The 228,454-nt window shown below is 57.0% G+C and carries 210 protein-coding genes, 1 tRNA gene and 2 pseudogenes (2 of these 213 cut by a window edge); 129 read left to right on the forward strand and 84 right to left on the reverse strand.

Features of this window, described 5'->3' with window-relative positions; genetic code table 11:
• Positions 1-620: the 5' portion of a LysR family transcriptional regulator gene (locus tag DFR26_RS07355; RefSeq protein ID WP_116208319.1), read on the reverse strand. The gene continues 298 nt to the left of window position 1, outside the view; only the first 620 of its 918 coding nucleotides appear in the window; its start codon is at positions 618-620; the stop codon falls past the left edge of the window.
• A gap of 80 nt (positions 621-700) precedes the next feature.
• Between DFR26_RS07355 and DFR26_RS07360 the strand changes: the two genes are divergently transcribed.
• The 6 genes from DFR26_RS07360 (at position 701) to DFR26_RS07385 (ending at position 7,530) form a co-directional block, all read left to right on the forward strand.
• Positions 701-2,203, forward strand: a complete 1,503-nt coding sequence (locus DFR26_RS07360; protein ID WP_116208320.1) for a CoA-acylating methylmalonate-semialdehyde dehydrogenase — start codon at positions 701-703, stop codon at positions 2,201-2,203.
• 10 nt (positions 2,204-2,213) lie between these two features.
• Positions 2,214-3,374 carry an acyl-CoA dehydrogenase family protein gene (locus tag DFR26_RS07365; RefSeq protein WP_116208321.1) on the forward strand — a complete coding sequence of 387 codons (1,161 nt, stop codon included), beginning with the start codon at positions 2,214-2,216 and terminating at the stop codon, positions 3,372-3,374.
• Between the two features lie 27 nt (positions 3,375-3,401).
• The gene (mmsB, locus tag DFR26_RS07370; protein WP_116208322.1) at positions 3,402-4,328 is read left to right on the forward strand and encodes a 3-hydroxyisobutyrate dehydrogenase; all 927 of its coding nucleotides are present in this window, start codon (positions 3,402-3,404) and stop codon (positions 4,326-4,328) included.
• A 116-nt stretch (positions 4,329-4,444) separates the two neighbouring features.
• Positions 4,445-5,545, forward strand: coding sequence for a porin (locus tag DFR26_RS07375; RefSeq protein ID WP_116208323.1), 1,101 nt, complete (start codon positions 4,445-4,447; stop codon positions 5,543-5,545).
• Positions 5,546-5,577: 32 nt separating this feature from the next.
• Positions 5,578-7,155, forward strand: coding sequence for a BCCT family transporter (locus tag DFR26_RS07380; RefSeq protein WP_220375736.1), 1,578 nt, complete (start codon positions 5,578-5,580; stop codon positions 7,153-7,155).
• Positions 7,156-7,209: 54 nt separating this feature from the next.
• On the forward strand, positions 7,210-7,530 hold the full coding sequence (locus DFR26_RS07385) for a DMT family transporter (RefSeq protein WP_116208325.1): 321 nt from the start codon (positions 7,210-7,212) through the stop codon (positions 7,528-7,530).
• 1 nt (position 7,531) lies between these two features.
• Here the strand turns inward: DFR26_RS07385 and DFR26_RS07390 are convergent, their stop codons facing one another.
• Positions 7,532-7,711: a hypothetical protein gene (locus DFR26_RS07390; protein ID WP_116208326.1), complete on the reverse strand. Its 180-nt coding sequence runs from the start codon at positions 7,709-7,711 to the stop codon at positions 7,532-7,534.
• Between the two features lie 356 nt (positions 7,712-8,067).
• Here DFR26_RS07390 and DFR26_RS07395 point away from each other — a divergent pair, with 356 nt between their 5' ends.
• The 3 genes from DFR26_RS07395 to DFR26_RS07405 all read left to right on the forward strand — a co-directional run bounded on the left by DFR26_RS07395 (position 8,068) and on the right by DFR26_RS07405 (position 10,425).
• On the forward strand, positions 8,068-9,150 hold the full coding sequence (locus tag DFR26_RS07395; RefSeq protein ID WP_147300280.1) for a hypothetical protein: 1,083 nt from the start codon (positions 8,068-8,070) through the stop codon (positions 9,148-9,150).
• A 130-nt stretch (positions 9,151-9,280) separates the two neighbouring features.
• Positions 9,281-9,664 carry a VOC family protein gene (locus tag DFR26_RS07400; RefSeq protein ID WP_116208328.1) on the forward strand — a complete coding sequence of 128 codons (384 nt, stop codon included), beginning with the start codon at positions 9,281-9,283 and terminating at the stop codon, positions 9,662-9,664.
• Between the two features lie 5 nt (positions 9,665-9,669).
• Positions 9,670-10,425 (forward strand): class II aldolase/adducin family protein, encoded by a 756-nt coding sequence (locus DFR26_RS07405; RefSeq protein ID WP_116208329.1) that lies wholly within the window; start codon positions 9,670-9,672, stop codon positions 10,423-10,425.
• On the opposite strand, the gene DFR26_RS07410 is transcribed toward DFR26_RS07405, so the two are convergent.
• Entirely contained in the window at positions 10,422-11,435 is a 1,014-nt protein-coding gene (locus DFR26_RS07410; protein WP_181899014.1) for a helix-turn-helix transcriptional regulator, read from the reverse strand. The two genes, DFR26_RS07405 and DFR26_RS07410, sit on opposite strands and share 4 nt — an antisense overlap.
• 106 nt (positions 11,436-11,541) lie before the next feature.
• Here DFR26_RS07410 and DFR26_RS07415 point away from each other — a divergent pair, with 106 nt between their 5' ends.
• Positions 11,542-12,444: a metal-dependent hydrolase gene (locus DFR26_RS07415; protein ID WP_181899015.1), complete on the forward strand. Its 903-nt coding sequence runs from the start codon at positions 11,542-11,544 to the stop codon at positions 12,442-12,444.
• Here the strand turns inward: DFR26_RS07415 and DFR26_RS07420 are convergent, their stop codons facing one another.
• The 3 genes from DFR26_RS07420 to DFR26_RS07430 are packed head-to-tail and all read right to left on the reverse strand — an operon-like array spanning position 12,445 to position 14,438.
• On the reverse strand, positions 12,445-13,236 hold the full coding sequence (locus tag DFR26_RS07420) for a sterol desaturase family protein (protein WP_116208331.1): 792 nt from the start codon (positions 13,234-13,236) through the stop codon (positions 12,445-12,447). It lies immediately after the preceding gene.
• Positions 13,236-14,003, reverse strand: coding sequence for a sulfite exporter TauE/SafE family protein (locus DFR26_RS07425; protein ID WP_116208332.1), 768 nt, complete (start codon positions 14,001-14,003; stop codon positions 13,236-13,238). Before DFR26_RS07425 ends, DFR26_RS07420 begins: the two co-directional genes overlap by 1 nt.
• Positions 14,004-14,009: 6 nt before the next feature.
• The gene (locus DFR26_RS07430; RefSeq protein WP_116208333.1) at positions 14,010-14,438 is read right to left on the reverse strand and encodes an HIT family protein; all 429 of its coding nucleotides are present in this window, start codon (positions 14,436-14,438) and stop codon (positions 14,010-14,012) included.
• 142 nt (positions 14,439-14,580) lie between these two features.
• Between DFR26_RS07430 and DFR26_RS07435 the strand changes: the two genes are divergently transcribed.
• The 4 genes from DFR26_RS07435 to tusA all read left to right on the forward strand — a co-directional run bounded on the left by DFR26_RS07435 (position 14,581) and on the right by tusA (position 18,024).
• On the forward strand, positions 14,581-15,606 hold the full coding sequence (locus DFR26_RS07435; protein ID WP_116208334.1) for an AraC family transcriptional regulator: 1,026 nt from the start codon (positions 14,581-14,583) through the stop codon (positions 15,604-15,606).
• Positions 15,603-16,460 (forward strand): formyltetrahydrofolate deformylase, encoded by an 858-nt coding sequence (purU, locus tag DFR26_RS07440; protein ID WP_116208335.1) that lies wholly within the window; start codon positions 15,603-15,605, stop codon positions 16,458-16,460. Before DFR26_RS07435 ends, purU begins: the two co-directional genes overlap by 4 nt.
• A 9-nt stretch (positions 16,461-16,469) precedes the next feature.
• On the forward strand, positions 16,470-17,729 hold the full coding sequence (locus DFR26_RS07445) for an MFS transporter (protein WP_116208336.1): 1,260 nt from the start codon (positions 16,470-16,472) through the stop codon (positions 17,727-17,729).
• A 73-nt stretch (positions 17,730-17,802) separates the two neighbouring features.
• Positions 17,803-18,024, forward strand: a complete 222-nt coding sequence (tusA, locus tag DFR26_RS11280) for a sulfurtransferase TusA (RefSeq protein WP_425453362.1) — start codon at positions 17,803-17,805, stop codon at positions 18,022-18,024.
• On the opposite strand, the gene DFR26_RS07455 is transcribed toward tusA, so the two are convergent.
• Positions 18,025-19,452, reverse strand: a complete 1,428-nt coding sequence (locus DFR26_RS07455; RefSeq protein WP_116208338.1) for an MATE family efflux transporter — start codon at positions 19,450-19,452, stop codon at positions 18,025-18,027.
• On the reverse strand, positions 19,449-20,306 hold the full coding sequence (locus DFR26_RS07460) for an NUDIX hydrolase (protein WP_116208339.1): 858 nt from the start codon (positions 20,304-20,306) through the stop codon (positions 19,449-19,451). Before DFR26_RS07460 ends, DFR26_RS07455 begins: the two co-directional genes overlap by 4 nt.
• A 107-nt stretch (positions 20,307-20,413) precedes the next feature.
• Between DFR26_RS07460 and DFR26_RS07465 the strand changes: the two genes are divergently transcribed.
• Both DFR26_RS07465 and DFR26_RS07470 read left to right on the forward strand, forming a co-directional pair.
• Entirely contained in the window at positions 20,414-21,625 is a 1,212-nt protein-coding gene (locus tag DFR26_RS07465) for a 4-phosphoerythronate dehydrogenase (RefSeq protein ID WP_116208340.1), read from the forward strand.
• 91 nt (positions 21,626-21,716) lie between these two features.
• Positions 21,717-23,144: pseudogene (locus tag DFR26_RS07470) on the forward strand (high affinity choline transporter 1).
• 33 nt (positions 23,145-23,177) lie between these two features.
• Here DFR26_RS07470 and rnt read toward each other — a convergent pair.
• Both rnt and pyrC read right to left on the reverse strand, forming a co-directional pair.
• Positions 23,178-23,804, reverse strand: a complete 627-nt coding sequence (gene rnt / locus DFR26_RS07475) for a ribonuclease T (RefSeq protein ID WP_116208341.1) — start codon at positions 23,802-23,804, stop codon at positions 23,178-23,180.
• On the reverse strand, positions 23,801-24,841 hold the full coding sequence (pyrC, locus tag DFR26_RS07480; protein WP_116208342.1) for a dihydroorotase: 1,041 nt from the start codon (positions 24,839-24,841) through the stop codon (positions 23,801-23,803). The genes rnt and pyrC overlap by 4 nt, the downstream gene beginning before the upstream one ends.
• Positions 24,842-24,915: 74 nt before the next feature.
• Between pyrC and DFR26_RS07485 the strand changes: the two genes are divergently transcribed.
• The 4 genes from DFR26_RS07485 (at position 24,916) to DFR26_RS07500 (ending at position 30,471) form a co-directional block, all read left to right on the forward strand.
• Positions 24,916-26,154, forward strand: coding sequence for a GGDEF domain-containing protein (locus DFR26_RS07485; RefSeq protein WP_116208343.1), 1,239 nt, complete (start codon positions 24,916-24,918; stop codon positions 26,152-26,154).
• A gap of 49 nt (positions 26,155-26,203) precedes the next feature.
• Complete coding sequence (locus DFR26_RS07490) at positions 26,204-27,430, forward strand: argininosuccinate synthase (protein WP_116208344.1); 1,227 nt, start codon at positions 26,204-26,206, stop codon at positions 27,428-27,430.
• Positions 27,431-27,523: 93 nt separating this feature from the next.
• Complete coding sequence (locus tag DFR26_RS07495) at positions 27,524-28,768, forward strand: alpha/beta fold hydrolase (protein WP_116208345.1); 1,245 nt, start codon at positions 27,524-27,526, stop codon at positions 28,766-28,768.
• A 29-nt stretch (positions 28,769-28,797) separates the two neighbouring features.
• Complete coding sequence (locus DFR26_RS07500) at positions 28,798-30,471, forward strand: AMP-binding protein (RefSeq protein WP_116208346.1); 1,674 nt, start codon at positions 28,798-28,800, stop codon at positions 30,469-30,471.
• A gap of 11 nt (positions 30,472-30,482) precedes the next feature.
• Here DFR26_RS07500 and DFR26_RS07505 read toward each other — a convergent pair whose 3' ends face one another.
• Genes DFR26_RS07505 through rsxB form a run of 3 tightly spaced genes read right to left on the reverse strand, consistent with a single transcriptional unit; the run spans position 30,483 to position 34,583 of the window.
• On the reverse strand, positions 30,483-33,149 hold the full coding sequence (locus DFR26_RS07505) for a DUF748 domain-containing protein (RefSeq protein ID WP_116208347.1): 2,667 nt from the start codon (positions 33,147-33,149) through the stop codon (positions 30,483-30,485).
• On the reverse strand, positions 33,142-33,777 hold the full coding sequence (gene nth / locus DFR26_RS07510; RefSeq protein ID WP_116208348.1) for an endonuclease III: 636 nt from the start codon (positions 33,775-33,777) through the stop codon (positions 33,142-33,144). Before nth ends, DFR26_RS07505 begins: the two co-directional genes overlap by 8 nt.
• Complete coding sequence (gene rsxB / locus DFR26_RS07515; protein WP_116208349.1) at positions 33,774-34,583, reverse strand: electron transport complex subunit RsxB; 810 nt, start codon at positions 34,581-34,583, stop codon at positions 33,774-33,776. The genes nth and rsxB overlap by 4 nt, the downstream gene beginning before the upstream one ends.
• Positions 34,584-34,671: 88 nt before the next feature.
• Between rsxB and DFR26_RS07520 the strand changes: the two genes are divergently transcribed.
• Both DFR26_RS07520 and DFR26_RS07525 read left to right on the forward strand, forming a co-directional pair.
• The gene (locus DFR26_RS07520) at positions 34,672-36,117 is read left to right on the forward strand and encodes an amidase (RefSeq protein WP_220375737.1); all 1,446 of its coding nucleotides are present in this window, start codon (positions 34,672-34,674) and stop codon (positions 36,115-36,117) included.
• On the forward strand, positions 36,117-37,019 hold the full coding sequence (locus DFR26_RS07525) for an alpha/beta fold hydrolase (RefSeq protein WP_116208350.1): 903 nt from the start codon (positions 36,117-36,119) through the stop codon (positions 37,017-37,019). The genes DFR26_RS07520 and DFR26_RS07525 overlap by 1 nt, the downstream gene beginning before the upstream one ends.
• Before the next feature lie 73 nt (positions 37,020-37,092).
• Here DFR26_RS07525 and DFR26_RS07530 read toward each other — a convergent pair whose 3' ends face one another.
• Positions 37,093-37,962 carry a metal-dependent hydrolase gene (locus DFR26_RS07530; protein WP_116208351.1) on the reverse strand — a complete coding sequence of 290 codons (870 nt, stop codon included), beginning with the start codon at positions 37,960-37,962 and terminating at the stop codon, positions 37,093-37,095.
• Between the two features lie 97 nt (positions 37,963-38,059).
• On the opposite strand from DFR26_RS07530, the gene DFR26_RS07535 reads away from it, so the two are divergent.
• Together DFR26_RS07535 and DFR26_RS07540 are read left to right on the forward strand one after the other, a co-directional pair.
• A complete protein-coding gene (locus DFR26_RS07535) occupies positions 38,060-38,611 on the forward strand; it encodes a hypothetical protein (protein WP_116208352.1) in 552 nt (183 codons plus the stop codon).
• Between the two features lie 19 nt (positions 38,612-38,630).
• The gene (locus tag DFR26_RS07540) at positions 38,631-39,806 is read left to right on the forward strand and encodes a hydroxymethylglutaryl-CoA reductase (RefSeq protein ID WP_116208353.1); all 1,176 of its coding nucleotides are present in this window, start codon (positions 38,631-38,633) and stop codon (positions 39,804-39,806) included.
• A gap of 49 nt (positions 39,807-39,855) precedes the next feature.
• Here DFR26_RS07540 and metG read toward each other — a convergent pair whose 3' ends face one another.
• Positions 39,856-41,949, reverse strand: coding sequence for a methionine--tRNA ligase (gene metG / locus DFR26_RS07545; RefSeq protein WP_116208354.1), 2,094 nt, complete (start codon positions 41,947-41,949; stop codon positions 39,856-39,858).
• A 75-nt stretch (positions 41,950-42,024) separates the two neighbouring features.
• Between metG and DFR26_RS07550 the strand changes: the two genes are divergently transcribed.
• The 4 genes from DFR26_RS07550 to DFR26_RS07565 all read left to right on the forward strand — a co-directional run bounded on the left by DFR26_RS07550 (position 42,025) and on the right by DFR26_RS07565 (position 47,055).
• Positions 42,025-43,422, forward strand: coding sequence for a flavin monoamine oxidase family protein (locus tag DFR26_RS07550; RefSeq protein ID WP_116208355.1), 1,398 nt, complete (start codon positions 42,025-42,027; stop codon positions 43,420-43,422).
• 38 nt (positions 43,423-43,460) lie between these two features.
• Positions 43,461-44,558 carry an iron-sulfur cluster carrier protein ApbC gene (gene apbC, locus DFR26_RS07555; protein ID WP_116208356.1) on the forward strand — a complete coding sequence of 366 codons (1,098 nt, stop codon included), beginning with the start codon at positions 43,461-43,463 and terminating at the stop codon, positions 44,556-44,558.
• A gap of 11 nt (positions 44,559-44,569) precedes the next feature.
• Positions 44,570-45,136 (forward strand): dCTP deaminase, encoded by a 567-nt coding sequence (dcd, locus tag DFR26_RS07560; RefSeq protein WP_116208357.1) that lies wholly within the window; start codon positions 44,570-44,572, stop codon positions 45,134-45,136.
• Between the two features lie 77 nt (positions 45,137-45,213).
• Positions 45,214-47,055, forward strand: a complete 1,842-nt coding sequence (locus DFR26_RS07565; protein WP_116208358.1) for an acyl-CoA dehydrogenase — start codon at positions 45,214-45,216, stop codon at positions 47,053-47,055.
• Here the strand turns inward: DFR26_RS07565 and DFR26_RS07570 are convergent.
• From DFR26_RS07570 to purM, 3 genes are read right to left on the reverse strand one after another with little or no spacing between them, the layout of a single operon-like run.
• Positions 47,052-47,933, reverse strand: coding sequence for a DUF3108 domain-containing protein (locus DFR26_RS07570; RefSeq protein WP_116208359.1), 882 nt, complete (start codon positions 47,931-47,933; stop codon positions 47,052-47,054). The genes DFR26_RS07565 and DFR26_RS07570 overlap by 4 nt on opposite strands.
• 3 nt (positions 47,934-47,936) lie before the next feature.
• Positions 47,937-48,593 carry a phosphoribosylglycinamide formyltransferase gene (purN, locus tag DFR26_RS07575; RefSeq protein WP_116208360.1) on the reverse strand — a complete coding sequence of 219 codons (657 nt, stop codon included), beginning with the start codon at positions 48,591-48,593 and terminating at the stop codon, positions 47,937-47,939.
• Between the two features lie 3 nt (positions 48,594-48,596).
• The gene (gene purM, locus DFR26_RS07580; RefSeq protein WP_116208361.1) at positions 48,597-49,637 is read right to left on the reverse strand and encodes a phosphoribosylformylglycinamidine cyclo-ligase; all 1,041 of its coding nucleotides are present in this window, start codon (positions 49,635-49,637) and stop codon (positions 48,597-48,599) included.
• Positions 49,638-49,778: 141 nt separating this feature from the next.
• Between purM and DFR26_RS07585 the strand changes: the two genes are divergently transcribed.
• The gene (locus DFR26_RS07585) at positions 49,779-50,867 is read left to right on the forward strand and encodes an AI-2E family transporter (RefSeq protein WP_181899016.1); all 1,089 of its coding nucleotides are present in this window, start codon (positions 49,779-49,781) and stop codon (positions 50,865-50,867) included.
• A complete protein-coding gene (gene hda, locus DFR26_RS07590) occupies positions 50,860-51,576 on the forward strand; it encodes a DnaA regulatory inactivator Hda (RefSeq protein ID WP_181899017.1) in 717 nt (238 codons plus the stop codon). Before DFR26_RS07585 ends, hda begins: the two co-directional genes overlap by 8 nt.
• On the opposite strand, the gene DFR26_RS07595 is transcribed toward hda, so the two are convergent.
• Both DFR26_RS07595 and wrbA read right to left on the reverse strand, forming a co-directional pair.
• Positions 51,573-51,995 carry a DUF2069 domain-containing protein gene (locus DFR26_RS07595; RefSeq protein WP_116208363.1) on the reverse strand — a complete coding sequence of 141 codons (423 nt, stop codon included), beginning with the start codon at positions 51,993-51,995 and terminating at the stop codon, positions 51,573-51,575. The two genes, hda and DFR26_RS07595, sit on opposite strands and share 4 nt — an antisense overlap.
• 71 nt (positions 51,996-52,066) lie before the next feature.
• Entirely contained in the window at positions 52,067-52,666 is a 600-nt protein-coding gene (wrbA, locus tag DFR26_RS07600) for an NAD(P)H:quinone oxidoreductase (protein ID WP_116208364.1), read from the reverse strand.
• Positions 52,667-52,738: 72 nt separating this feature from the next.
• On the opposite strand from wrbA, the gene DFR26_RS07605 reads away from it, so the two are divergent.
• The 6 genes from DFR26_RS07605 (at position 52,739) to DFR26_RS07630 (ending at position 60,190) form a co-directional block, all read left to right on the forward strand.
• Positions 52,739-53,962 carry a YihY family inner membrane protein gene (locus DFR26_RS07605; protein WP_116208365.1) on the forward strand — a complete coding sequence of 408 codons (1,224 nt, stop codon included), beginning with the start codon at positions 52,739-52,741 and terminating at the stop codon, positions 53,960-53,962.
• Positions 53,963-54,008: 46 nt separating this feature from the next.
• Positions 54,009-55,523: a fumarate hydratase gene (locus DFR26_RS07610; protein ID WP_116208366.1), complete on the forward strand. Its 1,515-nt coding sequence runs from the start codon at positions 54,009-54,011 to the stop codon at positions 55,521-55,523.
• 114 nt (positions 55,524-55,637) lie between these two features.
• Positions 55,638-57,452, forward strand: coding sequence for a choice-of-anchor I family protein (locus DFR26_RS07615; RefSeq protein ID WP_116208367.1), 1,815 nt, complete (start codon positions 55,638-55,640; stop codon positions 57,450-57,452).
• 113 nt (positions 57,453-57,565) lie between these two features.
• The gene (gene alkB / locus DFR26_RS11090; RefSeq protein WP_181899018.1) at positions 57,566-59,362 is read left to right on the forward strand and encodes a DNA oxidative demethylase AlkB; all 1,797 of its coding nucleotides are present in this window, start codon (positions 57,566-57,568) and stop codon (positions 59,360-59,362) included.
• A complete protein-coding gene (locus DFR26_RS07625) occupies positions 59,343-59,987 on the forward strand; it encodes a DNA-3-methyladenine glycosylase family protein (protein WP_116208368.1) in 645 nt (214 codons plus the stop codon). Before alkB ends, DFR26_RS07625 begins: the two co-directional genes overlap by 20 nt.
• Positions 59,984-60,190: a DUF2970 domain-containing protein gene (locus tag DFR26_RS07630; RefSeq protein WP_116208369.1), complete on the forward strand. Its 207-nt coding sequence runs from the start codon at positions 59,984-59,986 to the stop codon at positions 60,188-60,190. Before DFR26_RS07625 ends, DFR26_RS07630 begins: the two co-directional genes overlap by 4 nt.
• A gap of 15 nt (positions 60,191-60,205) precedes the next feature.
• Here the strand turns inward: DFR26_RS07630 and DFR26_RS07635 are convergent, their stop codons facing one another.
• Positions 60,206-61,039, reverse strand: coding sequence for a metal-dependent hydrolase (locus tag DFR26_RS07635; RefSeq protein WP_181899019.1), 834 nt, complete (start codon positions 61,037-61,039; stop codon positions 60,206-60,208).
• A gap of 118 nt (positions 61,040-61,157) precedes the next feature.
• Between DFR26_RS07635 and DFR26_RS07640 the strand changes: the two genes are divergently transcribed.
• The 9 genes from DFR26_RS07640 (at position 61,158) to DFR26_RS07680 (ending at position 76,921) form a co-directional block, all read left to right on the forward strand.
• A complete protein-coding gene (locus DFR26_RS07640) occupies positions 61,158-62,189 on the forward strand; it encodes an AraC family transcriptional regulator (protein ID WP_116208371.1) in 1,032 nt (343 codons plus the stop codon).
• A gap of 9 nt (positions 62,190-62,198) precedes the next feature.
• Positions 62,199-62,765, forward strand: a complete 567-nt coding sequence (locus DFR26_RS07645; protein ID WP_116208372.1) for an alpha/beta hydrolase — start codon at positions 62,199-62,201, stop codon at positions 62,763-62,765.
• Positions 62,766-62,811: 46 nt separating this feature from the next.
• Entirely contained in the window at positions 62,812-63,060 is a 249-nt protein-coding gene (locus DFR26_RS07650; protein ID WP_116208373.1) for a hypothetical protein, read from the forward strand.
• A gap of 35 nt (positions 63,061-63,095) precedes the next feature.
• On the forward strand, positions 63,096-66,551 hold the full coding sequence (gene recC, locus DFR26_RS07655; protein WP_116208374.1) for an exodeoxyribonuclease V subunit gamma: 3,456 nt from the start codon (positions 63,096-63,098) through the stop codon (positions 66,549-66,551).
• Entirely contained in the window at positions 66,548-70,291 is a 3,744-nt protein-coding gene (gene recB / locus DFR26_RS07660; protein WP_181899020.1) for an exodeoxyribonuclease V subunit beta, read from the forward strand. The genes recC and recB overlap by 4 nt, the downstream gene beginning before the upstream one ends.
• On the forward strand, positions 70,288-72,075 hold the full coding sequence (gene recD, locus DFR26_RS07665) for an exodeoxyribonuclease V subunit alpha (RefSeq protein WP_116208376.1): 1,788 nt from the start codon (positions 70,288-70,290) through the stop codon (positions 72,073-72,075). Before recB ends, recD begins: the two co-directional genes overlap by 4 nt.
• Positions 72,076-72,164: 89 nt before the next feature.
• The gene (locus DFR26_RS07670; RefSeq protein WP_116208377.1) at positions 72,165-73,772 is read left to right on the forward strand and encodes a zinc metalloprotease; all 1,608 of its coding nucleotides are present in this window, start codon (positions 72,165-72,167) and stop codon (positions 73,770-73,772) included.
• Between the two features lie 71 nt (positions 73,773-73,843).
• Positions 73,844-75,526 carry a zinc metalloprotease gene (locus DFR26_RS07675; protein ID WP_116208378.1) on the forward strand — a complete coding sequence of 561 codons (1,683 nt, stop codon included), beginning with the start codon at positions 73,844-73,846 and terminating at the stop codon, positions 75,524-75,526.
• Between the two features lie 21 nt (positions 75,527-75,547).
• Positions 75,548-76,921 carry a WS/DGAT/MGAT family O-acyltransferase gene (locus tag DFR26_RS07680; protein WP_116208379.1) on the forward strand — a complete coding sequence of 458 codons (1,374 nt, stop codon included), beginning with the start codon at positions 75,548-75,550 and terminating at the stop codon, positions 76,919-76,921.
• On the opposite strand, the gene DFR26_RS07685 is transcribed toward DFR26_RS07680, so the two are convergent.
• The gene (locus DFR26_RS07685; RefSeq protein WP_116208380.1) at positions 76,824-78,635 is read right to left on the reverse strand and encodes a DEAD/DEAH box helicase; all 1,812 of its coding nucleotides are present in this window, start codon (positions 78,633-78,635) and stop codon (positions 76,824-76,826) included. The two genes, DFR26_RS07680 and DFR26_RS07685, sit on opposite strands and share 98 nt — an antisense overlap.
• A 439-nt stretch (positions 78,636-79,074) precedes the next feature.
• Between DFR26_RS07685 and DFR26_RS07690 the strand changes: the two genes are divergently transcribed.
• Genes DFR26_RS07690 through DFR26_RS07700 form a run of 3 tightly spaced genes read left to right on the forward strand, consistent with a single transcriptional unit; the run spans position 79,075 to position 80,958 of the window.
• Positions 79,075-79,848: an SDR family NAD(P)-dependent oxidoreductase gene (locus DFR26_RS07690; RefSeq protein ID WP_116208381.1), complete on the forward strand. Its 774-nt coding sequence runs from the start codon at positions 79,075-79,077 to the stop codon at positions 79,846-79,848.
• A gap of 29 nt (positions 79,849-79,877) precedes the next feature.
• Positions 79,878-80,303, forward strand: a complete 426-nt coding sequence (locus tag DFR26_RS07695; RefSeq protein WP_116208382.1) for a DoxX family protein — start codon at positions 79,878-79,880, stop codon at positions 80,301-80,303.
• 19 nt (positions 80,304-80,322) lie between these two features.
• Positions 80,323-80,958: a TetR/AcrR family transcriptional regulator gene (locus tag DFR26_RS07700; protein WP_220375738.1), complete on the forward strand. Its 636-nt coding sequence runs from the start codon at positions 80,323-80,325 to the stop codon at positions 80,956-80,958.
• On the opposite strand, the gene DFR26_RS11350 is transcribed toward DFR26_RS07700, so the two are convergent.
• Positions 80,885-81,196, reverse strand: coding sequence for a GIY-YIG nuclease family protein (locus DFR26_RS11350; RefSeq protein WP_116208383.1), 312 nt, complete (start codon positions 81,194-81,196; stop codon positions 80,885-80,887). The two genes, DFR26_RS07700 and DFR26_RS11350, sit on opposite strands and share 74 nt — an antisense overlap.
• A complete protein-coding gene (locus tag DFR26_RS07710) occupies positions 81,196-81,732 on the reverse strand; it encodes a lysozyme inhibitor LprI family protein (protein ID WP_116208384.1) in 537 nt (178 codons plus the stop codon). Before DFR26_RS07710 ends, DFR26_RS11350 begins: the two co-directional genes overlap by 1 nt.
• A 78-nt stretch (positions 81,733-81,810) precedes the next feature.
• Between DFR26_RS07710 and DFR26_RS07715 the strand changes: the two genes are divergently transcribed.
• From DFR26_RS07715 to DFR26_RS07725, 3 genes are read left to right on the forward strand one after another with little or no spacing between them, the layout of a single operon-like run.
• Positions 81,811-82,596, forward strand: coding sequence for an SDR family oxidoreductase (locus DFR26_RS07715; protein WP_116208385.1), 786 nt, complete (start codon positions 81,811-81,813; stop codon positions 82,594-82,596).
• Between the two features lie 2 nt (positions 82,597-82,598).
• Positions 82,599-83,390 (forward strand): dienelactone hydrolase family protein, encoded by a 792-nt coding sequence (locus DFR26_RS07720; RefSeq protein WP_116208386.1) that lies wholly within the window; start codon positions 82,599-82,601, stop codon positions 83,388-83,390.
• 3 nt (positions 83,391-83,393) lie between these two features.
• Complete coding sequence (locus tag DFR26_RS07725; RefSeq protein WP_116208387.1) at positions 83,394-83,759, forward strand: CDGSH iron-sulfur domain-containing protein; 366 nt, start codon at positions 83,394-83,396, stop codon at positions 83,757-83,759.
• On the opposite strand, the gene DFR26_RS07730 is transcribed toward DFR26_RS07725, so the two are convergent.
• Both DFR26_RS07730 and DFR26_RS11095 read right to left on the reverse strand, forming a co-directional pair.
• A complete protein-coding gene (locus tag DFR26_RS07730) occupies positions 83,756-84,415 on the reverse strand; it encodes a thiopurine S-methyltransferase (protein ID WP_116208388.1) in 660 nt (219 codons plus the stop codon). The two genes, DFR26_RS07725 and DFR26_RS07730, sit on opposite strands and share 4 nt — an antisense overlap.
• Positions 84,416-84,437: 22 nt before the next feature.
• Positions 84,438-84,584: a hypothetical protein gene (locus tag DFR26_RS11095; RefSeq protein ID WP_181899021.1), complete on the reverse strand. Its 147-nt coding sequence runs from the start codon at positions 84,582-84,584 to the stop codon at positions 84,438-84,440.
• Positions 84,585-84,696: 112 nt separating this feature from the next.
• On the opposite strand from DFR26_RS11095, the gene DFR26_RS07735 reads away from it, so the two are divergent.
• Positions 84,697-85,197 carry a protein tyrosine phosphatase family protein gene (locus tag DFR26_RS07735; protein WP_116208389.1) on the forward strand — a complete coding sequence of 167 codons (501 nt, stop codon included), beginning with the start codon at positions 84,697-84,699 and terminating at the stop codon, positions 85,195-85,197.
• On the opposite strand, the gene DFR26_RS07740 is transcribed toward DFR26_RS07735, so the two are convergent.
• Positions 85,194-86,240, reverse strand: coding sequence for an AraC family transcriptional regulator (locus DFR26_RS07740; protein WP_116208390.1), 1,047 nt, complete (start codon positions 86,238-86,240; stop codon positions 85,194-85,196). The two genes, DFR26_RS07735 and DFR26_RS07740, sit on opposite strands and share 4 nt — an antisense overlap.
• A gap of 153 nt (positions 86,241-86,393) precedes the next feature.
• Here DFR26_RS07740 and DFR26_RS07745 point away from each other — a divergent pair, with 153 nt between their 5' ends.
• From DFR26_RS07745 to DFR26_RS07780, 8 genes are all read left to right on the forward strand, one after another.
• Positions 86,394-87,218 (forward strand): SDR family NAD(P)-dependent oxidoreductase, encoded by an 825-nt coding sequence (locus DFR26_RS07745; RefSeq protein ID WP_116208391.1) that lies wholly within the window; start codon positions 86,394-86,396, stop codon positions 87,216-87,218.
• Between the two features lie 11 nt (positions 87,219-87,229).
• Positions 87,230-88,156, forward strand: a complete 927-nt coding sequence (locus DFR26_RS07750; RefSeq protein WP_116208392.1) for a ferritin family protein — start codon at positions 87,230-87,232, stop codon at positions 88,154-88,156.
• Positions 88,153-89,607 (forward strand): flavin-containing monooxygenase, encoded by a 1,455-nt coding sequence (locus DFR26_RS07755; RefSeq protein ID WP_116208579.1) that lies wholly within the window; start codon positions 88,153-88,155, stop codon positions 89,605-89,607. Before DFR26_RS07750 ends, DFR26_RS07755 begins: the two co-directional genes overlap by 4 nt.
• Positions 89,608-89,643: 36 nt before the next feature.
• The gene (locus DFR26_RS07760) at positions 89,644-90,129 is read left to right on the forward strand and encodes a DUF4282 domain-containing protein (RefSeq protein WP_116208393.1); all 486 of its coding nucleotides are present in this window, start codon (positions 89,644-89,646) and stop codon (positions 90,127-90,129) included.
• Between the two features lie 62 nt (positions 90,130-90,191).
• Entirely contained in the window at positions 90,192-91,232 is a 1,041-nt protein-coding gene (locus DFR26_RS07765) for a putative solute-binding protein (RefSeq protein WP_181899022.1), read from the forward strand.
• A complete protein-coding gene (locus DFR26_RS07770; protein ID WP_116208394.1) occupies positions 91,225-92,229 on the forward strand; it encodes an alpha/beta fold hydrolase in 1,005 nt (334 codons plus the stop codon). Before DFR26_RS07765 ends, DFR26_RS07770 begins: the two co-directional genes overlap by 8 nt.
• Positions 92,230-92,292: 63 nt before the next feature.
• Complete coding sequence (locus DFR26_RS07775) at positions 92,293-93,369, forward strand: putative solute-binding protein (RefSeq protein WP_116208395.1); 1,077 nt, start codon at positions 92,293-92,295, stop codon at positions 93,367-93,369.
• A complete protein-coding gene (locus DFR26_RS07780; protein WP_147300281.1) occupies positions 93,341-94,468 on the forward strand; it encodes a putative solute-binding protein in 1,128 nt (375 codons plus the stop codon). Before DFR26_RS07775 ends, DFR26_RS07780 begins: the two co-directional genes overlap by 29 nt.
• On the opposite strand, the gene DFR26_RS07785 is transcribed toward DFR26_RS07780, so the two are convergent.
• Both DFR26_RS07785 and DFR26_RS07790 read right to left on the reverse strand, forming a co-directional pair.
• The gene (locus DFR26_RS07785; RefSeq protein ID WP_116208397.1) at positions 94,469-94,705 is read right to left on the reverse strand and encodes a hypothetical protein; all 237 of its coding nucleotides are present in this window, start codon (positions 94,703-94,705) and stop codon (positions 94,469-94,471) included.
• A gap of 77 nt (positions 94,706-94,782) precedes the next feature.
• Positions 94,783-95,304 (reverse strand): RNA polymerase sigma factor, encoded by a 522-nt coding sequence (locus DFR26_RS07790; RefSeq protein ID WP_181899023.1) that lies wholly within the window; start codon positions 95,302-95,304, stop codon positions 94,783-94,785.
• A gap of 236 nt (positions 95,305-95,540) precedes the next feature.
• On the opposite strand from DFR26_RS07790, the gene DFR26_RS07795 reads away from it, so the two are divergent.
• The 3 genes from DFR26_RS07795 to DFR26_RS07805 all read left to right on the forward strand — a co-directional run bounded on the left by DFR26_RS07795 (position 95,541) and on the right by DFR26_RS07805 (position 97,161).
• Positions 95,541-95,616: transfer RNA gene (locus tag DFR26_RS07795), tRNA-Asn, on the forward strand.
• Positions 95,617-95,954: 338 nt separating this feature from the next.
• Positions 95,955-96,470 (forward strand): hypothetical protein, encoded by a 516-nt coding sequence (locus tag DFR26_RS07800; RefSeq protein WP_116208399.1) that lies wholly within the window; start codon positions 95,955-95,957, stop codon positions 96,468-96,470.
• Positions 96,460-97,161: a nucleotidyl transferase AbiEii/AbiGii toxin family protein gene (locus DFR26_RS07805; RefSeq protein WP_116208400.1), complete on the forward strand. Its 702-nt coding sequence runs from the start codon at positions 96,460-96,462 to the stop codon at positions 97,159-97,161. The genes DFR26_RS07800 and DFR26_RS07805 overlap by 11 nt, the downstream gene beginning before the upstream one ends.
• Before the next feature lie 203 nt (positions 97,162-97,364).
• Here the strand turns inward: DFR26_RS07805 and DFR26_RS07810 are convergent, their stop codons facing one another.
• From DFR26_RS07810 to DFR26_RS07840, 7 genes are all read right to left on the reverse strand, one after another.
• On the reverse strand, positions 97,365-97,796 hold the full coding sequence (locus DFR26_RS07810; RefSeq protein WP_116208401.1) for a hypothetical protein: 432 nt from the start codon (positions 97,794-97,796) through the stop codon (positions 97,365-97,367).
• A gap of 4 nt (positions 97,797-97,800) precedes the next feature.
• Positions 97,801-98,925 (reverse strand): zinc-binding dehydrogenase, encoded by a 1,125-nt coding sequence (locus DFR26_RS07815; protein ID WP_116208402.1) that lies wholly within the window; start codon positions 98,923-98,925, stop codon positions 97,801-97,803.
• 38 nt (positions 98,926-98,963) lie between these two features.
• Positions 98,964-99,755, reverse strand: a complete 792-nt coding sequence (locus tag DFR26_RS07820) for an SDR family NAD(P)-dependent oxidoreductase (protein WP_116208403.1) — start codon at positions 99,753-99,755, stop codon at positions 98,964-98,966.
• Positions 99,756-99,834: 79 nt separating this feature from the next.
• On the reverse strand, positions 99,835-100,206 hold the full coding sequence (locus DFR26_RS07825; RefSeq protein WP_116208404.1) for a phosphopantetheine adenylyltransferase: 372 nt from the start codon (positions 100,204-100,206) through the stop codon (positions 99,835-99,837).
• A 54-nt stretch (positions 100,207-100,260) separates the two neighbouring features.
• The gene (locus tag DFR26_RS07830) at positions 100,261-101,196 is read right to left on the reverse strand and encodes an MBL fold metallo-hydrolase (protein ID WP_116208405.1); all 936 of its coding nucleotides are present in this window, start codon (positions 101,194-101,196) and stop codon (positions 100,261-100,263) included.
• Positions 101,197-101,266: 70 nt separating this feature from the next.
• Positions 101,267-103,741 (reverse strand): ABC transporter permease, encoded by a 2,475-nt coding sequence (locus tag DFR26_RS07835; protein WP_116208406.1) that lies wholly within the window; start codon positions 103,739-103,741, stop codon positions 101,267-101,269.
• Positions 103,738-104,427 carry an ATP-binding cassette domain-containing protein gene (locus tag DFR26_RS07840; protein WP_116208407.1) on the reverse strand — a complete coding sequence of 230 codons (690 nt, stop codon included), beginning with the start codon at positions 104,425-104,427 and terminating at the stop codon, positions 103,738-103,740. Before DFR26_RS07840 ends, DFR26_RS07835 begins: the two co-directional genes overlap by 4 nt.
• Here DFR26_RS07840 and DFR26_RS07845 point away from each other — a divergent pair.
• Complete coding sequence (locus DFR26_RS07845) at positions 104,426-105,046, forward strand: arylesterase (protein ID WP_116208408.1); 621 nt, start codon at positions 104,426-104,428, stop codon at positions 105,044-105,046. The genes DFR26_RS07840 and DFR26_RS07845 overlap by 2 nt on opposite strands.
• Here the strand turns inward: DFR26_RS07845 and DFR26_RS07850 are convergent.
• Positions 105,043-107,058 (reverse strand): Tad domain-containing protein, encoded by a 2,016-nt coding sequence (locus DFR26_RS07850; RefSeq protein ID WP_116208409.1) that lies wholly within the window; start codon positions 107,056-107,058, stop codon positions 105,043-105,045. The two genes, DFR26_RS07845 and DFR26_RS07850, sit on opposite strands and share 4 nt — an antisense overlap.
• Positions 107,059-107,151: 93 nt before the next feature.
• Entirely contained in the window at positions 107,152-108,495 is a 1,344-nt protein-coding gene (gdhA, locus tag DFR26_RS07855; protein ID WP_116208410.1) for an NADP-specific glutamate dehydrogenase, read from the reverse strand.
• Positions 108,496-108,658: 163 nt separating this feature from the next.
• On the opposite strand from gdhA, the gene katG reads away from it, so the two are divergent.
• The gene (katG, locus tag DFR26_RS07860; protein WP_116208411.1) at positions 108,659-110,821 is read left to right on the forward strand and encodes a catalase/peroxidase HPI; all 2,163 of its coding nucleotides are present in this window, start codon (positions 108,659-108,661) and stop codon (positions 110,819-110,821) included.
• 99 nt (positions 110,822-110,920) lie between these two features.
• Here the strand turns inward: katG and DFR26_RS07865 are convergent, their stop codons facing one another.
• Positions 110,921-112,009: a fatty acid desaturase family protein gene (locus DFR26_RS07865; protein ID WP_116208412.1), complete on the reverse strand. Its 1,089-nt coding sequence runs from the start codon at positions 112,007-112,009 to the stop codon at positions 110,921-110,923.
• 74 nt (positions 112,010-112,083) lie between these two features.
• Positions 112,084-113,127, reverse strand: a complete 1,044-nt coding sequence (locus tag DFR26_RS07870; protein ID WP_116208413.1) for a flavin reductase family protein — start codon at positions 113,125-113,127, stop codon at positions 112,084-112,086.
• 161 nt (positions 113,128-113,288) lie between these two features.
• On the opposite strand from DFR26_RS07870, the gene fabR reads away from it, so the two are divergent.
• The 4 genes from fabR to DFR26_RS07890 all read left to right on the forward strand — a co-directional run bounded on the left by fabR (position 113,289) and on the right by DFR26_RS07890 (position 116,621).
• Positions 113,289-113,918 (forward strand): HTH-type transcriptional repressor FabR, encoded by a 630-nt coding sequence (gene fabR, locus DFR26_RS07875; protein WP_116208414.1) that lies wholly within the window; start codon positions 113,289-113,291, stop codon positions 113,916-113,918.
• Positions 113,919-114,048: 130 nt separating this feature from the next.
• A complete protein-coding gene (locus tag DFR26_RS07880) occupies positions 114,049-114,810 on the forward strand; it encodes a helix-turn-helix transcriptional regulator (RefSeq protein ID WP_116208415.1) in 762 nt (253 codons plus the stop codon).
• A gap of 8 nt (positions 114,811-114,818) precedes the next feature.
• The gene (locus tag DFR26_RS07885; RefSeq protein ID WP_181899024.1) at positions 114,819-116,138 is read left to right on the forward strand and encodes a sensor histidine kinase; all 1,320 of its coding nucleotides are present in this window, start codon (positions 114,819-114,821) and stop codon (positions 116,136-116,138) included.
• Between the two features lie 18 nt (positions 116,139-116,156).
• Positions 116,157-116,621 carry a response regulator gene (locus tag DFR26_RS07890; protein WP_116208417.1) on the forward strand — a complete coding sequence of 155 codons (465 nt, stop codon included), beginning with the start codon at positions 116,157-116,159 and terminating at the stop codon, positions 116,619-116,621.
• Here DFR26_RS07890 and DFR26_RS07895 read toward each other — a convergent pair.
• The 12 genes from DFR26_RS07895 to arsS form a co-directional block, all read right to left on the reverse strand.
• Positions 116,618-117,289 (reverse strand): DUF2490 domain-containing protein, encoded by a 672-nt coding sequence (locus DFR26_RS07895; RefSeq protein ID WP_116208418.1) that lies wholly within the window; start codon positions 117,287-117,289, stop codon positions 116,618-116,620. The genes DFR26_RS07890 and DFR26_RS07895 overlap by 4 nt on opposite strands.
• Before the next feature lie 146 nt (positions 117,290-117,435).
• A complete protein-coding gene (locus DFR26_RS07900; RefSeq protein ID WP_116208419.1) occupies positions 117,436-118,620 on the reverse strand; it encodes a pyridoxal phosphate-dependent aminotransferase in 1,185 nt (394 codons plus the stop codon).
• A 124-nt stretch (positions 118,621-118,744) separates the two neighbouring features.
• Positions 118,745-119,557, reverse strand: a complete 813-nt coding sequence (locus DFR26_RS07905; RefSeq protein WP_116208420.1) for a phosphate ABC transporter ATP-binding protein — start codon at positions 119,555-119,557, stop codon at positions 118,745-118,747.
• Positions 119,554-120,405, reverse strand: coding sequence for a phosphate ABC transporter permease PstA (pstA, locus tag DFR26_RS07910; RefSeq protein WP_116208421.1), 852 nt, complete (start codon positions 120,403-120,405; stop codon positions 119,554-119,556). The genes DFR26_RS07905 and pstA overlap by 4 nt, the downstream gene beginning before the upstream one ends.
• Positions 120,395-121,273 carry a phosphate ABC transporter permease subunit PstC gene (gene pstC / locus DFR26_RS07915; RefSeq protein WP_116208422.1) on the reverse strand — a complete coding sequence of 293 codons (879 nt, stop codon included), beginning with the start codon at positions 121,271-121,273 and terminating at the stop codon, positions 120,395-120,397. The genes pstA and pstC overlap by 11 nt, the downstream gene beginning before the upstream one ends.
• Entirely contained in the window at positions 121,236-122,036 is an 801-nt protein-coding gene (locus DFR26_RS07920) for a phosphate ABC transporter substrate-binding protein (protein ID WP_116208423.1), read from the reverse strand. The genes pstC and DFR26_RS07920 overlap by 38 nt, the downstream gene beginning before the upstream one ends.
• A 51-nt stretch (positions 122,037-122,087) precedes the next feature.
• On the reverse strand, positions 122,088-123,155 hold the full coding sequence (locus DFR26_RS07925) for a methyltransferase domain-containing protein (RefSeq protein ID WP_116208424.1): 1,068 nt from the start codon (positions 123,153-123,155) through the stop codon (positions 122,088-122,090).
• 19 nt (positions 123,156-123,174) lie between these two features.
• Positions 123,175-123,915: a DUF3047 domain-containing protein gene (locus DFR26_RS07930; protein ID WP_220375739.1), complete on the reverse strand. Its 741-nt coding sequence runs from the start codon at positions 123,913-123,915 to the stop codon at positions 123,175-123,177.
• 15 nt (positions 123,916-123,930) lie between these two features.
• Complete coding sequence (locus DFR26_RS07935; RefSeq protein WP_116208425.1) at positions 123,931-124,551, reverse strand: TIGR04282 family arsenosugar biosynthesis glycosyltransferase; 621 nt, start codon at positions 124,549-124,551, stop codon at positions 123,931-123,933.
• Positions 124,548-125,273 carry a TIGR04283 family arsenosugar biosynthesis glycosyltransferase gene (locus DFR26_RS07940; protein WP_116208426.1) on the reverse strand — a complete coding sequence of 242 codons (726 nt, stop codon included), beginning with the start codon at positions 125,271-125,273 and terminating at the stop codon, positions 124,548-124,550. Before DFR26_RS07940 ends, DFR26_RS07935 begins: the two co-directional genes overlap by 4 nt.
• On the reverse strand, positions 125,273-127,414 hold the full coding sequence (locus DFR26_RS07945; RefSeq protein WP_116208427.1) for an FAD-dependent oxidoreductase: 2,142 nt from the start codon (positions 127,412-127,414) through the stop codon (positions 125,273-125,275). Before DFR26_RS07945 ends, DFR26_RS07940 begins: the two co-directional genes overlap by 1 nt.
• A gap of 44 nt (positions 127,415-127,458) precedes the next feature.
• A complete protein-coding gene (gene arsS, locus DFR26_RS07950) occupies positions 127,459-128,418 on the reverse strand; it encodes an arsenosugar biosynthesis radical SAM (seleno)protein ArsS (protein ID WP_116208428.1) in 960 nt (319 codons plus the stop codon).
• Between the two features lie 190 nt (positions 128,419-128,608).
• On the opposite strand from arsS, the gene mtnP reads away from it, so the two are divergent.
• Positions 128,609-129,481 (forward strand): S-methyl-5'-thioadenosine phosphorylase, encoded by an 873-nt coding sequence (gene mtnP / locus DFR26_RS07955; RefSeq protein WP_116208429.1) that lies wholly within the window; start codon positions 128,609-128,611, stop codon positions 129,479-129,481.
• A 4-nt stretch (positions 129,482-129,485) separates the two neighbouring features.
• Here the strand turns inward: mtnP and msrA are convergent, their stop codons facing one another.
• Both msrA and msrB read right to left on the reverse strand, forming a co-directional pair.
• The gene (msrA, locus tag DFR26_RS07960) at positions 129,486-130,106 is read right to left on the reverse strand and encodes a peptide-methionine (S)-S-oxide reductase MsrA (RefSeq protein WP_116208430.1); all 621 of its coding nucleotides are present in this window, start codon (positions 130,104-130,106) and stop codon (positions 129,486-129,488) included.
• Positions 130,107-130,111: 5 nt separating this feature from the next.
• Positions 130,112-130,648, reverse strand: a complete 537-nt coding sequence (msrB, locus tag DFR26_RS07965) for a peptide-methionine (R)-S-oxide reductase MsrB (RefSeq protein WP_116208431.1) — start codon at positions 130,646-130,648, stop codon at positions 130,112-130,114.
• 95 nt (positions 130,649-130,743) lie between these two features.
• On the opposite strand from msrB, the gene uvrB reads away from it, so the two are divergent.
• Complete coding sequence (gene uvrB / locus DFR26_RS07970; RefSeq protein WP_116208432.1) at positions 130,744-132,813, forward strand: excinuclease ABC subunit UvrB; 2,070 nt, start codon at positions 130,744-130,746, stop codon at positions 132,811-132,813.
• Between the two features lie 301 nt (positions 132,814-133,114).
• On the opposite strand, the gene DFR26_RS07975 is transcribed toward uvrB, so the two are convergent.
• From DFR26_RS07975 to DFR26_RS08000, 6 genes are all read right to left on the reverse strand, one after another.
• Positions 133,115-134,218, reverse strand: coding sequence for an SMP-30/gluconolactonase/LRE family protein (locus tag DFR26_RS07975; protein WP_116208433.1), 1,104 nt, complete (start codon positions 134,216-134,218; stop codon positions 133,115-133,117).
• Between the two features lie 81 nt (positions 134,219-134,299).
• Positions 134,300-135,043 carry an SDR family oxidoreductase gene (locus DFR26_RS07980; RefSeq protein ID WP_116208582.1) on the reverse strand — a complete coding sequence of 248 codons (744 nt, stop codon included), beginning with the start codon at positions 135,041-135,043 and terminating at the stop codon, positions 134,300-134,302.
• Between the two features lie 16 nt (positions 135,044-135,059).
• Positions 135,060-135,752 (reverse strand): histidine phosphatase family protein, encoded by a 693-nt coding sequence (locus DFR26_RS07985; protein ID WP_116208434.1) that lies wholly within the window; start codon positions 135,750-135,752, stop codon positions 135,060-135,062.
• Position 135,753: 1 nt separating this feature from the next.
• On the reverse strand, positions 135,754-136,821 hold the full coding sequence (locus DFR26_RS07990; protein ID WP_116208435.1) for a phosphotransferase family protein: 1,068 nt from the start codon (positions 136,819-136,821) through the stop codon (positions 135,754-135,756).
• A gap of 44 nt (positions 136,822-136,865) precedes the next feature.
• Positions 136,866-137,708, reverse strand: coding sequence for an SDR family oxidoreductase (locus tag DFR26_RS07995; RefSeq protein ID WP_116208583.1), 843 nt, complete (start codon positions 137,706-137,708; stop codon positions 136,866-136,868).
• Between the two features lie 70 nt (positions 137,709-137,778).
• On the reverse strand, positions 137,779-139,011 hold the full coding sequence (locus DFR26_RS08000; RefSeq protein WP_116208436.1) for an acyl-CoA dehydrogenase family protein: 1,233 nt from the start codon (positions 139,009-139,011) through the stop codon (positions 137,779-137,781).
• Between the two features lie 87 nt (positions 139,012-139,098).
• Between DFR26_RS08000 and DFR26_RS08005 the strand changes: the two genes are divergently transcribed.
• A complete protein-coding gene (locus tag DFR26_RS08005; protein WP_245953043.1) occupies positions 139,099-139,980 on the forward strand; it encodes a LysR family transcriptional regulator in 882 nt (293 codons plus the stop codon).
• Here the strand turns inward: DFR26_RS08005 and chrA are convergent.
• Positions 139,970-141,190 (reverse strand): chromate efflux transporter, encoded by a 1,221-nt coding sequence (gene chrA, locus DFR26_RS08010; RefSeq protein ID WP_116208438.1) that lies wholly within the window; start codon positions 141,188-141,190, stop codon positions 139,970-139,972. The genes DFR26_RS08005 and chrA overlap by 11 nt on opposite strands.
• 74 nt (positions 141,191-141,264) lie before the next feature.
• Between chrA and DFR26_RS08015 the strand changes: the two genes are divergently transcribed.
• Both DFR26_RS08015 and DFR26_RS08020 read left to right on the forward strand, forming a co-directional pair.
• Positions 141,265-142,377, forward strand: coding sequence for a pyridoxal-phosphate-dependent aminotransferase family protein (locus tag DFR26_RS08015; protein ID WP_220375740.1), 1,113 nt, complete (start codon positions 141,265-141,267; stop codon positions 142,375-142,377).
• Positions 142,378-142,385: 8 nt separating this feature from the next.
• Positions 142,386-143,813, forward strand: a complete 1,428-nt coding sequence (locus tag DFR26_RS08020; RefSeq protein ID WP_116208439.1) for a glutathione-disulfide reductase — start codon at positions 142,386-142,388, stop codon at positions 143,811-143,813.
• A gap of 66 nt (positions 143,814-143,879) precedes the next feature.
• On the opposite strand, the gene DFR26_RS08025 is transcribed toward DFR26_RS08020, so the two are convergent.
• The 4 genes from DFR26_RS08025 to DFR26_RS08040 are packed head-to-tail and all read right to left on the reverse strand — an operon-like array spanning position 143,880 to position 147,609.
• Positions 143,880-145,187 carry an NADH:flavin oxidoreductase/NADH oxidase family protein gene (locus DFR26_RS08025; protein ID WP_116208440.1) on the reverse strand — a complete coding sequence of 436 codons (1,308 nt, stop codon included), beginning with the start codon at positions 145,185-145,187 and terminating at the stop codon, positions 143,880-143,882.
• Between the two features lie 30 nt (positions 145,188-145,217).
• Complete coding sequence (locus DFR26_RS08030) at positions 145,218-145,877, reverse strand: DUF6989 domain-containing protein (RefSeq protein ID WP_116208441.1); 660 nt, start codon at positions 145,875-145,877, stop codon at positions 145,218-145,220.
• A 2-nt stretch (positions 145,878-145,879) separates the two neighbouring features.
• Positions 145,880-146,896, reverse strand: coding sequence for an NAD-dependent epimerase/dehydratase family protein (locus tag DFR26_RS08035; protein WP_116208442.1), 1,017 nt, complete (start codon positions 146,894-146,896; stop codon positions 145,880-145,882).
• On the reverse strand, positions 146,893-147,609 hold the full coding sequence (locus tag DFR26_RS08040) for a TetR/AcrR family transcriptional regulator (RefSeq protein WP_220375741.1): 717 nt from the start codon (positions 147,607-147,609) through the stop codon (positions 146,893-146,895). Before DFR26_RS08040 ends, DFR26_RS08035 begins: the two co-directional genes overlap by 4 nt.
• 20 nt (positions 147,610-147,629) lie before the next feature.
• Here DFR26_RS08040 and DFR26_RS08045 point away from each other — a divergent pair, with 20 nt between their 5' ends.
• The gene (locus tag DFR26_RS08045; RefSeq protein ID WP_245953044.1) at positions 147,630-148,781 is read left to right on the forward strand and encodes an MBL fold metallo-hydrolase; all 1,152 of its coding nucleotides are present in this window, start codon (positions 147,630-147,632) and stop codon (positions 148,779-148,781) included.
• Positions 148,778-149,593 carry an SDR family oxidoreductase gene (locus tag DFR26_RS08050; RefSeq protein WP_116208444.1) on the forward strand — a complete coding sequence of 272 codons (816 nt, stop codon included), beginning with the start codon at positions 148,778-148,780 and terminating at the stop codon, positions 149,591-149,593. The genes DFR26_RS08045 and DFR26_RS08050 overlap by 4 nt, the downstream gene beginning before the upstream one ends.
• 16 nt (positions 149,594-149,609) lie before the next feature.
• Here DFR26_RS08050 and DFR26_RS08055 read toward each other — a convergent pair whose 3' ends face one another.
• The 3 genes from DFR26_RS08055 to DFR26_RS08065 all read right to left on the reverse strand — a co-directional run bounded on the left by DFR26_RS08055 (position 149,610) and on the right by DFR26_RS08065 (position 154,030).
• Positions 149,610-150,788 (reverse strand): GGDEF domain-containing protein, encoded by a 1,179-nt coding sequence (locus DFR26_RS08055; RefSeq protein ID WP_116208445.1) that lies wholly within the window; start codon positions 150,786-150,788, stop codon positions 149,610-149,612.
• 98 nt (positions 150,789-150,886) lie between these two features.
• The gene (locus tag DFR26_RS08060) at positions 150,887-152,719 is read right to left on the reverse strand and encodes a long-chain-acyl-CoA synthetase (RefSeq protein WP_116208446.1); all 1,833 of its coding nucleotides are present in this window, start codon (positions 152,717-152,719) and stop codon (positions 150,887-150,889) included.
• A 153-nt stretch (positions 152,720-152,872) separates the two neighbouring features.
• Entirely contained in the window at positions 152,873-154,030 is a 1,158-nt protein-coding gene (locus tag DFR26_RS08065; RefSeq protein WP_116208447.1) for an acyl-CoA dehydrogenase family protein, read from the reverse strand.
• Between the two features lie 170 nt (positions 154,031-154,200).
• Here DFR26_RS08065 and DFR26_RS08070 point away from each other — a divergent pair, with 170 nt between their 5' ends.
• Complete coding sequence (locus DFR26_RS08070; protein ID WP_220375742.1) at positions 154,201-154,707, forward strand: hypothetical protein; 507 nt, start codon at positions 154,201-154,203, stop codon at positions 154,705-154,707.
• A gap of 42 nt (positions 154,708-154,749) precedes the next feature.
• Here the strand turns inward: DFR26_RS08070 and DFR26_RS08075 are convergent, their stop codons facing one another.
• Together DFR26_RS08075 and DFR26_RS08080 are read right to left on the reverse strand one after the other, a co-directional pair.
• Entirely contained in the window at positions 154,750-156,105 is a 1,356-nt protein-coding gene (locus DFR26_RS08075; RefSeq protein ID WP_116208448.1) for an ABC1 kinase family protein, read from the reverse strand.
• Positions 156,106-156,141: 36 nt separating this feature from the next.
• Positions 156,142-157,011, reverse strand: coding sequence for an MBL fold metallo-hydrolase (locus DFR26_RS08080; protein ID WP_116208449.1), 870 nt, complete (start codon positions 157,009-157,011; stop codon positions 156,142-156,144).
• Positions 157,012-157,115: 104 nt separating this feature from the next.
• Between DFR26_RS08080 and yaaA the strand changes: the two genes are divergently transcribed.
• The 10 genes from yaaA to nqrM all read left to right on the forward strand — a co-directional run bounded on the left by yaaA (position 157,116) and on the right by nqrM (position 166,892).
• Positions 157,116-157,910, forward strand: a complete 795-nt coding sequence (gene yaaA / locus DFR26_RS08085; RefSeq protein ID WP_116208450.1) for a peroxide stress protein YaaA — start codon at positions 157,116-157,118, stop codon at positions 157,908-157,910.
• A 117-nt stretch (positions 157,911-158,027) separates the two neighbouring features.
• The gene (locus DFR26_RS08090) at positions 158,028-159,482 is read left to right on the forward strand and encodes a glyceraldehyde-3-phosphate dehydrogenase (protein WP_116208451.1); all 1,455 of its coding nucleotides are present in this window, start codon (positions 158,028-158,030) and stop codon (positions 159,480-159,482) included.
• Between the two features lie 131 nt (positions 159,483-159,613).
• Positions 159,614-160,948: a Na(+)-translocating NADH-quinone reductase subunit A gene (locus DFR26_RS08095; RefSeq protein WP_116208452.1), complete on the forward strand. Its 1,335-nt coding sequence runs from the start codon at positions 159,614-159,616 to the stop codon at positions 160,946-160,948.
• A gap of 3 nt (positions 160,949-160,951) precedes the next feature.
• Complete coding sequence (locus DFR26_RS08100) at positions 160,952-162,217, forward strand: NADH:ubiquinone reductase (Na(+)-transporting) subunit B (RefSeq protein WP_116208453.1); 1,266 nt, start codon at positions 160,952-160,954, stop codon at positions 162,215-162,217.
• The gene (locus DFR26_RS08105; protein ID WP_116208454.1) at positions 162,210-162,995 is read left to right on the forward strand and encodes a Na(+)-translocating NADH-quinone reductase subunit C; all 786 of its coding nucleotides are present in this window, start codon (positions 162,210-162,212) and stop codon (positions 162,993-162,995) included. The genes DFR26_RS08100 and DFR26_RS08105 overlap by 8 nt, the downstream gene beginning before the upstream one ends.
• A gap of 2 nt (positions 162,996-162,997) precedes the next feature.
• Entirely contained in the window at positions 162,998-163,669 is a 672-nt protein-coding gene (locus DFR26_RS08110; RefSeq protein ID WP_116208455.1) for an NADH:ubiquinone reductase (Na(+)-transporting) subunit D, read from the forward strand.
• 18 nt (positions 163,670-163,687) lie between these two features.
• On the forward strand, positions 163,688-164,305 hold the full coding sequence (nqrE, locus tag DFR26_RS08115; RefSeq protein WP_116208587.1) for an NADH:ubiquinone reductase (Na(+)-transporting) subunit E: 618 nt from the start codon (positions 163,688-163,690) through the stop codon (positions 164,303-164,305).
• A 12-nt stretch (positions 164,306-164,317) separates the two neighbouring features.
• Complete coding sequence (gene nqrF, locus DFR26_RS08120; RefSeq protein WP_116208456.1) at positions 164,318-165,556, forward strand: NADH:ubiquinone reductase (Na(+)-transporting) subunit F; 1,239 nt, start codon at positions 164,318-164,320, stop codon at positions 165,554-165,556.
• 5 nt (positions 165,557-165,561) lie between these two features.
• Positions 165,562-166,656 (forward strand): FAD:protein FMN transferase, encoded by a 1,095-nt coding sequence (locus tag DFR26_RS08125; RefSeq protein ID WP_147300283.1) that lies wholly within the window; start codon positions 165,562-165,564, stop codon positions 166,654-166,656.
• Between the two features lie 2 nt (positions 166,657-166,658).
• Positions 166,659-166,892, forward strand: a complete 234-nt coding sequence (gene nqrM, locus DFR26_RS08130; RefSeq protein WP_181899025.1) for a (Na+)-NQR maturation NqrM — start codon at positions 166,659-166,661, stop codon at positions 166,890-166,892.
• Positions 166,893-166,907: 15 nt separating this feature from the next.
• Here the strand turns inward: nqrM and DFR26_RS08135 are convergent, their stop codons facing one another.
• Positions 166,908-167,216, reverse strand: coding sequence for an Mpo1-like protein (locus tag DFR26_RS08135; protein ID WP_116208458.1), 309 nt, complete (start codon positions 167,214-167,216; stop codon positions 166,908-166,910).
• Positions 167,217-167,467: 251 nt separating this feature from the next.
• Between DFR26_RS08135 and DFR26_RS08140 the strand changes: the two genes are divergently transcribed.
• The 7 genes from DFR26_RS08140 (at position 167,468) to DFR26_RS08170 (ending at position 175,657) form a co-directional block, all read left to right on the forward strand.
• A complete protein-coding gene (locus tag DFR26_RS08140; protein ID WP_116208459.1) occupies positions 167,468-168,679 on the forward strand; it encodes an acetyl-CoA C-acetyltransferase in 1,212 nt (403 codons plus the stop codon).
• A 60-nt stretch (positions 168,680-168,739) separates the two neighbouring features.
• Complete coding sequence (locus DFR26_RS08145; protein WP_116208460.1) at positions 168,740-170,914, forward strand: 3-hydroxyacyl-CoA dehydrogenase NAD-binding domain-containing protein; 2,175 nt, start codon at positions 168,740-168,742, stop codon at positions 170,912-170,914.
• 154 nt (positions 170,915-171,068) lie between these two features.
• Entirely contained in the window at positions 171,069-171,884 is an 816-nt protein-coding gene (locus DFR26_RS08150) for a MerR family transcriptional regulator (RefSeq protein ID WP_116208461.1), read from the forward strand.
• A 117-nt stretch (positions 171,885-172,001) separates the two neighbouring features.
• Positions 172,002-173,126, forward strand: coding sequence for an OmpA family protein (locus DFR26_RS08155; protein ID WP_116208462.1), 1,125 nt, complete (start codon positions 172,002-172,004; stop codon positions 173,124-173,126).
• A 79-nt stretch (positions 173,127-173,205) separates the two neighbouring features.
• Complete coding sequence (locus DFR26_RS08160; RefSeq protein WP_116208463.1) at positions 173,206-173,877, forward strand: TetR/AcrR family transcriptional regulator; 672 nt, start codon at positions 173,206-173,208, stop codon at positions 173,875-173,877.
• A complete protein-coding gene (gene ung / locus DFR26_RS08165; RefSeq protein ID WP_116208464.1) occupies positions 173,871-174,548 on the forward strand; it encodes a uracil-DNA glycosylase in 678 nt (225 codons plus the stop codon). Before DFR26_RS08160 ends, ung begins: the two co-directional genes overlap by 7 nt.
• An 8-nt stretch (positions 174,549-174,556) precedes the next feature.
• A complete protein-coding gene (locus DFR26_RS08170; RefSeq protein ID WP_116208465.1) occupies positions 174,557-175,657 on the forward strand; it encodes an enoyl-CoA hydratase/isomerase family protein in 1,101 nt (366 codons plus the stop codon).
• Positions 175,658-175,675: 18 nt separating this feature from the next.
• Here the strand turns inward: DFR26_RS08170 and ygfZ are convergent, their stop codons facing one another.
• Positions 175,676-176,614: a CAF17-like 4Fe-4S cluster assembly/insertion protein YgfZ gene (gene ygfZ / locus DFR26_RS08175; protein ID WP_181899026.1), complete on the reverse strand. Its 939-nt coding sequence runs from the start codon at positions 176,612-176,614 to the stop codon at positions 175,676-175,678.
• Here ygfZ and DFR26_RS08180 point away from each other — a divergent pair.
• Both DFR26_RS08180 and DFR26_RS11300 read left to right on the forward strand, forming a co-directional pair.
• Complete coding sequence (locus DFR26_RS08180) at positions 176,613-176,996, forward strand: FAD assembly factor SdhE (RefSeq protein WP_220375743.1); 384 nt, start codon at positions 176,613-176,615, stop codon at positions 176,994-176,996. The two genes, ygfZ and DFR26_RS08180, sit on opposite strands and share 2 nt — an antisense overlap.
• Before the next feature lie 4 nt (positions 176,997-177,000).
• Positions 177,001-177,375: pseudogene (locus DFR26_RS11300) on the forward strand (hypothetical protein); the annotation flags it as partial.
• A gap of 43 nt (positions 177,376-177,418) precedes the next feature.
• Here DFR26_RS11300 and nadB read toward each other — a convergent pair.
• Complete coding sequence (nadB, locus tag DFR26_RS08185) at positions 177,419-179,002, reverse strand: L-aspartate oxidase (protein WP_116208467.1); 1,584 nt, start codon at positions 179,000-179,002, stop codon at positions 177,419-177,421.
• A gap of 193 nt (positions 179,003-179,195) precedes the next feature.
• Here nadB and DFR26_RS08190 point away from each other — a divergent pair, with 193 nt between their 5' ends.
• The 8 genes from DFR26_RS08190 (at position 179,196) to DFR26_RS08225 (ending at position 187,004) form a co-directional block, all read left to right on the forward strand.
• Positions 179,196-180,584, forward strand: coding sequence for a DegQ family serine endoprotease (locus DFR26_RS08190; RefSeq protein ID WP_116208590.1), 1,389 nt, complete (start codon positions 179,196-179,198; stop codon positions 180,582-180,584).
• A gap of 138 nt (positions 180,585-180,722) precedes the next feature.
• Complete coding sequence (lepA, locus tag DFR26_RS08195; RefSeq protein WP_116208591.1) at positions 180,723-182,525, forward strand: translation elongation factor 4; 1,803 nt, start codon at positions 180,723-180,725, stop codon at positions 182,523-182,525.
• A gap of 15 nt (positions 182,526-182,540) precedes the next feature.
• Positions 182,541-183,368, forward strand: coding sequence for a signal peptidase I (gene lepB / locus DFR26_RS08200; protein WP_220375744.1), 828 nt, complete (start codon positions 182,541-182,543; stop codon positions 183,366-183,368).
• Positions 183,365-184,108, forward strand: a complete 744-nt coding sequence (rnc, locus tag DFR26_RS08205; RefSeq protein WP_116208468.1) for a ribonuclease III — start codon at positions 183,365-183,367, stop codon at positions 184,106-184,108. Before lepB ends, rnc begins: the two co-directional genes overlap by 4 nt.
• A gap of 1 nt (position 184,109) precedes the next feature.
• A complete protein-coding gene (gene era, locus DFR26_RS08210; RefSeq protein ID WP_116208469.1) occupies positions 184,110-185,063 on the forward strand; it encodes a GTPase Era in 954 nt (317 codons plus the stop codon).
• Between the two features lie 2 nt (positions 185,064-185,065).
• A complete protein-coding gene (gene recO, locus DFR26_RS08215; RefSeq protein ID WP_116208470.1) occupies positions 185,066-185,800 on the forward strand; it encodes a DNA repair protein RecO in 735 nt (244 codons plus the stop codon).
• Positions 185,797-186,555: a pyridoxine 5'-phosphate synthase gene (pdxJ, locus tag DFR26_RS08220; RefSeq protein ID WP_116208471.1), complete on the forward strand. Its 759-nt coding sequence runs from the start codon at positions 185,797-185,799 to the stop codon at positions 186,553-186,555. The genes recO and pdxJ overlap by 4 nt, the downstream gene beginning before the upstream one ends.
• The gene (locus DFR26_RS08225; protein WP_116208472.1) at positions 186,552-187,004 is read left to right on the forward strand and encodes a DUF6882 domain-containing protein; all 453 of its coding nucleotides are present in this window, start codon (positions 186,552-186,554) and stop codon (positions 187,002-187,004) included. The genes pdxJ and DFR26_RS08225 overlap by 4 nt, the downstream gene beginning before the upstream one ends.
• A 6-nt stretch (positions 187,005-187,010) precedes the next feature.
• Here the strand turns inward: DFR26_RS08225 and DFR26_RS08230 are convergent, their stop codons facing one another.
• The 8 genes from DFR26_RS08230 to map all read right to left on the reverse strand — a co-directional run bounded on the left by DFR26_RS08230 (position 187,011) and on the right by map (position 196,329).
• Positions 187,011-187,736 (reverse strand): SIMPL domain-containing protein, encoded by a 726-nt coding sequence (locus DFR26_RS08230; RefSeq protein WP_116208473.1) that lies wholly within the window; start codon positions 187,734-187,736, stop codon positions 187,011-187,013.
• 70 nt (positions 187,737-187,806) lie between these two features.
• Complete coding sequence (locus DFR26_RS08235; RefSeq protein WP_116208474.1) at positions 187,807-188,142, reverse strand: ArsC/Spx/MgsR family protein; 336 nt, start codon at positions 188,140-188,142, stop codon at positions 187,807-187,809.
• Positions 188,143-188,145: 3 nt separating this feature from the next.
• A complete protein-coding gene (gene cysN, locus DFR26_RS08240; protein WP_116208475.1) occupies positions 188,146-189,795 on the reverse strand; it encodes a sulfate adenylyltransferase subunit CysN in 1,650 nt (549 codons plus the stop codon).
• 14 nt (positions 189,796-189,809) lie between these two features.
• Entirely contained in the window at positions 189,810-190,718 is a 909-nt protein-coding gene (cysD, locus tag DFR26_RS08245; RefSeq protein WP_220375756.1) for a sulfate adenylyltransferase subunit CysD, read from the reverse strand.
• A 91-nt stretch (positions 190,719-190,809) separates the two neighbouring features.
• The gene (gene dapD / locus DFR26_RS08250; RefSeq protein WP_116208477.1) at positions 190,810-191,634 is read right to left on the reverse strand and encodes a 2,3,4,5-tetrahydropyridine-2,6-dicarboxylate N-succinyltransferase; all 825 of its coding nucleotides are present in this window, start codon (positions 191,632-191,634) and stop codon (positions 190,810-190,812) included.
• A gap of 27 nt (positions 191,635-191,661) precedes the next feature.
• Complete coding sequence (gene dapC / locus DFR26_RS08255; RefSeq protein WP_116208593.1) at positions 191,662-192,855, reverse strand: succinyldiaminopimelate transaminase; 1,194 nt, start codon at positions 192,853-192,855, stop codon at positions 191,662-191,664.
• A gap of 25 nt (positions 192,856-192,880) precedes the next feature.
• A complete protein-coding gene (glnD, locus tag DFR26_RS08260) occupies positions 192,881-195,502 on the reverse strand; it encodes a [protein-PII] uridylyltransferase (protein WP_116208478.1) in 2,622 nt (873 codons plus the stop codon).
• Positions 195,499-196,329 carry a type I methionyl aminopeptidase gene (map, locus tag DFR26_RS08265; protein WP_281269896.1) on the reverse strand — a complete coding sequence of 277 codons (831 nt, stop codon included), beginning with the start codon at positions 196,327-196,329 and terminating at the stop codon, positions 195,499-195,501. Before map ends, glnD begins: the two co-directional genes overlap by 4 nt.
• Before the next feature lie 211 nt (positions 196,330-196,540).
• On the opposite strand from map, the gene rpsB reads away from it, so the two are divergent.
• The 18 genes from rpsB (at position 196,541) to tilS (ending at position 216,550) form a co-directional block, all read left to right on the forward strand.
• Positions 196,541-197,284 carry a 30S ribosomal protein S2 gene (gene rpsB / locus DFR26_RS08270; RefSeq protein WP_116208480.1) on the forward strand — a complete coding sequence of 248 codons (744 nt, stop codon included), beginning with the start codon at positions 196,541-196,543 and terminating at the stop codon, positions 197,282-197,284.
• Positions 197,285-197,312: 28 nt separating this feature from the next.
• Positions 197,313-198,194: a translation elongation factor Ts gene (gene tsf, locus DFR26_RS08275; protein WP_116208481.1), complete on the forward strand. Its 882-nt coding sequence runs from the start codon at positions 197,313-197,315 to the stop codon at positions 198,192-198,194.
• A gap of 107 nt (positions 198,195-198,301) precedes the next feature.
• On the forward strand, positions 198,302-199,024 hold the full coding sequence (pyrH, locus tag DFR26_RS08280) for a UMP kinase (protein ID WP_116208482.1): 723 nt from the start codon (positions 198,302-198,304) through the stop codon (positions 199,022-199,024).
• A gap of 12 nt (positions 199,025-199,036) precedes the next feature.
• Complete coding sequence (gene frr / locus DFR26_RS08285; protein WP_116208483.1) at positions 199,037-199,591, forward strand: ribosome recycling factor; 555 nt, start codon at positions 199,037-199,039, stop codon at positions 199,589-199,591.
• A 3-nt stretch (positions 199,592-199,594) separates the two neighbouring features.
• Entirely contained in the window at positions 199,595-200,374 is a 780-nt protein-coding gene (uppS, locus tag DFR26_RS08290) for a polyprenyl diphosphate synthase (protein ID WP_116208484.1), read from the forward strand.
• On the forward strand, positions 200,367-201,176 hold the full coding sequence (locus DFR26_RS08295) for a phosphatidate cytidylyltransferase (RefSeq protein WP_116208485.1): 810 nt from the start codon (positions 200,367-200,369) through the stop codon (positions 201,174-201,176). The genes uppS and DFR26_RS08295 overlap by 8 nt, the downstream gene beginning before the upstream one ends.
• Positions 201,177-201,179: 3 nt before the next feature.
• Positions 201,180-202,394 carry a 1-deoxy-D-xylulose-5-phosphate reductoisomerase gene (gene ispC, locus DFR26_RS08300; RefSeq protein WP_116208486.1) on the forward strand — a complete coding sequence of 405 codons (1,215 nt, stop codon included), beginning with the start codon at positions 201,180-201,182 and terminating at the stop codon, positions 202,392-202,394.
• Between the two features lie 13 nt (positions 202,395-202,407).
• Positions 202,408-203,769, forward strand: a complete 1,362-nt coding sequence (gene rseP / locus DFR26_RS08305) for an RIP metalloprotease RseP (RefSeq protein ID WP_116208487.1) — start codon at positions 202,408-202,410, stop codon at positions 203,767-203,769.
• A gap of 13 nt (positions 203,770-203,782) precedes the next feature.
• Positions 203,783-206,152, forward strand: coding sequence for an outer membrane protein assembly factor BamA (bamA, locus tag DFR26_RS08310; RefSeq protein WP_245953046.1), 2,370 nt, complete (start codon positions 203,783-203,785; stop codon positions 206,150-206,152).
• A gap of 5 nt (positions 206,153-206,157) precedes the next feature.
• Entirely contained in the window at positions 206,158-206,670 is a 513-nt protein-coding gene (locus DFR26_RS08315; protein WP_116208488.1) for an OmpH/Skp family outer membrane protein, read from the forward strand.
• 2 nt (positions 206,671-206,672) lie between these two features.
• The gene (lpxD, locus tag DFR26_RS08320; RefSeq protein ID WP_116208489.1) at positions 206,673-207,695 is read left to right on the forward strand and encodes a UDP-3-O-(3-hydroxymyristoyl)glucosamine N-acyltransferase; all 1,023 of its coding nucleotides are present in this window, start codon (positions 206,673-206,675) and stop codon (positions 207,693-207,695) included.
• Positions 207,696-207,746: 51 nt separating this feature from the next.
• Entirely contained in the window at positions 207,747-208,184 is a 438-nt protein-coding gene (gene fabZ, locus DFR26_RS08325) for a 3-hydroxyacyl-ACP dehydratase FabZ (RefSeq protein WP_116208490.1), read from the forward strand.
• Positions 208,181-208,957 carry an acyl-ACP--UDP-N-acetylglucosamine O-acyltransferase gene (gene lpxA, locus DFR26_RS08330; RefSeq protein WP_116208491.1) on the forward strand — a complete coding sequence of 259 codons (777 nt, stop codon included), beginning with the start codon at positions 208,181-208,183 and terminating at the stop codon, positions 208,955-208,957. The genes fabZ and lpxA overlap by 4 nt, the downstream gene beginning before the upstream one ends.
• Before the next feature lie 75 nt (positions 208,958-209,032).
• Positions 209,033-210,205, forward strand: a complete 1,173-nt coding sequence (lpxB, locus tag DFR26_RS08335) for a lipid-A-disaccharide synthase (RefSeq protein ID WP_116208492.1) — start codon at positions 209,033-209,035, stop codon at positions 210,203-210,205.
• The gene (gene rnhB, locus DFR26_RS08340; protein ID WP_116208493.1) at positions 210,202-210,777 is read left to right on the forward strand and encodes a ribonuclease HII; all 576 of its coding nucleotides are present in this window, start codon (positions 210,202-210,204) and stop codon (positions 210,775-210,777) included. Before lpxB ends, rnhB begins: the two co-directional genes overlap by 4 nt.
• On the forward strand, positions 210,774-214,226 hold the full coding sequence (gene dnaE, locus DFR26_RS08345; RefSeq protein ID WP_116208494.1) for a DNA polymerase III subunit alpha: 3,453 nt from the start codon (positions 210,774-210,776) through the stop codon (positions 214,224-214,226). The genes rnhB and dnaE overlap by 4 nt, the downstream gene beginning before the upstream one ends.
• Before the next feature lie 63 nt (positions 214,227-214,289).
• Complete coding sequence (locus tag DFR26_RS08350) at positions 214,290-215,258, forward strand: acetyl-CoA carboxylase carboxyltransferase subunit alpha (protein WP_116208495.1); 969 nt, start codon at positions 214,290-214,292, stop codon at positions 215,256-215,258.
• Positions 215,255-216,550 carry a tRNA lysidine(34) synthetase TilS gene (gene tilS, locus DFR26_RS08355; protein ID WP_116208496.1) on the forward strand — a complete coding sequence of 432 codons (1,296 nt, stop codon included), beginning with the start codon at positions 215,255-215,257 and terminating at the stop codon, positions 216,548-216,550. Before DFR26_RS08350 ends, tilS begins: the two co-directional genes overlap by 4 nt.
• 43 nt (positions 216,551-216,593) lie before the next feature.
• Here the strand turns inward: tilS and DFR26_RS08360 are convergent, their stop codons facing one another.
• The 3 genes from DFR26_RS08360 to fabA form a co-directional block, all read right to left on the reverse strand.
• The gene (locus DFR26_RS08360) at positions 216,594-218,120 is read right to left on the reverse strand and encodes a flavin-containing monooxygenase (protein ID WP_116208497.1); all 1,527 of its coding nucleotides are present in this window, start codon (positions 218,118-218,120) and stop codon (positions 216,594-216,596) included.
• Between the two features lie 102 nt (positions 218,121-218,222).
• Positions 218,223-219,437 carry a beta-ketoacyl-ACP synthase I gene (gene fabB / locus DFR26_RS08365; RefSeq protein ID WP_116208498.1) on the reverse strand — a complete coding sequence of 405 codons (1,215 nt, stop codon included), beginning with the start codon at positions 219,435-219,437 and terminating at the stop codon, positions 218,223-218,225.
• A gap of 13 nt (positions 219,438-219,450) precedes the next feature.
• Positions 219,451-219,975, reverse strand: coding sequence for a bifunctional 3-hydroxydecanoyl-ACP dehydratase/trans-2-decenoyl-ACP isomerase (gene fabA / locus DFR26_RS08370; RefSeq protein ID WP_116208595.1), 525 nt, complete (start codon positions 219,973-219,975; stop codon positions 219,451-219,453).
• A 221-nt stretch (positions 219,976-220,196) separates the two neighbouring features.
• On the opposite strand from fabA, the gene DFR26_RS08375 reads away from it, so the two are divergent.
• The 7 genes from DFR26_RS08375 to yoaA all read left to right on the forward strand — a co-directional run.
• On the forward strand, positions 220,197-222,161 hold the full coding sequence (locus DFR26_RS08375; protein ID WP_116208499.1) for a heme lyase CcmF/NrfE family subunit: 1,965 nt from the start codon (positions 220,197-220,199) through the stop codon (positions 222,159-222,161).
• Complete coding sequence (locus DFR26_RS08380; protein ID WP_116208500.1) at positions 222,158-222,721, forward strand: DsbE family thiol:disulfide interchange protein; 564 nt, start codon at positions 222,158-222,160, stop codon at positions 222,719-222,721. The genes DFR26_RS08375 and DFR26_RS08380 overlap by 4 nt, the downstream gene beginning before the upstream one ends.
• Positions 222,718-223,173: a cytochrome c-type biogenesis protein gene (locus DFR26_RS08385; RefSeq protein WP_116208501.1), complete on the forward strand. Its 456-nt coding sequence runs from the start codon at positions 222,718-222,720 to the stop codon at positions 223,171-223,173. Before DFR26_RS08380 ends, DFR26_RS08385 begins: the two co-directional genes overlap by 4 nt.
• A 20-nt stretch (positions 223,174-223,193) precedes the next feature.
• Positions 223,194-224,456 carry a c-type cytochrome biogenesis protein CcmI gene (gene ccmI, locus DFR26_RS08390; RefSeq protein ID WP_220375745.1) on the forward strand — a complete coding sequence of 421 codons (1,263 nt, stop codon included), beginning with the start codon at positions 223,194-223,196 and terminating at the stop codon, positions 224,454-224,456.
• A gap of 88 nt (positions 224,457-224,544) precedes the next feature.
• Complete coding sequence (gene adk / locus DFR26_RS08395) at positions 224,545-225,195, forward strand: adenylate kinase (protein ID WP_116208503.1); 651 nt, start codon at positions 224,545-224,547, stop codon at positions 225,193-225,195.
• A 106-nt stretch (positions 225,196-225,301) separates the two neighbouring features.
• A complete protein-coding gene (gene hemH, locus DFR26_RS08400; RefSeq protein WP_116208504.1) occupies positions 225,302-226,426 on the forward strand; it encodes a ferrochelatase in 1,125 nt (374 codons plus the stop codon).
• An 88-nt stretch (positions 226,427-226,514) separates the two neighbouring features.
• On the forward strand, positions 226,515-228,454 hold the 5' portion of the coding sequence (gene yoaA, locus DFR26_RS08405) for a DNA repair helicase YoaA (protein ID WP_116208505.1). The gene runs 4 nt beyond the window's last position; the window shows 1,940 of its 1,944 coding nt (coding positions 1-1,940); its start codon is at positions 226,515-226,517; its stop codon lies off the right edge, out of view.

The following is a 228,454-nucleotide window of genomic DNA, read 5'->3' on the forward strand; positions in this document are numbered from 1 at the left end:
AGCAGCTGTGGACTAAACGCCAAGGCTTCCACGTAATGAATAAAGTCGTGTGCTTTGAGGTCATCGATGCTGGTGATGCGCGGGTGGTGAGCGAGGTAGTCGGTCGTGGCGTAGAGCTTGAGGCGATAGTCGCAGAGTTTGCTGGTCACATAAGGCCCACGCGCGGGGCGCTCCAGCGTGATGGCAATATCGGCTTCACGCCGCGACAGGCTAACAAAGTGCGGCACCGGCAAGACATCGATGGAAATATTTGGGTAATGATCTTGGAAATTGGCCATTTGCGGGGCCACAAAATAGGTGCCAAAGGCCTCGGTGCAGCCGATGCGCACATGCCCAGAGAGTGCACTGCCGGTACCGGAGACTTCGGCGTGCGCGGCCTCCATGGCGGCTTCCATGGTCTCGGCATGACGCAATAAGTGCTGGCCGTCGACGGTCAGTGTGAAGCCGGTGCTGCGCGATTTATCAAACAATAGCGCGCCTAAGCTTTCTTCAAGGCTGCGGATACGTCGCGCCACCGTGGTGTAATCCACGCCTAAGCGCCGTGAGGCAGCGCTGGCGGTGCCGGCGCGGGCGACTTCGAGAAAAAAGCGCAGGTCATCCCAGTTCAGGTTTTTTTGCATATCAATTAGGACTTATTTCCGGTTCATATTGCATTTTAGCCTGTATATAGTGTTTGTGAACTTACACAAGGCCTATCGCTATGTCGCACGCTATCCCCACCGTGAAACTGCTCATCAATGGTGAGTTTATTGAGTCGACAACCACGCAATGGCGCGATGTTGTTAACCCCGCCACACAAGAAGTTTTGGCGCGTGTGCCGCTAGCGACTGAAGACGAGCTCAATGCCGCTGTGGCCGCTGCGAAAGCCGCGTTTAAAACCTGGCGCAAAACGCCGATTGGCGCGCGCGCTCGCATCTTTTTGAAGTACCAACAGCTCATTCGCGAAAATACCGCTGAGGTCGCCGCGCTACTGACCGCTGAGCAAGGCAAAACCCTGCCCGATGCCGAGGGCGATATTTTTCGTGGCTTAGAGGTGGTTGAGCACGCCGCAAACATCGGCTCGCTGCAAATGGGCGAAATTGCTAACAACGTCGCCAATGGCGTGGATACCTACACCTTGCAGCAACCGCTTGGCGTTTGTGCTGGTATTACGCCGTTTAATTTTCCCGCGATGATTCCGCTGTGGATGTTCCCGATGGCCATTGCCTGTGGCAATACCTTCGTGCTGAAACCTTCTGAGCAAGACCCGATGAGCACTATGCGCTTGGTCGAGCTGGCGGTTGAGGCCGGCATCCCCGCCGGTGTACTGAATGTGGTGCATGGCGCGGTCGACACCGTCAATGGCCTGTGTGACCACCCTGACATCAAGGCGATTTCCTTCGTCGGCTCCACGAAAGTCGGCACGCACGTTTACCATCGCGCCACGGCCAGCGGTAAGCGCGCGCAATGCATGATGGGCGCGAAAAACCACGTGGTGGTGTTGCCCGATGCGCCCAAAGAGCAAACGCTCAATGCCTTAGCCGGTGCCGGTTTTGGCGCCGCCGGTCAGCGCTGCATGGCCTCGTCGGTGGTGGTGCTGGTTGGTGAGGCGCGCGAATGGGTCGATGAGCTCGCTGAGCGTGCAAAAACCCTGAGCGTTAATGCCGGGCATATTGCCGGGACCGAGATTGGCCCGGTGATTTCCTGCGCCGCGAAAGCGCGCATTGAGTCGCTCATTGAGGCTGGCATTGCCGAAGGTGCACGACTCGTGCTCGATGGCCGTAACCCTGTGGTCAAAGGCTATGAGAACGGCAACTTTGTTGCGCCCACGCTGTTTGCTGGCGTGAAGCCGGGCATGCGCATTTATGACGAAGAAATTTTTGGCCCCGTGCTTTGCGTGGTCGAAGTCGACACGCTCGATGACGCCATCGCACTAATTAATGCCAACCCTAATGGCAATGGCACTGGCCTATTTACGCGCTCTGGCGGTGCCGCGCGGCATTTCCAAGAAGAGATCGATGTCGGTCAGGTCGGCATTAACGTGCCGATTCCGGTGCCCGTGCCACTGTTTTCTTTTACCGGATCGCGTGGCTCGAAACTCGGCGATCTTGGCCCCTATGGCAAGCAAGTCGTGCTGTTCTACACGCAAACCAAAACCATCACCGCGCGTTGGTTCGACGAAGATGCGGTGAGCACCGTCAACACCACCATCAGCCTGCGTTGAGGGGGCTGGCGTGAACTTTGAACTGAGCGATGATCAGCTTGCCTTTGTGCAGGTGGCGCGTGATTTTGCCCGCCACGAGCTCGCACCGCATGCCGCGCAATGGGATGCCGAGTCCATGTTTCCGGTTGAGGCCATTCGTCAAGGTGGTGCGCTCGGTTTTTGCGGCTTGTACTCGCCGGAAGCGCAGGGCGGCTTAGGCCTCTCACGCCTCGATGCGGCCTTGGTGTTTGAAGAGCTCGCGGCGGCTGACCCGTCCACGGCGGCATTTTTCACCATCCATAATATGGCGACCTGGATGCTCTGCAGCTGGGGTCAGCCAGCGCTCACCGCCGAATGGGGCGAGCGCTTGACCTCGGGCGCGCAGCTGGCCTCGTATTGCTTAACCGAGCCCGATGCCGGCTCCGATGCTGCGCAATTAAAAACTTCAGCGCGCCGCGACGGCGACGACTACGTGCTCAATGGCAGCAAGATGTTCATCTCCGGCGCGGGTAGCACCGACATGTTGGTGGTCATGGCGCGCACCGGCGCACCTGGCGCTAAGGGCATTTCGGCGTTTGCCGTTCCGGCCACGCTCGCCGGCATTCGCTACGGCAAGAAAGAGGAAAAAATGGGCTGGAATAGCCAGCCCACGCGTGCCATTTTTTTCGATAACGTGCGCGTGCCGGCGGCCAACCGCCTAGGTGAAGAGGGCGAGGGATTCCGCATTGCCATGAAAGGGCTCGATGGCGGCCGCATCAATATCGCCACCTGCTCAGTGGGTGCTGCCCAAGGTGCGTTGACCGCCGCGCAGGCCTATTTGGGCGAGCGCAAGCAATTCGGGAAAGCACTCGCCGAGTTCCAAGCGCTGCAATTTCGCCTCGCCGACATGGCCACCGAGCTTGTCGCGGCTCGCCAGATGATTCGTCTCGCGGCCAGCAAGCTCGACGCCGGCCATCGTGACGCCAGCACGTATTGCGCGATGGCTAAACGCTTCGCCACCGACGCCGGCTTCACGATCTGCAATGACGCCCTGCAGCTGCACGGCGGCTACGGCTATTTGCGCGATTATCCGCTCGAGCGATTAGTGCGCGACTCCCGTGTGCATCAGATTTTGGAAGGCACCAATGAGATCATGCGGGTGATTATTGCCCGCCGTATGCTCGAGGCCGATGCGCCCGAGGCGATTCGTTGATGCAAACGCGTTAAAAACGCGGCCCTGATGCCGTCTCAGCCTGACCTAAAAAAGAGAATAATTATGACTACTACCATCGCATTTATCGGCCTCGGCAATATGGGTGGTCCCATGGCCATCAACCTGCAAAAAGCCGGCTTTAAAGTCTGCGCCACCGATTTATCGAGCGATGCACGTGCGCGCGTGGCGGAGGCTGGCGTTTGCGTGGTCGATAGCGCCGCGCAGGCCATTGAAGGCGCTGAAGTGGTGATTTCCATGCTGCCGGCGAGTCATCATGTTGAGGGTTTATACCTTGGCAAGGACGGCTTATTGGCGCAATTAGATACCTCGGTGCGCGTGATTGATTGCAGCACCATTGCCCCCGAAAGTGCCCGCAAGGTCGCCAAAGCCGCTGCTGAGAAGGGCATTAGTCTGATTGATGCGCCGGTCTCCGGCGGCACAGCCGGTGCGACCAACGCCACGCTGACGTTTATTGTTGGCGGTGATCTAGATGCCTTTGAAGCCGCCAAGCCCTTACTCGCCGCCATGGGCAAAAACATCTTCCACGCCGGCGGCCATGGCGCCGGACAAGTCGCGAAAGTCTGCAATAACATGCTTTTGGCCATCCACATGATTGGCAGCGCTGAGGCGCTGAACTTAGGCGTGAGTTTAGGCCTCGATGCCAGCGTGTTGTCGGACATCATGAAGCAAAGCTCAGGCGACAATTGGTCCTTGCAGAAGTACAACCCCATGCCTGGCGTGATGGACGGTGTGCCGGCCAGCCGTGATTACAGCGGCGGTTTTGGCACCGACCTGATGCTCAAAGATCTAGGCTTGGCCAGCGATGCCGCGCTTGGCGCACAAGCGCCCATTCCGCTCGGTGGTTTAGCGCGCCAGCTCTACGCTGTGCATAGCGCCGGTGGCAGCGGTGGCCTGGATTTCTCCAGCATTGTGCGGATGTTACAAAAGGCTTAAGACGCTGCGATCGGTGTTAATAAGTGATAGGGTCTGTGTTCGTTGCAGCTTTCGGGTTGTTTTTCAGGAGTGCATGTTTGCGCTGAGTCTTTAAAGGGCGCAAAAAAGGGTTTGGTTTGTTTATAAAAAAAATAGGCGGTGTGCTGATCTGCGCGAGTGCGTTGGTTGGCGGTGCGGCGCAGGCAGCGACCAATGCGTTATCGGTCGGTGTCTGGGCTAATTTCGAATACAAGCCGGGCGACCCCAAAGATCGCGAAGATGGTGGCACGCTAGGCAATGAGGCCATCATTTTATATGCCGATGGCGCCGCCGACGAAGGCGAGGGCATTTGGTCTTATTCGGCAGAGTTTCGCGCCGGCCCGGGCAGTTTTACCGACAAAGCCAATAACTCCACGGGCGACCAAACGGCGCTGCATAAAGCCTGGGTAGGCTTTAAATTTCCACACTATGGCACGCTGCGGGTCGGTAAAAGCCAAGTGCCATTTGGTTGGAAAACCGGCAACTTCTGGCCTGGCGACTTGCTGCAAGCCGGTTACGGCGACCAGATGGATGTTGGCCTGAAGCTCAGTGGCGAACGCCAGCGCTGGCAATACGACCTTGCCTATTATCATGCCGATGACTGGGGCTCGAAAAGCACCGATACCGTCGATGACAATGGCCATTGGGGCAGCTCCACGACGTATCGCAAAGTGAAAACCGTGGTCGGCAATGTCGGCTACGACATCGCGCCGGGCCAGACCGTGGCTTTTTCCACGCAATACGGCGGCTTACAAGATCTGACCGGCCTCTCGGCCAATGAAGATGTCGACGGTAGCCATCGTGCCTGGGTGGCCTATTACGTGGGCACATTTGATACCACCACGCTAAAAGCTTCCTATATCGATATGGCGCGCGAGCTGCCCAACAACGTGCTCGTGCAAGCGGCTGGCAATGGCACTGTATTGGCGCGTGATATTCGCAATACGCGATTGTCGGCCGAGATTAGTCACGGTATTGGCGACTGGTTGTTCTACCTCGATGCCACGCGCGCACTGCCCAACACCCGTGGTAGTAGTGCCAGCGGCGTCAATGCCTTTGCGCCGGGCATCCGCTACGACTACGGCCCAGGTTGGATCTACCTCGAATACCTCAATCAAACCGGCGGGATTGACCGTAACGGGCAAGTGTCCGAGGGCGATTTTGATGCGATTTATGTGTCGATGGACTTTTACTTATGAGCCCATCTCCGAAGCATAATCAGGAGTCTGACATGACCGATAAAACCCCCGACAGCGTCTACAGCACGGATTATGAAGTCGGCCAAGACAATGTCCGTTGGCTAGGTTTAGACATGCACAACCCGGTGTTTTTCACGAGCGCCTTTTTGGTGGTGTTTTTTGTGGTGGGCACCATTATGTTCCCGCAAGCCGCCAACGAGATGCTGACGGCGGCGCGCGACTGGAGCATAAACTACTTCGACGGCTTGTTTATGGCCGCCGGTAATTTCTTCGTGCTGTTTTGTTTGCTCGTCATTGTGTTGCCCATGGGCCGTATTCGGCTCGGTGGCGATGAGGCTAAGCCGGAGTTCTCACGGCTATCGTGGTTCGCCATGTTGTTTGCTGCGGGCATGGGCATTGGTCTGATGTTTTGGAGTGTTGCGGAGCCGGTGGCGTATTACACCGACTGGTTTGGCACACCGCTTAACGTCACCGCAAATACCCCGGAGGCGGCCAATGCGGCCATGGGCGCGGTCATGTATCACTGGGGTTTTCACCCCTGGGCAATATACGGCGTGGTGGCCTTGGCGTTGGCGTTTTTCACCTTCAATCACGGCTTGCCGCTGACCATTCGTTCGGCGTTTTATCCGTTATTAGGCGAGCGCTGCTGGGGCTGGCCGGGACATATCATCGATACCTTAGCGGTGTTGGCGACGATTTTTGGTCTGGCCACGTCACTGGGGTTTGGTGCTAAGCAAGCCGCCAGCGGCCTGCATTTTTTGTTTGATATTGACCCCGGTTTAAACACGCAAATTGCCATCATCATTGGCGTGACGGCGGTTGCCACGATGTCTGTTGTGCGTGGCATCAATGGCGGGCTGAAGCTGCTCAGCAACATCAATATGCTGCTGGCACTGGCATTGCTGGTGTTTATGATTGTGCTCGGTGCCGGCTTCGGTATTTTTGGTCAAGTCGCCGATACTGCTATCAATTACGCCACACATATTTTGCCGTTAAGCAGTTGGACAGATCGCGACGACGATACGTGGATGCATGGCTGGACGGTATTTTATTGGGCTTGGTGGATTTCCTGGTCGCCGTTTGTTGGCATGTTCATTGCGCGCATATCGCGCGGTCGCACCGTGCGTGAGTTTCTCATTGCGGTGTTGCTGGTACCCACGGCGGTGACTATTTTGTGGATGGCCGCGTTTGGCGGCACGGCGCTTGAGCAAGTGCAAGCCGGTGTGGGGCGCTTGTCTGGCGGCATCACTGAGGTCTCATTGTCGTTGTTTCAGGTCTTAGAAAACCTGCCATTGGCCTCCGTGACCTCGTTTCTCGGGATTGTCTTGGTGCTGGTGTTTTTTATTACTTCATCAGACTCGGGCTCGTTGGTGATCGATAGCATCACCGCCGGTGGCAAGGTCGATTCGCCCGTAACGCAGCGGGTGTTTTGGGCGGTAATGGAAGGCACGATTGCCGGCGCATTACTTTTTGGTGGCGGCAAAGAGGCGCTCAATGCCTTGAAAGCTGGTGCGGTATCGACCGGCCTGCCATTTACGCTTTTGCTGCTGGTGATGTGCGTGAGCCTGTTTATTGCCTTGCAACGCGAGGCGAATGCGCGACGCCGCTAGTGTTAGCGCAGGCGCTGGTCTAGAGTGCTGGCTTGATGATTTGAGTAGGCACTTATGAGCTGGCTATATTTGCTGTTGGCGGGGGTGTTTGAAATTGGTTGGCCGGTGGGTCTGAAAATGGCCCAACAGCCTCACCAGCGCTGGCTTGGCATTGCCATTGCGGTTGGTTTTATGTGCATCAGCGGGCTGCTGCTGTGGCTTGCGCAGCGGCAAATTCCTATCGGCACAGCCTATGCCATTTGGACAAGCATCGGGGCGGTCGGTACGTTTGCCATTGGCGTGATGTATTACGGCGACCCGAGCTCGTTGGCGCGCTATGCCGGCGTGGCATTGATTATTGCGGGTGTGGTGACACTGAAGTTATCGCAGCCTTAACTCACTCGTCGTTGGGCCAGGCGACATGCTCTTTGTAAAAGAAGTCTGCGGCCGCTTTCAACACACTAATTTCTGAGCGTAAGAGCGCAATGTGTTGCTTGAGGAGTTCTATTTCACGGTGTAATGCTTCTGTGCCTTCAACGGTGATTTCTGACTCTTCAGCGTTTTGCTGTGTGTGCATAAGCAGGACTACTTTCGTTTTGTCTGATGTCTTAAATACAGGGAGTAACACGCCGACCTATCAGCTACCACGGGCGCTAGTCTATCGCGGCGGGCAAACGCCACTTTAGTGTAATTTTGTAAGAGCGCAGGCCGAGAATTTCAGCGTAACAGTGATTGTTTGATGCGTTGTGTAACGCTCTGTGTATTATTTATTGGTTTTCGTAAATCGGATGCAAAAATCCTCCTAATCAACGATTTGTGGCTAATCCGATGTGTAATTATTTGTAGTCTTTACATGCTCGTCATTACATCTTGCAAACTGATACATCAGATTGCTCCTCGTAAAGTTGCGTTAACTTAATCGAGGAGATTGTCATGGCTGCTTTAACCCCTTTTATACGTCTCAGCTCAGCATTGAGCTTGGCTATGGTATTGGCTGCTTGTGGTGCAGATTCAAAAGATTTCAATGCGGGTAATGACTCGAGCCCAGAGGTCACGCCACCAGCGGCAAAGGTCATGTGTGCCGATGTGCTAATAAACGATGCGGAAGGCGCCAAAGCGATCTTACAAGCTGAGCCGTATAATACGCTGATCCCAGAACTGGTGTTGGCCATTACCGATCCGGCGCAGCAAACCACGATTGATTTATTTGCGCCAATTAAGCAATTTCAAACGCTAGGGACCAGTCAGCAGTGCGAGCTGTCATTGTTCGTTGCCTACTTAACAGCGGCTGACGACATGGGCGTGCTGTCGCCATTGGTGATGTCTATTAACACCATCGTGGTGGGCTTAAATAAAGGCATGGCGCCCAATGAGATTGCGCTCGGCTTGACGTCGTTACTGGCGTTAGGCGAAGACGGCGGTGCGACTCAGGGGCTTATTAGCTCGGTGAATCAACTCACAGGCAATTTACTCGGCGACAGTTTACTGAGCCCAGTCAATGACTTGCTTGGTTTTCTACTGAATCCGCAAGATGGTGTCTTGGCGCCATTAACCAGTGTGGTGGATCAGCTCACCGATAAAGAAAGCGGTGCTTTAGGGGCGCTATCGAGCCTCGTTGATGAGCTCGTCAATACAGATAATCAAGCCTTGAACCCATTGATTAGCATCCTAAATGCGGTCTTAGGTGGCAGTGAAAGCGGCCAGACGTCAGAGGAAATTGCTGAGGGTTTGTTGGCATTAGCCAATGGTCAGCTATTTACCAAAGCTATCTTAGCCATGGTGCCATTCTTTGGTGAGCAATTGAGTGAGGTTGCACCTGTTGCGGCGCCTCAGTTCAAGCCAGATAGCACATCAACCATGAGCTCATCCGCACCGAGCACGTCGGGCACAACGCAAGCGCCCAGTGTGCCGGTTTTGGGTGAGGTGCTGGAGCAAGTGCCCGTGCTCGGGCCGCTGCTCAATCAGCTACTCGGTGGTCTGCTTGGCGGTTTACTGGGCGGCTTGGTGCCCAATTAAGGATGATGGAGTGACACCGAGTGTTCATTCAGGCCGCAGGGATTGCGGCCTTTTTATTGGGCTATTGCAAGTGATGCGCTAAGGGGCTATTACAGGTATTCACAATTTCTGCAAATGTAAGGAGTGTCACGTGTTTAGCCACATCATGATCGGTGCAAATGATATGCAAGCCTCTAAGGCTTTCTACGATGCGATTTTAGGTGCGATGGGTCACGCCCCAGGCACCATGGACCCTAAAGGCCGCTGCTTCTACATGACCGACACCGGCATTTTTGCGCTCACCACGCCCATCAACGGTCAGCCCGCGAGTGGCGGTAATGGCAGCACGGTAGGCTTTGCTGCCAAGGATCCGGCCACTGCCGATGCCTGGCACGCTGCTGGCCTAGCCAATGGCGGCAGCCCCATTGAAGACCCACCCGGCGTGCGCGAGAGCCCATTGGGCAAACTGTACTTGGCGTATTTGCGCGACCCTAGCGGCAATAAAGTCTGCGCATTGCACCGCGTTAGCGAGTAAGACCGATGGATGTGCCAAGCCTAAAAACCAAAGTCAGTCCTGAAGAATGGCAGCTGCGCTGTGATTTAGCCGCGTGCTATCGCTTGGTGGCGCATTATGGCTGGAGTGACCTCGTGTTTACGCACATTAGCGCGCGTATTCCGGGGCCTGAGCATCATTTTCTCATCAACCCGTATGGCTTGATGTTTGATGAAATCACCGCCTCATCATTGGTGAAGGTCGATGCCGAGTGCAACAAAGTCATCGACTCGCCATTTCCGGTCAACCCGGCTGGTTTTGTCATTCATTCGGCGGTGCATGAAGCGCGCGAAGATGCCGGCTGTGTGCTGCATACGCACACGCGTGCCGGTGTTGCGGTGAGTGCACAGGCCGCTGGGGTGTTGCCGATTTCGCAGCAATCGACATTTGTGTTGGCAGGCTTGGCGTATCACGCCTACGAGGGTGTGGCATTTCGCGATGATGAAAAGCCGCGCTTGCAGGCCGATCTGGGTAGCGCGAACTTTCTCATGCTGCGCAATCACGGTCTGTTGACCGTTGGGCCGAGCATTGGCGATGCCTTTTTGAGCATGTATGTGTTTGAAAGTACCTGTCAGATTCAGCTCTCGGCGCAAGCCGGTGGGCCACTGACCGAGGTTGATCCGCAGATTGTTGCGGGGGTGGCTGAGTCCATGCGCGTGCAAACGAGTGGCTTAGGTGGCGCGTTTGTGTGGCCGGCATTGCTGCGCAAGCTCGACCGGCTCGGTGCTGATTACGCGCGCTAAGCACCACGCCGATATTGACTCGGCGTGGTGCCCGTCCAGCGCTTAAAGGCGCGGGTGAAATTCGCCACATCGGAATAGCCCAGCTGCTCAGCGATGCGTTCAATGCTTTGTGATTCGTGCCGCAACAGCAGTACCGCGCGCTGGCGGCGTAAATCTTCCAAAATATCGCTAAAACTGGTGCCATCTTGCGCGAGTTGGCGTTTTAGCGTGCGCTCCGACATGCACAAAATGCTAGCCACCGCCTCAACGCTGCGAAAGCCCTCGGCGTCATCGTGAATGAGCTCGCGCACCTGCCGAACAAAGCGGTTGGTGTGACCAATCGCCACCAGCTCGCGCTCGCATTGCTCAATGGCCAGCTGGCTGGAGCTGGCATCGGCCATTAGCAAGGGCGCATCCAGATACGCCTTTGCAAAGCGGATGACATTTTCAGGCTGCCCATACTGAATCTGCGCCGGCAAAATATGGCTGAATTCGGCAAAGCGCGGGTTTTCCGGGATGTCGATATCGGCGATGCCGTAGAGCGTCTCGCCGGTCAGCACTTGCGCCATTTGGCCCAGACCGACCATCAGCGCCGCCACGGCGGTATCGCGCAGGGGCTGCAGGTTTAAGTCGCAGCTCAAATACAGCCGCGCTTCATCGTTGTGAGTCTCAAGACGCAGCGCAAAGCCCATTAAACGCAGGCTAATGAAGCGTTCAGCGAGCTCAATGGCCTGCGCCACGGTATCGGCGGTCATGGCAGCAAAACCGATGAAGCCGTGGCTGGAGAGCTTCATCTGCATGCCAATATAAAACGGTAGGCCGGGCTCCTCGGTGAGCTCAAGTGCGCGCGTGTAAATGCCATTGACGACATCGAGCGGGAGCCGCAGGGTTGGCGCCGTGAGTTGCTCGCGATCTAGGCCGGCGGGCGCTAATAGCTCGCTTTCATTGACATGCCAGCGCTTCACCACATCGAGCAAGAGCAAAACATAGGCGGCGGGCAGGCCAGGGTGGGACTCAGTAAACGATGACATTGTGTAATGGCACATAATGACAAGAAGATGGCACAAACTAACCTGCTACTTCGATGCAGACAAGGGCACATTAATCACTTCAACAACGACTGATTGAGGTTTCACCATGACTGCTGCCCAAACCGCTATTTCCCCCACGCTCTCGGCCAATCGCCAACCGGCTGGCGCGCGCGTTGGCATTCCACCCCGTCGTGTGATGATGAATTTAGACACATCCGATGCTGGCTACTGGTATGCCGATAGCCCATTTTTGACCTATTTTTGGTCGGCATTTTCGGTGTTGTTGCCCGAGGGTGAGCAATTTTTTGTGAATGCCGTGCGTCATTATCGTGACCAGATTACCGATGCCGATCTAAAAGCGGCCATCTCGGGCTTTATTGGTCAGGAAGCGCTGCACACGCAGGGCCACCAAGTGCTCAACGACTTCATCAATGCCAAGCAACTTCCCGCTGCTGAGCTGGAGAGCCAGCTCAAGATTTTGCTCGATGCCGTCGCGAAAATTCATCCGCGCTTGAACTTGGCCATCACCATTTCGCTCGAGCATTTCACCGCGCTCTTGGGTGAGCAATTACTCGCTGAGGCCGACCACCACGGTGCGGTTGCCGAGGATATTCGTCCGCTGTGGATGTGGCATGCGCTGGAAGAGACTGAGCACAAGGCCGTAGCCTGGGATGTTTACCAGCAAACTGGTGGTGGTTATGCGCTACGTGCTGGCACCATGGCATTGACCACGGTAATTTTGGGTGGCGTGATGGCCTATTCGACCGGTCGCTTGATGCATGCCGATGGCAAGCTGCTGAATATGCGCGACAACCTCAAGGGTCTGCGGGCGTTGTTTGGCCGCCGTGGCCGCATGACGCGCTTGGCGCCGAAGTTCCTCGACTTCTTCCGCCCGAGCTTCCACCCCAACGACCACGACACCACCGCATTAGTGGCCGAATGGCGCGAGAAGCTATTTGGTGCCGATGGCTCGCTCAATGGCTTGCTCAAAGGCGCGAAGATTCATTAATTAGCGTCGATCAGAAACAAAGGGCTGGAGTAGCAGCTTCGCTAATGCCGAATCTGCCTCCGCCCTGAACGCTTCAATGCCAATCGGCATGGACTGTGGATCATCCATGGGGCGCGCCACATACGTGCCAAAGACGCGATCCCACCACGGGAAGTTAAAGCCGTAATTGGCGTTGGTTTCCGAGGGCCGAATGGAGTGATGCACGCGATGCATATCGGGCGTGACCACCACGCCGCGCAATAGGCGCTCAAGCCTGTGCGGGATGGATATATTGGCATGGTTAAAAATCGCCGTGGCATTCAGCACAATCTCAAACACCAGCACCACGCCGGGATGAATACCGAGCGCCCAAACCAACGCGATCTTGTAAAGCATGGAGCCGGCAATTTCGAGCGGATGAAAGCGCAGGGCCGTGCTCACATCGAGATCTATATCGCTGTGATGCATGCGGTGTAAGCGCCACAGCAGCGGCACACGATGCGATGCCCAATGCTGCGCATAAATGGCCAAGTCGAGCAGCAAAAATCCCAAGGGTGCAGCCAGCCATAAGGGCATATTGAGCAGACCAAAGAGCCCACCCTGTTGCGCGTAGACATCGGCGGCGACACCAACGGCCAAGATCGGCAGCAGCAGCCGAACGGCAAGGATGTCGACAACCAGCACGCCGAGATTATTGAGCCAGCGAAAGCCTTTGCGCACCGCGAGTGGGCGAAATGACAGGCGCCATTCGATCAGCCCCATGACACTAAAAACGCTGGCAAATATCAGCGCCCGAATAACCGCCTCAGACATTACATACCTCCGATGGGCAGGCTCTGCCACGCCTGCCAGAGCAGCTGTAGCGCAAGCGCACAGAGCAGCCAATTAAGCCCGCGATGAAAGCTGGCATCGGCGCGCCCAGACAGCCAACGCTCGCCCAGCCAGGTGCCAATAAAGCCACTCGCGATCATGGCGGCCAGCAGTGTCATCCACGGTAAAAAACTAAAGCCGAGAAAGCCAAATGCCGCAATTTTCACGCCATGTTGCAGGCTCATGCTGGCGGAAAAAGTCGCCATATGCGGCTGACGTGGCAGCGTTTGCGTTTTCAGCAAGGCTGCCACCAATGGCCCGGTTGCGCCAATAAACATACTAAGAAAACTAAACACGAGGCCGCCGAGCCACAGGCCGAGACGCTCGGTGCGCGCGGAAAATGTTGGCCATTTGCCCCAAGCGGCATAGAGGATAAATACGCTGAGGCCGGTGTAGAGCCAGTGACTGGGGAGCTCGCGCACGAGGCTGCCGCCAACCAGACCGCCGAACAGGGCACCCACGGTGAATGGCAGTACGGTAGACCAGCGGATATAACGCCAGAGCAGGGCGGTGCGGCCGACATTGGAGCCCAGCTGCACCACGCCATGGAGCGGGATGAGTGCGCTGGCGGGCACGAGCATGGCCATCACGCCGAGTAATAGCAGGCCGCCGCCAATGCCCAGGCCGGCGGTGAGCAGCGAGGTTAGCAGCGAGATGGCCATGAGGCCGAGTGCGACGGCGAGACTGATGCTCTCAGGAAGCCATGCCATGACGCGTTAGGGTGCAGGCGTAAAAGCTGGTGCTGTCGCGAGCAGTGCCTGTAATGCCTGCAGACGCTCAGTCAGCGCCTCGGCGGTATAGCGTTGCGCCGGATGCTTGCCCCAGATCGGGCCGGGCCAGGCGGCATCCGTTTGATGTCTGACGACAATATGCCAATGCAGTTGCGCCACCACATTGCCCAAATTCGCGACGTTCATTTTCTCGGCGGCAAAGGCCTGTTGCAGCGCCGCACTCAGCCATGAAGACTCGCGCAGGAGCTGGCTTTGATCATCCGGACTGAGCTCGTGGACCTCGCGCAGATCGGCGTGGCGGGGGACTAAAATCAGCCAAGGGTACTGCGCATCATTCATCAGCAAGCAGCGGCAAAGCGGAAAATCCCCGAGCGCGATGGTGTCGTTGGCTAGGCGTGCGTCGAGCGTAAACATGGCTAATTCCAAGCGATATAAAACGCCAGTGTAGGCTGCCCGCGCGTTCTGGGCTACTGGCGCGCGCCTTGCCTGTGCTAGTCTTAGGCCGTGATTTTTCCTGGCCAATGACTGTGGCGCGTATGATTTTTTGTGAGTCATTATGTCTGTGTCGCAGACCCACACCGTAAGCCTTACCTACGTCGAGCGTTTGCTGGCTGGTGCCGCGCGTCAGGGCATGAGCTTGCCCGAATTATTTGCCCACAGCGGTCTTGATTCGGCGCGTGCCAACGAGCGCAATGCCCGCATTAGCAGCACTGAGTTGATTCGCTTGATGCAAGAAGTGATGCGCCGCACCGGCGATGAGTTTATTGGCTTGGCGGCCGATTCGCGCTCCAAGCCCGGCACCTTCTCGATGATGGCGCATGCGGTCATCAATTGCGCAAATCTTGAGCAGGCTATCCGCCGCTCCAGTGCCTTTTATGAGCTGTTTGAAACCCCCACCGTGGTCGATTTGAGCGTTAACCAACACGAGGGTCAGCTGAATTTGTCATTGCGCCGTGATGAGCTGGTTGGCGATACCATTTTTGAGCTGATGAGCTTTGTCTCCGTGCGCTTTTGGAGCTGGTTGGTGGGTCAGCGTTTAAGCCCGCTGGTGATCGAGTTTGCTTTTGCGCCACCGCCCAGCGCCAACGAATTTGCCAGCCTATTTCGTTGCCCGGTGATTTATGGTGCTGATCATAATGTCATTCGCTTTCCGGCGAGTTGGCTGAGCTTGCCGCTGGCGCAAACGCCGCTGTCATTATCGCGCTTCTTGAAGGATTCGTTGGCGCAAATTATTGCCGGCCGTTCGCGGCCCATGGGCTTGGCCGAGCAGGTGCGCAACCGCTTGAGTTCCGACTATGGCAATGCCTTTCCGGACTTGCCAGAACTCTGCGCTTCCTTGTCGATGACGCCGCAAACCTTGCGTCGCCATTTAAAAGAAGAGGGCACCAGCTACCAGCGCATTAAAGATCAACTACGCGAAGAGGCGGCACGGTTTTATTTAGCCAAACCGGCATTAAGTATCGATGAGATCGCGCTGATGATGGGCTTCTCCGAAGCCAGCGCCTTTCATCGCGCCTTTAAAAAATGGACAGGCCAAACCCCGGCGAGCTGTCGCCGGCATTTATTAGGACTCTCTGAATGACCGATACCACCGCTCGCCTGTTAATTAATTGCCCCGATGCGCCAGGCATTGTCAGTGCCGTGTCGAGCTTTTTATTCGCGCATGGCGCCAATATCACTGACCTCGATCAGCACGCCACGGCGCCCACGGGCGGTACGTATTTTATGCGCCTTGAACTGCAAACGGCAGCCATACGCATTGACCGTGAGGCCTTAGAGGCAGCCTTTGAGGCCGAGGTAGCGAGTCGTTTTCAGATGAGCTGGCAGCTCACTTATGCCGTCGATCGCAAGCGCGTGGCGATCTTGGTGTCGAAACACGATCACGCCATGATGGAGCTGCTCTGGCGTTGGTCGCGTGGCACGCTGCCCTGTGAGATTGTTGCGGTGATTAGCAATCATGCGGATTTGCGCGAGGCGGTCGAGGGCTTTGGCGTGGCCTTTCATCATGTGCCAATAAGCGCCGAGACCAAGGCATTGGCCGAGGCCACGTTGGAAGAAAAACTCAGTGGCGTGGATTTGATTGTGTTGGCGCGCTACATGCAAATTCTCAGCGCCGACTTCACGGCGCGTTGGCCGCACCGGATTATCAATATTCATCACTCATTTTTGCCGGCATTTGTCGGTGCTAATCCCTACCAGCAGGCCTATGACAAGGGCGTGAAATTGATCGGCGCCACGGCGCATTATGTAACGGCTGACCTCGATCAGGGTCCAATCATTGAGCAAGATGTTGAGCGCGTGTCGCATCGCGATGAGGTCGACTCCTTGCGCGACATGGGGCAAGACGTGGAGCGGCAAGTGTTGGCGCGCGCGGTGCGCTGGCACTTGGAAGATCGCGTGCTGGTGCATGGCACAAAAACTATCGTGTTTGCTTAAGGGGCGCGCATGTCACCGTTATCAACCCGGCTAGGCTTGTTGTTGGCGCTGTATTTGGCGCAAGGCGTGCCATTTGGTGTGTATACGCAGGCCTTGCCGGCAATTTTGCGCAGCTATGACGCGCCGTTATCGCTGATTAGCCTGAGCGGCTTATTGGCGATTCCTTGGGCGCTGAAAGTGTTTTGGTCACCGATTGTCGATCGCTATTATTGGCCGAGTGTTGGTCATCGCCGCAGTTGGATTTTGCCGATGAATATCGGCCTCGCCGCGGTCATGGCGGGCCTATGTTTTTTTGATCCCGATAGCCTGCGTGATCCATCCGGTGTGTATTGGCTCTTTGGCTTCTTATTCTTGGTGAACCTGTTTGCCGCCACGCAAGATATTGCCACCGATGGTTTGGCGGTGCGGATTTTATCGAGTGAAGAGCGCGGCCTCGGCAATGGCATTCAGGTATCGGCGTATCGCGTTGGCATTATTATTGGCGGCGGTTTGTTGCTTTTAGTACTCGATACGCTGGGTTGGGCACAGGCGTTTATGGGCCTAACGCTGATGTCGCTGCTGCTGTTGTTGCCCGTGATGTTTTATCGCGAGCCACCGATCTCTGCCGAGGCTTTGGCGGGCTCGCGTGAGTCCTACAGCGCGGCGTGGGTAAGCTTTTTCAAGCGCCCGGAGTTGGCCGGCTGGATTTGGGTCTTGGTGAGCTACAAAATCGCTGACTCGCTATCGTCGGCCATGGTCAAGCCGATGATGGTTGATATGGGCATGAGCTTGGCGGAGATTGGCCTACAAGTCAGCATGATCAGCGCCGTGACGACCATTGCCGGTGCCATGCTCGGTGGCTATTGGCTGCAAAAAATTGGTCGCCGCCACGGACTGTTTTGGTTTGGCGCTTTTCAATGCGTGGCCATTGCCGCCTACGCAATTCCGGCGTTGGGCTATGGCCTGGCGGGATTGGCCGCAACCAGCACGGCGGTAGCGATCAATGCCATTGAGCATTTTGCCGGTGGCATGGCCATGGCCGCGCTGCTGTCGGCGGTCATGGATCGTGCGCGTCAGGCTCATGCCGGTGTCGATTTCACGCTGCAAGTGAGCTTGCTGGCGATCTTTGGCGGCTCGTTTTATTTGCCTGCGGGGCTTCTGGCTGAAGCGGTGGGCTATGCCGACCATTTCGTGATTTCAGCAGTGATAGGTGTGCTCATGCTGTATCCGGCTTGGCGTTTTACCCGCGAGCCGCATGAGCTAAATAACTCGCCACAACCCGCAACCTAAAGGTAGCGCCATGCCTGAGAGTGGACACATAAAATCATCAAGCCGTCCTGATGGGCAAGAGGCGAGCGGTGCAATAGCGACGCTCGATGCGCGTGGTTTGCGTTGCCCTGAGCCGGTCATGCTGCTGCATAAACGCGTGCGTGAACTGGCCAGTGGTGATGAGCTTGAGGTATTAGCCAGCGACCCATCCACTACGCGCGATATCCCGAAGTTTTGCCAGTTTTTGGGGCATGAGCTGCTGCTCGCTGAGGCGCCTGAGTCCGGGCTTTATCGCTATGTCTTGCGCAAGGGCTGACTAGCCGCGCTGCCAGCGCGCCTGCACCGTACGCAAGGTGCGACCGAGTTGCCAGAGCAGCAAGATGCTCGCCACGGTAAGCCCCAATACAATGCCCATCCAATAGCCATGTGGCCCCCACGATTGGCCACCGAAAAACTCGGTACTACCGGCCAAATAGCCGACCGGAATCGCCACGCCCCAGTAGGCAATTAGCGTTAGGCGCATCGGGCTTTTGGTGTCTTGTAAGCCGCGTAAGCAGCCCGCCGCGGCCACTTGCAGAGCATCAACAATTTGATAAAAAACAGCGAATAACAGCAGCTGTGCCGCCAAGGCGCGCACGTTGAGGTCGTCGGTGTATATCTCGGTAATGGCATGGCGGCCAAACAATAAAATCAGCGCCATAAACGCCGCCACACAGGTGGTCGTCATCAGGCCTATGCGGCGCACATGCAAGATCGCGGCATAGTTGCGTGAGCCATAAAACTGCCCCACGCGGATGGTCAGTGCGATCGCCATGCTCAGCGGCACCATAAACAAAAAGGAGGTCAGCGACAGCGCGACTTGATGGCCAGCCACGACGAGCGCGCCCTGTGGACTAATCAATACCGCCACCAAGGCAAAGGTGCTGACTTCAAAAAATATCGCCAAGCCAATCGGCAAGCCAAGCGCGGCAATCGCGTATATCTCAGACCATTTTGGCGGCTCCCACGCTTGCATCAAACGCGCATGTTGAAAGCGCCGACTGAGTAGCAAATACACGAGCATGATGCCTGACATCAGCCACAGCACCACCGAGGTGGCCCAGCCGCAGCCAGGGCCGCCTAGTGCTGGAACTTGTACTGGCAACCAGGCTAGCCAGCTCACTGATTCGCTGCCGTGTATAAATAAAGTGTTGAAGAAGACGTTCAGCGATAGGCCGCTAACGCTGATGATCATCACGGGCACGGGCTGATCTTGCGCCTCGCAGTAGCATCGCAGGGCGAAAAATACACCGACCGCTGGCATGCCCCACGACACGCCTAATAAATATTGATGAGTCATGTCGCGCAACTCAGGCGGCACATCGAGCCAGTGAAACAGCGGGTAGGCATGGCGCATGACAAAAAAGCCGAGAACGCCCACCCCAAGTGCTAACCACAGTGCCTGATGGGTGATGCCGGCAATGCGGTGGCGTTGTTGGCCACCATATGCCTCGGCGACCAATGGCGTAGTGGCCAGCAATATGCCGGTGATCAGCAAAAAGATCGGCAACCAAATGCCCGAACCCACCGCGACCGCCGCGAGGTCGAGTGGCGACACTTGGCTTGCCATCAGGGTGTCAATAAAGCCATAGGCGGCTTGCGCGAGTTGGCTAAATATAATGGGCGCGGTGAGCAGGCTGAGCGCTTTTAATTCCGCGCGTGTTGATAGCGGCGCGGGCTGCGCCTGTGCGTTGCCGGTGCTCATGCGAGGTGACCGAGTTCGCGGAGCTGAAGGTGTAATTGAGCGCTGCCATCATGGCCAAAGTAACGTTGCCGCAGCAGGCCATAAATCACCACCAGCGCGGCATCCCAGGTGAAGCGTCCACCGAGGATCAGCATGAGGGCATCTTCCACGGGCATTAAGCCGGCATGCGCGACTTCGCCATCTTGGTTGAGTGCGCAAAAATGGGCCGGCAAAAAGGCGTCGAACACGTGAATGCACTCATCTTGCACGCCCTCGCCAATGCGGCGCGCCACATGCAGCTCGGCACGCGGTGAGGGCACCTGGCGAAACTGCAGGCCGGCCTCTTCCCAAGCTTCGCGCGCGAGACCAACGGCCAGGCTTTCGCCGGCGGCAAGTCCGCCGCCAACGAGGTTGTCGAGCTTGCCGGGATCGACAAACTTATGATGACTGCGCTCGGCCACCCAAATTTGCATGCCATCGGGACTAGCCAGCCAGCCATTCAGGTGCACTGATTGTGTGGCCATGCCGAGGCTGCGAAAGGCAGCGCGCTCGGTGGTTAGAAAGTTTTTGCCTTGATGCATCAGCGTCATCGGTTCATCGCGCCAATTTTGCAATAAGCCGCGCTCATGCAGGGCATGCGCCCAGCCTTGCACAATGATGCTGCGACCAACGCTGTCGCCGGCCGCGCGCAAGTGCAAGGACTCGCCCTTGCGCACGGCATGCGCGCCGGCGAGCTCGACCAAGGCATCGGCAACCGCGGGGCGTACCCAGCCCAGCGCCACGTCATCGATGTGCAGGCGCAACTCATCGGTCGGGCTAAAGCGCGGCATCTGCTGGAGAAATTCGATGACTTCGGCGAGGAGCGGGTGCGACATGAACACGATCTCGTAAAATTTCCCCTAGTGTAGCGAATGCATCGGTGCCATGCCGACTGACAATGGCATACTCGGTCAAGTTTTCTGATTAGCGAGTCTTTGTCGCCATGTCGCACCGCATGACTGTATTAGCCGATGACATGATGCCCGGCGTTGAAGCGTGTTTGGCGCAATGGCGCGATGCGCAGGGCCAGGCGCCGCAGTTTCGGCTGCTGCGCAGCGATGGCCGCGACCTAAACGCCGAGTATGTGCAGCAGGCGCAGTTGTTGCTGGTGCGCTCAATAACGCGTGTTGATGCGGCGCTATTGGCGCAAGCCCCGGCCTTGCGCTTTGTGGGCAGCGCGACCATTGGCCAAGATCACCTCGATCTCGATGCCTTAGCGGCGCGCGCGGTGGCGTGGTCGACTGCGCCCGGGTGCAATGCGCAAGCGGTGGCGGAATGGGTGTTAGCCACCGTTTTGCGACAAGCGGCGCGCACGCCGGCCATGACCCTCACGCAATTGCGCGCCAAGCGGGTGGGCGTGATAGGTCTGGGCCACGTTGGGCAGCGTGTGGCGGCCTTGCTGTCGGCGCTCGGTCTGCAGATCTATGGCTGTGATCCGCTGCTCAGCGCCGCCGAGCGCGCCACCCGCAGCGTGGCGGGCTGGCAAGCTATCGATGCCTTATTGGCGAGCGCCGATATTGTCTGTGTGCATACGCCATTGACGCGTAGTGGCCCAGCGCCAACGTGGCAAATGCTCAATGCACAGCGCTTAGCACAGCTGCAGCCGGGCGCTTGGCTCATCAACGCCGGCCGTGGTGATGTGCTTGATGCGCCGGCGTTTATTGAGGCGCAGCGTGCCGATGCTCAACGTGTGGCATTGCTCGATGTGCTGCCCAATGAGCCGCTGCCAGCGCCGGAGCTGGTAGCGCATTGCCAGCAAGTCAGTCCGCACATTGCCGGACATAGCCTGGAGGGCAAATGGCGCGGCACTTGGCAGATCTGCGCCAACGCTGCGGCACATTTTGGCTATCAGCAGGTCGGTGAGCTGGCCGATATCATTCCGGTGCAAGCGCCACCAGCGCTGACCTGGCCGACTGCCGCTGATCCACAGGCGGTGGCGCCATATGCCGAACTGATGGCCGCGGTGGTGGATTGCGCGGGCGATGATGCGCGCCTGCGTAGCGCGCTTACTGAGCAGCCAGGTCAAGCAGCAGCTTTCGATGCCCTGCGCAAGCACTACGCCACGCGCAGAGAAATCGCCGCGCATCGCCTGAGTGGTGTGCCCAATGACTCGTCAGCGCAGCAACTACTTACCGCGCTCGGCTTCAGCTGTTAGCATGCGAAAAAATTTGTCACAGCCATCAGCTCATGGCTTTCACAAAGGCTAGAGAGCCAGCCCAAGACTGGCCGTTTAAGAGTTCTGACGTATGTTAAATACCTTTGTTATTGCCTATTTAGTGGTGTCGATTGCCATTGGCTTGTTGGCTACTTTACGCGTGAAAAACTCACACGACTTCGTCTCTGCTGGTCGCAGTTTGCCGCTGAGTGTGGTCACCGCCACCATGTTTGCCACGTGGTTTGGCTCCGAGTCGATTCTCGGTGCGCCGTCGTATTTTCTCGAAGAAGGTTTAGGCGGCATTGTTGCCGACCCGTTTGGCGCGGCCTTTTGCTTGATTTTCGCGGGCATGTTTTTTGCGCGCGCGCTGTATCGGCGTAACCTGCTGACCATTGGCGACTTTTTCCGTGAGCGCTATGGCCGTGAGGCGGAGGTGATCACCTCGGTGGCCATCATGCTCTCGTATTTGGGTTGGGTGTCGGCACAAATGATCGCGCTCGGCGTGATATTCAGTAGCTTAAGCGGCGGGAGCATCAGTCACGATGAGGGCATTTTAATCGGCTCAGCCATCGTGATTTTCTACACCATGTTTGGCGGTATGTGGTCAGTGGCGATCACCAGTTTTGTGCAAATGATCATCATCATTGTCGCGCTCGTATTGATCACGTATGTAGTGGCTGGTGATGCCGGCGGCGTTATGGTTGTCGTCGATCACGCCAATGCTGCTGGCAAGTTCGACAATTTCTGGCCCGAGATGAGCACGGCTTCGTGGCTGGCGTGGATAGGCGCGTTCGTGACCTTGGCACTGGGTTCGATTCCGCAGCAAGATGTCTTTCAGCGTATGAATACCGCAAAAAATGAGCACATTGCTCAATACGGCGCGATTTTTGGCGGCGTCGGCTATTTGCTATTTTGCATGGTGCCGCTGTTTTTGACCTATGCCGCGGTGGTCATCGACCCCGACATGGTGGCGCGCGTGATGGCGGAAGATGCGCAGCAGGTGTTGCCGACGTTTATTCAGAATGACTTGCCGCTGATTATGCAGGTATTGTTTTTCGGCGCGCTGCTCTCGGCGATTATGTCGACGGCATCGGGCACTTTGCTCGCGCCATCGACAGTGTTTACCGAAAACTTACTCAAGCCTTTACTGCCTGAGCAAAACGACAAGCAGTTTTTATTCATGTAGCGCGCGGTGGTGTTGGTGTTTGGTGCGTTTATTAGTTGGTATGCCATGCAGTCCGATGCCAGCATTTTCGAGATGGTGGAAGATGCTTACAAGGTCACGCTGGTGGCGGTGTTTGTGCCGCTCACGGCGGGGATTTATTGGTCGCGGGCTAACCGCGCCGGTGCGCTGACGGCCATGGCGGCGGGCATTGCCGTGTGGTTAGGTTGCGAGGCTTTTGCCGTCGACAGCATCTGGCCGCCGCAGTTGGCGGGCCTAGTGGCGAGCATGGTGGGTATGTGGTTTGGCTCGCTGTTTTTGGCGCGGCTGCTGCCATCGCCCGAGGGTGCGCGTTAAGGCGCGCTTTTGCGGCAGTCCGTTCTTACTACTTTAGGCCTCGGGCATTTCCGGTAAGGCAAATGCCGACTGCCAACGATTGACGATCCCGCAAAACAGCTCAGCGGTGACTTGCGCATCGTAGAGTGCCGAATGCGCCTCGCTCTGATCAAAATCAATGCCCGCTGCCGCACAGGCGCGCGCGAGCACGGTTTGGCCATAAGCCAAGCCTGCCAATGACACCGTGTCGAATACCGAAAATGGGTGAAAGGGGTTTTGATTTTTCAGGCTTTGCCGATCCACTGCGGCATTAATGTGCGCCAAGTCAAAGCCAGCATTGTGACCGACCAAAATGCAGCGTTTGCAGCCCGCGTCTTTTTGCGCGGCTTTCACGGCCGCAAAAATATCGCGCAGGCCATCGGCTTCAGTCACTGCCAAGCGCAGCGGATGATGCGGGTTAATGCCATTGAATTTGAGAGCGGCAGAGTCGAGCGCGAGGCCAGGTTCGGGCGTGAGATGCGCATGATGGCGCGCGACCGGCTGCCAGTTGCCGTGCTCATCGGGCAGTACAATAACGGCAGCGACCTCTAGCAGAGCATGCGTGCCGGCATCGAAACCGGCGGTTTCGACATCAACCACCACTGGTAAAAAACCACGAAATCTATCCTTGGCGGCGATCATGCCTCGACCTGCCAAGCCAGCAACTCACCGGCGCGCACGGGGATGACCTGATGCTCACCGAAGGGATAGCTAGCCGGCACCGTCCAGTCTTTACGCACCAAGGTGATGGTGTCGCGGTGGCGCGGTAGACCGTAAAAATCCGCGCCAAAATGGCTGGCGAAACCCTCAAGCTTATCGAGCGCATTCGCCGCCTCGAAGACTTCGGCGTAGAGCTCAATGGCGGCATGCGCGGTATAGGCGCCGGCACAGCCACATGCGGCTTCTTTCGCGCCTTGCGCGTGCGGGGCACTATCGGTGCCTAAAAAGAACTTCGCGCTGCCACTGGTGGCGGCCTCAATCAGTGCTGCCTGATGGCGACTGTGCTTAAGAATCGGCAAGCAGTAGTAGTGCGGACGAATGCCGCCAGCGAGCATGTGATTGCGATTAAACAGCAAATGATGCGCGGTGATGGTCGCGGCAATATGCGCTGGCGCCTCGCGAACAAATTCAACGGCATCGGCGGTGGTGATGTGCTCGAGCACCACGCGTAGGGTCGGGTGGCGAGCCACCAGCGGCTTCAAAATCGTGTCAATAAAGACCTTCTCACGCGCGAAAATATCGATCTCGCTGTGCGTGACTTCGCCGTGAATGAGCAGCGGCATACCGCAGGCGGCCATCTCGGCCAGCACCGCATCGACGTTGCTTACATCGGTGACGCCCGATTGTGAGTTCGTGGTGGCGCCGGCGGGGTAGAGCTTCACGGCATGCACATAGCCACAGGCTTTGGCGCGGCGAATATCATCGACCGTGGTGCCCTCGGTGAGGTAGAGCACCATCAGTGGCTCAAAAGCGCTGCCCGCTGGGCGGGCGGCCAAGATACGCTCGCGATAAGCGCCGGCTTGTTCGGGCGTAACCGCCGGTGGCAGCAAATTCGGCATGACAATGGCACGACCAAAATAGCGCGCCATCGCCGGCACGGTGTCAGCCAATGCCGCGCCATCGCGTAAATGCACATGCCAATCGTCGGGGCGGGCAATGGTCAGGGTGGTTTCTGGCATGAGAAGACTCGTCAACGGCGGCAAAGACGCATAGGCTAACGGATGCCGAGCCATCGGCAAAGACGGAGTGAGTGATGATCGCAGAAAAATCCCCCGCCTGGGAAGCCGAATACGACACCGTGCGCGATCTGCTTGGGCAGTCCTTTATGCGTTTGCGCTTTCCGAAAATGCTCGAACGCGACTATCGCCGCACCATGGATGCGCGCGCGTTGGAGACCATGCGTGATAACTATTGGATGTTATTTCTACTCGCGTTGGGCGCGGTGTTAATCGTCTATTTTCAATACACCGTGGGTGGTGTGTGGATTGGCGCCATTGAGGATTTGCGGCTCTCGGTATTGATGACACTTTGCCTCGTGTCGGTGCTAGCACTCTTCACTGTAATGGTTAAAATTCCCAGTTTCGACCGCCACTACTTCACCTATACCACCCTGTTTTGCGTAATCATGTTGTTGTTTCTCGCCGTATTTCCGGCGTATCTGCGTGATGAAGTGTTGCGTCAGCGCAGTACCTATTTGGTGATTTACCTGCTGATGATTGTCTATGGCGTCGCCAATTTGCGCCTACATCAAGCCGCGTTCATTGGTTTTGCCGGCATGGGCAGTGTGGTGCTGGCGGTGATGGCGCTGGATGTGCGCTATGACTGGGGCATGTTCATGCAGTTTTTCTTTCTTACCAACTTAGTTGGCGTGGGCAATAGCTATGTGGTGGAAGTTCGGGAACGTCGCTTATTTTTGCAGTCGCGCCTGCTCGATTTAGAAAAACGCCAGCTCAACAAACTCTCTGAGCGTTTAGTCCAGCTCGCGCGTGAAGATGGCCTCACCGGCTTGGCCAACCGCCGACATTTCAACGACCGCTTTCTCATGGAATGGGAGCGCGCGCGCCGCGATGGCAAGCCCTTGGCCTTGGTGTTTGCCGATGTCGATCATTTCAAAGCTTTCAATGACAAACACGGGCACTTAGAGGGTGATCGCGCCTTGGTCGCGGTCGCCGATGTACTCAAGTCGGTGGCCACTCGCCCCGGTGATTTAGCCGCGCGCTATGGCGGCGAAGAGTTTGTTTTGCTGCTGCCCAATACCACCTGCGAGGGCGCGGTTGAGCTGGCGCGCGAGCTCATTCAAGGCATCGACGATAAAGCCATCGCGCATCGCGGCTCGAAAGTCGCCAAGCACGTGACCATCAGTGCCGGTGTGGCCTCGATGGTGCCAGATGTGCACATTGCACCGGCCAAACTGATTGATCTTGCCGATGAGGCGCTTTATGCCGCCAAGCACGAAGGCCGGCATCGGGTGGTGGTCAGCACGACCTGCTAACGCGTACACTATGCGCCATTCCTGATCGCCATCTTGTGAGTGTGAATTCATGTCTGACATCAAAAAAGTCGTCCTTGCCTATTCGGGCGGCCTCGATACATCCGTGATTGTGCGTTGGTTGCAAGACACCTATGGCTGCGAAATCGTCACCTTTACCGCCGATTTAGGCCAAGGCGAAGAAGTCGAGCCAGCACGCGCTAAAGCGCAAGCCATGGGCATTAAAGACATTTATATCGAAGATTTGCGCGAAGAGTTTGTCCGCGATTTCGTCTTCCCGATGTTCCGCGCCAACACCGTCTATGAAGGCGAATACCTGCTCGGCACCTCGATTGCACGGCCCTTGATTGCCAAGCGTTTGGTGGAAATTGCCAACCGTGAAAGTGCCGATGCCATCTCGCACGGTGCCACCGGCAAGGGCAACGACCAGGTGCGTTTTGAGCTTGGCGCCTATGCCTTGAAGCCCGGCATTAAAGTCATTGCTCCGTGGCGCGAATGGGATTTGACCTCGCGCGAAACGCTGATGGCCTATGCCAAAACCCGCGACATCCCGATTGATTTCGCCGCCGCTGGCAAAAAATCGCCGTACTCCATGGATGCCAACTTGCTGCACATCTCCTATGAAGGCGGCGTGCTCGAAGACCCCTGGACCGAGTGCGAAGAGTCGATGTGGCGCTGGTCGGTATCGCCCGAGAATGCGCCCGATACGGCAACGTATATCGACCTGACCTATGAAGGCGGCGATGTGGTGGCTATTAATGGCGAGCGCATGAGCCCGGCCACCGTGCTGACGTATTTGAATAAAATCGGTGGCGCCAATGGCATTGGCCGTTTGGACTTAGTGGAGAACCGCTACGTCGGCATGAAGTCGCGCGGTTGCTACGAGACACCGGGTGGCACGATTTTGCTGAAAGGCCATCGCGCCATTGAGTCGATTACGCTCGATCGCGAAGTCGCGCACATGAAAGATGAGCTGATGCCGCGCTACGCCACGCTAATTTACAACGGCTACTGGTGGAGTCCGGAGCGTCAACTATTGCAAGGCCTGATCGACAATTCGCAAGCCTGCGTCAATGGTGATGTGCGTCTGAAACTCTACAAGGGCAATGTCATTGTTGTGGGTCGCCAATCGGCGCAGTCGCTGTTTGATACGCGCATCTCGACCTTCGAAGACGATGGCGGCGCGTATGACCAAAAAGATGCCGAGGGCTTCATTAAGCTCAATGCACTGCGCCTGCGCATTGCCGCCAACAATGGCCGGGCGTTATTAAAACCCTGAGCCGCCGATAACTGGTGATATGTCAGTGATGAAAGCGGGGTAGACTGATCGACCCCGCTTTCCTTGGCGGTTTGGCATTGGCAGGAGCCCACGATGGCAAATCCTTTATCGTCACTGAGTCAGCAGATCCGAGGCCTCCGTGCGCGCGCCGAAGTCGCCGCCGGCAATGCCCTCGACTGGGCCTTTTTGCGCGGCAGTCTCGTGCAGTCCGGCCTCACGCCCTACGAGACCTTGCTTTCCGGCGATCCAATGTCGCTGCGTTATTATCCGCCGCCCTACGAAAATGCCGTGCCATTGCCCAATGGCGAGCTGCTCAAGGTTCAACGCAAGCGCCATGCTGTGCCTTTGGTGCTGGTACCGCCGCTCGGTGTCACCACCGAAAGCTTTGATCTCATGCCGCATCGCAGCTTGGCGCGCTTTTTTGCCGCGCGCGGCTACCATGTTTATATGATTGATTGGGGTGTGCCTGAGCGCCGCCACGCCACCTTGCGCCTAAAAGACTACGCCATCGATATGTTTTCTGAGTCCATTGCCGCGGTGCGCCAGCATTCCGGTGTGGAAGAAATCTCTTTGATGGGCTGGTGCATGGGCGGTCTGCTCTCGCTGATGTATGCCGGCGGCTCCGGCGACACCAAGATCCGCAACCTCATCACCGTGGCCAGCCCGATTGATTTTCGCAGCAGCGGCATGCCGGCGATGATTGGCCGCTTGGTGCAAAAGCCAGCTGAGTTGGTGCGCCGCTACACGCCGTTACGCATCCAAGACATGAACCCGTTGAGCCTGCAAATGCCCGGCTGGGTCACCACCTTAGGCTTTAAGCTCACCGACCCGATTGGCAGCATTACGACCTATTGGCAGCTCGCGAAGCGCTTAGCCGACCGCGAGTTTGTCGAGAGCCATAGCACTACCGCCGATTATTTAGACCATATGTTGGTGTATCCGGTGGGCGTCATTCAAGACATGTTTGTGCATGCCTTAATCGACAATCAATTTGCCGATGGCATCATGTCATTGGGTGATACCGAGGCTGATTTGAGCACTATCACGGCCGACTATTTAGCTTATGCCGGCAGCACCGATCATATTGTGCCAGTCGATGTGGCGAGCAAATCGGTGGAGCTCGTGGGCAGCGAATCGCGCGAGTTTCGTGTTGCACCAGGCGGCCATATGGGCGTGATTTTAGGCTCGAAAGCGGCGTTTGAAGTCTGGGAGCCGTGTGCGCAATGGCTCGATAGCCGCAGCGATATTGCCGGTGTCGAGCACAAACACGCGAGCGCGGCGTCACGCACGGTGAAGCGCATGCAGTCGCGCCATCGCGCCGAAGACCCAACGCTCTAGGCCGAGCGAGATTACTCAAGGATAGTTCTATGACCGTGGCGAACCGCACCTCCTATCCCGTTGATCAGCTGCTGCACTGGGCCGAGCAAACGCCCGATGCCACGTGGCTGACGCAATACGATGCGGGCGCGCGCCGCACCATGAGCTGGCGCGAGGCCGCCGATGACGTGGGGCGCATGGCCTCGGCATTGAAGGCCAAAGGCTGGCCTGCCGGCTCGCGCGTAGCCATTGCTGGCATGAACTGTGCGCATTGGTTTCTTGCCGATTTAGCCATCCAAATGGCCGGCCTCGTGCCGGTGGGCATTTATGCGCGCCAAGCATCGCAAACCACGCAATGGATTTTGAAACACTGCGATGCCAAGGCCATTTTCATTGGCCCCATGCCCTCGGCAATGGCCACCGATATGCTGCAGCAAGGCCTGCCAGATGGCATTGTTACGATTGCCATGCCCTACGACGGCGCACCCGCTGCAGAGCATAGCTGGGCCGGTTTTGCGCGCGCGCATTTGCCGCTACGCCGCTATGACCAGCCCAGTGCGGAGACACTCGCCACATTGGTCTACACCTCCGGCACCACCGGCAATGCCAAAGGCGTGATGCTCAGCTACGGTAATTTGGCCTTTACCTCGGCGGTGTTTCGCGAAGTGATTCCTGCGAAGCCGGGCGAACGCTTATTTTCTTACCTACCGCTGGCGCATATTTTAGAGCGCGTGGCGGTGGAGATGGCGAGTTTGTATTGGGGCGCCGAGGTGTATTTCCTCGAGCGTGTGGAGAAAATGAGCGAGCAACTCATGGAAGCCAAGCCCACGCGTTTTGTCGCCGTGCCCTTGGTGCTCTCGCGTTTGCAGGCGAGCTTTACCGCGCGCATACCCGAGCGCCAATTGCGCGCCTTAGTTAAGCGCCGCTGGATCGGCCCGCTGCTGCGCAAGCGCATGGTCACGCGCTTAGGGTTGCAAGACAGTCGCGCCTTATTTTGCGGCGCCGCGCCCATTCCGCACGCCACGCTGCTATTTTTCCGCGATGTCTTAGGCCTCGATGTCTACGAGTGCTATGGCCAAAGCGAGGCGCTTTACTGCAGCATGAACCGTCCCGGTGCGCAGCGCCTGGGCAGTGTCGGCAAGCCATTTTCCGATGCCAATTTGCGCCTAGCCAAAGACGGTGAAATTCAAGTGCGCCATCCCGGCGTGATGCTTGGCTACTTCAACGACCCTAAGCAAACCGCCGCCGCATTTACCGACGATGGCTGGCTGAAAACCGGCGACAAAGGCCGTTTCGACGACGATGGCTATTTGTATATTACCGGTCGGGTGAAAGAGATTTTCAAAACAGCCAAAGGCAAATACGTCGCGCCGGGGCCCATTGAGACAGTGTTTATGGGCGGCAACGACGACGTCGATCAATGCTGCTTGATAGGCATGCATTTAACGCAGCCGGTGATGGTCGTCAGCGTCAGCCACACGGCATTAACTAAGCCGCGCGAAGACGTTGAGCGCGGCTTATTGGCCGACATGGATCGCGTCAATGCGCCATTGGAAGATCATGAAAAGATTGCCAAACTGCTGGTGGTTGCCGAGCATTGGAGCAGTGAAAATGCGCTGCTGACACCCACCTTAAAGGTGCGCCGCAATGAAATCGAGGCGCGCTACGCCGCCGCTGTGACACAGGTGGCGCGCCGTCGTGAAGTCCTCGTTGAGTGGCAATAAGCCCGCGCTGTTTAGGGCAGGCTAATCGCCAGGGTCACGGCTAATGACGCCTCGGTGCTGGCCTTAGGCTGCTCCAAGATGATCTGTTCGGCGGCCACCCCCGCGCTTTCAAGCGCTTCACGGACCGCAATAGCGCGCGCTTTGGCAAGCTCATAGCGGTACTGAGTTGCCGCTTCGGGGTTTTCGCTCGGCATGATGTCTTTACTGGCGTCACTGTGGCCGCCAAGGCTCAAACGCAGCGCCGGCTTATCGGCCAATGAGGCCGCTAAGCGCGTGATGCGCTCCTGCGCTGGCGCCGATAAAGACGCGCTATTGGCCATAAATTCAATTCGGCTGAGCGCGTCGTCATCACTAGCTAAACCACCCAAGAGCTTAAATGGCGCTGCCGCTGCACGCGTGAGCAAATTGCCAACGGTTTGCCACACCAACGGCCAGACGCGAAAGCTTGGGTCGCTGAGATTGCCGCGCAGGGGCACGTCGAGCGTGATGTCGCCATTAACGTCTTTGAGTAGTGCCGTGCCGAGGCGCACAGGTAAGCCGGTTGCCGCTTCTGAATCGCTGGCCTCACCCCAGGTAAAATCACTGATACGCACGGTATTTTCGGCGTTTAGCGCACCCTCGTTGACGCGATAATTCAGGTCGGCCCAGAGTAGCCCGTCGTTGAGCGCATAGCCGGCATAATGGCTGGCATAAGGACTCAATGGTGGCAGCGCCAAACGTTCGGTGCGTAGCGATAAGTCCATAAACTGGCGTGGTTTTTTGGCATTGATCTGGCCTTTAATGGCGACGGCGGCGGCATTGGGCAAATAGCCGCGTAAGGAGATCGTTGTGGCTTGGCGACCGCTTAGGTCAAGTCGGCGCAGACTGCCATTGAGTTTTGACAGTGCCGTGGCCATGCTCGGCTGCACGGATTGATCGGCAAAGGCAACCGTGCCGCCGCGCACAGCCAGCGTGTCAATGAACACATCCGGCGTTGTCCCGGCGCGCGTGTCTCGTGGTTTCAGTAGGGAGTTGAGGCTTAAGCTGCCGTCGCGTTGGCGCTGCACGCGAAGCTTTGGGCTATCAATCAGCACGCGCTTGATGGCGACCTGCTCTGGCGTGCCTTGTGCGGCGAGCCCCTCGACTTGCAGGCTCTTTAGCGACAGCAAGTGCTGCCCACGCGCGTGCAACAGGCGCAATGACGAGATGGCGGCATCTCCCGACCAAGCCCAGCTTGGCGCCGATGGCGTTTGCCATTGCAGCTGGCCATTGGCGCTCAGGCTGCCAGCGGGCAGGCGCACGGCCAATACCTCGGCGAGCAGGCCTGCAAATGGCGTTAACGCCAGCGCATCGATATTGATCTGACCGGAGAAATAAGGCTCTGCCGCGGGTAAGTTGGCGCGCACCGAAGGCATGCCGAGTTCGCCGAGCAGGCTTAGCGTGGCGTTGGTATTCATCGCGCTGTGCAGCTCAATCGCTACGGTGTCTTGCGCTTTTGCTGCCTTGGGCGTGGCACTGAGGCGCAGCGGTCCCAACGATAGCGTGGTGTTTGGGCGTGTGCTGAGGTCACGGTAATGCACCATGACATCATTGACGCTGGCGGCTTGAATACTGCCAGCCCAGTCAATTGAAGGCGATTTACTGGGCGCCGAGACCGTTTCACGCGGTGGTCCGGCCAGTGCCTTGAGCAGTGTAAATTCACCGCGGCTATCGCGCTCAAGAGTGACCTCGGCGCCATCTAGGCTCAGCGATTTGCTGGCCCATTGACCCGATGGATAGCCAAACGCTAGGCCGTCTGCGCGCAGTGAGCGCACGGTGGCGATGGACCGTGTTTCCGCGTTATCGAGCTGTGCCAGTGACACCTCGCTGAGCATCAAAGCACTGTCTTTTATGGACACACTCAAGGTCGGTTGCAGCGTGGCTTGATACTGTAGATCGAGCGTTAGGCGACCGTCTTGAACCGCGAGCGGCAGCTGTTCGGGTAACCATTTCAGGGTATCGGGCAATGACAGCTGGCTAAGGCGCAGATGCCCCGAAGAGGTAAAAGGCTGCAAGCCAATGCGCCCCGTCCAGTCGAGCGTGGCACCGGCCGGTAAATTGCCATGCAGCTCAGCCTCGCCGTTGGCGCTTTCGGTGCCGATGTCTTTAAGGCTGAGGCCCCAATTTTTAATGGCAAACGTGCGCTCCGGTTGCACGCGCTGATCACGATAGCTCAGCTCGCCTTGGCTTATCGTTAAGCGCTTGAGTTGCCAGCGCGGGGTCTCCACAGCCGGACCATCACTGCTAGGCAGCAGCTGCATGAGGGTCAATGGGCCATTGGCGGGTAGGCGCAGATGGATGCTCGGCGCTACCACCTGCGCCGACTCCAGAACCCAAACCGGGCTCAGCAAACTCAGCCATGAGTAGTCCAAATGCAGCTCGCCAAAGCCAAGAAGCGGCTCGCCGGATGTATCCGTGACCTCAACCCCATAGATCGCGATTTTGCCCTCAAAGGCTTTTGTGCTGACGCGCTCAATAGCAATACCCACGCCTAAGCGTTGGCTGATTTGCGCCGCGAGCGTGTTTTCAACCCAGTGCGGTGCAAAAAACTCGATGGCGGCAACGATGCTGAGCCAGCCCATTAGCACGAGGCCGAGTAGCGCTAGCAGCCAGCGCTGACGCGTCTTGTTGCCGGCGCTGTTGGCTGAGGACTTAGTCAATCAGCTTCTCCTTGAACTCGCAGAGGTCTTCAATGAGGCAGCTGCCGCAGCGCGGTTTACGGGCAATGCAGGTGTAGCGACCATGCAAAATCAACCAATGATGGGCATCGACGCGATAGGCTTTTGGCACTACTTTCATGAGCTTATCTTCCACGGCAACGACGTCTTTACCGGTCGCTAGTCGCGTGCGATTAGCCACCCGGAAAATATGCGTATCGACAGCAATCGTGGGCTCGCCAAAGGCGGTATTGAGCACGACATTGGCGGTTTTACGACCTACGCCCGGCAGTGCTTCAAGTGCCTCACGTTGGCGTGGAATTTCGCTGCCGTGCTGCTCTACCAAGATCTGGCAGGTCTTGATGACATTTTCAGCTTTGCTATTAAACAGACCTAAGGTGCGGATGCAGGCCTTCACGCCATCGACTCCCATGGAGAGCATGGTCGCTGGCGTTGGGCCTTGGGCAAAGAGTTTCACCGTGGCTTTATTGACGCCAACATCGGTGGATTGCGCCGAGAGCAGCACCGCAATCAGCAGCTCAAATGGGTTGCGATAGTGCAGCTCGGTGCGCGGCTCGGGGTTCTCAGCTTGCAGGCGCGCAAATATTTGCTCGCGCTTGGCGGCATTCACGAAATATCTCCGGTGGTACGCACGCGTTTGCTGGCCGGCGCTTGGGCTTTTGCCAATGCAGCTTCAGCGTCGATCACGGCTTTTTCAAGCGCCGGCAGCCGTGCTTTTAGCGTGGCGTTGTCGGCTTGCGCGGCGAGTTGTTTCTGAGCTTTTTTCAGTTGGCTGCGGGCGAGGGCGGCGGCAATCATTAGTGCGCTTGTGTCAGGTGCTCCGGCGCTTTTTGGCGCCGCGATTACGGCGTTCGGGCGGCTCGCGGCTTTCGCGGCTACGCGTTTGGCTTCGCGGGCTTGATGCGCCTCGAAGCGCGCGCGGGCTTTATCGGCGCGGGCTTTGGCGGCGGCCTCATTTGCGCTTAATGGCGCTGCATCGGGGCGGTGCCAGGTCATCGGAATATCCGGCCCCGCGACCATATCGATGCAATCGACTGGGCAGGGCGCCACGCACAAATCGCAGCCCGTGCACTCATCGACTATGACCGTGTGCATGCGTTTCGCCGCGCCAACAATGGCATCGACCGGGCAGGCCTGAATGCATTTGGTGCAGCCGATGCATTCATCTTCGCGAATAAAGGCTACTAGACGATGCTCTGGCGTGACGCCATAGGCCGGATCGAGTGGCAGGCTCGGCTTATCGAGCAGGCGCGCGAGCGCATCGATGGTGGCTTGTCCGCCCGGCACGCAATGGTTGATCGCCTCGCCGGCCGCAATCGCCTCGGCGTAGGGCGCACAGCCGGGATGCCCGCATTGGCCACACTGGGTTTGCGGCAGTTGCGCATCGATAAGGGGAATTAATTGCGCGTCAGTCATAAGCACTACTCAAAATCGTGCGTGATTATTGCATCGCACAGGCGACTGGGGCAAAGTCGCAGCACCTTTTAATATCTGGCAATTCGTCATGTCTGATCTGTTATTACTCTCGGCAACCGAGCTGGCCGCGCAAATTCGCAGCGGTAAAACCACCTCGGTGGCTGTGGTTGAGGCGCATATTGCGCGTTTGCGACAAGTCAATCCAACGCTCAATGCCGTGGTCTGTGAGCGTGTGGCCGATGCCCGTTTAGAAGCGGCTAAAGCCGATGAGGCCGTGGCGCGTGCGAAAAAAGCCGGCAAGCTCGCGAGTCTGCCGCTGCTGCACGGTGTGCCATGCACCATCAAAGAAAACTTTCATTTCGCCGGCATGCCCAATACCGCCGGCCTGGTCAGTCGAATTGGCCGCAAAGTCGCTGAAGATGCGCCAACGGTGGCGAATTTACGCGCCGCCGGTGCCATCCCGCTCGGGGTCACCAACACCTCCGAGTTGTGCATGTGGATGGAGAGCTTCAATAAGGTCTATGGCCGCACCAACAACCCCTACAACCCCGAGCACACCGTTGGTGGTTCATCGGGCGGTGAGGGCGCGAGTGTCGGCAGTGGTGCCGCCCCATTTGGTTTAGGCGGCGATGTCGGCGGCTCGATTCGCATGCCGGCGTTTTTTAACGGCGTCTTTGGCCATAAATGTTCGCCCGGCCTGATCGATAATCATGGCCAATTTCCCGGGCCATCGGGCGGCATCGATCGGCATTTATCGAGCGGGCCGCTGTGTCGGCGCGCGGAGGATTTAGAGCCACTGCTGCGCGTGTTAGCCGGCGATCGCGCCAGCCAATTGCAGCCTGTGGCCGAAGTTGATGTGAGCCAATTGCGCGTGCTGCAGTTTGCCCGTGAGCTGGCCATCTCGCCCGATGCCGACCAGCTCGGCGCTCGTGATCGTGCCGTGCAAGCGCTGATGGCTCAGGGTGCGCGCGTCGAGGCGATTCATTTGCCGCTGATGGCGAAAGCCCGCGACTTATGGACGGCCATGCTCGCCACCGCCGGCAGTGATCTGACCTTCGCCGACCATTTATTTGGTACCCGTGCACCGCGTGCGGCGATTGCCGAGATGGGGCGTTTTGCCCTTGGCCGCTCCGACCACACCTTTCCATTGATCGCGTTGGCTCTGTTTGAGCGCTTGCCGGAATGGACACCGAAACGCACCGCGAAGCTGCGCGCGCAGGCCTTGCTGCTCAAACGCCAGCTCGAAGATGCGCTCGGCGATGATGGTGTGCTGGTCACGCCGCCATACCCAACCGTGGCGCCCAAGCATTATCACGCCTTGCTGCCGCCGTTTAACTTCGTCAACTGTGCAGTGTTTAATGCGCTGTCGCTGCCCGGCACCTCGGTGCCCACTGGCCTCAATAGCGCCGGCCTGCCCACTGGTGTGCAGCTGATTGCGAAAGAAGGCAATGACCATCTCGGCTTGGCGTGTGCGCGGGCTTTAGAAAAATCCCTGGGTGGCTGGGTCTACCCCATTGTGAAGGTAAAAAATTGATGGATATTCGTCGTGGCATGGCCGAGGCCAATGGCCTAGAGCTCGCGTATGAAGACATGGGCGATGTGCTGCATCCGCCGGTGATTTTGGTGATGGGCCTGAGCGCGCAGCTATCGCTTTGGCCGCTGGGCTTTTGCGAAGGCTTGGTGGCGCAGGGGTATCGCGTCATTCGCTTCGATAACCGCGACATCGGTTTGTCGACCAAAATGAGCCATCTGAAAGTTAAAGGCCCGGTTTGGAAGCGCATGATCCGCGCGCAGCTGGGGTTGTCGAGCCCGGTGCCTTATACATTAAAAGACATGGCCGATGACGTCGTGGGCTTGCTCGATTTCTTACAAATTCACCGTGCGCATGTTGTTGGCGCCTCCATGGGCGGCATGATCTCGCAGATTTTTGCCGCGACCTATCCGGATCGCGTGCGTTCGGTGGGCATCATTTTCTCCAGCACCAACCAAATGTTGCTACCGCCGCCTAAGCAGCATGCGCTCAAGTTGCTCACCAGTGGGCCTGGCAAGGGCGCGACCTCGGAGCAATACATCGCGCATTCGGCGAAATTTATGCGCGCGATTCACAGCCCGAATTATTCTTTTAGCGATGCCGAGTTAGTGGCAATGGCGCGCGAGATGCATGAGCGCAGTTTCCATCCGGCCGGTGTGTTGCGCCAATACAACGCGATTTTGGGCACTGGCAGCTTGCGGCCATTTGCCAAGCGCATCACGAAACCGACGGTGGTCATTCACGGCGATGCCGATCCGCTGGTGCGGCCAGCCTGTGGGCGGGCGGTGGCACGCGCCATTCCGCGTTCGCATTGGTTGCTGATTAAAGGCATGGGCCATGACCTGCCGCCGGGCGTTTGGCCGGTGATCACGCAGGCCTTGGTGACCAATATGATGCGTAACTAAGGTTGTGTGGGATAAAAAATAGCGCCTGTGTGGCGCTATTTTTTTGAGCGTGCCGCGATGGCTTTTGTGACCGTTAAGCGGCTTTCGCTTTCGCACGGCCATTGAGCGGTACTGGCGTGGCAATGGCGTCGAGCTTCTCGCGCCAGTAAGCTACTAACGCTGAGTTTTCATGTTCCCACGGGTGAAAATCGCGTTTGAAAAAGTCCAGATACTCGGGAATCAAGCCCGAAATCACGCCATTAAAGCCAAAGAGTTTATTGACACCAAAGGCCCAGGTTTTCAGGCTAAACAATGTTTTATCGCGCTTCATAAACTGCAGCTGAAAAGCAGCCACCACCGCGGCTAAAATCACCGACGCCACGACCTGAAAGACTACGCGTTCGGCATAGCTATTGCCGGGGACATTTTTGTACAAGTCGAAGGCCACGGCTTTGTGTTCGGTCTCCTCAATGGCATGCCACATCCACACCGGCTGCATCTCCGGCGCGAAGCCGTCCATCACCGAGGTATCGCTAAGCAGGCGATTGGCAATGATGGCGGTGAAATGCTCAAGTGCCACGGTAATGGCTAATTGCTGACGCTTAGTGAAAATGCGCCGACCAAAATTCAGCAGGCCGAGTGTGAATTTCTCAGCACGCAGCGCCGGCAAGCCTTTGGCCTCCAGCATATTATTGAGCGAGACATGCTCCAACGAATGCATAGCCTCTTGGCCAATAAAGCCAGAGATGGCCTTATGCGCGGCTTGGTCGGGTGCGTGTTCACGGAGCTGGCGTACGGAATCCACGAAAAAGCGCTCGCCAACCGGAAACAGTGTCGACAGCGTGCTTAAAAACTGTGTGCTAAAGGCATCGTTAAAAACCCAGTGGCGCGGCACGTTGTCGAATTGAAAATCCATGCGCGTGGGGGTGATGTGAATGACGTCGGGGGTATTGATGTGCGTCATGGGGGTAATCCTCTGGTATCGTGAGTTTGGTCACAGGTAATCAATCTATCAGCCTATGTGCCATTGTCAACTGTAACAATAAGAAGAGTTATAAATAATGCAGTTAATTACTCGATGTGAGGCCCTCGAGGCCGTGCTCAATGACTGGCGAGAGGTCATCGGCACGGAGTTTCAGGCCTATAGCAACCACTGTTATCGCGTGCTCAATGGCGCTTATGCGCTGCTCGAGGCACACGATCTAGCGACCGATGAGCATCTGCAAACCATTGGTTTTGCCCTAGGCTTTCACGACTTAGGTATTTGGTCAGATGCTGATTTTGATTATCTGCAGCCCTCTGGCGAGCGCGCGCAACAGGCCATGGCTGCCTTGGAGTGGCCGTTGGCACGTCAGCAGCAGGTGCTGTCGATCATCGCCCGGCATCATCAGTTCACCGCCGTGCTCGACGAGCCGCTCACCGAAGCCGTACGTCAAGCCGATTGGTGCGATGTCAGCTTGGGGCTAATGCGCGGTGGCATCGCGAAAGCGCGCTGGCGGCAGATCAGCAAGCGTTTTGCCAATGCCGGCTTTCATCAGTTTTTATTACGTAAAGGCAGTGCGCACGCGCTGCGCCACCCATTGCGTCCCATGCCCATGTTGCGTTGGCGCTAACTTCTTTGTGAGTCTTGCTATGTCTTTACCGAAATTACCGCGTGATAAAACCAGCGACTACAGCCATGCCATGGCGCAGGCCCGTCGCGACACCGTCACGGCAGCCACCAATGCCGCGCTCACGCACACTGGCCAGTTTTCCATCGACCCCGCGCTGCTGCCGGGCAATATCGAAGGCTTCTCCGGTGTCGTGCAAGTGCCGATGGGCTTTGCCGGGCCCATCTTGGTCGATGGCGAGCACGCGCAGGGCGAGTTTTATGTGCCCATGGCCACCACCGAAGGAACACTGCTGGCCAGTTACAGCCGTGGCATGCGCTTAACGCGCGAGGCGGGCGGCGTACGCACCACGGTCATCGATGACGCCATGCAGCGCGCGCCGATTTTCGTCTTCGATGATGCCCGACGGGCGCGAGATTTTGGCCACTGGGTGAGTGCGCATTTTGCCGACATCAAAGCCGCTGCCGAGGCCACCACGCGCTCGGGTCAGCTCCGCGATATTCAGCAATTTGCCCAGGGCAAGTTACGCTGGCTGCGCTTTAATTTCACCACTGGTGATGCCGCTGGCCAGAATATGGTGAGCAAGGCCACGCACGCGGCGTGTCAGTGGATTTTGGCGCAACAGCCGCCAGGCTTGGCGCATTTTTCCTTGGCGGCAAACTTCGATACCGACAAAAAGCATTCCACGGTCAATAGCTTGCACACGCGTGGCAAGCGCGTGGTGGCGGAAATCACGTTGCCGGCCAAGCTCTTGCAGGAGGTCATGCACACCAGTGGCGAGGCGCTGTTTAAGCAGCGCCAACTGTCGAATATGGGCGCGATGATGGCCGGCTCGGTCAATAACGGCGCGCATTTTGCCAATGGCATTACCGCGGTATTTATGGCCTGCGGACAAGATGTTGCCAATGTTGCGGAGTCATCGGCGGGCTTTGTGCATGGCGAGTTATTGGCCAATGGCGATTATTATTTTTCGGTGACCATTCCGGCGCTGATTGTCGCCAGCTACGGCGGCGGCACCGGCTTGCCCACGCAGCGCGAGTGCCTAGAGGTGATGGGCTGCTATGGCGCCGGCAAGGTCAATAAATTGGCTGAGATCATCGCCGCCACCGTGCTCTGCGGCGAGTTGTCGTTGGCCTCGGCGATCGTCTCGGATCAGTGGGTGTCAAGCCACGATGCGTTGGGGCGTAATCGGCCCTAGTGCATTGCTGTGTGACTCAGACATAAAAAAGGGGCTTGAGCCCCTTTTTTTATTTCACCTGCATGCCGGCTTGCGCGCCGTCATCAGGCGAGAGCAAATAGATGTCGGCACCACCGGGGCCGGCGGCAAGCAACATGCCCTCGCTTAGGCCGAACTTCATCTTGCGTGGGGCAAGATTAGCGACCAGCACCGCGTGCCGCCCAACCAGCACGCTGGGGTCTGGATACGCGGCTTTAATGCCGGCAAATACTTGGCGCGTCTCGCCACCGGCATCGACCTGAAGGCGCAGCAGTTTATCGGCACCGTCGACGTGGTCGGCGCTGAGAATTTTCGCCACGCGCAGGTCGATTTTGGCAAAGTCATCAATGCTGATGGTTTCTGTCGGGCTGGCTTTACTGTCGGCAGCCTTGGGCTGAGTCGCCTTTGTGGCGGCTTGACCCGCTACCGCGGCAGCACCGGCCGCGCTTAAGGAGTCTTGCGATGCCTCAACCATGGCGGCCACGTGCGTGGCATCGACACGCGTCATCAGCGGGCTAAATGCGGCAATTTCATGGCCGAGCAGCAGCTCACGACGGCGTTCCCAGCCAAGATCGGCGACATTCAAAAAGGCCGCGCTTTGTTCGGCCATGGCCGGCAAAATCGGTGCTAAATACGTCATTAACTGACGAAATAGATTCAGGCCCACCGAGCACACCGCGTGCACTTCGGCGTCTTTGCCGTCAATTTTCGCCAAAGCCCAAGGCTTTTTTTCATCGATGTATTGGTTGGCGCGATCGGCCAGCGCCATGATCTCGCGCACGGCACGGCCAAACTCGCGCGCCTCAAAGTGCGCGGCAATGCTATCGCCGGCGGCAATGGCCTCAGCCAGCAATTCAGGCTCGGCGCAGTCGGCGCTGAGCTGATTATTGAAGCGTTTCGCAATAAATCCGGCGCAACGGCTAGCGATGTTGACGACTTTGCCCACCAGGTCGGAATTCACACGCTGCGTGAAATCTTCGAGATTTAAATCGATATCTTCAACGCGACCAGAGAGCTTGGCAGCAAAGTAGTAGCGCAAATACTCGGGATTTAAGTGCTGCAAATACGTTTGCGCTTGAATAAATGTGCCGCGCGACTTCGACATTTTCTGGCCATTGACGGTTAAAAAGCCGTGCGCGAAAACGCCGCTAGGCTTGCGGAAACCGGCACCGTCGAGCATCGCGGGCCAAAACAGCGCGTGGAAATAGACGATGTCTTTGCCAATGAAATGGTAGAGCTCGGTATCGCTGCCTTCGCGCCAATAGTCATCGAAGTCGAGCTCGGGCGTGCGTGCGCAAAGGTTTTTGAAACTGGCCATATAGCCGATAGGCGCATCGAGCCAGACGTAGAAATACTTGCCCGGCGCATCGGGAATCTCGAAGCCGAAATAGGGCGCGTCGCGGGAAATATCCCAGTCCGCTAAGCCCGACTCAAACCATTCGGCGAGCTTGTTGGCGACCTCGGTTTGCAAGCTGCCGCTGCGTGTCCACTCGCGCAACATGGCTTCAAAATGCGGCAGCTGAAAAAAGTAATGTAGCGAGTCTTTTTCGATGGGCGTGGCGCCGGAAATAGTCGAGCGTGGGTTTTTCAGTTCGGTCGGCGAGTAGGTTGCGCTACAGACCTCGCAAGCGTCGCCATATTGGTCAACCGCCGCGCATTTCGGGCACTCGCCTTTAATGAAGCGGTCGGCCAAAAATAGCTTTTTTTCCGGATCAAAGAGCTGTGTGATTGAGCGCGTGGCGATGTGTTGGCCTTGCTGCAGAGCCGATGTGCTACCGGCAACGCCATCGCGCAGGCGCGTGTAAATGAGGCTAGATAGCTCAGCATTTTCCGGCGAATGCGTGGAATGATAGTTGTCGAATTGGATATTAAAGCCGGCAAAGTCGCGCTCATGATCGGCCTTCACATTGGCGATTTGCGCCTCGGAGGAGATGCCATTGGCCTCGGCTTTCAGCATGATGGCGGTGCCATGGGCATCATCGGCGCAGACATAGCGGCAGTCGTGACCGCGCGCGCGTTGAAAACGCACCCAAATATCGGTCTGAATGTATTCCACCAAGTGGCCGAGATGGATGGGGCCGTTGGCGTAGGGCAGGGCACTGGTTACCAGTAAGCGACGAGTCATGGCACACTAATTCACGAAAAAAATAAGTCGCGCATCATAGCATTTTGTCAGCGCGTCCGTTGGAGTCTTACGTACATGAATCAAGTCGATGTGGTGGTTGTGGGCGCTGGTTTGGCCGGCTTAATTGCCGCGCGCGATCTGCAGGCGGCGGGCTTGAGCGTGCAGGTATTAGAGGCGCGTGAGCGCGTTGGTGGGCGCACATGGAGTGAATGGCATGAGGGCATGCCGATCGACCGCGGCGGTGCGTGGGTAGGCCCAACACAGCGACGCATGCTGGCCTTGGCGGCCGATCTTGGCCTTGAGTTATTGCCCACGAGCCGCTCCTTAAAGCAGGTCTATTGCGTGGGTAAGGCGCGCAAAACCCATGGCGATAAAATTTTTGGGCTCGTCAGCAGCAGTGGCGCGCCGCATGATTGGCGTATTCTGCCGGCGCTGCTAAAGCTCAGTTGGCAGCTCAACCGCTATGCCGCGAGTGTGCCCGTGGGTGCACCGTGGCAGGCTGAAAAAGCCGCGCAATGGGACGCACTAAGCTTGGGCGATTGGCTCGATGCACAGGCTTTATCGCCGCGTATTCGTGCCTTGGCCGAGGCCTCGTTTGAAGCGCTATGGGGTGCTAATGCCAGCGATATTTCATTTTTATTTGCGCTGCATTACATCGCCTGTGCCGGCGATGAAGATACGCCGGGCACCTTCGAGCGTCTCACCGCGAGCATCGATGGCGCGCAAGATTGCCGCTTTGCCGAGGGCAGTCAGTCGGTCGCGCTGGCACTGGCTGGCGATCTGAGCGACTGTATTGCCTATGCCAGTGCGGTGGGGAAAATCAGCGTGCAGGATCGCTACACCGAGGTCATCACCGCCCAAGGCGTGTGGCGTGCGGCCGATGTGGTGGTCGCTATACCGCCGCCGCAGCGTCTGAACATACGCATTGAGCCGCCCTTGCCGCTGGAGCAGCAGCGCGTCTGCGAGGCCTATCAGATGGGCCGCTTAATGAAAGTGGTGATGCGCTACGACGCGGCGTTTTGGCAGCAGGCGGGCTTGTCGGGCAATGCCATCTTGGCGGATGGCCCGATCAACTTAGTGTTTGATGTCAGCACGCCCACGGGGGCGGGCCTGCTGGCGTTTATTGGTGGCGAGCACCTCGACCGATTTGCCGCACTGAGCGAGGCCGAGCAGCGCGCGCAGGTGGTAGCGGCCATGGCGCGCGCGTTTGGCGAGCAGGCGCTACATCCGCGTGAATGCGTCATGCAAAATTGGGTCAATGAGCCCTGGACCGGCGGCGCGCCCACGGGCTATTTGGCCCCAGGCGCGCTGATGCGCTGCCGCGCTGCGCTGTCGACATCGCATCATGGCATTCACTGGGCCGGCACTGAGCTGCCGGGCTATTGGACCGGCTATATGGAGGGCGCGGTACGCTCCGGTGAGCGCGCGGCAGCGCAGGTGATTGGCCGTGCAAGCACGAGCCTGCTGCGCTAGCATAGGCGCCTTATTTTTCGCTTCGAGTTGCCGTGTTTATGCCTATTTCTCGCGCCGATGTTGATGCTGTTTTAGCCGCGCACAGTGACCCGTATTTGGGCGAGGCGGCAAATTATGCGCTGCTCGCGCGTGCAGCGGACACCCAAGTCACCGACGATGGCCGCGTCTTTGCTCACATCGTTTTGCCCTATCCGCACCGTGATCCAGCCGCTGCGTTTGGTGCGCCACTGGAAGCCGCGTTGCACGTTGCCGGTGCGCGCGATGTGCATATCCGTTGGTCGCATGAGGTTCCCCGCATTAAGCCGCAAGGCGAGGTCGCGCCGCTGACATTAGCGCGCAATGTCATTGCTGTGGCCTCTGGTAAAGGCGGTGTGGGCAAGTCCACCACGGCGGTAAATTTAGCACTGGCGCTCGCCCGTGAAGGTGCCAAGGTCGGTCTGCTCGATGCCGATATTTATGGCCCCAGCCTGCCGACCATGCTCGGCATTGGCATCGGTAAATACCCCGATACCGTCGATGATGCGTGGTTTGTGCCGCATCACGCGCACGGCGTCGATGCCATGTCGATTGGCTTTTTATTGCAAGGCGACAGCCCAGTGGTGTGGCGCGGCCCGAAAGCCACCGGCGCGCTCATTCAGCTGGTCAGCCAGACGCGCTGGTCTAGTCTGGATTATTTGATTGTCGATATGCCTCCGGGTACCGGCGATATTCAACTGACATTGGCGCAGCGCGTGCCAGTTGCTGGCGCCGTGGTGGTCACGACACCGCAAGACATCGCCACATTGGATGCGAAAAAAGGCATTGAGATGTTCCGCAAAGTCGACATTACCGTGCTCGGTATTGTTGAGAATATGTCGCAGCATATTTGCTCCAACTGTGGTCACACCGAGGCTATCTTCGGCGCCGGTGGCGGCGTGCAAATGGCCGAGCAATACGACACGCCGTTGCTGGCGCAATTGCCGCTCGATAAACGTATTCGTGAACAGACCGACGCCGGTTGCCCGACGGTGATCGCCGACCCGGAAGGCGCCTTGGCGCAGCAATACACCGAGTTGGCGCGCCGTGTCGCCGCGCGTTTGGCACTTGGCCCGCGCGTGGCCGAGACCCGCATTCCTTTAAATCCATCATCGACCTAGTGAGTTAAGCCATGAGCATCAAATCAGATCATTGGATCCGCCGAATGGCCGAGCAGCAGGGCATGATTGAGCCGTTTGAGCCGGGTCAAATTCGCCATGAAAATGATCAGCGCATCATCTCCTATGGCACCTCGAGCTATGGCTATGATGTGCGTTGCGCTAATGAATTTAAGATCTTCACCAACATCAATTCAACGATTGTCGATCCGAAAAACTTCGATGAGAAAAACTTCGTCGATGTGGTCTCCGATGTTTGCATCATCCCGCCCAATAGCTTCGCGCTGGCGCGTACGGTGGAGTATTTCCGTATTCCGCGCAGTACCTTGGTGGTGTGTTTGGGCAAGTCCACGTACGCGCGCTGCGGCATCATTGTCAATGTCACGCCGCTGGAGCCTGAGTGGGAAGGTCATGTGACTTTGGAGTTTTCCAACACCACGAATTTGCCGGCAAAAATTTACGCCAATGAAGGTGTGGCACAGATGTTATTTTTCGAGTCCGATGAAGTCTGTGGCACCTCCTACAAAGATCGCGGCGGAAAATACCAAGGTCAACGCGGTGTCACCTTGCCAAAAACCTAATCGGCCATTACAAACAAGGTTCATGACGCCTTTTTAGCGCCGTGCACGACCACCATAATGATTAAGAGCACATCGCCATGACCCATCGCGCCACCATCGATTTTCTTCTCAATGAGTGGCTCGATGCACCGAGCCTGTGCCAGCGTGACTTCCACGCCGACCATAGCAGCGATACCTTCGCCGCCGTGCTTGATCTTAGCGAGCAAGTCGCCAGCGAACAGTTCGCGCCCATCAATCGTCTAGTCGACATCGAAGAGCCAGAGTTCGATGGCGAGCGCGTGTTGCTGCCACCGCAAACCGAAGACGCTCTGAATTGCTTCAGCGAAGCCGGCTTGATGGCCGCGAGCAAGTCCGAAGCGCTCGGTGGCATGCAGCTGCCGACCGTGGTGGAAATGGCCTCGATGAGCTTTTTCTACAAAGCCAGTGTGGCCTTAGCCGCCTATCCCATGCTCACGCGCGGCAACGCCAACACCATTGCCGCGCATGGCACGCCGACGCAAATTGAGGTCTTTGCCAAGCCCAATTTCGCCGGTACCAGCTTTGGCACCATGTGTTTGAGCGAGCCGCAAGCCGGCTCCAGCCTCTCCGATATTCGCACCAAGGCCGTCCCCGATAGCGGTGATTGGGCCAATGACCCGCTGGGTCCGCGCTACCGTCTCACCGGCAACAAAATGTGGATCTCCGGTGGCGAGCATGAGATGGGCGATAACATCGTGCATTTGGTGTTGGCAAAAATCCCCGATGCCACCGGTCAGCTGGTGCCCGGCGTGCGCGGCATTTCGCTGTTTATTGTGCCGCGCAAGCTCGTCAGCGCCAGTGGCGAGATTAGCGACATCCGCAACGATGTGTCGCTCGCCGGCCTTAATCACAAATGCGGCTATCGCGGCACGGTCAATACGCTGCTGAACTTTGGCGAAGGCAAATATCCGGTCGATGGCCAAGCCGGCGCAGTTGGCTATCTCATCGGTAGCGAGGGCAAAGGCCTGGCCTGCATGTTCACGTTGATGAATGAAGCGCGCATTGCCGTTGGTTTAGGCGCCACCATGCTCGGGTATGCCGGTTTTGAAGCTTCACTCGACTACGCCAAGCAGCGTCCGCAAGGTCGCCACGCCAGCGCCACCGGCAAAGACCCGAGCAGTCCGCAAGTGCCGATCATTGAGCACACCGATGTGAAGCGCATGTTGATGGCGCAGAAAGCCATCAGTGAAGGTGGCTTGGCGCTCGGCTTGTATTGTGCGCGGCTCGTCGATGACGAAAATACCGGCACGCTCGATCAAGCGCGTGAGGCTGGCGAGCTCTTGGAGATGCTCACGCCGATTGCCAAAAGCTGGCCCAGTGAATGCGCGCAAGAGGCCAATAGCTTGGCCATTCAAATCTTGGGCGGCTATGGCTACACACGCGATTTTCCGGTCGAGCAGTACTGGCGCGATAACCGCTTGAACATGATTCACGAGGGCACGCACGGCATTCAGGGTTTGGATTTATTGGGCCGCAAAGTGGTAATGAATCAGGGCGCCGGCCTGAAGCTGCTGATCTCGCGTGTGCAAATGACTGTGGCGCACGCCCTGGACGCGGCACAGGCGACAGGCCTTAGCACGCATGCTAAGGCCTTGCAGCAGGCGTGGCATGACATCGCAGAAGCGGCGCAGTCGGCCTGGGCCACAGGCAAACCCGATGAAGCCTTAGCCAATGCCACCGCTTATATGCAAGGCTTTGGCCACGGCGTATTGGCGTGGATGTGGCTGGAAATGGCTATTGCCGCTGAGCGCAGCGCGCATTTGCCGGCTGAATTCCGAGCCGGCAAACGGGCGGCCTGCGATTACTTTTTCCACCATGAGCTGCCGAAAATTGGCGCTTGGCTAGGTGTGGCGGCGCGCCGCGATATGACCTGCGCCCATGCCACGGCGGCGATGTTTTAGTCGCCGAGCCACTGCATGCGGTAGGTCTCGGCGCCATCCTGATGAACAATTTGTAGCGGTAAAAAGGCTTGCGCCGGATCCAGCCAGAGCGTGGTGACGCGCTTGCCATCTTCGCGTACGTAGACCTCGCAAGGCCGCGCCAAGCCGGCGATGGTGAGCGTGGCATCTGCCTCGCGGCGCAGCTGAATGGCGCTAACGCCTTTGCTATCGGCCAATGGATAGCTGGCTTTCGGTGCGCGACCGGCTACGCGATCGGCGCGTAACTGCACTTCAATATTGAGAATATCGACTAGGCCAGGTTGGCTGGCGTAGGTGTAGATCTTGTTGCGGCGCTCTGAGCGAATGCTGCCATCGGCCTGTTTTTCAATACGCACGACCTGCTTAAAGAGCAGCTGCAAGGTGCGCTCGTAGCGCTGAAATTGCACCTGGCCATTTTGCCAATTGAAGTCGCTCACCTCGCTCAATGACGCCAAGCCGACAACCTTGGCATGCGTTTCGAAGCGGCATTGCTTGCCATCGCAGCTCAAACGCCGCTCGGCATCGCCCTCGAGTTTGCCATCCCAGCTCAAGTGGTAGCGCTCGCTGGTTTGCGGCAACGGCATGGCGGCTTCAGCGATATTAGCGGCTTGGCTGTTTGTGGCATCTCGGCGGGCAGGTGTGTCAGCACCGGTGTGCGCCGGCTGGGCATCCGTGGCTTCACGCGCAGTGGCGTGTGTCGGTGCCAAGGCAGTCTCAGATGCATGAGTCGCCTCGGCCGCCATGCCGGCGCTCGGCGGCGGTGCCAGAGGGCGCTCATCGCTGCAGCCGCTGAGCAGGTAGCTAAATAGCAGGCCGAGGCCCACGCCCACTAACACATTGATGGCTAAGCGAATATTCATGAGTTATGCCTCCGAGCTAAGCGCTGCGGTGAGCGCGCGGCCATCAAACAGTAGGGCCTCTGGCTGCCACTGTAGGCGGCCACTGGCGAGCCAGCCGAGCACGCGCGGGTAGAGTTGATGCTCGGCTTGATGCACGCGAGCGGCCAGTGATTCAGCGCTGTCTTGCTGATGAACGCTGAGCCGGTGCTGGGCGATGACCGGGCCGCCATCGAGTTCGGGCGTGACAAAGTGCACCGAGCAGCCGTGCTCGCTGTCGCCAGCGTCGAGCGCGCGTTGGTGGGTGTTGAGGCCTTTGTGTTTGGGCAGCAGTGACGGATGAATATTGATCAGCCGGCCCTGATAATGCGCGACAAATGCCGGTGTCAGGATGCGCATAAAGCCGGCCAGCACCACAACATCGGGCGCCCACGCATCGATGCGCTCGATCATCGCGGCATCGAAGCCCTCGCGGTCGCTAAAATCACGATGCGATAGCACCTCGGTGGCCACGCCAGCGCGGGCGGCACGCGAAAGCGCCAAGGCATCGGCGCGATTGCTCAGCACACCGACCACGCTGGCGCCAATGCGTTTGCTGTGATCGGCGCCTTGCCCGCAGGCATCGAGCAAGGCTTGAAGATTCGAGCCGGTGCCAGAGACTAAAACAACCGCGCGATAGCTCACGACTTAAGCAAACACCACAGTGGGTTCAGTGTGCGTGGAGGTGGTGATTTGACCCATTTTCCAGGCCGTCTCGCCGGTGCTCTCTAACTGTGCGATGGCGGCATCGGCGTGCTCAGCAGGCACCACCACAACCATGCCCACGCCGCAGTTGAAGGTGCGATACATCTCGAAGCGTTCAACATTGCCTTCGGCTTGCAGCCACTGAAATAGCGGCGGCCACGTCCATGACGATTCATCGACAATGGCATCGCAGCCTTCTGGCAACACGCGCGGCAAGTTACCGGGCAGACCGCCGCCGGTGATGTGCGCCATGGCATGTACGGGTAGGGCTTTCACGAGAGCGAGCATGGATTTCACATAAATGCGCGTTGGCGTCATCACCACATCGGCCAGGCACTTGCCATCGAGCTCGCTGTTTAAGTCTGCTTTCGAGACATCCAAGATTTTGCGCAGCAGCGAATAACCATTGGAGTGCGCGCCGCTAGACGCTACGCCAATCAGCACATCGCCCGCGCTGACTTTTTTGCCATCAATGATCTCGGCTTTTTCCACGACACCGACAGCGAAGCCAGCGAGGTCGTAATCATCGCCTTCGTACATGCCGGGCATCTCGGCGGTTTCACCACCGACTAAGGCGCAACCAGCTTGCACACACCCCTCGCCAATGCCGGTGACTACCGTGGCGGCGGTATCAATATTGAGATGGCCCGTGGCGTAATAGTCCAAGAAAAACAAAGACTCCGCACCGCAAACCACGAGGTCATTGACGCACATGGCGACCAAGTCGATGCCAATGTGCTCGTGGCGGTTGAGCTGCAGCGCCAAGCGTAATTTGGTGCCGACGCCATCGGTGCCGGAGACCAAGATCGGCTGCTTGTAGCCGGCCGGAATTTCACATAAGGCGCCAAAACCGCCCAAACCACCCAAGACTTCCGGGCGACGGCTGCGTTTGGCCACGCCTTTAATGCGCTCAACTAAGAGATCACCGGCCTCAATATCAACACCGGCGTCTTTGTAGCTTAAGGAGGGCTTGGAATCGGTCATGGCAAAACTCGGCGCTAGGGATGAAATAGGCGCGCATTCTATCAGCAAGGTGGGGGCGCGTCATCGCTGCTGAGGCCTAGGTCATGCGTTAGCGGCGAGCGTTTAGTGGTAGCCTATGCGCTCGTAAACATGAGGTGTGCCATGTCGAGTCGCGTGCGCTGGTTGATTGTTGCTGGAGTGGTGGCGCTGGCCGGCTTAATTTATGCCTTGCAGCCCATTTTAATGCCATTTTTAGTGGGCGCTTTGTTTGCTTACTTGGGCAACCCGTTGGTTGAGCGCCTGATGCGCTTTGGTGTGCGACGGGTAACGGCCGTGTCGGTGACCTTTCTAACGCTATGCGTGGCCGGCTCGCTGGCCATGATTTTACTGCTGCCGAAGCTCTGGACACAGCTAAGCTATTTGCAAACCCGCATTCCCTCGGTGTTGCGTTGGATGAACCGACACGGCATCCCGTGGCTCGAAGATAAGCTCAATATTCACATCAATCGCATCGATATGGAGCTGATTTCGACGTGGATGGCCAAGCTCTGGCAGTCCAGTGATAGCTCCACCACCGATATGATTTCGCAGCTCGCCAGCTCCGGCTTGCACGTGGCTGCGTTCATTGGCTTGGTTGCTTTGATTCCGGTGGTGACATTTTATTTGCTGCTCGATTGGGAAGATATTGTTGAGCGGGCCCGCAAATTATTGCCGCGCGGCTACGAGCCCTTGCTGGTCACCATTGTGCGCGAATGCGACACGGTGTTAGCCGCTTTTCTGCGCGGACAATTGCTCGTGATGGTGGCGTTGGGCCTCATTTATGGCATTGGTTTGCAGCTCATTGGCGTCAAACTGGCCATGGTGATTGGCTTGGTGGCGGGCTTGGCGAGCATCATTCCGTATGTGGGGTTTGGTATCGGCATTGTCACCGCAACCATTGTGGCGCTGTTTCAGTTTGGCTATGCCATCGAGCCGGTACTGATGGTGTGGCTGGTGTTTGGCATTGGCCAGTTGGTGGAGAGTTGGGTGCTGCAACCGTGGTTGGTGGGCGACAAAATTGGCCTGCCGCCGGTCGGCGTGATTTTCGCCATCATGGCCGGTGGTCAGCTTTTTGGCTTCGTGGGCATGTTACTGGCGTTACCCATCGCCGCGATTATTGTCGTGGTGATTCGCCACGCCCATGCCTATTACATGGATAGCGACTTTTACTGGCAAGGCACGCGCGGCGCTGATGAGTCTGCTCGTGACTGATGACCTGTGGATGCCGGAAGAGCAGTTGCTTTTGCCGTTACAGGCGCGCCATGACTTAAGCCTGTCGGATATTCCGCCGCAAGCATTTGCCGAGGTGTTATCGGCGCTGCAGCAGTTGGGCGAGGGCGTGTTGAGCCAGGTCTATTTGTGGGGTGAGCCGGGGTCGGGGCGCTCATTGCTGTTGTCGGCGCTGATGGCAAGCCAGGCTAATGCCTCGCATGCCGTGCTGCTGCCATTGAAGCAGGTGGTGTTTATGCCGGTGGAGATGCTCGATGGCTTGGAGCATTGCCCGTTGGTGGTGCTCGATGACGTTGACGCCATGGCGCATTGGCCGCAATGGCAAGAGGCGGTTTTTCATTTCTATAACCGCTTGAAAGCAGCGGGCGGGCGTTTGTTGGTGACGGCATCGCTACCACCGAGTGAGCTGCCGCTGGCACTCGCCGATCTGTGTTCGCGACTGGCGACATCTAATGTGTATGCGCTGCCGAGCTGTAGCGATGGTGTCCGTGAGGAGCTCTTGCAAGTGGCCGCCGCGCGCCGCGGCTGGGCACTCCACGATGACATGTCGGGATATATATTGAGCCGTGGGCCGCGGCGTTTAGGGCAGTTTTGGGGGCTCATTGAAGCCCTCGATAAGCGCGCCTTACAAACGCGCCGACCCGTGACCATTCCGCTCATTCGTGACTGCTTGGCGCGCGACGCCGATTAAAATTCGCCACCCTGACTGGCGCGTTTGGCCTTCACGTAGCGCAAGCTCAAGCTGAATAGACTGAGCACCAAGGCCAGTTCAACCAGCGCTAATTGGCCGCCTAAGCCTGGGGTGAATATCCGCAACGAGGCATAAACCGCGTAAAACAACAGCACAAAGCCCAGCCATACCCAGCTTCGCGGCCGGCCATGACGCAGTGCGCCAATAAACATCAGCAAGGGCAGGGTAAATAGCGTGAAGCCAATGGCCATGGTCAATGGCGACAGCCCGCTCGGCGCGGTGAGGGCGCCACTCAGCGGAATCCAAATCAGAAGCGCAAGGTATAGGCCGCGACACCAGTTCAGGCGGCGCGCGGCGAGCTCGGCTTGCGTGGCGCGCTCAGTTGCGCTCAGCAGCAGGTCGGGGTTGGGTTTGGCCATGTGTACTTCCTGTGGCAGAGAGTCGTGAAGTATAAGCGACAGCGATGGGCTGTCGATGGGTCAAGTGCTGCTTATTGTGGCGCGGCAATTTTTGCCCAGCGTGCCACGCGTGCGCCCAAGGCTTGCGCGAGGCTGGCTTCGTGCGTCGAGATGCCGCGCTTGCCATCGCCACCAGCCCAGTGCGAGGCGCCATAAGGTGTGCCGCCGGTTTCGGTGGCGAGCAGGGCGGGTTCGGCATAAGGCAGGCCAACCATGACCATGCCGTGATGCATGAGCGGCAACATCATCGATAACAGCGTGCTTTCTTGGCCGCCATGCAAGGAGCCGGTTGAGGTAAAGACGGCGGCCGGTTTATCGATTAGGGCGCCATTGAGCCATAGGGCGGTGGTGCTATCGAAAAAATATTTCATTGGCGAGGCCATATTGCCAAAGCGGGTCGGGCTGCCCACGATAAGCCCCGCGCAGCCAGCGAGATCATCAAGATCGGCATAGAGGTCGCCGGCCTCGGGAATCTCGGGGCTCGTGGCCTCACAATCGGCCGAGACACTGGGCACGGTGCGAATACGCGCTTCCATGCCGGTGCTCTCAACGCCGCGAGTAATGAGCTTAGCAAGCTCGCGGGTGGCGCCATGGCGACTGTAATACAAGACTAAAACATAGGGTTCGGACATGCGTGCCTCGACAGCAAGAGCGGGTCAGGGAATACTAGCTGATGCCGCCCGCGATAGGACAGAAGAAGACTAATGACTCAGCGACTCAAGCACATCGCGTTGATTTTGCGCTCAACCTTTGAGCATTTTTTGCAAGATGACTGCCGCCGCCACGCCGCTGCGCTGACATTCACCACGCTGTTTGCCGTGGTGCCAATGATGACCGTGGTGTTTACCGCACTCGCCGCCATCCCCTCCTTGCAGCATGTCAGTGGCGATATCCAAAATTTCATTTTCGATAATCTGGTGCCAACTTCTGGCAATGCCGTGCGAGATCATCTCACCAGCTTTTCGCAGCAGGCCGGTCAGCTCACTATCGTCGGCATCATCATGCTGTTTGTCACCGCGGTGATGATGCTGGTGACTATTGAGAAAGCCTTTAATGAGATCTGGCAAGTGCGTTCCACACGCAATGGTCTGGTGGCCTTTTTACGGTATTGGGCGGTGCTGAGCTTGGGGCCGTTTTTGCTCGGTGCGGGCTTTATTTTGTCGTCGTATTTGATGTCATTAAAAGTCTTCAGCGACACCGCGGGCGTGGTCAGCACTGTGCTGCCGGGCGTTGGCCTGATTCCGGTGTTGTTTACCACGCTTGGTTTTACCTTGTTCTACACCACCGTGCCGAACTGCCGCGTGCCGTGGCGCGCCGGCATCATCAGCGGCTTTACCGCAGCGGTATTATTTGAGCTGGCGAAAAAAGCCTTTGGTTTGTTTGTCACCGGCTTCAGTTCATACGAGCTGGTGTATGGCGCCTTCGCCGCCTTTCCAGTGTTTCTGCTGTGGATTTATTTATCGTGGATGATCATTTTGTATGGCGTTGAGCTCTCGCGCGGCTTAGCGCTGCAAGAGGCATCGGGCTCCGATCACCGCCATCCGGTATTGACCATGCTCAGTGTGCTGGCGCTATTACACGCGCGCCACCGCCATGGTGAAGGCGCCAAAGAGGTCGAAATTATGCAGCTTGTGGGCCGTCAGCAGCAGGCGGAGTGGTCAACATTTGCCTCACTTCTCGATGCCATCAAACTGGTGCGCACCACGCGCGAGGGCGACTTGGTATTGGCCCGCGACCTCTCGCAAATTGATCTATTAGCGCTGCTCAAACAATTGCCGTGGCAGCTGCCGCTGGCGGCCGATTTTGCCAATTATCCATCGGAGCCCTGGCTGGCGGGTGTGCAAGCGATCATTGCGCCGGTTGAGCAGACTATGGACCAATCGCTGACACAGCCACTCGGTGAGCTGCTCGCGGTTGGGGTATCATAGCCCCACATTATTTCTGTATACGCCCGCGTATTTTTGGAGTTTGCGCATGACCGTGATCAAACACGACGACCTCATTCAAAGCGTCGCCGATGCTCTGCAATTTATCTCGTATTATCATCCGCTGGATTTTATTCAGGCGGTTAATGCCGCCTATGAGCGTGAAGAAAGTCAGGCCGCGAAAGATGCCATGGCGCAAATTCTGATTAACTCGCGTTTGTGTGCTGAGGGTCATCGTCCCATTTGCCAAGACACCGGCATCGTCACGATTTTCGTCAAAGTCGGCATGGATGTGCGTTGGGACCTCGGCGGCCTAAGCCTCGATGACGCCATTAACGAGGGTGTGCGTCGCGCCTATTTGCATCCCGATAATGTGCTGCGCGCCTCGATTTTGCGCGACCCCGCCGGCAAGCGCCAGAACACCAAAGACAACACGCCAGCAGTGATTCATTACAGCATCGTGCCCGGCAATACCGTGGATATTACGGTGGCGGCAAAAGGCGGCGGTTCGGAAAACAAATCGAAGATGGTCATGCTCAACCCGTCCGACTCGATCGTTGATTGGGTGCTGAAAACCGTACCCACCATGGGCGCTGGCTGGTGCCCGCCGGGCATGCTCGGCATTGGTATTGGCGGCACCGCCGAGAAAGCGGCGGTGTTGGCGAAAGAGTCGCTGATGGACCCCATCGATATCCATGAGCTGATTGCCCGCGGCCCGCAAAATCGCATCGAGGAGCTGCGTTTAGAGCTCTTTGAGAAGGTCAATGCGCTGGGCATTGGCGCGCAAGGTTTGGGCGGCTTGACCACAGTGCTCGATGTGAAAATTCTCGACTATCCCACCCACGCGGCCTCGCTGCCGGTGGCGATGATCCCTAACTGCGCCGCCACTCGCCATGTGCATTTTGTCCTCGATGGCACAGGCGCGGCTGAGATGCCGGTACCGAAGCTCGACGACTGGCCAAAATTGACCTTCGATGCCTCGAAGTCCAAGCGCGTGAACCTCGATACCATCACGCCTGAAGAGATTGCTACGTGGGAGCCCGGTGACACGCTGCTACTCACCGGCACCATGTACACCGGCCGCGATGCTGCCCACAAACGCATGGTGGAGATGTTTGCCAAGGGCGAAAAGCTGCCAGTGGATTTAAAAGGCAAGTTTATTTACTACGTCGGGCCTGTTGACCCGGTGCGCGATGAAGTCGTTGGTCCAGCTGGCCCCACCACGGCCACGCGCATGGATAAATTCACCGAAACGGTGCTCGCGGAAACCGGCCTCTACGGCATGATCGGCAAGTCTGAACGCGGCCCGACCGGCATCGCCGCCATTAAAAAGCACAAAGCAGCCTACCTGATGGCCGTCGGTGGCGCAGCGTATCTGGTCTCTAAAGCCATTCGCCAATCGCGTGTGGTAGCTTTTGAAGATTTGGGCATGGAGGCGATTTACGAGTTTGTCGTGGAAGATATGCCGGTGAGTGTGGCGGTTGATGTGCAAGGTAATTCGGTGCATGAGACCGCGCCGAAAGTCTGGCAAGCAAAGATCGGTAAAATCCCGGTCACGCAGTAAGCCTTAGTTTAAAAAAAGACCTGCACATGCAGGTCTTTTTTTTGTCATTTAACTGACACTCCGGAGTCATTAAGTAAAGGCATTCTCATTAAAACCTATTGATGAGTACTCGCCATGTTTCGCAAAAATGTATTAGCTAGCGCTATAGTAGTCTCATTATTTCTAACTGCCTGCGGTGGCGGTTCTAGCAGCGAGCCAGCGCAACCGGTGGCTGAAGTGACACCGAACGCCATTCAAATGAATTTCCTGGGGCGATACGAAAGCGGTGTGTTTGAGCAAAGTGCTGCTGAAATTCCGGCAGTCGATTTTGCCAGCAAGCGCGGATTTGTCGTCAATGCCCAAAAAGGCGCGTTGGACGTGCTTGATCTCAGTGCTCCTGCAACACCTACGTTTATCAGCTCAGTGTTAGTTAGCGCTATCAATGGCATCCCTGCAAACTCGGTAGTCAATAGCGTCGCCAGCAGCAATGGCTTAGTGGCCATTGCGATTGAGTCGTCACCCAAAACAGACCCTGGGTTCGTGACTATTTATCGGGCGAGTGATCTGACCTTGCTAGACTTTATTGAGGTGGGTGCACAACCCGATATGCTGGTTTTTACTCCTGATGCTAAGCAACTGCTAGTGGCCAATGAGGGTGAGCCTGAAACTGATTATGTGCGCGATCCTGAGGGCAGTGTCACGGTTATCGATGTGACTACGCCGACCTCATTATCAGCCCGCACCGCAAGCTTTCGTGCCTTTAATGATCAAGTTGACGACCTTCGTCAAAAGGGGCTTCGCGTGTTTGGTCGCAATGCCACGCTGGCTCAGGATCTTGAGCCTGAATATATTGCGGTAAGTCCAGATAGCCAAACGGCGTATGTCAGCTTGCAAGAAAATAATGCGCTTGCTGTGGTTGATCTAGCTACCGCGCGCGTGAGTAAGATTTTACCGCTGGGCTATAAAGATCATGGCCAGATGGGCAATGGTTTTGATGCCAGTGACAGAGACGGTGGTATGAATATTAATGTGCATCCTGGAGTCATGGGCATGTATTTGCCAGACGCTATTGCTGTTCGACAGTTTGCTGGTGTTGATTATGTGATTACAGCGAATGAAGGCGACTCACGGGATTGGGGCAATTACCTTGAAGAGTCGCGCGTTAAAGACCTAGTGAGCGGTTCAAATGGCACCTTTTCGGATGCTCCGCTTGATCTCGCTGCACTAGCTGGTGGCGCCATTTTAAACCCTGCCACGTTTGCCTATTGTGGTGCGAGCATGACTTCGCCGGGCAACTGCCGAGAAGATGACATTCTTGGTCGTTTGAAAGTGACTTGGACACAAGGCTTTCAGCGTAATGCCGATGGCTCACCCAAGTTATATCTCAGTAATGGCACATTGGCGCCAATTGATACACCGCCAGCCGATACGCGCTTGATGTACGACACGTTATTTTCATTTGGCGCGCGAAGCATGAGTGTGTTTTTAGCCAATACGGGTGAGTTAGTCTGGGATTCTGGTGATTTTCTTGAACAATACACCGGGGGCGATTTATGTCGCGCGGGTGTGTTGCGTGACACCTTGTGTCAAAGCTTTTTTAACAGTGGCCATGATGATGTAGCCCTTGATAACCGCAGTGATGACAAAGGTCCTGAGCCCGAGGGCATTGTACTTGGCCAAATTGGCGCTAAGACGTTTGCCTTTTTGGGCCTAGAACGTGTTGGTGGCGTGATGGCATTTGATGTGACAGACCCGAAGCTGCCAGTGTTCCAAGATTACTTAAACTCTCGTGATTTCTCAGTGACTAAGACTTCTAAGGATTCGGGCGATCTTGGCGCTGAAGGGCTAGCATTTATCCCGAGCGCGCAGTCACCAACGGGCAAACCGCTGTTGGTCACTGGCCATGAAGTCAGTGGCACTACCAGTGTGTACGAGGTGACGGCTAAATAACACGTAGAGCTGTGATGGGTGCATTTATGCCTTAGCATAGATGCACCTTTTTAATTGAGCAGTGGCTCCTGAACGCATCATCTAATCCCCTTCGCCGCATAGCCCACATCGACATGGATGCATTTTTTGCCTCCGTGACGCTGCTGCGCTACCCGCAATTGCGTGGCTTGCCGGTGGTCATTGGCGGCTCAAAAGTCACTAGTGCGGGGTCGCCAGCCGCGGCTGCAACAGACGCAACAGTGGTCAATGCGCCCGAGCATTGGCCCATTGAGGCGTTTGCCCGGCTGCGCGATTACCGCGGCCGCGGCGTCATTACCACCGCCACCTATGAGGCTCGCCAGTTTGGTGTCGGCTCAGCCATGGGCCTGCAACGCGCCGCCGACTTATGCCCGCAGGCGATTTTATTGCCAGTCGACTTTGCCGTGGTGAAGGACTATTCGCAGCGTTTTAAGGCGGCGGTGATGGCCTTAGCACCGATCATGGAAGATCGTGGCATCGATGAGGTCTTTGTCGATATTAGCGAGCAGGTCGCCGAGGCCGGCGATGAGGCGGTCGCTGGCGCCTTAAAGCAGGCGATTTTGGCCGCCACCGGGCTGACCTGCTCGATCGGTGTGGCGCCCAACAAACTCATCGCGAAGATGGCCAGCGAGTTCAATAAGCCCGATGGCATCAGCATCGTGATGGAATCGGAGGTGGCCACGCGCATCGGTCCGCTGCATTGCAAGCGCATCAATGGCATTGGCCCGAAAACCGCAGCCAAGCTGAGCGCGATGGGCATTGAGCGCATCGAGCAATTGGCGCAAGTGACCCTTGAGACATTGCAGTTGGCCTTTGGCGCACACAGCGGCCAATGGCTCTATGAGGTTGCCCGCGGCATCGATGAGCGGCCGCTGCAAACGCAGCGGGAGGCGGTATCGATGAGCCGCGAAACCACCTTTGCGCGAGATTTATCGGCGCAGGCCGATCGCGCCGAGTTAAGCGCGCTATTGGCGGATTTATGCCAGCGCGTGGCGACGGATTTGCAGCGTAAAGGCCGCGTGGGGCGCTGCGTGAGTGTGAAAATTCGCTACAGCGATTTTCGCTCGGTTACCCGCGATCAGACCATCGAGGTACCGACCGATGACGCTGAGACGATTCGCTATTGGGCGCGCCAATGTTTGAAGCGCGTGCCGCTTACGCTGCGCATTCGGCTGTTGGGCGTGAAGGTGGGGCAGCTGTCGCGCGCTGATGCACCTGCTGCAGAGCCAACCCAGCTGAGCTTGCTGACCGATGATACTGAGCTCAAGCACCAGGTATTCGCGCCCGGTGCTGTTTATATGCCGGTAGCGGCGCTCGCCGAAGCCCCAGCATTATGGGCTGAGCTACAAGCCTTGTTTGCCCATGCGCCGCCACGTCGACACCTGACCAAGCGCGGTTTTTACATGAGCTCGGCCATGACCGCGGTCGGTGAGTGGGGCTGGATTAGTGATCGCCGAGGCTATCGTTATGTGCAAAAAGATCCGCTCACCGAACAGCCGTGGCCGGCCATGCCGGCGCTATTTGCTAGGCTGGCCACACAGCTTGCCGCCGCCGCGGGCTACCATGCGTTTCAGCCGGATACCTGCATGATTAATGATTATGCGGTGGGCGCGGGCATGGGCCTGCATCAAGATCGTGATGAGGCAGATTTACGCGCGCCCATTGTGTCGATTTCGCTGGGCTTGCCGGTGAGCTTTCAATTTGGCGGTAAAACCCGGCAAGATGGCGTGCAGAAAATGCGCTTGAGTCACGGCGATGTGGTGGTCTGGGGCGGCGAATCGCGATTGAATTTTCATGGCGTCTTGCCATTAAAGCCCGGTCATCATGAGCTGCTCGGCAAGCGCCGCATCAACCTAACGTTTCGGATGGCCTATGCGCACACCCGCCTGTGAATTTCTTCGCCGCCTCGATGCTGACTGGCGTGATTTGGTCGATGCCATGGGGCCTTGTCCTTTAGCCAATGCCGCCGCGCCGGCACGCGAGCCATGGCAGGCATTAGCGCGCGCGGTGGCGGGGCAGCAGGTTCATGGCAAAGCCGCCGAGGCCATTTTTGGCCGATTTTTAGCGCTGTATCAGGCCCCGGAGTACCCACGCCCCGAGCAGGTGCTGGCCACGGAGCCCGATATCTTGCGCGGCTGTGGGCTGTCGGCGGCGAAGACGCGCGCCATTATTGCGCTGGCGCATGGCGCGGTCAGCGGTGAGGTGCCCAGCCTCGCACAAGCTCAAGCCATGAGCGATGACGCTTTGACCGAGCGACTCACGGCGCTGCCCGGCATAGGCCCATGGACCGTGCAGATGTTTCTCATGCACACGCTGCGCCGTCCCGATGTCATGCCGGTGGCTGATTTTGGTGTGCGCGAGGGCTGGCGTTTGCTGAAAGGCTTAGATAAGCAGCCGACGCCAAAGGCGTTGCTCATTGAGGCCGAGGCGTGGCGACCGCATCGCAGTGCGGCGGCATGGTATTTATGGCGCGCCGTCGATAGAGTCAAAGCACAACAGCAGGAGTTTTCGCGATGAGCGATGAGCAACGACCGACCCGCGTGAGTCCCTGGCAGGCCTTGGTGAGTGTATTTCGGGCGTGGTTTGGCGTGCAGACCGATGCCAATCGCCAACGCGATTTTGCCAGCAATAACGCCAGCAGTTTCATCATTGCTGGCGTTATTTTTACGGTCGGCCTAGTGCTGGCGGTGGTGATTGCGGTCAATGCCGTGTTGCCGTGATACCGCCGCGCAGGCTTAGGCGACCTGCGCGAGTTCATTGGCCTTTAGATCGGCCACACGCGCCTTTAATAAGTGCCGATTATCATGCTGCCACGGGTGGAAGCTGGGCCGGTAAAAATCCAAATACTCTGGAATGATGCGCGTGATCATGCCGGGTTTAAACAGCATGAACTTGGCAAAGCCCAAGGCCGCGCGCCAGTCGCTGCGTTTGCCATCGTGCTTAAGCAAGCTGTGCTGCATGCGCAGCGTTACCAACATAAAAAAGAAGGTTGCCTGCACCATGCCGCGCACGCGCAGCCAATAGTCGCCATCGACTTCTTGAAAGACATCGAAGGCCACGGATTTATGTTCGGTTTCCTCCACGGCATGCCACATAAATAGGTCGCCGACCATGCCATCGATATTCTCAATAACATCGGCTTGCTCAAGCATGAGGTTGGCCAAAATCGCGGTGAAATGCTCAAAGCCAACGGTCATCGCTAAGCGTTCGCGATCGCTGTAGCGTTTTTTGGCAAACTTCAGGGCATTTTTTACAAACTGGATTTTCTTCGCCAATGGTAGTTGGTGCTGGTCAATTAGCGCTTGATTAAAGGCCTCATGCTCTTTGCCATGATTGGCCTCTTGGCCTATAAACGCGCGAATATCTTTTTGCAATTTCGGGTCTTTAATCTGATCTTGAAAGTTGCGCACGGAGTCAATAAAAAAGCGTTCGCCATCGGGGAATGTGGTCGACAGCGCATTCATATAGTGCGTAATCCAGGCGTTGTCGCGGTACCAGTAGCGCGGCATCGGCGGGATGGCATAGTCCATGCGGCGCACGCGAATCGGAATCGGTGTTTTGCTAGCCATGAGGTGCTCCTTATTGGCAATGAATACAGGCCCAAAAAATGCCTTATACCGACAATGCCTTGGCGCATGATCGTGAAGAAGGGTAAGGTAAGCCTTTAATCGGTCATTTGAGGCCAATATGACGTTGGCGCGCCACACCGCAGAGCCCACCATATCGGGACATTATGTGCTGCAATTGTTCGCAGCGTTGCGGGCGCTGGGGCTATCGAGCGAGGCCTTAATGGCTAGTTCGCCGATCGCGCTAGATTCTTTGCAGGCCGATCAGCACTTGCCGTGGTCACAGTGTTTGCAGCTCATGCGCCACGCTCGGCTGCACACAGCCAACCCGCTGTTGGCCATTGAGCTAGGGCGTTTATTGAATTTACGCAGCCATGGTTTTTTGGGTTATGCCGTGCTGTCATCGCGCACCATCGGCGAGGCCATCGATTTATCCATTCGCTACTTCCGCACCCGCACCAGCTTGTTTGCGCTGCGGCTGTTTCGTGAGGGCGATGATGCCGTGGTACAGCTCGATGAATGCGTGCCGCTGGGCGAGCTGCAGCGATTTTTTATTGAAGCTTTGATGACGCTGATGTTGGTCTGCGGCGAGCAAGTCACTGGCCGCGCGTTTATGGGTAAGTTGCGACTCAGCGTCTCGGCTGCGGCGCATCATGGCCAATGGCGCGAGGTGCAACAGGCACGTATCAGCTTCGATAACGCCTTCAATCAAATTCGCTTTCCGCGTATTGGATTGCAGCTGCCCATTGCCCAAGCCGACCCACAGCTTCTGGCCATGGCCACGGCGCAGTGTGAGCAAGAAATGCATCGGCTGCGGGACCACGGCGGCTTATTGCCGAGCGTAAAAATCTGGCTACGCGAGCAACTGCCAAATAATCCCACGCTCGAACAAGCCGCGGCAGCTCAGGCCATGTCAGCGCGCACCCTGCGACGACGCTTGGTGGATTTGGGCACCAGTTATCAGCTCATGATGGAACAGATGCGCCGTGGTCGCGCGGTGGAGTTATTGGTGCACAGCGAGGACTCGGTCGATGCCATTGCGCAAGCGCTAGGTTATGGAGACCCATCGAATTTTGGTCGGGCGTTTCGACGCTGGACAGGCGCTTCGCCAAGGCAGTATCGCGAAGCACAACGGCCCAGCAAGACACACTAAGGAGACCCCATGCACGAACTCGGCACGGTGATATTTCTTCATGGCTTAGAATCTGGCCCCGATGGTTTAAAAATCCAAAAAATGCGTGCTACCGCCGAGGCATTGGGCTGGCACACGCTGGCGCCCGATGGGCGTTTCAGTCGAGACCCACGCGCTCGTGCGGAGGCCGTGTTGGCGGCGTGGCCTAGTCAAGCACAGCGTGTGTATATGGTGGGCTCGAGCTTGGGCGGTTTTGTCGCTGCATGGATTGCCGCGACACGTGCAGAGCCCATCAATGAAGCTCAGCCAGTGAGCCATTACGCCGATACACTCTGCGGCTTATTGCTGCTGTGTCCGGCCTTTGATTTGCCGGGCTATCCGCTAGACCGTCCCAAGCAGGCCTTAGCCGGTGAGCAGATTGTGCTGATTCATGGTCGCCATGATCGCGTTGTGCCGCTCAGCCATTCGCAACGTGCTGCGCACGCTTGGGGCGCTGAGCTGATCGAGGTGGATGATGATCATAGTTTGCACAACAGCATCGACAGTATTTGCGAAGTCTTGGCGCAGCGTTTAGCGTGTGCGGCTACCAATAAATAAGTGATTGGCGTTGGTTTAAACGCTGGTCGCCATGTGGAGTGAATCAATGAAAATACTGCTGCTGGCGCTGAGCCTCATTGCAACCCCGGTTTTTGCTGCTGAGTACGTCGCCAGTGGCGATTGGGCACCCACCCGTCAGACGGCGTGCCAACAGGCCACTGAATTAGCGGCGGCGCGTACCCCGCAAACGGTGCTCAGCAGCAGCTGTATTTGCGACAAAGGCGATCGCCGCTATAGCTGCCTTGCCACCGTGGAGGTCAGTGACGCGCCCATCGCCGATCATTCATCACGCTAATAAACCACCTGCGCATTCACAGAGGACGTGAGTCGATGAGTAACCGCCAAACCCCGGGTCTGATGGTGCTGCATAGCCATCGCTTAGAAAGTCTTCGCGATGTGCTGCTGGCATGGCTGCGCGCGCACCCCTTAGCGCCGATGAGCCATGAGCGCGTGCTCGTGCAAAGTAATGGCATGGCGCAATGGCTAAAAGCCGCCATGGCCGCCAATATCGATGCACCAATCCCTGGGCTAGGTATTTGCGCCGGGGTACAAACCGACTTCGCCGCGCGCTTTTTTTGGCAAATGTACCGTGTGGTGTTGGGGCAGAGCGCCGTGCCCAAACACTCGCCCTTCGATAAACCCGCCCTGCGCTGGCGGCTTTTGCAGCTATTGCCAACCCTAAAAGACGATGCTGACTTCCAACCGCTCAGTGCCTATCTGCGCGATGATCCGGTGAAATGCTGGCAGCTCGCCTGCGAATTGGCTGACCTGTACGATCAATATCAAGTCTATCGTGGCGACTGGCTAATGGATTGGCGTGATGGTCACGACCGCTTACGCCTGCAGCCGCAGACTGGCGAGGCAGCTCAGCCTCTAGCGCCCGGGCAACGCTGGCAGGCCAAGCTCTGGCGGCGATTAACCGATGACATTGGCGAGCAAAGCCATCGTGCCGCACTGCATGATCAGTTTATTGCCGCGCTGGCCGGTGATGCCCGTCCACAAGGCTTGCCCGAGCGCATCATTGTCTGGGGCTTCTCAACCCTGCCCACACATTATCTCGATGCCTTGTCGGCGCTGGCGCGGCACTGCCAAGTCGTGCTCACCGTGCTCAATCCTTGCCAATATTATTGGGCGGACTTGCGCCAAGCGCCGAAACATTCGCGACAGGCACGCAAGGCCAGCTTGCCGCAAAGCCTCGCAGAGCATGAGATGAACGATCACGCCAACCCCTTGTTGCTGGCGTGGGGTCAGCAGGGGCGCGACTATATTGCGCTGCTTGAGCATATCGATCAGCCAGAACAGTATCGCCCGCAGGTGGCGGCGATTGGTCAGCGTATCGACCTCTTCGATGAGCATCCGCCGCAGTCATTGCTTAGTGACATTCAGTACCAGGTACTGACGCTCGCACCCTTACCAGCGGCTGCTGACGCGCGCGCGCCACTCATGGCTAATGATCATTCGGTGGCCTTTCATATTGCCCATAGCCGGCTGCGCGAGGTCGAGGCGCTGAAAGACTACCTGCTCGATTTGCTTGATGCGCATCGCCACGATGACACCCCATTGCGCCCGCAAGATATTGCCGTGATGGTGCCCGATATTAGTGACTATGGCGCGCTCGTGGAGGCCGTGTTTGGCCAGTCACAGTCGGGCGAGGCGAGCCTGCCATACACCTTGCTGGATCGGCCTGTGAGCACGACCGAGCCGTTATTGGCGGCGCTCGACTGGCTCATGCGCTTGCCTGAGGCGCGCTGCACGGCCACCGAATTGTGGGACTTGCTCGATGTGCCGGCGGTGCGTCGTCGCTTTGCGCTCAGCGCTCAAGACATTGCCGATTTACGCGAAGATTTCGATGTTGCCGGCGCCCGCTGGGGTCTCGATGCGGCGCATCGCGAAACTTGGGGTGTGCCGGCTAAGCTTGGCCAAAACACTTGGCAGTTTGCGCTCGACCGTCTGCTATTAGGCTTTGCCAGTGGCGAGCAAAACGCCTTGCCACAAGCCTTCGATGGCCTGCTGCCGAGTGGTCGTCGTGGCGCCACCGAGGCTCAGCGTTTAGGTCCCATGGCACGCTTATTAAACACCCTCATGACGTGGTCAGCCCAATTGGCCAGCCCACGCCCCGGTGGCCAATGGATACCCTTGGCGCAGCAGCTCTTAGCAACCTTTTTTGATGCGCATGAGGAGTCCGAAAAATTACTCATGCAGCGAATTGAGAATGCGCTGGCGAGCTGGCAGGAGGAGATGCAGATCAGCCAGGCCGAGCACCACGAGCTGTCGCTACGTATTGCCCGTGAAGCGTGGTTGGCACGCCTCGATGAAGCCAGCATGAGCCAACGCTTTTTAGCTGGCAATGTCCATGTGGCGACACTCATGCCCATGCGCGCGATTCCGTTTCGCGTGGTCTGCCTGCTTGGCTTAAACGATGGCGAATTTCCGCGCCGACAAGCCCCTAACGACTTCGATTTGCTGCATGCGCCGGGGCTGGCGCGTGCCGGCGATCGCTCACGGCGCAGCGACGACCGCTATTTATGGCTTGAGGCAATACTTTCCGCGCGCAGTCATTTGCTGATTAGCTATGTGGGTCGCAGCGCCCGCTCTAACGCCGATAAACCGCCGTCGTTGTTGGTTGCGCAGTTGCGCGAATACCTAGCGCGTGGCTGGCAATTTGCCGATGCTTCATTGGCTGAGATCACCACCGAGCATGCCCTGCAGCCATTTAATCCGCGCTATTTTCAGGGCCCGCAGGCAAGCAGTTATGCGGCATTGTGGCGCGCGGCCAATGACCATGTGGCACCGGTCGAGCAGCAGCCTATTGCCCTCGATGAGCCGCTCAGCGATACGCTAAATCTCAGCGAGTTGCAGTATTTTTTTCGTTCGCCAGCGCGCTATTTTTATCGCCAACGCTTAGGCATTTATTTTGCCGATGACGCGGTCATCAGCCCCGACCACGAACCCTTTGCGGTCGATAACCTCACGCGTTATGACTCGGTTGAGGCGATCTTGGCGGCACTACAAAACCCGCACGCTGAACAGGCTGTGGCAACCTTGGTGGCTGAGCGTGCGGGGCGCGGCGAATGGCCATTGGCCGGGTTTGCCAACACGGCACAAACCGAGCTCAGCCAAGTCGCCGCCGATATTCAAGCGCATGGCCAGGACTGGCTCAGCCAGCGGCCCGTGCCGACACTTTCTGTGAGCTATAGCCAAGCGGGTCTTACTGTCTCTGCCGATATCCATGGCGTGCGTGAAAATGCCGCTGGCGAGCGCTGTTTGTGGTTGACCACTGCGTCAAAATTGCACGATGACAAGGGCCAGATCACACGCTGGCACAAGCTTTGGCCCATGTGGATGGAGCAGCTATTACTGACGCTCGCCGGCCATAACATGGCCATGACGGTGCTCAGTCCCACTGGCATCGTGGTCTCCCCGGCGCTGACGCTTGAGCAGGCGCAGCGCAGTTGGCAGGCGGTGTTGGCGGCGTGGCGCGCTGGCCAAGATCATGCCTTGGCCTTTGATTTATCGGTGGCCGCCGCCTACCTCACCAAGCCCAGCAAAAATCCCCATAAGCTCGGGCGCCTGGTCTGCGAGCTAGCCGCAAAAACAGCCTATGAGGGCGGGGAGTTCGGCCTCTCCTATCCGCCAGTAAGCAAGCAGCCCATGGCCGCCATTTGGCCAAATTACGACGCATTTTCACGCAATGGCGAGAGCGATGACTACCGCGATCGCCTCATGGCCGAGATGATTTTCCATATTGAGCCGAAGCGGCGCGAATGGCTGGAGGCTATGCTATGAGCGCCTCATTACGCCAAGAGCTCAATGTCTTGGGCTTGCCATTAGATGGCATACAGCTGATTGAGGCGAGCGCGGGCACGGGCAAAACCTTCACCATAGCCTTGCTCTATGTGCGCCTTGTACTCGGTCACGATGCGCGTGTAGCCGCCTGTCGTGGCCGTAGCTTTAGTCCGGCTGAACTGGTTGTGCTGACCTTCACCGATGCCGCCGCCGGCGAGTTGCGCGATCGCATTCGGGCGCGCCTGAGCGAGGCCGCGTTGGCCTTTAGCATCAGCCATAGCGATGACCCCTATTTGCAAGCGCTCATCGATGACTATGCGCACGACGATCACGCCATTGCCGCGCAACGCTTGCGCGATGCCGAGCAGCGCCTCGATGAGGCTGAGATTGGCACCATTCATTCGTGGTGTTTGCGGGTCTTGCAGCAGCACGCATTTGCCAGCGGTAGCTTGTTTCAGCAGCGCTTACGTAGCGATGTAGACAGTCTGCGTCTACAGGTTGTGCGTGATGTCTGGCGGCAATGGTTCTATGGCCAATCGCCGGCGCTGCTGGGCGTCATCCACCGTATTTGGCCCTCGCCCGATGCCCTCGATAAATCCCTCAAGCCATTGCTCGATGCGCCACAGGCGGCACTATGCCATGGCGACAAGCAGCCCGGCGGACAGTACTGGCAGGCGATATTGGCCACGTATGAGCGACAGTTAACGAAGCGATCGCAGGACGCTAAAGCGCTGTGGCAGGCTTGGCTAGCGGATGGCCAAACGGTGACAGATCTGTTGCTCGCTGAAAAACGTTTCAATGCTAGAAGCATAGATGTCGATGTCTTGGCGGCACTACCGGAGCTGATGCGCGCGTGGCAAGGCGAGGGCGAGCTCGATGCCAAGCACAGTCGGCCTATGCTCAAGACCCTGGCGAAATACTTTGCCCCGGCAGACGATGGCCGCAGCTTCTTGGCCCACAAGGTGAAAGTCGCCCATGTAATGCCGGAGCATCCGCTGATTGACCAAACCACGGCGTTTATTAAGGCGGCCATCGGAGAGGTGCAGTTTAAGATCGACCTGCTCACGGCGCTGCGCCAGGAAGTCGGTCATCAGCTCGATATGCAACTGCGCGAGGCCGCTGAGCTGACCTTCGATGATGTCCTCACGCGTCTCTATGAGGCCTTGCACGGCGAGTCAGGTGAGGCATTTGCTGCGCTCTTGCGCCAGCGTTTTCCGGTGGCGCTCATTGATGAGTTTCAAGACACCGACCCCATCCAATTCGGTATTTTTCAGCGCCTCTATCAACATGCCGACGCTCAGGCGCTCATTCTAATTGGCGACCCCAAGCAGGCGATTTACAGCTTTCGCGGCGCTGACTTGCCCACGTATTTTGCTGCTCGCGCGCTAGCGAGCCGACCCATCCACACCTTGCTGACAAACTTTCGCACCGATGCGTCAGTGATTGCGGGCATCAACCATTTCTATCGTGAGGCCATGCAGCGTGAGGGTGGGGCCTTTGCGCAAACCGGCAGCGATGAGCTGATATATGACGACGCCAAGGCGCATCAAGTCAATTCACGCTTGCACGAGTTCAAGGAGGGTAAGTGGTCGCCGGTGCTGGGTGTGCAAATCGAGTGGCAAAGCCAGGCCGAATTGATGTCATCAGGCATTGCCAGAAAGCAGTTGGCAGAGCAGACCGCGCAGCGTATTGCCGGATGGTTAAACGCCAGCGATCACGGTGAGCTGATGATTAGCGAGCACGCGCAACGCCGTGCCCTCGGCCCGGGCGATATTGCCGTGCTGGTGCGCAAAGGGATTGAGGCGAAAGCCATGCGTGAGGCCTTGAGTCGGGTGGGTGTGCCCTGTGTCTATGGTTCCGATCGCGATAGCGTGTTTGCCAGCAGCGAGGCCGAGGCGGTGCAGTATTGGCTCGAGGCTATGGCCAGCCCAAGCGATGAGCGGCGCCTGCGCTTAAGTCTGGCCACCGCGCCATTAGGCCTGAGCTGGCAGACACTGCAAGCCTGCCGCGACGACGAAGCCATGTGGGAGCGTGAGCTTGAGCGTGTGCACCGGCTGGCGCTGGTTTGGCGCCGTCACGGTGTGTTGGCGGCGTTGCGCCAGTGGTTGTTTGCCCATGATGTACCGGCGCGGCTATTGCATCCAGATCGCGTGGATGGCGAGCGCGCGCTGACCAATATTTTGCATATTGCCGAGCTCTTGCAGCAGGCTGCCACGCACTTGCATGGCGAGCAAGCATTGATTCGCTATTTGGCCGAGCAGCGCAGCGGGCAGGGCACGCGCGCTGGCGAGGAAGCCTTGGTCCGCTTGGAGAGCGATGAGCGACGCGTGCGCATCGTCACTGTGCATCAGTCGAAAGGCTTGGAATATCCGGTGGTGTGTCTGCCGTTTAGCGCCATGCCATCGCTACCGCCCAAATTTGCTAGCACGCGTTATCACCGCGATGGCCAGCTTATTGTTGATCTTGGCCCCGATGATGCGGCCAAAGCGCTGGCTAAGCGCGAGCAGCTTGAAGAGGAGTTGCGGCTGTTTTATGTCGCCGTCACACGCGCGAAATATCTGCTTTGGATGGCGGTAGCGCCGGTTGCCCAAGGTAATTCGCAGACGCGAGTCGGCGATCATACGGCTTGGCAATGGCTATTTGCTGGGCATCAGGCATTGACGCCGGAAGCGCTGAGTGCAGGCATGGAGGCGCTGCTTGGCGCGCGTGAATTGTGCTCGCTAGTGCCCGCGCCAGCGAGTCAGTGGCAACCCCAGGCGTGCGACGATGCGCTGCTGCCGGCGCGCGAATTTGCGCCGCTACATCAGCCATTTTGGCAAATCGCCAGCTACAGCCGTTTGCGCTTTCAGGCGGCCACGCAAAGCCCCTCAGAGGCGAATTTCCTCGATGAGCCTGCGGCGGAGATCGCCAGTGTCGTCGATGTCACAACACCGGCTGGTGCCTCGATCGCCGCGCCGAGCATCCCCGCGCCGTCTGCACTGCCTCGCGGTGCGGCTGTCGGCACCTTTTGGCATAGTCTGCTTGAGCTTGCTGCCGAGCAGCAGTTTGCCAGCAGCGCCGATAACCTCGCCGTGCTCGACGCCGCGCTCGAACGCCAGTGCCAAGCGCATGGCTGGCAAGCGGCCATGCCCGTTTGGCAGCAGGACATTCGGCGCTGGCTGAGCCGATCACTAAACACGGAGTACAGCACTCTCAACGCGCGTTCGCAGGCTGCCGCCGTGGCGTTGGCGGGCACCGGTCTGGCCGATCTTCAGCAGTTTATGGTGGAGATGGAGTTTTGGTTTAGTAGCGATGCGGTGTCCACGCGATCGCTCGATGCGGTCGTTAATGCCCACACGCTGGCGCAGCGCAGGCGACCCGAAGCTGAGAGTCAGCATCTTGATGGCCTCTTTAAAGGCTTTATTGACCTCGTCTTTGTGCACGAGGGTCGCTATTACGTGGCCGACTACAAATCCAATTATTTGGGCGAGGAGATCGACAATTATCACCCTGAATGCCTAGCCGCAGACATCGCCAAGCATCGTTACGATATGCAATACAGCCTGTATCTGCTGGCATTGCACCGACATTTACGTGCGCGGCTGGCAGACTACGACCCGGAGCGGCACTTGGGGGGCGCGGTCTATATTTATCTACGCGGATGGAATGGCGAGGGGCACGGCGTGCATATTGAGCGACCTGAGACTGCCTTAGTCGACGCACTCGATGCTTTATTTATCGGCACAGGAGCGATGCCATGAGCCAGTTGAGCATGGATTTAAACGCGCCCGAGACTATTTCAGCGGCGCAATGGCGGTCCTGCGTGGAGTCGCAGTGGCTCAGCGATTTCGATGTGGCGATGGCGCAATGGATGGCCCGCCATGTGCCCAACGCGCCGGCGGAACTGCTGTGGATGGCCGCCTTGTTGGCCCGGCAAAGTGGTCAAGGCCATGTGCATGTGCGCATTTCCGATGTGTTTGCCGAGTCCGAGCGCTATGGCCTCGCTACCGACTCGCCGGCGTGGGCATGCCTGAGTCAGCATACGCCGGCGTCATTGCAGGATATGCTCGCGCAATCGCCCGCCGTGGCCAACGCCTGCGCCGGCCCTGAACCGCTCGTGCTCGATGGCGATGCCTTGTATTGGCAGCGTGCTTGGCAAGAGGAGTGCGCGGTGGCCCTGAGTCTACGCCTGCGCATCGATACGCCGGTGGCAGTCGATGATGCCGCGCTCGATGCCCTGATCGACGCATTGTTTGATCAGCCCAATGCTACCAATGCCGATCAGCGCGCCGCCTGCCGACTTGCCGCTCAGCGCGCGCTGACGGTCATTACTGGGGGGCCGGGTACTGGCAAAACTACCACCGTGGTGCGCGTCTTGGCGATTTTGCAAAGCCTCGCGGTCGATACACCGCTGCGCATGGCCTTAGCGGCGCCCACGGGCAAAGCCGCCGCACGCCTGAGCGAGTCTATTGCCCAGCAAGTGGCGACACTACCCATTACGCCAACAGTGGCAGCACTGATTCCTACTGAGGTCAGCACGGTGCATCGCTTATTGGGCGTGACCTCTCGTGGCTATCGGCATCAGCGCAGCAACCCGTTGGCGCTCGATGTCCTGGTGGTCGACGAGGCCTCCATGCTGGATCTCAGTCTGATGGCCGCGCTGCTAGACGCTCTGCCCAATAGCGCGCGCATTATTTTATTGGGCGATAAAGACCAACTGGCCTCGGTCGAGGCCGGCGCGGTATTGGCCGATATCTGTGCACTTGAGCAAGCGCCGGTGGCCGAGCTACGCCACAGCTTTCGTTTCGATGCATCGCGCGGTATTGGCAAGTTCGCGCAGGCGGTGTGCAGCGGCCACGCCACGCAGGCGCCCACTGATGACGCCTACGCGCCAGAGGTGCGTCGCCTCGATGATCTCAACGCGCTGTATCGCGGCTACGATGCGTATTGGCAAACGCTGCACGCTGGCGCGCCCGCACAGCAGGTGTTGGCGAGCTTTGAGCGCTATCGTCTGCTCTGTGGGCAGCGTCAGGGTAGCCATGGCGTCATTGCCATCAATGCCGCCTGTGAGCGTTATCTGCGTGGTTGGCAAGGTGGCGATAGCGCATGGTATTGCGGCCGCCCGGTGATGATTACGCACAATGACTACAGCCTGCGTCTGATGAACGGTGACATTGGTATTTGCCTGCCAGAGCCCAGCACGGGCGAATTACGCGTGGCCTTTTGGGATGGCCCCGCGCAGGCCATTCGCTGGTTGCTTCCGTCACGTTTGACGCGCTGCGAAAGCGTTTTCGCCATGACCGTGCACAAGTCCCAAGGCTCAGAGTTCACGCGAGTGGCGGTGATTTTGCCCAAGCGCCATAGTCCCGTGCTGACCCGTGAGTTGATCTACACCGCACTCACGCGCGCCCGTGAGCATGTAGATTTTTGTATCCCTAACTCGGGCGTCTGGCGTCAAACAATTGACGAACGCGCCCAGCGTTTCTCGGGTTTGCGCCATCGCTTAGCGGCTTTAGCCGCGTTACACACGACCAACATTTCTTAAGACAGATAAAACACGCTTTACACGCACATGACTGTTTGCTGCACAGATTCGACCTAGAGTGGATTTATTCCTGAATCGAGGCTGTGCAGATGAAAAAATTACCTAGTGCCATACTCACGCTTTCCGCATTAGTCAGTGCTTGTGGCGGCGGTGGTGGCGGCAGCTCAAGCCCGGCCAATGATCCGGTGTCCACCACGCCAGTGGTAATTACCACGCCATCGAACAATGCCAGCCTGCGTGAAATAAGCGGCGACTGCCGTTTCACACAAAACTTAGGTGCGCCGCGCAATGATAATTTACGCATCAGCTCGGTGAGTTGGCTGCAATCGGTACAGCTCAATAGCGACGCGCCCGACACTCGCCTAGCCGGTGGCAAAGCCGTAAAAATGCGCATCGATGTGCTGGCCTCGAACTCGCCATTGACCCCGGTGGTGCGCAATATTCGCGTCTACGATCCCGACACAGCGACCTGCACCACGTTGCCAGTGAGCGCGCCCTATCGCGTGCCTGGCAGCATCAATACACGCGATTTAAACTCCGCCATGACCGCCGACATTCCCGCCAACTTGGTGAAGCCTGGCATGAGCGTTGCCTTATGGCTCGATGATGGTGCCGGCCGCAGCGCCAGCGAAGCCGACGCCACCTATCGCATCCTAACGCCGCGTGTGGCGCCAATCATTGAAGAGACGGTGCGCATCATCCCGATTCGCCTGCTTGGCACGACCGGCAATATCAACAGTGCTGCCGACATCGAAAGCCTGCTTGAGCGGCTTTATCCGGTCAGCAAAGTCAATGTAGTGAGCGCGCCAACCTTCGATGTGGGCGGTTTATTGACCGGCTTGTTATCGGGTAATGGCGGTTTGCTGTCCGGCACGATTGGCCAAATGCAAAATCTCCTCGACTTGCTCGATGATCGTTGTGCGGCCCTTAATGGCCGCCAATCGAGCGCACGCTCGGCACCCAAATGCATCGGTATGTTGCCCAATAACCTGATTTTCAATTCCAGCAGTGGCTCAGGCCAAGTCGTTGGTTTGGCCTATGTTGGCGGCACCACCTTGTTGGCGCGTGCAGTCACCACCGTCGACAATTTAAGCGTGAGCAGCCCCTACAGCGGTAATCACTGGATCAACTTCAATGCCATGACGCTGGCTCATGAGTTCGGTCATTTAATGGACCTTGACCATGCTGCATGCGGTGGTGCAACCGGCCTTGATCCTCGCCTCTACAGCGATGGTCAGCTCGGCAATGGCGCAGGCTACGATGCCGTGCGCGGTGCGTACTTCTCCAGTGCCAATACCGATGAGTTTGCCGATGTGATGTCTTACTGCGGCAAAGAGTGGATGTCCGATCGCGGCTATCTCGCCGCCATGGCCTATCGCAATGGCAGTGCCAGCATCGCCGCGCGCACCACGGGCGAGAGCGATCAATGGCTGAAAATCTCACTTGGAGCGACTGGCTGGAAGATCCGTCGCAGCAACTTTGCACCGAGCACTTTAGCGCCTAGCGATCTCACCGTGACGGTGAGCAGCGAACGCGGCCAAGAAGCCTTAGCGCTGCGCTCTGCGGTGGTCTCTGAGCATCACGAGACAGAAAGTTTCGGCCCATTTTTCATTAACTTAGGTGATCGTCAGGTGTCATCATTAAGCCTTAGTGCCAATGGTGTGGCGCTCGCTAGCTTTTCGGCCGAGGCATTCTGAATACTGGTAATGCTCGAAAAACTCGCGTATGGGTTATGCTTGCTACATAAAAAAGATAAGCAGGTGTACTCATGCGCATTTCATCTCTTGCCCTCCTAGCGGCGTCGTCCCTCGTATTAGCCGCCTGTGGTGGCGGTGGTGGTGGATCTAACAGCGGCGTTTCGCCCGCTAACCCGACAAACTCCAACGCCAGTAACGCACAGCCAGTCAATGTTGCTCCGGCCACGCCCACGCGCAGTCAAGCCGGCGTTTGTCGCACCGATCAGACCCTGGCGGCGCCGCGCAACGACAATTTGCGCATCGACTCGGTTCGCTACCTGCAAGTCGTTGAGCAAGATGCCGCAAATGCTAATGCCACCATCGTTAGCAATAAGGTGCTCAGCCTGCGCGTTGATGTGCTTGCCAATCCCGGCACACTCAGCCCGACGCGCGCCACTGCATTAGTCTTTAATCCTGCCAGTGGCCGTTGTGACACCTTCAACTTGTCGGGGCCCAACACGATTCCCACGCAGGTCGATAACACCCGCTTAAATGATGCCTTTTTTGTCACCATCCCTGCCAATAGTGTGCAGCCAGGTATGACCATTACCGTGGTTTTCGATGACAACCAAGGCCGTAGCAGCGCCGAGGCCGCGCGCGTGCAGCGCATGGTAGTGCCGGCTATCGTCACGGGTGTGACCGAGACCGTGCGAGTGATTCCCTTACGTTTCAATGGTCAAACCGGTGTGGCGAATCCATCGAGCGTGAAATCGATTTTGGAGCGCACCGCCGGTGTGGCCTCGGTCAATGTGCAAACCGAGGCGCCATTTACCCCGCGCGCCTTCAATTCACGTGGCGGCTTCTTGATTTTTCAAGGCCCGGAAGGTGAGTTCAATGCCAACACACTGGTGCAAGCCCTAAATGAGGTCGACGATGTCTGCGACCAGCTCAATGGCGCGCAATCGAGCGCGCGCTCATCACCCAAATGTTTAGGTGTTTGGCCCGATAATGTGCGCTTCACCAGTGGCGGCCTCACCAGCTCCGGGGAAATCGTTGGTGTGGCCTTTGTTGGCGGCAAAACCATGATGACGCAATCGCTTGGCGGCACAGATATTCCGGGCATTATCTCGCCCTATGCCGGCACGCATTGGTTGGCATTTCGCGCCGTTACCGTGGCACATGAATATGGCCATTTGTTGAATTTAAATCACGCCGCTTGTGGCGTAGGTGGTCGCACCGACTCACGCCTCTATAGCGATGGCCGCTTGGGGAACACCGGCGCCGGCTACGATATGGCTCGCGACTTTTACTTCAGCGCCACGCAGCGCGGTGCCAATGGTGGCCGCCAGTTTGGCGACATCATGTCGTATTGTGAAAAAGAGTGGCCTTCCGATCGTGGCTATGTGCTCAGCGCTAGCTATCGAGCCGGTGGCGCGTCTAGTCGCAATGCCGCCAGCCGCGAAGTCGCCAGCCAGCGTTGGCTAAAAATCACTGGCTTCGATGGCCATTGGCAAGTCCGCGCGGTCTATACCGCGCCCAGCACGCTAGAGGCCACCGACATGGCCATGCGCTTGAGCAGTAGCAGTGGTCAATTAGAACAGCCGCTCATGCGTCCGCAGATCAGCGATTTGCCGCTAGCCAGCGCCAACGGCCCGTATTATGTTGAGCTACCAACTAGCGCTGTCGAATCATTGTCCACGCTATCGTGGCAGTTGCTCAGCGGTGCCGGCCAGCTTCTCAGCACTGGTGTTGGTGAGCTACTTACTCAGCCTTAATTTACTTAATGGATTGCCTGCATGAAAGCTTTATCACCTGCCGATCAACTGTTTTTGTGGATGGAAAAACGCCAGCAACCCATGCATGTGGCTGGCCTACAACTTTTTGATTATCCGGAAGATGCTGGCCCGCGTTATATCCGTGATCTCGTCGAGCATTTGCGCAGTTTCACCGAGCCTGCCCCGCCGTTTAATAAACGCTTGGTGAGTCGTTTCGGCCAGTATTTTTGGGAAACCGATAAGCAGTTTGATCTTGAGCATCACTTTCGCCATCGCGCCCTGCCTAAGCCCGGGCGCATTCGCGAGCTGCTGTCGTATGTCTCGGCAGCACACAGCAACCTCATGGATCGTGAGCGGCCGATGTGGGAGGTGCACCTGATTGAAGGTGTGCAGGGGCGTCGCTTCGCGCTCTACACCAAGGTGCATCATTCCTTATTTGATGGCATAGCCGCCATGCGCATGGGCTCGCGTGCCTTGAGCGAAGACGCTGATATGCGCGATGTGCCGCCGATTTGGGCCATGGCGCCGCGTAAAAAGCCGGTTCGTCTGCTGCGCAATCCGGTTGAGATGGCCACCGGCATGGCACGTTTTACCGCGACCATGAGTAAACAGCTGGCCACCATGCCTGCGGTATTGGGGGAGATCGCGAAAGTCTCGCGCAAGTCCACGCGTGATCCGAACTTCGTGTCATTTTTCCAGGCGCCACCAAGCATCATCAATAGCAAAATCACCGGCAGTCGCCGTTTCGCCGCGCAAAGCTGGCCCATGGCACGCTATAAGGCCGTGGCCAATACCTTCGGCTGCACGCTCAATGATGTGGTGTTGGCGGTCTGTGGCAGCGCTTTGCGTAACTATTTAATCAGCCAACAAGCATTGCCCGATAAGCCCTTGATTGCCATGGTGCCGGTGTCATTGCGCCGCGATGACAGCAGCGAAGGCAATCAAATTGCCATGATTTTGGCGAATTTAGGCACGGAAGTGGCCGATCCTACGCTGCGTTTAGAGCGCGTGATGGCGTCGGTGAAAGAGGCGAAGGCGCGGTATAAACAGATGAGTCCGGCGGAGATTTTGAATTACACGGCTTTGATGATGGCGCCCGCGGGCATTAATTTAGCCACGGGGCTGGCCTCTGGCCTGCGTGCATTTAACGTGATTATTTCCAATGTGCCGGGCCCGAAGGAGCCGCTGTATTGGAATGGTGCGCGCCTGACCGGCCAGTATCCAGTATCTATACCGGTCGATCAGGTGGCACTCAACATCACCTTAACGAGCTATGTGGACTCGTTAGAGTTCGGTCTTACCGCTTGTCGTCGTACGCTGCCGTCGATGCAGCGCCTACTCGACTATCTCGAGAACGGATTACGCGAACTTGAGGTTGCGGGCGGCTTGCGCTAGCACCATCGCCTGGTGCGTCGTTGTAGCTGCGGCGTGGCGCGTCATTTGAGCGGGCGCGGAAATCGCCACCGGCGGGGCGACGGTCGCCACCGCGGCTAAAGCCCGGGCGATCATTGCGGAAGGCCTTGCGATCAAACGCCGAACGCTCATGCGTAGCGACACCGGCGCGGTTGCCGATTGACTCTGCATCACCCGATGGGCCATCACGACGCGGTGCAGCTGCGCGATCACGGAAGCCGCCACGGTCACTGCGCGGACGATCATTAGCGTAAGCAGGGCGGTCACTGCGCGGACGATCGCCACGTGGGGCGAAGCCATCGTTGCTGCGTGCTGGACGGTCGTTGTTATAGGCAGGACGATCGTTGCTGTAAGCAGGACGCGCTGGGCGATCGCTGTTATACGCCGGACGGTCATTGCTGCGTGCAGGACGATCATTGCTATAAGCGGGGCGGCCGGAGTCACGGCTTGGGCCACGGCTATCGCGGTTAAAGTCACGACCACCACCATGCTCACGACGTGGTGCGCCACGACCTGCTGGTCGACCGCCGCCATTGTCACGATATTTTGGTGCTGGGCGCGGTTCCATGCCAGGAATAGTGGCTTCTGGAATGGCGTTGCCTGTGTAGGCCGCTAAGCGTTGCAATTTACCGCGGTCGCGACGGTTGACAAGGCTGATGGCTGTGCCAGTGCGGCCGGCACGACCGGTACGGCCAATGCGGTGCACATAATCTTCGAGGACCATGGGTAAGTCGAAGTTGAAGACGTGCGTGATGCCAGCGACATCGATGCCGCGTGCGGCCACGTCGGTGGCCACGAGGCAGCGCACGCCGCCATCTTTGAGCGCGCGCAATGTGCGGTTGCGAGCCGGTTGCTTCATGTCGCCGTGCAGCGCCGCGGTTTGCAAGCCGTAGTTTGCCAGCTCAATAGACAGCTCTTCGGCATCACGACGGGTTGCAGTAAAGACCACCGACTGATTGACATCGGGCGTATCAAGCAGCTTCAGCAAAATGGCTTTTTTGTGGGCCATGTCATCGCAGAAATACAGCGATTGCGAAATATTTTCATGTTTGGCGGTCTGTGCGCTGATTTGCAGGCGCTCAGGGTTGCGCATAACGCGCTCAGCCAGCGTGGCAATGCGATTTTCCAGTGTCGCCGAAAACAGCAGAGTTTGGCGTTCGGCTGGCGCTTGCTCAGCGATCAGTTCGACATCATCAATAAAGCCGAGGTCGAGCATGCGGTCGGCTTCATCAAGCACCAACACTTCTACGCGATCGAGCTTGATTTGGCCACGATTCATCAGGTCGAGCAGGCGACCAGGGGTGGCTACCATGACATCAACAGGGCGCTGTAATTGACGCGCTTGTTGTTGGTAGTTCATGCCGCCCAAAATGCTGGCGGTACGCACGCGCAGACGTGCACCATAAATACGTGCGGCACTTTCAACTTGGCGAGCCAATTCGCGCGTTGGTGTCAGCACCAAGATGCGCGGGCCTTTGCCGGGGCCGCCAGGGGTTTGGGTAATACGATGTAGCGCGGGCAAAATAAAAGCCGCGGTTTTGCCTGTGCCAGTTTGTGCGGAAGCCATCAAATCTTTGCCTTCGAGGGCAATGGGAATGGCCTGTGCTTGGACAGGTGTGGGTTCGGTATAACCGGCTTCATTCAGCGCAGCCAATAGCGCATCATGCAGCTTTAAAGCAGCAAAAGTCAGGGACACTTCTTTTTCCTCGCGGGTAGCCCGCGGTATGTGGACGGCAGCGGTCCGGCGAGAGTCGGCGGAGGCTGGCTATATGTCGTTACCAACCAGACTGGGACGGCTGCAGGACAGGGAAGTGACCCCGAAACAGCACGATAAGAGGCAGGTACGATCAACCGCAAGTGCGGCGGCGCAGATATTACGCAGGTTATATAGTTTTGGCTAGTTGTATTTAGGTTTTCTTTTTAAATGGGGTGTTTTTGCCTATCCGATGAGCGGTTACGCAGCGCGCGATTTTATATGTACAATTGTACCAGTTCGTTGAGCTGCTCAATAGATGATCGTCGACAGATGCCTCCTGTCTCGAAATCAGTAGCGTTTGGCGGCACGTTATCAGCATGACTCGCAAATCAGCGTATCGTATTCTCGCGGTGAGCTCACCGCACACAGGAGAGCAAGCATGGCAACAGCATTAATTACCGGCGCATCAAATGGCATTGGCCTAGCACTAGCACATCGTCTCAGCGCCGATGGCAACGATGTCATTTTGGTCGCGCGCAGTGTCGATAAACTACAAGCCTTGGCCGACGAATTAAGCGCGCGTCACGGTATTAATGCGCAGGTCATTGGTCAAGATTTGGGCTATGAAGGCGCGGCCGAAGAGCTGATGGCCGCGCTCGGCGATCAGCGCGTAGACATGCTTATTAATAACGCCGGTTTTGGTGAGTTTGGTACGTTTATTGATGCCGATATGAAGCGCTTGAATCAAATGGTACAGCTCAATGTCGCGGCATTAACCGCGTTGGCGCACGCCATGGGGCGTCGCATGGTGGCACAGGGCGGTGGTCAAATTTTGAACGTGGCGTCGATTGCCGGCTTTATGCCAGGGCCTGGGGCGGCGGTGTATTACGCGTCAAAAGCCTATGTGCTGAGCTTTTCCGATGCGCTCAATTACGAGCTTAAGGGCCACAATGTGCACGTCACCACACTTTGCCCGGGCCCAACCGACACGGGTTTTGCCTCTGCGGCCAATGCCGAAGCTTCGGCGGCGTTTAAATGGCCCATGCTGTCATCACTCGACAGCTTGGTCGATTACGCCTATGACTCGTTAAAGGCAAAGCGCGGCGTGTCGATTCATCGGTGGCTGATCAAAGTCATGGCATTTGCCGTGCGTATCTCGCCGCGATTCATTGTCAATGCGATCTCCGCCCACAGCATCGGCTTTAAGCGCTAAACTGGCACTTTGCAGTCTTGGAGAGCGCCATGTGGTCATCGTCGCAGCTTATTGCCAGTCGAGTCGCGCAACTTGTTGAAAAGCCTTGGCTCAATGGCTTATTGGCGGTGTTGGCGAGGGCATTAATCGCGTTCATTTTCATCATGGCCGGTTACAGCAAAATCGATGGTTTTGCTGGCACCGAAAGCTATATGGCTGCCATGGGCGTTAATCCTGCGCTGCTGCCGGCGGTGATTGCCTTGGAGCTTGGTGGTGGCTTAGCGCTTTTGTTTGGCTGGCAAACGCGTTTTGTCGCTGCCGCATTGGCGTGCTTTTGTGTCGCCTCTGGGCTTATGTTTCATGGCGCGGCAGATCAAATAAACCAAATCATGTTGATGAAGAACTTCGCCATGGCCGGTGGTTTATTGGCCCTGGTTCGCACAGGGGCTGGTGCTCCTGCCATCGATCAACGATAGCGCTACGAGGTCTGCAAGAATGGAATCTAATAATACGCCGCGTTTGCGTCGGCCATCTCAGCTGCGCACTCAGGAGCGCGTCGCGCGTGCCATTAGTGCCGCGGAGATACTGCTGATTGAGCGAGGTCCGGAAGAGGTATCGATCCCCGATATTGCCGAGGCATCGGGTGTGCCGCGCGCCAGCCTGTATCAGTTCTTTGCCAATAAATACCAACTTTTTGCGGCCATAGCTGAGCAGCATCTAAGTCAGGTTTGCGAGACTGTGCGGCAGGCTGCCCCGGCGTTTGTGGGTATGCATTGGCGTGATGTGGCACCTGTTTTGGTGCGTGCTGCATCAAGCTATTACAACCAACACCCGGTAGCTGGCATCCTTATTTTAGGCTGGCCGGTCAGTCGTGAGTCGTATCTTGCGCAAGAGGTGACGATTGAAAATATCGGCTATGAAGTCAGGCAAATTTTCAAAACCCTACAACCAGCAATTACTATTCCCGAAGACCCAGACACTGCGACCATGTTGGTCGAGATTGCCTTTGGCATGATGAGGTTTGGTTATTACCGCGATGGCGAAATTAGCGAGGCCATCATGGAGCAGGCGGCGCATGCTTGTGTGGGGTATCTGAAGGAGATTCTGGCGCCAGACCAGATTGCCAACTGAGCGCCAACGCGCGCTTGGCATCGGGCGATAACTGCTTGATGCGATGCTCGAGGCGCAAAGCCTCGCCACGCGAAGCGCAGGTAGTGGTACCCAGCAGGGCTATTGGGGTGTGTGCGCGCGTAAACTTTGCGCCAGTACCACGCTCATGCTGTGCCACACGGCGAGCCACATCCGTGCTTACGCCGGTATAAATACGCTGACCATGACAAAGCAGTAAGTACACCGACCAAACGGCCATCAGGGTGCGTTTTGTTGCATCAATGCTGTGATCGAGTCGATGCGCTCATGGGTGATATACACATAAGCCTCGCTGGCGTTATAGCTTGCCAATGAGCCTTCGGCGAAGGCCAGGCGAGCAGCGGCTGTACGCTCCTTGCGCAGCTGAAGCCAAGCTTGCTGTTCTTGCAAAATAGTGGCGCTTTGCTGAGCGTCTACGGTGGCCAAATAATCGATAAAGACCAAATACAGCTTGGTGTCATAGAGCGCGGCCAAGTTTACCATCGAATAGTTTAGCTCTTGCTGGGTTTGCTCTTGACTGAGCCAACGTTCGAGCTGATCGATGGTTTGGTCAATATCCGGGCGCCAGTCACTCAGCAAACCTTTGGTTGATTGCGTATCGTCAGGCTCGGTGCCGGCTTGTTCAGCCAAGGTCTCGTGCTGCTGCTCTACGGCGGGCTCCGGTGTGAGCGCATGACCAGTGCTGCCGGCTTGAAACAGAGACATGACGGCGGCAAACGCGAGCATTGGGGCAAGCAGGGCGGTGAGCCAAGGCATAGTGCATCCTGGGGCATGGCGTGAACTTTACGGATGCGCGTAAGATAGCTGAAACCCAAATGACGTGCGAGGTGTGTTGTGAAACCATCGGAACTGTTTTCGTTAACCGGACAAACCGCATTAATCACAGGCGGCTCCCGTGGCTTAGGCTTGCAAATGGCGGAGGCGCTGGGTGAGGCCGGTGCAACGGTGCTGATTACCGCGCGCAAAGCCGATGAACTTGCCAGCGCCAAGGCGCATCTGAGTGCACGCGGCATCACCGTGCATACGGTCGCTGCCGATGCCAGTAACCCCGAGCACATCACACACCTAGTGGCAGAAGCACAACGCCTGATGGGCGGTGTCGATATTTTGGTCAATAACGCCGGTGCAAGCTGGGGCGCGCCGGCTGAGACGCATCCCTTGGAGGCCTGGGATAAAGTCATGAATCTCAATGTGCGCGGCTATTTTTTGCTGGCGCAGGCCGTTGCAACCAGCTCGATGATCGCGCGCAAGCATGGCCGAATTATCAATTTAGCCTCGATCGCGGGGCTCGGCGGCAACCCGCCGTGGATGCAGACCATCGCCTATAACGCCAGCAAAGGCGCGGTGGTGAACTTCACGCGGGCGTTGGCCTGTGAGTGGGGGCATCACGGCATCACCGTCAATGCCATCGCGCCGGGGTTTTTCCCGAGCAAAATGTCGCAGGTGCTGATGGATACCGTTGGTGTTGAGAGCATCGCGAAAACCACACCGTTGCAGCGCGTTGGTGGTGATGACGACCTGAAGGGTGCGACTTTGCTATTTGCCAGTGCTGCCGGGCGGCATATTACCGGGCAGATTTTGCCGGTCGATGGTGGCGTTAGCGCGCTGATTGGCGGCTGAACATGAGCCATCACATCGACGGCTTCATCACCGAGCGTCACCATTTCCAAGGCATTTCACGCGAGGTCTTTTGCCGAGGCGAGGGTCCTGCTGTGGTGGTGCTGAGCGAGATTCCGGGCATCACGCCCGAGGTGGCCGGCTTTGCTTTGAAAGTTGCCGATGCCGGTTTTCGTGTCTATATGCCGCAGCTTTTTGGCGAGCCCATGAAGCCGCTATCGCCGCCTTATGTGGCGCAGTCATTGGCAAAAATTTGCATCAGTCGTGAGTTTCGCGTGCTCTCGGGCAATGCCTCAAGCCCAGTAGTGGACTGGCTGCGCGCCATAGCGCGACATGCTCATGAGCAGTGCGGCGGGCCGGGCGTGGGTGTCGTGGGCATGTGCCTGACGGGTAATTTTGGCTTGGCCATGATGCTCAATGCGCCGGTCATCGCGCCGGTTTTGTCGCAGCCGTCATTGCCCATGGGCTTGTCGCGCACTAAGCGTGCGGGCCTGCACGCTTCTGCTGAGGAGATCGCCGCGGCGCATGACAAAATCGATCATCACGGCGCGCGCATTTTAGGCCTGCGCTTCAAGCAAGACTTTCTTTGTCGAGCCGAGCGTTTTGAGCGACTGCGCGATGAGTTTGGCCCCGCCTTTGAGTGTCGCGAGATCGACGCCTGCCATGCCAATCCGCGCGCCGGCACGCCAGCGCATAGTGTGCTGACCACGCACCTCATCGATGAAGTCGGCGAACCCACGCGCGCCGCGCTTGACCGCACCTTGGCGTTTCTGGCCGAGCAGTTGCGTCCGCGCTGAGCCATGCATTGGCCTTGGCAACGTCGTGCACGGCAATTAGCGGCCAGTCAGCGCTTGGCGAATGCTGTGGTGCAAGAGCCAGCAGCCACAGAGGGGCATGAAGCGCGTATGAGCGTGCCACGTGTGGTATGCATCTGGCCCGATGTGCTGGCGCTAGACCCAACGCAGCGCTACGCCTGGTGCCGTTGTGGTTTATCAGCCAATGGTCTGTGGTGTGACGGTAGCCATCGAGCCGTTGAGTCGAGTCCGGGGCCGCTGATCTTCAGTCCAAAACGCGCCCAGCATTATTGGCTCTGCACCTGCAAGCAAACCCGCACACCGCCGTATTGCGATGCTAGTCATCATCGCTTGCGACCACCGAGCCGTTAGCTGCTGCGTCGTGTGAGTCGCCACACGGACTCCTCTAGGCTTTTTAGCCCGCGCGCCTGCATGCCCGGATGGCCAGCAATAACATCCTCGCTGCTGAGCCGCTCAACATGCCAATGCGCCTGAAAAAGCGCCTGCACATCGGCTGGTGTGGTTGAAAACGGTGGGCCAGACATGGCCGCTGTGTCATAGGCAAAGGTGATGAGCAGGCCGCTTGCCGTTGGCGACAGCAGGCGTTCGAGTTGCGCCACATAGTCTTGGCGCATGGCTGGTGGCAGCGCCACTAATGCGGCGCGATCGTAAAAGCCGCTGCAGGCAATCTGTTCGGCGGCGAGCGTGAAAAAATCGCCTTGCCACAATCGCAGCTGATCGCCGTCGTGGCGAATATGCTCATCGCAGGTCGTTGCTGTTAATGCCAGCGCGTTTTCCGCTGCAAAGGCCTCAATAGCTAGCGCCGAGAGCTCGCTGCCAACCACTTGAGTGCCCTGCTCAATGAGCCACAGCATATCGAGCGACTTGCCACACAGCGGCACAAAAACGCGTTCGCGCGCAGACTCGGGCAGCTGCTTAAAATGCGCGGCGAGCTGCGGATGTACTTGGCTTCGGTGAAAACCAATTTCCTGCTTTTGCCAGCGCTCATGCCAAAATTCTGTGTGCATTTTATTCTCCTTAATGCCGCGTTTAAGTCAGGCCAATGCGTTGGCGCAAAGTCAATGCGCCGCGTAGCTCGCCGATTTTATAGCCGGCCGCACGATCATTTGGGTCGGCATCGATGGCGTGCGCGTTTGCTGTGAAGGCAAGGGCAAACAGTAGGCTATAGCGTGGCATGCGACATCTCTAATTCATTTTATAAAAATACATACTATAATGATCATTGCCGTTTCGCCAGTAGGCAGTCGCCATCTCGCGTAAAGCAGGTATTTATTACTCTGGAGTCACAATGAGCTATCGCAAACGATTATTCCTTATTGGCTGGATGCTCAGCCTAGTTTCAACCACCGCTTTGGCAACGGCCTTGCCGGCAAATTACAAAAACCTCCATGCGCAACTTGCGGTATCGGGCTATGTGCAATCGCCGGCGCAGCTGGGCGCGCTGCAGGCTGATGGTGTGCAGGTGATCATTAGCCTCTTGCCCGATGGTGAACAGGTCGATTTCGATGAGTCGGCTGCAGTTCAGCAAGTGGGCATAGCCTATGTGTCGATTCCCATCGCTACTGCCGCGGATTTAACTGAGGCGAATGTGCTTGCGCTAGATCAGGCCTTAACCGCGCATGCGGGGGAAAAAGTCTTGGTTCATTGCGCCAGTGGTAACCGCGTGGGTGCGCTGCTCGCGCTGCGCGCCAATTGGTTGCAAGGCATGCCAGAGGATGCCGCACTGGCCTTGGGCCAAGACGCGGGCATGACGCGCTTGGTCGAGCCCGTGCGTGCTTTATTGCGCTAGGGCAATGTGCGCAAAAATTGGCCTGGTGTTTGGTTTGTCCAGCGCTTAAACGCGCGCACAAAATTGGCCTGATCGCTGTAGCCTAACGCCAGTGCAATGCTAGCCAGTGATTCACGCCGACTCTGTAAAAGCGCTTTGGCTTGGTGCTGACGAAGCTCATCAAGCAGCATCTTAAATTGCAGGCCGTGCTGCGCTAAGCGCCGATGTAGCGTTCGCGGTGTCATGTGCAGTGACTGTGCGACTTGTGCTTGCGCATCGGCGGATGCGATGTGTTGGCTGATCGCGCTCAATACAGTCTTGATGAAGACGGGTTGAGGCTGAAAGGAGGCATATTGCTGGTTATGCGCGAGTTCATCGCGACAACGCGCTTCGGCCAATGCCGCTAACTGGGGGTCAGATTTCGGTAGTGGTGTATCAAGCCAGCTTATTGGAACGCTTATCTCAGTAACCGGGCAATTAAAGCGAACATTGCTACCAAACAGGTGTTTCAACACATGGTGATGTGCCTGCTCCGCAAGGGCTAAGTCGAGGGTCACTTGATTGGGGCCAATAGGGCCTAACAATGTGTTGCCAATACTATAAAAGCAGCCAAGTAGCGCCTCAATCACATGCGCATACCAGTGTTCGAGTGCGCCATGATCTTCAAGGCGAATAATGGCGCAGTCTGCATCCTGATGCGTACTAAAACGAATGATTTGCGAGCGTGTTTGCGCAAAGTCATGCGCCAGCTGCAGTGCATCACCTAAAGTCTGGCTCGACTGCAAGGCATAGCCCAAGAAGCCATGATGACTCAGTTGTAGGCTCAAACCGTATTCAAAAGACAACGTCGGTGAAGGATCTTCGGTGTGCAAGTTGTGAAGCAGCTCAAACAGCGCCACGAGCGTGATGGGCTGATCTGGTGCTTGCCGCAGGTCCACTTCGCGCAAACCCGTATTGGCAAGCAATGCCTGAGCGCACACCCCGCGTGGCGCCATAAAGTCGATAACGCTAACGACGTAATGAGCAATCACTGCATTGCTAATAAAAGGCGAATGACTCGGCATATCTGTCTGCTAATGACAAAAACTTGTCCGAACATACGCTAGTGGGTATCAGTAATTCAAGTCACAGTTTGTGTTGTCACATTAAGTGACGACGAAGATTCGGCGCGCATCTAGCGAGCCGTTGAGTCGTGGGCAAACCCAGTGAGTGGTGCTATGGCACAGATTTTATCGAAACAAGCAAATGCGGTGGTCACCGGTGCAGGGAGCGGTATTGGCCGTGCGTTTGCGTTGGCTATTGCCGCGAAAAAAGGCTGTGTGGTGTGTGCGGATATTGATTTAGCTAGCGCGCAGGCGACTGCCGATCACATCAGTGCGCAGGGCGGTCGCGCGCTAGCGGTCTACTGTGATGTCAGCCAGCTCGTCGATGTGGAGTTGCTCGCTGAGCAGGCCGAGACCTTTTTTGATGGCCCGACAAGCCTCGTTATAAACAACGCTGGCGTTGGGGTGGGTGGTCAGCCCATCGGTGAAGTGAGCATGGCCGATTGGCACTGGGCGCTGGGCATTAACCTCTGGGGTGTGGTGCATGGCTGTCATGTCTTTGCGCCCCGGCTGCGAGCGGCAGGTCACGGCGGCATCATCAATGTCTGCTCCACGGCAAGCTTCGCCGCGGCTCCCAAAATGGGCCCCTATAACGTCAGCAAAGCCGCGGCGCTGGCGCTCACCGAAACCCTGAGCGCCGAAATGGCCAGCACCGGCGTGCATGTCACCGCGCTTTGCCCGACGTGGGTGAAAACCAATATTGCCGCACAAGGCCGCATCAGTGGGCCATCGGCGGCTATGGCACAACGGCTGATGGCACGCATCGGCTTCACGCCTGAGCGCGTGGTCAACGACACATTAAAAGCCCTCGATCGCAATCAGCTTTATGTCTTACCGCAGCTCGATGCGCGCTTAATTTGGCGCAGTAAACGCTTCACGCCCGCCCTGTATACCGCAGGCGCTGGCCTACTCAACCGCCTTGCCGGCAATCATCTCTAAGGAGAAAAATCATGGCCGCTATTAACCTTGAAACCATGTTGGCAAAAATCAAATCCAGTCAGTGGGCCTTGGCCGACATCGACTGGGATGCCCCCGGTGCTGAGCTCATTACCGAGGAGCAATGGCCAAAGCTTAAGGAGTTTATGGCCGATCTGATGTGGATTGAGCATGTGGGCGCGCGCGGCTTCGCTGCCATGGCGAAGAAAGCGCCCAACGACACCTTGAAAGAAATCTACACCTATTTCCATGCCGAAGAGCAGCGCCACGCCAACGCCGAAATGGCCTTGATGAAACGCTGGGGCATGCTCGATGGTGAAGAGATTCCCGAGCCCAACATCAATTTGCGTTTGGTCATTGAATGGCTGGATCGCTATGCCGATGACATGCCACTAGAGACGCTAGGCTCGGTCATTCCTATGTTGGAAATCGCCCTCGATGGCGCGCTCTGCAAGTTCCTGCTCGACACCGTCGATGACCCGATCTGTCACCAAGCTTTTGCGCATATCAACGAAGACGAGTCACGGCATTTGGGCGTTGGTTTTCATGTGCTGGAGCTGCAAGGCCACGGCAAGGTCTATCGCAATACCTTGAAAATGATCGCCACCATGAGCGACCCACGCTTGCTACTCGGCATCTTGTCGTATGTGCCACTGCTCAATCGTATGCGTGACAATATTGTTGAGTTAGGTCTGAAAGAAGAGAGTCTGTATGCGGCCATCAAGAAGTTCAAAAAGATTGGTGGACGCACACAGCAAGGCCGTAATAACCCGTGGTTTCAGGTCATTAGCCGTCATGGTGAATGGGTAACTAATCGTAATAATCGCCTCTACCATGTGCCCGTCGATGCCTTGGTAAAAGCCACCAACTACATCCCCAAGCGCGTGTTACCAGCGATTCCTAGCTGGGTGAAAGAACTCACGTGGAGGCCGGCGGCATGATAGACGTCTTAATTATTGGCTCGGGTTTTGGTGGTCTAGGCGCGGCGATTCGTTTAAAAGCGGCGGGTATTGATGACATTGTCATCCTAGAGCGTTTTGGCAAAGTCGGTGGGACTTGGCGTGATAACACCTATCCGGGGGCGGCCTGCGATATTCCGTCGAACCTGTATTCCTACTCGTTTGCGCCGAACCCGAACTGGTCACGTGCGTATTCAGGTAGTCAGGAAATTCTCGGCTATGTGCATCACCTGGTTGAGCGTTATGCCCTAGCGCCATTGATTCGCTTCAATCACACCGTGGTAGATGCACGCTTTGACGAGCCAGCGGCACAGTGGGTGGTGACTACCGCTGAGGGCGCAGTATTCCACGCTCGACATGTCATTATGGCCTCAGGTGGTTTAGCCAACCCAAGCTTTCCAGCTATTAATGGCTTAGATAGCTTTACTGGCCACAAAATTCACAGTGCGCGCTGGGATCATGATTATGATTTCACGGGTAAGCGTGTGGCGGTGGTCGGCACAGGTGCGAGCGCCGTGCAGCTGATCCCTGAATTGGTGAAAGTCGCCGATAAAGTCACGGTATTTCAGCGCACGCCGGGTTGGGTGTTGCCGCGCATGGATTATCGCGCGCCGGGTTGGAATAAACGCTTGTTTAAACTGCTGCCGCCGGTGCAAAACGCGCTACGCCGCGCGCTGTATTGGGGCCATGAGTCCATGGCCTTTAGCTTTATTTGGAACACACCGATGACGCGGCTGGTGGAGCGCCTGAGCACAGCGTTTCTGCATCAACAGGTTAAAGATAAATGGCTACGTCGCCAGCTCACCCCAGACTTCACCATTGGCTGTAAGCGCGTGCTGATGACCAGCACGTATTATCCGGCGCTGCAGCAGCCTAATTGCAAACTCATCACCTGGCCGATTGCGACGGTTGCGCCGCAAGGCATTCGCACGGCAGAAGGTATTGAGCATCAGGTCGACTGCATTGTTTTCGCCACGGGGTTTGAAGTGAGTAAAGCCGGCACGCCGTTTAAGATCACCGGCATCGGTGGGCGCGTATTGGCCGAGGAGTGGGCGCGCGGCGCGCAGGCCTATAAGAGTGTCAATATCTCGGGTTATCCGAACTTATCGATGATTTTGGGGCCGAACTCGGGCCCGGGTCATAACTCCGCGTTGGTCTATATGGAGTCGCAAATCGGCTACATCGTCAATACCATCGCCACGGCGCGGCGTGAGGGCTGGCGCAGCGTGGATGTGAAGCCGGAGGTGCAAGCGGCTTATAACGTGAGCATTCAAAGGCGCTTGGCGAAAACCAATTGGAATTCGGGCTGTAAAAGTTGGTATCTAACAGATGCCGGATTTAATGCCACTATGTATCCCGGTTTTGCGACACAATACGCGCGACAAATGGCCGACTTTAAGGCCGCTCATTATCGCGTCGAGTCGCTCAGCTAGTGGCACTGGCGTGTCGGTTGCTTGGGGAGTGTATGGATGACAGACAAAGACGAGATTGGCCAAGTCAGCGTGAAGGTGCTGTTGTCTGGCCTGATGGACTTTCGCTTTCATCAGTACCTCACCATGCAGCTACTGCCGGTGTTTTATGCGTTACTGTTGCTGGCGGCGCTGCTAGTCTTTGCGGCGCTCAATGCGCTGGCGTTTTGGCTGTCGCCGATTGCGGGCATGGTCATGTTGGTGATTACTCCGCTAGCGCTGATTATTGTCTTTGCGGTGATTCGTGCGGCGCTGGAGTTTTTGGTGATGGCCTATCGCATCATGCAAACCGTGCATAGCATGGATCGCATCCCCTCGCAGGTCGATAATCTCAATAGCAAAGTTGATGGTATCAGCGATGATGTCGATACCTTTAAAAGCCAGATTGCGCATATTCAAAACAAAGTTGATGGTGTCACCGATACCATTAGTTTTTTGAATGTGCTCTCTGCACCGGGGCGCTTGAGTAAAAAAATCTTCAAATAACCCAGGGCTGTTATCTGTGATAAAACAGCACACCCTGTGACTCTCATCACACTGAGTAATTTATGAACCTAACGCGTTTTTTGGCCGCTGCCGCACTGGTCATCTCTTCCACGGCACAGGCACTGCCGGAGCCCACCGCTGAGCAAGCGCAAGCGCTCAAATCCATGAAAGACCGCGTGGTGACCATCTGTATTTTTGACCCTGTCGGCGCCAATGGCCCGGCCGTGGGTTATGCCAAAGACTATATGTTGGAGGCGAAAAAGTGGGGCATTAATGCCGATATCAAAGCGTATACCGACGAGCGTGTGGCGGCTGAGGACTTAAAAGCCGGGCAGTGCGATGCTGCCGCCGTGACTACGTTGCGCGCTAAGCAATTCAATAAATTTGTTGGCAGTCTCGATGCTGTTGGCGCCATCCCCAACGATAACGCCATGCGCAAAGCCTTGGCAACGCTGACCTCGCCAACCTTGGCGCCGCTGATGAAGCAAGGCCAGTTTGAGGTGGTGGGCGTGATCCCGCTTGGCGCGGCTTATGTCATGGTGCGCGATCGAGCCATTAATTCGATTGAGAAAGCCGCCGGTAAGCGTGTGGCGGTCATGGAGTGGGATAAGTCGCAGGCGAAAATGGTGCAGCGCATGGGCGCGCAGCCGGTGGCCTCCGATATCATCAATTTCGTGGCCAAGTTCAATAACGGCCAAGTCGATATCATTGCCGCGCCCGCCGTGGCTTATAAACCGCTAGAGATTTATCGCGGCTTAGGCGAGAAGGGTGCGATTTATCGCTTCCCATTGGTCATGTTGAGTGCGGCGCTGATCATTCGCCACGATCGCTTTCCGCCCGATGTTGGCCAAAAGTTGCGCGAGTTTGTCTACACGCAAATCGACAAGGCTTTTTCCTATGTGGAGCGCGAAGAGAAGGGCATTCCCGAGAAATATTGGCTGGATTTGCCGGCCAACGAAAAGGCTGATTATGTCGAGCTGATGCGCCAAGCGCGCATCCAAATGACCCAAGAAGGCGACTATGATCCACGCATGATGAAGCTACTCAAACGCGTGCGTTGCAGTCAAGGCGAGGCCGCTGAGTGTGTATTAAAAGATGAGTAAAGACGCGAAAAAACACCAGCCACAGGATGCTGTGGTGGAGCATCTGGAGCGCGAGTTTATTGATGTTATTGGTGAGCAATACATTGCGCTCGCCAAGGTGCCAGATGCCCAAGCAGTGCGCGCGTGGCGGCCCCAGCACAGCATGGCGCTGCTCAATCGCCTGCATGCGCCATTGACCGGCCTCATGCGCCGACAAGCACGCATCGATGGTCATCGCATGGTCTGGCTCGAAGGCGGGCGTCGCGGTGCCGAGCCCGTGGTCTTGCTCCACGGCTTTGGGGCCTCAAAAGAGAATTGGCTGCCGCTGCTGCCGTTTATTTCGCGGCGCTACCATGTCTTTGTGATCGATTTGCCGGGCTGGGGCGAAAGCAGCTTTTTCCCCGATGCCTCATACGGGGTGGACGCGCAAGTCGCGCGCTTGGCGCAATGGTTTGAGCGCCGCAAGCTCGGCGCGGCGCATTTGGTGGGCAGTTCCATGGGCGGGCTATTTGCCGGCGTATTGGCCGCACGCCACCCGGATCTCACGCGTAGCGTGACGCTGATGAACGCCGCCGGTGTGGCGGGCAGCGAGACCACGGAGTTTGAGCGCGGTTTAGCCGAGGGCAAAAATGGCCTCATTGCGCACAATATGTGGGGTGCTTATCGGCTCTTACGGACTGTCATGGCCAATCGCTTACTGGCCTTGGCGGTACTGCCCAGCGCCTGCTGGGATTTAGTCACGCGTCGGCACGTCAATGAGCATTTGTTTCGTGAGCTGATCGGCAAGCCGCCGGCCGCGGACTTGGCCAGCTTTGTCGATATTGAACGGCCCGCGTTTATAGTGTGGGGTGTCGATGACGCCGTGATTCACGTGTCGGCGGCGGCCACTTTTCAGCAGCTGATTCCGCAGGCGCAGCAGAAGTTGCTTAATGGCATTGGGCATTTGCCCATGGTGGAAGCGCCGCGTGTGACGGCGCGTTTGTTGCGACGCTTTTGGCGTGCCGCGGCGCCAGCCTAAGCCAAGCCATTTGATTCAGCGGGTCCTAAGTAAGTCAGCACTAATAATAAAAAGAGAGACTGTATGGGCAGCAACACATTGCAAGATGAAATACGCCAAGTCGGGCGCTGGCTAGCTGCCTGCGCACTGATGGCCTGCAGCGCTTCGCTTGCCGCGGCGCCGGCCAAGCTCGCGCCGCTCAGCCCGCCCGTGGTGCTGAAAGTCTGCTTGTTTGACCCCAGCGGTGCCAATGGCCCGTTGGCGCAAACCGGCAAAGACCTAGCGGTGGATGCGTTGGCGTTTGGCCTTAAGCTCGACCTGAAAACCTATCAAGATGAGCGTGTGGCCAGCGATGACTTTAAAGCCGGTCGCTGCGATGTGGTGGGCATGAGCACCTTGCGGGCGCGCCAATACAATCGCATCGTTGGCAGCATCGACTCGCCGGGCAATGTGCGCAGCTACGCGCAAATGAAAACGCTGATTCGCGCGCTCGCGCATCCGGACTTCATGCCCATGTCTATTACTGGGCGCTACCAAGTCATTGGCGTGTTGCCGATTGGCGCACTCTACGTGATGACCCGCGATAAGCGCATCAACTCCATCGAGAAAGCTGCCGGCAAGCGCGTGGCTGTACTCGATTGGGATCCGTCACAGGCGAAAATGATCTCAGCCATTGGCGCGCAACCGGTGGCCTCCGACATCACCACCTTTGCTGGCAAATTTAATAATGGCCAAGTTGATATCATCGCCGCGCCGGCCATGGCTTTCTACCCGCTTGAGCTCTACCGTGGCATTGGCACCGAGGGCGGCATCATCCGCTTTCCGCTGCTGCAAGCCACCGGCACCATTCTCATGCGTCGCGACTTGGTACTGCCAAAGATTCCAGACCTTGATGCGCGCATGCTGCAGCTGCGCGATTACGGCCTGCGCTTCATTGATACCTTCGTGGAGCGCCTGAAAAAAGCCGATGCCAATCTGCCTGAAAATCTCTGGATTAACCTCTCCGAAGAAGAAAAAGCTCGCTACTCGCGCATGCTCCGTGAAGCGCGCTTGAAAATGACCGCCGATGGTGTTTACGACACCAGCATGATGCATCTCCTGCGCAAAGTGCGCTGCAAACACGAGCCCGACAATGAAGAATGCAGCCTGTTTGATGAATAAGTCCTTCAGAAAGTTTCTGCCGGCTTTAAGCCTTGCTGGCCTCATAGCGACTCTGCCGCTTGCGGCGTATGCCCTCGATGCGGCCGATGTAAAAGCCAAGCTGCCTGCCAAGAGTATGCTGGGTTTGCCCACGCCATTGCCCAAGCCCGTGGAGCTGAGCTTCTGCTTATTTGACCCCTTTGGCACCGGTGGCAAAGTCGTTGCCATTGCGCGCGAGCTCGCCACGTATGCGAAAGCCTTTAATCTGATCGCCGATATACGCCCCTACACCGATGAGCGCGTGGCCGCCGAAGATTTCAAGGCCGGTCGCTGTGATGTGGTGGCGATTTCGACGCTGCGTGCCAAGCAGTTTAATAATGTCTTAGGCAGCATCGATGCGCCTGGTAATTTGCGCAATTACGCCGAGATGAAAACTCTGCTCACGCAATTAGCCAAGCCGGTGGTGGCCTCTCTTGCCATCAATGGCCGCTACCAAGTCGCCGCTATCGTGCCGATTGGCGCGGTCTATGTGTACGTCAACGACCGCAACATCAACTCGCTGAGCAAGGCCGCTGGCAAGCGCATCGTGGTGCTCGATTGGGAGCCGAATATGGCGAAGATGGTCTCAGGTCTTGGCGCCCAGCCAGTGCTCGCCGACTTCACCACCTATGCGGGCAAATTCAACAATGGCCAGGCCGATATCATCATGGCGCCAGCCTTGGCGTATCAGCCCATGGAGCTCGCCAAAGGCATGGGCGAGAAGGGCGGCGTGATTCATTACCCCTTGCTGCAAGCCACGGCGGCTGTGCTGGTGCGCCGCGACTTGGTGCTGCCGCGCATCCCCGATTTGGATGCGCGCCTGACTGAGCTACGCAAGTTCGGCCTGAGCTATCTCGACACGTTGTTTGAGCTGCTGACCGACGCTGAGAAAGATATTCCTGCCTCGCGCTGGGTTGAGTTACCGGCGGCGGAACGTGCGCGCTATGACGAAATGCTTGCAGAGGCGCGCATCTACCTGATGCGCCAAGGCGTCTACGATCCGGTCATGCTGAGCTTAATGAAGCGCGCGCGCTGCACACATCAGCCCAGTGCTTCGGAGTGCAGTAAGTTCGACGAATAATCAGGGCGTATCTTCGCGATCGGCCGTCACGCCATCGAGCCAGCGCTTAACTTGCGCCGGGCTGGGTGAGGGGTCTTGGCGTTGCGGCGTGGTTTGCAGCATCAGTTTAAATTGGCGCAATGCAAGGCGGCATCGACCACAGAGCATGAGGTGCAAAAATCGCGCTAGGGCCTGACGCAACGTGAGCCGTTGTGGTGGCATCAGCGCGTGTTGGCAAACATCGCGGCAGGTCATCATAAGGCAGCACTCATCAGCAGTTGGTGGCTAGGTCTACTGCATAGATGCAGCAGTGGCAGGTTTTATTACAAAGCGGTCTAGCAATCGCCGGTGCGCTGAAAATGATCGAGCATTTTAAATAGGCTTAGCCGCGCCCGATACAGCAGCACGCGGTAATGATTTGGCGTGATGCCGAGCAGCTCGCAAATCGACTCGACATTGACCGATTGGAAGTCGGTGAGCTGTAGTGTCACGCGCTGGCCATCGGGTAGACCTGCCATGTGATGCTCAATGCATTCATTCATGGCGCGTGCTTCGAGGAGTTTTTCCGGGCTGTCATCGGTCCAGGCTTTGATGGGTATTTGCCAATGACCATCGCTGGCGAACAGATCCGTGTGGTTGTCGTGATCATCGAGCGAGAGGTGCTGTTTGTGCTTACGCAGTTGGTTGTAGGCGCAATTCATGGTTATGCGGAGCAGCCAGGTTTTCAGACTCGCGCGCGCTTCAAAGCCGCCAATGGCTCGGTGCACAGAAATCCACGCCTCTTGCACGGCATCATCGGCGTGATTAGCCGTGATGGCGCGCGCCGTGGCGAGCATGGCGCCGCCATACTGTTGCATGGCTAGTTGCAAACCACGGTTGCGTTGCGCAGGCCTAGTGGCTTGCATCAAAGAGACTAATTCAGCGTCATTCAACTGCCGGCACCTAAAATTGCATGCGTCATACTAGCAGCGCCAAGCACCAGCGTGTGGGAATTAAGCCGAGCGAGCGCGGTTGCTGTTTTTATCGGCAAATAGCCGCGCAATGGCTTGACCAGTCTGCTTGTCCTCTCTATTATTCGCCCTCGTTACGACGATCCCCGATAGCTCAGTTGGTAGAGCAAAGGACTGTTAATCCTTGGGTCACTGGTTCGAGTCCAGTTCGGGGAGCCATATATTTCAACAACTTAGCCTCATTCATCGAATGGGGCTTTTTTGTTTCTGAAAATCTGTACTCACTTTTCATCGACACAAATCAATGTACGCTCTCTATTGCCTTGTGTTGATCGCTTTAGATCGAGTTGCATCGTTCAGGCTTTCATTTCCCTATCAACGATATCTTTTACTTGTTTTAGCTGCTTGTTGAGCTGTTCGCTAGCTCGCTGAGGATCTTTGACGGAGTTGCTTGAACTGGGATCCCTATGTCCTCGTAGACATGTAGCGCTGTCCATTGCAATTTGCCCTGATTTTGATATTCTTTATTCGCGATTTGCGAATAAAGAATAAAATCTATGAGCCTAAAACCACAAGATGTTGTCGTTGCCTTGGGCGCATTGCTTAAGCCTCCAGTCGACTTCACTTATCAAGACCGTTCCATCCAATTAGGTATGAGCGTCTCCGAAGTGCATGCGGCAGATAAGCGCCTTCATAACGCAGGTCTAATGGCAGAGGGGCGTTCAGTAGCGGCAGCATTAGAAGAGTTTCTTGTTCACGGACTGCGCTACGTCTTTGTGCCGAAGTTAGGAGGACTAGTCAGAGGCGTTCCGACTGCACATGCTGGACCTGGCTTATCTGCTCTAATCCAAAGCGATGAATTACCGCCAGTTTGGCCTGATCCAGAAGGTGAGGTAAGAGGCCTATCATTTTCACCTTTGTATAGCTCTGCTCCAGGAGCGGCGCGTCGAGATCTAAAACTACATGAGTTACTTTCACTAGCAGATGCCTTGCGAGGTGGTAGAGCTCGGGAGCGTAAGTTGGCAGCAGAGCTCATTCATCAGCGTTTAAGCGAAGCTACCTATGCGCTTTGATCCGAATCGAGAAATGATGCGCCAAGTTGCGCTACAGCTTGACGACTTAACCGATCAGCTTGTGTTTGTCGGCGGCGTTACTGCAGGGCTGCTAATAACAGATCCAGCCGCTCCTAGTGTGCGGCCTACAAAGGATGTCGATGTCATCACAATTATTGAGTCACACACGGACTACTATCGATTAAGTGAAGCTTTGCGGCAGCGTGGTTTTAAGGAAGATCAATCAGAAGGCGCACCTCTGTGTCGTTGGATTTCTGGTGGATGGATTCTTGATGTTATGCCGGTTGATAGCAGCATCCTAGGCTTCAGCAACAAGTGGTATGAGCTGGCAGCAGAAACGGCCATGAGCATTGCATTAGATGATGAGATAACTATTCGCGTCATCAGCGGCCCATGCTTTATTGCCACTAAGCTTGAAGCATTTTATGGGCGCGGCAATGGCGACTTTCTAGCAAGTCATGATCTCGAAGATATCGTTGGTGTGATTGAAGGACGGCCAGAGTTAGTCGCTGAGTGCTTTCATGCACCAGCTAATTTGCGTGCCTATTTTCAAAAGCAGCTAACGACGTTGCTAAGTAACCGTGATTTTAGCCAAGCGTTGCCAGGGCATGTTTTAGAAGCCGGACGGTTGCCAATTGTGCGCCGGCGATTGATGGCTATAGCTGCTGGTAGTGCGCTAGCAGACTTTTAAGAACTCGTAACTTTCCAAACCATCCCTGAGCTAAATATCGTCATTCGGTCACTGATTCGAGTCCAGCTCGGGGAGCCATATATTTCAACAACTTAGCCTCATTCATCGAATGGGGCTTTTTTGTTTCTGCATTCATGTAGGGGCTATGGCCTCAGCGAGGATGTCAGGATGGCCATTCGCCGGCTCAGGAGCATCCTAAAAGCTTAATTTCGCTGCCTAGACCGCCGATAATTCACCACCGCAACCGCCAAGAAAAAGACCATAAACAGGCCGTCATTGATGCCATAGGAAGACATAAACAGGCCGCCGAGCACGTCATTCTCGACGATGGCCTCGAGTGTCTCGGGTGTGGTGTTCGAACGCCACAGAAGCCAGGCCACGGTATAGGCCAGTTTTTCAATAGCGAACACCAGTGGAATGGCCACAGACTGGCTGGCGAAGGGGGCTGCGGCAAGGTAGGCGAGTCCCCAGACCATAATCATGAGCAGGCCAAAAAATGAAAAGACGGCTGGGTCGGCGCTGCTGAGGGTCGGGCTTTGCAAGCCTTGGGTAACGACTAAAATGCCAACGATGTTGACCAGCCCGGCGAGCATAAAGCCGCGTGCCGGCCAGTTGGATGCAATGGTGGATGTCATGTCGTCATGCCCTCGATGGCTTAATTAAAAATTTTTCGCCCGTGGCTTGTTTGGCATAGCGAGCCATATTGTCCAAATGCAGCGCCTCTGCGAGCGTCACCTCATGCGTGTAGTGACTAGCAAAGGTGGTGTTGATTTCTGCGGCAATGCGCTGACGCATGGCATGGGTGGTTTGCGCGCCTAGCTTGCCGAGCGCGTTGAACAGCAGAAAGCCATTCACGCCCCATGCAAAGCCGAAGCTGCGATTGAGCGTAATAGCACCACGATCGAGTGCGCCGTAAATATACACCTGCTTGTAGGTATCGGAGCCATAGACGCTGTATTCGGTCATGTTACGCGAGGCGGCGGCTTCCATGCAGGTCAGGATGTCGCTGGCCATTTTGCCGCCACCAATGGCATCGAAGGCGATAGTGGCGCCGGTGGCCACCAGTGCGGCGGTGAGGTCTGCGTGGAAGCTCTCCACGCTCGAGTTGACGATGTATTTGGCACCCATGTCACGCAGCAGCGTTTCTTGTGCGGGCTTGCGGACAATATTGACCAAATCGATGCCGTCGGCGATGCAGATGCGATTGAGCATTTGCCCGAGATTCGATGCGGCGGCGGTATGCACGAGAGCTTGATGGCCCTCGGCGCGCATGGTCTCAACCATGGCCAATGCCGTGAGTGGGTTGACAAAGCTGGAGGCAGCCGCGGTCGCGGTCGTGCCTGACGGCATCTCCAAGCAGCTACGCACATCGGCGCATAAATAGCGGCGATAGGTTCCGCCCCCAATGACCGCCACGGTTTTGCCCATCAAGCTTTTTGCCGCGGCCGATGCGCCGGTAGCAATCACTGTGCCGGCGCCTTCATTGCCCACGGGTAAGGATTTTCCCACGCGGGCCTTCAGCGCGCTGATGAATTTGGCCGGCACATCAGCGGTGATGACGGGCCGATCTGCGCTGCCCGATTGCCGCGCGGTACTCATGTCGGCCAAGCCAAACAGCACGCCTAAATCAGATGGGTTGATGGGGCAGGCCTGCATGTCGATGACCACCTGTGTGTCGCCAGGTTCAGGCATCGCGATGTCGCGAATAGCCAGCTCCAATGTGTTGTTGGCGGTGATTGTGGAGGTGAGCTGTAGGTTGGTCATTATTCTTCTCTCTTGGGAAACATAGGTAGGCTTTCACATCATTTAAATGGGTTAGCAACCTTACCTATGCGGTATCTCGCCCATTCGGGCAGGGGCCGCATCATGGCCACGGAAAATTTGTTGAAGCGGCCGGGAACGCAGACTGGCTTGCCATGCATGACCGCGTCGAGGGCTTCTTTAACGACGTCATCGGGCTGTTGCCACATGATGGCTGGTAGTTTGTTGGCGGTGTGGCGCGTGCCCATGACATCGTGAAATTCGCTTTTGGTGAAGCCAGGGCAGAGCGCTGTCACGTGGATGCCATGTGGTTTCAGCTCCATGTCGAGCGATTCGGACAGAATCAGCACATACGTCTTGATTGCCGAGTACAACAGACTTTCGCCTGGCGGTGCGAAGGCAGCGAGGGATGATACGTTGATGATGCGCCCCCATTGGCGCTCGATCATTGCCGGTGCCACTAAGTGCGCGAGCTCAGTCACTGCGGTGATCATGACCTGAATTTCGCCGGCCAACTCTGACCACGGCGTATCGACAAACTTTTTATGCCCTGATAGTCCGGCGTTATTGATCAGCAGGTCGATGCACAGGCCTTGCTCGGCGGCATAAGCCATAATGTCGCGCGGTGCTGACGCGTCAGTTAAGTCGGCGGCAAAGACTTTGCACTCGATGCCGTGCGCATCAATCAGCTCTTGAGCAAGCGCTTTGAGGCGATCCACGCGTCGAGCAACAAGCAGCAACGTGAAGCCCTGCGCGGCGAGCTGCCGAGCAAAGCTGGCGCCAATGCCAGCTGAGGCGCCGGTGATCAATGCGGTACGTGTTGCAGCTGTCATGCGGATGGCCTCTATTGTTTTTGTGGTGAGATCGGAACATTCGAGTTAATGCTGCCGATTACTATCATGCCTAAACGCGTTATTTCTGCAAAACATGCATGGCGAGTGCCAGTAATAAGCAGCCCAGCGCGACATAATCAGCGATGACCACGCGCTGCACCTCAGTATTCACGCCACCCTCACGCCATGCGATCAGTAAAAATGCCAGCACACTGATGAAGCCTAGCCCTATGCCCACGCCATGAAACGCCGGCTGCCAAGCGGCCGCGAGTAAGCTGGCGCCCAGCAGGCCAAACAGCACGGCGCGATGGCGCATCAAAATCGCGACATTAGGGTCGCTCACGGCAATACCGTAGGCACGACCGATCTGAGTGCTGCTGATCACGCCTGCCAGTGGCAACAGATGAATAATGGCCACGAGGGTTAGTAGAACGGAAATGGCGAGCTTCATGTGCGCTGTTCCAGTTAAGGTCGTGAAGTGAAAAAGCTCAATGAATCACGGCGCTTATTTCAGGCGCTGATAGTTCATTGGCACCCAGCGAAAGCCTTTCGCGTCGGTGTTGATGTAGCCCACCGAGGGAAATTGCAAATGCGTCGCGGCCACGAGCTGGCCCTTGCTTGCTGCGCTTTTGAATAGGCTTATGCGTTGCGCTTTCGCGGCGTTGGCATCGCTATCGAAGCCGATGGTGACCTCGGGGTGGTCAAACTGCACAGCCGCCACGTGGATGATATCGCCCAAGACCAGCAGGCTGGCGTCGCCACTGCGCACTTCATAGCTCATGTGGCCGGGCGTATGGCCGTGGCTGGGCTGAGCCACAACACCGGCCGCCAGGCTAGTTTTGTCGCTAATGGTTTTAAAGTGATTAGCCGCTTGATAGGGCTTCAGTGAGGCCATCGCGCCTTGGAAAAAACCTTTTTTATCATCGGGCGCTTTGGCCAGTTCGGCGTCATTGAGCCAGTACGCCGCATCGGCGGCATCGGCATAAACGGTGGCATTGGGGTAGACCATCTGGCCATCGCGGGTGAGGCCACCGACATGGTCTGGGTGCATGTGGCTGATGTAGATTTCATCGACTTGCTCGGGTGTGTAGCCGGCGAGCGCGAGGTTTTTCGCGACATTGCCCAGCGTTGGACCAAACAGGCTGCCAGCACCGGCGTCGATGAGCACGAGCTTGCCATCGGCATTCACTAGGTAGGCATTGACCGAGGTTTCCAGCGGCGCGCGTTGATGGCGCTGCGCGAGTGCGGCGAGCGTCTTTTCTGGCGGCTGTTGCAGCAGTTTGTCGACCGGCAAGTCCACGGTGCCATCATTTAATACGGTGATTTCACTGCTGCCGAGCATGAAGCGATAAAAGCCGGGCGCTTGCGATTTAACGGCTTCAGCCGCGGCGAATGCACTGGTGCTGAAGGCGAGTGTGAGCGCGAGTAGCGTGAATTTCATGAGCGGTATCCTTAGTCGTTTTAGGTAATGGTAGAGCGCGATATTAGGCATTGGTAGTAGGTCATTGGTCTTAGACTTCGCGCAGCATGGTGGCCGGCGCACTGCGCCAGATTCGGCGCAAGGCCATCATGCCAATGCTGCCAGTGAGCGCGGCTGAGCTTAGCGGGATGTAGAACCATAGCGCACCATGCAGCGTTGGGGGTAGCTCAAGCACGTAAATATATAAGACGGCGGTCATCAGCTCTGTGAGGGCCGCCGCGAGTAGGCCGGCAAGGGCACCGAGGAGTAGCATTTCCGATAATCCGCGCTGCATGAGCTGGCGACGGCTAGCACCTAAGGCGCGCAGCAAAGCTGCTTCGTGGCGGCGCTGATCTTGGCCTGCCGCCAGACAGGCGAGCAACACCAACACGCCAGCGGCGAGTACAAACAGCAGAACAAACTCGATGGCGCGCGAGACATTATCGAGCAGCTGCCGCACTTGGCCCATGACGGCGGCGACATCGATTAACACCACGGTGGGAAAGCGCTTGATGAGCGTGGTGAGCACCTGGCGTTGCGTGGCTGGCACGTAGAATGCGGTGAGGTAGGTGGCTGGAAAATCCGCCAAGGCCTCGGGTGGAAACACCATATAGAAGTTAGGCTGAAAACTGTCCCAGTCGACTTGTCGTAAGCTGGTCACGGTGGCGTCGATGTCGCCCTCGGCGAGACTAAAGCGCAGACGATCACCGAGGCCAATGCCGAGTTTTTCGGCGAGCTTAGACTCCACCGAGACCGGCCATGGCGCCTGTGTTGGAGTTGGCCACCACTGGCCATCGAGCACGATATTGCCGGCCGGCACGGTGGCTGAGACGGTGAGGTTGAGCTCGCGGTTTAAGGCTTCTTGGCGCGGCTCATCTTTACTAACGGCGCGTTGCACTGGCGCATCGTTGATGGCCGCGAGGCGACCGCGAATGACCGGGTAGAGCGCCTCAAGACGGATGCCGGCATCGGTTAATGTGTCGCGAAAAGCGCGGGTGTCATCGATGCCTAAAGCAAACTGATTTGGGGCTTGCTCGGGTAGTTTATTTTGCCAAGCGTTGATGAGTTCGCCGCGCACACTGGTGACCAAGAGCATGGCCGTGAGACCAATGCTGAGCGCCAAAATTTGCACGCTGCAGGCCTGCGGTTGCCGCCATATATCACGCAAACCGAGCAGGCTTTTGGGCAGGGCACGCTCGCCAAATGCGCGACGCAAGAGACCCAAGACACTGCGCAGCAACAGCATGAGCAAGACAGCCAAGGCACTGCCACCGACAACTAATAGCAGCGTTAGTTGCCAACGCCCAGTTTCCAGCACCAGTAGCAACGTCAGGGCGGCCAAGGCGAGTACGCTGACGGCGATAAAGCTCATGGATACCGGCGCTAATTCGCGGCGCATCACGCGTAATGGCGAGACGCGAAAGAGGCCAATGAGCGCTGGCAACGCAAAGCCGCCGAGTGTCAGTGTGGCGGTGGCAATGCCGGTGAGCAATGGCCGTTGCCAAGCGAAGTCGAGCTCAGCGCTGGGCAGCAGGCTATCGAGCACATGAAATAATAGCCGTGAGGCAAGTGCACCGATTCCGGCACCGAGACCAATGGCCGCCAGCCAAATCAAGCCCAGCTGCCGCCAATAAATGCCCTGTACGCGCCGGCGGCTTGCGCCTAAGCAGCGCATTAAGGCAATGGTGTCGAAATGCCGTTCGCTGTAGCGTCGCGCCGCCAGTGCCACGGCTAGGCCCGATAAAATCACCGCCGCAATGCCGGCGATACTCAAATAGTCACTGGCGCGCGCCAGTGGTGTGCCGACCTCACTGCGACCGCGCGCGACATCGAGTAGGCGCTCACCCACCGCCAGCTCAGATTCGAGTTCGGCATTGATGGCGCGGATGGCCGGCGCGGAACCGGCCATCAAGAGCCGATATTGCACGCGTGAGCCGGGCAATATCACGCCGGCACGGGCAACATCGGCGGCATTGATGAGTGCGCGCGGCGCGAAGGCGGAGAAATTGCCGCCTCGGTCGGGTTCTTGCGTGAGCACAGCCGCCACCCGCAATTGGCTATCGCCGAGTTGCACGAGATCATCGAGACGAACGCCAAGCAGCGCCATCAAGCGTTGATCGAGCCAAAGTGTGCCAGCGGCCGGTAGACTCTGCGCCGCCAACAGACGCTCACCGCGGCGAGCTTGTAGTGCCCCACGCAATGGATAACCGTCAGCAACAGCCTTCACGGCGGCGAGCTGAAAGTCATCGTTGTATTGAATCATGCTGGTGAACTCAGTCACCGTGGTGCGTTGCAGGCCTTGGGCATCGACGGCCTGCAACGTCTCCTCGCGCAAGGGTCGGCTGCTGTCGAGCACCAAGTCGGCACCAAGCAGGCTGGCGGCTTGGCGCGTGAGGCCAAGCTCTAAGCTGGCACTGAAAAAACGCAGGCTGGTGGTCGCGGCCACCGCAAGAATCAGTGCCATGACCAAGAGCATGAGCTCGCCGGCGCGCAGATCGCGCAGCAGCAGTCGCCAGGCTAATGTCATGTGCTTGCACTCGCCATAAGACGGCCCGCGTCGAGATGAAGTTGGCGCTGGCAACGCGCCGCTAAAGCGTCATCGTGAGTAACTAACACCAGCGTGGTGCCGGCCTCAGCATGTGCCTCAAATAGCAGCTCAATAATCTGCGCGCCAGTGCGGCTGTCGAGATTGCCCGTGGGCTCATCGGCCAAGAGTAACTGCGGTTGGCAAGCAAAAGCGCGGGCAATGGCAACGCGCTGTTGTTCGCCGCCGGACAGCTGGCGCGGTGTATGCGCCTCGCGCGCGCCAAGTCCCACGCGTGCAAGCCAATGCCGGGCGGTGTCGCGGGCGGGTAAGCCGGCGAGCTCTAAAGGCAGCATGACATTTTCCAGCGCACTCAAATGCGGGAGCAACTGAAAACTCTGGAAGACAAAGCCAATCAGGCGTTGGCGCAGCGCGGCGCGTTGGTCTTCATTGAGCGCACCGAGCTGCTGACCGGCCAGCCACACTTCGCCACGGCTCGCCACATCCAAGCCCGCCAGTAGGCCGAGCAGGGTGGATTTCCCCGAGCCTGAGTTGCCGGTAATCGCCACGCTATCCCCTGCGTTGATGGATAGGTTGATGTCGGTCAGTATGTGAAGCTGACCACTTTCCACGGCGACCGATTGTTGCAGGTGGCGTGTCTCAATAAATTTTGGAGTGTTTGACGTCATGCGTACCTGGTTACGATTCGTGTATGGAGCCGCGCTGTGCTTGGTCATGTGGCCTGCCTCAGCCGCATCGATTTTGATTATGGGCGATAGTATCAGCGCAGCCTATGGCATGGACATTGAACAGGGTTGGGTGCGTTTGCTCGATCAGCGCCTGAGCCAGCGCGCGCCGGGGCAACATACGGTCATTAATGCCAGTGTCAGCGGTGAAACCACCAGTGGCGGTGTGCGGCGACTGCCGGCCTTGCTCAAGCAGCATCGCCCCGAGGTGGTGGTCTTGGAGCTCGGCGGCAATGATGGCCTGCGCGGTCAACCGCCTAAGCTCATGGCAACTAACTTGGCGCGCATGATTCGCCAGTCACGCCAAGCCGGCGCCCGCGTGATACTGCTCGGCATGCAAATTCCGCCAAACTATGGTCGCGCCTACACCACGGCGTTTGCTCAGGTGTATCCCACGGTGGCCGAGGCGGAAGGCGCGGCGCTGCTGCCATTTTTTCTCGATGGGGTGGGCGGTGTGCCGGCTCTCATGCAGGCCGATGGCATCCATCCTAATGCGCAAGCGCAGGCACGCCTGCTGAGCTTGGCTTGGCCATTGATCGAGACAGCGTTAAAGGCCCGTTAGCGCACTAATGACACGCCCTGATTGGCGTCGCAGCTGAGGTTGGCGGAGACCTCGGTGTTTGCCAAATCTAAGCCTAAGTTATTGAGCAAGAGCGTCACGATGGGGTCGAGCAGTGGCGACAATAGGCTGCTCACTGCCGTTTGTAAGAGCGCCACCACGCTATTGATGGTGCTGCCAAGCAGCATCAGCACGCTGCCAATGCCGTTGCCATTGCTCTCGTAGGCACTAATGCTCGGGCCGGCCAGTGTGCTGGTGAGACTGCTAATGAGCTGGCTGCTGCTGACCGACTGAAACTCCCCCTGAGTGCCTAACTCTGGCAGGTCTTCGTCATCGGGTGCTTGAAAAAGCAAGGTGGCGGAACTGCCCAAGACAGGTGTCTCTGCCATCAGCCCGAGGCCGCCCGCCGCAAACGGCACGCGTGCGCCGCATGTGTTGAAAATCAAAGTGCGCGTACAGTCTTTCAATCCCAAATCCACCAATGCAATAGGCTCGACAATCGGTGCTGAAGTGGAGGCAAATATATTCGCGCGTGCGGCGGCGGCTGAGTTGCCCATTTTGCCGATACGCAAGGTGGCGGCGGCGGTTTCAGTTGGCACGGTTAATGAACGGCTACTGCCTTGGCAGGTGAAGTCGCTAACCCGTGCATTGCCGCCGGCGAGATCAAGATTGATATCGAAACGAATGGGCGAGGGCAAAATGAGGATGTCTAGCTGGTCATAAGTCCCAATAAGCAGTGAGCCTAGGTTTAAAGACAGTAGGCTATTCAGCACGTCGGTCAGCGAGCCAGTGAGTGAGTTGACGGCGCTAGTTAAACCGCTGACCAGTGAGCTTAGACTACTGCTTAAGGTCACGCTAAGGGCTAATCGCAGCTGTGCCGAGCGCACATAAATGCGATGCGGGCTGTCGTTGATCGCTAGATGCGCCTCTGCGCGTGCTTCCTCGGGGTTGCCGATCGCGGCAAACTGCGGCGGCTCAATAACCTTAATGGCCAGATCGATGGAGTTGCCCAGCACATTGATCGGGATGATCGCGTTAATGGCGTTGTTTTGATTAGCCAATAAAATCACGGCTTGTACGAACTGGTAGAGCTGCACTTTGGCTTGCGCGCCATCGTAATCGGCATCGGGTGACAAGCTGAGGATATCGCCGAGTTTGAGCTGATTCGAGCTGGTTGATGTGGCCAATAAAATCGCATCCAGCGCGACGATTGAATCTAGCGCGCGAATGGTGGTATTGGGCACACCGTTTTGCGTTTCCAGCACATCAATCGCGGCTTGAATGAGCTCGCCGGTGCTGACATTCAGGGTCATTAAGCCGTCGTAGTTGCCGGCCTCGAGCGACAGATTGACCATGAGTGTATCCATAAACTCAAAGAGATCGATGTCGGTATGAATCAAGCCATTCCACGCGCCCACTTTAATATCTAGGCTACCGCCTAACAGCCCACCGAAAATGTCGCTAAGCAACTGAGCTTTGCTATTTTGCGTGATGTTGACATTGAGCAAGGTGCTGCGCAGCGTCAGCATGGCTAATGGCCCGCCACTCGCGGCGGCCGTGGCGGTGGCAGCTAAGGTTATGTCATGGCCCATGATGCCGCCGGCTATGAGGCTGGCAGGCGTGTCTTGCTCGACGCGTAAGGCGGTGGCGGCGCTGCTATTGCTGTCCTCGTCGAGCTGGCGCAGATTATTTTCAATGATGAGGGTGCCGCAGCGCGGAAGGGCGAGTCGGTGCTCGCTGTCGAGAGTGAAACCGTTGCGTGCCAAGCTTTCTTCGGCAATGGTTTGTGCGCTGCCATCGGTGCAGCGACCGCCGCGCGCGGCCACCTCAATGGCGGCGATATCGACCACGCGTTGTAAGTTACGTTTAATGACATAAAGCCGACCGGTGTCGACCACCATCGCCAAGCTCATCACGCCGAGTAGGAGAAAGCTCGCTGTCATCATCAACACCGCGCCGCGCTGGCGCGGGCGGGCAGCGTGACGTGGCGGTGAGTGTGTGCAATAGCTGTTCATGCCTTGAGCATGCGCCAACTATTTCAGCGATGCGTTTCAAGTCGTATCAATGGGTATCGATCTTGTAACTTGGCGGCCTGTCAGCCAAATTCTCTACGTCACGCCCTGTGCGAGCATGGCATTAGCAACTTTCACAAAGCCGGCAATATTGGCGCCGTCTACATAGCTAATTGAGCCATTGTCGCGACGACCGTATTGCGCACAGGCTCGGTGGATGCCGCACATGATTTCTTGCAAACGCTGATCGACTTCCTCTTGCGTCCACGACAGGCGCATGGCGTTTTGGCTCATCTCTAAGCCAGAGGTGGCCACGCCGCCGGCGTTACTGGCTTTGCCCGGTGCATACAAAATATGGTTGTCTTCAAACAGCGACACGGCAGCCAATGTGCAGGGCATATTGGCGCCTTCGGCAATGCAGATCACATTGTTGCGAATCAACGTTTTGGCGTCTTCTTCGTCTAACTCATTTTGTGTGGCACAAGGCAGTGCGACATCAACCGCGACATGCCAGGGGCGCTGATTTGCCTTAAAATCTGCGCCAATGCGCTCGGCATAATCACTGATGCGCCCGTATTCGACATTTTTGATTTGCTGCAATAACGCGAGTTTTTCAGGCGTAAAGCCGTCTTCGTCGATTACCACGCCTGAGGAATCAGAAGCCGTAATGACTTTTGCGCCTAAACTCATGGCTTTCTCGATGGCGTACTGAGCCACATTACCAGAGCCTGACACCGCCACGCGTAAGCCATCGAGTGTTTTGTTTTGTTCCGCCAGCATGTATTTGGCAAAATACACGACGCCATAACCGGTGGCTTCAGGTCGCACCAGTGAGCCGCCAAAACTCATGCCTTTGCCGGTAAATACGCAATCGGCTTGGTTGGTGAGTTTTTTATACATGCCCGCCATATAACCGACTTCGCGTGCGCCAACGCCAATATCGCCCGCCGGCACATCGGTGTTGGAGCCAATATGTCGATACAGCTCGGTGATGAACGATTGGCAAAAGCGCATAATTTCGCGATCGCTTTTGCCTTTCGGGTCGAAATCCGAGCCGCCTTTGCCGCCACCAATAGGCAGCGTGGTCAGGGAGTTCTTCAGGGTTTGTTCAAAAGCCAAAAATTTGAGAATGGCTAAATTGACCGAGGGGTGGAAACGAATGCCCCCTTTATACGGGCCAATGGCTGAATTATGTTGCACGCGATAACCGCGATTGACCTGTACATTGCCGGCATCATCTAACCAAGACACACGGAAAATCATAATGCGCTCGGGTTCAACTAGGCGTTCTAACAAGCTATTTTCAGCATAATGACTGTTTGCTTTTAAAAACGACCAAATACTATCAATGAACTCACTGACCGCTTGAATAAACTCGGCCTGGCCAGGGTTTTGTTGCCGAACGGTCTCGATAAAGTCGTTGCTATTAGAAAACTTCATGCGCTGTTCGACCTCAACAATTAAAATTTAAATTAGTCATTAAGAGAACACAGATTACCTAAAAGTTATATACGCACTGACTCTTCATCAGCGTGTGGCGTTAGCCATGCGGGCCAATTAGCAGTAGGTTATAAGTTCTTATGGTGAATATGAGGGAGTTAGCATGTCAAACACTGGTCAATGCCCTGTGATGCACGGCGCCAATACCACTGCAGAGCAAACCCCTGCCGCGTGGTGGCCAAAGTCATTAAATCTCGACATTCTGCATCAGCACGACGTGAAGACGAATCCGCTTGGCGTGGACTTTTCCTATCGTCACGCGCTCAAATCGCTCGATGTCGCCGCGCTGAAAAAAGACCTGCATGCCTTTATGACCGACAGCCAAGACTGGTGGCCGGCCGACTGGGGTCATTATGGCGGTTTGATGATTCGCATGGCGTGGCATGCCGCCGGCTCTTATCGTATTGCTGATGGTCGCGGGGGTGCCGCCACCGGCAACCAGCGCTTTGCGCCACTCAATTCATGGCCCGATAACGTCAACCTCGATAAAGCCCGGCGCCTGCTGTGGCCCATTAAGAAAAAATACGGCAATGCCCTCAGCTGGGCCGATCTGATTGTCTTGGCCGGCACCGTGGCTTACGAGTCGATGGGTCTGCCGGCGTATGGCTTTGCCTTTGGACGCGAAGATATTTGGCACCCTGAAAAAGATATTTACTGGGGTTCAGAAACCGAATGGCTCGCCCCTAGCGACAACGACAAGAGTCGTTATTCCGGCGAGCGTGATTTAGAAAACCCGCTCGCTGCCGTGATGATGGGCTTGATTTATGTGAATCCCGAAGGCGTTGATGGTCAGCCTGATCCACTGAAAACCGCACACGATGTGCGCGTGACATTTGCGCGTATGGCCATGAATGACGAGGAGACCGTGGCGCTGACTGCCGGCGGCCATACTGTGGGCAAATGCCACGGCAATGGCGATGCTGCCAAGCTCGGCGCAGCTCCCGAGGCCGCCGAGCTCCATGAGCAGGGCATGGGCTGGATGAATCACAGCAGCCGTGCCATTGGCCGCGATACAGTCTCCAGCGGGCTTGAGGGCGCCTGGACTACACATCCCACGCAATGGGATAACGGCTACTTTTACCTGCTGTTGACGTACGACTGGGCGCTGAAAAAGAGCCCAGCCGGCGCGTGGCAGTGGGAGCCGGTGGACATTAAAGAAGAAGATAAACCCGTCGATGTCGAAGACGCGTCAATTCGCCAAAACCCGATCATGACCGATGCCGACATGGCGCTGAAAATGGACCCTGAATATCGCAAAATTTCCGAGCGCTTCTACAAGGACCCCGCGTATTTTGCCGATGTTTTTGCGCGTGCCTGGTTCAAGCTCACGCACCGCGATTTAGGGCCAAAATCGCGTTATATAGGCCCCGATGTGCCGACTGAATCGCTGATTTGGCAAGACCCTATACCCGATGGCCCACGCAACATTAACGCCAATGCCATCAAGGCCGATATTGCCAAGACGGGCTTGTCGATAAGCGAGCTGGTGAGCACGGCTTGGGATAGCGCGCGCACCTATCGCGACTCGGATAAACGCGGTGGTGCGAATGGCGCACGCTTGCGTTTGAGTCCGCAAAAAGACTGGCTGGGCAATGAGCCCGAGCGCTTGCAGAAGGTGCTGTCGGCACTCACACCGATTGCCGCACAACATGGCGCAAGCGTGGCGGATGTCATTGTGTTGGCCGGTAATTACGGCATTGAGCAGGCAGCACACGCGACCAATGTGACTGTGCAGGTGCCATTTAGTGCCGGGCGCGGTGATGCCACTGTCGAGATGACCGATGCGGAATCATTTGAGCCGCTGGAGCCTGTTCACGATGGCTTTCGCAATTGGCTGAAAGACGACTTTGCCGTGAGCGCCGAGGAGTTATTGCTCGATCGGGCGCAGCTCATGGGCCTAACGGCGTGGGAAATGACCGCGCTCGTGGGTGGTATGCGTGTGCTTGGTTGTAATCATGGCGGCCATGAAGCCGGTGTGTTTACCGACCGCGTTGGCATCTTAAGCACGGACTTTTTCGTCAATCTCACCGACATGGCCTACCGCTGGAAGCCGACTGGCAAAAACAGCTATGACATCGTGTCGCGGGCGACTGGCGAAAAGCGCTGGTCTGCGACGCGCGTGGATTTGGTATTTGGCTCCAATTCGGTGCTGCGCGCCTACGCCGAGGTCTATGCGCAAGATGATAACCAGCAGAAATTTATCAATGACTTTGTGGCGGCGTGGACTAAAGTGATGAACGCCGACCGTTTTGATCTAGTCAGCTAAGCGCCAAGCAAAAAGCCGTGACCTTTTATAGGCCACGGCTTTTTTATTGTCCGTCGGTTCTAACGGGCTTTTCGCTGCGCGATGTTGACTACTGTGCGTCTAAGACGAGGTTTGCGCGAGTTTCAAAGAGCGTTTTTCTGGCGATGATGGCAGTGCATGCCGCACAATGCGCCACAGCACTTGGCTAAACTGGCTGACAAAACGGCCTTCATTGTAGGGAATATCTAGGCGCTGGCAGGTCGCTTTCACCTCCGTAGCCATAGCGGCGTAGCGGTGCGCGGGCACATCGGGAAATAAATGATGCTCAATTTGATGGCTTAAGTTGCCGGTCATCAGGTTGAAAAACTTGCCGCCGCGCAGGTTCGAGGAGCCTAAAATCTGGCGGTAATACCAGTGCCCACGGCTCTCGTTTTTCAGCACGCTTTTCGGGAAGATCTGCGCGTCTTTGGTGAAATGACCGCAGAAAATCACCACAAATGTCCAAACATTGCGAATGCCATTGGCGACGAAATTACCGGCAAATACCGACAAAAACATCGGGCCGGCGAGCAGCGGAAACACCACATAATCTTTCAGCAGCTGCTTTTGCATTTTGCGTTTCACCGGCTGCCATTCTTTCTGAAACTCGGCCTTGCTGGTTTTGCCAGTAAACACGCGACCCAAACGTAGCTCTTGGATGGCAATGCCCCATTGAAACAGCAGCGCGAAAATCACCGTGTAGATGGGCTGCAGTAGGTAATGCGGCTTCCAGCGCTGCTCAGGAAATAAGCGCAAAATGCCATAGCCAACGTCGTCGTCGACACCTTTTATATTGGTGTAGGTGTGGTGCATGACGTTGTGCGATTGCCGCCAGTTATCGCTGGTGCCGGCGATGTCCCATTCGTAGGTTTGGCCTTTGAGTTTGGGGTCGTTCATCCAGTCGTATTGGCCGTGCATCACGTTGTGCGCGACCTCCATATTTTCCATGATTTTCGACACAGCCAACAGCAGCGTGCCGATCACCCAAAATACTGGGAAGAAGCTCAAAAACAGACAGGCGCGGCCTAAAAAGCCGGTGTAGCGCACGGTGGCGAGTACGCGGCGAATGTAGCGTGCATCGTGCTCACCGACATCGGCCAAGGCTTTTTTGTGCATGGCATCGAAGGTGGTTTCGAGCTCGAGTAACTGTGTTTGCGTCAGAGTTTTCATGGAGCATTCCTCGTCGAGGCGAGTGGTGGTCGTGATTGCCGCGCTGCTAAGTAGACACGCGGCGCCATCAGGTATTACACATTGAGGGTTAAGTCAGAGCGCGCGCTGTTGATGCACAGCTTCAAGCCCGGGCTATCGCCGTCATGGCGGGCTTGCGTGATGATGTTTTCGCTAACGCCGCTGGCTTTTCCGCAGGCGCAGGTATTGCAAATGCCGCGGCGACAGCCCGAGGCCGGCGTGATGCCTTGCGCCTCTAAGGCCGGCAATAAGGGCTCGCCAGCGATCACTTGCACGACCTTGCCGCTGCGCGCCAGCGTGATATTAACCAGCTGCGTGGCATCGCTAATCACCACGGGCAATGAGAATGCCTCGCTTTGCAGCGGCAAGCCCTGAGCGCTAGCGATAGCCTCGGCACAGGCGATAAAACCGGCCGGGCCACAGGCCATCAGCTCGGGGCGTGGCGACTTATCTGTGGTGCTTGCTGAGACCACATGCTCTGCATGTAAACGCGGCGCCTGCTCACTCTCGGTGCAGTACAGGTTGAATTGAAACAATGGCTCGCGCGCGGCCAACGCTATGAGCTGGTCTATATGGCAGGCGTGTTCTCGAGTTTTCACCCAATACTGCAGCTGCGTGGGCCGTGTCAGCGGCTCATTGAGCAGGCTTAAAAATGGCGTGATGCCGCTGCCGGCGGCGAGCATGATGACCGGTGCGGTGCTGGCCGGCCAGGCGAGCTCGCCATAAGGTGCGCTGAGTTTCAGCCAATCACCGATGCTGGCCTGCGTTTGCGCCCAATGGCTGAAACGGCCATTCGGCACCTGCTGCACGGTGATTTGCAGCTCGCCGCTGGCCAGCGCACTTGGGCTGTAGCTGCGCGCCACCCAAGCGCCATTGATCGCTGCCGACACGGTGATGTGTTGGCCGGCGCGAAAGCCAGCAAAGGCTTTATTGGGTTTGATGGTCAGCGCCACGGCGTGTGCGGAGGCCGGCGTGATGTGGGTGATTTTGCCGCGCGGTTCAGCGCTGCGCAGGGGCGCGACATGGTCCTGCCAAAACGCCGCGACGTCGGCTGGCGCAATGGCATTTTTGAGCGCGGTGATGATCTGTTGAGCGGCCATGATAAGCCCTCGCGTGGTCACTGGATGCGGTCATTATACGACTGTCTATACAAATGTCTATGCACCTGTCTATACATTTGTAAATGACCGATAAGTCGCTACACTAAGCACTTGAGTAAGCGTGAAAATTATTTCTTTACGATGACCGCCGAGGACGCGCCATGACCACCGACGAACTCGCGCCTCCTGCGCGCAAGAGCAGCATCAGCGCCGATGACCTGATTCAGGCGGCGATGGCGCTGATCGGCCCCACACGCAGCATGGCCACACTCAGTCTGCGCGAGGTCACGCGCCAGGCGGGCATCGCGCCGAATAGCTTTTATCGGCATTTTCGCGATGTCGATGCGCTCGGCATCGCACTGATTGCCCAAGCCGGCAGCAGCCTGCGTCTGGTCTTTAGCGAAGCGCGTCAGCGCATCAGTGATGGCAGCAGCGTGGTGCGCACGTCACTCAATGTGTTTTTTGAGCAGCTCAATGCCAAGGAGCGCTATTTGGAGTTGCTGCTCTGCGAGGGGCGCGTGGGCTCGGCGGGTTATCAGGCCGCTGTCGATACGCAGCTGCAGTATTTTGAGCAAGAGCTGACGGGCGACCTAATACGCTTAGAGGCGCGCAATGCACAAAAGCTACACGAGCCTACGGTGGTGGCGAAGGCTATTACGCGCTTGGTATTTAGCATGGGCGCACAGGCCGTGGGTAAAGGGCCTGCGCAGCAACAGGAGTTGCTCGAACAAACCGCCACCATGGTTTACATGATTTTGGCGGGTGCACGAGCCATGGCCTCACCGGTTTAATCCGCCACCTCATGTTGCGTGGCACGCTACGACGCCGTACAGGGTGTCGATCTCTTGAAATGACCGCGGTAATGTAGTTTCTTAACAACACACTTAGGTCAGTCAATCAGCAGACTAGAGAATACGCCACATGACAGATAGCAACCCGCGCACCGAGAGTGTCTTATTGTGGCGTGAACAGCTGCGTCAGCAGACCGAGAGCGCCACGGGGCACGTGTTACTGGAGCAGGTCAGCGAGCTGTTGCGCGCGAACCCAGTGGAGGATGTTGCCAGCGCAGTGTGCGAGCGAATTTATAACCAGCTAAACGCCAGTAGTGTGGCATTGCTTCGCTACAGCAGTGCGCGTTTGCAGCTAGTTGCCGGCACACAATTGCGCTATCCCGATGGCACGCGCTTGCCAAGCCAAGGCTGGATTTCATCGCTGCTACGCTATCCGGTGCAGCCGTTACTGCGTCAAGACATTGAGGCACCGTGGCTAGCGCGCCAATCAGCCGCCGGGTACGAATGGATTGTGCCGCTGGTGAGCCGTTCGCAGGTCATGGGCTTGCTGGTGATTTCAGGTGCAACGGCGGCGCCCGAGAGTCATTGGCAGCAAGCGTTGCATACGTTATCGGTGCTCTTGGCCTGTGCTTTTACAGAGTCCGGCAGTGGGCGCAGCCGCCTCACTGAGCGTCAGCGCCAAGAGCTAAATTTGCTCACGGCGCGTGAAAAAGAGGTGATGGCCTTGTTACCACAGGGCATGGCCAATGCGCGTATTGCCAGTGCGCTGGGCATCTCGTTAGGCACAGTGAAAACGCATATAGAACATATATTGTCGAAATTACAGCTTGATGATCGAGCCCATGCCGCAGCCCGCGCGGTTGAGCTCAAGTTGGGGGGCAGTGGCCTATGAGGCGCTTTTTGCAAACGCGGCGATTGAGCATTTGGGTGGCCACTTTCCTGCCCATGGCGCTGCTGATTGGCGCTGGCGTGCTCATGGTGTGGAGTGCGCAAACCAGTAAACAGGCCGAGATGCAGGTGCGTTTGGGGCTGCGTGTACTCAGCCAAATCCATGCCTTGCACGCACAATTAGCTGAGGGCGCGAGTGGTATTCGCGGGTTTTTACTGACACAAAAAGACAGCTTTCTTGCGCCCTATGAGCTTGCACGCGTCCGCATTCCACCGGCGTTGGAGGCGCTTTCTGGCAAGGTTAAAGATAGCGAGCAGCAGCGGCATTTGGCGGTAGTCACCACGCTCATCAATGAAAAACTCACCAATTTGGCGGTCATTAAAGCGCAAGCGACTACCGCCGATCGAGACGCCACGCTGCAAATAATTCTCAATGATAACAAGAATTTATTGGACCGCTTGCGCGCCACAGTGGTGCTCATGGAGCGGCGCGAAGAAATCGTCATTGCTGAGCGTAGCGCCATTGCCGATCGTTGGCGCCAGCAAGCTCTCGTGCTGTCTTTAGTGGCCTTGCTGATGGTGTTGGTGGGCATGGCATTTTCGGCGTGGTTGGCGCTGCGTGCCCGCCAAGCCGATGCCGCGGCGGCCGCTGCTGAGCAAACCAATCGGGCCAAATCCGACATGTTGTCGCGCGTGAGCCATGAGCTGCGAACACCGCTCAATGGCATTTTGGGCTATGCACAGTTGCTGGCGAGGCAGCCTCTAGCGCCGTTGGCACAGCGCCAAGTCGGGCATATTTTGGCCAGCGGCGATCACTTATTGCAGCTTGTTAATGATGTGCTGGACTTATCTCGCCATGAGCTGCGCGCGCCACAGCTGAGCCTGCGTGCACTGCCGCTGGCGGCTTTGTTGCACGACTGCATGGCCTGGGTCGAGTCCACAGCGCACAGCACAGCGGCGTGGCATACGCAGCTAGATGACACGTTGTCGGTCTATGCCGATGAGCAGCGTTTGCGGCAAATTCTCATCAATTTACTCAGCAATGCCATGAAGTTTAATCGTCCTGGCGGGGCGCTGAGTGTGGCTATTGAGGCTATCGATGCGACCGTGGTTGTGCGCATCAGTGATAGCGGCGAGGGCATTGCAAGCACCGATCTGGAGCGACTTTTTCAGCCCTTTGAGCGCCTTCATAAAGGCATTGAGGGGATAGGTTTGGGGCTGACCATTAGCCGGCAATTAGCGCAGGCAATGGGCGGTGATATTCATGTCGCCAGCGAGCTCGGCACTGGCAGTACGTTCACACTCGTGTTGCCGCGTGTTGAGCCAACATAAGCATTTCGGAGAGGGCAGATGACTGAGACGTTACTAAACAGCCGCATCCTGATCATTGATGATGAGATTCGCAATGTTGAGTTACTTGAGGATGTGCTCACCGCAGAGGGCTTCACGAATCTGATCAGCAGCACCGAGCCTGATCGCGCCATGGCCCTGATCGACACGGTTGCACCCGATTTACTGCTGCTCGATTTACGCATGCCGGGCACCGATGGCTACACGATTTTGTCGCGTCTGCAGCCGCGCCAACGCGACGGTGAGTATTTGCCGGTGGTGGTGTTGACCGCGGATGCCGCCCGTGATGCGCGCCACCGTGCATTGGCTTTGGGCGCGCATGATTTTCTGACGAAACCGTTTGATATCACCGAGGTGATTTTACGGGTCTGGAATCTGCTGGAAACACGCGCACTCTATAAGCGCTTGCGTGAGTTGACCGGGCAGTTGCCCAAAGCTGAGCAACGGCCCTGGACGAGCGATTAAAACGAGGTTGAAAGCGACGCTTGCAGCGCGTGATTGGTGGTGTCGGAGTTCAGACCATTAATGCGCTGATTGAGGTAGCCGAGCTCCACACTGAGTGTTGGCGACAGCTTTTTTCCCAAGCCTAAGTAGGCGCGGTTTTGATTAAAGGTTTGGTTGTTGAGCGAATCTTTATTGCTGAGATTGAGGAAAACTTCATTTTGTGCGGCCACAAAGTAGTCACTCTGTGCACTGAGCGGCTGCGTGTAACGGACAAAATAGCGCAGTCGGTCACTGTAAATATCGCCTGCTGACGCGCGCTCAATGAAACGTTGCTCTAGGCGAAAACGATGTTGTAGGCGACCGTGACCGGCATCGTGGCGGTGCACCAGCTGCTGCCATAAGCGATGTTCGGTGGTGTCAGGCACTGTGGGGCTGTAGCTGCCAATATAAGCGTAACCGGCGGCGATATCGGTATTGGCCGTTAATGCATAACTCAAGCCCGGGCGAATCAGGACATTTTGCACAAATTCGGCTTTATCGGCGCTGCGCACTTGCACGTCTGAAATGAACTTCCACTGCTCATTAATGCTGGCGCTATTGAACCACGCCGTCCACAACGATTGGCTATCGGCATGTGCTGTGCTGGCCAGCAGTAGTGCAGGGATTAAAGAGAGTTTGAATAGCTGCATAGTGTTTGTGTCCTAAAACAAAACACCATAATGGCTGTTGCTGATAGGTTTTAGATGGGTCGTTTGGCTGATCTTGATGTCAGTAATTTGGCCGATAAAGCAGGCGCCCATGATGAAGCCACCATCATGGGCGCTGAGTGCAGCGTTTAGCCTTCAATAGCCTTCTTAATACGGCCCAACGCATCTTCTAGCACGCTAGGCGCGGTGGCGTAGGAGATGCGCATATGGCCATCGAGACCGAATGCTGAGCCAGGCACAACAGCCACACCCACGGTGTTGAGCAGATGCTCGGAAAACGCCAAGTCATTTTCCAGGCCGAGCTTGGCAATCGCGCCTTCCACATTGGCAAAGGCATAAAACGCGCCATCGGCAGCGGAGCAGGAAATGCCTTCAATGCTATTTAAGGTCTTCACCACATAGTCGTGGCGCTCTTTGAAAGCTTTGACCATAGGCACTAATACATCTTGCGGGCCGTTGAGCGCGGCTTCAGCGGCATATTGCGAGATCGAGGTGGGGTTTGACGTCGATTGCGACTGCACTTTTTTCATCGCGCCAATGAGTTTTGCCGGGCCCGCCGCGTAGCCAATACGCCAGCCGGTCATGGCGTAGGCTTTCGAGACACCATTGAGCACGATGGTGCGATCGTACATATCGGCCGCCACGGTAACGATATTTTCGTATTTTTCAGCGGTCCAAATGATGTGCTCGTACATATCATCGGTGGCCACCAAAATCTGCGGATGCTTACGCAGCACGTCCACCAACGCCAGCAGTTCGGCCTTAGTGTAGACCATGCCGGTCGGGTTTGACGGCGAGTTCAGCACCAACAAGCGCGTTTTCGGCGTGATGGCCGCTTCGAGCTGCGCGGCGGTGATTTTGTAGCCCTGCGACTGTGGGCACTCAACAATGACTGGCTTGCCTTCGGCGACCAATACCATGTCGGGGTAGCTCACCCAATACGGCGCCGGAATGATGACTTCGTCGCCGGCATTCAGCAGCGCCAAAGACATATTGAAAAAGCTCTGCTTGCCGCCACACGACACCAGAATCTGGTTGGCCGCGTAGTCGAGGCCTTGGTCGCGCTTGAACTTGGCGATGATGGCTTGCTTCAAACTCGGTGTGCCGTCGACTGCGGTGTATTTGGTTTTGCCCTGGGCAATGGCTTCAACGGCCGCGGCTTTTACATGCTCAGGCGTGCCGAAGTCAGGCTCACCAGCGCCGAGCCCAATAATATCTTTACCCGCTGCCTTTAATTCAGCCGCTTTATTGGTGACGGCGAGGGTGGGTGAGGGCTTGATGCTGAGCACACGTTGCGACAGTTGAATATCCACAGACGACTCCTTGGCCTTTTGGGCATGGTCTTTAGAGGGCAGTAAAGCAGGTCAAAAAACGGCTGGAAGTCTAGCAGAATTGGTCCGTGGTGAATACCTGAGCAGCGAGTGTCCGCTCTGGACTTTAGCCGCTACGCCCCGCCACATAGGCCGCCGTGAGCGCATCGGTGGGCTGCTCAAAGATCTGCTGGCAAGCACCAAATTCAATTAAGCAACCTTGGCTTTCGCGGGTCCAGAAAAACGCCGTGTAGTTGGCAATCCGCCGCGCTTGCGCGAGATTATGCGTGACAATAATGACCGTATAGCGACCGCTTAAGCGTTTAATCAAATCCTCCACCACGCTGGCCGACAGGGGATCAAGCGCGCTGCACGGCTCATCCATCAGCAGGATTTCAGGCGCTAACACCAAGGCGCGGGCAATGCACAGGCGTTGCTGCTGGCCGCCCGATAAGCGCAGCGCGGAACTCTGCAGGCGGTCGCGAATCTCGTTCCATAAACCGACATCGCGTAGGGCTTGTTCGATGCGGCGTTCACGCTCGGCTTTGTCGCGCACGCCATGCTCGCGTAATGGCAAGTCGAGATTGCGATGGACGCTAAACGGAAAGGGGTTGGGGCGCTGAAAAATCATGCCAATGCGGCGGCGTAACTGCAGCGCATCGAGCGCGCTGATGCGCTGCTCATCGAGCCAAATAGTGCCGCCCACATGGCAGTCGGGCAGGTGGTCGGTGAGGCGGTTGAGGCTGCTGAGCAGGCTGGTTTTGCCGCAACCGGAGGGGCCGATTAGCGCGGTGATGCAGCCGCGCGGAATGTCTAAGCTGACCTCCGATAGCACCGTTTGCTCGCCGTAGCGCACACTGACATTGCGCAGCGACAAATGCGCGCTGGGTTCGCAGCAGGCCTGGGTTTCGACGAGCTCGCCAATACGGGTTGCCATCATGTGCGTATGCTCCCGCGTAACCAGTGAGTACCAATCGTTGTGGCGGCGCCATTGACCAACAGTAGCACGCCAATCAGCGCTAAGGCGGTGGCGTAGGCATTGGCATCGCCGCCGGTGACATTCATCGATAAATCATAGATATGCAGTGCCATGACGCGGCCGGAGTCGAATAGCGACTCGGGGTAGCGGTCGACATAGCCGCTGGTAAAAAGCAGCACCGCCGTCTCCGCCAATATGCGCCCGATGCTGAGCATGAGCCCGGCTAAAATCGCTGGCATGGCTACCGGAATCAGCACCGTGCGCAGCGTTGCCGTGCGTGATAGACCGAGCGCATAGGCGCCGCGCTGCCAGTCTGCTGGCACGGCGCTCAGGCCCATTTCGGTGCTGCGAATGAGTAGCGGCAAGATCATGCAGGCCAAGGTAAGTCCACCCGATAGGATGGAAAATCCCATACCCATCCACAGGCAAAAACAAGCGGCACCAAACAGGCCAAAGACGATAGACGGTACGCCGGCGAGGATGTCGAGCAGCAGTCGCACCGCGCGCGATAAGCGGCTACCAGCGGGCGCGAAGCTGTGCAGCCAGAGTGCCGTGCCAAGGCCGAGTGGCAGCGCCGCGGCGAGGGCAATGGCTAGCACCCAAAGCGTGGAGACGATGATCGGCGCGATGCCACCAGCGCGCCCGGCGCGGGTGGGTTCGTTGAGCAAAAAGTCGAGGCTCAAATGGGCAGCGCCTAAGCGCAGGATATCGAACAGTATCCAAGCGAAGACGCCGCTGATGCTGAGTGCACAGAGCCAGAGTAGTGCCGAGATGAGGCGGCTGCCGCTCACGGTAGCGTCAGTGTGCATTTGCCACCTCTGCCGACGCGTGACGATGTGCCCACCACGCCAGCGCACTGACCAGCGCCATCAAGACTAAGCCGGTGACAAACAAGCTGGCGCGATGCTCGCCGGTGGCATAGGCCATTTCCAGCGCCATATTGGCGGTGAGCACGCGCACGGAATCAAACAGGCTGCCGGGCAGTTGCACGACATTGCCGGCGACCATGAGCACCGCCATGGTCTCGCCAAGCGCGCGGCCCATCGCCAGTAGCGCCCCACTTAAAATGCCGGCGCGGGCAGCGGGCACGAGCACGCGCCATTCGCTGGTGGCGCGGCTTAGGCCCAAGGCATAGGCGCCATGGGCATAGCTTGCCGGCACAGCGGCCAATGCGGCTTCACTGGTGAGCGCGACCGTGGGCAGGATCATCAGCGCGAGAATGAGCATGGCAGCGAGTAAGCTCGCGCCCGGTGGGGCGATGTCGGCGATCAGCGGCACCATCACGGTCAGGCCCCAGAGGCCAAAGACCACCGAGGGGATGCCAGCGAGCAGTATGATTAGTCGCCGATAGCCATTGGCGATTGGCGTGGGCGCGTGGAAGCACAGAAACACCGCTGAGGCCACGCCCAGTGGCAGCGCCAAGAGCATGGCGCCAAGGCTGGCGGCAAGCGTGGCCACGAGCATGGGCCAGAGATTGAATTGGCCCGATGATGGGTACCAGCCGGCGCTGGTGAAAAACGCCTGCCAATGGCCATCGGTCAAGATCGGCCACGCTTCGCGTAATAAAAAGCCGGCAATAAACAGCACCAACAGCGCCGACCAGAGTGCCAGCGCGCGCGTGCTGAGGGCGAGCGCGGCATCAGCGCGGAACAAAAAACTGATCCCGGACAATGTCATGCACGGCGGCTGACTGGGCAAAATCAATAAAGCGCTTCGCTAAGCCAGTGGGTGCTGTCTTGGTGACCAAGTTAAGCGGGCGCGCCAGCGGGAAGCGTTCATTGCTGACATTGGCGACTAAGGCCTGGATGCCATTGAGCGGCAATAAACGAATCGGCGTGCCGACCTCGGCTTCGTATTCGGCGGTGCCAATGGAGACATAGCCTATGGCGCTGGGATTGCCTGCCACGGTTTTGATGCCCTGTTGGTTGTCGCCAATCACCACCTGCGCGCGGATATCCGGATTTTTCAGGCCAAAATGCTGCGTAAATAACTCCAGCGTTGAGCGCCCCTCGGCTTTATTGACCACGGTAATGCGCTGATCGCGACCGCCAACCGCTTTCCAGTTGCTGATCTTGCCGGTGTAGATGTCTATGATCTGCTGCTTACTCAGCGCTTTTATTGGATTGCTGGCATGCGTGATGACCGTGATGCCATCACGCGCGATGAGATGCGCGCTTAAGTCTGCTTCTTCCGGTTTCAGGGCGCGTGAGACTAGGCCGATATCGGCCAGCCCACTGCGTGCATCGGCAATGCCGCGCGAGGATCCACCCGATTGCACATCCACGCGCACACCGGGATTGAGCGACTCAAAGCGCCGGCCAATTTCCAAAGCCAACGGCGCGATGGTGCTGGAGCCGGTGAGCACGAGCTTATTATCGGCGGCGAGGCTGGTTGCGCTGAGGCTGAGACTCAGCACGGCGAGCACTGCGCGAATGATCATCTCAGTCTCCTGTTATGTGCATTAAGGCTGGCCTACATCAGGCGCGCCGGTTTAGCAGCAACTCGCCGGCGCTGATTCACCGCTCGCGGTGCCGGCATCAAATGGCACCGTGCCGCCGCAGTCGGTAAACAGGCCATAGTGCGTGTTGAAATTGCCGATGAACTCGAAATGCTCGCGAAAGCGTGTGTCCTGCAACATAAACCAGGTATTGCCGCAGACTGGGAAGACTTTGCCGGTCTCCATCAGATGATGTTTATCGAGCACAAAGGCATGCGGGCAGTCGGCTACTGTGCCGCGATAAATCACCGCTTGGCCATAGTCTTCGCAGGCCGGCTCTAAATCATCAAGCTTAAAGAGGCGATAGGTGGCCGAGTAGAAGCGTAGCGCGCCAGTCACGGCGGCAATGGCCGGATCGGTGATCGCTAAGGGTCGGTCTTCGACGAGTCGCGGGTCGGCAAAGCCGTGACGCTTGGCCAGATTCACGAAGTCATTCCAGTACAAGGCGCCGCCGAGGCATTCGCCATAAATCACTGGATCGGCGCGCACGGCGTCGGGCACACGGCGATCGGCATAGACATCGCTAAAATAAAATTCGCCGCCGGGCTTTAGCAGGCGTTGGATTTCGCGCAGCACGGCGTCTTTGTCGGGCGAGAGATTGATCACGCAATTGGAGACGATGACATCGAAGCTGGCGTCTTCGAGGCCGAGCTCATCGAGCTTTTCAATATAGCCCTTAATGAAGCGCACATTGTTGAAGCCAAATTGCTCGGCATGCCAGTCGCGATGATCCTCTGCCACCGCCAATTGCTCATCGGTCATATCGACACCAATGACCTCGCCGCTGGCGCCAACGAGCTGCGCCAGCGCATAGACATCGCGGCCAGTGCCGCTGCCCAAATCCAACACGCGGCAGCCTTCGAGTAGCGGTGGGCAGACCAGGCCGCAGCCGTAGTAACGCGCGAGTACTTCTGGATGGATATTGCTGAGCAGAGGCTTCAGCCAGCCCGGCATGCTGGAGAAATCGCAGCAGGCGGTGGTTTTCAGATCGGCGCTCGATTGCAGTTGGCGGCCGTAATAGTCCTGCACGACATCGAGGGTGGCTTGATTTTCGCTGCTCATAAAAAGGCTCCGGTTAGCATTAGTTTTTGCACTGGTCAGTACGTGAGGTCAGGCGGAAGTCGGCAAAATACGCATGGGCTTTTTCGCCGGTATTGTCGGTGTCGGAGGCCACGGCCAGTAGCACCGGCTTGGCGTCCTGATCGGGGAAATACTGCGCAATATCGGCGCTTAAATCGCGGCGCACAGTCACCCATTGACCGGCTTTAGCGGCGCCTGAATTGACCACAATCATGCGCGTCAGATCGGTGTAGGCATTAGGCTTGGAAGTGCCTACGGGGTAGCGGTTATCCCAAACATAATTGAGCGCGCCGTCGGGCACGTGGTCGCCGAAAATAGTGCGGCCGAGCTTGAGTTTGGCGCGCGTGACAAAGCTCATGTTTTCCGGCGGGATGCGCAGCGCCACATAGACGCGAGCGGCGTAATCATCGCCGGATTTTTTCGCCATGTCGGCGTTTTTCAAGGGCGCATCGATGCGCCAACGCCAGCACAGCACGGGCGTTTTGGTGAGGTCCACGGTGATTTCGCGGCCCATCAGCGCCATGGAATTGTCGGCGCTGGCCTCGATGCCGGTGATGCCATCGATGCGGCTGACGCGATACGCCGTGGGCGTGAGCTTGTCGCTGACGACCACGCGTTGCCATGGCGCTGGCACGCTGTCGGCGGGCTCAGCGAAAGCGCTGAGTGCAATGGCATCAGCGTGGGCCACAGGCGCCATGAGGCTGATGGCTAAGAGGGCGGCTGAGTGTTTGGCAATAGGCATTGTGTAAGGCTCGCGTTAGCCGATCATTGGCAAAGGCCAATGGTCGGGGAGATAAATCAGGTCATCGGGCGTGTCGATATCGTGGCTGATGCTGAGCACAGCGTAGCGCCAGCCTAAGGCGTCGAGGCGCTCGCGGGTCAGCGCGGCGACCTGCTCGGTGCTCCAGGGCATCTCGCTAAATAACGAGTCGTGGCTGCGGCGCAGGCCGAGCAAGGTGTAGCCGCCATCGTCGCTCGGGTGCAGCACGGCATCGTGGTCGGCGAGTGCGGCGGCAGCGGCGCGCAGCCAGTCGGCGTCGAGCTCCACGCAGTCGGTGCCGACCAAGAGCACCGCGTCGTGGTCGAGCAACGCGGCTTCTGCGGCGCGTTGCATACGCGCGCCCAAGTCGCCATCGCCTTGTGCTAAGCACTGCGTGCCGGCGGGGATGCTCACGTCTTGCCAAGCGCCATTAGTAGGGTCGGGCGCCATGCGTAGGACCACGGAGGCAAAGCCGGCCTCACTAGCAAACGCTAGAGTGCTGGCGAGCATGCGCGCGGCTAAATCGGCAGCGCCTTTAGCGCCTAGAGCCGGGTTTAGGCGGGTTTTGCATAGCCCGGGTTGTGGGGCTTTGGCGAAGATGATGAGCGCTGTATTCATGGTTTGACCGTTGATGGTTGTGACTTCCCCGAGGATGGATAATACGCCTGCGCAATGGCCTCGGCAGACTCACCGCGCCAGTAGCGCCAGCGCAGCGTCCACATCAGCCAAATCGTGTTCCACAGGCCGTCGCGCTGCCAGCGCCGCCCCGAGGTGGTGACGCGTTGGCGTAGGCAGATTGGCGCGCTCAAGCGTTTGAGGCGTCGGCTCAATTCCACATCTTCCATCAGTACTTGTTCGGGCACACCGCCGGCCGCCGCGAGCGCGGCACGGGTCATAAACAGCGCCTGATCGCCGGTGGCGATGCCGGTCAGGCGTGAGCGCCAATTCATGAAGGCGGCGACCATGCCCAGCCCGCGCAGGGTGCCAGCAATGTGTACATCGAAACGACCCCAGCAGGCGCTGCCAGTGGCTAAACTTCGGTTGATTAGCGTTAGCGCATCGTTGGGCAATAGGCTGTCGGCGTGCAGCATGAGCAGGTTGTCATGCGTGGCCGCTTGCGCACCGAGTGCGAGTTGATGACCCCGGCCAGCACGACTACTGAACACCTGAAAGCCGGCTGCCTTGAGTGGCTCGGGCGTGCCGTCATGGCTCTGGCCATCGACTATAATCAGCTCCGCACCTAGCTCGCGCAGATGCTGCAGTCGAGCGATGATCTCGGTGATATCCGCGTGCTCATTGCGCACCGGCACGATGATCGACAGTGCAGTGCGCTCGCTCATCAATCGCCACCTCGCATCCAGCGATGATAATGCGCCACCAGGCGCAACAGGCCTTGCGGGGCGTGCGCGCGTTTCCATTCGCCGGCCGCGTATTTGTTGGCTTCCGCCCAGGTTGGATAGGTGTGGATGGTGCCGAGAATTTTATTCAAGCCCAGGCCATGCTTCATGGCCAGCACGTACTCGGCGAGCAAATCGCCGGCGTGCTCACCGACAATGGTCACCCCCAAAATCTTGTCTTTGCCCGGCACGGTGAGCACTTTGACAAAGCCGTGGGCGGCGCTATCGGCGATGGCGCGATCGAGATCATCGATGCCATAACGCGTGACCTCCACGGCAATGCCCTGCTCAGCGGCCTCTTGCTCATTGAGGCCGACACGCGCCACTTCCGGGTCAATAAACGTGGTCCAAGGAATCACGCGGTAATCGACCTTGAAGCGCTTGAAGCGGCCAAATAGCGCATTGACCGCGGCATACCAGGCCTGATGCGCAGCGGTGTGGGTGAACTGGTACGGCCCAGCAACATCGCCAGCGGCATAGATATTAGGGTAGAGCGTCTCTAAATAGTCATTGGTGCTGACTGTGCGCGCGGTGGGGATGCCCAAAGTCTCCAGGCCATAGCCCGTTAAGCGCGGTGCGCGGCCAACGGCACAGATGATTTCATCGAAGCCAATGCGCCGTTCAGCGCCTTGAAACTCGACCACGAGTTCGTGGCCTTCCACGCGCAGGGCTTTGTGTTGGGTGAGCACTTGCACGCCATCGTGCACCAGACTTTGCAGGGCATAGGCGGAGACATCGGTGTCTTCGCGGGCCAATAGCCGATCGCCCATTTCCACTTGCGTGACCTGTGCGCCGAGGCGGGCAAAACTTTGCGCGAGTTCACAGCCAATGGGCCCGCCGCCGAGCACCACCAAGCGCTCGGGCACGCGGTCGAGCTCGGCAAATTTTGCCCATAGCGTATCGCTGGTGACGCAGACATCGGCCAAGCCCGGCAGCGGTGGCACAAACGGCGCCGCACCGGCGGCAATGATAATACTGCGCGCGCTCAAGCGCTCTTTGCTGCCATCGGGGCCAGTGATTTCAGCAGTCCATGGGTCAATGAGCTGAGCATGACCGACGCGCACATCGACGCCTAAATTGGTGTAGCGCTCGATGCTGTCGTGTGGCTCCACGGCGGCGATGACGGCATGCACACGGGCCATCACGGCGCGAAAACTAAAGCGCGCGGTCTGCGACTCGAGGCCATAGTCTTCGCCGTGGCGCATTTGCTTGGCAAGCTTGGCGCTGCGGATGATGGCCTTGCTAGGCACGCAGCCGTAGTTCAGGCAATCGCCGCCCATTTTATGCGCCTCAATGAGCGTGACCTTCGCCTTCACGGCGGCGGCGATATAGGCACTCACCAAGCCCGCTGCGCCAGCACCGATGACAATTAAATTGCGATCGAAGCGAGTCGGTTTTTGCCAGCGCGCATAGACTTTGCGGCGCTGCAGCCAGCGTGTGATGGCCTTGGCGATAAACGGAAACACCGCCAGTAGCGCAAAGGAGGTGAGCATGGTCGGCGAGACAATGCCTTGCAGCGAGTCGAGCTGGGCGAGTTGCGTGCCGGCATTCACATAAACCACGGTGCCGGCCAGCATGCCAAGCTGACTGACCCAAGCGTAGGTCCAGACGCGAATCGGGGTGAGGCCCATGAGCAAATTGACGAGGAAAAACGGAAATACCGGCGCCAAACGCAGTGTGAATAAATACAGTGCGCCATCGCGGGCGATGCCGTCATTGATGGGTTTTAAGCGCGCGCTAAACTTTTCTTGGACGCTATCGCGAAATAAATAGCGCGAGAGCAAAAACGCCAAGGTCGCCCCGAGCGTGGAGGCAAACGACACTAAAATGGTGCCTTGTACCAGACCAAACAGCGCGCCGGCAGCGAGCGTTAAAATCGCCGCGCCGGGCAGCGATAAGGCCGTGGCGGCGACGTATATCGCAAAAAATCCACCCGCAAACACCAGCGGTTGCTCTGCTTGCCAGCTTGCCCAGCGCGCTTGGCTTTCGCGCAGGCCATCGAGGCTGAGTACATGCAAAATGCCGGACTGTTGGAGCCCAACAATGACCGCGATAAAGGCGGTGGCAATCAGCCATTTTTTCATAAGGAACTACTCGGGAACGGGTGATCAATTAACGCCGATGGGCGCTAATCGTTTAAGGCGCCGCCGCAGCTACTGCCTTGGCCAGCGGTGCAGCCATAGCAATGATCGGCGATGTGGATGGGGTTGTTGGTGAAGTCGGCGTGTAATAAGTCGCGCAAATTGGGCGTGCCCTCGCCAGGTAAGCGCAGACCGAGCTGCTGGTTGAAATCGCAGTCATAGAGCGAGCCTTCGTAATCCACACTGATGGTGCTGCGACACATGACTTCCTTGAGGTTGGCGCTGGCATAGTTGGCTTTAAGCAGATCCATGTAGTCGTGAAATTGGCCTTTGGAAATCAGGGTGCTGCCAAAGCGCTGAATGGGCATGTTGGCGACCGTAAAGAGCTGGTTAAAGACGATACCAAAGTGCGCCAATAGCTCGCGTTTGTAGTCGGCCTCTAGGCTTTGCTGATTGGGCGGTAAGCTCGCGCCTTGCGGGTTGTAGACCAAGTTGAGGGTGAGGCCAGAGCCATCCACGCCGTAACCAAGGGCATTGAGTTCTTGCAGGCCTTTGATGCTTTTATCGAAGACGCCATCACCGCGTTGTTTATCGACATTGTCGGCGCTGTAGCAGGGCATGGAGGCCACGACCATGACGCCATGCTCGGCTAAAAATGCGGCGGTATTTTCGTGGCCGGGCTCATCTAAAATGGTTAAGTTGCAGCGATCGATGACCTGCACGCCGAGGGCGTGGGCAGCGCGCACCACATCACGAAAGCGCGGGTGCATCTCGGGCGCTCCACCGGTGATGTCGAGCTGTTTAATCTGATGGCGCGTGAGAATTTCGGGGATCAAATCGCACAGCTCATCGCTCATCATTTCCGTTCGCGTGGGGCCGGCATTAACGTGGCAATGCAGGCAGCGCTGATTGCATTTATAGCCGAGATTGACTTGCAGGGTGTCGAGCGTGCCGCGGCGGATGGCCGGAAAGTCGGTGGCTTCGAGTAGTGGCAAGGTGGCGAGCATGGGGGCTCCTGTAATTATGGGTGCGAGCTCTGAGCTACTAAAGCATAGACGCACGCTAAGGCCTAGCTGTTACAGACACAATCACGCGCACTGTTTATTTCGCAGACAAACGGTAGCTAGACCGGCCTCGTCTGCGGCGGCACTGGCGTGGTACAAGTGCAGGCTGTTTTTATCGCATAAGGAAGACGTCATGGCTCAGCCACGTATAGGTGTCATTGGTGGCAGCGGTTTGTACCAGATAGCCGCCATTGAACAAGTGCAAGAGCACGTGGTGGACACGCCGTTTGGCATGCCCTCCGATGTCATTGTCACCGGCGAGCTCAGCGGTGTGCCGGTGGCGTTTCTCACGCGCCATGGCCGCGGCCATAAGTTTTTGCCCAGCGAAGTGCCTTATCGCGCCAATATCTATGCGCTGAAATCACTGGGTGTGGAATATGTCATCGCGGTGTCGGCGGTGGGCTCGTTGCAGGAACACTTAAAGCCGCTCGATATGGTCTTGCCGAGTCAGTTCATTGATCTGACCAAGCAGCGCGCGCAGAGCTTTTTCGGCCAAGGCGCCATTGCCCATGTGTCGCTGGCAGAGCCGGTCTGTTTGGCCTTGCAGAGCGTGTTGGCGGAGGCTGTGCAGACGGTGAAACCGGCCGATGTGGCGCTGCATGTGGGCGCCACGTATGTCTGCATTGAGGGGCCGCAGTTTTCCACGCAGGCCGAGTCACATTGGTATCGTTCCATGTCCGCCGACATCATCGGCATGACCAATATGCCGGAAGCGCGCTTGGCGCGTGAGGCCGAGATGGCCTATGCCACGCTGGCGCTGGTCACTGATTACGACTGCTGGCATCCGAAAGAAGCGCACGTAAACGCCAATATGGCGATCATGAATTTGATGCGCAATGCTGAGCAAGCGCAGGCGGTGGTGGCCAAGGCCATTACCTTATTGGCGGCACGTTGGCCTGAGTCAGCGGCGCACACCGCATTGGATGCCGGGCTGATTACCTCGCCGGCCGACATGGCGCCCGAGGTACGCGAGCGCCTTGCTGCACTTATTGCGCGTCGGCTGTAAGCGGCTAATTTGCCGGCTTCAGCTTAGCCTTTAGCGCTTCAATGCGGCTATCACGGCCGCAGGAGAGGCGGTAGTACTGGTAGCGTAGCGGATTGGTTTTGTAATAATCCTGATGGTAGGCCTCGGCGGTGTAGAAGGTCGTGGCCGGGATGATTTTGGTGGCAATTTTGCCTGTCACGCGCTGCTGAAAGGCCGCGAGATTTTTCCGCGCAATAGCCATTTGCTCGGCGCCTTGCGGGAAAATAGCGGGCGCGTATTGCGAGCCACGGTCACAGAATTGGCCACCGCCATCGAGGTAGTTGTGATGCGACCAGAAATAGCTCACCAATGCGTTATAGCTCACTACGGCAGGGTCATAAAATACTTCTACCGCCTCATAGTGCCCCGTGTCGCCGCTGGAGATTTGCTCATAGGTGGGGTTTTTCGTGGTGCCACCAATATAGCCTGAGACCACTTCACTAACGCCCTTGAGCTTTTCATAGTCGGCCTCGCTGCACCAAAAACACCCACCGGCGAAAATGGCTGTTGCTGTGGTAGGTGCTTTAGCGGGCGATTCAGCTTGGGCACTGAGCATAAAGGCAACGCTGGCGGCTAAGGCCAGCGGATATTTTTTCCATGATGTCATCTGAACTACCCTCGTAAAGTCGGCAATGCGCTGCCCGCGTCGATAAATTTCAGCGCTAGGCCATTGTTGCAATAGCGCAGGCCGGTGGGCGCTGGGCCATCCTCAAAGACATGGCCTTGATGACCGCCACAGCGACTGCAGTGATATTCCGTGCGCAACATAAATAAGCTGCGATCTTCTTTGGTGCCGATCGATGCTGGCAGCACATCAAAAAAGCTCGGCCAGCCCGTGCCGCTATTGAACTTGTCGGCACTCTTAAAAATAGGTTGATAACACGCGGCGCAGACATAGGTGCCGGCGGCTTTGTTATCGTTTAATGGGCTTGAGCCGGGCCGCTCGGTATTTTCTTCAAACAGAACTGCCCAGGCTTTATCGCTGACTTTGCCGCGCCAAAAGCTTGCCGGTTTTGCCAAGCGGCCGAGCGCTTTGCTGTCGTCATGAAATAAGCCGGCGGCATGGGCCAAGGGTTTGCCTAGCCATACACCGGCGGCGACAACGGCGCTGCCTAAGAAGGTTGTTTTCAATGCATCGCGACGGTTCATGAGTCACTCCTGAGTTGGGCATCTGTGCTGTCTGTGTTTTAGACACGCTGAGGGCGGTCGGCGTTACACTAGTGGGCTAAATGGAGACGCTGACTATGTCACATGCTGAATCTACCTCAACGCCCACGACAGCTCAGCGGCCTACGCCCGAGGGCGAATTTCAGCTGGTCTCGCGGTATCAGCCGGCCGGTGATCAGCCCACGGCCATCGCCGGCTTAGTGGAAGGCCTGCACGATGGCCTCAGCCATCTGACCCTGCTGGGGGTCACTGGCTCGGGCAAAACCTTCGCCATGGCCAATGTCATTGCGCAGATGCAGCGCCCGGCCATCATCATGGCGCCCAATAAAACCTTGGCGGCGCAGCTCTACGGTGAGTTCAAAGAATTTTTCCCGAATAACGCCGTCGAGTACTTCGTCAGTTATTACGACTACTACCAGCCCGAGGCCTATGTGCCGGCGTCAGATACCTTTATTGAGAAAGATGCCGCGATTAACGAGCACATCGAGCAGATGCGATTGTCGGCGACGCGCGCGCTGCTTGAGCGCCGCGACGCCATTATTGTCGCCACGGTGTCGGCGATTTATGGCCTCGGTGACCCTGAGTCGTATATGAAAATGCTGCTGCATATTGCCCGCGGCGATCGTATTGATCAGCGCGGTCTATTGCGGCGTTTGGCAGAGTTGCAATACACGCGCAATGACATCGAGTTTTATCGCGGCTGCTACCGTGTGCGCGGCGACATCATCGACATTTATCCGGCCGAGTCCGATGCGCAGGCGGTGCGTGTTGAGCTTTTCGACGAAGAAGTGGAATCGATTTATTGGTTTGATCCGCTCACCGGCGAGTCGCGTCAGCGGGTGGCGCGCGTAACGATTTACCCGAAAACGCATTATGTGACGCCGCAAGAGCGCATCATTGGGGCCATTGAGTCGGTGCAGCTGGAGCTCAAAGAGCGCGTTGAATTTTATCGCGCCAATGACAAATTGCTCGAAGCGCAGCGCATTGAACAGCGCACCAAATTTGATTTAGAGATGCTGCAGCAGCTCGGTTACTGCCAGGGTATTGAGAATTACTCGCGCTATTTATCGGGTCGTGAGCCAGGATCTGCGCCGCCCACTTTGTTTGATTATGTGCCGCCTGAGGCGCTGCTATTTATCGACGAATCGCACGTGACTGTGCCGCAAATTGGCGGCATGTATAACGGCGATCGCTCGCGCAAAGACAATCTCGTCACCTATGGCTTTCGCCTGCCATCGGCCATGGACAATCGTCCGATGAAGTTCGCTGAGTTCGAGCGTATTTCGCCACAAACGATTTTTGTTTCCGCCACGCCCGGGCCTTATGAGGCCGAAAAAGCCGAGGCCGTGGTTGAGCAAGTGGTGCGACCCACGGGCTTGGTCGACCCCGAAGTCGAGATTCGCCCGGCGACTACGCAAGTCGACGATCTGCTCTCGCAAATTCATGCGCGCGTAGCGGTCAATGAGCGCGTGCTGGTGACCACGCTGACCAAGCGCATGTCGGAGGATTTAAGCGAATACCTCAACGAGCATGGCGTGAAGGTGCGCTACTTGCATTCCGATATCGACACCGTGGAGCGCGTGGAGATTATCCGCGACCTGCGCTTGGGCGTGTTTGATGCGCTGGTCGGCATTAACTTGCTGCGCGAGGGTTTGGATATGCCCGAGGTGTCATTGGTGGCGATTTTGGATGCCGATAAAGAAGGCTTTTTGCGCTCTGAGCGCGCCTTGATTCAAACCATCGGGCGCGCGGCGCGGCATTTAAACGGTAAGGCGATTTTGTATGCCGATCGCATCACCGGCTCCATGCAGCGGGCGATATCGGAGACTGAGCGCCGGCGTGATAAGCAGCTGGCGTTTAACCTCGAGCATGGCATTGTGCCGAAAGGCGTGATGCGACCGGTGAGCGATATTTTGGAGACCTATGCTGGTGCGGCCGCAGCCAATGGCGGTGGCAAACGCGGCAAACGTGGCGGTGAACGTCCGGGCAGCTTGGTGAATTTGCGCGATCCAAAGGCCATTGCCGGCGAAATTACGCTGCTTGAGAAAGCCATGTTGGCGAGTGCACGAAACTTGGAGTTTGAGGAGGCTGGTCGTCTGCGCGATCAGATCGCTCAGCTACGATCACAGTTGCTCGTGGCAGGGTGAGGCCTTTTTTGCTGCATTTTTAAGCGTTTAGACGGGCCAATGCACGAATGTTGTGCACATGTCATCCCCTCTTTAGTGCATTTGCTGAGCGAACGCTGTGTAAGTCGTTGAAAATCTGCTCAAACGATCTAAGTGATTGATTTTATTTGCCAATAAGTATTCGTTGAAAAAATCGTCAAACGATCAGAGGCCGCTTGCTGTGGGGATTTGGCTGGTTATCCTCGGACTTGCCCACAAAGTTATCCACAGCAATTGGGGATAACCTGCGGGCAGGGGAAAACAGTCGATAAGTCGTTGATTTCTACTTCGCGCTAGCGGCTTTTGCAGACGCCGGCAAGTTCGCCAGCGACCAACGTGCCAAACTATTTTGCTTGAGTGAGCCCAAATACAACCAGCCGTCGTATTCGCGCACGGTGGTGATTGGTGCGTAGCTATCGGAGCTGCTGTTTTGCAGATTGGCGGTAACATCGCCTTGGGTATCGAGGCCGATGATCATGGCGCGATGGGCAATGGGTGCTGGCAAGATTTTCATGGCGCGCACAATCATTTTGCGCACATAGGGATAATCCGCGAAGGCATCGAGCAAGGGGTTGCGCGGTGTGTAGAGCGCCACCCAAAAGCGGTCGCTGCCATTGAAGCTTAAGTTGTCCGGCAGGCCGGGTAGGTTGTCGATAAAGACGTCGTGGCTGCCGGCATTTTCACCGCGCAAATGCACGCGCGTGATGCGGTAGGCGCCGGTTTCATTGACCAACACATAGTTTTCATTGGGGCCGAGCGCGACGCCATTGGCAAACTCAAGGCCGGCCATCAGCGTGATGGTCTCGCCGGTGTCGAAGTCGTAGCGCAGTAGGCGGCCATCGCCACCGTGCTCCATGATGGCGGCGCCATCGTCGCCATAGCCCCAGCGGCTTGAAGCGTCACTGAAATAGGCGTAGCGGCCGGCTTCATCAATTACCACATCATCGACAAATTTGAAGGCGAGGTTGTCTGAGGATTTGCTCAGTTCACTGATGCTGCCGTCGGTGTTGAGGGCAATCAATCCGCGCAGAGCATCGGCAATGATTAAGCGGCCATCGGGGTGACGGGCTAGGCCGAGTGGGCGTCCGCCGGTGTTGCCGAGCACTTTCAGGGCGCTGCCATCGAGGCTGGTGCGTACCACGCGGCCATCGTGCAGGCCAGTAATGAGAAAGCCTTCGTCGTCGCGAATGAGCGCTTCGGGGCCGTGTAGGTCAAGGTCGCCAATGCGCTGGATATCGCGCAGGTCATCATTGGCTTTGAATTTGCCGGTTTTTTGCGAGGGCGCCTCTGGCGGCTGCCAGCTCACCGGCTCTACCGCGGTGGGGGCGAGCGTGAGCCAGCCAATAATGACAACCGGCACAGCCAGTAAAAAGGGGCGAGCGCTCATAGAATAGTCCTTGTGGCCCGCGGGGCTGCCACGGTGTTTTTATTATTATGCGGCGGCGATGTTACGCCGCCGTTAGTGGTTTTAGCTCAGTTTGCTGACCCAGCGCAAGGGTAAATGCTGCATGAGCAAGCCCATGGCGGCCCACGGCCAACTCGGCACCGAGCAGCTACCCGGCTCGCGATTAATGGCCTGCACCAAGGCACGCGCACCGACCTCGGCGCTCACCTCAAACGGCAGCTTGCCGGCACCTTCATTGAGCTCGGTGCGAATATAACCGGGAAATACCGTGGTGACTTTGATCGGCGTATCGAGCAACTCGGCGCGTATGCCTTCGCTCAAATGCGCGAGGCCGGCCTTGCTGGCGGCGTAGGTGGTCAGGTGCTTGGGCAGGCCACGACGCGCGCTCATGGAGGAGATCGTCACCAAATGACCGGCGTTTTGACGGCGGAAGATGCCGACGGCGGCCTCGCATTGCGCCAACGCGGCAATGAAGTTGGTCTCAGCCGTGGCGCGGTTGATCTCAAAATGGCCTTTGCCAATGCGCCGGCCATTGCCAATGCCGGCGTTGATGATGATGCGATCGAGGCTGCCGAACTCGGCGGCAAAGGCCTCGAACACCTCAAAGACCTGCGCGTAGTCGGTGACATCGAGCGCGCGGATGCTGACGTTTACGCCATGGGCTTGCATGAGTTCATCGCGCAAGGACTCGAGGCGTTCGACGCGGCGGGCACAGAGTGCGAGATTGGCGCCTTGTGCAGCAAATTCGCGGGCCATGCCGGCGCCGATACCGGAGCTGGCACCGGTAATTAAGATGGTTTTACGCATAGCAAATATCCAGAAGTTAGCGGTAGGTGAGTAGCGCGCGGTGGCGGCCGGCATAGTGGCCATGTTCATTGAGGCTGATGAGCTGACGCGCGAGCCGGCCCTGGCTGAGCTGTGTGAGGCCACCATTGGCCAGCGTCCAATTGACCTTCAGCGCGGTGGCGTCGCTGAGCTCAAGCAATGCTTGGGCGACCACCGAAATACAGCCGCCTGAGGTAAATACCCAAGCACTTTCGCCATCGCCTAAATAATCAAAGGTGTCGCTCACGGCCGCATTGCAGCGGGCTTGAAAGTCGCGCCAGGACTCGTCGTAGTCACTGTTGTGATGGCCATCGACCCAGCGCATGAGGGCCGCGCGAAACAAACTGGCAAAGCCCTGATGCGGGTTATCGAAGCTGGCGAGCAGTTTGGCGAACTCGGCGCGGTCGGCAAAGCGCGGCTCGAAACGCTCCAGCACTTGCTCATGGTTAAACTCGTTAAAGCCCGCGTGCACGACTAGCTCAGCTTGGATGCCGGCGGCCTGCAGGCAGGCCTCAGCGGTTTGTTTGTGCCGCAACATGCCGCCAATAAACACCCGCGTGGGCGATTCGCCGCGCTCAGCAAAGGCCTCGCCGAGGCGCGTGCCTTGTTGGTAGCCAAGGGCGGAGAGTTGGTCGTAATTGGCGGCGCCAAAGGAGGCTTGGCCATGGCGAATTAAGGTCAGTGCCGGCATCTTAGCGACCATCCGCTTTAATGACTTGGCGGCAGCGCTGCCAGATCGCCCAGTTCACCAGCCAAAAGCGTTTGAAGGCAGGGTTGTCGGTTTGTTTGTGGTAATAGCGGTAGTAAATCTGCTGCAAAATTGCCGCCACACGAAACAGGCCAAAGACTTCATAAAACGCCCAATGCTCAATGGCAATGCCGGTTTTCGCCTGATAATAATCCACGACTTCGCGGCGTGTGAGCATGCCATCGAGGTGCGTGGGTTGGCGCCGCGTTTTACGCAAAATGCCGCCATCTGTCGGCTCGATCCAATAGGCCAGCACATTGCCCAGTTCCATCAGCGGGTCGCCGAGCGTGGCCATTTCCCAATCTAGAACACCGATGACCCGAGTTGGCTTCGCGGGGTCGAGCACGACATTATCGAAGCGCCAGTCATTGTGCACGATGCAGGTTTTGACATCGGCGGGCGTGTGTTTTTTCAGCCACGCGCGAATGCCTGTGTAGCGCGGCACATTCCAGGTCTGGGCTTTTTCGTAGCGGTCGCACCAGCCATCGACTTGACGCTTGCAATAGCCATCGCCTTTGCCAAGCTTTTCCAAGCCCACGGCGCGATAATCGACCTGATGCAGAGCGATGAGTTGGTCGAGGGTGTTGGTGCAAAGTTCGCGGACCTGTTCGCGGCTCAAGCTCAGTTCTTTCGGCAAATTCGCGCGCGGAATAATGCCTTCGATGCGGTGCATGACGTAAAAATCGCAGCCAATGACACTGGCGTCTTGGCACAGCGCGACCATGTTGGCGACTACCGGATAGGCCTCAGCGAGCGCGGCCTGCACGGTATATTCGCGGACCATATCATGCGCCGATTTGGCTTTAGTGCCGGCCGGTGGGCGCCGCACAATCAGATCGTAATTGGCGTATTTCAGCCGATAGGTCCAATTTGAGGCGCCACCGCTGTATTGCGTGACCTCGGGCAGGCCCTCGCTTAAATCGCTCAAATGACCGCGTAGCCACGCATCGATGGCGGCGGTGTCTAAATCTTCGCCAGCGCGCACAGCGCCGCCGGTATCAATCAATGCCATGGTAAGCCTCGTCAGTGAGTGGCCAATGCAGTCGACAAGCGCGCTTAGCGTTGGCTACGCGGTTTCATGCGTTTCATGCTGCGTTGGAAAACGTAGCGATACAGCGCATTGGGAAGGTAGCGCTTCATCAGCCATAAGCGCTCGCCAGACTCATGCGGCAGGATGTATTGCTGGCCTTTCGCGACGCCCTCGATGATGCGCTGCGCAACCTCATCGGCACTGAGTTTGCCGCTCGCCAAGAGCTTATGCATCATCTTTTGTAGGCCGGCATCGGTGGCGCGCATGGTGTCTTCAAGATTCGTTTGGAAAAATGACGGACACACCACGCTGACACCAATGCCATCACTCATGAGCTCGTGGGTGAGCGTGCCGGAGAGCGCAACCACGGCGGCTTTAGTGACGTTATAAGACGCCATGCGCGGCACATCGAGCAGGCCGGCCATGGAGGCGATATTGACAATATGGCCGCTGCCTTGGCGCTTAAAGCTGGGCGTGAAAATTTTGCAGCCGCGCACCACGCCGAGCAGATTGATGTCGATAATCCATTGCCAGTCGCTCAATGGCACATCGTCAATGGCGCCAGCCTGCGCGACACCAGCGTTGTTATAGAGCACATCGATGCCCTGCCAGCAGGCATCGAGGGCATCGGCGGCGGCTTGTAAGTCGGCTTCTTGCCGAACATCGGCGTGGAAATACTGCGGTGCATAGGCGGTGGGTGTGCCGGCTGACGAGGCCAGTTCATGCAGCTCGTGCAATGTCTCGGCGCCGCGGCCATCGTGGACATCGGCAATCGCCACGGCCCATCCGGCACGGGCGTAATTTAAGGCCAGCGCACGGCCTAAGCCGCTGGCACCGCCGGTGATGAAAACGCGTTGAACTGTGCTCATATAAGTGACTGCTTGGTCGAAGTGTTGGGAGTCTAGCGCCATGGCGCCAGACTGTCATAGCGAATAGGCTTTAGCTTTTAAAGTCGCGCTTGGCGATTTCGATTTTCGCAATCACGCCTTTATGCACTTCATCGGGGCCATCGGCCAAGCGCAGGCTGCGGGCTTGCGCAAAAAAAGCCGTGAGTGGTGTGTCGCGCGAGACGCCGGCACCACCATGGAGCTGGATGGCCATATCAACGACCATTTGCAGCACATTCGGCGCGACGACTTTGATGGCGGAGATCTCGGTCATCGCCGCAAAGGTACCAACGGCGTCCATTTTCCAGGCCGCATACAGGGTTAGTAAGCGCGCTTGATCGATGGCAATACGCGCCTCAGCAATGCGCTCACGATTGCCGCCCAAGTTCAGCAGCGGCTTGCCAAATGCGGTGCGCGCCAAGCCGCGATCGATCATCAGCTCTAAAGCTTTTTCGGCTGCACCAATGCAGCGCATGCAGTGATGAATACGGCCTGGCCCTAAGCGGCCTTGGGCAATGGAAAAGCCTTGTCCGGGCCCGCCAATAAAGTTCGCGACCGGCACGCGCACATCGGTAAATGTCACCTCGCCATGGCCATGCGGCGCGTCGAAATCGCCAAACACCGGCAGCATGCGCTGCACCTCAACGCCGGGCGTATCGAGCGGCACCAAGACCATCGAATGCTGGCCGTGACGACTGGCCTCGGCATTGGGCGTGTGTGCCATGAAAATGGCGATTTTGCAGTGCGGATCACCAATGCCACTCGACCACCACTTGCGACCATTTAAGACAATCTCATCGCCCTCAACAATGGCGGTGGCCTGCATATTAGTGGCATCGCTGGAGGCGACCTCGGGCTCGGTCATGCAAAATACCGAGCGAATTTCGCCAGCGAGCAGCGGCGTCAGCCATTGGGCTTTTTGCGTCTCGCTGCCATAACGCCACAGCACCTCCATATTGCCGGTGTCGGGGGCGTTGCAGTTAAACACCGTTGGCGCCATCAGGCTGCGTCCGGTTTGCTCAGCGATGTGCGCGTATTCGGCAATGCTCAAACCGGCGCCGAGCTCGGCATCGGGCATCCACAAGTTCCACAGATCTTGGGCTTTGGCTTTTGCTTTCAGCGCCTCAAGCACGGGCGGATGCTGCCAGTTACGCCAGTTGCCATCGGGGTTGAGCGCCTGCACGTCGCGCCAAAAATCCGCTTCGATGGGCTCAATGTGGTCGCGCATAAAAGCTTTGACGCGCGCGAGATAGTCTTGACCGCGTTCGCTGAGTTCGAAATGCATAGGTCTTCTCCGGAAACAGTGCCCTGATGCTAGACCACTGGGTATGATGCAGCTAATGAATATTTATCATGCTGAGTGATGAATCAAATGAATGACTCCCGCCGCTTAGATCTGAATTTATATCGCGTGTTTGCCGTGGTCTATCGCGAGCGCAATCTCACGCGCGCCGCCGAGTTACTGTGCCTGAGTCAGTCGGCAGTTAGCCATGCCATTGGTCGCTTGCGCGTGGCGCTCAATGACCCGTTGTTTGTTCGTGATGGCCAAGGCGTGATGCCCACAGCCCTGGCCGAGCAACTCATGCCCGACATTCAAGCGGCGTTGAATTTGCTGAGTCAGGCCGCCGCCAGTCGCCTGCGTTTTCAGCCGAGCCGCGACATCAGCGCGGTGACCTTTGCCATGAACGATGAGTTAGAGCCGAGCTTACTACCGCCGTTGATTCGCTCGCTGCGCGAGGCCTTACCGGCGGCGGCATTAGCCAGTGTGCGGTTGGATCGTCGCAGTTTGCGCACCGATTTGGCGGCGCGTCGGCTCGATATCGCCATCGATGTGGCGCAGCCAGTGGCCGCTGATATCGCCCATGAGGCCATTGCCAGTGATGATTTTGTGGTAGTGGCACGTGCGCCCATGGAGCTCACCGCAGATGCCTATTTGACCGCTCAGCATGTCATTGTGTCGTCGCGCCGCACGGGGCGGGCGGTGGAGGATATGGCCTTGGCAAAGCTCGGCTATGAGCGCCAGGTGGTGCTGCGCTGTCAGCATTATGAGGCCGCCTGCAAGCTGGTGGCGACCAGTGACTGCCTGCTCACCATGCCACGCCGGCAAGTTCGCTTAAGCTCCGGCCTCGCCGTGATGGCCATGCCGCTGAGCATTCCCGCGCTGGATTTACACGCCTATTGGTACCGCCCGCGCGAGCAAGAGCCGGCGTTGGCGTGGTTGCGGGAGCAATTATTGTCGGTGCTTAAGCGCTAAGCTGCTGCAGAAATGCAATGGTTGCGTGGCTGCTGAGCACGCCGACGCTGGTCGTCAGGAGCACCACGCGTCCTATTGGCCATTTTGCCCACAGCAACAGGAGGCCGGCAGCTAGGCTCAACGCCGCTGAGCGCCAATCTACGAGGGCATACGGCACGATGCTGACCAACCAGGTTGCTGCCAGCAAGCCCACCACGGCAGCGTTGAGGCCAATGACGGCGGCGCGCGCGCGAGGTTGGCGCTGCCAGTGCCGCCAAAAAGGCAATAGCCCCATGACCAAAAGCAAGCCCGGTAAAAACACCATGACCAGTAATAAAGCAGCACCCAGTAGCGGCGCGTTGAGTGCCGGCACGCTGGCGCCAATAAATGCCGCCAGACTAAACAATGGCCCGGGCACCGCCTGTGCCAGACCATAGCCTGCATAAAAATGTTCGAGGCTCAGCCATCCGGGGTCAACCAGTTCGGCCTGTAATAACGGCAGCACCACATGGCCACCACCAAATACCAAGGCACCGGCACGGTAGACACTGTCGCTGAGTGCCCACCACGGCGACAGCGCGCTCAGCAATGGCAAACTAAATAGCAAGGCCACGGCCACACACAGCAGCGCCAGACCCACGCCATGACTCGGTGCGCGCAGCATGGCCGTGCTGGCCGAATGTGCTTGAGTATGAAAGCTGAGGCTGCCAATCACCCCAGCAATAACCAGTATCGTGACGGTCGCTGGTGCTGAGCTCAGCACACAACACGCTGCGGCCACCACGAGCATGAGAATAAGCCGGCCAGTACTGGTGCAATGTTGCTTAGCCATCGCCCAAATAGCCTGCGCCACAACCGCCACGGTGACCGCTAAGAGCCCGGTCAATAGACTTGGCGCGAAGCCATCAATCGCCATGATGCCGAGTGCGGCGAGGGTCATCAGTAAGGCGGCAGGCAAGGTAAAGCCGAGCCACGCCAGCGCGGCACCGCGCCAGCCACCGAGGTGGTAGCCAACAGCAAAGCCGACCTGACTACTCGTGGGCCCGGGCAAAAATTGACACAGAGCAATGAGCTCCGTGAGCTGCGCATCGCTGAGCCAACGCCGCTGCGCCACAAAGCTGGCGCGAAAATATGCCAAATGTGCGATGGGACCGCCAAAAGCAGTAAAGCCTAGCCAGAGAAAATGGCTAAAAATCTGGCCTAGGGTGGGGGCGAAACGGCGTGTCGACATAATCTCCAGCTTGCATCGAGCCTGCAGCAAAGGCTATATGGGTGAGCTCTTTTTTAGCAGTATGAGGAAAATCTGTGAACAAGCCATTACAGCCATCGCTCTTTGAATATTCGGTGGTGTTTACTGACCGCGCGCTCAACCACATGTCGCCGGTGTTTCAAGAGGCCATGCGCGATATCTCCGTGACCTTAAAAAACGTCTACAGCGCCGACGCCGCGATTATTGTGCCCGGCGGTGGCAGCTTTGGCATGGAAGCGGTGGCGCGTCAGTTCGCCAACGATGCGCATTGCCTGATTGTTCGTAATGGCTGGTTCAGTTATCGCTGGAGTCAGATTTTAGAGACCGGGCGCATCGCCAAAAGCACCACCGTGCTGATGGCTGAAGCGCAATCTAGTGAGCGTCAATCGGCGTTTGCACCGCCGACTATCGATGCCGTGGTGGCGCGCATTGCCGCTGAGCAACCGGCCGTGGTGTTTGCCCCGCATGTGGAAACCGCCGCCGGTATTGTCCTGCCCGATGACTATCTGCGCGCCATCGCTATTGCCGTGCATGATTACGGCGGCCTGTTTGTGCTCGATTGTGTGGCCTCGGGTGCGCTCTGGGTCAATATGCGCGAGATCGGTGTTGATGTGCTGATTAGCGCACCGCAAAAAGGCTGGTCGGCGACCCCGTGTGCGGCACTCATCATGCTCAGCGAGCACGCCAGCGCGCGTCTGACGCAAACACAGAGCAGCTCATTTGCCGGTGATTTGGCGAAATGGCGGCAGATCATGCAGGCCTACGAAAATGGCGGTCACGCCTACCACGCCACCATGCCCACCGATGCCCTGATGACCTTCCGCTGTGCCATGCACGAGACTCAAAATCGTGGTTTTGAGGCCATGCGTGAGGCGCAACTCTCACTCGGCACGCAAGTGCGGGCCTTACTCGCGGAGCATGGCTTTCGCAGCGTTGCCGCCCGCGGTTTTGAAGCGCCCGGCGTGGTGGTGTGCTACACCGACAACGACGCCATTCACACCGGCAAGCGCTTTATTGAGCTGGGCCTACAATGCGCTGCTGGCGTGCCCTTGCAGTGCAACGAGCCGGCCGATTACAAGACCTTTCGTATCGGCTTATTTGGCCTCGATAAGCTCACACATATCGAGCGCACGGTGGCGCGCTTGCGTACCGCACTTGAGTCTTTATAGGATTTTTTATGACTTTCGATGTTGATTTATTTGTCATTGGCGCTGGCTCTGGCGGTGTCCGCGCCGCCCGTTTTGCCGCCGGTTTTGGTGCGCGCGTGGCGGTGGCAGAGAGCCGCTATTTGGGCGGCACCTGCGTCAATGTCGGTTGTGTGCCGAAAAAGCTTTTGGTCTATGGCGCGGGCTATGCCGACACGCTGAATCACGCCAACGATTTTGGCTGGCAGGTCGGCGAGTCGGTGTTCGATTGGCCCACCCTCATTGCCAATAAAAACCGCGAAATTAGCCGGCTCAATGGCATTTATAAGAATCTCTTGAGCAACAGCGGCGTGACACTTTATGAGGGCCACGCGCGTTTGCTTGATGCGCACACGGTGGCGATTAATGGCGAGCAAATTCGCGCCGCACATATTCTGATTGCCACGGGCGGCTGGCCGTCGGTGCCTAAATTTCCGGGCAGCGAACTGGCTATTACCTCCAATGAGGCGTTCTTTTTGGAGCAGCTGCCCAAGCGCATTTTGGTGGTTGGTGGTGGCTATATTGCCGTGGAGTTTGCTTCGATTTTTCATGGCCTCGGCGCGCAAACTTCCTTGCTCTACCGCGGTGATTTAATTTTGCGCGGCTTCGATCAGGGCGTGCGCGAGCATGTGCGTGATCAGCTCATTGAGAGTGGTCTGGATGTGCAGCTCAATACCGACATTAAGGCCTTGGCGAAGACCGCCGATGGCCGACTGTGCGCGAGTCTGGCGGATGGCCGCGAGCTCATCGTTGATGCGGTGTTTTATGGCACGGGTCGCCGCCCCATGCTCGATAGTCTCGGCCTGGAAAACACCGGCGTGCAGCTCACTGAGCACGGCACGATTGCCGTGGATGCGCAGTATGTGACGGCCGAGCCGAGCATCTCGGCGATTGGCGATGTCATTGGCGATGAGTTTGGTGACGCAGGTACGGACGCGGGCACTGGCGCAGGTACTGAAAAAGCCACTGCGCGCTTGCAGCTCACGCCGGTGGCCTTGGCCGAGGGCATGGCGGTGGCGCGGCGTTTATTCAAGCCCGATGAGTACCGCCCGGTGAATTATCAGCTTATCCCTACGGCGGTGTTTTGCCTGCCCAATATCGGCACAGTGGGTATTAGCGAGGAGCAGGCCGTGGCTGAGGGCCGTCGCGTCCACATCTTTGAGTCGCGCTTTAAGCCCATGAAGTTGTCGTTATCGAGCAGCGGCGAGCGCTCATTCATGAAGCTCATTGTCGATGCCCATACCGATGTGGTGCTCGGCTGCCACGTGGTTGGCCCCGATGCCGGCGAGTTGGTGCAGGGCATTGCCGTGGCCATGAAAGCCGGTGCCACGAAAGCGATTTTCGATGACACCATTGGCATTCATCCGACTTCTGCCGAAGAGTTAGTGACGCTGCGAAGCATTACGCGCACAGTGGGCTAGCAAATATAAAAAGCCGCTGCTTAAGCGAGGAGCAGCGGCTTTTTTCGCGCGATTGCTAAGGTGAGTTTAGCGCCGTTGCGCCGCCTTTTTGACACGGCGCGCGGTGGTGATTTCATCCCAATAATACGCAGCAAACGCCTTCAAAATACCCATCTCGGTATCTGGCGTTTTGCCATCGGCGAGATGAAATATTTGCTGGTAATACCAGGCTTGCCCGCCCAAGACATTGAGCAGTTTTAACGGCAGTACCGAGCTGGTCGGTGAGAATATGCCGCTATCGGCGAGCTTTAGTTCATGCTCAAAAGTCACTGCACGGCTAATGCGCCCGCTCAGCAAGTCCTTAGGCGTATCAGGATGACTGCATAAGGGGCGGCCAAGGCCGATGACATCGCAAACACCATCGGCCAGAGCAGCCTCCATGACCTCCGTACTGCGGAAGCCGCCGGTGACCATCAGCGGCATGGTGGCGACTTGACGGATGGCGCGCGCGTAGTCGAGGAAGTAGGCCTCGCGCTGTTGCGTGGATTCGCGTTGTGGCACGGCGGTGTCATTGCTGCCAGTGTGGCCGAGCAATTTTGGCTGCTCATAGGTGCCGCCGGAGATTTCCAGCAGATCGATGCCCTCGGCATTGAGCATTTGCACCACGGCCAAACAGTCTTCGTGGCTGAAGCCGCCTTTGCGGAAATCATCGGAGTTGAGCTTCACAGCAATCGGATATTCAGCGCCCACGGCTTGGCGTGTGGCGCGAATGGCGAGCAGCAAAAAGCGCGCGCGATTTTCTAGCGAGCCGCCCCATTGGTCGGTGCGTTGATTGGTGATCGGCGAGAGAAACGATGACAGCAAATAGCCATGCGCCGAGTGAATTTGTACCCCGGTGAAACCAGCCGCTTTGGCGACGCGCGCCACGCGTGCAAAGCGCTCGATGAAGTCGAGAATTTCACCCTCAGTCAGCGCCCGCGGCGCACCATAATTGCCGAGCAATTTGAGTTGTACTGGCGATGGCGCCATCGGCTCGCTGGTCACGTAGCGCGGCGATTGGCGGCCAGCATGGGAGATTTGCATCCACAGCTGATTGCCATTGGCGGTTCCAGCGGCGGCCCAGGCTTTCAGCTGTGCCATGCCCTCGGCATCGCCACTGGCGGGTGCGGGGTCGATGGCAACATTGCCGGGGCGCTCCAACACGCGCCGATCGATTTGCACATTGCCGGTCAGCAGCAGGCCAGCACCGCCATCGCTCCAGCGCTTGTAGAGTGTGGCATGGCGCGCGGTGGCGTGCAGATGGTCATCGGCCACGCCTTCGGTCATCGCGGCTTTACACAAACGGTTGGGCAGCGTGACGCCGCAGGGCAGGGTAAACGGTTGCTTGATTAACATGGGTGTCTCCAAGTGATGCGCGTGAGGTGATTAGCCTATCCAGAGTAATGACAGCGAGAGCGCGCCGGCGTAGAAAACCGCCACCGATAGCGCGCCAGCGAGTTGTGAGAGCCACGGACGGTTACGCTGGATTTGCCACATCCACAGAGCGCCAGCGCCGAGCAACATTTCGGGGATGAGCGGGTAGAGTGCGAAGCCTTCAAACTGGCGCACGTCTTGGGCGTGCCAGAGTGCCATCGGCCGCGCGGCCCATTCCCAGACAGTGAACGCAATCAGCGCCATGATGGCGGCATTAAATAGCGGGAAGCGGGCGTAGGCGTTGATCCAGCATAGCGGCCAGAGCAGCATCAACCACATGCCGAGAAAGTAGATGGGCACGGCGCCACCGAGGCGTGGGGCACCGTGATCGGGGAAATGCAGCGTGCCCATTTTTTGCACGAGCATCCAATCGGCGCAGGGCAGGGCCATCGATAGCGGCAGCAAAAACCACCACAGCGCCACCCATTCGCGATGGCCGCGCAGCAGGCCCACCAGCGGCAGCGCAACGACATAGCCGGCGACCAGTAGCATGAGCAGGTCGCCCAAGTTCAGACCGACCACACTGGGTTTTAATGCCAGTGGAATCGCCACCACAAAGAATACGGCATGAAACAGCAAGGCATCGCGGATGCGTGGAGCAAAGAGTGCCATGATCAATAACCTTTCAAGATGGGCTTGGCTTTCGCCACGGGTTTGTTGGGATTGAGCGTGGCATCGGCGAGCAAATCGGCCATGCCCTCACTGAGGCGAATACGCGGCGCATAGCCGAGCAGGCGCTGCGCTTTGGCGATGGAATAACGGTGCTTACGCAAGAGAAATTTCATCGCCTCGGGGCTCGCGGGCGGCTTTTTGCCGAGCGCGCGATAGATCGGGCCGAGTGCCATTAGAGTCGACTTTAGCAGCCAGGTTGGCGCTATGGGCAAGCGTTTGCCGGCAATCAGCGCATGGGTTTGAAAAAATACCCGGGTCGGCGTGGCCAGACCATCAGTGAGGTTAAATGCCTCGCCGCAGGCATCGTGCTTAATGGCCAACAGCACGCCATCGATGAGGTTTTCCACGTGCACATGGTTAATCACGCCGCGACCGAAATCCGGCAGCATAAACACGCCTTGTTTGAGCAGCTCAATGGGGCGCACGACCCACGGCATACTGCCGGGACCATAGACATCGCCGGGGCGAATGACGATGACGCCGAAGCCATGCTCGGGGTCATTGAAGCGCATGGCCACGCGTTCGCTGTCGAGTTTGGTGTCGTTGTAGACATTGCCTTGGCCATCGAGCGGGCCGGATTCGGAGATCTCGGGCGGGAAATCGAAGCCGTAGACCATCACGGACGATAAATGCACGAGGCGTGTCACGCCGACGTCGCGTGCGACCTCGCAGACCGTGCGCGTACCCTCAACATTGATGCGCTCGTAGTCCTCGCGCGCGCCATCTTCCTCAACAATCGCGGCGGTGTGAAACACCACATCGGCTGCTTGCATGGCGTCAGCCAGTGCTTCGCGGTCATTGATGCCGCCAACCACGACGGGCACGCCCATGGCTTGCGCTCGGGATGCCGCTTGCGCGGAGATATCAATGCCCTGAACCTGCCAGCCTAATTCGAGCGCGCGCTGCGCCATGGCCAGACCAATAAAGCCGCCAATTCCGGTGATGCACAGAGTTGTCATAAAGCAATCTCGCGTTGTGGCAGGTGGTGGCTGCCATGCACTAAAGCGGTTAAAAAATCACTGATTTCCAGCGTCAGCACGGCCACGCTCGGCGGCTCACTGGCCGTAAGCCAATCAGCCATGAGCTCATTAATGCCGCCGACAATGGCGATGCTGGTGAGGTGGTAGTTGCGCGCCGGTAAGTCGCCTTGCGCGGCGAGTTGCGCCATGTATAGCGCAATCAAGTTGGCCATGTCATGGATGGCGGCGCGCCGCAGACGCTCCATGTCGGCACTCACGCCGACGACTTCGAGCACGCCCACGCGGGCACGGCGCGTGTCATTGAGGTAGTGCTCCACGAGGGCGCGCACGGCCAAGGGGAGCTGCTCGTTGAGCTCGGCTTGCGTGGCCGACAGCGCCGATAATAATGCCGCCTTGAGGTCGGCCATGAGCTGGCCATACAGCGATTTTAATAAACCTTCGCGGCTACCAAAAAGCTGATAAAAATGCCGCGCAGTGACTTTTGCTTCGGCACACAGTTGCTCAATGGGCGTGCGCGCATAGCCTTGGTTGGCAAATAGCGTGAGAGCGGTATCGAGTAAGCGTTGACGGCGTTCAGCTTCGCGCGCCGATGCGCTAGCCCCGCGATAGGCGCGGGTGGCGGCTGGGCGTTGGGCGGTGGTTTTTGGGTCGATAGTGCTATCGGTCGGCATACGTTTTTGTTGTTTTGACAAGATATCTTGTCCGAAATATAGTGGCTTCTCTGATTTTAAGCAAATACAACGCCACGCCTGCCAATGCATCGGCAGCAGCGCCAACCGAGGGCTGTGCCATGAGTTTGATGACCCCGATTTCGCATTTTGATGGCAGCCGCCGCGCTCTGCAACCGATGTCGCGCGTGGAAGACACGCGCGCTGCCGCTGGCGATTTCCGCCGTGACATGCTCGCCAAACCGACCGTGCGCTACTACGAATCTTTCGAGCTGGTGCGCGTGCCGTATCCGGCGAAGTTTGCCTACCTCAATGCCTTCACACGGCCAACGCCGTTTGTGCATTTGTGCAACCGGCTGTTTGTCATTCAGTTCGATAGCAGCGAGGGCCTGAAGACGCTGCTAGTGAGCCCGTCGGATTGGGAGCATCAGCGCGAGACGCCATTTTTCGCGCAGCTCGACGCCATGGCCGGACCTCTGACCGGCGTCATGGATAGCCTCATGGTGCGCACGCCCAACACCGTGCTCGGCGTACTCGCGAAGATCGGCCTGAAGCCCGAAGACATCGACTACATCACCTATGACCATTTGCACACGCAAAATGTCACGCGCTGGCTCGGTAGCGCTGATCGCCCCGGCTTGCTGCCCAACGCCAAGCTGCTGATCATGCGCGAAGAATGGGAAAGTGCCAAAGGCCTGCTGCCGTGGCACAACCAATGGTATTGCCCGGGTGGCATTGCTGATGTGCCCGACGACAAACTGGTGCTGCTCGACGACAGCGTCTTTTTGGGCGATGGCTCGGTGGCGTTGGTGCGCAGCAAAGGCCATACCGAAGGCAACCATTCGATTGTCGCGCATACTGAGGGCGGCTTGTTTGTCACCAGCGAAAATGGCGTCAGCCTCGATGCCTATGAGCCAAAATTCTCGAAAATTCCGGGCTTGGCGGCCTATGCCAAACAGACCGGCGCGGAAATCATCATCAACGGCAATACCCAAGAGTATGTGGTGGATCAGTACATCTCCATGGTGGCTGAGAAAACTATTGCCGGGCCGAGTGTGCGTGATCCGCGCTTTCCCAATGTCGCGCCGTCATCGGAGGCGATGGCATTTTGGCTGTTCCCAAGCACAGCGCCGACCGTGACGGTGGGCAATTTGCGCTATGGCACACTAACCCATTCGGCGGAGCTAGCCTCGTGATTATCGTTGTCACGGGGGCGGCCTCCGGTATTGGCTTCGCGTTGGCGCAGCGTTTGCTTGGCTTGGGCCATCAAGTCTGTGCCTGCGATATCCATACCGAGGCCATGTCGGCGCTTTCGGCGGCTAGCCCCGAGCAGCTGCTGATACGTCCGCTCGATGTACGCGATGCCGATGCGTGGCAGGCGCTGATTGCCGAGGTTGTGGCGCATTGGGGCGGCGTCGATATGCTCGCCAATGTTGCCGGTGTCTTGCGCGATAACTGGGCGCATGAAGCAGCGGCCGACGATGTGCATTGGCAAATCGACATCAATGTGAAGGGCGTGATGTTTGGCTGCCAAGCCGTGCTGCCGCACATGCGCGCGGCCGGTCGCGGCCATATTGTTAATATCGCCTCGCTGGCAGGGCTTTCGCCGGTGCCGGGCCTGAGCATTTACAGCGCCAGCAAATTTGCTGTGCGCGGCTATACCTTGGGCATTGCCATGGAGCTGGCGGAGCAGGGCATCGCCGTCACGGCGGTATGCCCCGATGCCGTACAAACCCCCATGCTCGATGTGCAAAAAGGCCGTGAGCAAGCGGCGCTAACTTTTTCGGGGCCGCGTGCCTTGAGTGCCGAGGAAGTGGTCGATGCCATTGTTGGCCCGGTCATGGACAAACGGCCCATGGAAATCGCGCTACCGGCGTGGCGGGGTGCCACGGCGCGCGCGGCAGGGATGTTTCCGCAAAGCAGTGCCAAGGCCTTGGGCTGGTTTCGCTCAGCTGGCCTTAAGCGCCAAGCGGCCATTGCCAACGGTCATGACAGCACGCGCAAATAAGTCCTAAGCGGCGGGTTTAGGCCTGCGGCGCTTTGCTAAAAGCATCACTGGGCACCATGCCGGAGCCAGCTAACAGCGTTTCAACACGATTTCGGCCATGGCCTTTGGCTTGATAGAGCGCTTCATCGGCTCGGCCAATGGCCGCATTGACCGAGCTATCGGTCGGGCTTAACAGCGTCAGGCCGAAGCTCGCCGTCACGGGCACGCGCAGGCCTTGATCATTATGGACGATCAGCGCTTGCAGGCTTAAACGGCAGCGCTCGGCCACTGCATGTGCCTCGCTGGCGTCGGTATTGGGCAGCACCAGCAAAAACTCTTCACCGCCATAACGGCCAACGCTGTCGCCAGCGCGAAGGGCCGCGCTTAAGCGCTCGGCGCTGGCTTTTAAGACCCGATCGCCGGTGCCGTGGCCATGGCTGTCATTAACGCGTTTGAAATGGTCTAAATCCAAAATCACCACCGCCAAGGGCTGCTCATCACGACGCGCGCGCGCCGTGGCCGCATCGGCCTCACTCAAAATATGGCGGCGGTTGGCCAGCCCAGTCAGGCCATCGCGGCGGCTTAACTCACGAATTTGATCTTCGCGATCCCGCCACCAGGTCAGCATTTGATCGGCCATAAAGGTGATCAAAATCAGAAAGGGCGCGGCGAAAAAGAGCTCGCTGAGCATCCAAAAAGTGAAGGCATGGCTGCTCGCGGGAGGCACTTTGCTGGGCGCGTAGGGGATATCGCCACTGGCGGCGGCATAACTCAAGGCCATGAGCAGCGAAAATGCTGATGCAGCGGCCCACCAGACGGCGCGCCGGTTGAGCAAAATAAAGCCAAAGATTGGCGCGCCTAACAGCACAATGCCGACCGGAAACGATAGCGTGCCAATCGAGTAGCTCATCAGCACCAAGCTTAAGGAGTAGTACTGTAGCGTGGCGTGTTGAAAGGGCAGGTAGTCGGGGCGGCGGCGACGCAAAAAGATGCCGGCAATGACAATCAAGGAGCCGATGGCGATGAGCAATAGCTCAACTTCCATGACGCGTTTGACCACCTCGGTGTGCACCAGAGAATGGCTGTCGGGCCGGCTAATGACGTAGAGCGACCACAAAAAGTATTGTAAATACAGCGGGATGGCCATGGCCATGAGGATGAGGCCTTTGTCGACCGGACTCCACTCTAAGGCCGCGGCGATGCGTTTACGCCACACAGTCAGTCGCCTCACGCACTATCCCCTCACGTTAAAGACCTATCTGAGCACAAACCGATGCACTCAGGGTAGGCCATTTGTCGTGATCTTGTTGTGGCTTAAAAGCGGTAGGCGCCGGCTTCAATGTCCGCCTGCATCGCCACCGTCAAGGGCACATATTCGGTGGTGCCGGGCAGCAAGACATAGAGTGGCTCACCGCCTGTTTTCGCCGGATCAAAGGCTTCTGTTTTTAAGCCAGACTTTTGGTATTTGAATGTGCCGGTGGTTTCCATCGCCGCTTTCACGCGCAAAAACACCGGCACGGCATAGGTGGGTAACTCAGTTTTTAGGTGGCTGAGCAGTGTCGCGAAATTAACGTCATGGCCTTCATGTGGCGTGATGGCGGCCATGCCGGCGCGGCCATTGGTGTTGGCAATTTCCACGCCATAGACTACGGCTTCGGCCAGGTCTGGGTGCGCGGTCATGATGTTTTCGACTTCAGTAGTCGAGACGTTTTCGCCTTTCCAGCGGAAGGTGTCGCCGGTGCGATCGACAAACTGCGCATGGCGAAAGCCGATTTCGCGCATCAAATCGCCAGTATTGAAGTATTTATCGCCCTGTTTAAAGACATCACTAAAGATGCTTTTGGCATTTTTGTCGCTGTCGGTATAGCCATCAAATGGCGTTTTCTCGGTGATCTCGCCGATCAGCAAGCCGACTTCGCCGCGTTTGACTTCAATCATCAAACCCTTGGCATTGCGCACCGGTGCTTCGGCCTCTTTGTCGTATTTGACCAAGGCATAGGGCATGGGCGAGAAGCCCACGGTGTTGTCGAAATTGAAGATGTTGGTGAAGCCGACATTGCCCTCGGAGGAGGCGTAGAGCTCGGCGACTTCCTCGACGCCAAAGCGGGCTTTGAATTCGCCCCAAATCGAGGGGCGCAGGCCGTTGCCGACCATTTTCGTGGCGCGATGCTGGCGGTCTTTTTCGCTGGCTGGTTTTTCCAGCAAGTAGCGGCAGAGCTCACCAACATAGCCAAAGGCGCTGGCGTTGTAGCGGCGCACATCATCCCAAAACTCGCTAGCGGAGAATTTGCGGCGAATGGCCAGCCCGGCGTTGCCGGCCAATACCGAGCTCCAGCACACCACCATGGCGGTGGCGTGATAAAACGGCAGCGTGGCGTAGAGCACGTCATCGGTTTTCAAGTTGAAGGTGTAGCCGAAGCCGCCATAGGCTTTCATCCAACGTCCGTTATTAAACACCGCAGCTTTTGGTAAGCCGGTGGTGCCAGAGGTGTAGACGTAAAACAGGCCATCGGGGCGGAAGTTTTTCTGCGTGGTTGGCGGGTTGTAGTTGGGGCAGTCTTTGATGTCTTTGGCCAGGCTTTTCCAGCCTTTTGGCGCGCGACCGGGTTTTGTCTGCGTGGGCGCATCGGCAAACCAGTAGCGTTGATCGGCCGGCAAGCAGAGCTCGGCGGCCACGTCATTGACGGCTTGTACGCACTCGGCGCCAACAATCATGGCTTTTGGCTCAACGAGATTGATGCTGTGGGTCAGGACTTTGCCGGTTTGCGAGGTGTTGACGAGTGCGCTAACGACGCCAATTTTCGCCAGACCCAAAACGGTGACCAGCAGCTCAGGACGGTTTTCGATGAGCACCACGGCCACATCGCCTTTTTTCAAGCCACGCGCTAAAAAGTGATGGGCAATGCGGTTGGCCCACTGGTTAAAGCCGGCATAGCTAAATTGCTGGTCTTCATAATACAGCGCGATGCCATGGGGATTTTCTTGTGTGGATTTTTCAAATGCCCATGCCAGACCCAGTGGGGTGGTCGTGTTGGTGCTATTGGCCATGATCAGGCCTTTAATCATGCGTGGTGCTTTCAGCAGCAAGCCGGGCAGTTTGCGGGCAACATCGAGTGGGCTAATGACATCGGCGTGGGGAGTAGACATAAAAATTCCTGCAAATGGATAGTTCAGCTAAAACAAAGCCGCCTAAAGTGGCGGCTAAGTTAACGGCGCAGCCTCCGTCTCGCAAGACTTTCGGCGTAGGCATTGGCTTATTTGCGGCGTTTACGTGTGACGTAGGCGCCGCGGAAGAGCCTGTTAGCGCTTTTTCGTTGGGATGGTCCCCATGATTTTACAAATAATGCCGAGCATGACCTCGTCGGCACCGCCACCAATGGAGGCCAAGCGGCCATCGCGGTAGGCGCGAGCAATTGGGTTGTCCCAGGTGAAGCCTTGGCCGCCCCAGTATTGCAGGCAGCTGTCGGTGACTTCGCGCATCAGTCGGCCGGCTTTGAGCTTGGCCATGGAGGCGAGCATGGTGACATTTTCGCCGGCAATGTGTTGCTCGCAAGCCAAATACGTCATGCCACGCAGGGCTTCGATTTCGGTCATCAGCTCGGCCATGCGGAAATGCACCACTTGCTGATCGAGCAGCGGTTTGCCGTAGATCATCCGTGAGCGGGCATAGTCTATGGTGAGTTCAACGCATTTGCTCATGCCACCTAAGCCGCTGGCGGCGCAGAAAATGCGCTCTTCTTGGAATTGCAGCATTTGCATCATAAAGCCCATGCCTTCGTTGCCAATCACGTGGCTTTGCGGCACACGCACATCATCGAAAAATACTTGCGCGGTGTCGGAGCTGCGTTGGCCGAGCTTGTCGATGGGCTTGGAGAAGGAGATGCCCGGTGTTTTCGACGGCACAATAATCAAGGACTTATTGTTGTAGGGGCCTTCGTCGCTGGTGTTGGCGAGCAGGCAGAAAAAGTCGGCTTGCAAGCTGTTGGTGATCCACATTTTGCTGCCATTGATAACGTAGTCATCGCCATCTTTCACGGCTTTGGTTTTGATCGCCGCGACATCCGAACCGGCATGCACTTCGCTGACGGCAATCGAGGCGACCATGTCACCGCTAATGGCGTGGCGCAGGAATTTATCTTTCAGCTCATCGGAGCCAAAACGGGCAATGGCTGGGGTTGCCATGTCGGTTTGTACGCCAATCGCCATGGGGATGCCGCCACAGGCAATGCGCCCGAGCTCTTCAGTCACCACCATATTGTAAGAATAATCCAAGCCTGAGCCGCCAAAGGCTTCGGGCTTATGAATGCCGAGTAGGCCAAGGTTGCCCATTTTTTTGAACAACTCATGGGCGGGAAAGCGGCCGGCTTCTTCCCACGCATCAACATGTGGGTTCACGTCGTTTTCAACAAATTGGCGTGTGGTGCGGCGCAGTGCTTCGTGTTCTTCGGTAAATTGCATGGTCTCTCTCCAAAATAAAGGCGCTCAGCAGGAGGTGGGGTGACGCTGGCGATAAAGCGCGGTCGTCAAAAAAATAAACGCTGCTGAGGTGGCGACTAGTTAGTCACGCGCTAAGATAATGGTCAATATGACGCTTTGCAAAACCTTTTGATAAAAATGAGTAATAAACTATGGCTTTAAACGACTTCCCTATCATTCATACCTTATTAGTAGGTGCTGAGCAGCAAATCACGAGTATCAGCTTGGCGCTGCTAGCCGCGAGTGGCTTGCTGATGACCGGCTTGCTTACCGGTTTGTGGAAGTATTTGGCCATTGCCACCAGCCCGCAATCGCGCGCACCGTATTATGTTGATATTGCCCACCGATCATCGCTGATGTATTCATTTTCAGCGCTGTTGGTGGCTTTTATGGCGGCGCTAAGCCCATTTTCGCCGACAATGACCTGGTGGGCCACCGCCGGGCCGCTGTTTTTCTTTGCCAGCGCGGTATTCACCTATATGGTGCATGGCTATTTAAATGACACGCGCAATCAATTGGCCAAGCCCTATGTGCTCGGCAAGCGGCATCTGCCCGGTGTCATGATTCACGGCTTTATGGGTTTGCTGGCGTTGGTGGAAATCGCCGGTGTGGCGGTGTTGGCCGTTGGGGTTTGGCAGACACTGTCGCCATTGCTATAGCGCATTAAAAAGGCCTCAGAAGAGGCCTTTTTGCTGTAACGCTTAGAGGTATTTAGCCAATAGACTGCGGCCATCGAGCTGAGCATCCATCACCGTCATAAAGGTGTAAGCGCCCATGAGTTTGCGGCTCAAAAACATAAACTCTTTCGGCGGCACACTAAAATGCCGGCTCGCGGCTGAGCGTGCGGCCTGCGAGGCCGCGCGTTTGTGCAGCTGACTTTTTGCCCAACAATACTGACCTTGCGCGTTGAGAATGTCGGCCGGCACATGGGCGTTATCGGCAAATGGCTCGAAGGCGAGCAGGGCGAGATCCAAAAAGCCTTCACGCACATTGGGCTGCAAGCTATCGAGAAACTTAAAGCCGGTCATGGCCGCGCGCATGGCCTCGCGATCGCGATCAAAGCAGGCGCGTGTGAGGTTGCGGGCGAGGTTCAAAAGCTCATCGGGGAAGTCGCGCACCGCGCCAAAATCGAGCAAGACGATTTGGTCGCTAGTGCCGTCATCGCTGAGTTTGACTAGGTAATTACCGAAGTTGGGATCGGTTTGCAGCTGGCCCCAAACAAACACTTCGCGGCAGCAGACTTCTAGTGCGGCCAGCGAAATGGAATCGCGGCGGGCTTGCGGCAGCGCCATGATGGTCGCGCTATTAACCGGCACTCCGGTCTCAAACGACATGACAATGAGCTTGTCGCTGCAATATTCGGGGTATATCTGCGGCACGATAAAGCGCGGGTCATCTTTTAAATAATCACGGAAATGCCGGGTGGTTTCGGCTTCGAGCGGATAATTGACCTCGCGATGCATCATCATGCGCACTTCATCGAGCCATTCGTCGAATTCGCGTGTTTGCGGCACAGCGCGGGTTAGGCGCAGCATGCTGGTGACTAGACTCAAGTCGCTATCGATGGCATCGCCCACGCCAGGATATTGAATTTTAAGCACTAATTCGGCGCCGTCGCTGCGCCGTTGCGCGCGATGCACCTGCGCCAAAGATGCCGCGCCCAAAGGCTCAGGGTCAATGATCAGCTCATCAAAACGACTGCCAAGCTGCTCGCGCACAATAGGCTCCAGTGTGGCCCACTCGAGGCTGGCGGTGGAGTCGTTGAGCTTGTGCAGCGCCGAGGTGATTTCTTCGGGCAAAAAATGTTCGCCATAAAGCGCCATCATTTGGCCAATTTTCACCACGCTGCCTTTTAACTGACCGAGTTCGCCAACTAAGTATTCGGCTTGTTCGGCCAAGGCTTGCCGGCGTGCCGTGGCGCGATTTTCCGGCGCCGAAAAAAGCGAACCGGCGGCCGAGGCGGCCATGCGCGATCCGGCCACAAACGAGGCTTTGGCGATCGAAAAGCGGCGTTCAAAGGCGCCAGTTTTCAAGCGTTTTAGGCGGTCATCAGCCATGTACACAATCCTTGCGATAATCAGATGGCGGGTAGTTTAGCGCATTGGCTGCCAAATGCCGTCGGTCTCCGTGACCACGCCGTCTTCGGCGAGCTTGAGCAGGTGCGCCCACAAGCTAAATCGGGCAATGGGGTGCAGGCTCGGCGAGACATCATCGTAGACAATCGGCACCCAGTCGGCGAGGCTGGCGGGCGGGTGAGCGGCGAGGGCATCGATGACTTTTTGCTCGCGCTTTAAGCGATGCGCCACGGTAGCAGCGACCACGCTTTCGGCCTCTGGCATGACGCTGCCATGACCAGGCAGCAAATACTTGATGCCACGCCCCAGCAGTTTATTGAGCGAGCGCACATAGTCGCCTAGGCGGCCATGCGGCGGGATTATCACCACCGTGGAGCCCTGGATAATATGGTCGCCGGTGATCAGCCAATGCTCATCGGGGCAATGAAAGCATAGGTGATTCTCGACGTGGCCGGGCGTATGAATGACTTCTAGTGGCCAGCCCAAGGCATCGAAGCATTGGCCATCGACCAGCGTCTCATCGATCACGGTGTCGCGATCTTGGCTGGGGTCATCGGCGAGTGGAAACATGCCGCAGACGCGCGCACCGGTGGCTGCCACCAGCGCCGAGGTGCCCGGCGAATGGTCACGATGCGTATGCGTGAGCAGGATATGCGTCAGCGGCAGGCCGGTTTCGGCGACTGCAGCGAGTAAGGCCTGATGATGCGCGGCATCGGCCGGACCGGGATCGACTAGTGCCACGCAGCGTGCGCCAATCAGCAGATACGAATTGGTGCCAGGGCCGGTCATGATGCTCGGATTCGCCGCCGTCATGCGCCACACGCGGGCGCTCAGACGCTGCGGGGTGTCGGCAATAATCGGCAGGGCAACGGAGTCGGTCAAAGCCATATCGTTCTCAACAAAAGCGGCGGGCGTGATTTTTCTTCGCACAATAAAGCGAGTTTGGCCGTGACTATACTATGCTGTGTTTTTTTCGCCACGATGGAGCGCTCATGCTAATTGTTGTGTCGCCAGCCAAAACACTCGACTACGAAACTCCACTGCCAGCATTTGTACAGCCCACCCAGCCGCAATACGTTGCTGAAGCGGCTGAGCTGATTGACGTCCTAAAAGTCAAATCGCCTGCCGATATTGCCAGCCTAATGCACCTGTCGGATAAGCTCGCCAGCCTCAACGTGGCGCGCTACAACGACTGGCAGCCCGCATTTAGCGATGATGAGGCGCGACCGGCGCTGTTTGCCTTTAAGGGCGATGTCTACACCGGCCTCGATGTCTCGCGTTTTTCTGCCGATGACCTTGCCGAGGCGCAGCAGCATTTGCGCATTTTATCTGGCTTGTATGGCCTGTTGCGGCCGCTCGACTATATGCGTCCGTACCGCTTAGGAATGGGCACTGATCTCGTCAATGCGCGCGGCAAAAATCTCTATGAGTTCTGGGGTGAGTCGCTCACGCAGGCATTAAATGCGGCCTTGGCCGAGCAGTCTGATGGGTTTCTAGTCAATTTAGCCTCGCAAGAATACTTCCGTGCTGTGCAGCCAAAAAAACTCGCTGGGCAGATCATCACGCCGGAGTTTCGTGATGAAAAAAACGGTCAATTTAAGATTATTAGCTTTTTTGCCAAAAAAGCGCGTGGCCGAATGGCGGCGTGGTTGATTCAAGAGCGCATTCGTCAGCCCGAGGAATTGTGCCGCTACGACATCGATGGCTATCGCTATGATCGCGCCTTATCGCGCCCCGACGCGCCTGTTTTTACACGGCGTGAGGCTGATAAAAACGCCCTAAGCTAGTCCTTTTGTCTACCGTTTATCCGCAATCCATGGGGCTTGCGATCACAGTGCTAGTCCTGCGCGGCGTAAAACCGTAAACTTCGCCCGTCTAAAAATGCCCTAAAGAGGTTCTCTATCGTGTCAGTCGATACCATTAAAGCCCTGCAAGCCGATCATTTTGGCCGCTGGAAAAATCGTGAAGCCATTGCCGAATCCATGATTCCGCAGATTGGCGACTTACACCGTGAAAACAACGTCATCATTTCGGTGTTTGGCCGTGCTTTAGTGAATCGCTCAGTGATTCAAATCCTCAAATACCACCGCCGCGTGCGCATGATTGCCGGCGATTTGTCGGTGGTCGACACCTTTCCCATTCTAGAAATGGTGAAAGATTTAGGCCTTGGCGCTTGCCAAGTCGATATCGGCAAAATTGCCATTGATTTCCGTGAGCACGGTGCCGGTCAAGATCTCCGCGCTTTCGTGGAAAAGGCCGTGGCACCTGGTGTTGGCCTGAAATCTTTAGGCGAGCCGCGTGATGTTGTGCTGTTTGGTTTTGGCCGCATTGGTCGTATTTTGGCGCGCTTACTCATTGAGAAAGCCGGTAATGAAGGCGGCCTGCGCCTGCGTGCCATTGTGGTGCGTAAAACCACCGATGGTGATCTGCAAAAACGTGCTTCGTTGCTGCGCCGTGATTCTATTCACGGACCATTTGAAGGCACGATTTCGGTGGATGAAGAAAACGAAGCCATCATCGCTAATGGCAATTTCATTAAAGTCATTTACGCCAGCAACCCTGAAGACGTTGATTACGCTGCCTATGGCATCAAAGACGCCTTGCTGATTGATAACACCGGCAAGCTGAAAGATAGCGAAGGCCTGGGCCGTCATTTGAAATGTGCCGGTGTGGCGCGCGTGGTGCTCACTGCACCTGCCAAAGGTGACATCAAAAATATCGTCTATGGCGTCAACAGCGACACCATCAGCGATGCCGATACGATTTTATCGGCCGCTTCATGCACCACCAACGCCATCACGCCGGTGTTGAAGGTAATGAATGATGAGTTCGGTATTAGCTCTGGCCACGTGGAAACCGTTCACTCGTTTACCAATGACCAAAACCTCATTGATAACTACCACAAGGCTGACCGTCGTGGTCGTTCGGCGGTGTTGAATATGGTCATCACCGAGACCGGCGCAGCTAAGGCCGTGGCTAAAGCGCTGCCCGAGTTGCTGGGCAAGCTCACCGGCAGCTCGATTCGCGTGCCGACACCTAATGTCTCGATGGCTATTTTGAGCTTGAACCTAGACAAAGCGGCGACTAAAGAAGAGATCAACGAGTTCTTGCGCAATGTGTCGCTGCATTCGAGCTTAGGTGAGCAAATCGACTACACCAACTCCACCGAAGTCGTGTCGACCGATTTTATCGGTTCGCGTTGCGCCGGTGCCTTTGACGCGCAAGCCACGATCGTGAATGGCAACCGTGCCAACCTCTATGTTTGGTATGACAACGAGATGGGCTATAGCTGCCAAGTCATGCGTATTGCTGAGCAAATTGCAGGCGCGCATTACCTGTCGTTACCTGTTGAGGGTTAAGCTGCGCACGCTGAGTAGGGCTTGATATAGCCCTGTTCAGCGACTTTTGAGCTTTTTATATAGATAATTATTGGGTCGTGCACATGCAGTTTGTGCCGGCAATGACTCGTTAAAACGCGCTGGAATACACCATGATTAAAATCAAACGAGGCTTGAATTTGCCTCTATCTGGAGCGCCCAAGCAAGCCATCAGCCGCTCACCGGCGGTGCGCTCGGTAGCTATTGTGGGTGGCGACTACCCCGGCTTACAACCATCCATGTCTGTTGCTGAAGGCGATATGGTGCGGTGCGGGCAAGTGCTTTTTAATGACAAGAAAAATCCCGACGTGGTTTTCACGGCCCCCGCTAGCGGTCGCGTGCGCGCAGTAAATCGTGGTGCTCGCCGCGTGTTTTTGTCATTGGTCATCGATATCGATGCTGCGGCTGGTGAAGCCGAGACGTTTACTGCGCACAGTCCCGATGCTTTGGCATCATTAAGCGCTGAGGCGGTGACTGAGCAGCTGCGTCTTTCGGGCTTATGGACCGCGTTGCGCACACGGCCATTCAGCAAGATTCCCGTGCCTGGCACAACCCCATCGGCGCTGTTTGTCAACGCCATGGATACCAACCCGCACGCGGTCAATCCAGTGCTAGTCATTGCCGAAGATGAGCAAGCCTTCGTGAACGGTTTGGCGGTGTTAGCACGCTTGGGTGCGCCGGTCATTGTCGCGAAAGCGCCCGAAGACAGCTTTGCGACCGGTCAAGCGCGAGTCGAAACCTTCTCTGGCCCGCATCCGGCTGGCCTAGTTGGCACTCATATGCATTTTGTTGCGCCGGTCAATGTGCAACGCCAAGCCTGGCATCTTAATTACCAAGACGTGATGGCGATTGGTCGGCTCTTTGTCACCGGCCGTCTCGACACGCAACGCGTTATTAGCCTTGGCGGCCCCGTTGTCAAAGAGCCGCGTCTGGTGCGCACGCAAATGGGTGCCAGCATTACTGAGCTGCTCGATGGTGAGCTTGCCGCTGGGGAAAACCGCAGCATTTCTGGTTCGGTGTTGTCTGGCCGGCAAGCACGCGGCGTTGAGGCGTATTTAGGCCGATATCATCTGCAAGTATCGGCACTCGAGGAAGGCCGCGAGCGCGAGTTGCTGCACTATGTTCGTCCGGGCACGCATCGCAGCTCGGTGCTGAACTTGTATTTTGGTAAGTTTTTGAAACGTGAGTTTGCACTCACCACCAGCACCAATGGCTCCGAACGTGCCATGGTGCCAGTGGGTGCTTACGAAGCCATCATGCCCCTAGATATTTTGCCCACGCAGCTTCTGCGTAGCCTAATCGTTGGCGATGATGATCAAGCCGTGGCACTAGGTGCGCTGGAGTTAGACGAAGAAGATCTGGCGCTGTGCACATACGCATGCCCCGGGAAATATGAATACGGTCCCATCTTGCGTGATGTGTTGACCCGCATTGAGAAGGAGGGTTAAGCCGTGAGTTGGGTAAAAAATAAACTCGAGCAGATGGCTCCTGATTTCCAAAAGGGTGGCAAGCACGAAAACTGGGCGGCGTTGTTTGAGGCCGTTGATACATTTTTCTACAGCCCAAAACAGGTCACGCACACGTCCTCGCATGTGCGCGACTCCATCGACTTAAAACGCATCATGATTTTGGTCTGGATGGCGACATTCCCGGCCATGTTTTTGGGCATGTGGAATATCGGTAATCAAGCGCTGACCGTGCTCGATAACGTGCCTGGCGGCACACCGGATATGGCCGTTGATGCCTGGCGGGTCTGGGTCATTTCTTTATTAGCCGGCTTTGATTCCACCAATCTGTGGCATTGCTTCGTGTATGGCGCCACCTTCTTTGTGCCGGTTTATCTCACCACGTTTATTGTGGGCGGTTTCTGGGAAGTCATGTTTGCGCAAAAGCGTGGTCACGAAGTTAATGAAGGCTTCTTTGTTACCTCGGTGCTGTTTGCTTTAACGCTGCCTCCCACCGTACCGCTCTGGCAAGTGGCGTTGGGCATCACCTTTGGTGTGGTGATTGCCAAAGAAGTGTTCGGCGGTACTGGTAAAAACTTCGTCAACCCGGCGCTGTCAGCGCGTGCGTTTTTGTTCTTTGCCTATCCCGCACAGCTCTCTGGCGACACTGTCTGGACTGCGGTGAATCCAGCGCTTTGGGGTCAGGCCATTGATGGCTGGACAGGCGCGACGGCACTTGGCCAAGCCAAAGCCGCGGGCATTGAGGCGCTGCAACGCGTGAGCGATGGCGGTTTGCAAGCCATCACCTGGTTTGATGCGTTCATTGGCAATGTGCCTGGCTCCATGGGTGAGGTATCGACCTTGGGCATTGCCATTGGTGCGGTGATTTTGTTGACCACACGCGTGGCCTCATTCCGCATCATGGGCGGCGTGCTCATTGGCATGATCGCAACGACCTCTTTGTTTAATGCCATTGGCTCAGACACCAATCCGATGTTTGGTGTGCCGTGGTATTGGCATTTGGTGCTGGGTGGCTATGCCTTTGGCATGGTGTTTATGGCCACCGACCCAGTCTCATCCTCGATGACGCACACCGGGCGCTGGATATTCGGCATCGTCATTGGTGTCATGGTCGCGCTCATTCGCATCGTCAACCCGGCGTATCCCGAAGGCATGATGTTGGCAATTTTGTTCGCCAACCTGACCGCGCCACTTATCGATTACTTCGTTATGCAGTCCAACATTAACCGGAGGCTTGCACGCAATGGCTAATGAATCTCAAGTCAAAACCATCACCGTAGCACTCGTACTGTCGGTGGTCTGCTCGGTGGCCTTAGCGGTTGCCGTGACCATGCTGAAGCCCATCCAGCTAGCGAACCAAGCGCTCGATAAACAGCGCAAAATCTTAGCCGCCGCCGGTGTATTGTCGGAAGGCCAAGGTGATGCTGAGGAAGTCGGCGCGAAGTTCCAGCAATTTGAGCGCTATCTTGTTGATCTCAATACCGGTGCCTACACGCGCATTGATCTCGACGATCGCTACGACCAGCGCAAAGCCACCAAGCAGCCCGAAAGCTCCATGGCCTTAAGCGGAGAGCAAGATGTCGCCGACATTAAGCGTCGTGCCGAAAAAGCCGATGTCTATGTGCTGCGCGATGATCAAGGTGAGCTAAGCCGCTTGGTCTTGCCGGTATCGGGCTATGGGTTGTGGTCGACCATGTATGGCTATTTGGTGCTTGAAAAAGATGCCAATACCGTTGCCGGCATTACCTTTACTGATCAGGCGGAAACACCTGGTTTGGGCGGTGAAATCGACAATCCCAAATGGCAGGCACAGTGGGTTGGTAAGCATGTTTATGGGCCGGCAGGCGAGCCACAACTGGCACTTAAAAAAGGCGGTGTGGATCCAGCAAAGCCCGATGCACAATACCAAGTGGATGCACTTTCTGGTGCCACACTGACCAGTAACGGCGTCAGCAATATGGTTGAATTTTGGATGGGCGACTTAGGCTTTAAAGCATTCCTAAGCAAAGTCCGCGAGTCAGGAGTGTAATCATGTCCGATCAAGCCCCCGTCAAATCGATTTTATTAGGCCCGATCCTCAACACGAATCCGGTCATTTTTCAGGTGCTGGGTATTTGCTCCGCACTTGCTGTTACGTCCAATATGAACACCGCCTTGGCGATGTCGATTGGTCTGACTGCTGTGGCGGCATTTGCCAGCCTATTCGTGTCGATTATTCGTAGCGTTATCCCCAACTCGATTCGCATTATTGTGCAAATGGTGATCGTTGCCACACTGGTAATTATTGTTGATCAGGTGTTGCGCGCCTTTGCGCCGGGTATTGCGAAGCAAATGTCGGTGTTTGTTGGTCTGATTATCACCAACTGTATCGTCATGGGTCGCCTCGAAGCCTTTGCCATGAAAAACCCACCCACCATGAGCTTTATTGATGGCCTGGGTAATGGCTTGGGCTATTCGGCGCTGCTGCTCCTCGTTGCGCTGGTACGTGAAGTCTTAGGCTCTGGCACGTTTTTTGGCCTGACGGTGCTGCCGACCGTGAGCAATGGCGGCTGGTATGTGCCTAATGGTTTGTTGCTGCTGCCACCATCGGCATTCTTCTTGATTGGTCTTATTATTTGGGCGCTGCGCTCATGGAAAACCGATCAACAAGAAGCCGCTGATTTCCGCATTGCGCCGAATTCGCGCGCGACCCCGACGCACTAAGGCAGGAGAGACATTATGTTGGAGCATTACCTTAGTTTATTTGTGCGCTCGGTGTTCATTGAGAACATGGCGCTGGCCTTCTTCTTGGGCATGTGTACGTTTTTGGCGATTTCCAAAAAGGTCACCACGGCGTTTTCGCTGGGCATGGCGGTGGTGGTGGTGCAAACCATCACCGTGCCGGTCAACAACCTGATGTGGCAATACTTTCTCAAAGAGGGTGGTTTGCAGTGGACGGGTCTTGAGGGCGCCAGCGCCATTGATTTGAGCTTCCTGTCGCTGCTTACCTATATTTGTACTATTGCTGCCATGGTGCAGGTTATCGAGATGGCGTGCGATAAATACTTGCCAGCTCTCTACAACGCGTTGGGCATTTATCTGCCGCTGATTACCGTGAACTGCGCGATTTTAGGTGGCTCATTGTTTATGCAAGAGCGCGATTACAACTTACCTGAGTCCGTGGTGTATGGCGTCGGTTCAGGTGTGTCATGGGCGCTGGCCATCGTGCTACTCGCGGCCATTCGCGAAAAGCTCAAATACAGTGATGTGCCCGGTGGCATGGAAGGCTTGGGCATCACCTTTATTTCGGTAGGCTTGATGTCACTTGGCTTCATGTCCTTCTCCGGCATTCAACTTTAAGGAGGTAACACGATGTCCACCCAACTGGTCATTATCCTCTCAATGCTGATGTTCACTGGCACTGTGTTGTTGCTAGTGATGTTTATTTTGGCAGCGCGTTCGCAGCTGGTCTCGACGGGGGCTGTCTCAGTCGATATCAATGAAGATCCTGAAAAGCGCCTTGAGATCAGTAGCGGTAGCAAGCTTTTACAGGCCTTGGCTGACGAAAAAATCTTCTTATCATCGGCCTGTGGTGGCGGTGGAACCTGCGGCCAATGCCGTGTGCGTGTGAAGTCTGGGGGTGGCGATATTTTGCCAACCGAAGAGCCACATTTTACCAAGCGTGAAATCAAAGATGGCTGGCGCTTAGGCTGCCAAATGCAGGTTAAGCAAGACCTAGAAATCGAGTTAGATGAGGCCTTTTTCGGCGTAAAACGCTGGGAATGTGAGGTTGTCTCCAACGACAACGTGGCGACGTTCATTAAAGAGCTCGTGCTCAAATTGCCTGAAGGCGAGGATGTTAATTTCCGCGCTGGTGGTTATGTGCAGCTCGAAATTCCGCCGTATGAAGCAAATTTTGCCGATATGGATATTCCCGAGGAATATCGTGGCGACTGGGAAAAATTTGGTCTGTTTAAGGTCAAATCAAAGGTCGATGAAACCACCATTCGTGCTTACTCCATGGCGAACTACCCTGATGAAAAAGGCCTGCTGAAATTCAATATTCGTATTGCCACGCCGCCATTGCGTCAGCTCGACGAAATCGCACCTGGCAAGATGTCGTCGTATGTGTTTTCGCTGAAACCCGGCGATAAAATCACCGTGTTTGGACCCTTTGGTGAGTTTTTTGCCAAGAAAACCGATGCTGAAATGGTCTTCATTGGCGGTGGTGCTGGTATGGCACCGATGCGCTCGCATTTGTTTGATCAGCTCAAGCGCCTTGGTAGTCAACGCAAAATCAGCTTTTGGTATGGCGCGCGCTCATTGCGCGAAACATTTTATGCCGAAGAGTACGATGCGCTGGCTGAAGCGAATCCTAACTTTGAATGGCATTTGGCGTTATCAGAGCCACAGCCAGAAGATAATTGGTCAGGCCACACCGGTTTTATTCACCAAGTGTTGCTGGAAAACTACCTGAAAAATCACCCAGCGCCTGAAGATTGTGAGTTCTACATGTGTGGCCCTCCCATGATGAATGCTGCCGTTGTTAAGATGCTTGAAGATTTAGGTGTTGATCATGAAAACATCTTGTTGGATGACTTTGGGGGTTAGTGTTCATGGCTCATCGCATACACACGTTAGGGATGAGCCTTGTGCTCAGCATGCTCATGCTGGGCTGTCAGCCCGCAACACCAGAGGCCACTGAGCAACGCGCCGAAGTGGCCAGTGTTCGACTGTCGGGCACGGCGTATCATTCCATGGCATGGCAAGTCAGCTTAGCTGCCTTGCCCACAGACACCTCGCGCGAGCAGTTGCAGCAACGCCTGCAAGCACGTCTTGATGCAGCCAATACCGTGTTGTCGACGTATCAATCCGATACTGAATTGATGCGTTTTAATCGCGCCAGTGTTGGCGAATGGCATGCGGTCAGCCCGATGCTATTGCACGCCTTGAGCCGTGCCTTGCAAGTCAGCGCGCAAATGACTTCATTTGCTCAGGCCGCAGATGCCTATGACGTGACGGTGTCGCCATTGGTGAACCTGTGGGGTTTTGGCTCAACGGGTAAGACCACGCGTGTGCCCACTGACGCTGACACTGCGCGTGCCAAAGCGCAAATAGGTTGGCAAAACGTTCAGCTTGAGAGCAAAAACGAACGCGCCCAGCGACTTGCACCGGTGACTATTGATTTGTCGTCGGTCGGTGAGGGCGCTGCGGTTGATGCACTCAGCAGCGAGTTGCAGTCATTGGGCGTCAGTGACTTTCTTGTTAGCGTGGCCGGTACGTTGAAGTCACGCGGAAATCGCGCCGATGGCTCGCCATGGCGCGTTGCCATTGAGCGACCCGATGGGCAGGGTGGCATTCAGCAGTTAGTGGTGTTGAGCGATGGTTCGTTGTCGACATCGGGCTCTTATCGCAATTATTTCGAGCGTAATGGCGTGCGTTATTCACACACCATTGACCCGCGCACGGGCAAGCCGATCACGCATAATGGCGTGTCCGTCACCGTTATTTCGCCGGTCAATAACGATGCCACGCTTGCTGATGCGTGGGCCACAGCCCTCAGTGTTTTGTCGCCTGAGCTGGCTATTCAAACAGCCAATAAGCTTGGTTTAGCGGCTTATGTTGTGGCTAAAACAGCCGATGGGTTCGACGCAAGTCACTCCGCGGCATTCACACCCTATTTGCCGGTTCAAAAAAGTGCGCAGGAGTAATTATGCTGAGCTTATTTCTTGTCAGTTTTGTCGTCATTGCCCTCGTGGTGGTGGGCATGGCGGTTGGCGTGATGAATGGTCGCGAGCCGATTAAAGGCTCCTGCGGTGGTCTGAATCGCTTAGGTATGCGCGATGGCGAATGCCCCATTTGTGGAGACAATCCCACGCTGTGCGAATCGGAAACCGCCACCACCAGTAAGCGGCCAACGGCTGCAGAGCTTGGTCGTCAGGTCTAAGCAGCAACGCTGGGGTCAGATGCTCAAGCGCCGCATGCAAATATCTTTGTACATCACGAAATCGCCCATAAAGCTGTAGATCGGATACTTGAAGGTAGCCGGGCGATTCTTCTCATAGACAAAATGACCGACCCACGCAAAACCGTAGCCAATCACTGGGAAAGCGAATAACCACAGCCATTGGCCGGTCAACATGACGCCTACAAGCAGAGCGAGTACGAGTGTGGTACCAATAAAATGCAGGCGCCGACAGGTTCGGTTGCTGTGTTCTTGCAAATAGAACGGGTAAAACTCGCGAAAACTGGTAAATCTTGCGTCGCTCATGGTTATCTCCGCACAGTGTTGGCGCTACAGGCCAAACCTTTCTAATTTAAAAAAGTAATAACGCACTTGTAACTCAGTGCGCTCAGCTTGCCAAGTGCTCTGGGCTTATTACGCATCAAGCTGAGTGTTTTCGTCAGCCATAATGTCGTCTTCAGTCATTGTGTCATGCCGCTATTCGTCCGACAGTCTAGATCACGCTGCTGACTATGAAGTCATGGCGTGTTTTTTTCATACAACGAGGACATTCCATCATGACGGAAGCCCTGATTTTTGATGCCGTACGCACTCCGCGTGGCAAAGGTAAGAAAGACGGTTCACTGCACACCACCAAGCCGGTTGATTTAGTCGTTGGCTTGATGAAGTCGTTAGAAGCGCGCAACGGCGCTGAGTTTATCAATCACGTCGATGACGTGGTGCTCGGCTGCGTCACCCCCGTTGGCGATCAAGGTGCCGACGTTGCTAAAACCGCCGCGCTCGCCGCGCATTGGCCACACGAAACCGCTGGCGTTCAGCTCAACCGTTTCTGCGCCTCCGGCTTAGAAGCCGTCAACATGGGCGCCATGAAAGTACGCTCCGGCTTTGAAGATTTAGTCGTGGTCGGCGGTGTTGAGTGCATGTCGCGCATTCCCATGGGTTCCGACGGCGGCGCCTGGGCGATGGACCCAGCCACCAACTTAGACACCGGCTTTGTGCCACAAGGCATTGGCGCCGATTTGATCGCCACGCTCGAAGGCTTTAGCCGCACCGACATCGATACCTATGCCGTGGAGTCGCAAAAACGCGCCGCCAATGCCCGTGCGCAAGGCTATTTCAACGGCTCTGTGGTGCCAGTGAAAGATATCAACGGCCTCGATGTATTGGTCGAAGATGAGTTCATCAAGCCCGATTCCACAGTGGAAAAACTCGCCGGCCTGCAACCGTCATTCATGATGATGGGTGAGATGGGCGGCTTCAACGCCGTGGCGCTGCAGAAATACCATTGGATTGAGAAAATCGACCACGTGCATACCGCCGCTAACTCGTCCGGCATTGTCGATGGCGCAGCCCTGATGCTGATTGGCAACGAAGCCACTGGCAAAAAGCTCGGCCTCAAGCCACGCGCGCGTTTCTTAGCGACTGCCGTGAGCGGTGCTGATCCCACCATCATGCTCACCGGTCCCGCACCGGCGGCGCGCAAGGCCCTAGCGAAAGCCGGTTTAACGGCCGATGACATCGATCTCTGGGAAATCAACGAAGCCTTTGCAGCCGTTGCCATGCGTTTTATGAAAGACATGGGCATCTCGCATGACATCACCAACGTCAATGGCGGCGCGATTGCCATGGGTCACCCACTCGGCGCCACCGGCTGCATGATCTTAAGCACCTTGCTCGATGAGCTCGAGCGTCGTGGCTTGAAGCGCGGCTTGGCGACGCTCTGCGTCGGCGGCGGCATGGGTATTGCCACCATCATTGAGCGCGTCTAAGCGCATCGCTTTTTGCCGGCTGCGTGAAGCAGCCAGCAACACATTATTGAGAGAACGATTATGAGCCAGAGCTCCATTCGCTGGGAAAAAGATGCCGACAATATCGTCGTCTTAACGATGGACGACCCGAACCAGTCGGCCAACACAATGAACGCCTTGTACCAAAAATCCATGGGTGAGACTGTTGATCGCCTGATCGCTGAGAAAAATGATATAGCCGGTGTGATTTTAACGTCGGCGAAGAAAACCTTTTTCGCCGGTGGTGATTTGCGTTTATTGATTCAAGCCACTGCAGAAGACGCGCCGAAGCTCGCCGCAGAATTGAAAGAAATGCATCGCCAACTGCGTGGTTTAGAGACGTTGGGCAAGCCCGTTGTCGCCGCCATGAATGGCACGGCGCTCGGTGGCGGCTTGGAAATTGCACTGGCCTGTCATCACCGCGTCGCCATTGGCGGTACCAAAGCTGAGTTCGGTTTGCCCGAAGTGTCCCTGGGCTTGCTGCCCGGCGGCGGCGGTCTGACCCGTGTCACACGCATGCTCGGCATTCAAAATGCCTTGATGAGCGTGCTCATGCAGGGCCCACGCATGAAGGCTGAAAAAGCCCAATCGACCGGCCTGATTGATGAGCTCGCCACCGATGCTGACGACATGCTGGCGAAAGCCCGCGCTTGGATTAAAGCCAACCCCAATGCGCAACAGCCTTGGGATAAGTCAGGCTATAAAATGCCCGGCGGCACACCATCAACACCCGCGTTGGCGATGAACCTGCCTGCGTTCCCTGCCAACCTGCGTAAGCAAACCAAAAACGCCAACTATCCTGCGCCAAAAGCCATTATGTCGGCTGTGGTGGAGGGCGCTCAGGTCAGCTTCGATAACGCACTGACGATTGAGTCGCGTTATTTCATTAAGCTCGCGACCGGCAAGCAGGCGAAAAACCAGATCAAAGCCTTCTTCTTCGATTTACAGAAGATCAATGGCGGCGGTTCGCGCCCTAGCAAAGACACGTATCCAGTGTGGAAGGCTAAGAAAGTTGGCATCTTGGGTGCTGGCATGATGGGTCAGGGCATTGCGTATGTCTCCGCCATGGTCGGCATCGAAGTGGTATTGCTCGATCAGACCGTGGAAGCGGCTGAGCGCGGCAAGGCCTACACCAAAGGCCTGCTCGACAAGCGCGTGAGCAAAGGCCGCATGGCCGCTGACAAAGCCGAGGCGACACTGGCGCTGATCAGCACCACCGATAGCCACACCGATCTCGCCGGCTGCGATATTGTTGTGGAAGCAGTATTTGAAGACCGCGCGGTGAAAGCCAAAGCCACCGAGCTGTCAGAAGCCAATGCATTGCCCGATTTCTTGATGTGTTCGAACACCTCAACCTTGCCCATTACTGGCTTGGCGAAGGCGTCGAAAAAGCCCGAGAATTTCATCGGTCTGCATTTCTTCTCGCCTGTCGACAAAATGCCCCTGGTGGAAATCATCCGTGGTGATGAAACCTCCGATGCGGCCTTGGCTAAAGCCTTCGACTTCGTCTTGCAGATTCGCAAAACGCCTATCGTGGTCAATGACTCACGTGGCTTCTTCACCTCGCGCGTGTTCGGCACATTCATTATGGAAGGCATGGCCATGGTCGGTGAAGGCTATCATCCGGTCAGCATCGAGCAGGCCGCTGCGCAAGCCGGCATGCCGGTTGGCCCCTTGGCTATTACCGATGAAGTGAGCTTGGACTTGGGTCGCAAAGTGCGCGTGCAAACCGAGAAAGATTTGGCTGCAGAAGGTAAAACCTTGCCAGATCATCCGGCCAACGCCATTAGCGATCGCATGATGGATGAGTTTGGTCGCTTTGGTAAAAAGGCGGGTAAAGGCTTCTACGACTACCCAGAAGGTGGCAAAAAAGTCATCTGGCCGGGCCTCATTGAGACCTTTACCAAGGCAGATAAAGTCGCCATTGACGAGAGCGAGTTTGAAGAGCTGCAAGCGCGCTTCTTGTATCGCCAAGCCATTGAGTCGGCGCGCTGCTTTGAAGAGGGTGTGTTGACCTCAGTGGCCGATGCCAACATCGGTTCGGTATTCGGTATTGGCATGGCGCCATGGACTGGCGGTGTGTTGCAGTACATCAACTATGTTGGTCTGCCGGAGTTTGTTGCGCGCGCTGATGCGTTCGCGGCGAAATTTGGTGATCGTTTCACGCCGCCGCAACTGCTGCGTGACATGGCCGCGAGTGGCAAAACCTTCGAGTAATTCACTCGATGTGTGCAGGGCTTGATGGCAATTGCATCAAGCCCGCTCAAAAAGACCCGATGCCTAAACCGCTCGGGTCTTTTTCTTTGTTCGCATGGAGGCTTTGGCGTAAGCTAAGGCGCATTCACACGACTTGCCCGCTGAGCAGAGGCCGATGACTGATTCACCCATTCCCGCGTCCATTAGTGATGCCATTCCTGTCATTACGCCGTCGCGCGAGTTCACCATCGATGAGCTCTCGCAAACCGCCGGCATGACGGTGCGCAATGTCCGCGCCTATCAAGATAAAGGCTTAATTCCGCCGCCCGAGATTCGCGGCCGCACCGGCATTTATACCGATGCGCATTTGGCGCGCTTACGCGTCATTGGCCCCTTGTTGGCACGCGGCTATAGCTTGGGCAATATTGCTGAGCTCATTGATGCCTGGGAAAAGGGCCACGACCTGCGCCAGTTGTTAGGACTGGAGCAGGCCATTACCTCGCCATGGTCTGAAGATGTGCCGGCCTATTACGAGCTCAATGAGCTGATGGCATTTTTTCCGCGTCAAATGAGCCCGGAAGCGCTTGCCAAAGCCGCCAGCTTAAAGCTCATCATGATCGATGGCCCGCGCTTTAAAGTGCCCAGCCCGCGCTTATTTAATGCCGGTGTTGAGTTGGCAAAACTCGGCGTGCCGCTGATCGACTTGCTGGATATTTTGGCCGGCGTGCGTGGCAATGTGGAGCAAGTCGCCAATGCGTTATTGCAGCTGGTGGTGCGTCACGTCTTTGAGCCGCAGGGCAAAAATGCCATGCCTGCCGCCAGCGAAGTGCCGCATATGGCTGAGGTGATTTGGCGTTTGCGTCCAATCGCCGATATGGCGGTGGCCGCGGAGGTTTCAGCTGCCATGGAGAAGGCCACTCAGCGCTACTTAGGTGAGCGAATGGATGCGCTACTTGCCACGCTGAAGTCAGATCAGCAACGCAAAGACTGACCAATGACATTGGGATTTTTGTTGGTTTGTTGTATATCAACGGTATACCGCATGGTCAGTTTCGGCTAACCTTGCGACACAAATATTGATAACACGCACTATTTACAAGGAATAATCATGACTACATCGTTTAAGTCTGCTCTGTTAGTCCGTGGCGCTCTGGCGGCGGCTGTGCTTGCTGCCACGGGTACTGCGGTTGCGGCCGATGAAGAAACCGGCTCATCGTACGACAACTATGTCTACTTCGGTGGTTTCTATATGCGTGCCGACAAAGACCGTTCACCGCGCAACGAGTCTGGCGATAGCTTCGGTTATCAAGCCGCCGTTGGTCAGCGTATTAACGATAACCTGTGGGTTGAAGGTCAGTTCTTCGGTGACACCATTGAGACGGGCACGAGCAATGGTACGGACTTCTACCAAACAGGCTTAGGCGTCGATCTGCAATACGCCTTCGGTCAACGTTCCGAGTTCACACCTTACATTCTCGCTGGTATTGGCGGCGTCTATAACGACGTGCCAGGCCGCGATGAAGTGTCGCCATACGCCAATATCGGTGTCGGTTTCACTAAAAGCATTCTCGGCTTCGACGGCCTTCGTTTACGCGGTGAGTTGCGCGCTGTCTACGACGATTACAATGAAGACACAGGCGGCAGCGAAGGTAAAATTGACTACCGTGCTGGCCTAGGCTTGGAAATGGCTATCGGCAAAACGCCTGAGCCAGAAGTCATCATTAAGGAAGTGCCGGTTGAGAAAGTGGTCATCAAAGAAGTGCCCGTTGAGCGCGTAGTGATCAAAGAGCCGGAGCCCGTTGATGACGACAGTGATGGCGTGATCAATGCCGCTGATAAGTGCCCTAACACACCCGCTGGCGCTAAAGTTGACGGTAACGGCTGCGTCATCGAGCAAACCTTGGTGATGCGCGACATTACCTTCGACTTTGACTCAGCTCGTTTAACCACCAATGCCCAGCGCTTGATGGAAAATGCCGTGGCTTTCCTGCGTTCCGATAGCTCGGCACGCGTGACTATTGCTGGCCATACCGATAACCGTGGTAGCGATTCCTACAACCTCAAACTGTCGCGTGATCGTGCCAACGAAGTCCGCGATTACTTGATCGGTTATGGTATTGAAGCGAATCGTCTGCAAGCCGTGGGCTACGGTGAAACCCGCCCAGTGGCGAGCAATGACAACGAAGCCGGCCGTGAAGTAAACCGCCGCGTTGAGTTCCGCATCCAGAAGTAATGGTTTCGCGGTGAACATGATGGGGTCCTTCGGGGCCCTTTCTTGTTTCTGTGTTTGAGTTCTTATATTTTAGCGCGCTATGACATCATCCCCGACTGCAAGTAGCATTACCGAGACCAAAACCTCGGCCACCGTACAGCGCCAAGCCCGTGGTGAAGAGCGCCGTGTGGCCATATTACGCGCCACGTGGCAGGTGGTATTGGCTGACGGCGTGCGTGGTGTGAAACATCGCGCGGTGGCGAAAGCGGCCGGCGTGCCGCTGGCCTCTACCACTTACTACTTCAAAGACATTCAAGCGCTATTGGTCGAATCATTTCAGCTGTTTGCGCACGAGTCATTGGCGCAGTTTACGCAGCCGTTTTGGCAGCGCGCGGAGATCGAACTAGCGGCTTTGCCGCCTGACGCCAATCGTGAAGAGCTTGAGACGATTTTAGTGGAATTAACCACGGAGTTTATTGAGCTACGGTTGCATGACCATCGCGAGCATTTGGTCATGGAATATGCTTTTTGGTATGCGGCATTACATGATGCCGAATTAAAAGCGGCGGTGCGCGATATGGCGCTGGCGTGGATACGGCTATTGCTCCCGTGTTTAGCGCGCTTTCAGCTGACTAATGACGAACAAGCTGCACGAACATTGCTCGGGGCGGTGCGCCGCGTGGAATATGAAGGTCTCATTCATGGCACCGCCACGCATCGGCCGGGCTGGGTGCGCGAGGCCATGGCCTACCAAATGCGCGGCTTATGGTAGCGGTATTGCCTGCCTGCTGGCAGGCGCACATCGGCGATGAGTTTACGCAGCCCTATATGCAGTCATTGCGCGATTTTTTACGCGCTGAGCGCGAAGCAGGCCACCGCGTATTTCCACCCAGTGCGCAATGCTTTGCGGCTTTTCATGCCACGCCATTTGCGCGCGTGCGGGTGGTGATTATTGGCCAAGATCCTTACCACGGCGAAGGCCAGGCACATGGGCTGAGCTTCTCGGTGGCCAATGGTCAGCGCTTGCCGCCTTCATTGCGCAATATATTTCACGAAATCAGCAGTGATTGTCAGGTCGCTGCACCGACTTCGGGCGATTTATCGGCATGGGCGGCGCAAGGTGTGCTGCTGCTCAACAGCGTGTTGACGGTGCGTGCAGGCGAGGCCGCATCGCACCAGAGACAAGGCTGGGAGCAGTTTACCGATGCCGCGATTGCCGCGCTGAATGCGCAGCGCGAAGGCATTGTGTTCTTACTGTGGGGTGGTTATGCCCAGCGTAAAGGCCAGCTCATTGACCGTCAGCGTCATCACGTTTTAACCGCCGCACATCCTTCTCCCTTAGCGGCCAATCGCGGCGGCTGGTTTGGCTCGCGGCATTTTTCACAAACCAATGCTTTGTTGCGAGCACAGCACAGCCCGGCGATTGATTGGGCAGCACTTTAGGAGCTTTTATGAGCGCATCACCCGTTGTTTTTGACACCCTAGCCATGGTCGACGGCCAATACCTAGGCATCGCCACACTCGACAGCGAACGTAGCCTCAATGCGCTGACCTTAGCCATGGTTGAGGCGTTATTGCCGCAGCTCGAACAGTGGGCGAATGACGCCCGTATTGCCATGGTGCTGCTGCGTGGCCGTGGCGATCGCGCCTTTTGTGCCGGCGGCGATGTGCGTGATCTCACGCAGGCGGCACGCACTGGTGAGGGCGATCCCATGGCGCCGGCGCACTTCTTTGCCCGCGAGTACCGTCTGGACTACTACATTCACCAATACGCCAAGCCATTACTGGTCTGGGGCAATGGCGTGGTGATGGGCGGCGGTATGGGGTTGTTTGCGGGCGCGCGATACCGTGTGGTCACTGAGACATCGCGCCTGGCGATGCCCGAGATTGGCATTGGTTTGTATCCCGATGTCGGCGGCAGTTATATCTTGTCGCGTCTTGTCGGGCGTGTGGGCTTGTTTCTAGGCCTTGGCGCGAGCCAAATTAATGCCGCCGATGCCCTGCACTTAGGCCTAGCAACGCATGCCGTGGCCTCCACGCAATGGCAGGCATTGCTCGATGCGCTACAGCAACTCTCGGGCGAGTCCGTGAGTCAGGACATTGAGGCGGTGCTCGCGCAGTTGGCCTTAAGCGAATTGCCCGCGCCGCAAGTCGAGCCGCGCCGTGAGGCCATTGAGTCGCTGTGTGCGCATGAGCAGCTCAGTGCGCTAGATGCCGCCTGGCGCGCGCAAGATCTGCCTGAAGATAGCTGGTTGGCGAAAGCCATTAGCACTTACCGCACAGGCTCGCCGACCAGTGCGGCGCTGGTTTGGCGGCAATGGCATAACAGCCGTGACCTGTCATTGCTTGAGGTCTTTCGCCAAGAGTGGATTATCTCCACGCAGTGCGCGCTGCATGCCGACTTTCCCGAGGGCGTACGGGCGTTATTGGTCGATAAAGACCACAGCCCACGCTGGCAGCCGGCGACATTGGCCGAGGTGAGTGCTGAGCATATTGCCGCTCATTACGCGCTACCAGCCGGTATGAGCCAGCCATTGGCAGACTTGTCGTAAGCGGCGTGCTAATAGCGCCTAGCCGGGCGGCGTGATCAGCTCGTGACGCTGAAAGGGCTCACGGCTGAGCGCAACGCGTTCGCCATTGGCAAGCTGCCAATATAACGCCTCGGCATCGAGGCGCACGCTGGCCAAAAGCCAGATGGATTGTGTATCTGGCCACGCCAAGCTCAGCACGCGACCCACGGCTTTCTCGTCGGCCATCACCGGCCATTCGAGCGAGGCATCGGTGTCTACCCATGGCGCATGCAGCCAACATAAGCCGGTTTTCAGCTGGCCACGAAAGTACAAGCGCGCCACAATTTCCTGCCCCATATAGCAGCCTTTTTGGTAGCTCACGCCGCCAAGGCGGTGGTAGTCGAGCTCTTGTGGCTGCCACAAATCTTTCATCGTTTCATCAATGTGTTGCTCGCCACTGACAATGGCTTCGGCCTGCCACGCCGCTTGAGCGCTGTCGGGCGCGGCGGTCGCCGGTTCATCCTGAAGGCGTAGGCCGCGATGCAGGCCTGGCAAACGAATGAGCTGACCGTTGGCGGTTTGCTGCGTGGCATAGGGTGTGGTCGCGAGTGTCTTGGGCAAGGCTGAGTTGCCCAGAAGACCGGTGATGTGTGTTTGCGCCGGCTGCAATGTAACGTTTGAAAAAACCGCGTATTTGGCCAGTCGACTGCGCACTGTCTCGCGTTGCGCGCTGGGCATGAGCAAGTCATAGCCCGCGTCGCCTTGCACGACAATAACGCTGGCTTCGATGCGACCTTTTAAGCTCAGTAGGCAGCCCAGGCTGGCTTGCTCGGCGGTGACTTGCTTCATGTCACAGCTCATTTGGCCTTGTAAAAATGTGTGCGCATCAGGACCAGTGACTTGTAGGCTGCTCCACGCCAGCGGAACGCTCAGCGCAGCGTTAGCGCGCTCATGGGCAATGGCAAGACGGTGTTCGTGGCTAGGGCAGGGGTGTGTCATGGGCAAAGCGCTCCTGATCATCAGTGAGAAAATGGCATCACGGCATTGGCATTTTAGCCGTGGCGCTACTACCTCTTATATACTGCCGCGCTTATACGCCAGTTTGCAGAGGTTTTCCATGACGCGGCCATTTAGTGAAGCCGAGCGTAAGTTGCGTTGGCAGTGCCGACGCGGCCTAAAAGAGCTCGATGTGATTTTAGAGCCTTATATGGAGGATCACTACCGTGATGCACCAGAAGCGGAGCAAATCATTTTTCAGCGCTTATTGGCCGAAGAAGACGTCGATCTCTTGGCGTGGTTTATGCAATACACCCAGCCCGACGACAGCGACTATCGCGCGCTTATCGGCACCATCTTGGCTAAGTTGGCGCACACCTTGTGAGCTCATGCCCTCGCGCCGTGAGCGCCTGTGGCGGCTTGTGGTGCTGGCGCTGCTGGCTTTAGCGCCACTCACCGGGCATGTGCCTCTGTTGTATTTATTGCCCGCATATAGTGCCTTTGCTTTGCAGGCGCGGTGGTTTTGGCGCCGGCCTGCTAGTAGTGGCGAGATTGCTATTTTGCAACAAGCCGCCAGCGGCTGGCGGCTCACCGACCATCAGGGCCGCGTGTATTTGGCTGAGCTCGATGGCCCGGTGCGCGACTGGCCGGGCTTGTTGTGCCTGAGCTTTCGCCAGCGCGCCGATGACGTGCTGGAAGTCGATACTACGCCATCTGACGATGGTTCATTGCGAGACACGCCTAGGCACTGGCGTATGGCCATTTGGCGCGACCAGCTCAGCGCCGAGGACTGGCGACACCTACGCGTTAATGTGCTGTGGCGGCGTCGTCCGGTTGTAAAATCGTATCGTCAGCGCTGGCAAGACGCTCGGGATAGTCGAGCGTGTAATGCAGACCCCGCGACTCCCGCCGCGCCAACGCGCTACGGATAATCAGCTCCGAGACCAGCACCAAGTTGCGCAGCTCGAGCAGATTCGATGAGACATGATAATTGCTGTAATACTCATTGATCTCGGCTTGTAGCAGCTCGACGCGATGCAGTGCACGCTCCAAGCGCTTCGTGGTACGCACGATGCCGACAAAGTCCCACATAAAGCGCCGCAGCTCATCCCAGTTGTGCAAAATCACCACGTCTTCATCGGGATTGCCGACTTGGCTAGCATCCCACGGCGGGCTCGCTGGCGGCGCCGGTGTATCGAGCAGGGCGTGGATGCGTTTGGCCGCCGACATGGCAAACACAAAGCATTCGAGCAGCGAATTACTAGCCATGCGATTAGCGCCATGTAAGCCAGTAAATGAGGTCTCGCCGATAGCAAATAAATGCGCAATATCGGTTTCGCTGTGCAGATCGACCATGACGCCGCCACAGGTGAAATGCGCCGTGGGCACCACCGGAATCCAGTCTTTGGTGATATCAATACCTTGCGCCAAGCAGGTGTTGTAGATATTCGGAAAATGGCTGGTGATAAACGCCGGATCTTTGTGCGTGATGTCGAGCCAGACGTGGCGCAGACCGAGGCGCTTCATTTCAAAGTCGATGGCGCGCGCCACGATATCGCGCGGGGCAAGCTCGGCGCGCGCATCGAAGCGCGGCATAAAACGCTCGCCATCGGGCAGACGCAATACCGCGCCTTCACCGCGCATGGCTTCGGTGATGAGGAAGTTTTTTGCGCTCGGATGGTAAAGACTGGTTGGATGGAATTGGTTGAATTCCATATTGGCGACCCGGCAACCGGCGCGCCACGCCATGGCAATGCCATCGCCCGTCGCCACATCGGGATTGCAGGTGTACTGATAGGCCTTGCTAGCACCGCCGGTGGCGAGCGCCACGAAGCGGGCATTGAAGGTTTCTACTTCGCCGCTGTCTTTATTGAGCACATAAGCGCCAGCGGCACGCGCGTGATCATCGATGATGACATCCACGGCAATACGCGACTCCAGCAAATCAATATGTGCACAGGCCAGCACCCGCTCAATCAGCGTTTTCGAGATAGCCTGGCCGGTGGTGTCGGCGGCATGAATAATGCGTCGATGCGAGTGCCCGCCTTCGCGTGTGAGGTGCAAATGATCGCTGTCATCGAGGGTGAATTGCACGCCTTGAGCCAGCAACCAATCAATGGCCTCGGGACCATGCGCCACCGTATGTGTGACCACGTCTTCATGGCACAAATCAGCGCCAGCAACGAGTGTGTCGCTGACATGGCTGTCGACCGAGTCAGACGCATCAACGACGGCGGCCACGCCACCTTGCGCGTAATAGGTGCTGGCTTCGGTGAGCGCGGCTTTTGAAATCATCGCGATGCGCAAGGACGCATCAAGGTTGAGCGCCAGCGTGAGGCCAGCTGCACCGCCGCCGATGATCAACACATCGTAAGAAAAACTGGTGGCCATGGCGTTGTCACTGGAAAAAAGTGACCGAATGATGACACATTCTGCTGGTCTGTCACGGCTAAACAACGGACATTTCGCCAGAAAATTCTGACGACTATTGACGCTAGGCGAATGCCTGTCAGCCGATTAAGCTTGGTGGCGTTATCGGCCTATGCTCGCGATTGGCGAGCCGCCCTGCGAGGAGATCAAGCGAATGCAAATGATGAAACCTGTGAGCCGTTGGTGCCTGGCGGCTGTGCTCTCGGTCATGGCTAGTGCCAGCTATGCCGATGCCGCGCCAGACTTTGCCGATATCGTGGCCGATGTCAGCCCATCGGTGGTCAATATCAGTTCGACCACGAAGAGCAAGCGCTCATCCAACAGCGGTAATGAAGATATTCAAGAACTCTTGCGGCGTTTTTATGGCCTTGAGGCGCAACCCACGCAGCCACGCGTGCAACAGTCTTTTGGCTCGGGCTTTATCATCAGCAGCGATGGCTATGTGCTGACCAATAATCATGTCATCGATGGCGCCGATAAAGTCATGGTACGTCTCAATGATCGCCGCGAAATTGAGGCAAAAGTCATTGGTACGGATCCGCGCACCGACATTGCCTTGATAAAAATTGCCGCCAAGGATTTACCGATTGTGCAGATTGGTAAGCCTGCCGATTTACGCGTTGGCGACTGGGTATTAGCCATTGGCTCGCCGTTTGGCTTCGATTATTCGGCGACCTCGGGCATTGTCAGTGCGAAAGCGCGCGCGCTGCCGAGTGAGGCCTACGTGCCGTTTATTCAAAGCGATGTTGCCATCAACCCGGGTAACTCTGGCGGCCCGTTATTTAACAGCCGCGGTGAAGTGGTGGGCATTAATTCGCAAATCTACAGCCGCTCGGGCGGTTTCATGGGCTTGTCGTTTGCCATCCCCATGGATGTCGCCATGGAAGTGGTTGAGCAGCTGCGCGAAAAGGGCAAGGTCAGTCGTGGCTGGCTCGGTGTAGCGATTCAAGAGGTCACCAAAGACCTCGCCGATGCCTATGGCCTGCCGCGACCAGCCGGTGCCTTGATTGCTAGCGTGGAGCCGAAATCACCGGCGGATAAAGCCGGTTTGAAGCCCGGTGATATCGTCACGCAGTTCGATGGAAATGACATTAGTTTATCGGCTGAGCTGCCGCAGGCTGTGGGTCGAGCCAGCGTCGGTAAAAGCTACACCATGACGGTTTTCCGTGAGCGTAAAGCGCAAACGGTGAGCATCACGATTGAAGCGATTCCCGAAGATGATTTGGCGGCAACTGCACCTGATCGCCCTGATTTATCGCGCCTTGGCATGCGCCTGCGCGATTTGCAGCCGGCCGAGAAGCAGCAATTAAAAGTCAGTGGCGGAGCGCTGATTGTGCAAGTGGTGGAAGGCTCGGGTGCTGATGCCGGTTTGCGTCCGGGTGATGTCATCACGCAGGTGGGCACCACGGCGATCGATGATGCCCGTGAGTTTGTTGCTGCTGTGCGTAAGCTCAAGCCCGGCACCACGGTGGCTTTGCGTGTGACTCGTCGCGGCATGACGCAAATTGTTGCGTTGCGGCTAGAGGCAGCAACTGACGAGTAGCGGTATGACCTGTGCCGACTCGCGCCTCGCGGCTCGGCACAGAATATATCGGCACCGAGCGACGCTATTTTTGGTCGCCGACTGGCGAATCAGCTACACTACGCCCTCAATTTTTGACCCCCTAATGGGTGAGTGTTCGTGTCTGACATCCAGCATATTCGTAATTTTTCCATCATCGCGCACATCGACCACGGCAAGTCGACACTCGCTGACCGTTTTATTCAAATTTGCGGCGGCCTAACTGAGCGTGAAATGCAGGCGCAAGTTCTTGATTCCATGGATCTTGAGCGCGAGCGGGGCATCACCATCAAAGCCCATTCGGTGACGCTGTATTACACCAGCCAAGCCGATGGCATTCGTTACCAACTCAATTTTATTGATACCCCCGGTCACGTCGATTTTTCGTATGAGGTGAGTCGATCGCTGGCTGCCTGTGAGGGTGCGCTCTTGGTTGTCGATGCCGCGCAAGGCGTGGAAGCGCAGTCGGTGGCGAATTGTTACACCGCCATTGAGCAAGGCTTGGAAGTTATGCCGGTGCTCAACAAAATCGATTTGCCACAGGCTGAACCAGACCGTGTCTGTGAAGAGATCGAAGAAATTATTGGTGTTGAGGCGCTCGATTCGCCGCAATGTAGTGCCAAAACTGGCCTTGGTGTGGTGGAGGTCTTGGAAGCCTTGGTGGCACGTATTCCGCCGCCCGTGGGTGACCGTGAAGCCCCGTTACAAGCCCTGATTATTGACTCGTGGTTCGATAACTACTTGGGTGTGGTGTCCTTGGTGCGCGTGAAAAACGGCAAGGTCAAAAAGGGCGATAAAATTTTGGTGAAGAGCACAGGCCAGCACCATATTGTCAGCAGTGTCGGTGTTTTTAACCCCAAGCATTCCGAAACCGATGGTCTGTATGCCGGCGAAGTGGGCTTTGTTATTGCCGGCATTAAAAATATTTTTGGTGCCCCTGTGGGCGATACGCTGACGCTCAATACCACGCCCGATGTGGCCATGCTGCCGGGCTTCAAAAAGGTCAAGCCACAGGTTTATGCCGGTCTGTTCCCCATCACGTCCGATGATTACGAGCCCTTTCGCGATGCTTTGTCGAAGCTCACGCTCAATGACTCCGCGTTGTTTTTCGAGCCAGAATCATCCGATGCGTTAGGCTTTGGTTTCCGTTGTGGCTTTTTGGGCATGCTGCACATGGAAATCGTGCAAGAGCGTCTGGAGCGTGAGTACAACCTTGATCTGCTCACCACCGCGCCTACCGTGGTTTATGAAATTGAGACCAAAAAGGGCGAAGTGCTGTACGTCGACAACCCCTCAAAGCTTCCCGATACGGGCTCCATTGAAGACTTCCGCGAGCCCATCGCTGAGTGTCATATTTTAGTACCGCCCGATTATGTCGGTGATGTCATCAAGCTCTGCCAAGATCGGCGTGGCGTGCAAAAAAGTCTGTTATTTCATGGCAAGCAAGTGGCATTGACCTATGACGTGCCGCTGGGCGAGGTCGTGCTCGACTTTTTTGATCGATTAAAATCGTGTTCGCGTGGCTATGCCTCGCTCGATTACACCTTTGTGCGATTTGAGTCCACGCGTTTGGCGCGTATTGATATTTTAATCAATGGCGAGCGCGTTGATGCCTTGGCGATGATTTGCCATGTCGATAATGCCCGCTACCGTGGCGGTGCGATCGTCGAAAAAATGAAAGAACTGATTCCGCGGCAGATGTTTGACGTGGCTATTCAAGCCGCTATTGGCACGCAAATTGTGGCTCGCCAAACGGTCAAGGCCATGCGCAAAGATGTGCTGGCGAAATGTTATGGCGGCGATGTGAGCCGTAAGCGCAAGCTCTTGGACAAACAAAAACAAGGCAAAAAGCGCATGAAGCAAGTGGGCAATGTGGAGATTCCACAAGATGCTTTCTTGGCTGTCTTGAAAGTGGATAAATGACCCTGGGGTTACGCCGTGGATATTGATTTTTCGTTAGTGCTGACCCTGGCTGTGCTGATCAGTGGTGCGTTGTGGGCATTTGATGCGCTGCTGCTGAAGCCGGGCCGTCAAGAGCGCCTGCAAGCGGCTCAAGCACAGGCCGCCAATGCTGGCCAAGTCCTGCCAAATGAGGCCAGCGCTCGCATCCTGCGCGAGCCTTGGTTATTTGAAACGGCGCATAGTTTCTTTCCCGTGCTGGCAGTGGTGTGGGTGCTGCGCTCGTTTATTGCCGAGCCGTTTACCATTCCCTCCGGCTCGATGATTCCGACCCTTGAGGTTGGCGATTATGTGCTAGTCAATAAGTTTGCTTATGGCATACGCCTGCCGGTGTTAGGCACCAAAATTATTCCGCTGGGTGAGCCGCAACGCGGTGATGTCATGGTCTTTCGCTTCCCAGCGCAGCCCTCGATTAACTACATCAAGCGCGTCATTGGGTTGCCCGGCGACCTAGTCGAAAGCCGCAATGAAGTGTTGTATATCAATGGCGCTGAGGCGGCGCGTGAGCTGCAGCCGGCGCGCGCTGAGGCGGCACCGGAAGAGGCTATTTATCTTGAGCAGCTCGGTGATCGCCGGCATTTCACGCGTGAAGAGGCGGGCATGCAACCTGCCGGTTCTGAGTGGCGCTACACCGTGCCCGACGGCTCGTATTTTATGATGGGCGATAACCGCGACAACTCCAATGACAGCCGCTTTTGGGGGCCGGTCTCGGAGCAGCTCATTGTTGGTCGCGCGTTTTATATTTGGCTGCACAAACAGCCAGGCCTGCATTGGCCAACGTTCTCGCACAACGGCAGCATTCAGTGACCGATGCCCTCGCGCGACTGCAGCGTACCATTGGCTACCAGTTTCAGGATCTGGATTGGTTGCGTTTAGCGCTCACGCACCGCAGTGTGTCGGGTCGCCGCAACAACGAGCGCCTTGAGTTTCTTGGCGATGGCCTGCTGAATTTCGTGGTGGCCGATAGTTTATTTCTGCAGTTTCCACAAGAAGACGAGGGCCGGCTGTCACGTCTGCGAGCCACGCTGGTGCGGCAAGATAGCCTAGCGATTATTGCTCGTGAATGGTCATTGGGTGATTACTTAGTCATGGGTTCGGGCGAGCTTAAAAGCGGCGGTTATCGTCGTGAATCGATTTTGTCCGATACCGTTGAGGCGGTCATTGGCGCGATGCACCGTGACGGTGAGCCGCTGCCGGCCATGATGACGCATATTCAGCGTTGGTATGGCGATCGACTCAGCCATATTGTTGTGGGTGATAGCCTCAAAGATCCGAAAAGTCGTTTGCAAGAATGGTTGCAAGCGCGGCGTTTGGAGCTGCCGCAATACGAGGTATTGTCGGTGACTGGTGAGGCTCACGATCAGTTTTTTTGTGTGCGTTGCGATGTGCCGGCCCAAGCTGGGCAGCCCGCGTTTAGCACCGAAGGCAGTGGCGTTAGTCGCCGTTACGCCGAACAAGAAGCGGCTAATGCCGCCCTGCAACGACTCTTACCGCCCGCCAAACTGGGCTTACGCACGGGGCCAACGTCGCCCTCATCAGGACAGTAATATGGCAAATGACGACGTCATTAATGCGTTTTTTGGCGGCAGCGAGGCTAAAAAAGCATTTCCAAGCGACTACCGTTGCGGCTATGTGTCGATAGTTGGCCGGCCCAATGTGGGCAAGTCGACCTTGCTCAACCATATTCTGGGGCAAAAGCTGTCGATTACCTCGCGCAAGCCACAAACCACTCGGCACCGTATTTTGGGCATTGTCAGCCGTGATCTGGTGCAGGCAATTTATGTTGATACGCCCGGCATTCATGGCGAAGAGCGCAAGGCCATTAACCGTTATATGAATCGGGCGGCTACCTCGGCGCTGCGTGATGTTGATGTGATTTTATTCGTTGTCGATGCCTTAAAATGGACAACAGACGATGAGCTGGTGCTGGAGAAGTTGCAGAAAACGGCGCTGCCGGTGATTTTAGTCATCAATAAAGTCGATACAGTTGATGATAAAGCTGCGCTGCTGCCGGCCATTGAGAAGCTCTCGAAGCGCATGAACTTTGCCGATGTGCTGCCGGTGTCGGCCCTGCGTGGCCACAATGTTGATGAGCTCCATGCCACTGTCGGTAAGCGCCTGCCGTTGTCGCCGCCATTTTTCGATGAAGACCAAATCACCGATCGTTCGCAGCGTTTTCTAGCGGCTGAGATGGTGCGTGAAAAAATCATGCGTCAGCTCGGCGAAGAGATTCCCTATGAGCTCACGGTGGAGATCGAGGAGTTCAAGCAAGAGGGCAAGCTGCTGCGTATCTCGGCTTGTATTTTGGTCGAGCGTGAGGGCCAAAAGAAAATTGTCATTGGTGATGGCGGCAGCCGGCTCAAGCTCATTGGTACCGAGGCGCGTCTCGATATGGTGAAGTTGTTTGACCGCAAAATCATGCTGTCGCTGTGGGTCAAAGTTAAAGGCGGCTGGTCTGATAACGAGCGCGCATTGAAAAGCTTGGGCTATAGCAGCGACTGAATATGAACGCCGCGCCGTGGTTTCCTGCCTATGTATTGCATGCGCGCGCGTATCGCGAAACCAGTGTGCTGGTGGATTTTTTTGTGCCTGATTATGGGCGCGTCAGTGCCATTGCGCGGGGTGCGCGGCGCAAAGGCCAACACATGCCCTGCGTATTTCAGCCTTATTTCCTGCAGCTAGCCGGCCATGGTGAGCTGCGCGCGGTGGCGGCTTTGGAAAGTACCGCGCCGGCCTTAGCGCTGCAGGGCGGCGCGTTGTTTTCGGGGCTCTATGTCAACGAGCTCTTAGTGCGTTTATTGCCACGTGAGCTGCCACAGCCAGAGCTATTCGTTGCCTACGCCGGTGCCTTGGGCGCCTTGAGCGAGCTGCAGGCAGCCAATGCCGATGACATCGCGCCCATCTTGCGGCAGTTTGAGCGTCAGCTGCTCGACGCCATGGGCCAGTGGGCCAGCAATACGGTCGCCGCGGATAGCGATACGCCATTGCTGCCCGATCAGTATTATCAGTATTACCCCGAGCATGGTTGGTTGCCGGCTCGTATGGGGCAGCGCGGGGCGTGTTTGGGTGCGGATATTTTGGCCGTCGATGCCGAAGACCTATCGACACCAACGCGTATGCGCCTGGCAAAAGTGCTGTATCGCAGTGCTTTGCAGCCATTATTGGGCGACAAGCCATTAAAAAGTCGTGATTTATTTGCCGCGCTTCAAGAAAGCGCCAAGCCGGAGAACGCGTCATGAGCGAATTATTATTGGGCGTCAATATTGACCATGTGGCGACCTTGCGCCAAGCCCGGGGCACCCGCTATCCCGAGCCAGTCTATGCGGCGTTGTTGGCTGAAACACATGGTGCTGATGGCATCACTGTGCATCCGCGCGAAGATGCGCGACACATTCAGCTGCGCGATGTGCGCCTACTGGCGCACGTGCTGCAAACGCGTATGAATCTCGAAATGGCCGTTACCGAGGCGATGCTGACGTTTGCTGAGGAAATTCGACCGGCGCATATTTGTTTAGTGCCTGAGAAGCGCGAAGAGCTGACCACCGAGGGCGGCTTAGATATTGTTGCCGGCTTTGACCGTGTGCACGCTGCTTGTCAGCGCTTGGGCCGCCAAGGCATGGATGTGTCGTTGTTTATTGATCCTGAGCCGGCACAAATCGATGCCGCTATCCGTGCTGGCGCGCCCACCATTGAGCTGCACACAGGTGCTTACGCCGACGCGCAAACGCCGGAGCAGGTCGCCACTGAGCTTAAGCGTATTCATCAGGCCGCCGACTACGCAGCCGGTAAAGTCGTCGTTAATGCAGGTCATGGCTTGAACTTTCACAATACCCAGGCGATTGCCGCCATACCGGTTTTTCATGAGCTCAATATAGGCCATGCTTTGATCGCGCAAGCACTATTTAGCGGCTTAGGCAAGGCCGTGGAAGACATGAAATCGCTGATGTTAACCGCGCGCCGTGATGCGCTGCTGGCGGGACGTTCGAGCTCATGAATGCGGATGAATTCGATGCCTACTTAGCGGCTTGCACGCAGGCATTAGGGGACAAGCAAGCGCAGCTTGTGGCAACACAGGGTGATTTTTCCAGCCTCAGCTGGAAGCTCGATGCCACTTTGCAGACGGTGTCGTTTAGCGACGCGGCCGGTGAGCGTTTGCGCTTTCGCATCACGGCCTTGGGCACCTATGCGGCAGCTCAGGAGACCTGGAAATGGGCTTGGGCAAACACCAAGTTACCGACATCAGCCCGCGATAGCGCCGCGGTGTTAAAGGGTTTGCAGGCGGTGACCGATTACGCGTGCTTTATTGACGATGAGGCGTTTGCCGCAGATGAGGGCATGGCCTGGGAGATGGCTGCCGCCGGCGTCGCGTATCTGCGGGCCGACGGCTGTTTTCGTGCGCGCAACCGCGATACGTGGCTTTTTATTGCCCTGCATCGTGACTAGTGCGGCTCATTGGCTGAGCGCAATACTGCCATTGACGGTAATGCGCACGCGGCTTTCACCGGCGGCCAGGTTTTGCGCGGGCATGCTGTCGGATTCGACCTTCATGGCCATCGCGCGCACCATCATGGGCGGGCGATAGTCATTGCCGGTTGAACCAACGCTCATCTGCACCAATTCGTAGCGTTTAGCGCCCCAAGACTTGGTGACTAGCGCGGCTTTGTCACGAAATGCGGCAATGGCCTCTCGGGTGAGCGAGTCTTCAAGCGCGCGACGAGTCTCTTCGGCCACGACAAAATCTATTTGGCGTAACTGCATTTGACTTTGCAGCTGGGCAATCAATGCACTGGCGGCTTTAAAGTCAGTTGACTCAAGATCAAGCGACGCTTTACCGCGCCAGCCTTCAATTTTTTGCGCACGGGTATAGACCGGATAGCTGCTTTGATTGCCGGTGCTGACCGTCACCGTGGGGTAGCTTTTGGCTTGCTTGAGGCCGGCATTGAGCGCTTGAGTGAGGGTTTTTGACAGCGCCACGGGGTCTGAATTATTGGCCTCAATGGTCAATGTCGCGCGCAGTAAATCATTGGCTAAAACGCGGCTGACCTCGGTTTGAAAATCCACGCGCTGCATGAGCGGTTTGTCATCAGCCAAGCTCGGCAGTGACACGCTGGCCATTAAAAGCGCAAAGCCTAATGGGCTGATCAGTGTTGGTGTGCGGCGTGTTGAGGCGGTCATCTATCTCTCCAAACAAAATGCGTGGTAGAGATGACGACTGGCTTGCGTTTTCGCTGACAGCGCTGATGACTTATTCGGGCAGCAGCGCGCTGTCGAGCCCCACGGTCGCCTGATCGCCAGCATCAAGCAAAGGCCGCTTGATGAGGCTTGGGTTGGCGACAATCAGCGCCGCGATGCCCTCAGCGCTTGCGGCCTGCGCTTGCGCGTCGGCATCAAGTTTGCGCCAGCTGGTGCCGCGCTTATTGAGCAGCGTATCGCCGACAAAGCGGTGCCAGCGCAGCACTTCATCCATGCTGGGCGGCTGCTTTTTGAGGTCACGAAAGTGGTAGGCCGTGGCGCTCTGCTCGAGGCGCGCCACGGCTTTTTTCATGCTATCGCAGGCTTTAATGCCAATCAGTGTGAGCATGGCTTAGTGCAACAAGCCCTGTGCGCGCAGCAAGGCCACGACCTCGGCGGCCGCTGCAGCATTGCCGCTGGCGAGCTGCTGTGGCGCGATGGCCTCCGCCGCATCACGGATGCGCACGCTGCGTTCGCCGACCACTTCCTCCGGCACAATGACCATCAGGCCGGCGGCTTGCAGTGCCGCGACAACGGCGCTGTCGCTAGCAATAGCGGGCAGTGCGCCGGCGGCAAACAGTGCCGATTCGACCTGCTCAGCGAGCGCCTGCGCGCCACTGGCCTCAAGGACAATACGTACCGCGGCCTGGCCTAAGCGCTGTTCGCGATCACTCGCGCTCACCGGCGCGTCCGAGTGGCTTATGCCTTCGTGGCGCGCATGAATCATGCCGGCACCAACGGTGATGTTATTGAGGCGATCAATGATGATCAGGCTGCCGGTAGCGTGGCACTGCTTATAGGCATCGAAGGCCACCGCGCGCGTGAGCTGCACACGGCACAGCGCAATGCCATTGAGCGGTAATTGCTCGGCGGCGCTGGTCGCCAGCGTGTTGACATCAATTTGATGGACGATCTCGGTGATGCGGCCACTGGTGAAGGTGGTGCCGATTTTGAAGTCGTAGGTTTTGCCGACTTGCAGCGGCGCCTCGTGCATCCACACCAGGTGCGCATCGAAGCCATGTGCCATGCTCAGCGTGTCATCGGCGGCAACAATCATATCGCCGCGCGAAATATCAATCTCGTCAGTGAGCGTGAGCGTAATGGCCTGGCCTGCATGGGCCTCAGCGAGCTCACCTTCCCAGACCACAATCGATTTCACTGTCGATGTTTTACCCGATGGCAGCGCTTTAATGGCCATGCCCGGTGTGACGCGACCGGCGGCGAGCGTGCCACAGAAGCCCCGAAAATTCAGGTTTGGACGGTTTACGTACTGCACCGGCAGACGCATGGCGGCGAGGGCTTCATCGCGCTGAATGGGCAGTGCATCGAGCAGCGCCAGCATGGTCGGGCCGCTATACCAGGGCATGGTGGTGCCGGCATTGACGACATTTTCACCGAGCAGCGCCGACATCGGCACGTACTGTACATCAGGCACGTTTAAGGGCGCGACAAAAGCCTCAAAGTCGGCTTTGATTTCGTCAAAACGGGCTTGGCTGTAGTCGACCAAATCCATTTTGTTGATGGCCACGACAAAATGCTTGATGCCCAGCAGCGAGCAAATAAAGCTGTGGCGACGAGTTTGCACTTGCACGCCATAGCGCGCATCGATGAGCAAAATCGCGACATCGGCGGTCGAGGCGCCGGTGGCCATATTGCGCGTGTACTGCTCGTGGCCGGGGGTGTCGGCAATGATGTATTTACGCGTATCGGTGGCAAAAAAGCGGTAGGCGACATCGATGGTGATGCCTTGCTCACGTTCGGACTGCAAGCCGTCGACGAGCAGCGCCAAATCGACGACTTCACCCGTCGTGCCATGCTTAGCGCTATCACGCGTGATGGCGGCAAGCTGATCTTCAAAAATCATTTTTGAGTCGTGTAGCAGGCGGCCAATCAGCGTGGATTTGCCGTCATCGACACTGCCGCAGGTAATGAAGCGCAGCATGTCTTTGTGTTCGTGTTGGTGCAGATAATCTTCAATATTATCGATGTGTTCAATAATCATGTCGGCTCCCGGCCTTAGAAATAGCCTTCGCGTTTTTTCTTTTCCATCGAGCCCGATTCATCGTGATCAATGGCGCGACCGGAACGCTCAGAAGTGCGTGTCACCAGCATCTCTTGAATGATCTCGGGCAAGGTGGCGGCGTTGGATTCCACCGCGCCGGTGAGCGGGTAGCAGCCGAGTGTGCGAAAGCGCACATTTTTGATCATCGGCACTTCGCCTTCACGTAAGGGCAGACGCTCGTCATCGACCATCACCAACATGCCATCGCGCTCCACCACCGGCCGTGGTGCTGACAAATACAGCGGTACGATCTCGATTTGCTCAAGATATAAGTACTGCCAAATATCGAGCTCGGTCCAGTTCGACAGCGGAAACACGCGAATCGACTCGCCCTTATTGATGCGGCCGTTGTAGAGATTCCACAGCTCAGGGCGCTGTACTTTCGGGTCCCAGCGATGGTTTTTATCGCGGAAGGAATACACACGTTCTTTTGCACGCGACTTCTCTTCATCGCGGCGGGCACCACCAAAAGCGGCATCGAAACCATGGGCACTCAAGGCCTGTTTCAGTGCCTGAGTTTTCATGATGTCGGTGTATTTCGAGCTGCCGTGATCAAACGGGTTGATGTTCGCCGCCACACCCTCTTGGTTGGTGTGCGAGATCAACTCCATGCCAGCCTCGGCCGCCATGCGGTTTCGAAACTCGATCATCTCCTTGAATTTCCACGTGGTATTCACATGCAAAAGCGGAAATGGCGGCTTGCCGGGCGCAAAGGCTTTGCGCGCTAAGTGCAGCATCACAGTGGAGTCTTTGCCGATGGAATAGAGCATGACCGGGTTGTCAAACTCAGCAGCAACTTCACGGATGATATGAATTGACTCGGCCTCTAAGGCCTTTAGGTGAGTCATGCGATGTTCAGGCAGCGACATGCGCGCGAATCCTCAGCGATTAATACAGCGTGGCAGTATATCGGAGCGACTCAGATCGCCCCAGATGAGTTGTGTAAATGATGACTTAGTCGACTAAGCGCAGCAGGTCATTGATGCTGGTTTTGCTGCGCGTTTGCGCATCAACCTTCTTCACAATGATGGCGCAATTTAAGCTGTAGCGGCCGTTATCACGCGGTAATGAGCCAGCGACGACCACCGAGCCGGCAGGCACGCGGCCATAGCTGATCTCGCCAGTTTCGCGGTCATAAATCGGTGTCGATTGGCCAATAAACACGCCCATCGAGAGCACCGAGCCCTCACCGATAATCACGCCTTCAACCACCTCTGAGCGAGCGCCAATAAAGCAGTGATCTTCGATGATGGTGGGGTTGGCTTGCAGGGGTTCGAGCACGCCGCCAATGCCAACGCCGCCGGAGAGATGCACATTTTTGCCGATTTGCGCGCAGGAGCCGACGGTGGCCCAGGTGTCAACCATCGAGCCTTCATCGACATAGGCGCCGATGTTTACATAAGACGGCATGAGCACCGTATTGCGGGCGATAAAGCTGCCACGACGAGCGACAGCGGGCGGCACCACGCGAATGCCCGAGGCTTCAAATTGCGCGGCATTCCAGTCGGCAAATTTGGTCGGCACTTTGTCGTAGAACTGCATGCCGCCACCGGCAGGTACGGGAATATTGTCGTTGAGGCGGAAAGACAGCAGTACGGCTTTTTTCAGCCACTGGTTAACCACCCAGTCACCATCGATTTTCTCGGCAACGCGGGCACTGCCATTGTCGAGCATGGCCAATGCTTGCTCGACGCCATCGCGGACATCTTGTGGCGCGTTTGATGGCGAAAAGTCGGCGCGGCGCTCAAAGGCGTCTTCAATCAGTTGGGCTAAGCTCATGGTCATCTCCAAAAATAGCGACACGCACTAGCGCGTCAAAAAGTCACGAATTCGTTCGGCGGCCTCGATGCATTCCTCGAGGCTGGCCACCAAGGCCATGCGCACATAGCCTTCGCCGGGATTGTCGCCAGCGCTGTCGGCGCGCGCTAAATAGCGGCCCGGTAGTACCGTCACGGCGCAATGGGCATGCAGTTCGCGGGCGAAGTCTTCATCGGAGCCCGGTGTTTTGGCCCAGAAATAAAAGCCAGCTTCTGGCTGTTGCAGGGGCAATACGGGGTCGAGAATGTCGAAAACGGCGGCGAACTTGGCGTTGTAACGGGCGCGATTGTCGCGCACATGGGCCTCATCGCGCCAGACCTTTGCGGAAACTTGCTGATGTTGCACGGGCATAGCCGAGCCATGATAGGTGCGATAGCGCAGAAAGGCGCTCATCACGCTGGCATCGCCGGCAACAAAACCTGAACGTAGGCCGGGCAAGTTTGAGCGTTTCGAGAGCGAGTGAAACACCACGCAATGGCGATAATCATCACGGCCCATGGCGGCGCAGGCTTGCAGCAGGCCTGGTGGCGGGCACGCCTTATCGCGATAAATCTCGGAGTAGCACTCATCGGAGGCAATCACGAAGCCGTAGCGGTCACTGAGCGTGATGAGTTTTTGCAAGGTCTTAAGATCGAGCAATGCGCCGGTGGGGTTGCCCGGTGTGCACAGATAGATGAGCTGCGTGCGCTGCCAAATGGCCTCGGGCACAGCATCGAAGTCGGGCTGAAAGCCATTGGCGCCGGTGCAGGAAAGAAAGTGTGGCTCAGCGCCAGCGAGCAGCGCCGCGCCTTCGTAGATTTGATAAAACGGGTTGGGCATCAGCACCACAGGTTGCTCGGCGCGACGATCGACCACGGCCTGCGCAAAGCCAAACAAGGCCTCGCGGGTGCCATTGACCGGTAAGACCTGCGTGGCGGCATCGACGCCGCGTAAGTGAAAACGCTGCACGAGCCAGTCGGCAATGGCCTCGCGCAGCACTGGCAGGCCGAGGGTGCTCGGATAGGTCGATAGGCCGGCTAAGCCATCACGCAGCGTGTCTACCGCGAAAGCCGGTGCCGGATGGCGTGGCTCACCGATCGACAGCGCAATGGGCTTGATGCCCGCTGGTGCGCTGTGGCCGGAAAAAAGCTTACTCAGTTTTTCAAAGGGGTAGGGATGTAGCCGCGCTAAATCAGGGTTCATATGACGCTCATCAAAAGTTAAGTGTTTAGCGTGCATCAAGTTGGCTGCGCAGCGCATCACACAAGCGCTCACACAGCTCGGGGTCGGAGATCGGTTGCTGCTCGCTGTCGGTCAAAAAGAAGACGTCTTCGGCGCGCTCGCCAAGCGTGGCAATGCGGGCATTTTGGAGGTTGACCTTATGCTCCATAAAAATCCGGCCAATGTGTGCCAGCAGGCCGGGCCTATCGAGCGCGATAATTTCCACCACGGTGCGCTGGTTCGCCAAATCATTGCTGAGCCGCACATCGGTGCGCACGTCGAAATGCTTGAGCTGACGCGGCAGGCGACGCTGCACCAGCGTGGGGAACTCATCGGGCTCCGCTAAGGCCTCACGCAAATGCGCGCCGATATGTTGCAGGCGCACCGCATCATTAATGGGCTGGCCATGCTCATCGAGCACCACATAGCTATCGAGCGAATAGCGGCTGGTGGAGGTAATGACGCGCGCATCCATGACCGTCAGGTTGAGCTGATCGAGCTCAGCCACGGTGGCGGCGAAGAGATTCGGCATATCGCGCGTGTAGACGAAGATTTGCGTGGCGCCGTGGTATTGGCTGCTGTGGTTTTCACGCACCAGCACTAGCGGGCCGTCATCATGCGAATGCGCCAGCATGGCCTCGCTATGCCAGGCGATATCTTCGGCAGATTCGTGCAGAAAATAGTCATCGCCCAAGTGCTCCCATAGCGCCTGAGCTGCCAACGAGTCGATGCCGCGCACGCGCAAAATCTCGGTGGCGTTGTCGCGGGTCTGCGCAATCCATTCCTGCTTAGCAATCGGATTGATGAGGCCGCGGCGCAGCGCCTGTTTGGTTTGCATATACAGCTGGCGCAGCAAGGAGGCGCGCCATGAGTTCCACAGCGTCGGATTGGTGGCGCAAATATCGGCCACAGTGAGCGCGTAGAGGTAGTCCAAATGCACGGTGTCGCCAACTTTTTGCGCGAACTCGTTGATCACATCGGGGTCGGAGACATCTTTTTTCTGCGCGGTGACCGACATCACCAAATGGTTCAGTGCCAGCCACGACACTAAGCTGGCATCCCATTTGCCGAGACCGTGACTAATGCAGAAATCGTAGGCATCAACCGCGCCTAATTCGGAATGATCGCCGCCGCGGCCTTTAGCGATGTCATGAAATAAGCCGGCCAAATACAGCAACTCAATTTTCGGCAAATTATTGGCGACATTAGCGACCACCGGGAAGCGCTCCTCCATCTCGGCGTAGCGAAAACGGCGCATATTTTTCAGCACCAACAGCGTGTGCGCATCGACTGTGTAGATGTGAAAGAGGTCGTACTGCATCTTACCGATGATGGCGCCGAAGGCCGGAATATAAAGCCCGAGCACGCCGTAGCGCTTCATTTTACGCAGTGATGAAAAGAGCGCTGTGCGACAGCGCATCAGCTCCATAAACAACGACTTATGACGAATATCGTTGCGGAACTTATCATCGATTAAGGGCAGGTGCTGCATGATCAGGCGAATGGTGCTGGCACGCACTTTATGCACTTCGGGCCGTTCGCCGAGCAGCACAAACACCTCTAATAGCGCCGATGGCGTGCGCCGAAAAACATCCTCGCTAGTGACTTGAATAGCGCCATCGCGAATCTCAAAGCGATTATTGATGGGGATGATTTCGTCGTTTTCGGCGTGGCCTAAAATCGCCTCTTCGAAGTATTGCAGCAGCAGCTCATTGAGCATGGAAATACGCGTGGCGGCACGATAATAATCCTGCATGAGCTGCTCAACGCCGCGGTTAGCCTGCGTGTCGGTGTAGCCAAAGAGCTCGGCGAGGCGGCGCTGATAATCAAACAAGACCCGCGTTTCGTTGCGGCTACTGATCTTGTTGAGGGCAAAGCGGAAGCGCCAGAGCACACATTGACAGGCATCAATTTCATCAAACTCGGCGGCGGTTAAAAAGCCGTGGTCAATGAGGCCGCGCAGGGTGTCGGCGCCAAAATGACGTTTCGCCACCCAGCCAATAGTTTGAATATCGCGCAGGCCCCCGGGGGCGTTTTTTAAGTCCGGCTCGAGGTTGTATTCGGTGTTGTTATGCTTGGCATGGCGAGCCATTTGCTCATCGCGCTTGGCAATAAAAAATGCCTTGCCAGGCCACAGCTGATCGGGCCCGGTGACGCGCAGCATGTCATCGCGCAGCGCGGCATCTCCGACTAGCGTGCGCGACTCCATGAGATTGGTGGCAATGGTGATGTCGTCGGTGGCCAAGCGCACGCAGTCAGTGAGCGAGCGCACGCTGGAGCCAACATCGAGACCGAGATCCCACAAATACGTGATGAACTGGCTAACCGCCGCTTGCAGCGACTCATCGAGATGGTCGTGGCGGTGTAGCACCAAGACATCGACATCGGATTGCGGTAGCAACTCGGCACGGCCATAACCGCCAACGGCGAGCAGGCTGAGCTCGGCGGCTTGACATAGGCCTAGCGATATCCATGCCTCGCGCAGGACTTCATCAATTGCCGCCGCCCATTCGCGCACCAGCAAGCGCACATCGCGACCCTCATCAAAGCGTTCCGTCAGCTGCGCTAGGGCGGCTTTGAGCTGGGCTTTATCCTGGGCTGGGTTGAGTGTCGCGAGGGCTTCGCTCATGCCGCGTGCTCGATGAGAAAGCTCAGGTCTTCGTCTGGGCGCGCGGTCAGCACCTCCACGCCGGTCTCAGTAACTAGCAGGGTATGCTCCCATTGCGCCGATAATTTGTGATCTTTGGTGACCACGGTCCAGCCATCGGGCAGTAATTTGGTGTGGTGCGTGCCGGCATTAATCATCGGCTCGATGGTAAAGGTCATGCCAGCTTGCAACGCCATGCCGGTGCCGGGTTGGCCATAATGTAAAATCTGCGGCTCTTCGTGAAATACCGCGCCAATGCCATGGCCGCAATACTCACGCACTACCGAGAAACGCTGGCCCTGCGCGTGTTGAGCAATGACATGGCCAATATCGCCGAGCGTGCAGCCGGGCTTTACCAGCGCTAGGGCTTTATAAAGGCATTCTTGTGTGACTTTCACCAAGCGCTCGGCCAGCACGGAGGAGCTGCCGACAAAAAACATCTTGCTGGTATCGCCGTGATAGCCATCTTTAATCACGGTGACATCGATATTGATAATGTCGCCATCCTTGAGGACTTTTTTCTCGGCTGGAATGCCGTGGCAGATCACGTGATTGACCGACGTGCAAATACTTTTTGGGAAGCCACGGTAGTTAAGCGGGGCTGGAGTGGCGTGTTGCACATTGACAATATAGTCATGGCAAATCTGATTAAGCTCATCGGTGGTCACGCCCGGTTTCACATGCGCGCCAATCATGGTCAGCACCTCGGCGGCTAAGCGCCCGGCAACGCGCATTTTGGCAATTTCGTCGGCGGTTTTAATCAGCGTAGTCATAGTTTTTCCGTAGGCATCGCGGGCGGGCGAATGCAGCAGTTGAGCGCTCGGGGCGGCTATGGTATAAAGCGCGCCGCAATTGAGCAAATGGCGTGGACGGCGTATAGGATACAGCCCTCACGCACGATGGTTAAGCGCGAAATCCAAATAAGCACATCGGCCGTCACAGCTACCGGGTGCCCACTGAGAAAGGTGGGTCGGTATTCTGGGGTCGATGGAAGTTTAAAACCCAACGGAGTAACACCTCATGGCACAAGTTTCCATGCGCGAACTGCTGCAAGCAGGCGCACACTTTGGTCACCAGACCCGCTTCTGGAACCCCAAAATGGCACCGTACATCTTTGGTGCGCGTAACAAGATTCACATCATCAACTTAGAGCACACCGTTCCTGCATTGAACGATGCCTTGAATTTCGTCAACCGTTTGGCCAGCCAGAAAAACAAAGTCTTGTTTGTCGGCACCAAGCGCGCCGCCGCGCCAATCATTGCTGAACAAGCAACTCGCGCTGGCATGCCCTATGTAAACCACCGCTGGTTGGGCGGCATGCTCACCAACTGGAAAACCATTCGTCAGTCGATCAAACGCCTGAAAGACATCGAAGCGCAAATCGCTGACGGTACTTTCGCCAAGCTGACCAAGCGTGAAGCGCTGGAGCGCACCCGCGAAATGGAAAAATTAGAAAAATCACTCGGTGGTATTAAAGACATGGGCGGCTTGCCCGATGCCATGTTCGTTATCGACGTTGATCACGAAACCACCGCGATTGCTGAAGCCCGTAAGCTCGGCATTCCCGTCATTGGTGTGGTTGATACCAACTCCAACCCAATCGGCATTGACTATGTCATTCCCGGTAACGACGACGCTATCCGCGCCATCACGCTGTATGTCAGCGCCATGGCCGATGCCATCATTGAAGGCCGTGATTACGCCACCACACAAGGTGCTGGTCGTGAAGCCGATGGCTTTGTGGAAGTCGCTGCTGCTGAGTAATGTGTTTTAAGAATTAAGGGGATAAACCATGGCAGAAGTTACCGCCAGCCTGGTGAAAGAACTGCGTGAACGTACTGGTCTTGGCATGATGGAGTGCAAAAAAGCACTGCAAGAAGCCGGTGCTGATATTGAACTGGCTATTGATAACCTGCGTAAATCAGGTCAGGCCAAAGCCGCTAAAAAGGCCGGCAATATTGCTGCTGAAGGCGCCATTATTTTGGCCGCCGAAGGCGGTGTTGCTATTGCTTTAGAAGTCAACTGCCAAACCGACTTTGTGGCGCGTGATGCCAATTTCTCGGCATTCGCCAACAAAGTGGCTGCGTTGGCACTGGCTGCTCGCGAAACCAATGCAGAGAAAATTTCGGCATTGGATTATGACGGCGTGAGCGTAGAAGAAGCGCGCGTGTCATTGGTGCAAAAAATTGGTGAGAACATTCAGGTTCGTCGCGCCGTGATCGTTGAGGGCGCTGCCCTGGCGACCTATGTGCATGGCTTGAAAATTGGCGTCATTGTGGCTTTCGACAAAGCCGACGAAGAAGTCACCAAGCAAGTGGCGATGCATGTGGCCGCGACCAACCCCTTGGTGGTCAATGCGGATGACATCCCCGCTGATGTGTTAGCCAAAGAGCATGAAATTGCCTCAGCTAAGGCAGCTGAGTCAGGCAAGCCTGCCAACATCGTTGAAAAAATGGTGGAAGGCACGCTGAAGAAATTCAAAAGCGAAGTGTCGCTGCTTGATCAAGCGTTTGTTATCGATCCAGACCAAAAAGTTGGTGCGGTATTGGCCAAAGCCGGTCTGACTGTGACGAACTTTATTCGCTTGGAAGTGGGCGAAGGCATTGAGAAGCAAGAGGTCGACTTCGCTGCTGAAGTCGCCGCAACTCAAGCTGCGGCAGCTGCTGGCCAGTAAGTTACTCGTCAGTGACATGAAAAAGGCCCCTCAATGGGGCCTTTTTTTGCGGTAAACTCTGCGCTCTCTGCTGCGCATGACGCGAAATTTATCGAGGCTTATTGACGATGACTGACCAACGCTTAGCCCATAAACGTATTTTATTGAAGCTCTCTGGTGAGGCACTCGCTGGTGAGGCGGAAGTGGGTATTGACCCCAAAGTGCTCAAGCGTATGGCCTTAGAAATCGGCCAGCTCGTGGGTATTGGCGTGCAGGTTGGCATTGTTGTGGGTGGCGGTAATTTATTCCGTGGTTCAGAGTTGCAGCAAGCTGGTCTTGACCGCGTTGCCGGCGATCACATGGGCATGCTTGCCACCGTGATGAATGGTATTGCTATGCGCGATGCGTTAGAGCGCAACAACATCAAAACGCGTCTGATGTCGGCGATCCCAATGAGCGGTGTGGTCGATCATTACGACCGCCGCGCAGCTGTGCGGCATTTGCACGGTGGCGATGTTTGCATCTTCGTGGCCGGCACCGGTAATCCATTTTTTACCACCGATACCGCCGCCTGCTTGCGCGGTATTGAGATTACTGCCGACATCGTTATTAAGGCCACTAAGGTCGACGGCATTTACAGTGCCGATCCGGTGAAGTTTCCTGATGCCGTGAAATACGACACGCTGACTTTCGATGAAGTATTGGCCAAGCAGCTCGGTGTCATGGACTTAACCGCCATGTGCTTGTGCCGTGATCACAATATGCCGTTACGTGTTTTTAATATGAATAAGCCAGGTGCTTTGCTCAATCTCGTGGTGGGAGAGCAAGAGGGCACGCTGGTGACTCGTTGAGTTGGAGCTCACATGCTAGATGACATTAAAAAGGACTGTGCAGTCCGCATGCAAAAATCGCTGGACTCGCTCGAGCAGGCGTTTAGCCGCGTCCGTACCGGCCGTGCGCATCCAGCCATGCTCAAAGACGTCATGGTGCCGTATTACGGTACCGATACGCCGCTCATGCAGGTCGCTAACGTCAACGTCGATGACGCACGCACCTTGCTCGTGCAGCCCTATGAGCGGACCATGATCGCCGCCATTGATAAAGCCATTCGCAACTCGGATTTGGGGCTGAATCCAGTCACTGCCGATGTTATTCGCGTGCCGCTGCCCGCACTAACCGAACAAACCCGTAAAGATATGCAGAAGCTCGCACGCCAAGAGACTGAAGGTGCGCGTGTGGCGATTCGTAATATTCGTCGCGATGCTTTGGCGGATATCAAAGAGCTGCAAAAAGAAAAAGAAATTTCCGAAGATGATGAGCGTCGCGCCAGCGATGAGGTGCAAAAAATCACCGATAAATCCGTAGCGGAGGCTGATCAGATGCTCGCCGCTAAAGAAGCTGAGTTGATGCAGGTCTAAGCCATGACGGCACAGCCTCCCACAGACAGTGCTGCCCCCGATGCGGCTGATAGCCTCGCCGCGTTGCCACGCCACATTGCCATCATCATGGATGGCAATAATCGTTGGGCGAAGCGCCGAGAGCTGCCGGGCAACGAAGGCCATCGTGCCGGCGAGCTAGCCTTGCGCCAGGTGGTTGAGCTGGCCGCGAAAGCGCCGGTGGATGTGCTCACGGTATTTGCCTTCTCCAGTGAAAACTGGCGCCGGCCGGCCGATGAAGTGGCGGCGCTCATGCAGCTGTTTTTATTTGCCCTCGATGCCCGCGTGCAAGAGCTCGATCGCGCGCGTATTCGTCTGCGATTTATTGGCGATCGCTCGGCCTTTTCGGCAGAGCTACAAGCGGGCATGCGTGCAGCCGAAGAAAAAACAGCCGCGCATCAGCGCATGACCTTGGTTATTGCAGTGAATTACGGCGGCCAATGGGATGTTGCACAAGCCGCACAGCGCCTGAGTGTCATGGTTGCTAATGGCGAGATAAGCGCCGCCGATATCACCCCTGAGCGTTTAGGGGCTGCAGTAGAAATGGCCGATCTACCGCCCGTGGACTTATTGATTCGCACGGGTGGCGAGCTGCGTATCAGCAATTTTGTGTTGTGGCAGGCGGCATATGCCGAACTGTATTTTAGTGATGTCTTGTGGCCAGATTTTGGCGACGAGCAGTTGCAGGCGGCGCTGGCAGATTTTGCCCAGCGTCAGCGCCGATTTGGCCGAACATCAGAACAAATAGAGGCCTTTCATGCTTAAGCAGCGAGTGATTACAGCGCTGGTGTTATTACCGATCGTGCTGTGGAGTGTTTTCGGCGGCGTTTATGGCGCTTTTCCGGTGTTTGCCGCGCTGTTGGTGCTGATCGCCGCTTATGAGTGGACTAACCTCATGCAGCTGCGCTCGTTTGCGCAGCGTTTTGGCTATCTTGCCTTGGTGGCGATGGGCATCGCCTATTTCCAACGCCAAGACTTCAGTAGTCAAACCGGTCTCCTCATGGTCGCCGCTTCATTTGCCTGGCTGTTTGCTTTGGGCTGGGTCATGCGGTACCCCGAGCAGACCGCGCAATGGGCAGGGCGTGGGCGCATGGCGCTGATCGGTTTAATGTTGCTGCTGCCCACGTGGGCCGGCTTGGTGGCGTTGCACGCGCAATCACCGTGGTGGTTGATGTATGTGCTGCTGCTGGTCTGGGGTGCCGATACCGGCGCGTATTTCTCGGGGCGGCGTTTTGGTCGCGTTAAATTAGCGGTGCATGTTAGCCCGGCAAAAACCCGCGAAGGCCTGTATGGCGGGCTGCTGCTGACCAGCTTGATTATTGCTGGTGTCACGATTTACTTGTCGCTCGACATGGCCCGCGCCATGTTGTTTATGAGTATTTCGCTGCTGACTGTCTTAGCATCGGTGCTCGGTGATTTGTTTGAGTCGATGGCCAAGCGCCGTGCCGGCATTAAGGATTCGGGTCGCATTTTCCCGGGTCATGGCGGCGCGCTCGATCGCATCGATTCGCTAACAGCGGCAGCACCTGTGTTTATGGCCGGCTGGTGGTTGGCGGGCGGCTTTTAATTCATGCCCACATCGGTTGAGTCGCCGCAACGTATTACCCTACTCGGTGCAACCGGCTCGATTGGTCAGAGCACGTTGGACGTTTTGGCGCGCCACCCCAGCCGCTATCGCGTTTACGCGCTGACAGCCCATCGCAAAGTTGATGCGCTCGCGGCACTGTGCCAGACATGGCAGCCTGAGGTGGCGGTGGTGGCGACGGCCTCGGATGCGCAGCGCTTGCAAGAACTGCTGCGAGATGGCGCCGCGGCAACCACGGTCCGCTATGGTGCGCAAGCTCTGGCAGACGTAGCGGCAGCGCCAGCAGTCGATACCGTGATGGCCGCTATTGTCGGTGCCGCGGGCTTATTGCCGACGTTGGCGGCAGTGCGTGCTGGCAAGCGCGTATTGCTCGCTAATAAAGAAGCTTTGGTGATGTCGGGCGCGATTTTTATGGAGGCAGTGGCTGAGCATGGCGCGACCTTGTTGCCCATAGATTCAGAGCACAATGCCATTTTTCAATGCTTGCCGAATGGCACACCCGTCAGTTTGACCGCCACTGGCATTGATTCCCTAGTGTTGACTGCCTCAGGTGGGCCGTTTTTGCAGGCCAGCGCTGCTGAATTGGCCGCTGTGACGCCCGCCCAAGCCGTGAAGCATCCGAACTGGAGCATGGGTCAAAAGATCTCCGTCGACTCCGCCACCTTGATGAATAAGGGCCTCGAATTGATTGAGGCGTGCTGGCTATTTTCAGCAACGCCCGATCAAGTTGAGGTCGTGGTGCACCCGCAAAGTGTTATTCATTCCATGGTGCGTTACGCCGATGGATCGGTGTTAGCGCAAATGGGCCAGCCCGATATGCGCACGCCCATCGCCCATGCTTTGGCCTGGCCTGAGCGCATCAGCTCAGGCGTGGCAGCGCTGGATTTTACGCGCATGGGCAGCCTCAGCTTTGAGGCGCCAGATAGCACGCGCTTCCCTTGCTTGCGTTTAGCGCGCGAGGCCATTTGCGCCGGTGGCACATGGCCGTGCGTGCTCAATGCCGCCAATGAGGTGGCCGTCGCCGCGTTTTTGGCCGGTGAGCTGAGTTTTCAAGGCATTGCCGAGGTCATTGAGGCCGTTATGCAGCAAATGCCCGTGCGGCCAGCGAGCGAATTAGCTACTATCTTGTCTGCCGATCAAGAAGCCCGCGCCTGCGCGACACGCTATATCGCGGCGCAATCAGCCCTGGCCAGTGATTAACGAGGACACGTAAATGTCGATACTTACTATTGTTCTCGCGGGCATCCTCGTACTTGGGCCGCTTATTGCCATTCATGAGTTCGGCCATTTTTGGGTGGCGCGCCGTTGCGGTGTGCAAGTTCTGACGTTTTCTATTGGTTTTGGCCCCGCTATTTGGCGTCGTACCGCGCGTGATGGCGTGGAGTATCGCCTCTCAGCGATTCCGCTCGGTGGTTATGTGCGGATGCTTGATGAGCGCGAGGGCGAGGTGCCGGAAGCGTTGCAAGCGCGGGCCTTTAATCGCCAGTCGGTGTGGGCGCGGATGGCCATTGTCGCCGCCGGTCCGGCCATCAATTTATTACTCGCGGTGCTGCTCTACTGGGTGCTGTTTATGCAGGGCGATGGCGGCTTAAAGCCGATCGTTGGCCGTGTGTTGCCGGACAGCCCGGCGGCCATGGCCGGTGTGCAGCCAGGTGATGAACTGCTGCGTATTGGCGGTCGCTCAGTTAACAACTGGGAGTCGTCCACCTACGCGCTCATCGATCACATGGGTGAGTCGGGGGCGCTGACGCTTGAGGTTCGCCCGAGTGGTGCGACGAGCGCGCAGCAACTAACGCTGCAGCTCAATCAATACCTGAGTAGCTCTGACGCCGATCCGTATCGAGAGCTCGGCATGATGCCTTGGACGCCGGTGATGCCGCCGGTCATTGGTGTGGTGCAGCCCGGCAGCCCAGCAGATCGCGCTGGACTGCAGGCCGGCGACCGAATTTTACGCATCGATGGGCAAGCCATTGCACAATGGGCAGAGATCGTTGAGGCCATTGTTGCCAGCCCCGACAATGCCATGACGTGGGACCTCGTGCGCGCCAACGAGACCTTCGTGTTGACGGTCACGCCTGAGCTTGATCGCTCTGCCATGAGCGGTTCGCGCGGGCGTTTGGGCATTGGCGTTGTAGAGGCACCGGTTGATATTCCGGCACATTATCGCCGCAATGCCAACCTGGGCCCGATTGACGCGTTAACCGCTGCGGTGACAAAAACCGGGCATTTGATCAGCCTGTCATTGAGCTCATTGGGCAAAATGGTCACCGGCCTGATTGGCGTCGATGCCTTGAGTGGCCCGATCACCATTGTTAAAGTCGCCGGCCAAACCGCTGATATTGGTTGGCAGGCCATGTTAGGGTTCATGGCGCTGTTGAGTGTGAGCTTAGGGGTGTTAAATTTGCTGCCCATTCCGGTGTTAGACGGTGGGCACTTACTGTATTACGCCATTGAGGCTGTCTGGCGCCGTCCGTTACCGGAGGCCGTGCAGCAGCTTGGATTACGCATTGGGGTCGTCATCATGGGAAGTGTCATGTTGCTGGCCATTTTAAACGACATACGCCGCTTGTTTTGATGGGAATTTTTGAGTGATCAATCCGCTTCGGCCATCGTGGCCCGTTTTTTCTTTATTGCCCTTGGCCGCGGCCGTGGTCAGTGCCCCTGTTTACGCCCAAAGCTTTGTCATTAATGACATTCGCCTAGAAGGCCTTGGCCGTCTCTCTGCTGCCAGTGTTTATGCGCTATTACCGGTATCGAGTGGCAGCTTGCTCACCGATGAGCGGAGCGCCGACAGCGTGCGTGCGCTGTTTGCCTCGGGCCAGTTTGAAGACGTTCAGGTGCTGCGCGAGCGCGATGACATGATCATTCGTGTGGTGGAGCGCCCAAGCATTGCCAGCATTGAGCTCAAAGGCAACCAGTCCATCGGTAAAGAGGACTTGTTGAAAGGCTTGAAGTCGATTGGCCTGGGTGAGGGCGAGGTCTACAAGCGCGCTGCACTCGATCAGGTCAAGCTCGAATTACAGCGCCAATACGCCGCCCAAGGCCGCTATGGTGCGGTCGTTACCGCCACGGCGAAGCCAATGCCGCGTAACCGTGTGGCTGTCACCATCGATATCAAAGAAGGCGACACCGCGCGCATCAAGCGTGTCAGCATCAATGGCAACGATGTTTATGATGATGCCGAGTTGCTGAAACAGCTGCAGCTGCAATCGAGCCATCTGCTGTCATTTATTTATGGCGATGATAAGTACTCGCGCGAAAAGCTCAGCGCCGACCTTGAAACACTGCGCAGCTATTACTTAGATCGTGGTTATTTGCGCTTTAATATCGACTCCACCCAAGTCAGTTTGTCGCCCGATAAAGACCAGGTCTATATCGACATCAACGTGAAAGAGGGCGACCTCTATAAAGTCGGCGATGTGCGCATGGCCGGTGAGTTTCCTGTCCCTGAGGACGATCTGAAGCCGTTGTTGTTGACGCAGCCTGGCCAGACTTATTCGCAAAAAATCGTCACCTTAACCAGCGATATCATCAGTCGTCGTTTGGGTCGTGAAGGCTATTTATTTGCCGATGTGCAAGGCGTGCCTGAGCTCGATGATGCCAACAAAACCGCGAAACTGGTGTATTACATCAACCCCAATCGGGTGATGTCGGTGCGTCGTATCAACTTCACCGGCAACTTAAAAACCGATGACCAAGTGCTGCGTCGTGAGATGCGCCAGTTCGAAGGCGCGCAGGCCTCGGGTGAGAAAATTGACCTGTCGAAAGTGCGCCTAGAGCGCCTAGGCTATTTTGGCGAAGTCAAAAGTGAAAATGTGCGTGTGCCGGGCACGACCGATCAGGTCGATGTCAATGTCGCTGTCACCGAGCAGCCCTCGGGGTCGATTTCGGCAAGCGTCGGTTTCTCGCAAAACGCCGGCTTGGTGTTCGGTGCCAGCGTTAGTCAGACCAACTTCCTAGGCACTGGTAATCGCGTATCGATTGGCCTAAATCGTTCAGATATTCGTGATGCCTATAATTTTTCTTATGTAAATCCGTATTTTACGCCAGAGGGCATTAGCCGCGGTTTTAATGTCTATTTGCGTCAAACCAAGTTCGATAATTTAAACATCAGCAACTACGCCACCGACTCCTTGGGCGGCAACATCAGCTTCAGCTACCCCATTGATGAAACTGAAACGATTAGTTTCTCGGCAGGCTATGACATCACCGATGTGCAGGTTGGCGTTCAGCCCTCAGAGGTGGTGTTTAACTTTGACCAGAAAAATGGCAGCAGCTTTGGTACCTATTTAGGTAGCGCCTCGTGGCAGCGCAACACGCTTAACCGCGGTGTCTTCCCAACGGCTGGTGGCTCACAAACAGCCGCGGTGGAAATGGGCTTGCCAGGCAGTGACATTGCTTTTTACAAGCTCACCTACAATGCCCAGCGCTACATTCCCGTTTCTGGCCGTTGGGTGGGTCGCAGCTTTGCGCGTTTAGGCTATGGCGATGGCCTCGGCGGCGGCGATGATCTGCCGTTTTATCGCAACTTCTTTGGCGGTGGCTTCGGTTCGGTGCGCGGTTACCGCGACAACTCCATGGGCCCACGCAGTCGTTTGTTAAATACGTTCACAAATCCTGCCACCTTGCTCAACAACGCGCCGGCTGAGTCTATTGGCGGTAATGTGCAAATTGAAGCAGGCTTTGAGCTGATCTTCCCCACGCCATTTATTGAAGACAATAACAAAGTCCGCACCTTGGCCTTCTTCGATGCCGGTAATATTTTCGACACGAAAATCCAAGGCTTTAATGGTGAAGACTTCAAGCCATCGTTCGATAATTTGCGCTATAGCGTAGGTCTGGGTTTGTCATGGATCACACCCATTGGGCCGCTCACGTTTGCCATCGCGCAGCCACTCAACGACGAAGACGGTGATGACACCCAAGTCTTCCAATTCTCACTCGGTCAAGGATTCTAAGCGACATGAAAAAACTATTAGCTAGCGTCATCCTAAGTGCCACGGTGTTTTCCGCCATGCCGGTCATGGCCGCCGACGGCACCAAAATTGCGATGTTGGATCGTGAAGCTGCGCTGCTGGCCTCTAATGCCGCGCGCGCTGCACAAGAAAAGCTTAATGCCAGCATGAAGCCGCAGCGTGATCGTTTAGATGGCCTGCGCAATGACATCAAAGCCATGGAGCAGCGTTTCCAAAAAGAAGGCGCGACCATGTCGGAAAGCAGCAAAAAAGCGCTGCGCGATCAAGCCGATCAAAAAGCCCAAGAGTTCAATGTACTGATTCAGCAAGTTCAAGAGCGCACCCAACAAGCCCAGCAAGATTTGCTCAAGCGTTTATTGCCAAGCCTTGAAGGCATTCTCGATGATCTACGCAAATCCGGCGGCTATGACATCATTTTGGATCGCCGCTCCGCGGTTTATGTGACGCCAGAACTCGACCTCACCAAGCGCGTGGTTGATCGCTTAAACGCAGGTAAGTAAGCATGACGGCTGCCGGCATTAGCCTCGGCGAACTCGCCGCAGCCGTTGGTGCTGAATTGCGCGGTGAACCTGATCATTGCGTGCAGGGCATGAATACCTTGGCCGCCGCAGCACCCCACGAGTTAGCGTTTTTGGCAAACCCCAAATACCGCAGTCAGCTTGCCGCCACGCAAGCCGGGGCGGTATTGCTGCGCCACGATGATCTCGGTGATTTCACCGGCAACGCCTTGCTGCTGGCCAATCCATACCTTGCATTTGCGACGTTATCGCATCGTTTTGATCGCACGCCTCAGCCTGCGGCGGGCGTGCACAACAGTGCGGTGGTGGCCGAGAGCGCGGTGCTTGGCGAGGGCGTCAGTATTGGTGCGCAGGTTGTCATTGGCGATGGCGTGGTGATTGGCGCCGGCAGCCTCATTGAGGCTGGCAGCGTCATTCACGACCGCGTGGTGCTCGGTGAGAATTGCCGCATCCGTAGCCGCGTGGTGATTTATCACGATTGTCGCTTAGGCAACCGGGTGCAAGTTCACAGCGGCGCGGTTATTGGTGGCGACGGCTTCGGCTTTGCCAATGAGCGCGGTCAGTGGCGCAAAATTGCTCAGCTCGGCGCAGTGGTCATTGGCGATGATGTCGATATTGGCGCCAATACGACCATTGACCGGGGTGCGTTGGAAGACACCGAGATTCATACTGGCGCCATCATCGACAACCAAGTGCAGATCGCCCATAACGTGATTATTGGCGCGCACACGGCAATTGCTGCGTGTTGCGGTATCTCCGGTAGCACGCAGATTGGTGCGCATTGCATTTTGGCTGGTGGTGTTGGCGTGGTGGGTCATATTCAAATTTGCGATGGCGTGCAAATCACCGGCATGACCATGGTCACTAAATCCATTACGGAGCCTGGCTCGTACTCCTCGGGTACGGCTTTTGACCGCACCGATGCCTGGAAAAAAATGGCTGTTCGTCTGCGCCGCCTCGATGACTTGGCGACGCGCGTGCAGCGCTTAGAAAAAAACCGCGACTAGGATTGGTCGGCATGTGACTGAGCCATTCGCTCAGCGCATTTGGAGAGAAATATGTTGGATATTCAGCAGGTTATGCACTACTTGCCGCAGCGTTACCCATTTTTATTTGTCGATCGTGTCACCGAAATCGAGAAGGGCAAGCGCATTGTTGGCTATAAAAATGTCACCATCAATGAGCAGTTTTTCCAAGGCCATTTCCCTGCCAAGCCCATTATGCCCGGTGTTTTGATGATCGAGGCGATGGCGCAGATTGCCGGCGTGTTGGGTTTCTATACCTATGAAAAAAGTCCAGAAACCGGGCATTTATACGTCTTTGCTGGCGCCGATAACGTGCGCTTTAAGCGTCAAGTCGTGCCAGGCGATCAGCTGATACTCGAAGCGGTGGCGACCGGGTCGCGCCGTCATATTTATAAGTTTTCTTGCCGCGCTTTAGTCAACGGCGAATTAGCCGCCAGTGCCGACATCATCATTGCCGAGCAAACCCTATGACAGATATCCACGCCACCGCCATTGTCGATAGCAAAGCCGAACTTGCCGATGACGTGTGCATCGGTCCCTACAGCATTGTCGGTCCCGACGTGGTGATTGGCGCGGGCACGTGGGTGGGTCCGCATGCGGTCATTAGCGGCCCAACGGTGATTGGCGAGCGTAACCGCATTTACCAATTCGCCTCGGTGGGCGGCGATTGCCAAGACAAAAAGTATCGCGATGAACCGACGCGCTTGGAGATCGGCGATGACAACATCATTCGCGAATCCTGCACGCTGCATCGTGGCACCGTGCAGGATCAAAGCCTGACCAAGATCGGTAGCCGTAATTTGCTAATGGTCAACACCCATGTCGCCCACGATGTGATCATCGGCAACGATGGCATTTTCGCTAACAATGTCGGCATCGCCGGTCATGTGGTGATTGGCGATCACGTCATCATTGGCGGCAACTCCGGTATTCATCAGTTCTGCCGCATTGGCTCGCATGCCATGCTTGGCGGCGGCACCACGCTGTTTAAAGACATTCCGGCCTATGTCATGGCCAGCGGTAACCCCGCTGAGGCGCGGGGCATGAACTTTGAGGGTCTCAAGCGTCGCGGCTGGTCATCACAAACGCTCAATGCGCTGCGCAAAGCCTATAAAGCGGTCTACCGTGATGGCCTGACGCTCGACGCTGCGTACCCAGTCCTCGAGGCGTTGGCTGTTGATGCACCCGAAATCCAGCTGTTTATCGATACCCTGCGCGCCTCCACGCGTGGTATTGCGCGCTAAGGCTTTAGGCGCTCGCGTCATGCCTGCGTGCAGCTTGGGGCGCGGTGATGTGGCGCCGATCTTACGAGTATCTCGATGACGCTTAAGTCCCCCGTTTTTGGCATTGTCGCCGGTGAAGCCTCTGGCGATACGCTCGGTGCCGATCTCATTCGCGCCTTAAAAGTGCAGTATCCGCAGGCGCGATTTATCGGTATTGCCGGCCCGCAAATGCTCGCCGAAGGCGCCGAGACGCTGGTGCCCATGGAGCGCTTATCGGTGATGGGCTTGGTCGAAGTGCTGGGTCGTTTGCGTGAATTATTTGGTATTCGAGATCAACTTATCGCGCATTTGCTGGCGCAAAAAATTGATGTCTTTATTGGCATCGATGCGCCTGATTTTAATCTGCGTATTGCTGCCGAACTGAAGGCCAAAGGCCTGCGCACCGTGCATTACGTGAGTCCGTCGGTGTGGGCGTGGCGGCAGGGTCGGGTACATGGCATTCGCGCCAGCGTTGACCTGATGCTGTGTCTGTTGCCATTCGAGAAAGCCTTCTACGACCAACACGCGGTGGATGCCGTGTTTGTTGGCCATCCACTCGCCGATAGCCTGCCGATGCTCAATGACACCCAGGCCGCGCGTCAGCGACTCGGTATTGGTGGTGGCGAATGGCTGGCGTTATTGCCCGGCAGTCGCCGCGGTGAAGTGGCCAGCATGCTGCCGTTGTTGCTCGATGCGGCGCAGCGTATTCATGCGCAGCGACCGGGCTGCCAATTTATGATTCCCGCCATCAATGCCGAGCGCCGCGCCGATATCGATGCGCTGGTGGCCGGCTACCCGGAGCTGCCCATTCGCGTGTTTGATCAGCAGCGTGGGGCGGGCGTGGGGCGCGAGGTCATGGCCGCTAGCGATATCGTCGCGTTGACTTCGGGAACCGCCACGCTCGAGGCGCTGCTCTTGAAAAAGCCCATGGTGGTGACCTATCGCCTGCATTGGCTGACCTGGTTGATTGCGCGCTTTTTGGTGCGCATCCCGTTTGTTAGCCTACCGAATTTACTGGCTGGTCGGCGTCTGGTGCCGGAGCTATTGCAGGGTCAAGCCAATCCCGACAACATCGCCAAGGAAGTGCTGGCTTGGCTGAATGACCCCGTGCGCATCAGCCAGACACAGAGCAGCTTCCAACAATTTCATGCGCAATTGGCGGCCAATGCCAGTGTCACCGGCGCACGGGCCATCAGTGCCTTGCTCGCGAAGCCGGTGCGCGTGCCGTGAGCCTAGTCGCCGGGGTTGATGAAGTGGGCCGTGGGCCATTGATTGGCGCCGTGGTCACTGCGGCGGTGATTTTGGACCCGCGCAAGCCCATTGCCGGCTTGGCCGACTCGAAAAAGCTCACGGCGGCCAAGCGCGAGGCCTTGGCCGAGACTATTCGGCGTGATGCACTGTGCTGGGCGCTAGGACGTGCCGAGCCAGCAGAGATCGATGCGCTAAATATCTTGCAGGCCACTTTGCTCGCCATGCAGCGTGCGGTGGCGGCGCTGAGCATTCAGCCCGACCATGTGATGGTTGATGGTAATCGCTGCCCGGTATTGCCGATGACAGCCGAGGCGGTGGTGAAAGGCGATAGTAAAGTCGCTGAAATTAGCGCGGCGAGCATTCTCGCGAAAGTCGCGCGAGATGCCGAGATGGCCGCGCTGCATGCGCAACATCCGGGCTATGGCTTTGATCGCCATAAAGGCTATCCGACCGCCGCGCACTTGAGCGCGCTCGCCGCGCTTGGCCCCTTACCTCAGCACCGCCGCTCCTTTGCGCCGGTGCGTCAGTGTTTATTGATGAGTGCGACATGACCGGTTTTGTGCATTTACGCGTGCGTTCAGAGTTTTCCTTGCAAGACTCGATCGTCCGTATCCCCGCCTTAGTCTCAGCCACGGCAGCCGCCGAGATGCCCGCCGTGGCCATGGCCGACCTGATGAACCTCTACGGCTTGGTGAAGTTTTATAAAGCCGCGCAAAAAAAGGCTATTAAGCCGATTTTTGGGGCGGATTTAGTCATTCGCCAAGGCGATGCCGTGAGCCTAGTCACCGCCTTGGTGCTCAACAACACCGGCTATTTAAACCTGATGGCGCTGATCTCGCAGGCCTATATTACCGGCCAAGAGCAAGGTCGGCCGGTATTGGCCTATGCCGATTTAAGCGCACGCCATGAGGGCCTGATCTTTCTCTTGAGCCGCAGCAGTGATGTCGGTCAGGCGCTTATTGGCAGTGATATTGCGCAGGCCGATCGCCTCCTGAGTGCGTGGATGGCGCTGTGTCCATCGCGGGTATATATGGAGTTACAACGCACCGGCCGCGATGGCGAAGAGGATCATTTGCATGCCGCAATGGCGCTCGCTGAACGCCTGCAATGCCCGGTGGTGGCGACCAATGATGTGCGCTTTCTGACACCGGAGGAATTCGAGGCGCATGAGGTGCGGGTGAGTATTGCGCAAAGCTATACCCTCGATGACCCACGCCGCCCGCGCGACTACAGCGCCGAGCAATACTTCAAAACCACCGAGCAAATGCAGGCGCTGTTTAGCGATATTCCTGAGGCCTTGGCCAATACCGTGGAGATCGCCAAGCGCTGCAGCCTGAGCTTGAGTTTGGGCAAAAACTATCTGCCCGACTTCCCGGTGCCACCGGGCCTGACCATGGCCGAGTATTTCTCGCAGCTCTCGCATGAGGGCCTGCAAAAACGCCTCGATAAGCTCTTTGATCGCACGCGCGAAGACATGCCGAGCATTGAGGCCGAATACAAGGCGCGGCTGGAGTTTGAGCTCAATATCATTAATCAAATGGGCTTTCCCGGCTACTTTCTCATCGTCATGGATTTTATCCGCTGGGCGAAAGAAAACGGCGTGCCGGTTGGGCCGGGGCGAGGTTCAGGCGCCGGCTCGTTAGTGGCGTATTCGCTGCTGATTACCGATTTAGATCCGATCAAATACGACCTATTGTTTGAGCGCTTTTTGAATCCTGAGCGGGTCTCGATGCCCGACTTTGATATCGACTTTTGCATGGAAGGTCGCGACCGCGTCATCGATTATGTCGCCAATCATTATGGCCGCCACGCGGTGTCGCAGATCATCACTTTTGGCACCATGGCTGCGAAAGCGGTGGTGCGGGATGTCGCGCGCGTGCTCGGCAAGGCCTATGGTTTGGCCGATCGCATCTCGAAAATGATTCCGTTCACGCCCGGTATCTCGCTCGAAGAGGCCCGTCAGCAAGAGCCCATGCTCGAGGAATTGCTCAGCGTTGCCGAAATGAGCGATCACGACGACGCGCTGGAAATTTGGGAGATGGCGCTCAAGCTCGAAGGCATCACGCGCGGCGTGGGTAAACACGCCGGCGGTGTTTTGATTGCGCCGGGTAAGCTCACCGATTTCACTGCGGTCTACACCGACGACGAAGGCAAATGGGTCAGCCAATACGATAAAGACGATGTTGAGTCGGTCGGTTTGGTGAAGTTCGACTTTTTGGGTCTGCGCACGCTCACCATCATCGACTGGGCATTGAAAGATATTAACGCCAAGCGCGCGCGGCGCGGCGAGGCGGCGATCGACATTGACCGCATTCCGCTCAATGACCCGGTGCCGTATCGCACCATGTCTGAGGGCAAAACCACGGCGATTTTCCAGCTCGAATCGCGCGGCATGAAGGAGCTTATTAAAAAGCTCAAGCCCTCGCGCTTTGAAGACGTGGTGGCGCTGGTGGCGTTGTATCGACCGGGGCCGCTGGAGTCGGGCATGGTCGACGACTTCATCAATCGTAAGCATGGTCGCGCCGATGTGGCCTACCCGCACCCTGAGCTGGAGCCGGTGCTGGAAAACACCTATGGCGTCATTCTCTACCAAGAGCAGGTCATGCAAATCGCCCAGGTCTTGGCAGGCTACTCGCTGGGTGGCGCCGATATGTTGCGCCGCGCCATGGGTAAGAAAAAGCCTGAGGAGATGGCCAAAGAACGCGTCAAATTCATGGAAGGTTCCGGTGCGCGCGGTGTTGATCCCGCGCAGGCTGGCGGCATTTTCGACCTCATGGAAAAGTTTGCTGGCTACGGCTTTAACAAGTCGCACTCGGCCGCCTATGCCTTGGTGTCCTACCAAACCGCATGGCTGAAAGTGAATTATCCCGCCGAGTTCATGGCGGCGGTGCTGTCGTCGGAGATGGCCAATACCGACAAAATCGTGGTGTTTATTGAAGAATGTCGCGCCATGGGCTTGAGCATTCGTCCGCCGAGCGTCAATGAATCAGCTTATCGCTTTGTGGCCAATGACGCCGGCGAGGTGATCTACGGTCTCGGCGCTATTCGCGGTGTTGGCGAGGGGCCGGTGGCCTCATTGCTGGCGGCTCGCGAAGCCGATGGCGAGTTTCAGGATCTGTTTGATTTCACCCGCCGCATCGATTTGCGCAAGCTCAATAAGCGCGCACTCGAGGCCTTGATTCGTGCCGGTGCGCTCGATGCCCAAGGTGCGCATCGCGCCGTGCTCATGGCATCGCTGGAAAATGCCGTGGCGGCCGCCGAGCAGCAAGCCCGCAACGATGACTGCGGCATGGTCGACCTGTTTGGTGATGTCGTTGAGGCCGCGCCCTCGGGCGAATGGGCCGAGGCCATGGAGTGGAGCGAAGATGAGCGCCTACAGGCCGAAAAAGAAACGCTCGGGCTCTACCTCACCGGCCATCCGATCGATCAATACGAAGCTGAGTTAGGGCGCCTCGTGACCTGCCGCTTAGCCGATTTGCAGCCCACGCGCCGTGGCCAAAATACCACCGTGGCGGGTTTGCTAATGGGCCATCGCATCATGAAAGGCGCGCGCGGCTCGCGAGCCTTTTTGACCATCGATGACCGTACCGCACGAGTTGAAGTCACCGTCTTTAATGAGGTGCTGGAGCACGTTCGGCCGCTGCTCAGCACGGATAGTGTGCTGGTCATTGAAGGAGAAGTATCGATGGATGAGTATGTCGGCGCGCTGAAAGTCGTGGCCAAACATATTCAACCTTTAGTCGATGCGCGCACGCGCTTGAGCAAGGGTCTGGAGCTAACCGTGCCTGTGGCGCTGGGTCTGCGTGGTGTTCACGATCTGACCGAATGGCTGATGACACAACGCTCAGATGACGGGGCGTTATTGCGTTTTCGCGTGCAACATCCGGCGGCGCAAGCGACCTTTATGGGCGGCGAGCAGTGGCGGGTAAAACTCACCGATCCGCTATTGCGCGGATTGCGCCAGCGCCTAGGCCACGACAGTGTGCGCATACTCTACTAAGTTGCAGGTTTGCGCGCCGCGCTGTGTCGGCTACACTCGGCGCATAGTTAATGAGAGCGATTCATGAATCCTGATTACCTCGAATTCGAACAACCCATTGCCGAGCTGGAAGCCAAGATTGAAGGGCTTAAGCAGGTCGGTAGTGGCACGAGCTTAAATATCGACGATGAAGTATATCGGCTACGCCAAAAAAGCCTCAGCCTCACCGAAGATATTTTCACCAATCTCAGCTCCTGGCAGGTCTCGCAAATCTCGCGGCACCCGCGCCGTCCTTACACCATGGATTATGTGCAGCGCTTATTTACTGATTTTGATGAGCTCCATGGCGACCGTAGTTTCGCCGATGACGCTGCGCTGATTTGTGGCACCGCGCGCTTTATGGGCGAGCCAGTGATGATTATTGGCCATCAAAAAGGCCGCGATGTGCGCGAGAAAGTGCGCCGTAATTTTGGCATGCCGCGCCCTGAGGGCTATCGCAAAGCACTTCGTCTGATGGAAATGGCCGAGCGCTTCAAAATGCCCATTTTCACGTTTATCGACACGCCCGGCGCGTATCCAGGCATCGATGCCGAAGAGCGCGGCCAGAGCGAAGCCATTGCTAAAAATCTGGCGGTTATGTCGCGCTTAAAAACGCCGATTATCTCCACGGTGATCGGCGAGGGCGGCTCCGGCGGTGCACTGGCGATTGGCGTCTGCGATAGCTTATTGATGCTGCAATACAGCACCTATTCGGTGATCTCACCGGAAGGCTGTGCGTCGATTTTGTGGAAAACCGCGGCGAAAGCGCCTGAGGCTGCTGAGGCCATGAACCTGACGGCCTCGCGCTTGCAAGCCTTAGGTTTTGTCGATGATCTGGTGGCTGAGCCCTTGGGCGGCGCGCATCGCGACATGGACAAAATGGCGGATAACTTACGCAACTCGTTGCGCAGCCAGCTGAAAAAGCTCCGCAGCCTAGATCATTCAGCGCTGATCGGTCGTCGTTATGAGCGCCTAATGAGCTACGGCAACACCGAGCAGCTGCCCAGCGCATGAACCCGGTGGCCGCGCTTGACGCGTTTCTGCGCGCGCGGCAACTCGACACCCCGCACATTCGCGGCCTCGTGCTGGCCCTGAGTGCTGGGCCGGATTCATTGGCGCTGCTCATGGCGCTGGCGCACATCGCCCCCTCACTTAATTACCGCCTGCGAGCCGTGCATATCCATCACGGCCTGCATGCCGATGCCGATGCATGGGCATCGCAGGCCTTGCAGCAAGCGCGGGCGCTGTCGGTACCGGCAAACGTCATTCGTGTGCAGGTGAGTGCGCAGGCCAGCTTGGAGTCGGCTGCGCGTGCGGCACGCTACGAAGCGCTGATCGGCGATTGCCGGGCCGATGAGGCGCTGCTCTTGGCGCACCATCAAGACGATCAAGCGGAAACGCTGATGCTCCGACTGATGCGCGGCGCCGGCTTGCAAGGTTTGGCGGCCATGCGCGCCGAGAGCATCTGGCGCTTGCCTGATGGCACGGCACGCCGGCGCTGGCGGCCTTGGTTGAGTGTGTCGCGCCAGCAGCTCATGCATTGCCTAGAGGGCACTGAGCATAGCGATTTATCTGCCGTGCATGATCCCGCCAATGATGATCCGCGCTTTGCCCGTACGGCCTTGCGCCACGACATTCTGCCGCGCCTAAAGCAGCACTGGCCCGGCGCCTCGATGCAATTAGCGCAAGCCGCTGAGCAGCTTGCCGAGCAAGCGCAAGCACTTGATATATTTGCCGATAATGCCCTCGCGCCGTTGCTCGATGAGCGCACCGCAAGCCTCGATATGCTGGCGCTGATGGCCCTGCCTCAGACCGTGCATCAGAGCCTAATTGCGCGCTGGTTGAGCCGTGCTCAGGCGCCGTCATTGCCCAAGCGCTATTGGCCGCGTGTGGTGTCGGAGTTAGTGCTGGCACGCGCCGATGCGCAGCCGCAGCTGGCATGGGCCGGCTGGTCATTGCGGCGATATAAGCAGCGTTTGTATGTGCTTCATGATGCCGAGTTGGCAGCGTTGCCGGAGGGCATAGACTGGCCAGATCCGCAGCAGCCGCTATTCTGGGCTGGATGCGAATGGCGGTTAGCGGAGCTATTTCAGGCGCCTGCTTTGGCGCTGCTTCCCGGGCTATTGAGTCGGCCGTGGCGGCTGGCGGCGCGGCGTGGCGGTGAGCGTTATCGCCCCAATGCGCAGGGGCCGAGCCAGAGCGTGAAGCACTGGTGCCAGGCGCAAAACATTCCGCCTTGGCAGCGCCATCGAGTGGTGTGTGTTTGGGCTGGCAATGACGTGGTGGCGCTCAAGTGTCTGTCATGACGAGTGCTTGAGCGCCTTGCGCTAGCGTTTGTGCAAACGGCCTCTAGCTGCGACCAAAGGCGGCTCGTAGTGGTGCAGTCACACGACTTAATCCACTGGCGGCGCGTGCGGGTTGACCGTCAAATTGCAAGTAGCCATCGTCGATGGGTTTAAAGCGCATCAACGGTACATCACGCAGATAATCTTGCACCACACGAAATGGCGATTTCGAGCCTTGGCGCGGCAGTCGATCAGCGGCACGCTTGATGTAACCAGAGCTTAAGCTGCCGAGCACGGTGTCTTCGGTGATCAAGTTATCGTGATCATGGACCTCCACCGTGCGATAGCCATGCTCATCCATGTGATTCATCAAACGGCACACGTACTCGCTCGCTAAATCGGCTTTCAGCGTCCAGGAGGCATTGGTGTAGCCAAACACCACCGCCGCGTTGGGCACGCCTTCAATCAGCACGCCTTTATAGGTCAGGCGCGAGCTGATGGGCGCGGCTTTATTGTCGACCTTGAGCGTCATGCCGCCGGCCATTTGCACATCCAAGCCAGTAGCGGTGATGATGATGTCGGCGGCAATTTCTTCGCCGGATTTCAGCAAAATGCCGGTTTCGGTGAACTTTTCAATGTGGTCGGTGGCGATGCTGGCTTTGCCTTCTCGTAACACGCGAAATAAGTCGCCATTGGGCACGACGCACAGGCGCTGATCCCACGGTGCATAGCTGGGCGTGAAATGTTTCATGTCGATATGGCTGCCGGCGAGCTGTTTTTTCACCAAGCCTAAAAGTAAGCGCCGCACGGCGGCGGGGCGACTGCGGGCGGCTTGAAACAGCAGGCGCTGCAGGCCGATATTGCGAATGCGATTGATGCGATAAACGGCTTTTTCCGGCAATACCTTTTGCAGCGTACGCGCCACCGGATCTATCGCCGGTACCGACATAATGTAGGTCGGCGAGCGCTGCAGCATGGTCACGTGCGCGGCTTTATCGGTCATGGTTGGCAACAAGGTGATGGCCGTTGCGCCGCTACCAATAATCACCACGCGCTTGCCGGTGTAGTCGAGATTTTCAGGCCAAAATTGCGGGTGCACGATCTCGCCTGTAAAGGCTTTTTCGTTGGCAAACTCGGGCCGGAAGCCTTTGTCGTAGTTGTAATAACCAGTGCACACCATGAGGAAATTAGCGCTGTATTTTTCCTTTTCACCGCTGGCTTCATCGACTGCCTCGACAGTCCATAGGCCAGATTTTGTGGAGAAATTTGATTTGATGACTTGGCGGCCGTAACGGATTTTTTTATCAATGCCGTATTCGCGAGCGGTCTCGCTCATGTAGCGCTTGATGGACGGACCATCGGCCAATACGCGCGACTCTATCCAAGGTTTAAAGCTATAGCCGAAGGTAAACATGTCGGAGTCGGAGCGGATGCCGGGGTAGCGAAACAAATCCCAGGTACCGCCCATGGCTTGGCGACGCTCTAAAATAGCGACGGACTTGTTTGGGCACTGACGACTGAGATGGCAAGCAGCGCCAATACCGGACAGGCCGGCGCCAATAATCAAAATATCGTGGTGTTGAACAGACATGATGTGACTCGCTGAAATAAACCGTGTCTTAAGCTAAGGCGTTTCATTTCAGCGGTCAATCTATTTTGACAGTGCGCACTGTAACATTTGTCTGGTTGGCGTTTAAATCTTCCGTAATACCAAGCTGGCATTGGTGCCGCCAAAGCCAAAACTATTGCTCATGATGGTTTTCAAGCCGGCGTTCTCAATGCGCTTTAGAGCAATCGGCAAGCCCTCGGCCTCAGGGTCTAGCGTCTCAATATTGGCTGAGGCCGTGACAAAATCATTGGCCAGCATGATCAGACAATAAATTGCCTCTTGCGCGCCAGCCGCGCCGAGCGAGTGACCAGAGAGTGACTTCGTGGAACTGATGTGCGGCGCGTTATCGCCAAACACCGCACGAATGGCTTTCAGCTCAGCCAAATCGCCAACGGGTGTCGAGGTGCCATGGGTATTCAGGTAGTTGATGGGTGTGTCGACGCTTTGCAGCGCCATTTCCATACAGCGCTGGGCACCTTCGCCACTGGGCGCGACCATGTCATGGCCATCGGATGTGGCGCCGTAGCCAATGATTTCCGCCAAAATCGTGGCACCACGCGCTACCGCATGGTCATAGGACTCGACGACTACCATGCCGGCACCACCAGCAATCACGAAACCATCGCGGTTGGCGTCATAAGCGCGAGAAGCTTTTTCCGGTGTGTCGTTGTATTTGCTCGACATGGCGCCCATGGCATCAAACAAACACGATTCCTCCCAAGCTTCCTCTTCGCCGCCGCCGGCAAACACCACATCTTGTTTGCCGAGCTGAATGAGTTCCGCGGCATGGCCAATGCAGTGCGCGCTAGTCGCGCAAGCTGAGGCAATGGAGTAATTCACGCCTTTGATTTTGAACGCCGTCGATAAACATGCCGACAGGGTAGAGGCCATGGTGCGCGGCACCATATAAGGCCCAATGCGTTTCACGCCTTTGTCACGAGCGATGTCAGCAGCGGCGACTTGGTTGGTGCTGGAGGCGCCACCGGAGCCAGCGACTAAGCCGGTACGCGGGTTAACGACCTGCTCTGGTGTCAATCCCGCCATGTCGATGGCACGAGTCAATGCAACATAGCCATAGGCGGCGGCATCGCCCATGAAGCGGCGCATTTTGCGATCGATGAGTGCGTCGAGATCAAGATCACGAATGGAGCCGCTGACTTGGCTGCGAAAGCCCATCTCGGTATATGTTGCATTGGCACGAATGCCTGAGATGCCGTTGAACAGGCTGTGTCTGACGGTTTCGGTGTCGTGGCCTAAGCAAGAGACAATGCCGTATCCGGTGATAACAACGCGACGCATGGCGAGCTCCTGCTTAGAAATGATCGGTGCTGGTAAAGAGGCCGACTTTTAAATCGCTGGCGGTGTAGATCTCGCGATCATCGAGTAGCACGCGGCCATTGGCGATGCCCATGATCAGCTTGCGCTCGACCATCCGCGTGACATCGAGCTCGTAACGCAAGGTTTTGCCGGTGGGCAACACTTGGCCGAAAAATTTCACCTCGCCGCAGCCGAGTGCGCGACCGCGACCAGGATTGCCACGCCAGCCCAGATAAAAGCCAAGTAGTTGCCAGAGTGCGTCGAGGCCTAAGCAGCCGGGCATCACGGGGTCGGTCTCAAAATGGCATTGGAAAAACCACAGATCAGGGTGAATATCGAGCTCGGCAATGATTTTGCCTTTGCCGGCCGAGCCACCATCACGCGCGAGGTGGGTGATGCGATCCATCATCAGCATATTGGGCAAAGGCAGGCGGGCGTTACCTGGTCCAAACAGTTCGCCGTGGGCACAGGCAATGAGTTCCTCGCGGCTGAAGCTGCTTTGTTGATGAACGTCGCTCATAAATTTCCTTGATGAATTTTGCTTGGCCCATGGTAGCAACTGCACCTTGGCATAAAACTTACCCATTGGCCGTAGAGTTGTTTCCAAATGTGTTTGCTAGGTGCCACAAACCGTTAACAACAATGAAGTGGATTGACTAAGCGGTGTTGCTGGACAGCGCCGGTGGCGTGGGTATGATGGCGACCTGTTGTGCGCTTGCGCGACCATTATGGGGGGTAACTATGTGGGTTGAACTGGGTCAGTTTGCACTGGTGTTGGCCGCTGTGGTGGCCTTGTTGCAAGGCACTTTGCCATGGCTTGGTGTGGTGCGTGGTGAGCCGCGTATTCAGGCGATCGCACGCACGGCTGCCTACGCGCAATTTGCGCTTTTGGCGTTGTCGTTTGCAGGCCTCACGGCCGCATTTTTGCTCAATGATTTCAGCGTTGATTATGTGGCGCGCCAGTCCAATACCTTATTGCCGGTGTGGTATAAAATATCCGCGGTGTGGGGCGGTCACGAGGGCTCATTGCTGCTTTGGGTGTTGGTGCTGGCGGGCTGGACCGCCGCCGTGGCGCGCTTCTCGCAAGCCTTGCCATTGGTGATGACTGCGCGCGTGCTGGCCATTTTGGGCCTCATCAGCACGGCCATGCTGAGCTTTGTGCTGTTCACCTCCAACCCGTTTAATCGCCTATTGCCTGACTTCCCCATTGAAGGCAATGACCTCAACCCGCTGCTGCAAGACCCCGGCCTGATCTTTCATCCCCCCATGTTGTATATGGGCTATGTCGGTCTTGCCGTACCTTTTGCCTTTGCGCTCGCCGGCCTGCTCAATGGCCGCTTGGATTCGGCGTGGGCGCGTTGGTCGCGGCCTTGGGCATTGGCCTCATGGGCATTTTTGAGCCTAGGCATCGCGCTCGGATCGTGGTGGGCGTATTACGAGCTCGGCTGGGGTGGCTGGTGGTTTTGGGACCCCGTGGAAAATGCCTCGTTTATGCCGTGGCTAGCGGGCACAGCTTTGCTGCACTCATTGGCGGTTACTGAAAAGCGCGGCGTGTTTAAAGCCTGGACTGTGCTGTTGGCGATTATTGCCTTCGCATTGAGCTTGCTCGGCACATTTTTAGTGCGCTCAGGCGTGCTCACCTCAGTGCACGCATTCGCCTCCGATCCATCTCGCGGTTTGTATATTTTAGGGATTTTGATTGTCGTTGTGGGCGGCTCACTGGCGCTCTTTGCTTGGCGTGGTCACAGCCTGCAAAGCGAAAGCCGTCACACCACGGTGTCGCGCGATTTCTTTTTAATGATCAATAACCTATTTTTGCTCACGGCGACCGTGACGGTCTTGCTCGGTACCCTGTTTCCGCTGCTCGCCGATGCCTTGGATTTGGGCAAAATCTCGGTTGGCCCGCCGTATTTCAATGTGCTGTTTGTGCCGCTGACCTTAGTGCTGATGGTGTTTATGGCCATTGGCCCGCACCTAAACTGGAAGCGCGACACGCTCAGCCAGCGTTTGTTACCGCTTTGGCGCGTTGCCATTGCCGCCGTGGTCGCGGCAATCGGTTTGCCATGGCTGATCTATGGCGATGTGCCGTGGTTGGTGGCGCTAAGCATTGGTCTATCGGCGTGGGTGCTTGGTGCCTTGCTTGAAGACATCATCATGAAAACCCGTCATGCACGCACGCGCTGGGCCGGCCTTCAGAAGCTCACTCGCAGTTATTGGGGCATGCAGCTTGGACACCTGGGTTTAGTCATGGTGGTCTTGGGTGTGGCACTCACGTCACATTACAGTGTAGAAAAAGATGTACGGCTTGCACCCGGTGAGGTGCTGTCTGTGGGTGCTTATGACTTCCGCTTCGATGGCGTGAAGGATCATCGCGGGCCAAATTACACCGCGCAGCGCGGCACCTTAGTGTTGAGTTCGGGGCTGTGGTCGGAGGTCTTGCATCCGGAGAAACGTATTTACCGCGTGCAGCAAAATCCCATGACCGAGGCGGCCATCACCGGCACCTTGTGGCGTGATGTTTATGTGGCCTTGGGCGAGCCGCTCGATAACGGCGCGTGGGCGGTGCGGGTCTATGTCAAACCCATGGTGCGCTGGATGTGGTTTGGTGCCTTGGTTATGGCGCTTGGCGCATTTATGTCGATGCTCGATAAGCGCTACCGTCATAAAGCCGCGCCTGCGCGAGCAGCGGCGGGAGCACGCGCATGAAAAACGCATCACGTTGGTTGATTTTCGCTGTGCCGTTGGCGTTGTTTTTAGCGCTGGCGGTATTGCTGTTTAGTCGCAATGGCACGGATCCCTCATTTTTACCCTCCGCGCGACTCGGCCAAGCAGTGCCTGCTTTTAGCCTGCCAAGCTTGGCGGAGCCCGAGCAAATACTTGACCAAACGCTACTGAAAGGCCACGTCACGCTGCTCAACGTATGGGCGACTTGGTGCGTCTCGTGTTTGGTGGAAAACCCCGTGTTATTGGCGTTGTCAGCGCAGGGTGTGCGCATTATTGGCGTGAATTACAAAGATAATCGGGAGGCGGCTCTGGGCTGGCTGGTCAATAACGGTAATGCCTTCGATCAGGTCATTTTTGATGAAAATGGCAGCCTCGGTATTGATCTTGGCGTCTATGGAGCGCCCGAGACGTATCTGGTCGATGCCAACGGCATCATTCGCTATCGCGCCGTGGGTGTGCTCGATCCGAAGGCGTGGCAGACCGAGCTGAAGCCGCGCTATGACGCGCTTGTCGCTGAGTTTGAGCAGGAGCAATTGCCATGAAATATGCGTTGATGATGCTATTGGCGGTGTTTAGTGCCGGCGCTCAGGCGGCCATTGATGTGCGGGACTTTGATACGCCATTGCAAGAGACGCGCTACCGCGCACTCATCGATGAGCTGCGTTGCCCAAAATGCCAAAACACCAACCTTGCGGGCTCAGATGCCGGCTTGGCGGGCGACCTGAAGGATCGCGTCTATGAGCAGGTCAAGGCCGGCCAAAGCGATGGCGAGATTCGCGACTACCTAATCACCCGCTATGGCGACTTTATTACCTACAAACCACCAATGCGTGCGAGCACCTATGTGCTGTGGTTTGGCCCATTTGTGTTGTTGCTGGTTGCCGGCTTTATCATGTGGCGGCGAACGCGCGGGGTGGTGGCGAAGTCGAAACCGCTATCTGCGCAAGAAGCTGAGCAGTTGCAGCGCGTGCTGTCTGAGGAGCGCCGAGGATGATGGGTTTGAGTGCGGAGTACATGACACTAGCCCCGATGGTATTGGTGGGCGTGCTGCTAGCATTGGCAACGACATTTTGCCTGCTGTGGCCATTGCGCGGTGGTTTAGCGGTGACGGGCCGGAGTGTGCAGGCGTTATCTAAGCAAATTTATCATGAGCGATTGGCGGAGTTGAACGCCGATCACATGGCCTCGCGCATCACCGCAGATACCTATGCGGCACTTAAGTTGGAGCTTGATCGCGGTTTATTGGCCGACAATCAGCATGTCGCTGAGCAGGGTCTGCGACCCATGCGTGTTGGTGTCTTGGCCTTAGTGCTGTTGTTACTGGTACCGGCCGCCAGCGTGGCGCTTTGGCTTGGCGCGTTTATTCACCCTGGTTTAGCGAGCAATGTGCATAACGCTGAGCGCTTGGCGCCAACCATCGATGCCTTGCTGGCCGGCGAGGCCATGAGTGCGCAAGGTCCCGATGCCAGCTTGCCGGACTTCATGCGTGCCTTGCAGCGGCGAGTGCAGGCCGAGCCATTTAATGGCGAGGCATGGCTCACGTTAGGCCTCGGCTTTATGCAAGCCCGCGAATTAGGCCCGGCGCGCGAGGCCTTAGCGCGCGCGGTGGAGCTCAACCCCAATGACATCCAGGTGGCGATGACGTATGTGCAAGCCGCGATCATGAGTCAGCAGGGCGCGATGGATAGCCTCGCCGCCAACTTGCTCAATGGCATTTTGCAGCGTGAGCCAAACCATCAAGGCGCACTACTGATGCTCGGCATGGGCAGCTTGCGCGCAGGCGATAACGCCACTGCCATTGCGGCGCTGACCAAGCTGCAAGCCTTGCGCGCTGAGCGCCCCATGGCTGACGCCGATTCGGCAGCCGATCAGCGCATTGATGCTTTATTGGCGCAGGCGGGCGCAACGGTTGATTCGCCGGCAGACAGCAACGCGCTGTATCAGATGCAGGTCAGTGTGGCCCCTGATATTGCTCGCGAGATTCCGGCCGATGCCACCTTGTTTATTTTTGCCCGTGAACCGGCCGGTCTGCCGATGCCGATTGCCGCCGTGGGCCAGCCCATTGGTCAGTTTCCGATGCGCGTGACGCTCACCGACAGGCACAGTTTAAATAGTGCACGACCGTTGAGCGCCTTTGCTGAGGTGATTATCTCCGCGAAAATCTCCACCACCGGCGATGCCACCGGGCCGGGCTGGCAGGCCGTGGCGGTGCCGGTGCAGCAGGGCAGTGATCAGGTCGTACGCCTACGCATCAGTGAGGCCGCCACGGCGCGATAATCCGTTGGTCGCAGGTCGGCCGCGAAAGTCTTGTGAAATGGCGGCTTGGGCGGGTATCCTTGCCGCCTTGCGATAGGGAGTAGAGTGGATGCGTATTATTCTTCTGGGGGCGCCAGGTGCCGGTAAAGGCACGCAGGCCCAGATCATCATGAGCCGTTATGGCATTCCGCAAATCTCCACCGGCGATATGCTGCGGGCGGCTGTGAAGGCCGGCACTGAACTCGGCGTTGCCGCGAAAAAAGTTATGGATGCCGGTGGTTTGGTGTCTGATGACATCATCATTGGCTTGGTGAAAGAGCGTATTAAGCAGGCTGACTGCGCGCCCGGCTTTTTGTTTGATGGCTTCCCACGCACCATTGTGCAGGCACAGGCCATGATCGATGCCGGTGTCTCGATCGATCACGTTGTGGAAATTCGCGTTGCCGATGACGAAATCATCCAGCGCTTATCGGGCCGCCGCGTGCATCCGGGTTCGGGCCGTGTCTATCACGTCACGCATAATCCACCGAAAGTGGCCGGCAAAGATGACGACACCGGCGAAGACTTGGTGCAACGCCCCGATGACAGCGAAGCTACGGTGACTAAACGCTTAGGCATTTATCACGAGCAAACGCAGCCGTTGGTGGGCTTTTACCAAGCCCGCGATGGTGTTGAGGCAAATGCCGCGAAATATCATCTGGTGGAAGGTGTTGGCTCGGTCGAGGACATCACCCAGCGCATGCTCGCGGCGTTAAGCTAAGCCCGTGTAATGCTTGTCACCTAACGCCGCGCTCTGTGCGGCGTTAGTGTTTCTGGGCTAGCAAAATGCCGCTAAACTCCCCGCCATCAGCGCCAGAGATGCCACCATGACCTGTGTTAATGAATCGTGTTATTGCCGTGAAAAAAGCCCTGCTGCGCCCACCGAGCGCACCAAAGTCGCTATCTTTTTAGCCAACTTAGGCACGCCAACGGCGCCTACCGCGGCCGCAGTGCGCACGTATTTGCGCGAGTTTTTGAGCGATACGCGCGTCATTGAAGTGCCACGGCTGATTTGGTTTTTTATTTTGCGGCTGTTTATTTTGCCGTTGCGGCCTAAGCGCGTAGCGAAAGCCTATGCCAGCATTTGGACCAATGAGTCGCCCATGCGCGAGACCTTGCTGGCGCAAGTGGCGGCGGTGCAGGCTCGCGTGTCGGCAAGCCATCCGCAGCTCGATATCACGGTATTGCCGGCCATGAGTTATGGCGAGCCATCGATGCGTGATGCGATGGCGCAGTGTCATGCCCAAGGCATCGATCAATGGCTAGTGCTGCCGCTATTTCCGCAATACTCGGCGACCTCAACCGCGCCACTCTATGACCAAATCGCGCGCTGGATTCCGCAGCAACGGCGTCTGCCATCGCTGCAAATCATCCGCGATTACCACGCCCACCCGCGCTATATCCGCGCCTTGGCCGAGTCCATTAAGGCGCATTGGGCGGCGCATGGTCAGGCCGAGAAGCTGCTGTTTTCGTTTCATGGCATCCCGCAGCCCTATGCTGACAAGGGCGACCCCTACCCCGAGCATTGCCGTGCCACGGCGGCGGCTGTGGTGCGCGAGTTAGGCCTGCATGATGAACAATGGTGTGTGAGCTTTCAGTCGCGCTTCGGCTTGCAAGAGTGGGTCAAGCCCTACACCGATGCCACACTGGAGGCGTGGGGCAAGCTCAAACTGGCCTCGGTCGATGTCGTCTGCCCCGCATTTTCTGCTGATTGCTTGGAGACGCTGGAGGAGATTGCCGAGGAAAATCGTGAGATTTTCCAGCACGCCGGTGGCGGTCGCTACGCCTATATTGGTGCGCTCAATGATCACGCTCTGCACATCGATATGATGGATGCTTTGCTGTCGCCGCGTTTAAGCGCCATTGCCAGCGAACAAGCGCATGGCACGCTGACGCACATTGGCGAGCAAACATCGGCTCAAGCTGCTTTACTCAGTTCACAGGCACCCTAATTGGGGCGAATGGGCGCGGCGTGCGCCAGGCTGAGGATGAGACAATGACAGAGAGGCAGGCTAGGGTGGTTGGCTGGCGAGCGCAGCCATGAGTTTTTCTGATGTGCGTCATGCGCTTGGCCCAGAGGGGCCATTTGCTGAGAAGGTCCCGGGTTATCAGCCGCGCGCGCCGCAAGTGGCCATGGCGCTGGCCGTTGAGCAAGCGCTAAAGGCCAAGTCACAGCTCTTGGTCGAGGCGGGTACTGGTACGGGCAAAACCTTTGCGTATTTGGTGCCGGCGGTGTTGTCAGGGCAAAAAACCTTGGTCTCGACGGGCACGCGCAATCTGCAAGATCAGCTGTTTCATCGCGATTTGCCGCAGGTGCGCGCGCTGTTGGCGAAACCGATCCGTACGGCGCTGCTGAAAGGCCGCAGCAATTATCTATGTCCTTACCGGCTCGAGCAGCATATCGCCGAGGGTGAATTGGAGAGCAAGCAGGTCGTGCACGACCTGCAGCGCGTGGCGGCGTGGGCGGGCAAGACGCAGCTGGGCGATATTGCTGAGCTCATCGACATTGCTGAAGATTCGATGGTTTGGCCGCTAGTGACCAGCACCGCCGATAACTGTTTGGGCCAAGAGTGCCCGAAAATCGATGATTGTCCGCTCATGAAAGCCCGCGAAAGTGCCGCCGAGGCCGACATTATTGTCGTCAATCATCATTTATTTTTTGCCGATAAAGCCCTAAAAGATCGCGGTTTTGGTGAGTTATTGCCGGCGGTTGATGCCGTCATATTTGATGAGGCGCATCAGCTGCCGGAAACCGCCGCGATGTTTTTTGGCCAGAGTTTGTCATCCCGGCAAATCAACGATTTACTCGCCGATACGTTGCGCGAAATCTTGGCCGCCGGCGGTGATTTACGCGGCGCCAATGATTTGGTGTCGACGATTGAGACGCGCTTAGCGCAGTTTCGCTTGTTGCTCGGCGAGGACTCGCGCAAAGGCATTTGGGCCGATGTCTGCGAGCAGGCAGATATGCCGGCGGCCATTGCCGCGGTGAACTTAGGGCTGTCGGCATTGCTCGATAGTCTGGCGGCGCTGAAAGACCGCAGCAAAGGCCTAGACAGTTGCCACCGGCGTGCCGAGGAGTTGGGCAAAGCGTTTGAAGAACTCACCGGCACCACGCCCGACAACCAAGTGCATTGGTTTGAAACCTTCCGCAAAGGCTTTGTGCTGCAATGGACGCCACTGGAGGTCTCGCAGCCATTTCGCGCGCTCATTGATCAAGAACCGATGGCCTGGGTATTTACCTCAGCGACTTTGGCGGTGCGTGAGGATTTCCGCCATATTCGTCAGCAGCTCGGCTTGAGTGATGGCATTGAAGCGATTCAGTTGCCCAGCCCCTTTGCGTATGAGCAGCAGGCGCTGTTTTATGTGCCGCGCGGGCTGCCTGATCCGGGCGCCATGGACTATACCCGTGGCGTGCTGCAAGCCGCCATGCCGGTGTTAAAAGCCAGCCAAGGCCGCGCCTTTTTCTTATTTACCTCACATCGGGCACTGAGAGAGGCGGCTGAGTGGCTACCCAAGCAGCTCGACTTCACCTTTTTGGTGCAGGGCACGCAGCCAAAAGCCGAACTATTACGCCGCTTTGCCAGCACAGAACAGTGCGTGCTGCTCGCCACCGGGGCCTTTTGGGAGGGCGTGGATGTGCGCGGTCAGGCGCTATCATTGGTGATTATTGATAAACTGCCGTTCGCTTCACCAGCCGATCCGGTCATGGCCGCTCGCCTCGATGCCTATAAATCACGCGGGCAAAATCCCTTTGTCGCGTATCAGCTGCCATCGGCGATTATTGCCATGAAGCAGGGCGCAGGGCGTTTGATTCGCGATGTGCTCGACACCGGCGTGCTCATGGTCTGTGACCCGCGCTTAGTCGGGCGGCCCTACGGTCAGCTTTTTTTGCAAAGCCTACCGCCCATGCGGCGCACGCGAGAGGCCACGGTGGTGGCAGAGTTTTTTGAATTTATTAATGCTTTGGAGCCTGCGCAGAC

Origin of the sequence: Paraperlucidibaca baekdonensis, assembly GCF_003387535.1 — a bacterium.
Taxonomy (GTDB): Bacteria; Pseudomonadota; Gammaproteobacteria; order Pseudomonadales; family Moraxellaceae; genus Perlucidibaca; species Perlucidibaca baekdonensis.

Excerpts from the sequence above, each read along its gene's own strand:
- pstC (WP_116208422.1), bottom strand. The coding sequence starts at position 121,273 with ATGACATTGTCCGGGATCAGTTTTTTGTTCCGCGCTGATGCCGCGCTC.
- dapC (WP_116208593.1), bottom strand. The coding sequence starts at position 192,855 with ATGAACCCTGATTTAGCGCGGCTACATCCCTACCCCTTTGAAAAACTG.
- DFR26_RS07495 (WP_116208345.1), top strand. The coding sequence starts at position 27,524 with ATGGCAAATCCTTTATCGTCACTGAGTCAGCAGATCCGAGGCCTCCGT.
- ung (WP_116208464.1), top strand. The coding sequence starts at position 173,871 with ATGGTAGCGGTATTGCCTGCCTGCTGGCAGGCGCACATCGGCGATGAG.
- DFR26_RS07390 (WP_116208326.1), bottom strand. The coding sequence starts at position 7,711 with ATGCACACACAGCAAAACGCTGAAGAGTCAGAAATCACCGTTGAAGGC.
- DFR26_RS07995 (WP_116208583.1), bottom strand. The coding sequence starts at position 137,708 with ATGAGCACAGTTCAACGCGTTTTCATCACCGGCGGTGCCAGCGGCTTA.
- tilS (WP_116208496.1), top strand. The coding sequence starts at position 215,255 with ATGAACCCGGTGGCCGCGCTTGACGCGTTTCTGCGCGCGCGGCAACTC.
- DFR26_RS08080 (WP_116208449.1), bottom strand. The coding sequence starts at position 157,011 with ATGGCTTTGACCGACTCCGTTGCCCTGCCGATTATTGCCGACACCCCG.
- DFR26_RS07690 (WP_116208381.1), top strand. The coding sequence starts at position 79,075 with ATGGCAACAGCATTAATTACCGGCGCATCAAATGGCATTGGCCTAGCA.
- rnt (WP_116208341.1), bottom strand. The coding sequence starts at position 23,804 with ATGATCGCCGCCAAGGATAGATTTCGTGGTTTTTTACCAGTGGTGGTT.
- DFR26_RS07435 (WP_116208334.1), top strand. The coding sequence starts at position 14,581 with ATGTCTGTGTCGCAGACCCACACCGTAAGCCTTACCTACGTCGAGCGT.
- DFR26_RS08030 (WP_116208441.1), bottom strand. The coding sequence starts at position 145,877 with ATGGCACTCTTTGCTCCACGCATCCGCGATGCCTTGCTGTTTCATGCC.
- DFR26_RS07445 (WP_116208336.1), top strand. The coding sequence starts at position 16,470 with ATGTCACCGTTATCAACCCGGCTAGGCTTGTTGTTGGCGCTGTATTTG.
- DFR26_RS08170 (WP_116208465.1), top strand. The coding sequence starts at position 174,557 with ATGAGCGCATCACCCGTTGTTTTTGACACCCTAGCCATGGTCGACGGC.
- DFR26_RS08160 (WP_116208463.1), top strand. The coding sequence starts at position 173,206 with ATGACATCATCCCCGACTGCAAGTAGCATTACCGAGACCAAAACCTCG.
- DFR26_RS07760 (WP_116208393.1), top strand. The coding sequence starts at position 89,644 with ATGACAGACAAAGACGAGATTGGCCAAGTCAGCGTGAAGGTGCTGTTG.
- DFR26_RS08360 (WP_116208497.1), bottom strand. The coding sequence starts at position 218,120 with ATGTCTGTTCAACACCACGATATTTTGATTATTGGCGCCGGCCTGTCC.
- DFR26_RS07990 (WP_116208435.1), bottom strand. The coding sequence starts at position 136,821 with ATGGCATTGATTGATACCGGCGGCGCTGTGCGCGCTGGCGAAGATTTA.
- dcd (WP_116208357.1), top strand. The coding sequence starts at position 44,570 with ATGAGCATCAAATCAGATCATTGGATCCGCCGAATGGCCGAGCAGCAG.
- cysN (WP_116208475.1), bottom strand. The coding sequence starts at position 189,795 with ATGATTATTGAACACATCGATAATATTGAAGATTATCTGCACCAACAC.
- glnD (WP_116208478.1), bottom strand. The coding sequence starts at position 195,502 with ATGAGCGAAGCCCTCGCGACACTCAACCCAGCCCAGGATAAAGCCCAG.
- DFR26_RS07725 (WP_116208387.1), top strand. The coding sequence starts at position 83,394 with ATGCATTGGCCTTGGCAACGTCGTGCACGGCAATTAGCGGCCAGTCAG.
- DFR26_RS07605 (WP_116208365.1), top strand. The coding sequence starts at position 52,739 with ATGACTCAGCGACTCAAGCACATCGCGTTGATTTTGCGCTCAACCTTT.
- DFR26_RS08000 (WP_116208436.1), bottom strand. The coding sequence starts at position 139,011 with ATGCATTTCGAACTCAGCGAACGCGGTCAAGACTATCTCGCGCGCGTC.
- uvrB (WP_116208432.1), top strand. The coding sequence starts at position 130,744 with ATGTCACATGCTGAATCTACCTCAACGCCCACGACAGCTCAGCGGCCT.
- ygfZ (WP_181899026.1), bottom strand. The coding sequence starts at position 176,614 with ATGACACACCCCTGCCCTAGCCACGAACACCGTCTTGCCATTGCCCAT.
- DFR26_RS07650 (WP_116208373.1), top strand. The coding sequence starts at position 62,812 with ATGAAAATACTGCTGCTGGCGCTGAGCCTCATTGCAACCCCGGTTTTT.
- nqrF (WP_116208456.1), top strand. The coding sequence starts at position 164,318 with ATGTCCACCCAACTGGTCATTATCCTCTCAATGCTGATGTTCACTGGC.
- DFR26_RS07835 (WP_116208406.1), bottom strand. The coding sequence starts at position 103,741 with ATGACATTAGCCTGGCGACTGCTGCTGCGCGATCTGCGCGCCGGCGAG.
- DFR26_RS08105 (WP_116208454.1), top strand. The coding sequence starts at position 162,210 with ATGGCTAATGAATCTCAAGTCAAAACCATCACCGTAGCACTCGTACTG.
- DFR26_RS07535 (WP_116208352.1), top strand. The coding sequence starts at position 38,060 with ATGCAGTTAATTACTCGATGTGAGGCCCTCGAGGCCGTGCTCAATGAC.
- frr (WP_116208483.1), top strand. The coding sequence starts at position 199,037 with ATGCTAGATGACATTAAAAAGGACTGTGCAGTCCGCATGCAAAAATCG.
- DFR26_RS08060 (WP_116208446.1), bottom strand. The coding sequence starts at position 152,719 with ATGTCTACTCCCCACGCCGATGTCATTAGCCCACTCGATGTTGCCCGC.
- DFR26_RS07905 (WP_116208420.1), bottom strand. The coding sequence starts at position 119,557 with ATGATGGCAACCCGTATTGGCGAGCTCGTCGAAACCCAGGCCTGCTGC.
- DFR26_RS07465 (WP_116208340.1), top strand. The coding sequence starts at position 20,414 with ATGTCGCACCGCATGACTGTATTAGCCGATGACATGATGCCCGGCGTT.
- rpsB (WP_116208480.1), top strand. The coding sequence starts at position 196,541 with ATGGCACAAGTTTCCATGCGCGAACTGCTGCAAGCAGGCGCACACTTT.
- dnaE (WP_116208494.1), top strand. The coding sequence starts at position 210,774 with ATGACCGGTTTTGTGCATTTACGCGTGCGTTCAGAGTTTTCCTTGCAA.
- DFR26_RS07920 (WP_116208423.1), bottom strand. The coding sequence starts at position 122,036 with ATGATCATTCGCGCAGTGCTCGCCGTGCTGAGTCTCAGCCTCAGCGCA.
- DFR26_RS08075 (WP_116208448.1), bottom strand. The coding sequence starts at position 156,105 with ATGGCTGATGACCGCCTAAAACGCTTGAAAACTGGCGCCTTTGAACGC.
- apbC (WP_116208356.1), top strand. The coding sequence starts at position 43,461 with ATGCCTATTTCTCGCGCCGATGTTGATGCTGTTTTAGCCGCGCACAGT.
- DFR26_RS08150 (WP_116208461.1), top strand. The coding sequence starts at position 171,069 with ATGACTGATTCACCCATTCCCGCGTCCATTAGTGATGCCATTCCTGTC.
- DFR26_RS07680 (WP_116208379.1), top strand. The coding sequence starts at position 75,548 with ATGAAAGCTTTATCACCTGCCGATCAACTGTTTTTGTGGATGGAAAAA.
- DFR26_RS08235 (WP_116208474.1), bottom strand. The coding sequence starts at position 188,142 with ATGCTCACACTGATTGGCATTAAAGCCTGCGATAGCATGAAAAAAGCC.
- ccmI (WP_220375745.1), top strand. The coding sequence starts at position 223,194 with ATGACACTAGCCCCGATGGTATTGGTGGGCGTGCTGCTAGCATTGGCA.
- DFR26_RS07935 (WP_116208425.1), bottom strand. The coding sequence starts at position 124,551 with ATGAATACAGCGCTCATCATCTTCGCCAAAGCCCCACAACCCGGGCTA.
- DFR26_RS11095 (WP_181899021.1), bottom strand. The coding sequence starts at position 84,584 with ATGCCACGCTATAGCCTACTGTTTGCCCTTGCCTTCACAGCAAACGCG.
- chrA (WP_116208438.1), bottom strand. The coding sequence starts at position 141,190 with ATGTCGACACGCCGTTTCGCCCCCACCCTAGGCCAGATTTTTAGCCAT.
- DFR26_RS08225 (WP_116208472.1), top strand. The coding sequence starts at position 186,552 with ATGAATGCGGATGAATTCGATGCCTACTTAGCGGCTTGCACGCAGGCA.
- mmsB (WP_116208322.1), top strand. The coding sequence starts at position 3,402 with ATGCCGTCTCAGCCTGACCTAAAAAAGAGAATAATTATGACTACTACC.
- DFR26_RS07630 (WP_116208369.1), top strand. The coding sequence starts at position 59,984 with ATGAGCGATGAGCAACGACCGACCCGCGTGAGTCCCTGGCAGGCCTTG.
- DFR26_RS07735 (WP_116208389.1), top strand. The coding sequence starts at position 84,697 with ATGAGCTATCGCAAACGATTATTCCTTATTGGCTGGATGCTCAGCCTA.
- DFR26_RS07870 (WP_116208413.1), bottom strand. The coding sequence starts at position 113,127 with ATGGCCGCTCAACAGATCATCACCGCGCTCAAAAATGCCATTGCGCCA.
- DFR26_RS07930 (WP_220375739.1), bottom strand. The coding sequence starts at position 123,915 with ATGCCTATTGCCAAACACTCAGCCGCCCTCTTAGCCATCAGCCTCATG.
- DFR26_RS08005 (WP_245953043.1), top strand. The coding sequence starts at position 139,099 with ATGAATGACTCCCGCCGCTTAGATCTGAATTTATATCGCGTGTTTGCC.
- DFR26_RS08385 (WP_116208501.1), top strand. The coding sequence starts at position 222,718 with ATGAAATATGCGTTGATGATGCTATTGGCGGTGTTTAGTGCCGGCGCT.
- DFR26_RS07415 (WP_181899015.1), top strand. The coding sequence starts at position 11,542 with ATGACTGCTGCCCAAACCGCTATTTCCCCCACGCTCTCGGCCAATCGC.
- fabA (WP_116208595.1), bottom strand. The coding sequence starts at position 219,975 with ATGAGCGACGTTCATCAACAAAGCAGCTTCAGCCGCGAGGAACTCATT.
- msrA (WP_116208430.1), bottom strand. The coding sequence starts at position 130,106 with ATGACATCATGGAAAAAATATCCGCTGGCCTTAGCCGCCAGCGTTGCC.
- DFR26_RS07610 (WP_116208366.1), top strand. The coding sequence starts at position 54,009 with ATGACCGTGATCAAACACGACGACCTCATTCAAAGCGTCGCCGATGCT.
- DFR26_RS08025 (WP_116208440.1), bottom strand. The coding sequence starts at position 145,187 with ATGTTAATCAAGCAACCGTTTACCCTGCCCTGCGGCGTCACGCTGCCC.
- DFR26_RS07720 (WP_116208386.1), top strand. The coding sequence starts at position 82,599 with ATGAGCCATCACATCGACGGCTTCATCACCGAGCGTCACCATTTCCAA.
- rsxB (WP_116208349.1), bottom strand. The coding sequence starts at position 34,583 with ATGACTGACGCGCAATTAATTCCCCTTATCGATGCGCAACTGCCGCAA.
- DFR26_RS07790 (WP_181899023.1), bottom strand. The coding sequence starts at position 95,304 with ATGCAACAGTATGGCGGCGCCATGCTCGCCACGGCGCGCGCCATCACG.
- DFR26_RS07985 (WP_116208434.1), bottom strand. The coding sequence starts at position 135,752 with ATGCCGGCACTGACCTTAATTCGCCATGGCCAAGCCTCCTTTGGCGCC.
- DFR26_RS07485 (WP_116208343.1), top strand. The coding sequence starts at position 24,916 with ATGATCGCAGAAAAATCCCCCGCCTGGGAAGCCGAATACGACACCGTG.
- DFR26_RS07420 (WP_116208331.1), bottom strand. The coding sequence starts at position 13,236 with ATGTCTGAGGCGGTTATTCGGGCGCTGATATTTGCCAGCGTTTTTAGT.
- DFR26_RS08230 (WP_116208473.1), bottom strand. The coding sequence starts at position 187,736 with ATGACCGCCTCAACACGCCGCACACCAACACTGATCAGCCCATTAGGC.
- DFR26_RS07805 (WP_116208400.1), top strand. The coding sequence starts at position 96,460 with ATGCGCTTTGATCCGAATCGAGAAATGATGCGCCAAGTTGCGCTACAG.
- DFR26_RS07405 (WP_116208329.1), top strand. The coding sequence starts at position 9,670 with ATGGATGTGCCAAGCCTAAAAACCAAAGTCAGTCCTGAAGAATGGCAG.
- lpxD (WP_116208489.1), top strand. The coding sequence starts at position 206,673 with ATGACGGCTGCCGGCATTAGCCTCGGCGAACTCGCCGCAGCCGTTGGT.
- DFR26_RS07525 (WP_116208350.1), top strand. The coding sequence starts at position 36,117 with ATGGATATTCGTCGTGGCATGGCCGAGGCCAATGGCCTAGAGCTCGCG.
- DFR26_RS07615 (WP_116208367.1), top strand. The coding sequence starts at position 55,638 with ATGTTTCGCAAAAATGTATTAGCTAGCGCTATAGTAGTCTCATTATTT.
- DFR26_RS07770 (WP_116208394.1), top strand. The coding sequence starts at position 91,225 with ATGAGTAAAGACGCGAAAAAACACCAGCCACAGGATGCTGTGGTGGAG.
- yaaA (WP_116208450.1), top strand. The coding sequence starts at position 157,116 with ATGCTAATTGTTGTGTCGCCAGCCAAAACACTCGACTACGAAACTCCA.
- DFR26_RS08350 (WP_116208495.1), top strand. The coding sequence starts at position 214,290 with ATGAATCCTGATTACCTCGAATTCGAACAACCCATTGCCGAGCTGGAA.
- DFR26_RS07625 (WP_116208368.1), top strand. The coding sequence starts at position 59,343 with ATGCGCACACCCGCCTGTGAATTTCTTCGCCGCCTCGATGCTGACTGG.
- DFR26_RS07815 (WP_116208402.1), bottom strand. The coding sequence starts at position 98,925 with ATGACCAACCTACAGCTCACCTCCACAATCACCGCCAACAACACATTG.
- pstA (WP_116208421.1), bottom strand. The coding sequence starts at position 120,405 with ATGCACACTGACGCTACCGTGAGCGGCAGCCGCCTCATCTCGGCACTA.
- tsf (WP_116208481.1), top strand. The coding sequence starts at position 197,313 with ATGGCAGAAGTTACCGCCAGCCTGGTGAAAGAACTGCGTGAACGTACT.
- metG (WP_116208354.1), bottom strand. The coding sequence starts at position 41,949 with ATGACTCGTCGCTTACTGGTAACCAGTGCCCTGCCCTACGCCAACGGC.
- arsS (WP_116208428.1), bottom strand. The coding sequence starts at position 128,418 with ATGCTCGCCACCTTGCCACTACTCGAAGCCACCGACTTTCCGGCCATC.
- DFR26_RS07740 (WP_116208390.1), bottom strand. The coding sequence starts at position 86,240 with ATGCCGAGTCATTCGCCTTTTATTAGCAATGCAGTGATTGCTCATTAC.
- DFR26_RS07745 (WP_116208391.1), top strand. The coding sequence starts at position 86,394 with ATGGCACAGATTTTATCGAAACAAGCAAATGCGGTGGTCACCGGTGCA.
- DFR26_RS07820 (WP_116208403.1), bottom strand. The coding sequence starts at position 99,755 with ATGACAGCTGCAACACGTACCGCATTGATCACCGGCGCCTCAGCTGGC.
- DFR26_RS07840 (WP_116208407.1), bottom strand. The coding sequence starts at position 104,427 with ATGACGTCAAACACTCCAAAATTTATTGAGACACGCCACCTGCAACAA.
- DFR26_RS07530 (WP_116208351.1), bottom strand. The coding sequence starts at position 37,962 with ATGACGCACATCAATACCCCCGACGTCATTCACATCACCCCCACGCGC.
- DFR26_RS07520 (WP_220375737.1), top strand. The coding sequence starts at position 34,672 with ATGTCTGATCTGTTATTACTCTCGGCAACCGAGCTGGCCGCGCAAATT.
- DFR26_RS07490 (WP_116208344.1), top strand. The coding sequence starts at position 26,204 with ATGTCTGACATCAAAAAAGTCGTCCTTGCCTATTCGGGCGGCCTCGAT.
- recC (WP_116208374.1), top strand. The coding sequence starts at position 63,096 with ATGAGTAACCGCCAAACCCCGGGTCTGATGGTGCTGCATAGCCATCGC.
- DFR26_RS07455 (WP_116208338.1), bottom strand. The coding sequence starts at position 19,452 with ATGAGCACCGGCAACGCACAGGCGCAGCCCGCGCCGCTATCAACACGC.
- nqrM (WP_181899025.1), top strand. The coding sequence starts at position 166,659 with ATGCTGAGCTTATTTCTTGTCAGTTTTGTCGTCATTGCCCTCGTGGTG.
- DFR26_RS07700 (WP_220375738.1), top strand. The coding sequence starts at position 80,323 with ATGGAATCTAATAATACGCCGCGTTTGCGTCGGCCATCTCAGCTGCGC.
- DFR26_RS08140 (WP_116208459.1), top strand. The coding sequence starts at position 167,468 with ATGACGGAAGCCCTGATTTTTGATGCCGTACGCACTCCGCGTGGCAAA.
- DFR26_RS07945 (WP_116208427.1), bottom strand. The coding sequence starts at position 127,414 with ATGAAAAAATGGCTGATTGCCACCGCCTTTATCGCGGTCATTGTTGGG.
- DFR26_RS08295 (WP_116208485.1), top strand. The coding sequence starts at position 200,367 with ATGCTTAAGCAGCGAGTGATTACAGCGCTGGTGTTATTACCGATCGTG.
- DFR26_RS07585 (WP_181899016.1), top strand. The coding sequence starts at position 49,779 with ATGTCGAGTCGCGTGCGCTGGTTGATTGTTGCTGGAGTGGTGGCGCTG.
- DFR26_RS07460 (WP_116208339.1), bottom strand. The coding sequence starts at position 20,306 with ATGTCGCACCCGCTCCTCGCCGAAGTCATCGAATTTCTCCAGCAGATG.
- DFR26_RS07765 (WP_181899022.1), top strand. The coding sequence starts at position 90,192 with ATGAACCTAACGCGTTTTTTGGCCGCTGCCGCACTGGTCATCTCTTCC.
- DFR26_RS11350 (WP_116208383.1), bottom strand. The coding sequence starts at position 81,196 with ATGGCCGTTTGGTCGGTGTACTTACTGCTTTGTCATGGTCAGCGTATT.
- DFR26_RS07640 (WP_116208371.1), top strand. The coding sequence starts at position 61,158 with ATGACGTTGGCGCGCCACACCGCAGAGCCCACCATATCGGGACATTAT.
- DFR26_RS07425 (WP_116208332.1), bottom strand. The coding sequence starts at position 14,003 with ATGGCATGGCTTCCTGAGAGCATCAGTCTCGCCGTCGCACTCGGCCTC.
- DFR26_RS07360 (WP_116208320.1), top strand. The coding sequence starts at position 701 with ATGTCGCACGCTATCCCCACCGTGAAACTGCTCATCAATGGTGAGTTT.
- DFR26_RS08095 (WP_116208452.1), top strand. The coding sequence starts at position 159,614 with ATGATTAAAATCAAACGAGGCTTGAATTTGCCTCTATCTGGAGCGCCC.
- nadB (WP_116208467.1), bottom strand. The coding sequence starts at position 179,002 with ATGGCCACCAGTTTTTCTTACGATGTGTTGATCATCGGCGGCGGTGCA.
- fabB (WP_116208498.1), bottom strand. The coding sequence starts at position 219,437 with ATGCGTCGCGTTGTTATCACCGGATACGGCATTGTCTCTTGCTTAGGC.
- hemH (WP_116208504.1), top strand. The coding sequence starts at position 225,302 with ATGACCTGTGTTAATGAATCGTGTTATTGCCGTGAAAAAAGCCCTGCT.
- DFR26_RS07750 (WP_116208392.1), top strand. The coding sequence starts at position 87,230 with ATGGCCGCTATTAACCTTGAAACCATGTTGGCAAAAATCAAATCCAGT.
- msrB (WP_116208431.1), bottom strand. The coding sequence starts at position 130,648 with ATGAACCGTCGCGATGCATTGAAAACAACCTTCTTAGGCAGCGCCGTT.
- DFR26_RS07565 (WP_116208358.1), top strand. The coding sequence starts at position 45,214 with ATGACCCATCGCGCCACCATCGATTTTCTTCTCAATGAGTGGCTCGAT.
- DFR26_RS08035 (WP_116208442.1), bottom strand. The coding sequence starts at position 146,896 with ATGACAACTCTGTGCATCACCGGAATTGGCGGCTTTATTGGTCTGGCC.
- DFR26_RS07500 (WP_116208346.1), top strand. The coding sequence starts at position 28,798 with ATGACCGTGGCGAACCGCACCTCCTATCCCGTTGATCAGCTGCTGCAC.
- purU (WP_116208335.1), top strand. The coding sequence starts at position 15,603 with ATGACCGATACCACCGCTCGCCTGTTAATTAATTGCCCCGATGCGCCA.
- pyrH (WP_116208482.1), top strand. The coding sequence starts at position 198,302 with ATGACTGACCAACGCTTAGCCCATAAACGTATTTTATTGAAGCTCTCT.
- DFR26_RS07785 (WP_116208397.1), bottom strand. The coding sequence starts at position 94,705 with ATGATGACCTGCCGCGATGTTTGCCAACACGCGCTGATGCCACCACAA.
- DFR26_RS08315 (WP_116208488.1), top strand. The coding sequence starts at position 206,158 with ATGAAAAAACTATTAGCTAGCGTCATCCTAAGTGCCACGGTGTTTTCC.
- fabR (WP_116208414.1), top strand. The coding sequence starts at position 113,289 with ATGACCACCGACGAACTCGCGCCTCCTGCGCGCAAGAGCAGCATCAGC.
- adk (WP_116208503.1), top strand. The coding sequence starts at position 224,545 with ATGCGTATTATTCTTCTGGGGGCGCCAGGTGCCGGTAAAGGCACGCAG.
- DFR26_RS08145 (WP_116208460.1), top strand. The coding sequence starts at position 168,740 with ATGAGCCAGAGCTCCATTCGCTGGGAAAAAGATGCCGACAATATCGTC.
- DFR26_RS07540 (WP_116208353.1), top strand. The coding sequence starts at position 38,631 with ATGTCTTTACCGAAATTACCGCGTGATAAAACCAGCGACTACAGCCAT.
- DFR26_RS07975 (WP_116208433.1), bottom strand. The coding sequence starts at position 134,218 with ATGAGCGCTCGCCCCTTTTTACTGGCTGTGCCGGTTGTCATTATTGGC.
- DFR26_RS07940 (WP_116208426.1), bottom strand. The coding sequence starts at position 125,273 with ATGAGCGAGCGCACTGCACTGTCGATCATCGTGCCGGTGCGCAATGAG.
- DFR26_RS07925 (WP_116208424.1), bottom strand. The coding sequence starts at position 123,155 with ATGAGCAGCGAAAATCAAGCCACCCTCGATGTCGTGCAGGACTATTAC.
- DFR26_RS07645 (WP_116208372.1), top strand. The coding sequence starts at position 62,199 with ATGCACGAACTCGGCACGGTGATATTTCTTCATGGCTTAGAATCTGGC.
- pdxJ (WP_116208471.1), top strand. The coding sequence starts at position 185,797 with ATGAGCGAATTATTATTGGGCGTCAATATTGACCATGTGGCGACCTTG.
- uppS (WP_116208484.1), top strand. The coding sequence starts at position 199,595 with ATGACGGCACAGCCTCCCACAGACAGTGCTGCCCCCGATGCGGCTGAT.
- DFR26_RS07385 (WP_116208325.1), top strand. The coding sequence starts at position 7,210 with ATGAGCTGGCTATATTTGCTGTTGGCGGGGGTGTTTGAAATTGGTTGG.
- DFR26_RS07775 (WP_116208395.1), top strand. The coding sequence starts at position 92,293 with ATGGGCAGCAACACATTGCAAGATGAAATACGCCAAGTCGGGCGCTGG.
- DFR26_RS08125 (WP_147300283.1), top strand. The coding sequence starts at position 165,562 with ATGGCTCATCGCATACACACGTTAGGGATGAGCCTTGTGCTCAGCATG.
- DFR26_RS07380 (WP_220375736.1), top strand. The coding sequence starts at position 5,578 with ATGACCGATAAAACCCCCGACAGCGTCTACAGCACGGATTATGAAGTC.
- recB (WP_181899020.1), top strand. The coding sequence starts at position 66,548 with ATGAGCGCCTCATTACGCCAAGAGCTCAATGTCTTGGGCTTGCCATTA.
- DFR26_RS07710 (WP_116208384.1), bottom strand. The coding sequence starts at position 81,732 with ATGCCTTGGCTCACCGCCCTGCTTGCCCCAATGCTCGCGTTTGCCGCC.
- DFR26_RS08375 (WP_116208499.1), top strand. The coding sequence starts at position 220,197 with ATGTGGGTTGAACTGGGTCAGTTTGCACTGGTGTTGGCCGCTGTGGTG.
- pyrC (WP_116208342.1), bottom strand. The coding sequence starts at position 24,841 with ATGCCAGAAACCACCCTGACCATTGCCCGCCCCGACGATTGGCATGTG.
- DFR26_RS08180 (WP_220375743.1), top strand. The coding sequence starts at position 176,613 with ATGGGCAAAGCGCTCCTGATCATCAGTGAGAAAATGGCATCACGGCAT.
- DFR26_RS07880 (WP_116208415.1), top strand. The coding sequence starts at position 114,049 with ATGACAGATAGCAACCCGCGCACCGAGAGTGTCTTATTGTGGCGTGAA.
- alkB (WP_181899018.1), top strand. The coding sequence starts at position 57,566 with ATGGATGCATTTTTTGCCTCCGTGACGCTGCTGCGCTACCCGCAATTG.
- DFR26_RS07550 (WP_116208355.1), top strand. The coding sequence starts at position 42,025 with ATGAATCAAGTCGATGTGGTGGTTGTGGGCGCTGGTTTGGCCGGCTTA.
- DFR26_RS07395 (WP_147300280.1), top strand. The coding sequence starts at position 8,068 with ATGGCTGCTTTAACCCCTTTTATACGTCTCAGCTCAGCATTGAGCTTG.
- DFR26_RS08110 (WP_116208455.1), top strand. The coding sequence starts at position 162,998 with ATGTCCGATCAAGCCCCCGTCAAATCGATTTTATTAGGCCCGATCCTC.
- wrbA (WP_116208364.1), bottom strand. The coding sequence starts at position 52,666 with ATGTCCGAACCCTATGTTTTAGTCTTGTATTACAGTCGCCATGGCGCC.
- DFR26_RS07865 (WP_116208412.1), bottom strand. The coding sequence starts at position 112,009 with ATGAAAACTCTGACGCAAACACAGTTACTCGAGCTCGAAACCACCTTC.
- DFR26_RS07675 (WP_116208378.1), top strand. The coding sequence starts at position 73,844 with ATGCGCATTTCATCTCTTGCCCTCCTAGCGGCGTCGTCCCTCGTATTA.
- DFR26_RS07825 (WP_116208404.1), bottom strand. The coding sequence starts at position 100,206 with ATGAAGCTCGCCATTTCCGTTCTACTAACCCTCGTGGCCATTATTCAT.
- DFR26_RS07570 (WP_116208359.1), bottom strand. The coding sequence starts at position 47,933 with ATGAATATTCGCTTAGCCATCAATGTGTTAGTGGGCGTGGGCCTCGGC.
- ispC (WP_116208486.1), top strand. The coding sequence starts at position 201,180 with ATGCCCACATCGGTTGAGTCGCCGCAACGTATTACCCTACTCGGTGCA.
- DFR26_RS07810 (WP_116208401.1), bottom strand. The coding sequence starts at position 97,796 with ATGACATCCACCATTGCATCCAACTGGCCGGCACGCGGCTTTATGCTC.
- mtnP (WP_116208429.1), top strand. The coding sequence starts at position 128,609 with ATGGCTCAGCCACGTATAGGTGTCATTGGTGGCAGCGGTTTGTACCAG.
- DFR26_RS07670 (WP_116208377.1), top strand. The coding sequence starts at position 72,165 with ATGAAAAAATTACCTAGTGCCATACTCACGCTTTCCGCATTAGTCAGT.
- DFR26_RS08020 (WP_116208439.1), top strand. The coding sequence starts at position 142,386 with ATGACTTTCGATGTTGATTTATTTGTCATTGGCGCTGGCTCTGGCGGT.
- DFR26_RS07695 (WP_116208382.1), top strand. The coding sequence starts at position 79,878 with ATGTGGTCATCGTCGCAGCTTATTGCCAGTCGAGTCGCGCAACTTGTT.
- DFR26_RS07895 (WP_116208418.1), bottom strand. The coding sequence starts at position 117,289 with ATGCAGCTATTCAAACTCTCTTTAATCCCTGCACTACTGCTGGCCAGC.
- DFR26_RS07830 (WP_116208405.1), bottom strand. The coding sequence starts at position 101,196 with ATGAAATTCACGCTACTCGCGCTCACACTCGCCTTCAGCACCAGTGCA.
- DFR26_RS07430 (WP_116208333.1), bottom strand. The coding sequence starts at position 14,438 with ATGTTTACGCTCGACGCACGCCTAGCCAACGACACCATCGCGCTCGGG.
- era (WP_116208469.1), top strand. The coding sequence starts at position 184,110 with ATGGCAAATGACGACGTCATTAATGCGTTTTTTGGCGGCAGCGAGGCT.
- katG (WP_116208411.1), top strand. The coding sequence starts at position 108,659 with ATGTCAAACACTGGTCAATGCCCTGTGATGCACGGCGCCAATACCACT.
- DFR26_RS08135 (WP_116208458.1), bottom strand. The coding sequence starts at position 167,216 with ATGAGCGACGCAAGATTTACCAGTTTTCGCGAGTTTTACCCGTTCTAT.
- DFR26_RS08065 (WP_116208447.1), bottom strand. The coding sequence starts at position 154,030 with ATGCAATTTACCGAAGAACACGAAGCACTGCGCCGCACCACACGCCAA.
- DFR26_RS07850 (WP_116208409.1), bottom strand. The coding sequence starts at position 107,058 with ATGAACAGCTATTGCACACACTCACCGCCACGTCACGCTGCCCGCCCG.
- DFR26_RS08155 (WP_116208462.1), top strand. The coding sequence starts at position 172,002 with ATGACTACATCGTTTAAGTCTGCTCTGTTAGTCCGTGGCGCTCTGGCG.
- DFR26_RS08380 (WP_116208500.1), top strand. The coding sequence starts at position 222,158 with ATGAAAAACGCATCACGTTGGTTGATTTTCGCTGTGCCGTTGGCGTTG.
- dapD (WP_116208477.1), bottom strand. The coding sequence starts at position 191,634 with ATGAGCTTAGCCCAACTGATTGAAGACGCCTTTGAGCGCCGCGCCGAC.
- DFR26_RS07595 (WP_116208363.1), bottom strand. The coding sequence starts at position 51,995 with ATGGCCAAACCCAACCCCGACCTGCTGCTGAGCGCAACTGAGCGCGCC.
- lpxA (WP_116208491.1), top strand. The coding sequence starts at position 208,181 with ATGACAGATATCCACGCCACCGCCATTGTCGATAGCAAAGCCGAACTT.
- recO (WP_116208470.1), top strand. The coding sequence starts at position 185,066 with ATGAACGCCGCGCCGTGGTTTCCTGCCTATGTATTGCATGCGCGCGCG.
- DFR26_RS07635 (WP_181899019.1), bottom strand. The coding sequence starts at position 61,039 with ATGGCTAGCAAAACACCGATTCCGATTCGCGTGCGCCGCATGGACTAT.
- DFR26_RS07800 (WP_116208399.1), top strand. The coding sequence starts at position 95,955 with ATGAGCCTAAAACCACAAGATGTTGTCGTTGCCTTGGGCGCATTGCTT.
- DFR26_RS07890 (WP_116208417.1), top strand. The coding sequence starts at position 116,157 with ATGACTGAGACGTTACTAAACAGCCGCATCCTGATCATTGATGATGAG.
- fabZ (WP_116208490.1), top strand. The coding sequence starts at position 207,747 with ATGTTGGATATTCAGCAGGTTATGCACTACTTGCCGCAGCGTTACCCA.
- rseP (WP_116208487.1), top strand. The coding sequence starts at position 202,408 with ATGTCGATACTTACTATTGTTCTCGCGGGCATCCTCGTACTTGGGCCG.
- DFR26_RS07845 (WP_116208408.1), top strand. The coding sequence starts at position 104,426 with ATGCGTACCTGGTTACGATTCGTGTATGGAGCCGCGCTGTGCTTGGTC.
- DFR26_RS07755 (WP_116208579.1), top strand. The coding sequence starts at position 88,153 with ATGATAGACGTCTTAATTATTGGCTCGGGTTTTGGTGGTCTAGGCGCG.
- DFR26_RS07730 (WP_116208388.1), bottom strand. The coding sequence starts at position 84,415 with ATGCACACAGAATTTTGGCATGAGCGCTGGCAAAAGCAGGAAATTGGT.
- DFR26_RS07980 (WP_116208582.1), bottom strand. The coding sequence starts at position 135,043 with ATGCGTAAAACCATCTTAATTACCGGTGCCAGCTCCGGTATCGGCGCC.
- gdhA (WP_116208410.1), bottom strand. The coding sequence starts at position 108,495 with ATGAAGTTTTCTAATAGCAACGACTTTATCGAGACCGTTCGGCAACAA.
- DFR26_RS08190 (WP_116208590.1), top strand. The coding sequence starts at position 179,196 with ATGCAAATGATGAAACCTGTGAGCCGTTGGTGCCTGGCGGCTGTGCTC.
- DFR26_RS07410 (WP_181899014.1), bottom strand. The coding sequence starts at position 11,435 with ATGTCATCGTTTACTGAGTCCCACCCTGGCCTGCCCGCCGCCTATGTT.
- purM (WP_116208361.1), bottom strand. The coding sequence starts at position 49,637 with ATGACCGATTCCAAGCCCTCCTTAAGCTACAAAGACGCCGGTGTTGAT.
- recD (WP_116208376.1), top strand. The coding sequence starts at position 70,288 with ATGAGCCAGTTGAGCATGGATTTAAACGCGCCCGAGACTATTTCAGCG.
- lpxB (WP_116208492.1), top strand. The coding sequence starts at position 209,033 with ATGACGCTTAAGTCCCCCGTTTTTGGCATTGTCGCCGGTGAAGCCTCT.
- DFR26_RS08070 (WP_220375742.1), top strand. The coding sequence starts at position 154,201 with ATGGCTTTAAACGACTTCCCTATCATTCATACCTTATTAGTAGGTGCT.
- DFR26_RS07780 (WP_147300281.1), top strand. The coding sequence starts at position 93,341 with ATGAAGAATGCAGCCTGTTTGATGAATAAGTCCTTCAGAAAGTTTCTG.